This is a genomic window from Nocardia pseudobrasiliensis NBRC 108224 (assembly GCF_001613105.1).
GTDB classification, from domain to species: domain Bacteria; phylum Actinomycetota; class Actinomycetes; order Mycobacteriales; family Mycobacteriaceae; genus Nocardia; species Nocardia pseudobrasiliensis.
The window spans coordinates 1-169,340 of sequence record NZ_BDBS01000020.1 but is presented as its reverse complement, the minus strand read 5'-3'; the positions used below and the strand labels follow the sequence as shown (position 1 = coordinate 169,340).

Annotated in this window: 159 protein-coding genes, 2 tRNA genes and 1 pseudogene; 94 read left to right on the top strand and 68 right to left on the bottom strand. The window is 67.5% G+C overall.

The features are described 5' to 3' along the window. Positions 1-344 precede the first annotated feature (344 nt). The 5 genes from NP4_RS17470 to NP4_RS17445 all read left to right on the top strand — a co-directional run bounded on the left by NP4_RS17470 (position 345) and on the right by NP4_RS17445 (position 7,303). Entirely contained in the window at positions 345-1,349 is a 1,005-nt protein-coding gene (locus NP4_RS17470; protein WP_067998966.1) for an AurF N-oxygenase family protein, read from the top strand. 16 nt (positions 1,350-1,365) lie between these two features. Further along, positions 1,366-2,949 (top strand): FAD-dependent oxidoreductase, encoded by a 1,584-nt coding sequence (locus NP4_RS17465; RefSeq protein ID WP_067998964.1) that lies wholly within the window; start codon positions 1,366-1,368, stop codon positions 2,947-2,949. 574 nt (positions 2,950-3,523) lie between these two features. Then, complete coding sequence (locus NP4_RS17460) at positions 3,524-5,605, top strand: Hsp70 family protein (protein ID WP_169813753.1); 2,082 nt, start codon at positions 3,524-3,526, stop codon at positions 5,603-5,605. A gap of 342 nt (positions 5,606-5,947) precedes the next feature. Continuing rightward, positions 5,948-6,367, top strand: coding sequence for a pyridoxamine 5'-phosphate oxidase family protein (locus tag NP4_RS17455; RefSeq protein ID WP_067999007.1), 420 nt, complete (start codon positions 5,948-5,950; stop codon positions 6,365-6,367). A 534-nt stretch (positions 6,368-6,901) separates the two neighbouring features. After that, positions 6,902-7,303 carry a hypothetical protein gene (locus tag NP4_RS17445; protein ID WP_147288034.1) on the top strand — a complete coding sequence of 134 codons (402 nt, stop codon included), beginning with the start codon at positions 6,902-6,904 and terminating at the stop codon, positions 7,301-7,303. A gap of 58 nt (positions 7,304-7,361) precedes the next feature. Here the strand turns inward: NP4_RS17445 and NP4_RS17440 are convergent, their stop codons facing one another. Next, complete coding sequence (locus tag NP4_RS17440; RefSeq protein WP_067999005.1) at positions 7,362-8,123, bottom strand: SDR family NAD(P)-dependent oxidoreductase; 762 nt, start codon at positions 8,121-8,123, stop codon at positions 7,362-7,364. Positions 8,124-8,260: 137 nt separating this feature from the next. Here NP4_RS17440 and NP4_RS17435 point away from each other — a divergent pair, with 137 nt between their 5' ends. Both NP4_RS17435 and NP4_RS17430 read left to right on the top strand, forming a co-directional pair. Beyond that, complete coding sequence (locus NP4_RS17435) at positions 8,261-8,962, top strand: AIM24 family protein (protein WP_067998956.1); 702 nt, start codon at positions 8,261-8,263, stop codon at positions 8,960-8,962. A gap of 37 nt (positions 8,963-8,999) precedes the next feature. Beyond that, entirely contained in the window at positions 9,000-9,797 is a 798-nt protein-coding gene (locus NP4_RS17430) for an HAD family hydrolase (RefSeq protein ID WP_067998954.1), read from the top strand. 44 nt (positions 9,798-9,841) lie between these two features. Here the strand turns inward: NP4_RS17430 and NP4_RS17425 are convergent, their stop codons facing one another. The 6 genes from NP4_RS17425 to NP4_RS43375 all read right to left on the bottom strand — a co-directional run bounded on the left by NP4_RS17425 (position 9,842) and on the right by NP4_RS43375 (position 15,528). Continuing rightward, positions 9,842-10,582, bottom strand: coding sequence for a sirohydrochlorin chelatase (locus tag NP4_RS17425; protein ID WP_067998953.1), 741 nt, complete (start codon positions 10,580-10,582; stop codon positions 9,842-9,844). Position 10,583: 1 nt separating this feature from the next. Beyond that, entirely contained in the window at positions 10,584-11,885 is a 1,302-nt protein-coding gene (locus NP4_RS17420; RefSeq protein WP_067998951.1) for a sulfate adenylyltransferase subunit 1, read from the bottom strand. Beyond that, positions 11,885-12,817, bottom strand: a complete 933-nt coding sequence (gene cysD / locus NP4_RS17415) for a sulfate adenylyltransferase subunit CysD (protein WP_067998949.1) — start codon at positions 12,815-12,817, stop codon at positions 11,885-11,887. Before cysD ends, NP4_RS17420 begins: the two co-directional genes overlap by 1 nt. Then, positions 12,796-13,512 carry a phosphoadenylyl-sulfate reductase gene (locus NP4_RS17410; RefSeq protein WP_067998947.1) on the bottom strand — a complete coding sequence of 239 codons (717 nt, stop codon included), beginning with the start codon at positions 13,510-13,512 and terminating at the stop codon, positions 12,796-12,798. Before NP4_RS17410 ends, cysD begins: the two co-directional genes overlap by 22 nt. Before the next feature lie 15 nt (positions 13,513-13,527). Further along, entirely contained in the window at positions 13,528-15,303 is a 1,776-nt protein-coding gene (locus NP4_RS17405; protein ID WP_067998945.1) for a nitrite/sulfite reductase, read from the bottom strand. A gap of 132 nt (positions 15,304-15,435) precedes the next feature. Next, on the bottom strand, positions 15,436-15,528 hold the full coding sequence (locus NP4_RS43375) for an Ms4527A family Cys-rich leader peptide (protein ID WP_368854180.1): 93 nt from the start codon (positions 15,526-15,528) through the stop codon (positions 15,436-15,438). A 263-nt stretch (positions 15,529-15,791) separates the two neighbouring features. On the opposite strand from NP4_RS43375, the gene hemW reads away from it, so the two are divergent. From hemW to NP4_RS17370, 7 genes are all read left to right on the top strand, one after another. Beyond that, positions 15,792-16,964, top strand: a complete 1,173-nt coding sequence (hemW, locus tag NP4_RS17400; RefSeq protein WP_245998353.1) for a radical SAM family heme chaperone HemW — start codon at positions 15,792-15,794, stop codon at positions 16,962-16,964. 69 nt (positions 16,965-17,033) lie between these two features. Next, entirely contained in the window at positions 17,034-17,240 is a 207-nt protein-coding gene (locus tag NP4_RS17395; RefSeq protein ID WP_062508953.1) for a hypothetical protein, read from the top strand. Positions 17,241-17,387: 147 nt separating this feature from the next. After that, on the top strand, positions 17,388-18,422 hold the full coding sequence (gene hrcA / locus NP4_RS17390) for a heat-inducible transcriptional repressor HrcA (RefSeq protein ID WP_067999003.1): 1,035 nt from the start codon (positions 17,388-17,390) through the stop codon (positions 18,420-18,422). Between the two features lie 71 nt (positions 18,423-18,493). Then, complete coding sequence (gene dnaJ, locus NP4_RS17385; RefSeq protein ID WP_067998942.1) at positions 18,494-19,636, top strand: molecular chaperone DnaJ; 1,143 nt, start codon at positions 18,494-18,496, stop codon at positions 19,634-19,636. Continuing rightward, positions 19,637-20,377 carry a 16S rRNA (uracil(1498)-N(3))-methyltransferase gene (locus tag NP4_RS17380; RefSeq protein ID WP_067998940.1) on the top strand — a complete coding sequence of 247 codons (741 nt, stop codon included), beginning with the start codon at positions 19,637-19,639 and terminating at the stop codon, positions 20,375-20,377. 46 nt (positions 20,378-20,423) lie between these two features. Further along, positions 20,424-20,648 carry a ribbon-helix-helix protein, CopG family gene (locus NP4_RS17375; protein WP_169813752.1) on the top strand — a complete coding sequence of 75 codons (225 nt, stop codon included), beginning with the start codon at positions 20,424-20,426 and terminating at the stop codon, positions 20,646-20,648. Further along, complete coding sequence (locus NP4_RS17370) at positions 20,645-21,079, top strand: type II toxin-antitoxin system VapC family toxin (RefSeq protein WP_067998935.1); 435 nt, start codon at positions 20,645-20,647, stop codon at positions 21,077-21,079. The genes NP4_RS17375 and NP4_RS17370 overlap by 4 nt, the downstream gene beginning before the upstream one ends. Positions 21,080-21,092: 13 nt before the next feature. Here the strand turns inward: NP4_RS17370 and mraY are convergent, their stop codons facing one another. Together mraY and NP4_RS17360 are read right to left on the bottom strand one after the other, a co-directional pair. Continuing rightward, positions 21,093-22,169 carry a phospho-N-acetylmuramoyl-pentapeptide-transferase gene (gene mraY, locus NP4_RS17365; protein WP_067998934.1) on the bottom strand — a complete coding sequence of 359 codons (1,077 nt, stop codon included), beginning with the start codon at positions 22,167-22,169 and terminating at the stop codon, positions 21,093-21,095. Positions 22,170-22,191: 22 nt separating this feature from the next. After that, on the bottom strand, positions 22,192-23,412 hold the full coding sequence (locus NP4_RS17360) for an MFS transporter (protein ID WP_067998932.1): 1,221 nt from the start codon (positions 23,410-23,412) through the stop codon (positions 22,192-22,194). Positions 23,413-23,550: 138 nt separating this feature from the next. Between NP4_RS17360 and NP4_RS17355 the strand changes: the two genes are divergently transcribed. From NP4_RS17355 to era, 7 genes are all read left to right on the top strand, one after another. Then, on the top strand, positions 23,551-24,273 hold the full coding sequence (locus NP4_RS17355; protein ID WP_067998930.1) for a Type 1 glutamine amidotransferase-like domain-containing protein: 723 nt from the start codon (positions 23,551-23,553) through the stop codon (positions 24,271-24,273). Then, entirely contained in the window at positions 24,263-25,150 is an 888-nt protein-coding gene (locus tag NP4_RS17350) for a LysR family transcriptional regulator (protein ID WP_067998927.1), read from the top strand. The genes NP4_RS17355 and NP4_RS17350 overlap by 11 nt, the downstream gene beginning before the upstream one ends. 242 nt (positions 25,151-25,392) lie before the next feature. Further along, positions 25,393-26,457, top strand: a complete 1,065-nt coding sequence (locus NP4_RS17345) for a PhoH family protein (protein WP_067999002.1) — start codon at positions 25,393-25,395, stop codon at positions 26,455-26,457. Positions 26,458-26,854: 397 nt separating this feature from the next. After that, positions 26,855-27,409 carry an rRNA maturation RNase YbeY gene (gene ybeY, locus NP4_RS17340; protein WP_067998926.1) on the top strand — a complete coding sequence of 185 codons (555 nt, stop codon included), beginning with the start codon at positions 26,855-26,857 and terminating at the stop codon, positions 27,407-27,409. Positions 27,410-27,554: 145 nt separating this feature from the next. After that, the gene (locus tag NP4_RS17335; protein WP_082875945.1) at positions 27,555-28,901 is read left to right on the top strand and encodes a hemolysin family protein; all 1,347 of its coding nucleotides are present in this window, start codon (positions 27,555-27,557) and stop codon (positions 28,899-28,901) included. Beyond that, a complete protein-coding gene (locus tag NP4_RS17330; RefSeq protein WP_062509026.1) occupies positions 28,888-29,262 on the top strand; it encodes a cytidine deaminase-like protein in 375 nt (124 codons plus the stop codon). Before NP4_RS17335 ends, NP4_RS17330 begins: the two co-directional genes overlap by 14 nt. Further along, positions 29,259-30,158 carry a GTPase Era gene (era, locus tag NP4_RS17325; RefSeq protein WP_067998924.1) on the top strand — a complete coding sequence of 300 codons (900 nt, stop codon included), beginning with the start codon at positions 29,259-29,261 and terminating at the stop codon, positions 30,156-30,158. The genes NP4_RS17330 and era overlap by 4 nt, the downstream gene beginning before the upstream one ends. Here the strand turns inward: era and NP4_RS17320 are convergent. After that, complete coding sequence (locus NP4_RS17320; protein ID WP_067998921.1) at positions 30,155-31,570, bottom strand: amidase; 1,416 nt, start codon at positions 31,568-31,570, stop codon at positions 30,155-30,157. The genes era and NP4_RS17320 overlap by 4 nt on opposite strands. Positions 31,571-31,747: 177 nt before the next feature. Between NP4_RS17320 and NP4_RS17315 the strand changes: the two genes are divergently transcribed. The 5 genes from NP4_RS17315 (at position 31,748) to NP4_RS17295 (ending at position 35,690) form a co-directional block, all read left to right on the top strand. Then, positions 31,748-32,161: a hypothetical protein gene (locus tag NP4_RS17315; protein ID WP_147288035.1), complete on the top strand. Its 414-nt coding sequence runs from the start codon at positions 31,748-31,750 to the stop codon at positions 32,159-32,161. 42 nt (positions 32,162-32,203) lie between these two features. Further along, positions 32,204-32,962, top strand: a complete 759-nt coding sequence (recO, locus tag NP4_RS17310; protein WP_067998917.1) for a DNA repair protein RecO — start codon at positions 32,204-32,206, stop codon at positions 32,960-32,962. A 39-nt stretch (positions 32,963-33,001) separates the two neighbouring features. After that, positions 33,002-34,381 (top strand): acyl-CoA dehydrogenase family protein, encoded by a 1,380-nt coding sequence (locus tag NP4_RS17305; RefSeq protein ID WP_067998915.1) that lies wholly within the window; start codon positions 33,002-33,004, stop codon positions 34,379-34,381. 113 nt (positions 34,382-34,494) lie between these two features. Next, positions 34,495-35,292 carry an isoprenyl transferase gene (locus NP4_RS17300; RefSeq protein ID WP_067998913.1) on the top strand — a complete coding sequence of 266 codons (798 nt, stop codon included), beginning with the start codon at positions 34,495-34,497 and terminating at the stop codon, positions 35,290-35,292. Further along, positions 35,289-35,690 (top strand): hypothetical protein, encoded by a 402-nt coding sequence (locus tag NP4_RS17295; RefSeq protein ID WP_114755793.1) that lies wholly within the window; start codon positions 35,289-35,291, stop codon positions 35,688-35,690. Before NP4_RS17300 ends, NP4_RS17295 begins: the two co-directional genes overlap by 4 nt. A gap of 3 nt (positions 35,691-35,693) precedes the next feature. Here the strand turns inward: NP4_RS17295 and NP4_RS17290 are convergent, their stop codons facing one another. Further along, on the bottom strand, positions 35,694-36,302 hold the full coding sequence (locus NP4_RS17290) for a TetR/AcrR family transcriptional regulator (RefSeq protein ID WP_067998911.1): 609 nt from the start codon (positions 36,300-36,302) through the stop codon (positions 35,694-35,696). A gap of 102 nt (positions 36,303-36,404) precedes the next feature. On the opposite strand from NP4_RS17290, the gene NP4_RS17285 reads away from it, so the two are divergent. Beyond that, positions 36,405-37,358 carry a hypothetical protein gene (locus tag NP4_RS17285; RefSeq protein WP_067998909.1) on the top strand — a complete coding sequence of 318 codons (954 nt, stop codon included), beginning with the start codon at positions 36,405-36,407 and terminating at the stop codon, positions 37,356-37,358. 9 nt (positions 37,359-37,367) lie between these two features. Here the strand turns inward: NP4_RS17285 and NP4_RS17280 are convergent, their stop codons facing one another. Beyond that, positions 37,368-37,805, bottom strand: coding sequence for a Fur family transcriptional regulator (locus NP4_RS17280; protein ID WP_067998907.1), 438 nt, complete (start codon positions 37,803-37,805; stop codon positions 37,368-37,370). A 3-nt stretch (positions 37,806-37,808) separates the two neighbouring features. After that, a complete protein-coding gene (locus tag NP4_RS17275; RefSeq protein WP_245998345.1) occupies positions 37,809-38,204 on the bottom strand; it encodes an ArsR/SmtB family transcription factor in 396 nt (131 codons plus the stop codon). Positions 38,205-38,370: 166 nt separating this feature from the next. Here NP4_RS17275 and NP4_RS17270 point away from each other — a divergent pair, with 166 nt between their 5' ends. Together NP4_RS17270 and NP4_RS17265 are read left to right on the top strand one after the other, a co-directional pair. Beyond that, positions 38,371-39,762, top strand: a complete 1,392-nt coding sequence (locus NP4_RS17270) for a glycine--tRNA ligase (protein WP_067998905.1) — start codon at positions 38,371-38,373, stop codon at positions 39,760-39,762. A 10-nt stretch (positions 39,763-39,772) separates the two neighbouring features. Next, positions 39,773-40,672 carry a serine hydrolase gene (locus NP4_RS17265; protein WP_067998903.1) on the top strand — a complete coding sequence of 300 codons (900 nt, stop codon included), beginning with the start codon at positions 39,773-39,775 and terminating at the stop codon, positions 40,670-40,672. On the opposite strand, the gene NP4_RS17260 is transcribed toward NP4_RS17265, so the two are convergent. Beyond that, on the bottom strand, positions 40,627-41,577 hold the full coding sequence (locus NP4_RS17260) for a LysR family transcriptional regulator (RefSeq protein WP_067998902.1): 951 nt from the start codon (positions 41,575-41,577) through the stop codon (positions 40,627-40,629). The two genes, NP4_RS17265 and NP4_RS17260, sit on opposite strands and share 46 nt — an antisense overlap. 93 nt (positions 41,578-41,670) lie before the next feature. Between NP4_RS17260 and NP4_RS17255 the strand changes: the two genes are divergently transcribed. From NP4_RS17255 to dnaG, 14 genes are all read left to right on the top strand, one after another. Continuing rightward, complete coding sequence (locus NP4_RS17255) at positions 41,671-42,627, top strand: MBL fold metallo-hydrolase (protein WP_082875944.1); 957 nt, start codon at positions 41,671-41,673, stop codon at positions 42,625-42,627. A gap of 67 nt (positions 42,628-42,694) precedes the next feature. Next, positions 42,695-43,615, top strand: coding sequence for an NADP-dependent oxidoreductase (locus tag NP4_RS17250; RefSeq protein ID WP_067998898.1), 921 nt, complete (start codon positions 42,695-42,697; stop codon positions 43,613-43,615). A gap of 111 nt (positions 43,616-43,726) precedes the next feature. Continuing rightward, entirely contained in the window at positions 43,727-44,077 is a 351-nt protein-coding gene (locus NP4_RS17245) for a hypothetical protein (protein ID WP_067998896.1), read from the top strand. 68 nt (positions 44,078-44,145) lie between these two features. After that, a complete protein-coding gene (locus tag NP4_RS17240) occupies positions 44,146-45,081 on the top strand; it encodes an ABC transporter ATP-binding protein (RefSeq protein WP_067998894.1) in 936 nt (311 codons plus the stop codon). A 1-nt stretch (position 45,082) separates the two neighbouring features. After that, positions 45,083-45,844 (top strand): ABC transporter permease, encoded by a 762-nt coding sequence (locus tag NP4_RS17235; RefSeq protein WP_067998891.1) that lies wholly within the window; start codon positions 45,083-45,085, stop codon positions 45,842-45,844. A gap of 52 nt (positions 45,845-45,896) precedes the next feature. Next, positions 45,897-47,066: a sensor histidine kinase gene (locus NP4_RS17230; protein ID WP_082875954.1), complete on the top strand. Its 1,170-nt coding sequence runs from the start codon at positions 45,897-45,899 to the stop codon at positions 47,064-47,066. Between the two features lie 109 nt (positions 47,067-47,175). Beyond that, on the top strand, positions 47,176-48,717 hold the full coding sequence (locus NP4_RS17225) for a M28 family metallopeptidase (RefSeq protein ID WP_067998889.1): 1,542 nt from the start codon (positions 47,176-47,178) through the stop codon (positions 48,715-48,717). Positions 48,718-48,824: 107 nt separating this feature from the next. Further along, a complete protein-coding gene (locus NP4_RS17220) occupies positions 48,825-49,430 on the top strand; it encodes a response regulator transcription factor (protein ID WP_067998887.1) in 606 nt (201 codons plus the stop codon). A gap of 11 nt (positions 49,431-49,441) precedes the next feature. After that, positions 49,442-49,855 (top strand): VOC family protein, encoded by a 414-nt coding sequence (locus tag NP4_RS17215; RefSeq protein ID WP_067998885.1) that lies wholly within the window; start codon positions 49,442-49,444, stop codon positions 49,853-49,855. Between the two features lie 24 nt (positions 49,856-49,879). Continuing rightward, positions 49,880-50,575 (top strand): MBL fold metallo-hydrolase, encoded by a 696-nt coding sequence (locus NP4_RS17210; RefSeq protein WP_067998993.1) that lies wholly within the window; start codon positions 49,880-49,882, stop codon positions 50,573-50,575. A gap of 71 nt (positions 50,576-50,646) precedes the next feature. Then, positions 50,647-51,339, top strand: a complete 693-nt coding sequence (locus tag NP4_RS17205) for a YdcF family protein (RefSeq protein ID WP_067998883.1) — start codon at positions 50,647-50,649, stop codon at positions 51,337-51,339. Positions 51,340-51,389: 50 nt separating this feature from the next. Further along, positions 51,390-52,649, top strand: a complete 1,260-nt coding sequence (locus tag NP4_RS17200) for a deoxyguanosinetriphosphate triphosphohydrolase (RefSeq protein WP_067998881.1) — start codon at positions 51,390-51,392, stop codon at positions 52,647-52,649. Between the two features lie 403 nt (positions 52,650-53,052). After that, the gene (locus tag NP4_RS17195) at positions 53,053-55,089 is read left to right on the top strand and encodes a hypothetical protein (RefSeq protein ID WP_067998991.1); all 2,037 of its coding nucleotides are present in this window, start codon (positions 53,053-53,055) and stop codon (positions 55,087-55,089) included. A gap of 31 nt (positions 55,090-55,120) precedes the next feature. Continuing rightward, complete coding sequence (dnaG, locus tag NP4_RS17190) at positions 55,121-57,064, top strand: DNA primase (RefSeq protein WP_067998989.1); 1,944 nt, start codon at positions 55,121-55,123, stop codon at positions 57,062-57,064. Between the two features lie 13 nt (positions 57,065-57,077). On the opposite strand, the gene NP4_RS17185 is transcribed toward dnaG, so the two are convergent. Then, positions 57,078-57,323: a hypothetical protein gene (locus NP4_RS17185; protein ID WP_062509013.1), complete on the bottom strand. Its 246-nt coding sequence runs from the start codon at positions 57,321-57,323 to the stop codon at positions 57,078-57,080. Between the two features lie 276 nt (positions 57,324-57,599). Between NP4_RS17185 and NP4_RS17180 the strand changes: the two genes are divergently transcribed. Further along, on the top strand, positions 57,600-59,639 hold the full coding sequence (locus tag NP4_RS17180) for a CocE/NonD family hydrolase (RefSeq protein ID WP_147288036.1): 2,040 nt from the start codon (positions 57,600-57,602) through the stop codon (positions 59,637-59,639). 97 nt (positions 59,640-59,736) lie between these two features. Continuing rightward, a tRNA-Asn gene (locus tag NP4_RS17175) sits at positions 59,737-59,809 on the top strand. Positions 59,810-59,907: 98 nt separating this feature from the next. Here the strand turns inward: NP4_RS17175 and NP4_RS17170 are convergent. The 10 genes from NP4_RS17170 to NP4_RS17130 form a co-directional block, all read right to left on the bottom strand. Next, positions 59,908-61,071, bottom strand: coding sequence for a site-specific integrase (locus tag NP4_RS17170; protein WP_067998878.1), 1,164 nt, complete (start codon positions 61,069-61,071; stop codon positions 59,908-59,910). Position 61,072: 1 nt separating this feature from the next. After that, positions 61,073-61,246 (bottom strand): helix-turn-helix domain-containing protein, encoded by a 174-nt coding sequence (locus NP4_RS39995; protein WP_082875943.1) that lies wholly within the window; start codon positions 61,244-61,246, stop codon positions 61,073-61,075. A gap of 17 nt (positions 61,247-61,263) precedes the next feature. Next, on the bottom strand, positions 61,264-62,967 hold the full coding sequence (locus NP4_RS17165) for a replication initiator (protein ID WP_067998876.1): 1,704 nt from the start codon (positions 62,965-62,967) through the stop codon (positions 61,264-61,266). Then, entirely contained in the window at positions 62,964-63,578 is a 615-nt protein-coding gene (locus NP4_RS17160; protein ID WP_067998874.1) for a hypothetical protein, read from the bottom strand. The genes NP4_RS17165 and NP4_RS17160 overlap by 4 nt, the downstream gene beginning before the upstream one ends. After that, entirely contained in the window at positions 63,575-63,763 is a 189-nt protein-coding gene (locus NP4_RS17155; protein ID WP_067998872.1) for a hypothetical protein, read from the bottom strand. Before NP4_RS17155 ends, NP4_RS17160 begins: the two co-directional genes overlap by 4 nt. After that, positions 63,760-65,031, bottom strand: a complete 1,272-nt coding sequence (locus tag NP4_RS17150; protein WP_067998870.1) for an FtsK/SpoIIIE domain-containing protein — start codon at positions 65,029-65,031, stop codon at positions 63,760-63,762. The genes NP4_RS17155 and NP4_RS17150 overlap by 4 nt, the downstream gene beginning before the upstream one ends. Before the next feature lie 310 nt (positions 65,032-65,341). Further along, positions 65,342-65,920, bottom strand: a complete 579-nt coding sequence (locus NP4_RS17145) for a DUF2637 domain-containing protein (protein WP_067998868.1) — start codon at positions 65,918-65,920, stop codon at positions 65,342-65,344. Between the two features lie 2 nt (positions 65,921-65,922). Then, positions 65,923-66,186, bottom strand: coding sequence for a hypothetical protein (locus NP4_RS17140; RefSeq protein WP_147288037.1), 264 nt, complete (start codon positions 66,184-66,186; stop codon positions 65,923-65,925). Next, positions 66,183-66,422, bottom strand: coding sequence for a hypothetical protein (locus NP4_RS17135; protein ID WP_114755812.1), 240 nt, complete (start codon positions 66,420-66,422; stop codon positions 66,183-66,185). The genes NP4_RS17140 and NP4_RS17135 overlap by 4 nt, the downstream gene beginning before the upstream one ends. A 5-nt stretch (positions 66,423-66,427) precedes the next feature. Further along, positions 66,428-66,871 carry a hypothetical protein gene (locus NP4_RS17130; RefSeq protein ID WP_174556143.1) on the bottom strand — a complete coding sequence of 148 codons (444 nt, stop codon included), beginning with the start codon at positions 66,869-66,871 and terminating at the stop codon, positions 66,428-66,430. Between the two features lie 160 nt (positions 66,872-67,031). On the opposite strand from NP4_RS17130, the gene NP4_RS39990 reads away from it, so the two are divergent. Both NP4_RS39990 and NP4_RS39985 read left to right on the top strand, forming a co-directional pair. Beyond that, positions 67,032-68,252, top strand: a complete 1,221-nt coding sequence (locus tag NP4_RS39990; protein WP_082875942.1) for a helix-turn-helix domain-containing protein — start codon at positions 67,032-67,034, stop codon at positions 68,250-68,252. 9 nt (positions 68,253-68,261) lie between these two features. Continuing rightward, on the top strand, positions 68,262-68,747 hold the full coding sequence (locus NP4_RS39985) for an NUDIX domain-containing protein (protein ID WP_082875941.1): 486 nt from the start codon (positions 68,262-68,264) through the stop codon (positions 68,745-68,747). An 11-nt stretch (positions 68,748-68,758) separates the two neighbouring features. Here the strand turns inward: NP4_RS39985 and NP4_RS39980 are convergent, their stop codons facing one another. Together NP4_RS39980 and NP4_RS17120 are read right to left on the bottom strand one after the other, a co-directional pair. After that, positions 68,759-69,877, bottom strand: a complete 1,119-nt coding sequence (locus NP4_RS39980) for a nuclease-related domain-containing protein (RefSeq protein WP_082875940.1) — start codon at positions 69,875-69,877, stop codon at positions 68,759-68,761. A gap of 1,274 nt (positions 69,878-71,151) precedes the next feature. Then, on the bottom strand, positions 71,152-71,730 hold the full coding sequence (locus NP4_RS17120; protein ID WP_218023984.1) for a helix-turn-helix transcriptional regulator: 579 nt from the start codon (positions 71,728-71,730) through the stop codon (positions 71,152-71,154). A gap of 203 nt (positions 71,731-71,933) precedes the next feature. Here NP4_RS17120 and NP4_RS17115 point away from each other — a divergent pair, with 203 nt between their 5' ends. The 5 genes from NP4_RS17115 to NP4_RS17095 all read left to right on the top strand — a co-directional run bounded on the left by NP4_RS17115 (position 71,934) and on the right by NP4_RS17095 (position 75,560). Then, positions 71,934-72,563 carry a TetR/AcrR family transcriptional regulator gene (locus tag NP4_RS17115; RefSeq protein WP_067998857.1) on the top strand — a complete coding sequence of 210 codons (630 nt, stop codon included), beginning with the start codon at positions 71,934-71,936 and terminating at the stop codon, positions 72,561-72,563. Then, positions 72,560-73,168 (top strand): TetR/AcrR family transcriptional regulator, encoded by a 609-nt coding sequence (locus tag NP4_RS17110; RefSeq protein WP_067998856.1) that lies wholly within the window; start codon positions 72,560-72,562, stop codon positions 73,166-73,168. Before NP4_RS17115 ends, NP4_RS17110 begins: the two co-directional genes overlap by 4 nt. A gap of 96 nt (positions 73,169-73,264) precedes the next feature. Continuing rightward, complete coding sequence (locus NP4_RS17105; RefSeq protein WP_067998854.1) at positions 73,265-73,735, top strand: SRPBCC family protein; 471 nt, start codon at positions 73,265-73,267, stop codon at positions 73,733-73,735. A 94-nt stretch (positions 73,736-73,829) separates the two neighbouring features. Next, on the top strand, positions 73,830-74,471 hold the full coding sequence (locus NP4_RS17100) for an AMP-binding protein (RefSeq protein WP_169813750.1): 642 nt from the start codon (positions 73,830-73,832) through the stop codon (positions 74,469-74,471). Positions 74,472-74,537: 66 nt separating this feature from the next. Continuing rightward, positions 74,538-75,560: an LLM class flavin-dependent oxidoreductase gene (locus NP4_RS17095; RefSeq protein WP_067998850.1), complete on the top strand. Its 1,023-nt coding sequence runs from the start codon at positions 74,538-74,540 to the stop codon at positions 75,558-75,560. Positions 75,561-75,570: 10 nt separating this feature from the next. On the opposite strand, the gene NP4_RS17090 is transcribed toward NP4_RS17095, so the two are convergent. Next, a complete protein-coding gene (locus NP4_RS17090; protein ID WP_067998848.1) occupies positions 75,571-76,464 on the bottom strand; it encodes an NADP-dependent oxidoreductase in 894 nt (297 codons plus the stop codon). 86 nt (positions 76,465-76,550) lie between these two features. On the opposite strand from NP4_RS17090, the gene NP4_RS17085 reads away from it, so the two are divergent. The 5 genes from NP4_RS17085 (at position 76,551) to NP4_RS42125 (ending at position 80,858) form a co-directional block, all read left to right on the top strand. Then, a complete protein-coding gene (locus tag NP4_RS17085; RefSeq protein ID WP_067998846.1) occupies positions 76,551-77,138 on the top strand; it encodes a TetR/AcrR family transcriptional regulator in 588 nt (195 codons plus the stop codon). Between the two features lie 62 nt (positions 77,139-77,200). Then, complete coding sequence (locus tag NP4_RS17080; protein WP_067998843.1) at positions 77,201-77,533, top strand: methyltransferase family protein; 333 nt, start codon at positions 77,201-77,203, stop codon at positions 77,531-77,533. 11 nt (positions 77,534-77,544) lie between these two features. Beyond that, complete coding sequence (locus tag NP4_RS41640; RefSeq protein ID WP_067998841.1) at positions 77,545-77,730, top strand: methyltransferase; 186 nt, start codon at positions 77,545-77,547, stop codon at positions 77,728-77,730. Between the two features lie 265 nt (positions 77,731-77,995). Continuing rightward, entirely contained in the window at positions 77,996-80,320 is a 2,325-nt protein-coding gene (locus NP4_RS17070) for a thiamine pyrophosphate-binding protein (RefSeq protein ID WP_067998988.1), read from the top strand. Between the two features lie 103 nt (positions 80,321-80,423). Continuing rightward, positions 80,424-80,858: a hypothetical protein gene (locus NP4_RS42125; RefSeq protein WP_067998839.1), complete on the top strand. Its 435-nt coding sequence runs from the start codon at positions 80,424-80,426 to the stop codon at positions 80,856-80,858. On the opposite strand, the gene thrS is transcribed toward NP4_RS42125, so the two are convergent. Continuing rightward, the gene (gene thrS / locus NP4_RS17060; protein WP_067998837.1) at positions 80,853-82,061 is read right to left on the bottom strand and encodes a threonine--tRNA ligase; all 1,209 of its coding nucleotides are present in this window, start codon (positions 82,059-82,061) and stop codon (positions 80,853-80,855) included. The two genes, NP4_RS42125 and thrS, sit on opposite strands and share 6 nt — an antisense overlap. Before the next feature lie 417 nt (positions 82,062-82,478). Between thrS and NP4_RS17055 the strand changes: the two genes are divergently transcribed. The 3 genes from NP4_RS17055 to NP4_RS17045 are packed head-to-tail and all read left to right on the top strand — an operon-like array spanning position 82,479 to position 85,517. Further along, positions 82,479-83,702 carry an MFS transporter gene (locus tag NP4_RS17055; protein WP_067998835.1) on the top strand — a complete coding sequence of 408 codons (1,224 nt, stop codon included), beginning with the start codon at positions 82,479-82,481 and terminating at the stop codon, positions 83,700-83,702. After that, entirely contained in the window at positions 83,699-84,853 is a 1,155-nt protein-coding gene (locus NP4_RS17050; RefSeq protein WP_067998833.1) for an NAD(P)-dependent oxidoreductase, read from the top strand. The genes NP4_RS17055 and NP4_RS17050 overlap by 4 nt, the downstream gene beginning before the upstream one ends. Further along, entirely contained in the window at positions 84,828-85,517 is a 690-nt protein-coding gene (locus tag NP4_RS17045; protein ID WP_067998832.1) for an HD domain-containing protein, read from the top strand. The genes NP4_RS17050 and NP4_RS17045 overlap by 26 nt, the downstream gene beginning before the upstream one ends. Before the next feature lie 129 nt (positions 85,518-85,646). Here the strand turns inward: NP4_RS17045 and NP4_RS17040 are convergent, their stop codons facing one another. Further along, positions 85,647-86,573 carry an AraC family transcriptional regulator gene (locus NP4_RS17040; RefSeq protein ID WP_211335918.1) on the bottom strand — a complete coding sequence of 309 codons (927 nt, stop codon included), beginning with the start codon at positions 86,571-86,573 and terminating at the stop codon, positions 85,647-85,649. Between the two features lie 81 nt (positions 86,574-86,654). Here NP4_RS17040 and NP4_RS17035 point away from each other — a divergent pair, with 81 nt between their 5' ends. Continuing rightward, positions 86,655-87,356: an NAD(P)H oxidoreductase gene (locus NP4_RS17035; RefSeq protein WP_067998829.1), complete on the top strand. Its 702-nt coding sequence runs from the start codon at positions 86,655-86,657 to the stop codon at positions 87,354-87,356. On the opposite strand, the gene NP4_RS17030 is transcribed toward NP4_RS17035, so the two are convergent. Further along, a complete protein-coding gene (locus NP4_RS17030) occupies positions 87,311-88,363 on the bottom strand; it encodes an FAD-dependent oxidoreductase (protein WP_067998827.1) in 1,053 nt (350 codons plus the stop codon). The two genes, NP4_RS17035 and NP4_RS17030, sit on opposite strands and share 46 nt — an antisense overlap. 95 nt (positions 88,364-88,458) lie before the next feature. Between NP4_RS17030 and NP4_RS17025 the strand changes: the two genes are divergently transcribed. Both NP4_RS17025 and NP4_RS17020 read left to right on the top strand, forming a co-directional pair. Then, on the top strand, positions 88,459-90,636 hold the full coding sequence (locus NP4_RS17025; protein WP_082875950.1) for a GH92 family glycosyl hydrolase: 2,178 nt from the start codon (positions 88,459-88,461) through the stop codon (positions 90,634-90,636). Between the two features lie 53 nt (positions 90,637-90,689). Further along, the gene (locus NP4_RS17020) at positions 90,690-91,229 is read left to right on the top strand and encodes a hypothetical protein (RefSeq protein WP_067998824.1); all 540 of its coding nucleotides are present in this window, start codon (positions 90,690-90,692) and stop codon (positions 91,227-91,229) included. Here NP4_RS17020 and NP4_RS17015 read toward each other — a convergent pair. From NP4_RS17015 to NP4_RS16985, 7 genes are all read right to left on the bottom strand, one after another. Further along, positions 91,213-91,683, bottom strand: a complete 471-nt coding sequence (locus tag NP4_RS17015) for a DUF6194 family protein (RefSeq protein ID WP_067998822.1) — start codon at positions 91,681-91,683, stop codon at positions 91,213-91,215. The genes NP4_RS17020 and NP4_RS17015 overlap by 17 nt on opposite strands. A gap of 120 nt (positions 91,684-91,803) precedes the next feature. After that, positions 91,804-93,198 (bottom strand): metallophosphoesterase, encoded by a 1,395-nt coding sequence (locus NP4_RS17010; protein WP_067998820.1) that lies wholly within the window; start codon positions 93,196-93,198, stop codon positions 91,804-91,806. A gap of 147 nt (positions 93,199-93,345) precedes the next feature. Next, the gene (locus NP4_RS17005) at positions 93,346-94,200 is read right to left on the bottom strand and encodes a PaaX family transcriptional regulator (RefSeq protein ID WP_067998818.1); all 855 of its coding nucleotides are present in this window, start codon (positions 94,198-94,200) and stop codon (positions 93,346-93,348) included. Positions 94,201-94,223: 23 nt separating this feature from the next. Further along, positions 94,224-95,132 (bottom strand): acyl-CoA thioesterase, encoded by a 909-nt coding sequence (locus NP4_RS17000; RefSeq protein ID WP_067998817.1) that lies wholly within the window; start codon positions 95,130-95,132, stop codon positions 94,224-94,226. Next, complete coding sequence (locus tag NP4_RS16995) at positions 95,129-97,498, bottom strand: bifunctional salicylyl-CoA 5-hydroxylase/oxidoreductase (RefSeq protein WP_067998815.1); 2,370 nt, start codon at positions 97,496-97,498, stop codon at positions 95,129-95,131. Before NP4_RS16995 ends, NP4_RS17000 begins: the two co-directional genes overlap by 4 nt. A 7-nt stretch (positions 97,499-97,505) precedes the next feature. Continuing rightward, positions 97,506-99,131: an AMP-binding protein gene (locus NP4_RS16990; RefSeq protein ID WP_067998813.1), complete on the bottom strand. Its 1,626-nt coding sequence runs from the start codon at positions 99,129-99,131 to the stop codon at positions 97,506-97,508. Between the two features lie 11 nt (positions 99,132-99,142). Continuing rightward, a complete protein-coding gene (locus NP4_RS16985) occupies positions 99,143-99,535 on the bottom strand; it encodes a RidA family protein (RefSeq protein ID WP_067998811.1) in 393 nt (130 codons plus the stop codon). A gap of 89 nt (positions 99,536-99,624) precedes the next feature. On the opposite strand from NP4_RS16985, the gene NP4_RS16980 reads away from it, so the two are divergent. From NP4_RS16980 to NP4_RS16970, 3 genes are read left to right on the top strand one after another with little or no spacing between them, the layout of a single operon-like run. After that, positions 99,625-100,458: a fumarylacetoacetate hydrolase family protein gene (locus NP4_RS16980; protein ID WP_067998809.1), complete on the top strand. Its 834-nt coding sequence runs from the start codon at positions 99,625-99,627 to the stop codon at positions 100,456-100,458. Next, positions 100,455-100,895: a cupin domain-containing protein gene (locus tag NP4_RS16975; protein WP_062512760.1), complete on the top strand. Its 441-nt coding sequence runs from the start codon at positions 100,455-100,457 to the stop codon at positions 100,893-100,895. The genes NP4_RS16980 and NP4_RS16975 overlap by 4 nt, the downstream gene beginning before the upstream one ends. A 41-nt stretch (positions 100,896-100,936) precedes the next feature. Then, positions 100,937-101,866, top strand: a complete 930-nt coding sequence (locus NP4_RS16970) for a TIGR03564 family F420-dependent LLM class oxidoreductase (protein WP_067998807.1) — start codon at positions 100,937-100,939, stop codon at positions 101,864-101,866. 9 nt (positions 101,867-101,875) lie between these two features. On the opposite strand, the gene NP4_RS16965 is transcribed toward NP4_RS16970, so the two are convergent. Beyond that, a complete protein-coding gene (locus tag NP4_RS16965; protein WP_147288038.1) occupies positions 101,876-102,076 on the bottom strand; it encodes a hypothetical protein in 201 nt (66 codons plus the stop codon). Between the two features lie 346 nt (positions 102,077-102,422). On the opposite strand from NP4_RS16965, the gene car (NP4_RS16960) reads away from it, so the two are divergent. Continuing rightward, on the top strand, positions 102,423-105,959 hold the full coding sequence (gene car / locus NP4_RS16960; protein WP_067998803.1) for a carboxylic acid reductase: 3,537 nt from the start codon (positions 102,423-102,425) through the stop codon (positions 105,957-105,959). 102 nt (positions 105,960-106,061) lie between these two features. After that, positions 106,062-109,502: a carboxylic acid reductase gene (gene car, locus NP4_RS16955; RefSeq protein WP_067998801.1), complete on the top strand. Its 3,441-nt coding sequence runs from the start codon at positions 106,062-106,064 to the stop codon at positions 109,500-109,502. On the opposite strand, the gene pnuC is transcribed toward car (NP4_RS16955), so the two are convergent. Continuing rightward, a complete protein-coding gene (gene pnuC, locus NP4_RS16950) occupies positions 109,471-110,118 on the bottom strand; it encodes a nicotinamide riboside transporter PnuC (RefSeq protein ID WP_211335919.1) in 648 nt (215 codons plus the stop codon). The genes car (NP4_RS16955) and pnuC overlap by 32 nt on opposite strands. 102 nt (positions 110,119-110,220) lie before the next feature. Between pnuC and NP4_RS16945 the strand changes: the two genes are divergently transcribed. After that, positions 110,221-110,676, top strand: a complete 456-nt coding sequence (locus NP4_RS16945) for an SRPBCC family protein (protein WP_067998799.1) — start codon at positions 110,221-110,223, stop codon at positions 110,674-110,676. Here NP4_RS16945 and NP4_RS16940 read toward each other — a convergent pair. The 10 genes from NP4_RS16940 to NP4_RS16895 form a co-directional block, all read right to left on the bottom strand. Then, a complete protein-coding gene (locus tag NP4_RS16940; RefSeq protein ID WP_067998797.1) occupies positions 110,662-111,648 on the bottom strand; it encodes a carbon-nitrogen hydrolase family protein in 987 nt (328 codons plus the stop codon). The two genes, NP4_RS16945 and NP4_RS16940, sit on opposite strands and share 15 nt — an antisense overlap. Before the next feature lie 45 nt (positions 111,649-111,693). Beyond that, entirely contained in the window at positions 111,694-112,968 is a 1,275-nt protein-coding gene (locus tag NP4_RS16935) for a dihydrolipoamide acetyltransferase family protein (protein WP_174556142.1), read from the bottom strand. A gap of 14 nt (positions 112,969-112,982) precedes the next feature. Next, positions 112,983-113,966, bottom strand: a complete 984-nt coding sequence (locus tag NP4_RS16930) for an alpha-ketoacid dehydrogenase subunit beta (RefSeq protein ID WP_211335920.1) — start codon at positions 113,964-113,966, stop codon at positions 112,983-112,985. 22 nt (positions 113,967-113,988) lie between these two features. Further along, positions 113,989-115,122 carry a pyruvate dehydrogenase (acetyl-transferring) E1 component subunit alpha gene (gene pdhA / locus NP4_RS16925; RefSeq protein WP_245998347.1) on the bottom strand — a complete coding sequence of 378 codons (1,134 nt, stop codon included), beginning with the start codon at positions 115,120-115,122 and terminating at the stop codon, positions 113,989-113,991. Positions 115,123-115,133: 11 nt separating this feature from the next. Further along, a complete protein-coding gene (gene lpdA / locus NP4_RS16920) occupies positions 115,134-116,588 on the bottom strand; it encodes a dihydrolipoyl dehydrogenase (protein WP_067998793.1) in 1,455 nt (484 codons plus the stop codon). Positions 116,589-116,705: 117 nt separating this feature from the next. After that, positions 116,706-117,923, bottom strand: coding sequence for a phthiocerol/phthiodiolone dimycocerosyl transferase family protein (locus tag NP4_RS16915; protein WP_067998792.1), 1,218 nt, complete (start codon positions 117,921-117,923; stop codon positions 116,706-116,708). 90 nt (positions 117,924-118,013) lie between these two features. Then, positions 118,014-119,201, bottom strand: coding sequence for a PucR family transcriptional regulator (locus NP4_RS16910; RefSeq protein WP_067998790.1), 1,188 nt, complete (start codon positions 119,199-119,201; stop codon positions 118,014-118,016). Between the two features lie 25 nt (positions 119,202-119,226). Next, positions 119,227-119,619, bottom strand: coding sequence for a RidA family protein (locus NP4_RS16905; RefSeq protein WP_114755814.1), 393 nt, complete (start codon positions 119,617-119,619; stop codon positions 119,227-119,229). 226 nt (positions 119,620-119,845) lie between these two features. Beyond that, positions 119,846-120,151, bottom strand: a complete 306-nt coding sequence (locus NP4_RS16900; RefSeq protein WP_067998788.1) for a DUF3467 domain-containing protein — start codon at positions 120,149-120,151, stop codon at positions 119,846-119,848. A gap of 65 nt (positions 120,152-120,216) precedes the next feature. Further along, positions 120,217-120,714 carry a hypothetical protein gene (locus tag NP4_RS16895; RefSeq protein ID WP_067998785.1) on the bottom strand — a complete coding sequence of 166 codons (498 nt, stop codon included), beginning with the start codon at positions 120,712-120,714 and terminating at the stop codon, positions 120,217-120,219. 391 nt (positions 120,715-121,105) lie between these two features. On the opposite strand from NP4_RS16895, the gene add reads away from it, so the two are divergent. Then, positions 121,106-122,170: an adenosine deaminase gene (gene add / locus NP4_RS16890; RefSeq protein WP_169813749.1), complete on the top strand. Its 1,065-nt coding sequence runs from the start codon at positions 121,106-121,108 to the stop codon at positions 122,168-122,170. Here add and NP4_RS16885 read toward each other — a convergent pair. From NP4_RS16885 to NP4_RS16865, 5 genes are all read right to left on the bottom strand, one after another. After that, positions 122,104-123,417 carry a sensor histidine kinase gene (locus NP4_RS16885; protein ID WP_067998781.1) on the bottom strand — a complete coding sequence of 438 codons (1,314 nt, stop codon included), beginning with the start codon at positions 123,415-123,417 and terminating at the stop codon, positions 122,104-122,106. The genes add and NP4_RS16885 overlap by 67 nt on opposite strands. After that, complete coding sequence (locus NP4_RS16880; protein WP_067998975.1) at positions 123,417-124,109, bottom strand: response regulator transcription factor; 693 nt, start codon at positions 124,107-124,109, stop codon at positions 123,417-123,419. Before NP4_RS16880 ends, NP4_RS16885 begins: the two co-directional genes overlap by 1 nt. A gap of 46 nt (positions 124,110-124,155) precedes the next feature. After that, positions 124,156-125,649: an alpha/beta fold hydrolase gene (locus NP4_RS16875; protein WP_067998779.1), complete on the bottom strand. Its 1,494-nt coding sequence runs from the start codon at positions 125,647-125,649 to the stop codon at positions 124,156-124,158. 118 nt (positions 125,650-125,767) lie between these two features. Then, positions 125,768-126,748: a sphingomyelin phosphodiesterase gene (sph, locus tag NP4_RS16870; protein ID WP_067998777.1), complete on the bottom strand. Its 981-nt coding sequence runs from the start codon at positions 126,746-126,748 to the stop codon at positions 125,768-125,770. Positions 126,749-126,883: 135 nt separating this feature from the next. Then, the gene (locus NP4_RS16865; RefSeq protein WP_067998775.1) at positions 126,884-128,383 is read right to left on the bottom strand and encodes a PucR family transcriptional regulator; all 1,500 of its coding nucleotides are present in this window, start codon (positions 128,381-128,383) and stop codon (positions 126,884-126,886) included. A 255-nt stretch (positions 128,384-128,638) separates the two neighbouring features. On the opposite strand from NP4_RS16865, the gene NP4_RS16860 reads away from it, so the two are divergent. The 6 genes from NP4_RS16860 to NP4_RS16835 all read left to right on the top strand — a co-directional run bounded on the left by NP4_RS16860 (position 128,639) and on the right by NP4_RS16835 (position 136,365). Continuing rightward, positions 128,639-129,508: an FAD binding domain-containing protein gene (locus NP4_RS16860; RefSeq protein WP_067998774.1), complete on the top strand. Its 870-nt coding sequence runs from the start codon at positions 128,639-128,641 to the stop codon at positions 129,506-129,508. Continuing rightward, the gene (locus NP4_RS16855; protein ID WP_067998772.1) at positions 129,508-129,981 is read left to right on the top strand and encodes a (2Fe-2S)-binding protein; all 474 of its coding nucleotides are present in this window, start codon (positions 129,508-129,510) and stop codon (positions 129,979-129,981) included. The genes NP4_RS16860 and NP4_RS16855 overlap by 1 nt, the downstream gene beginning before the upstream one ends. Then, positions 129,978-131,330 carry an 8-oxoguanine deaminase gene (locus tag NP4_RS16850; protein ID WP_067998770.1) on the top strand — a complete coding sequence of 451 codons (1,353 nt, stop codon included), beginning with the start codon at positions 129,978-129,980 and terminating at the stop codon, positions 131,328-131,330. Before NP4_RS16855 ends, NP4_RS16850 begins: the two co-directional genes overlap by 4 nt. Then, positions 131,327-133,657, top strand: a complete 2,331-nt coding sequence (locus NP4_RS16845; protein ID WP_174556140.1) for a molybdopterin cofactor-binding domain-containing protein — start codon at positions 131,327-131,329, stop codon at positions 133,655-133,657. Before NP4_RS16850 ends, NP4_RS16845 begins: the two co-directional genes overlap by 4 nt. A gap of 129 nt (positions 133,658-133,786) precedes the next feature. Further along, positions 133,787-135,220: an NCS2 family permease gene (locus NP4_RS16840; protein ID WP_067998768.1), complete on the top strand. Its 1,434-nt coding sequence runs from the start codon at positions 133,787-133,789 to the stop codon at positions 135,218-135,220. Positions 135,221-135,225: 5 nt separating this feature from the next. Then, on the top strand, positions 135,226-136,365 hold the full coding sequence (locus tag NP4_RS16835; RefSeq protein WP_067998766.1) for an XdhC family protein: 1,140 nt from the start codon (positions 135,226-135,228) through the stop codon (positions 136,363-136,365). Here the strand turns inward: NP4_RS16835 and NP4_RS16830 are convergent. Next, on the bottom strand, positions 136,362-137,345 hold the full coding sequence (locus NP4_RS16830; protein ID WP_211335921.1) for an LLM class flavin-dependent oxidoreductase: 984 nt from the start codon (positions 137,343-137,345) through the stop codon (positions 136,362-136,364). The two genes, NP4_RS16835 and NP4_RS16830, sit on opposite strands and share 4 nt — an antisense overlap. A gap of 58 nt (positions 137,346-137,403) precedes the next feature. After that, positions 137,404-137,694, bottom strand: coding sequence for a DUF1330 domain-containing protein (locus tag NP4_RS16825; RefSeq protein WP_067998764.1), 291 nt, complete (start codon positions 137,692-137,694; stop codon positions 137,404-137,406). A 44-nt stretch (positions 137,695-137,738) separates the two neighbouring features. Here NP4_RS16825 and NP4_RS16820 point away from each other — a divergent pair, with 44 nt between their 5' ends. From NP4_RS16820 to NP4_RS16810, 3 genes are all read left to right on the top strand, one after another. After that, a complete protein-coding gene (locus NP4_RS16820) occupies positions 137,739-138,518 on the top strand; it encodes an enoyl-CoA hydratase-related protein (protein ID WP_067998762.1) in 780 nt (259 codons plus the stop codon). A 63-nt stretch (positions 138,519-138,581) separates the two neighbouring features. After that, positions 138,582-139,013, top strand: a complete 432-nt coding sequence (locus NP4_RS16815) for a helix-turn-helix domain-containing protein (RefSeq protein WP_067998760.1) — start codon at positions 138,582-138,584, stop codon at positions 139,011-139,013. Further along, positions 139,010-139,888: an alpha/beta fold hydrolase gene (locus tag NP4_RS16810; protein ID WP_067998758.1), complete on the top strand. Its 879-nt coding sequence runs from the start codon at positions 139,010-139,012 to the stop codon at positions 139,886-139,888. Before NP4_RS16815 ends, NP4_RS16810 begins: the two co-directional genes overlap by 4 nt. Here the strand turns inward: NP4_RS16810 and NP4_RS16805 are convergent. Continuing rightward, a complete protein-coding gene (locus NP4_RS16805; RefSeq protein ID WP_067998757.1) occupies positions 139,870-140,607 on the bottom strand; it encodes an SDR family oxidoreductase in 738 nt (245 codons plus the stop codon). The genes NP4_RS16810 and NP4_RS16805 overlap by 19 nt on opposite strands. A 51-nt stretch (positions 140,608-140,658) precedes the next feature. Here NP4_RS16805 and NP4_RS16800 point away from each other — a divergent pair, with 51 nt between their 5' ends. The 5 genes from NP4_RS16800 (at position 140,659) to NP4_RS16780 (ending at position 145,290) form a co-directional block, all read left to right on the top strand. Beyond that, on the top strand, positions 140,659-140,988 hold the full coding sequence (locus NP4_RS16800; protein ID WP_067998755.1) for a winged helix-turn-helix transcriptional regulator: 330 nt from the start codon (positions 140,659-140,661) through the stop codon (positions 140,986-140,988). Beyond that, positions 140,981-141,400 carry a hypothetical protein gene (locus tag NP4_RS16795; RefSeq protein WP_067998753.1) on the top strand — a complete coding sequence of 140 codons (420 nt, stop codon included), beginning with the start codon at positions 140,981-140,983 and terminating at the stop codon, positions 141,398-141,400. Before NP4_RS16800 ends, NP4_RS16795 begins: the two co-directional genes overlap by 8 nt. Before the next feature lie 103 nt (positions 141,401-141,503). Continuing rightward, a complete protein-coding gene (locus NP4_RS16790) occupies positions 141,504-142,409 on the top strand; it encodes a metal-dependent hydrolase (protein ID WP_067998751.1) in 906 nt (301 codons plus the stop codon). Next, positions 142,406-143,515 carry a PDR/VanB family oxidoreductase gene (locus tag NP4_RS16785; RefSeq protein WP_067998749.1) on the top strand — a complete coding sequence of 370 codons (1,110 nt, stop codon included), beginning with the start codon at positions 142,406-142,408 and terminating at the stop codon, positions 143,513-143,515. Before NP4_RS16790 ends, NP4_RS16785 begins: the two co-directional genes overlap by 4 nt. An 11-nt stretch (positions 143,516-143,526) precedes the next feature. Beyond that, positions 143,527-145,290 (top strand): SDR family oxidoreductase, encoded by a 1,764-nt coding sequence (locus tag NP4_RS16780; protein WP_067998970.1) that lies wholly within the window; start codon positions 143,527-143,529, stop codon positions 145,288-145,290. A gap of 19 nt (positions 145,291-145,309) precedes the next feature. On the opposite strand, the gene NP4_RS16775 is transcribed toward NP4_RS16780, so the two are convergent. After that, positions 145,310-146,314, bottom strand: a complete 1,005-nt coding sequence (locus tag NP4_RS16775; protein WP_067998747.1) for a TerC/Alx family metal homeostasis membrane protein — start codon at positions 146,312-146,314, stop codon at positions 145,310-145,312. Positions 146,315-146,555: 241 nt separating this feature from the next. Here NP4_RS16775 and NP4_RS16770 point away from each other — a divergent pair, with 241 nt between their 5' ends. Further along, positions 146,556-147,548, top strand: coding sequence for a zinc-binding dehydrogenase (locus tag NP4_RS16770; RefSeq protein ID WP_067998745.1), 993 nt, complete (start codon positions 146,556-146,558; stop codon positions 147,546-147,548). A gap of 351 nt (positions 147,549-147,899) precedes the next feature. Here the strand turns inward: NP4_RS16770 and NP4_RS16765 are convergent, their stop codons facing one another. The 3 genes from NP4_RS16765 to NP4_RS16755 all read right to left on the bottom strand — a co-directional run bounded on the left by NP4_RS16765 (position 147,900) and on the right by NP4_RS16755 (position 150,318). After that, the gene (locus NP4_RS16765) at positions 147,900-148,364 is read right to left on the bottom strand and encodes a Het-E N-terminal domain-containing protein (protein ID WP_067998743.1); all 465 of its coding nucleotides are present in this window, start codon (positions 148,362-148,364) and stop codon (positions 147,900-147,902) included. 267 nt (positions 148,365-148,631) lie between these two features. After that, positions 148,632-148,705, bottom strand: a tRNA-Ile gene (locus NP4_RS16760). Positions 148,706-148,782: 77 nt separating this feature from the next. Further along, positions 148,783-150,318, bottom strand: a complete 1,536-nt coding sequence (locus NP4_RS16755) for an MFS transporter (RefSeq protein WP_067998741.1) — start codon at positions 150,316-150,318, stop codon at positions 148,783-148,785. 112 nt (positions 150,319-150,430) lie between these two features. Between NP4_RS16755 and NP4_RS16750 the strand changes: the two genes are divergently transcribed. Then, positions 150,431-151,126: a hypothetical protein gene (locus NP4_RS16750; protein WP_114755798.1), complete on the top strand. Its 696-nt coding sequence runs from the start codon at positions 150,431-150,433 to the stop codon at positions 151,124-151,126. A gap of 19 nt (positions 151,127-151,145) precedes the next feature. On the opposite strand, the gene NP4_RS42655 is transcribed toward NP4_RS16750, so the two are convergent. The 3 genes from NP4_RS42655 to NP4_RS16735 form a co-directional block, all read right to left on the bottom strand. Beyond that, positions 151,146-153,254: a LuxR family transcriptional regulator gene (locus tag NP4_RS42655; protein WP_067998737.1), complete on the bottom strand. Its 2,109-nt coding sequence runs from the start codon at positions 153,252-153,254 to the stop codon at positions 151,146-151,148. Positions 153,255-153,454: 200 nt separating this feature from the next. Continuing rightward, the gene (locus NP4_RS16740; protein WP_067998736.1) at positions 153,455-154,381 is read right to left on the bottom strand and encodes a beta-ketoacyl-[acyl-carrier-protein] synthase family protein; all 927 of its coding nucleotides are present in this window, start codon (positions 154,379-154,381) and stop codon (positions 153,455-153,457) included. A 4-nt stretch (positions 154,382-154,385) separates the two neighbouring features. Further along, positions 154,386-155,432: a 3-oxoacyl-ACP synthase III family protein gene (locus tag NP4_RS16735; RefSeq protein WP_067998734.1), complete on the bottom strand. Its 1,047-nt coding sequence runs from the start codon at positions 155,430-155,432 to the stop codon at positions 154,386-154,388. A gap of 323 nt (positions 155,433-155,755) precedes the next feature. Here NP4_RS16735 and NP4_RS16730 point away from each other — a divergent pair, with 323 nt between their 5' ends. Continuing rightward, positions 155,756-157,369 carry a TerD family protein gene (locus NP4_RS16730; RefSeq protein WP_067998732.1) on the top strand — a complete coding sequence of 538 codons (1,614 nt, stop codon included), beginning with the start codon at positions 155,756-155,758 and terminating at the stop codon, positions 157,367-157,369. A 185-nt stretch (positions 157,370-157,554) separates the two neighbouring features. Here the strand turns inward: NP4_RS16730 and NP4_RS16725 are convergent, their stop codons facing one another. Next, the gene (locus NP4_RS16725) at positions 157,555-158,262 is read right to left on the bottom strand and encodes a hypothetical protein (protein ID WP_067998730.1); all 708 of its coding nucleotides are present in this window, start codon (positions 158,260-158,262) and stop codon (positions 157,555-157,557) included. Between the two features lie 314 nt (positions 158,263-158,576). Here NP4_RS16725 and NP4_RS16720 point away from each other — a divergent pair, with 314 nt between their 5' ends. Further along, a complete protein-coding gene (locus NP4_RS16720; RefSeq protein ID WP_067998728.1) occupies positions 158,577-159,140 on the top strand; it encodes a hypothetical protein in 564 nt (187 codons plus the stop codon). A 130-nt stretch (positions 159,141-159,270) separates the two neighbouring features. After that, positions 159,271-161,340 (top strand): annotated as a pseudogene (locus NP4_RS39970) (MMPL family transporter); the annotation flags it as partial. 20 nt (positions 161,341-161,360) lie between these two features. On the opposite strand, the gene pabB reads toward NP4_RS39970, so the two are convergent. After that, positions 161,361-163,502, bottom strand: coding sequence for an aminodeoxychorismate synthase component I (pabB, locus tag NP4_RS42650; protein ID WP_067998722.1), 2,142 nt, complete (start codon positions 163,500-163,502; stop codon positions 161,361-161,363). 102 nt (positions 163,503-163,604) lie between these two features. Between pabB and NP4_RS16695 the strand changes: the two genes are divergently transcribed. Next, a complete protein-coding gene (locus NP4_RS16695) occupies positions 163,605-164,654 on the top strand; it encodes a phosphotransferase family protein (RefSeq protein WP_373863841.1) in 1,050 nt (349 codons plus the stop codon). Between the two features lie 67 nt (positions 164,655-164,721). Next, positions 164,722-165,294: a DinB family protein gene (locus NP4_RS16690; protein ID WP_067998720.1), complete on the top strand. Its 573-nt coding sequence runs from the start codon at positions 164,722-164,724 to the stop codon at positions 165,292-165,294. On the opposite strand, the gene NP4_RS16685 is transcribed toward NP4_RS16690, so the two are convergent. Continuing rightward, on the bottom strand, positions 165,285-166,481 hold the full coding sequence (locus NP4_RS16685; protein ID WP_067998718.1) for a serine hydrolase domain-containing protein: 1,197 nt from the start codon (positions 166,479-166,481) through the stop codon (positions 165,285-165,287). The genes NP4_RS16690 and NP4_RS16685 overlap by 10 nt on opposite strands. Before the next feature lie 104 nt (positions 166,482-166,585). On the opposite strand from NP4_RS16685, the gene NP4_RS16680 reads away from it, so the two are divergent. From NP4_RS16680 to NP4_RS16670, 3 genes are all read left to right on the top strand, one after another. Beyond that, positions 166,586-167,419, top strand: coding sequence for a serine hydrolase domain-containing protein (locus NP4_RS16680; RefSeq protein WP_067998716.1), 834 nt, complete (start codon positions 166,586-166,588; stop codon positions 167,417-167,419). A 94-nt stretch (positions 167,420-167,513) separates the two neighbouring features. After that, entirely contained in the window at positions 167,514-168,047 is a 534-nt protein-coding gene (locus NP4_RS16675; RefSeq protein WP_067998714.1) for a DUF3145 domain-containing protein, read from the top strand. Positions 168,048-168,150: 103 nt separating this feature from the next. After that, a partial coding sequence (locus NP4_RS16670) for a DUF222 domain-containing protein (RefSeq protein WP_156524918.1) occupies positions 168,151-169,340 on the top strand: 1,190 nt, incomplete at its 3' end.

Genomic DNA, 169,340 nt, shown 5'->3' with positions numbered 1-169,340 from the left:
CCGACGCCTGACCCGCGCGGCCGTGACCACGGTCGTCGCCGCGGCGGGCGCGCTGTTCGCCGCGACCGCGGTCGCCAGTGACGCGCCCGGTACCGCGGTGATCGACGCCGGTGGCGTCTGCATCGTGGCCCCGGCGCACTGACGGAGGTTGTCCGATTGTTACTTCAGACACACCCATAGCGGCACTACTCGCGGGTACTGCCAGCACGGGTGTACGTCTGTGCACTGAAGGGGTGGCCGAACCCCGATCTCGCCGGTCGATTGGTTGACTCGACACCCTATAGGTGTAACCATGGGACACAGTTACTAAGTTGTGAGTGCGAGATGGAGAGGCTGTGACGACGATGTCCGTTGCCGCGACGCCCGACGTCGACCCCGTGGTCGCCCAGGCTCAGGAATATGCCCAGAAGCTGATGCTGCTCTCCGAGGGCTCGGTCAACAAGCACTTCGATCCGTTCGAGGACATCGACTGGGACAACCCCGACTTCGCCGCCGACGCGGGCGAGGAGCGCTGGGTGCTGCCGGTGTCCGGTGACGCTCTCGGTCGCCACCCCTGGTACCAGGCCCTGCCGCTCGAGCGCAAGATCGCGATCGGCAAATACCGCCAGGCCAATGTCGCCAAGGTGGGCCTGCAGTTCGAGTCCATCCTCATCAGCGGCATGGTGACGCACAACTTCGGCCTGCCCAACGGTTCGCCCGAGTTCCGGTACTGCTCCCACGAGATGATCGAGGAGCACAACCACACCCTGATGTTCCAGGAGATGGTCAACCGGATCGGTATCGACGTGCCCGGTATGGGCCCGCTGGTCAGCAAGTTCCGCTACATCGGCGCTCCCGTCGCCGCGCTGTTTCCGAACCTGTTCTTCATGGCGGTGCTCGCGGGCGAGGAGCCGATCGACCACATCCAGAAGGCCATCCTGCGCTCGGGTGAGGAGGTGCACCCGATCATGCGCGGCGTGATGTCCATCCACGTCGCCGAGGAGGCGCGCCACATCTCCTTCGCGCACGAGTTCCTGAAGAACCATGTGCCCGAGGCGAACGCGTTCAACAAGTTCGTGCTCTCGATCGCGATGCCGATCGTCATGTGGATCCTGGGTCGCTCGATCTACACCCCGCCGCGGTCGTTCTGGAAGGAATTCGACATTCCGGACTACGTGCGCAAGGAGCTGTTCTACGGCACCAAGGAAGCCAAGCAGGGCTTCAGCGATTTCTTCGGCGATGTGCGCACGCTGGCCCAGGACATCGGGCTGATGAACCCGATCGCCAAGAGTGTGTGGAAGCTGCTGCGCATCGACGGCCACACCACCCGTTACCGTTCGGAGCCGCTGCGCGCCGTGCGGGCCGGGTGAGCGGCGGCGGTCAACGATGCCCTACGTCGTCACCCAATCCTGCTGCAGCGACGCCTCGTGCGTGTACGCCTGCCCGGTCAACTGCATCCATCCCACGCCCGATGAACCGGACTTCCTGACGGCGGAGATGCTGTACGTCGACCCGCAGGCGTGCGTGGACTGCGGCGCCTGTGCCACCGCCTGCCCGGTGGACGCGATCACCTCCACCAAGAAGCTGACCGCGGAGCAGAAGCCGTTCATCGAGATCAATGCCGATTTCTACCGGCAGACCCGGCCGCGGCCCACTCTGGCCAAACCCATTCCCGCCGCGGCGGTTTCGGCCGAGCGCGGACCGCTGCGGGTGGCGATCGTGGGTTCGGGACCGTCGGCGATGTACGCCGCGGACGAACTGCTGACCCAGCGCGACGTCACCGTGACGGTTCTGGATCGACTTCCGGTGCCCTACGGTCTGGCCCGCCACGGCGTCGCGCCCGATCACACCAAGACCCGGCAGGTGAGCCGGTTGTTCGATGTGATCTCCGCGCAGCCGGGATTCGGGTCGTATCTGAATGTGGCGGTGGGCGAACATATTTCGCACGCCGATCTGCTCGCGCATTTCCACGCGGTGATCTACGCGGTCGGCGCGTCCTCGGATCGCAAGCTGTCGATTCCGGGGGAGGGGCTGCCGGGCAGCGCCTCGGCCACGGACTTCGTGGCCTGGTACAACGGACATCCCGATCAGGCGGACCGGACCTTCGATCTGTCGCATCGGCGCGCGGTGATCGTCGGCAACGGCAATGTCGCGCTGGATGTCGCACGCATTCTGACCTCCGATCCCGAACTGCTCGTCGACACCGAGGTGTCGCGGCGGGCACTGGAGACCTTGCGGCACAGCAAGATCGAGGAGGTGGTGGTCGTCGCTCGGCGCGGCCCCGCCGAATCCGCCTTCACCGTGCCGGAATTCGTGGGCCTGCTGGGCTGCGATGTGGATATCGTCGTGGAAGGCGAAGTGCCGCAGCCGGTCGCGGGTACGCCGCAGAAGGTCGAGCACAAGCTGCGCCTGCTGGCGAGCCTGGCCGATCGACCGGTGGGCGCCCGCAAGCGCATCGTCCTGCGGTATCTGTCCTCACCGGTGGCCCTGACGGGCGTCGATCGGGTGAGCGGAATCGAGTTGTCGCACAACGAGTTGGTCACCGACGCCGACGGCACCGTCAGCGCGGTGGCGACCGGCCGGATCGAAACCCTCGGCGCCGGACTGGTCCTGGCATCGGTGGGCTATCGGGGTGTGGCGCTGCCGGGTCTGCCGTTCGACGGGCAGCGCGGGGTGATACCGAATGTCGACGGCCGGGTGGTGCAGGCCACCGGTGGCGAGGCGGTTCCCGGCACCTATGTCACCGGCTGGATCAAGCGCGGTCCCACGGGCTTCATCGGCACGAACAAGTCCTGCGCTCAGGAGACGGTCCGCCACCTGGTGGAGGACTTCAATTCGGGTCGTTTGTCCGAACCCGCCAGGGACGCGGCCGATTTCGACCATCTGATCACCGAGCGTCGTCCGGCCGCCGTTCGGGGCGGTGCGATCTCGCGACCCTGGTGGAAGCGCAAACTGCTCACGCGAGCCTGATCTCGCGCCCCGACCCCTCGCGGGGCGGTACGGCGGGCGGTCACGTCGATTGCGGCGTGGCCGCCCGTCTTTCACGGTGAGCCGAGTAACGCGCGTGGGCGGCCCGGCGACTTCCCCTGTGCGGGACCGATTTCGCGAACCGAGCGGTTTCTCGGCGGCGGGTGATGTGCCGGATATGCCGAGAAGTTCGGGGTCAGCAACCGTTCAGCCATTTGGAAATGGTCGGTTGTATTCATGCTTTCGGAGATCAACTAGGGAGATATGCCGCGCACCGGTCGGTATCTATTGAGAGTTACTGTGCGGTAGCTGGTTTCACTCGGTATTGGACGATTGGGTGGGGATCTGAGGGCTCGATCTCGGTCCGCATACCGGTCTATCAGCGGATTTGTAATGCCGACCGGAGGGTATGAAAGCTTTTCTCCGCATTCGGTATTCGAGATCGACACGCGCCAGCTAACCTGAGTTCGCTGTTTGGTAAACGACCGCGACCAAATGATGCGACTGCGTGAGGCCGTGGTCACGGTGCGTTGACGGGATGGCAATGACTGTTGGCTTCGGCATGAGCATCGGCACAGTGAACTCCGTGTGGGCGGCAACCTCCGGGGAGCGGGAACGTCCCGCCGTGCGGGTGCGACGTACTGCGGTCACCTTCGACAATGCGGGTGGCGCGCGGATCGGTGGCATTCCCCGGTTCGCCCCGGTGGTGACGGATTTCGCCGATCTCACGCGGGACAGCGAACCGGTCGTGCTGGGCGGGCGCATCTGGACCCCGGCGGATCTGGTGGCCGCGGTCGTGGCCTGTCTGATCAATGCGAACGAGCCCGCTGCGGGGCCGATCGCGACCTATCCCGCCTGCTATACCGAACGTCAGGTGACGCTGCTGCGGCATGCCCTGGACTGGTCCGGTTCGGCCGATGTCACGCTGATGCCCGAGCCGGTGGCGGCGGTGGAATGGCTCGACGCGGAGTACGGGGTGTCGGAGAACGGTCTCACCCTCGTCTACGACCTGGGCGCCAACAGCCTCGACGTGGCCGTGGTGCGCACCGAGGCCGATCGCGACGAGCGCGGCGTACTCGGCGCGCCGGCGCGCTCGCACGATTACGGCGGACGCCCGCTGGGCACGATCCTGGCCCGCTACGCGCGGGCCCTGGCGCCGGGCACACCGTCGCCGGTGTCGAAGGTGGTGCCCGCCATCGACACCAAGCGTTTACGGGTGTGGCATGTGCGCAATTCCCTTCGCGTCGTGCGCAATTGCGTGCACGCGACCGGACTGACGATGCGCGATATCGATCGGGTGCTGCTGGTGGGCGGTGCGGTGCGCCCGGCCGAGGTGGCGCAGGTGCTGGCCGAGTTGGGGCCGCCGGTGTTGATCGGGCCCGATCCCGCGCATACCGTCGCCACCGGCGCCGCGATCGCCTCGGCGCGGCTGTTCGACGGTGGGGTGAACCTGGGGCGATACGCCCGGGGAGCCGCTGTTCTCTCCAGTGCCGCAGTGGTTTCCGCGATGGCGATGTCGGCGGCCACGATGCTCGGCGGTGGACCGATCGGAACCGACGGTCCGGCACTGGAATTCGCGCCCGCGCTGGCGGGACCGGCCGGCGGGGCGCGGCATACCGTCGGCGATGTGCGCTGGCTCGACGGGTTGGACGAGGCAGGGTCGGTATCGGGCGGTGCGGATGCGCTGCTGACGTCGTTCGGTGGAGCGCGCATGTATCGCGGTGTGGCGCGGTCGTTATCGATGTCGCCCGCGGTGGCGGAGGAGATTATTCGCACCTACGGCGAGGGGTCGCATTGTGAGCCGTCGCGCACGCGCGCGCTGTATTCCGATCCGGCTCGGTTCACCAATCCGCTGCCGTTCCTGCCGCCCGCGCCGCCGCGGCGGGCGGCGGTGCCCGGGTCGCCGATCTTCGGTCAGATTCCGTCGGTCAGCCTGCCGGGGCCGGTGATCGGGCCCATCGCCGAGCAGCTGCCCGCCCCGGGCGCCGGGCCGGTCGCGCCGCCCGTCGTGCCGCCGGGACCGGTGGCCGCGCCGGTGAATCCGCCTGTGGCCCAGCCGAGTCCGGGTGCGCCGACGGCTGGAGGTTCGGGTGCGTCGGTTCCGAGTGGGCCGGTGGTCGATCCGGTGTCGACTTCACCCGGTGGCGGGGTGTCGAGTCCGCCGGTCGGGGACGGCGGTTCGGTCGGGGGCGGGGTGAGCGCGGGCGGCGGGACGACCTCGGGGACAGCGGGGTCGGGTGGTTCGACGTCCTCCGGCGGGGCCGAGTCCTCCGGTGGGTCCACGTCGTCGGGTGGTTCGACGTCGGGTGGAACGCCGTCGTCGGGTGGTTCGACGGCTGGCGGATCGGCCTCGTCCGGCGGGGCCGAGTCCTCCGGGGGAGCCGCATCGTCTGGTGGGACTTCCGCCGGTGGATCGGGTGGCTCGACGTCGTCGGGCGGGTCCGAGTCCTCGGGAGGTTCGAATCCCTCCGGTGGCACCACCTCGGCTGGTGGCGGCATCACCTCGGGCGGAACCGCTTCGGGAGGCATCACCCCGGGCGGAACCACCTCGGGCGGAACGGCTTCCGGCGGCCTGTCGGGCAGTCTGGGCTCTACCGGCGGCGCGTCGGGCGGACTGTCCGGCGGTGGCCTGTCGGGCGGTGGCGGCACGCGCCGCTGAAGCCGCGAAACGTGTCGGTGGTCTCTGTCGCACTTCCGGCATGGTCACCGGCGGACTGTCCGGCGGTGGTCTGTCGGGCGGTGGCGGCACACGTCGCTGAAGCCGCGAAACGTGTCGGTGGTCTCTGTCACGCTTCCGGCATGGTCACCGGCGGACTGTCCGGCGGTGGTCTGTCGGGCGGTGGCGGCACGCGCCGCTGAAGCCGCGAAACGTGTCGGTGGTCTCTGTCGCGCTTCCGGCATGGTCACCGGCGGACTGTCCGGCGGTGGTCTGTCGGGCGGTGGCGGCACACACGTCGCTGAAGCCGCGAAACGTGTCGGTGGCCCCTGTCACACTTCCGGCATGGCCACCTGGAAACAGTTCGAAGCCGAGGCGGGTGAGTTGGCGGCCCAGGTCCGTGCGCGATTCGAGGCCCACGAATCCCACGTCCTGGCCACTCTCCGCAAGGACGGCAGTCCCCGCGTCAGCGGTTCGGAGGTCCAATTCGACGACGGCGAGCTGACATTCGGCTCGATGCTCGCCGCCGTCAAAGCTCGCGACCTCCACCGCGACCCCCGCTGCGCCCTCCATGCCCACCCCACCGACGGCGACGCCAAGGTAGCGGGCAGCGCCATCGAATTCCCCCATCCCACCGGCGAGGCCCACGCCTTCCGCCTGGACCTCACCGACGCGGTCCTCACCACGGTCGACCAGTCCGAACAACTGCTGGTCATCCAGCACTGGCAACCCGGGCGGGGAGTCCGCACCACCCGCCGCCGGTGAACCACCGCCGTGCGGCGAACCCCCGGAGCGCGCGGGACGCACCTGTGGCTCGGTTACCGCCGTCCACGGCGACCGGCGAGATCGGGCGGCGAGCTCCCACTGGTCGAAATCGCCTCCGTTCTCGATGCTTTGGGCGTGAGGTCGATTTCGATCTCGCCACGGCCTGAGGCGGGGTGGTCGGCGGCCGACACTGTGTGATCGAGGGCACCGAGCACGATGGTCGAATTCGATTGTGTTTCACCGCACATATCGCTCGATTGATTGCCGAACAGCCGGCCGGTTGGAAACGCGGTGGAAATCGTGACGCAACAGGAGGTCCGAGCTCAGCCGTGTGATCTGGCAGCCGAGCTGTCGGCGCGGTACGGGAATTGACTTCGATTGTCGCGCAAATGCCTGCCGCCCAGTGCATTTCGCGACACATGGCGGCGCGGGTCGGACTTGATCTTGTGTACCGAGATCGGGTAAGTAATGAACGTCAAATCAACTTAGACATTCGATCAGTCGGGGGATCGGGGTCGGGGAGGAAGATCGATCATGGTCCGTCGGACTGCCAAGAATATGAGTCGCGCCCTGCTGATGGGCGCGCTGCCGATCGCCATCGCTTTGAATGTCACCGGTGTCGCCCAGGCCGCGCCGGAGCCCGCCGCGGTCGTGCAGACCGTCGACGCGCCGGCGGCCGCTCCGGTCGCGGGCGTGCCGCTCGAGATCGCGACGAATCCCGATGCGCAGGATCACGATCCGGTGCACAACGGCATCGCCGCGGGCGCGCTGGCCGGCGCGACCGGTTCCGCGATCGTCGGTGCGGTCACCGGACTGGGCATCCTGAGCATTCCGGGCGCCATCGCGGGCGCGCTCAACGGTGCGCTGTGGGGCACCGTGATCGGCGCGCTGGTGGGCGTCTTCGCCCCGCAGGCCGTGCCGCAGGTGCTGCCCTGATATAACGCTCGACCAGCGGCCGCACACCGAATCGGTGTGCGGCCGCTGTCTTTTGCGGCTACTGCGCGGTGAACCCGCCGTCGATCGAGACGGTCGCGCCGGTGACGAAGCTGGCCTCGTCGCTGAGCAGATACGCGCACAGCGAGGCGATCTCCTCCGGCCGGGCGATCCGTCCCAGCGGGTGCAGTGCGGCCACGCTCGCCTCGCCCTCGGGGGTGGCGCCCATGGAATTGCGGAACGCCGGGGTGTCGACCGCGCCCGAGGCGATGGCGTTCACCCGTACGCCCTGGGCCGCGGTCTCCAGTGCGACCGCGCGCGTCAGCCCGACCACGCCGTGCTTGGCCGCCACGTACGGCGCGACCGAACCCATACCCACCACGCCGAGATTCGAGGCGTTGTTCAGGATCGCGCCGCCGCCGGAGGCGAGGAGGGCCGGAACCTGGTAGCGCATACCGTGGAACACCGCGGTGAGGTTCAGTTCCAGATCGGCCCGCCAGGCCGATTCGTCGATGTCCTGGACGGGACCGAAGGCGTTCACCGCCCCGGCGTTGTTGAACGCCGCGTCGAGGCGGCCGAATTCGTTCACCGCGGTCTCGGTGAGCCGGGCGACCTCCTCCGCGACGGTCACATCGGTCGGGACGAAGACGGCCCGCCCGCCCGCCGCGCGAATCCGCTCGGCGATCCGATCGCCCGCCTGCTTGCCCCGCGCGCCGAGCACCACGGCCGCGCCCTCGGCCGCCACCCGGTGCGCGACCGCCGCGCCCACCCCGGAGGTGGCGCCCGTGATCAGAACCACCTTCGCCTCGAACCGGCTGGTCATCATGTCCTCCATCATTTCGTTTGCCGTTGTTGCGCTTTCGAGTCAACTCCGCGCGGTATCGCGAAGCTGGCGGAATCCGGACGTTTAATTGACGTGTCATGTATTGCTTCGTCTCGCGCTGCGAGGACACTGGATTGATGGAGGCCAGAATCATCGGGACCGTGATGCCGGTCCTCGAGGTCGGGTTGGATCCGGGGGAGAGTGTGGTCGCCGAGGCGGGGCAGCTGTCCTGGATGACCGATTCGATTCGACTGCACACCTCCACTCGGGTCGGCGGCGGTATGTTCCGCGCGGTGAAGCGGGCATTCGCGGGTGCGGGATTCTTCATGACCGAATACGGCGCGGATCTGCATCCGGGCCTGGTGGCCTTCGCCGCGCGACTGCCCGGGCAGATCGTGCCGATCACCTTGCGGCCCGGGGCGGACTATTTGGTGCATCGGCACGGATTCCTCTGCGGCGCAGGGGATGTGGAGGTATCGATCAGTTTTCAGCGGCGGTTGGGGGCGGGCATCTTCGGTGGGACGGGGTTCACATTGCAGCGGGTGTCCGGTAATGGGTACGCGTGGGTGGAGTTGTCGGGGGAGGTGGTGCAGTACGACCTGCAGCCGGGGGAGACGCTGCGGGTGCACCCCGGACATGTCGGAATGTTCGATGCCCGAGTGAATTTCGACATCGCGGTCATGCGTGGCGTGCGCAATATCCTGTTCGGCGCCGACGGGCTGTTCCTGGCCGCGCTGACCGGCCCGGGCCGGGTGTGGCTGCAGTCGCTGACCATCAGCAACCTCGCCCAGGCCCTGCTGCCCTACCTGCCGCTGCCCGAGCCGAACAACGGGCAGTGATGCGAGCGACCTTCGAGCCATCGGTAAGAATGAGCCGGTGGACACTGCACTCAGGCCGGAGCTGATAGCGCTGGATGTGGACGGCACCCTTCTGCAGACCGGGCAGCCGGTCTCGCCGCGGGTTCGAGCGGCCGTACGCGCCGCGGTCGCCGCGGGGGCGCACGTCGTGATCACCACGGGGCGGACATTGCTGGCGACCCGGCTGGTGGTCGAGGAGCTGGGCATCGAGGAGGGGCAGGCGCTGTGCTCCAACGGTGCGGTGCACGTGGACGTTTCGAACTGGCAGCCGCTGGCCCTGCACACCTTCGACCCGGAACCCGCTGTGGGCGTATTGCGTTCGCTGTTCCCCGATATGGTGCTCTCGGTGGAGAAGCCCGGCGTGGGCACGTGGACCACCGGCTACTATCCCGGCAGCTTCCGCCTGGGCGAATTCCGCTTCGTCGAGGACCGCGAACTGAGCCTGGAACCCACCACCCGCCTCAACGGCTGGTGGCCCGGCGGCACCCTCGCCGACATGGTCAAACACCTCGACGAACTCACCCTCCCCGGCGCGGGTTGGGTCCACGGCGAATACGAGCCGTTCCTCGTAGCCAGCAAACAGGGCGTCTCCAAGGGCTGGGCCCTCGAACGCCTCCGCCGCCAACTCGCCATCCCCCGCGAAGCCACCCTCGCCATCGGCGACGGCTACAACGACCGCGAAATGCTCACCTGGGCAGGTCATTCCGTGGCCATGGGCAATTCGGTACTACCGATCCTCGAACTCGCCGACGAAATCACCCTCGACGTCGAAGAGGACGGCGCGGCAGTCATCCTGGAACGCTGGTTCGAAAACTGACCGCCTGCCCCACCTCTCGGTCGCATGCCCCGTCCCGCGAGGTATCACGCTGCCGCAGAACGGATATCGAGAAGCCGCGCGGCAGCGTAGTAGCGCTCGGTGATGACGTCACCGACCAGCGGGTGGTTGCCTATCGGGGCCGCGTGGATCACGTCGGGGGTCCCCGCGATCAGGCGGTCGGTCAGTAGGCCCGGGGCGAGGAACCATGGGGCAGTGACGATGTGGTCGCAACCTTGGGTTCGTAGGCGGGAAATGGCTTGCGGGAGGGAGGGGTCGGTGGTTGCGAAGCAGACCGAGGTGTGCCAGGGGGTGCCTGCGGCGAGTAGTCGCCCTACACGCAGGGTTCGGTCGTTGGCTGTCACGGATGAGGAGCCCACCGCGGCCACGGCGATGCCGATGCGGGAGTCGGTCGGGTCTGCGCCGGTTTCCAGTACGCGGTCCCGCAGCGCGGTGATCAGGCGCGAGTCGGTGCCGAAGACATCGGCCTGGACTATCCGCAGCCGCGGGTGCCTGACTCGCGCGCGGTCCAGCAGGCCCGGGAGGTCGACGCGGGCGTGGTAGGCGCTGCCGAGTAGCAGCGGTACTACGACTGCTCGGGTATGTCCCTGGGCCGCAACGGCATCCACGACCTGGTCAACCGAGGGCGTGCTCAGGTCGAGGAACGCCGACCGCACGTCGAGGTCGGGATGGCGAGCCGCGAGGTCGGCGACGACGGTGGAAACCGTTGCCGCCGACCGGGGGTCGCGGCTGCCGTGGGCGACCGCGATCAGGGCTGCGGGCCGCATGTCAGACTCCGGATTCGGTGCCGACCTCGACCGCGGTCAGCACATCGCCGACCAGGCCCGCGGCCAGGGTGTTGCCGCCCGCGGGGTCGATGAGCAGGAAGCTGCCGGTGTGGCGGTTGGTGCGGTAGTCGTCGGCGGCGATCGGATCGGCGACGCGGATGGAGATGCGTCCGATATCGTTGAGCGACAACGACTCCGGGCCCGGATCCGCGGCCAGGCGCTGCTCGTCGAAACGCTCGATGAGTGCGCCGACGATGGCCTGGGTGGTACGGGTGCCGTGCTTGAGCAGCAGCCGGGCGCCGGGGCGCAGCGGCTTGTCGCCGAGCCAGCACACGGTCGCGTCGAAGGTCTCGATGGGCTCGGGGGCGTCCGCGGCGGCGACGATGGTGTCGCCCCGGGAGACGTCGACATCGTCGGCCAGGATGAGCGTGACGCTGCGACCGGACTGCGCCGAGGGCAGCTCACCGTCGGGGGTGTCGATCCGCTCGATCGTGGTGCGCACACCCGACGGGAGCACGACGACCTCGTCGCCCTTGGTCGCCACACCGGCCGCGATCTGCCCGGCGTACCCGCGATAGTCGGGGTATTCGGTGGTGCGCGGCCGGATCACGTACTGCACCGGGAACCGCAGGCCGATCGAATGCCGCCCCGAACTGTCGGCATCGACCGGCACCGATTCCAGATGCTCGATCAGTGAGGGGCCGTCGTAGAACGGCGTGTTCTCCGAACGCGAGGCGATATTGTCCCCGTGCAGCGCCGACACCGGAATCGCCACCACATCCCCGGCTGCCCAGCCGAGTTTGGTTGTCAGCCCGGCGAATTCGGCGCAGATCCGCTCGAACACCCCGGCCGCGTCGTCGACCAGATCGATCTTGTTGACCGCCAGCACCAGTCGCGGCACACCCAGCAGCGCCATTACCGCGGCATGGCGGCGGGTCTGCTCGATCACGCCCTTGCGCGCGTCCACCAGCAGAATCACCAGCTGCGCGGTCGAAGCGCCCGAAACGGTATTGCGGGTGTACTGCACATGCCCGGGCGTATCAGCGAGTACGAAAGACCGTGCGGGCGTGGCGAAATAGCGGTAGGCGACATCGATGGTGATGCCCTGCTCGCGCTCGGCCCGCAGACCGTCGACGAGCAGCGACAGATCCGGAGTCGCCAGACCCTTGTCGACCGAGGCACGCGTCACCGCGTCGATCTGGTCGGCCAGAACGGATTTCGTGTCGTAGAGCAGGCGTCCGACCAGTGTGGACTTACCGTCGTCGACACTGCCGGCGGTGGCCAGCCGGAGTAGGTCGGACATCAGAAATAACCCTCTCGCTTGCGGTCTTCCATCGCGGCCTCCGACACCCGGTCGTCGCCACGGGTCGCACCCCGCTCGGTCAGGCGGGACGCGGCCACCTCGGCCAGAATGTCGGCATTGGTGGCGGCGGTGGAAAGGATTGCGCCGGTGGAGGATCCGTCGCCGACGGTGCGGTAGCGCACCGATTCGATCGTCAGCTGTTCGTCCTCGCGCGGTCCGCCCCACACGCCGGGCGTCATCCACATGCCGTCGCGCTGGTACACCGGGCGCTGGTGGGCGTAGTAGATCGACGCCAGATCGACGTTCTCGCGCGCGATGTAGCGCCAGATGTCGAGTTCGGTCCAGTTGCTCAGCGGGAACACCCGCACATGCTCACCGGGCGCGTGCCGCCCGTTGTACAGATTCCACAGCTCCGGTCGCTGCCGCTTGGGATCCCAGCGTCCGAACGCGTCGCGCAGCGAGAAGATCCGCTCCTTGGCCCGTGAACGCTCCTCGTCGCGCCGCCCGCCACCGAATACGGCGTCGAATCGGTTGTCGGCGATGGCATCCAGCAGCGGAACGGTCTGCAGCGGATTGCGGATCCCGTCGGGCCGCTCGGTCAATCGCCCGTCGGCCAGATACTCCTCGACCGCCGCGACATGCAGTCGCAGCCCGTACTTCTCGACCACTCGGTCACGGAATTCGAGCACCTCGGGCAGATTGTGCCCGGTGTCGACATGCAGCAGCGCGAACGGCAACGGCGCGGGCCAGAACGCCTTGAGCGCCAGATGCAGCAGCACGGTGGAATCCTTACCGCCGGAGAACAGGATCACCGGCCGCTCGAATTCCCCTGCTACCTCACGGAAAATGTGGATCGACTCCGACTCGAGCGCGGCCAGAGTGTCGAAATCGGTATCGGTGGCTGTGAGAGTCATGACTGGTGCAACCCGCATTCGGTCTTGGCGAGGCCGGCCCAGCGGCCGCTTCGCGGATCGGATCCCGGTTCCGGCTTCCGTGTGCACGGGGCGCAACCGATGGACGGATATCCCTCCTCCACAAGGGGATTGACGAGGATGCCGTGTTCGGCGATGTAGGTTTCCATGGCTTCGTCGGACCAGGGGGCGATCGGGTTGATCTTCACCAGGCCGAAGGCCTCGTCGTAGGAGATGAGGGGGGCGTTGGCGCGGGTGGGGGCCTCGACGCGGCGGATGCCGGTGACCCAGGCGTTGTAGCCCGACAGCGAACGCTTCAGCGGTACCACCTTGCGCAGGCGGCAGCATTCGTTGGCGTCGCGGGCGAACAGGTCCTTGCCGAGCAGCGCATCCTGTTCGGCCACAGTGTGATCGGGCTTCGCGTTGACCACGTTCACGCCGTAGACGGCCTCGACCGCGTCGCGGGTGCCGATGGTTTCGGCGAAGTGGTAGCCGGTGTCGAGGAACAGCACGTCCACGCCCGGATGTACCTGTGCGGCAAGGTGAACCAGCACCGCGTCCTGCATATTGGAGGCCACGATGTAGCCGGACCCGAAGGTGTCCTCGGTCCACCGCAGCAGTTCGGCCGCGGAGGCGTCCGGACCCAGTTGTGCCGCACCGTCTTCGGCGATTCGGCGCAGTTCTTCCTCGGACAGCTTTTCCAAAGTGGTTGCCATAGCGATTATCTCCCGTTACCGAAGGTCGGCCTCGTCGGTGCGGACAGCCCACTGCGCGAACCGTTCACCGGAATCCCGGTTCTTCGCGAAATTGCGCACCACGCGCTCGATGTAGTCGCCGAGCTCGGCGCTGGTCACCTTGTGCTGACGCAGCTTGCGGCCGAAACCGCTGTCGAGCCCGAGGCTGCCACCCAGATGAACCTGGAAGCCCTCCACCTGATTCCCGTCGCCGTCGTCGACGAGCTGGCCCTTGAAGCCGATATCGGCGATCTGGGACCGGCCACAGGAATTCGGACAGCCGTTGATATTGATCGTGATGGGCACGTCGAGTTCGGCGTTGATATCGGCCAGCCGCTGCTCGAGTTCCGGCGCGAGCACCTGTGAGCGTTTGCGGGTCTCGACGAACGACAGCTTGCAGAATTCGATTCCGCTGCACGCCAGCAGATTTCGTCGCCATGCGGACGGACGGGCGTGCAGGCCGAGCGGTTCCAGCGCGGCGATGAGCTCGTCGACCTTGTCGTCGGCCACATCGAGCACGATGAGCTTCTGATACGGGGTGAAGCTGATGCGATCGGAGCCGACGCGTTCGACCGCGTCGGCGACCTTGGTCAGGATGGTCCCGGAGACGCGGCCCGCGATGGGGGAGAAGCCGACGGCGTTGAGGCCGTTGCGCAGTCGCTGCACGCCCACGTGATCGATCGGGCGCTCGGGGCGCTGCGGCGCGGGGCCGTCGATCAGCTTGCGCTTCAAAAACTCCGTTTCCAGGACCTCGCGGAACTTCTCGATGCCCCAGTCCTTCACCAGGAACTTCAGCCGGGCCTTGGCGCGCAGGCGGCGGTAGCCGTAATCGCGGAACAGCGCGACCACGGCCTCCCACACCTCCGGCACCTCCTCGAGCGGCACCCAGGCGCCGACCCGCTGCGCCAGCATCGGATTGGTGGACAGGCCGCCGCCGACCCACAGGTCGAAGCCCGGGCCGTGTTCGGGATGTTCGACGCCGACGAAGGCCACGTCGTTGATCTCGTGCACCACGTCCTGCTGACCGGAGATCGCGGTCTTGAACTTGCGCGGGAGGTTCGAGTATTCCTTCTTGCCGATGTAGCGGCGCACGATCTCCTCGATCGCGGGAGTGCCGTCGATGATCTCGTTCACCGCCTCACCCGCCAGCGGCGAGCCGAGCACCACGCGGGGGCAGTCGCCGCATGCCTCGGTGGTCTGCAGGCCGACCGCCTCGATGCGCCGCCAGATCTCCGGGACGTTCTCGATCTCGATCCAGTGGTACTGCAGATTCTCGCGATCGGACAGGTCGGCGGTGTCGCGGGCGAATTCGGTGGAGATCTGGCCCAGGGTGCGCAGCTGTTCGACATTGAGCGCGCCGCCGTCGCAGCGGATGCGCATCATGAAGTAGCGCGCCTCGAGCAGGTCGATGTTCTCGTCGCCGGTGAAGGTGCCGTCGTAGCCCTGCTCGCGCTGGGTGTAGAGGCCCCACCAGCGGAACCGACCACGCAGATCGGCCTTGTCGATGGAGTCGAAACCGCCCTTGCTGTAGATGTTCTCGATCCGAGCGCGGACGTTGAGCGGGTTGTCGTCCTTCTTGCTCTGCTCGTTCGGATTGAGTGGTTCGCGATAGCCGAGCGCCCACTGTCCCTCCGACTTGCGGCGCACCGGCTTACCGGTGCGCTCACGCGGACCGGCCGGTACTTCGCGGCGGGGACGATCGGGGCGGACGCGGCGTTCGGCGGCCGGCTTCGCATCGGACGGGGTGTGACCGGCGTCGGTGCTCGACGTCATGGGGTCGCTCCTGCGGGGTGGTGATCAGGCCTTACGGCAGGCGGGAGGGGCTGGCTCACGCCTTCGGTATTTCAGCGGCAGGGAAAGGAGGGGCGTCGAGACGAGGACGCCGAAACCGGGTCAGGGGCAGAACTACCGGAGGCGATCCGGCAGACAGCTCGCACTGCACACGCGCTTGAAGTCGACGTGGCGACGCGCCACCAATCGCACTCCAAGTCCGGTCATGGACCTTATTGTGCCATGTCAGCGGGGCCCTTCCGACCACCCGGCCATATTTTCCGCAAAATAGAGGGAAATTCCCTGGACACCCGACCTGTTTTGTGAGATCGGTCATAGGGGGAGGGATCGGTCGCGTCGGCGTTCGCGCGGTCGGGGCGAAACAGCGGCAGGCCGGGCGCATCTCACATTCGGTCGGTGGGCAGACTGGATCGGTGACTTCGATCGATGCCTCCGCCGACCGCCGCTCGAGCTCCGCGGCCGAGCAACCGGTGTTGCGGGGGTTCGGGGGCGGGGCGTTCGGGGTTTATGTGCATGTGCCGTTCTGTGCTACTCGGTGTGGGTACTGCGATTTCAATACCTATACGGCGGGGGAGTTGGGGAGTTCGGCGTCGCCGCGGTCGTGGTTGGAGGCATTGCGGGGGGAGATGGCCGAGGCGGCACGGGTTTTCGGGGAGTTGCCGGGAGCGCAGCCGCCGGTGTCGACCGTATTCGTCGGTGGGGGGACGCCCTCGCTGCTGGGTGGGGACGGGTTGGCCGAGGTGCTCGATGCCGTTCGGGCGAACTTCGCGTTCGCGGCCGATGCCGAGGTGACCACCGAGTCGAATCCGGAGTCGACCTCGCCGGAGTTCTTCGAGCGGCTGCTCGCGGGGGGATTCACGCGGGTGTCGCTGGGGATGCAGTCCGCGGCGGCGCATGTGTTGAAGGTGCTCGATCGCACGCATACGCCGGGGCGCGCGGTCGCGGCGGCGCGGGAGGCGCGCGCGGCGGGGTTCGAGCATGTGAATCTGGATCTGATCTACGGAACTCCGGGGGAGCGCGACGGTGATCTGGATGCCAGCCTCGACGCGGTGCTGGCCGCGGGGGTCGATCACGTCTCGGCCTATTCGCTGATCGTCGAGGACGGCACCGCCTTGGCCCGCAAGGTGCGTCGCGGGGAACTGCCCGCGCCCGATGACGATGTGCTGGCCGCTCGGTACGAACGCATCGATGCCCGCCTGACCGCCGCGGGCTTCGACTGGTACGAGGTGTCCAATTGGGCGGCAAGCGATTCCGGGCGCTGTCGGCACAATCTGGGCTACTGGGACGGCGGCGACTGGCTGGGCGCGGGCCCGGGCGCGCACAGCCATCTCGGCGGCGTGCGCTGGTGGAATGTGAAGCATCCGGCCCGCTATGCCGATCGAGTCGCGGGCGGCGGACTGCCCGCGGCGGGCTGGGAACGGCTGACCGATGAGGAATGTCACACCGAGAGGGTCATGCTGACCATCCGGTTGCGGACCGGTCTGCCGCTGGCCGATCTGGCCCCCGCCGAGCTGCGCGCGGCCGATCGCGTGATCACCGACGGGCTGGCCGTACGTGCCCACGACCGGCTGATTCTCACCGATCGCGGCCGTCTGCTGGCCGATGCGGTCGTGCGGGATCTGCTGCTCGCCGAGGCCGAATAACTTGGTCGGTTGGCCTGCGGCCGGATCGGCAGTGGGCGTAGGGTCCGAGATGACCCCGAGGAGCCCCCTGTGCCGCAGGCCCACCGCATCAGCCTTGTCCCCGACCAGAGCGAATTCGCCGAGCTGCGAGCCGCCGAAAGGGCCGAATCGGCTCGATTGGGCGCCTTGGCCGCCCGAGCCGTAGCCAGCCACGCCACCGATGCCGAGGACTGTGTGTGCCTGCTGGCGATGCTCGGCTTGGACGCTCAGGCCGGTAAGGACGCCCTCGGGGATTAGCACTGCTCAGGCGCGTGTGCTAACTATTCGCCCTCGGCGATTTAAACTGGACCTCGGATGAACCGGGGATCCGTGTGATCGTGGCTGCCGTCCGGCGGTCGTACACCTCCCCGGGCCGACCCGATGGCGAGCGAGGAGGTGGGACCGATGTCGAGCACCGAGCAGCGGCGACTCGAGGTCCTGCGGGCGATCGTCGCGGACTTTATCGCGACCAAGGAACCGATCGGCTCGAAGACTCTGGTCGAGCGACACAACCTGGGTGTGTCGAGCGCGACCGTGCGCAACGATATGGCCGTACTGGAGGCGGAGGGGTACATCACCCAGCCGCACACCAGCTCCGGCCGCATACCGACCGACAAGGGCTATCGGCAGTTCGTCGACAACATCGCCGAGGTGAAGCCGCTGTCGCCGGCCGAGCGCCGGGCGATCCTGGAATTCTTGGAGAACGGCGTCGATCTCGACGATGTGCTGCGCCGCGGCGTGCGGCTGCTGGCCCAGCTGACCCGTCAGGTCGCGATGGTCCAGTATCCGACGGTATCGGCCTCGACCGTGCGGCACATCGAGGTGGTAGCGCTCAATCCCGCGCGGCTGCTGCTGGTTGTCATCACCGATACCGGCCGCGTCGATCAACGCCTCGTCGACCTGGGCACAGTCGTCGATGACGAGGACCTGGCGGCGTTACGCGGCATGCTCGGCAAGGCCATGGACGGCAAGCGCCTGGCCGCGGCGTCGGCGGCAGTCGCGGTACTGCCCGAACACAGCCCGGCCCGACTGCGCGATGTACTGGTTCGGGTGTCGACCGTACTGGTGGAAACACTGGTCGAACATCCCGAGGAGCGGCTGGTCCTCGGCGGCACCGCGAACCTCACCCGCAATGTCGCCGACTTCGGCGTCTTCCCGGGTTCGCTGCGTTCGGTGCTGGAGGCGCTCGAGGAACAGGTGATCGTGCTGAAACTGCTTGCCGCGGCGCAGCAACCGGGCATGGTCACCGTGCAGATCGGGGAGGAGACCCAGGTCGAGCAGATGCGCGGGACCTCTGTCGTCTCGACCGGGTACGGTGTCCCGGGCGCCGTTCTCGGCGCCATGGGGGTACTGGGTCCGACCCGGATGGACTACCCCGGGACCATCGCTTCGGTCGCCGCGGTCGCACGATATATCGGTGAGGTGCTCGCCGAACGATGAGCGATCGGCCGCCGGTGGTGCGGCAGGACAGATGCGGTAAACCTTCGGAACAGGACTAGAAGAGACAACACGTGGCACGGGACTACTACGGAATCCTCGGAGTCGGCCGCAATGCGACCGATCAGGAGATCAAGCGCGCCTACCGTCGGCTGGCGCGGGAATTGCACCCCGACGTCAACCCGGATGCGGACGCGCAGGAGAAGTTCCGCGAGGTGTCCGCGGCCTACGAGGTGCTCACCGATCCGGAAAAGCGACGCATCGTCGATATGGGCGGAGATCCGCTCGAGTCCGCGGGTGGGGGCGGCTTCGCGACCGGCTTCGGCGGTCTGGGCGATGTGTTCGAGGCGTTCTTCGGCGGAATGGGCGCGGCCGGTCCGCGCAAGCCGCGCGGGCGGGTGCAACCGGGCGCGGATTCGCTGCTGCGGACGCGACTTTCGCTGGCCGAATGCGCGGTCGGGGTCACCAAACATCTGACCGTCGACACCGCGGTGCTGTGCGATCTGTGCCAGGGTTCGGGTACCAACGGCAATTCCAAGCCGGTGCGCTGTGAGACCTGCGGCGGCGCGGGTGAGATCCAGTCGGTGCAGCGCTCGTTCCTCGGCCAGGTGATGACCTCGCGGCCCTGCCCGACCTGTCGCGGTGCGGGCGAGACCATTCCCGATCCGTGCCGCAAATGCGGCGGCGACGGCCGGGTGCGGGCGCGTCGCGAGATCGCCGCGCCGATTCCCGCGGGTGTGGCCAACGGCATGCGGGTGCGGCTGGCCGCGCAGGGCGAGGTCGGCCCGGGCGGTGGCCCGGCCGGTGATCTGTACGTCGAGATCGTCGAGCAGCCGCACGACACCTTCGTCCGCGACGGCGACGATCTGCACTGCACGATTCGCGTGCCGATGGTCGAGGCCGCACTCGGCGCGACCGTGGTCATCGACACCATTCTCGACGGTCCGACCGAACTGACCATTCCGCCGGGTACCCAGCCGGGCGAGGTGTCGGTGCTGCGCGGGCACGGTATGCCCAAGCTGCGGTCCAGTGCGCGCGGCGATCTGATCGCGCATCTGGACATCGTGATCCCGACCAAACTCGACGCCAAGCAGACCGATCTGCTGCGCAAGTACAAGGCGCTGCGCGGCAACGAGCGCACCGAGGTGCTCTCGGCCCAGTCCGAGCACAACAGCGGGCTGTTCGCGCGGTTGCGGGCCTCCTTCAGCGGGCGCTGAGTGGCCGCGACCGTCTTCTATCTCGACGACATTCCGGAGCCCGGCGGTCTCGCGGTGCTCGACGGTCCCGAGGGCCGTCATGCAGCGACCGTCCGGCGCATCCGGGTCGGCGAGCCCATCACGCTGTCCGACGGCGCGGGCGTACTCGCGGCGTCGGAGGTCGTGGCGACCGGTAGGGATCGGCTCGAACTGAAGATTCTGGATCGGGCCGTGGCACAGCCGGTTTCGCCGTCGGTCACGGTGGTGCAGGCGCTGCCGAAATCGGATCGCTCGGAGCTGGCCGTGGAGCTGATGACCGAGGCGGGCGTCGACGAGATCGTGCCCTGGCAGGCCGCGCGATGCGTCGCGAACTGGGAGGGCAAGGCGCGCAAGGGCGTCGACAAGTGGCGGGCCGCGGCACGATCGGCGGCCCGGCAGTCGCGGCGCGCCTACATCCCCGAGGTGGCCGAACTGCATGCCACGGGCGAGGTGCTCGAGCTGGTGCGGAAGGTGAAGGCCGACAACGGTATCGTCGCCGCCCTGCACGAATCCGGCAGCGCGCGCTTCGTGGATCTGCCCTTGGCCGAGGCCGGACGGGTGGTGCTGATCGTCGGTCCCGAGGGCGGCCTCGACGATTCCGAGCTGTGCGATCTGGCCGACGCGGGCGCGGATATCGTGCTGCTCGGCCCGACGGTGCTGCGGACCTCCACGGCCGCGGCCGTAGCGCTCGGGGCCCTGGGAGCGCTCACGGCCCGCTGGTAGGTCTGCGGGAGCGGCAATGTGGTATCTGCGTTGGTATCATATGGTCATGGCGTGGACCGTTCGACTTTCCGATGACGAAGAAGCCGCTCTCGACAAGCAGGCCAAGGTCGAGGGGCGATCGAAGCACGACATCACGCGCGACGCCCTGCGCCTGTATCTATTGCGCAATCGCACCTGGGACACGCCGCTTTTCGCGGATGACGAAGGTGTCGACCTGGGCGGGCCGATATCAAAGGAAGACATTCGCGACATCACGCATCGGTCCGCATGATCGTCATCGCCGATACATCAGGAATCCTCGCACTACTGAACCTCGCCGATCCCGAACACTTGGCTGTGCGGCGTGCAGCCAATGCGGCGAGCACTCTGGTGGTGAGCGCCCTCGCTATCACCGAGGTTCATCACGTCGCGACCGTCCGCGGCGGACGCGAGTCCGCCGACCGCGCCCTACTTCTGCTCGCGGATCGGATCGCAACCACTCGTGTGGAGGTGGCGAATGTCGATGTGGCGCAGATCAGAACGGCGGTATCGATTCGTCGCCAGTACCGCGACCTCGATTTGGATCTGGTCGACGCGGTATGTGTGACGCTAGCGGCCGAATACGACACCGACGCGGTGTTGACCCTGGACCGACGAGACTTTCGCGCGCTGCGGCCACTGAGCTACCCGGCCTTCCGGCTCCTTCCCGACGATATGAACTGATGACGAGCCGACCTCAGCCGATGGCGGCGAGATATTCGCCGTAGAACAGCGCCAGTCCGAAGGCCGCCGCGATACCGCCCAGCAGCCAGAAGCGAATGATGACCGTGGTTTCGGCCCACTGGCCCAGTTCGAAGTGGTGATGGAAGGGGGCCATTTTGAACAGGCGGCGGCGGGTGGTGCGGAAGACGACGATCTGCAGGAGGACCGACAGGATTTCGGCGAAGAACACCGCGCCGACCACCACCATGAGCAGTTCGGTGCGGGTGGTGATGGACAGTCCGGCGAGCAGGCCGCCCAGGGCCATGGAACCGGTGTCGCCCATGAAGATCTTCGCCGGAGCGGCGTTCCACCACAGGAATCCGACGCAGGCGGCCGCGCCGGCGGCGCAGACCAGGGCGAGGTCCAGCGGGTCGCGGACGTTGTAGCAGCCGACGCCGGGCTTGGTGGCGCACGCATTGCTGTACTGCCAGAACGTGATGATGGTGTAGGCGCCGAGGGCGAATCCCATGGTGCCCGCGGCCAATCCGTCGAGACCGTCGGTCAGGTTCACCGCATTCGACCACGCCACCACCAGGAAGCAGACTCCCAGCAGGAAGATGACCACCCAGAATTTCAGGGTCGCGTCGTCGCGCACGAACGACAGATACCGGCTGCCCGGGGTCAGGCCGGAGTTGGTGGGGAAGCGCAGCGCGAGCAGACCGAAGACGATCGCGGCGCCGAGCTGTCCGACGTATTTGCCCTTGGCCGTGAGGCCGAGATTGCGGCGCTTGCGCAGTTTGATGAAATCGTCGAGGAATCCGACCACGCCCAGCGCCGTAGCCAATCCGAGGACCAGCAGGCCCGAGGCCGTGGGTCCCTCGGCGCGGTAGCGGATACCGATCAGATGCGAGCCGAGATATCCGGCCCACATGCCCACGATGATCGCGATACCGCCCATCGTGGGCGTGCCGCGCTTGGCCTGATGGCTGGCCGGTCCGTCGACGCGGATCTCCTGACCGAGCCGTCGCTGGGCGAACAGCTTGATCAACAACGGCGTCAATGTAATCGAGACCGCGAGGGCAATCATCGCGGAGAACAGGATTTGCCTCATCGCCGTCAGATATTAACCAAGATCAGGCCGAATTCTCCGTCAGGATGACGCGGGTCTCGTCGCGTCGAGCCAGCGCGACCGCCGCGACGGCCGCGGCGAGGATGAGAATTCCGGCGTAGACGCTGACTCCGGCCCAGCCGTAGCGGGCGTAGGGAATGCCCGCCGCGCCGCCCGCGACGGAGCTACCGAGGTAGTAGAAGAACAGATACAGCGAGGAGGCGGCGGCGCGATTGTGTCGCGCGGCCGCGCCGACCCAGGCGCTGGCGATGGAGTGGGCCGCGAAAAAGCCGACGGTGCACAGCAGTACACCGACCAGGACGATCGCCAGCTGATCGGGAACGGTCAGCGCCAGGCCCGCGGCCATGGCGACCAGTGCGACGCCCAGCACCCGCGGACGGCCCAGCCGATCCGACAGTCCTCCCGCGATCGTCGAGGACGCGGTCCCGCCCAGATACAGCACGAACACCAGACCCGCTGTGGCCGCGGACAATCCGAACGGCGCGTGGACCAGCCGGTAGCCGAGGAAGTTGTACACCGAGACGAAACCACCCATCAGCAGAAACGCCAGGACGAACAGCGCCGCCAGCGTGCCGTGGCGCAGATGTCCGGTCAGATCCCGAATCAGCGTGCCGAGTTCGAGTGGCTGGGCGGTGAATCCGCGCGAGGGCGGCAGCTGGCGGACGAACCAGATCGTGCACGCCGCGGCCGCGAGCGCGACCACCGCCGCGCCCCAGCGCCACGACGCGCCCTCGAGTACGAATGCCGGAATCAACCGGCCCGCAAGCCCGCCCACGCTGGTACCCGCGATGTAGACGCCCATGGCCGCGCCGAGTCCGCCCGCCCCGATCTCCTCGGCCAGATAGGCCATCGCCACCGCGGGCACCCCGGCGAGCGCGAGACCCTGCAGCGCCCGCCCGGCCAGCAGCACCTCGAGATTCGGGCTCAGCGGTACGAGCAAGCCGATGACCGCCGCCACTACGGCCGAGGTGATCATCACCCGGGTTCGGCCGAAGCGTCCCGACAGCACGCTCACCGGCACGATCGCCAATGCCAGCGCGCCGGTGGTCAGCGAGACCGCGAGCGCGGCGTGCGCGGGCGTGGCCCCGAAGGCCGCCGACAGGCTGGGCAGCAGGGCCTGGGCGCTGTACATCGAGGCGAAGGTGGTCAGGCCCGCCGCGAACAGGGCCAGCGTGATCCGGCGCTCGTGGGTGGCGGATTCGGCGGATGCGATCGCGGTGGCCATATTTCGAGCATGGGCGCGGTCGTTACCGAAAGGAAATGCATAAACGTCGCATATCCGATGCATCTGCCACATAAGCGCAGCGCCGATGTGAGACAAAGGGAGGGCGAGTGACGCGTCGCACGGCGAGAGGGGCTGGTTGTGGACCGGGGTATCGAGCGCAGGATCGTACTTCTCGGCGGGGGATTTCTGGGCGATCGGGACGCGCGACTGGACGAGTACGTGCTGGCGAATGTCGAATCGGATTGTCCGCGAGTGTGTTTCCTGCCCACGGCCGGTGGTGACGCGCGGCAGGACATCGAGCGGTTCTACGCCGCGTTCGAGGGATCGCACTGCGTGCCGGGGCATCTGTCGCTGTTCCACGACATTCCCGATGACATCGCGGCCGTCGTCGCGGCGCACGATGTGTTCTATGTGGGCGGCGGTAGTACGGCCAATCTGCTGGTGGTGTGGCGGCTGCACGGGCTGGATCGGTTACTCGCCGAGGCGTATCGGCGAGGAGCGATGCTGTGCGGGATCAGTGCGGGGGCGGCGTGCTGGTTCGACGGCTGCGTGACCGATTCCTTCGGCCCGATGCGTGAATTGCACGACGGGCTGGGGCTTTTGCCGGGCAGCTTCTGCCCGCATTTCGATTCCGAGCCGGATCGGGCGCCGCTGTACACGCGGGCCGTCGCGACCGGGAGTCTGCCCGGCGGGTGGGCGCTCGACGACGGCGCGGCGGTGCTGTTCCGCGACGAACAACCGGTCGATGTGGTTGCGACGACGGCGGAGAGCAGTCTGCTGCGGGTGCGTCCGGTCGAGGGTGGTGTCGAGATGGAACGGTACGAGCCTCGGCTGCTGGAGGGGTCCGGCCGTGCCGGGTGAGGATCTGCACTGGCTGCTGACCCTCGCCGAACTCGAGCATGTCGGCGCGGCGGCCGATCGACTGCACCTCTCGCAGCCGACGCTGTCACGGATGCTGGCCCGGTTGGAGCGACGGCTGGGGGTGGCGCTGTTCGATCGGCACGGAAAACGGCTGGCCCTCAATGATTTCGGGCGGATCTATTACGAGCATGCCCGGCGCGCGCAGGCGGAGTTGGATGCGGCGGGGCGGGAGCTGGCCGATCTGGCGGATCCGGCGATGGGGGTGGTGCGGCTGTCGTTTCTGCATTCGTTCGGGGCGCGGTTGGTGCCGGAGTTGATCGCCGGATTCCGGCGGGGGTCGGGGCGGATCACCTTCACGCTGAGCCAGGACGCGGCAGCGGTGGTGACCGCGCGGGTGCTCGACGGCACGGCCGATCTGGGGCTGGTATCGCCCAAACCCGCCGCGACCGGACTGGGCTGGCACACGCTGCTGCGGCAGCGGCTGGCGTTGGGCGTGCCCGCGAATCATCGACTCGCCGGGCGACGGCAGATCCGGTTGGCCGAGGTCGCCGAGGCCGAATTCATCGCCATGCATCCGGGCTTCGGTATGCGCCGGATTCTCGACGACCTCTGTGCCGCAGCCGATTTCCGGCCTCGGATCGGGTTGGAGTCCAGTGATCTGGTGACGGTCGCGGGGCTGGTCGCGGCGGGGCTCGGGGTCGCGGTGCTGCCGCTCGAGGAGGCTCCGGTGCGCGGGCCGCAGCCGGGGCCGGTATTGATTCCGCTCGCGGATCCGGGGGCCTCTCGGGCCGTCGGTCTGATCTGGTCGGCCGATTCCGCGCCCTCGGACGCCGTGCGGCGATTCAGAAGCTTCGCCGTGGAATGGGCACAGCGTTGAATTCGTTCCAAACCTTGCGGTTCTCTCCCGACAGCCTCCTCCCCGTCGGCTTCTTCCCTCTTCCCGGGCGCAGCCCGGGATCGCCCTGTGACCTGGGGGTTGCGATCTATTCACTGGGCGCTGTCGGTGCCGCGCGTTAAACTTTCATCACACAGAGCACACGTTCGAGACCGGAAAGCAGGCTATAGCCACTTTTGCGAACCCAAGGTGAATTCGGCGACCCGACAACTCCTACGGCCGGCATCGGAGTCGGCGGCGACGGCTCGGGCCCCGCCGCTCGGACCGTGCGTTCCAGCATCGAACTCGCTCCCGAATCGGTCTTCGGCTTCCTCGGCTCCGCCGACGAGAATCTGCGCGAACTCGAGCGCCTGCTCGACGCCGACATCCACGTCCGCGGCAATTCGGTCACGCTGACCGGTAAGGCCGCCGATGTGGCGCTCGCCGAGCGGGTCGTCGAACAACTGGTCGCGCTGACCGGCCGCAACCGCATGGTGACGCCGGAGGCGGTGCGCCACACGTATTCCATGCTCACCGAGGGCTCGTCGGATTCCCCGGCCGAGGTTCTGAGCCTGGACATTCTGTCGCGGCGCGGCAAGACGATTCGGCCCAAGACGCTCAATCAGAAGCGCTACGTCGACGCTATCGACGCGCACACGATCGTCTTCGGCATCGGCCCGGCCGGTACCGGTAAGACGTATCTGGCCGTCGCGAAGGCCGTGCAGGCGCTGCAGACCAAGCAGGTCACGCGGATCATCCTGACCCGTCCCGCGGTGGAGGCGGGCGAGCGGCTGGGCTTCCTGCCCGGCACGCTCAACGAGAAGATCGATCCGTATCTGCGGCCGCTGTACGACTCGCTGCACGACATGATGGATCCCGAGGCGATCCCGAAGCTCATGCAGTCCGGCGTGATCGAGGTCGCACCGCTGGCCTATATGCGTGGCCGCAGTCTCAACGACTCGTTCATCATCCTGGACGAGGCGCAGAACACCACGCCCGAGCAGATGAAGATGTTCCTGACCCGCTTGGGCTTCGGCTCCAAGATCGTGGTCACCGGCGACGTCACCCAGATCGACCTGCCCGGCGGCACCCAGTCCGGCCTGCGCGTGGTCAGCGACATCCTCTCCGATGTCGAGGACATCCACTTCGCGGAACTCACCTCCAGCGATGTGGTTCGCCACCGACTGGTCGCCGATATCGTCGACGCCTACGGCCGCTACGAGGCGGAGACTCGGCCGAATGTCACGGCCGCGCACTATCCCGGGAACCGGGCACAGCGTCGAGCGGCGGAGCGCGGGGGACGTCGCTGATCCTTGTGGGTGCATCGCACTGCGCTGCACCCACAAGGAAAAGAAGACGAGGGCGCGCGGTCCCTGGGGGAGGAAGACGACGCAGCGCGGCCCCTTGGGAAGTCGTCGCAGCGCGGTCCCTGCGAGCGAAGGCGACGCAGCGCGCGCCCCTGGGGAAGCAAGGCGACGCAGCGCGATTCCTGGGGAAGCAAGGCGACGCAGCGCGATTCCTGGGGAAGCAAGGCGACGCAGCGCGATTCCTGGGAAAGGAAGGCGAGGCAGCGCGCGCCCTGGGAAAGGAAGGCGACGCAATGCGCGCTCTTGGAACGAAGGCGACGTAGCGCGCCCCTCTGTTTCCTCGCTTTGCAGCGCAGCGCGATGCGAAGTGAGGATCTCCCCGTGACATAAGCTGATCGCCGTGAGTATCGAGATCGCCAACGAGTCGGGTATGGAAGTATCCGAGGAAGATCTGGTCAGCGTCGCGCGGTTCGCGATCGGTCAGATGGATGTGCATCCGGCGGCGGAGCTGTCGATGGTGCTGGTGGATCTCGACACCATGGCCGATCTGCACATGCGCTGGATGGATCTGCCGGGGCCGACCGATGTGATGTCGTTCCCGATGGACGAGTTGGAGCCGGGTGGGCGGCCCGACGGCGCCGAACCGGGACCCTCGATGCTCGGCGATATCGTGCTGTGTCCGGAGTTCGCGGCCGGACAGGCGGCCAAGGCGGGCCATTCCCTCGATCACGAGCTGGCGCTGCTGACCGTGCACGGCGTACTCCACCTGCTCGGCTACGACCATGCCGAGCCGGAGGAGGAGAAGGAGATGTTCGGCCTGCAGAACCGCCTGCTGGCCGAGTGGTACGAGAGCCTGCGCGAGGCGCAGCGTCGCGCCGAACTCGCCGAGCGCGACCGCCGCCTGCTGGGCAAGACCGGATTCACCGATGCCGGTGATCCGTTGGATCCGGCATGAGCGGTCAGGGCCGCGGTGCGAGCGACGGGCGCGGAGACGGCAGCCTGCGTGACCACGGAGAGACCCGCGAGTACCGCCATCGGAGACAGCGGCGGCAGCGGAGCGTAACCACGCAGGCCCCCGCTCATGCCGCAAAGGGCACAGGGTGAATTCGCTGATTCTGCTGCTTCTGGCGATCTTGCTGGTTCCGGTGGGCGGCATGTTCGCGGCCATCGACGCGGCCCTGGTCACCATCTCACCCGCGCGCGTGGAGGATCTGGTCCGCGCCGATCGCACGGGCGCCCGGCGCTTGTCGCGACTGGTACTGGACCGCCCGCGCTATGTGAATCTCATGGTGCTGCTGCGCCTCACATGTGAGATCACCGCGACCGTCCTGCTGGCCGCGGCCCTCGACGATGTGCTGCCCGCCGGCTGGGCGCTGCTGATCACCGCGGTGATCATGGTCGTGGTCGACTACATGGTCATCGGTGTCGGCCCGCGCACCCTCGGCCGCCAGCACGCCTATTCCATCGCCCTCGGCGCGAGCCTGCCGCTGCAGGCCATCGGCGCGCTGCTGGGTCCGGTGAGCCGACTGCTGATCGTGCTCGGTAACGCCATCACCCCCGGTAAGGGATTTCGCAACGGCCCCTTCGCCTCCGAGATCGAGCTGCGCGAGGTCGTGGACATGGCCCAGCAGAGCGGTGTGGTGGACTCCGAGGAACGCCGCATGATCCAGTCGGTCTTCGAACTCGGCGACACCACCGCCCGCGCGGTCATGGTGCCGCGCACCGAGATGGTGTGGATCGAGGCGGACAAGACCGCGGCCCAGGCGATGTCGCTGGCCGTCCGGTCCGGACATTCGCGCATTCCGGTGGTCGGCGAGAACGTCGACGACATCCTCGGCGTGGTCTATCTGAAAGACCTTGTGCCGTACGCGGATCGCGGCAAGAAGGTCCGGGTGCGCGAGGTGATGCGCCCCGCGGTGTTCGTCCCCGATTCCAAACCGCTCGACGCCCTGCTGGACGAGATGCAGCGCCGCCGCAACCATATGGCCCTGCTGGTCGACGAATACGGCGGTATCGCGGGCCTGGTGACCATCGAGGACGTCCTCGAGGAGATAGTCGGCGAGATCGCCGACGAATACGACACCGACGAGATCGCCCCGGTCGAGGAGCTCGGCAACGGCAAATACCGGGTCTCGGCCCGGCTTTCGGTGGAGGATCTGGGCGAGCTGTTCGGTATGGAGATCGAGGAGGAGGACGTCGACACCGTCGGCGGCCTGCTCGCGCACGCGCTGGGCCGCGTACCGCTGCCGGGTTCCAAGATCGTGGTGCACGGATTGCAGTTGCGTGGTGAGGGCGGGGCCGATGCGCGCGGCCGGGTCCGCGTGCACACGGTGGTGGTGAAGCGGGCGCCCGACAAGCCTGCCGAGAAGAACGATTCCGAGCGTGACGGGGCCGAGCCCGGGCGGACACCCGGCCAAGAGGATGGAGATGGCGATGACCGAACGTGACAGTGTGGGACTGGATGCCGAGGACAACAAGCTGCTGGTCCTGGCCCGCGGCGCGATGGGCCGCACCGGCGGCGGCAGCGGCGCGGCCGTGCGCGATACCGACGGACGCACCTACGCCGCGGGCGAGGTGACGTTGAAGGCGTTGCGGCTCACGGCATTGCAGTCCGCGGTCGCGGCCGCGATCTCCAGCGGAGCCGAGGGGTTCGAGGCGGCGGTGGTGCTCGGCGCGCAGTTGCGCGATCCCGGAGTCGCTGCGGTGCACGAGGTTTCGACCTCGGCGCGGATCATCATCGCCGATCGCAACGGCGGGATCTACGACACCATCGAAGCGGGTCCGGACGCGAGCGGTGAGCGCGCATGACCGAATTCCGTTCCGGATTCGTCTGTTTCGTGGGTCGGCCCAATACCGGCAAGTCCACCCTGACCAATGCCATGGTCGGCCAGAAGATCGCGATCACCTCCTCGCGCCCGCAGACCACCCGCCACACCATCCGCGGGATCGTGCACCGTGATCACGCCCAGCTGATCCTGGTCGACACCCCCGGCCTGCATCGCCCGCGCACCCTGCTCGGCCAGCGGCTCAACGATCTGGTGCGCGATACCTACTCCGAGGTCGACGTCATCGCGCTGTGCATTCCCGCCGACGAGAAGATCGGCCCCGGCGACCGCTGGATCGTGCAGCAGGTCAAGCAGATGGCACCGAAGACCACCCTGCTCGGCGTCGTCACCAAGATCGACAAGGTGAGCCGCGATCAGGTCGCCCAGCAGCTGGTGGCCGTCTCGCAGCTGCTCGGCCCCGAGGCCGAGGTGGTCCCGGTGTCGGCGGTCAAGGGCGACCAGGTCGAGGTCCTCATCGATGTCGTCGCCTCGAAAATGCCCGAGGGCCCGGCCTTTTACCCCGACGGTGAGCTGACCGACGAGCCCGAGGAAACCCTCATGGCCGAGCTCATTCGCGAGGCCGCGCTCGAGGGTGTGCGCGACGAGCTGCCGCATTCGCTGGCCGTGGTCATCGAGGAGGTGCTGCCGCGCGAGGAGAACGACGAGATGCTCGACGTGCACGCCATCCTCTACGTCGAGCGCCCGAGTCAGAAGGCCATCATCATCGGCAAGGGCGGTGCGCGCCTCAAGGAGGTCGGCACCGCCGCCCGCAAGCAGATCGAACGCATTCTCGGCACGCGCATCTACCTGCATCTGCACGTCAAGGTCGCCAAGGATTGGCAGCGCGATCCCAAACAGCTGCGCAAACTGGGTTTCTAACGCTCCCACCAGATTTCGGGGCGGTGGCGCTGCCAGTGCAGCTCCGCCTCCAGCTGCGCGGCGACCGAGATCAGCAGCGGCTCCGAGCAGTCCGGACCCATCAGCTGCGCGCCGACGGGCAGTCCGGCGGCGGTGAAACCCGCGGGCACGTTCACGCTCGGCCAGCCCAGCACATTCCACGGCCAGGTGTACGGGCAGGCCGCGGTGATCAGCGCGTCGGTGGCCGCGGTGCCCAGACCCCTCATCGCGTCCACCGGGGGCGGCGGGGTGGCGGTGGTGGGGGCGAGGATCACATCGTAATCGTCGAATACCCGGCCGATTCGCTTGTGCAGCAACGGTTCCGCGGCCCGAGCGGCGGTCAGGACCGGGCCGCCCAGCAGCAGGCCGACATTCGCGTTGAAGCGGGTGCGCGGATCGACTTGCGCGCCGGTGAGTTTGGCCAGTTCGGTGCGGATACCGGCCATGGAGCGGGACAGGAAGCTCATGCCCGACAGCAGGCCGTAGGGCAGTTCGATCACGGTCACCTCGTGGCCGAGTCCGCGCAGCGTGCCCGCCACGTCCTGTACTCGGGCCGCCACCTCGCGGTCGAGTGAGGTGCGGGTGGCGGTGAACGGAATGTTCAGCGCCAGAGCGATTCTCAGCCGCCCGGGATCGCGGCCGACGGCATCGGAGACGGTGAGTGCGGGCGGGGTGTGCCGATCGCCGGGATGCGCACCGGCGGCCACATCGAACAGCAGCGCGGCGTCGGCGACCGTGCGGGCCAGTGTGCCGTGTACGGTCAGCCCGTTGAACGATTCGGCCATCGGCCAGGTGGAGATGCGCCCGCGCTGCGGTTTGATCCCGACCAGATTCGTCCACGAGGCGGGGATGCGCACCGAGCCCGCGCCGTCGGAACCCAGTGCGGCGGGGACCAATCCGGCCGCCACCGCGGCGGCCGAACCGCCGGAGGAGCCGCCCGGTGTGTGTTCGGCGTTCCACGGATTGCGGGTGTAGCCGAAGGATTCGGCGTCGGTGAACGGCCATTGGCCGACCTCGCAGGTATTGGTCTTGCCGACGATCACCGCACCGGCCGCGCGCAGCCTGCGCACGACCTCGGCATCCTCGGCCTTGGCCGGAAAGTTCCCGCCGCAGCCGAAAGCCGTTGGCTCCCCGGCGATATCGGTATCATCCTTGATCGCGATCGGCACGCCGAGCAGGGGCAGTCGCACACCGTCGCCGACCTGTCGGTCCGCCTCGGCGGCCTCGGCCAGGGCGCGCTCGCGGCGCACGACGCGGAAGGCGTTGAGGGTGCTCGCGCTGGCCTCGATCCGGTCGAGCGCATCGGCGGTCGCCGTCACCGAGGTGGTGGTGCCGCGGGCGATCGCGGTCGCCAATTCGGCCAGTCCGAGGTCGCGGGTGGACGCCGTGGTCATGTGATCTCCGTCTCGTGATTCCCGCACAGCACCGTAACTCGCAGTTGGTCGATCGTCCACATCGGCCCGCGGGCCTGGCACTGTTTTCAAATCGTAATGTCCGCGCGGGGCATTTCCCCAGGACCGCCCATATCCGGCCCGCCCACAAACCCTCCGACGGGCCTACCATCCAATCGCGTGAAGTGGATGTCCCGGGCGTTCGGCTCGAAAGAGCTGCCTCCGCAAATGCGTTCGGCGCTGGAATCGGACGGAATCGTGGTCTTCGGTCCCATCAGTGGGTCGGTGGCCCAGCGCAGCTACCGGACCGCACTGCACTACGCCTCGTCCAGTTGGACCGATATCGCCGCGGGCACCGTGGCCATGAGCCAGCGGCGACTGATCGTCTGGGGCAATCGGGTGGCGCTGGTGGACGTTCCGCTCGGACATCCCGCGGTGACGATGGAGTTGCAGGGGCCCGAGCGCATGCTGCTCGAGGCCGACAACTTCGGCATCGACCGCACCCGCACCGGCTGGACCACACTGCTGTTGCGCACGATTCACGCGCCGCGCATCGAACAGCTCTACGGCGAGAGCCGCGACGAGCGACCCTGAGGGTTGCCCCTGCGCGTCGGGCGGGCATGCGAGGATAGGGCCGTGCGTCTTTACCGTGACCATGCGATCGTGCTGCGCCAGCACAAGCTCGGCGAGGCCGATCGCATCGTCACCCTGCTCACCCGTCAGCACGGCCTGGTTCGGGCGGTGGCCAAGGGCGTGCGCCGCACCCGGTCGAAATTCGGGGCACGGCTCGAGCCGTTCGCCTATGTCGACATCCAGCTCTATCCCGGGCGCAATCTCGACACCGTCACCCAGGTGCACACCGTCGAGGCGTTCGCCGCCGATATCGTCGCCGACTACGGCCGCTACACCACCGCCTGCGCGGTGCTCGAGACCGCCGAACGCCTGGCCGGTGAGGAGCGGGCCCCCGCGCCGCGACTGCATACCCTCACCGCCGGCGCCCTGCGCGCCATCGCCGCCAGTCAGCGCCCGCACGAATTGATCCTGGACGCATTCCTGTTGCGCGCCATGGGTTTCGCGGGCTGGGCCCCCGCACTGGACGAATGCGCCCGCTGTGCGACCCCCGGCCCGCACCGCGCCTTCCACGTGGCCGCGGGCGGGGCGGTCTGCGTGCACTGCCGCCTGCCCGGCTCGGCCACTCCGGCGCTGGGCGTGCTGGATCTGATGAGCGCTCTCTACCGCGGCGAGTGGTCCGGGATCGATATCGTCCCCGAGGGCATTCGCCGCCAGGCCAGCGGTCTGACCGCGGCGCATCTGCAGTGGCATCTGGAACGTCAGCTGCGGACCCTGCCGTTGATCGAGCGGTCCCGCCCGCACGCGACGGCCGAGGTGGGCTGAGATCGGATTCGGTTCCCGAATCGCGGGTATCGACTGGATGTGGGTTTCGATCTGACACCGACCGCGGCGCAGCACGATCTGGCCAAGCGGGCGCATGAATTCGCGCGGGACTGCATCCGGCCAGAGGCCGCGCACTACGACCGGGCGCAGGAATTCCCGTGGCCGGTACTCGAGGAGGCCGCGCGGCGCGGGTTCTACAGTCCGCTGTTCTATCGCGATCTGATCGGCGATCGGACCGGGCTGTCGCTGCCGATGTTCATGGAGGAACTGTTCTGGGGCTGTGCGGGCATCGGGTTGGCGATCGTGATGCCCGCACTGGCCCTCTCGGCCATCGGGCAGGCGGCGACGCCGGAACAGATGCTGCGCTGGGCCCCCGAATGTTTCGGCACGCCGGGCGATCTCAAACTCGCGGCGCTGGCCATCTCCGAACCCGAGGGCGGCAGCGATGTGCGCAATCTGCGCACGCGGGCGGTGCGTGACGGGGACGACTGGATCATCGACGGGCACAAGATGTGGATCGGCAACGGCGGGATCGCCGATGTGCACGTGGTGAACGCGGTGGTGGATCAGGAACTCGGGCACCGCGGGCAGGCGCTGTTCGTGGTGCCGGGCGGTACCCCGGGACTCGAACTGGTGCGCAAGCTCGACAAGCTGGGCTGCCGGGCCTCGCATACCGCCGAGCTGAAATTCGACGGCGTGCGGGTGCCCGCGGAGAATCTGCTCGGCGGCGCGGACAAACTCGAACACAAGCTGGCCAAGGTCCGCGAGGCGGCCCGCGACGGACGCCGCTCCCGCTCGGCGACACTGGGCACCTTCGAACAGACCCGCCCGATGGTCGCCGCCCAGGCCCTCGGAATCGCCCGCGCCGCCCTGGAATACATGACCGCCTACGCCAACCACCGCGAGGCCTTCGGCGCCCCGATCATCGATAACCAGGGCATCGCCTTCCCGATCGCCGACCTGGCCACCCGCATCGACGCCGCCCGCCTGCTGACCTGGCGGGCCTCCTGGATGGCCGCCAACGGCGTGCCCTTCGAACGCGGCGAGGGCTCGATGTCGAAACTTGCCGCCAGCGAGGTCGCCGTCGACGCCACCGAACGCGCGATCCAAACCCTCGGCGGCTGGGGCTACATCACCGACCACCCGGTGGAGAAGTGGTACCGAGACGCCAAGCTGTACACCATCTTCGAGGGCACCAGCGAAATCCAGCGCATGGTCATCTCCACCGCCCTGGGCGCCACCGAGGGCAGACCCCCGCTGTATGTCGACCTCGAACCCTCCGGCGGCCCGCTGAGCAAGATGTTCGGCCGCGGCACCGAGATCCGCACCCGCGCCGCGGCGGCGGCCTTGGAAATGAAGGACCGGGTACCGGCTCCGCTCGTGCGCGCCGCGATGCGTGTGCTGCGGCCACCGCGCTGAGCGGGCCGTTCGGCGCGAATACTCGGCTGACCCGTGTGGAGAATTTACGGAGATAGCGCGCTAAAGCCGTGGTCGTCGTCGCGGGCTCGGGCCGATGTTGCAGGATTGGTGGCGTGATCGGCAACCGCACCTCCACCGTTCAGGCCACCCGCACCGTCCGCCCGCCCTCGCCGCACCCGTCGGGGGCGCGTCCGCCCGCGCTGCCGCTGGAGTTCGTGCCGCGGCATGTAGCGCTGGTGATGGACGGGAACGGGCGCTGGGCACAGGAGCGCGGGCTGCCGCGGACCGCGGGACACGAGCGCGGGGAGGCGGTGTTGATGGACACCGTCGAGGGCTGTATCGAGATCGGGGTGAAATGGCTGTCCGCCTATGCCTTTTCGACCGAGAACTGGCGGCGCAGCCCCGATGAGGTCCGGTTCCTCATGGGCTTCAACCGCGATGTGATCCGCCGCCGGCGCGACGAGATGCACGAGATGGGTGTGCGGGTGCGCTGGGCCGGGCGGCGACCGCGGTTGTGGCGCAGCGTGATCAAGGAGCTCGAGATCGCCGAGGAGCTCACCAAGGACAACACGGTGATGAACCTGACCATGTGCGTCAACTACGGCGGCCGGGCCGAAATCGCCGATGCCGCACGCGAGATCGCGCGCCGGGCGGCGGCGGGGGAGCTGGATCCGGAGAAGGTCGACGAGAAGACCTTCGCCCGCTTCCTGGACGAGCCGGATATGCCGGATGTCGACGTATTCCTGCGCCCGTCCGGTGAGCTGCGCAGCTCCAACTTCCTGATCTGGCAGTCGGCCTATGCCGAATTCGTCTACCAGCACACGCTTTTCCCCGATTTCGACCGGCGCAACCTGTGGGAGGCGTGTGTGGAGTACGCCAAGCGCGACCGCCGCTTCGGCGGGGTCAAATGAGCGCGGCGGCCGCCGAGGAACTGCAGGTCCGAGCGGGGGCGTGTCTGACCCGCTGCGATATCGCCGTGCGGGTCGAGGAGGGCGGACTCGGCTTCGAATTCGAGGGCGCGCTGTGCTCGCTGCGTGGGGTCAATCTCGCCGACGGCCTGGATGTGCTGACCCTGACCTGTGTGCTGGCCTGGGACCGCCCGCTCAAACCGCAGCTGCACAAGCGCGTCGCCGATCGCAACAACGCGCTGCAGTTCGGTTCGATCACCGTCATCGGTCACGAGAAGCTGGCCGATGTGATCCTGCGCTACACCTTCCCGGCCGCGGGACTGTCCGACAGCGCGCTGACCACCATGCTGCTGCTGGTGCTCTCGGGTGCGGGCCGGGCGCGAAAGGGCTTGGTGCCCTGAGTATTACGCGGGGGCGTGGCGATACTGCGGCAGCAACAGGTCCAGCCCGCGCGTCAGGGCCCGCGGCTCGATGTCGCCGATCAGCACATGCTGCAGCAGGAAGCCGGGCATGATGCCGAGCAGTACCTTGGCGACGGCATCGGTATCGGCGTCGGCCGGTAGCCAGCCCGCCTCGCGCATGCGTTCGGCGTAGGCGCGCCAGCGGTCGCGCAGTGCGAGGATGGCCGTGCTCACATACTCCCGCGCCGCCGGATCGGTGACCGCCAGCCCCCAGGCCTGCGGCGCGAGGCGGACCCGGCCGCTGTGCTGGTCGATGCCGATGATCTCTGTGGTGAGGGCCGCGATCACCTCGCCCGGCGTGGGCAGTGGATCGCGGTGCACGATCTCGTCCATCGCCCCGCCCACCAGCGTCGTGGCGTCGGCGGCCAGGGCCGCGATCAGATCGTCCTTGCTCTTGAAGTAGCGATACACCGCACCGGCCGACAGCCCCGATTCGGCGAAGACGTCCTGCATCGACGTGGCGTGAAAGCCCTTGCGGGCGAAGCATTCCAGGGCGGCGTCGAGTATCTGCTGTCGACGGCGTACCAGATGTTCCTCGCTGACTCGGGGCATGGTTCCAAAGTAAAACGAATGTTCGTTCTTGACAAGCTCACGGCCGGATGCGACCGTGAGGCTCATAAAAGAACGAACATTCGATTTTCTGGGGAGCCCGTCATGAACGCCACGTCACGCGCGATCGCCGTGGGTCTGGCCGCGGCCGTACTGCAGGCCGTAATGCTGATCGCCTTCGCCTGGCCCGCCGCCCGGATCGCACCGCGCGATCTGCCGATCGTGGTCGCCGGGCCGCAGGCGAGCCTGGTCGCCGAGAAAATGACCCAGCACGATCCGGACGCGTTCGAGGTCACCACGGTCGCCGACGAGGCCGCGGCGCGTTCGGCCCTGGAGCGGCGGGATGCCTACGGCGCGATCGTCACCGGTGGGGGTCAGCCTCGGCTGCTGGTGGCCTCGGCGTCGAGTCCCGTTGCGGCGCAGCTGATCACGCAGATCGGACAGCAGATCTCCGGAGCTCCGGCCGCGCCCGTGCAGGATGTGGTCGCCGCCGACTCGCACGATCCGCGCGGTGCGGGATTCGGCGCCATGGTGCTGCCGCTGGTGATGGCCGGACTGGCCGCCGGTGTGCTGCTGAGTCTCTCGGTGCCGGTGGTCGGCGGGCGCGTGCTCGGCCTGCTCACCTTCGCGGTCGTCAGCGGGCTGCTGAGTATGTCGATCGTGCAGGGGTGGCTGCAGCTGCTGCCCGGATCCTATGTCGTCCTGGCCGCGATCGCGGGCCTGGTGTCGTTCACCGTCGCGGGCACGGTCGTGGGCCTGTACGCGGTGCTCGGTCGCGCCGGAATCGGTGTCGCCGCAGCGCTTCTGATGCTGATCGGCAATCCGTTCTCCGCGGCGACCTCGGCGCCGGAACTGCTGCCGAAGCCCTGGGGCGCGCTCGGTCAGCTCCTGCCGCCCGGGGCGGCCGCCACGCTGCTGCGCTCGGCGGCGTTCTTCGACGGCCGTGCGATCGCCACCCCGCTGACGGTCCTGTTCACCTGGGCCGCAGCGGCTTTGGCGCTGTCGACCGTGGCAGCCCTGCGCCCACGGGCCGTCGAACCCACCCCGGTCACCGCCTGAGGGGCGGAATCAGGAACACTTGCCGTCCCGCGCGACCGCGCAGGGACGGCAGGTGCCGAACACCTCCATGGTGTGGCTGATCTCGGTGAAACCATGCTGTCCCGCAACGGATTCGGCCCAGGCCTCCACGGTGGGGCCCTCGACCTCGACCGTGCGGCCGCAGTGGCGGCAGACCAGGTGATGATGATGGCCCTTGGAGCATTGGCGGTACACCGATTCGCCGGTGTCGGTGCGCAGGACGTCGACCATTCCCGCGTCGGCCAGCGACTGCAGGGTGCGGTAGACCGTGGTCAGGCCGATTCCCTCACCGCGGCGGCGCAATTCGTCGTGCAACTCCTGCGCGGAGCGGAATTCATCGATGTCGCCGAGCAGCGCCGCGATGGCGCTGCGCTGGCGGGTACTGCGAATACCGACCGTCTTCTCGGTTGTGCCCGTCTTGTCCGGCACGAATCACCCTTCCTCGGCATGTGCGACGGCGTCGACGACGATGCGCGCCAGGTGGTCGTCGACCAGTTCGTAGATCACCTCGCGGCCGGTGCGCTCCCCGCGCACCACCCCCGCCGACTTGAGGATCCGCAGATGCTGGCTGACCAACGGCTGCGTGACGCCCAGGGTATCGACCAACTCGTGGACACAGCGCGGCGACTCGCGTAACTGCAGCACGATGGCGATGCGCACGGGCGCGGCCAGGGCGCGGAGTAATTCGCCCGCATTGTCCAGAATCGCGCGCGGCGGGACGGCCGGCGCGGTCGGCGCGCGATACGGATACGGATCGTGCGGAATCGGCGTGGGCGCCTCCACGGCGACACGGCTGCGACGCAGGGGAGCACCGCTGTCGGTGGTCATCGAACCAACTCCTTATTGGAAACCGATGCCATTATTGATATGCAAAGGTGCGCATGTCAACTCCATGCGCTCGCGTGTCGCCATACTGCTTGGACCGTGTGCCGGTCGCCCCGATACGCTGGATCGAATCGCCGTCAACCCATCATCCAGAGGGAGAGCTTCAACAGTGGCACCCAAGTCGAAGGTCGACACCGTCGCCAATCTCGCCAAGCGTCGGGGTCTCGTCTACCCCAGTGGTGAGATCTACGGAGGCACCCGGTCGGCGTGGGACTACGGGCCGCTGGGCGTGGAGCTCAAGGAGAACATCAAGAAGCAGTGGTGGCGGTCCATGGTCACCAGTCGCGACGATGTGGTCGGCCTGGACTCCTCGATCATTCTGCCCCGGCAGGTGTGGGTGGCCTCGGGCCATGTGAGCGTCTTCAACGATCCGCTGGTCGAATGCCTGAACTGCCACAAGCGCCATCGGCAGGACCACCTGCAGGAGGCCTACGCCGACAAGAACAAGATCGACGACCCGGATTCGGTGTCGATGGAGGTCATCGGCTGCCCCGACTGCGGCACCGTCGGCAAGTGGACCGAGCCGCGCGACTTCAACATGATGCTCAAGACCTATCTCGGACCGATCGAGTCCGAGGAGGGCCTGCACTATCTGCGCCCGGAGACCGCGCAGGGCATCTTCGTGAACTTCGCCAATGTGATGACCACCGCGCGCAAGAAGCCGCCGTTCGGTATCGCCCAGATCGGCAAGAGCTTCCGCAACGAGATCACCCCCGGCAACTTCATCTTCCGCACCCGCGAGTTCGAGCAGATGGAGATGGAGTTCTTCGTCAAGCCCGGCGAGGACGAGCAGTGGCACCAGTACTGGATCGACACTCGATTCGCCTGGTACACCGATCTCGGCATCGACCCGGAGAACCTGCGGCTGTACGAGCATCCGAAGGAGAAGCTGTCGCACTACTCGACCCGCACGGTCGATATCGAGTACCGCTTCTACTTCCAGGGCAGCGAATGGGGTGAGCTCGAGGGCCTGGCCAACCGCACCGACTTCGATCTCAAGACCCACTCGGAGCATTCCGGCACCGATCTGAGCTTCTTCGATCAGAACACCGGTGAGCGCTACACCCCCTACGTCATCGAGCCCGCGGCCGGTCTGACCCGCTCGCTGATGGCGTTCCTGATCGACGCCTACTCCGAGGACGAGGCGCCCAATGCCAAGGGCGTCATGGAAAAGCGCACGGTGCTCAAGCTGGACCGCCGCCTGGCGCCGGTGAAGGCCGCGGTGCTGCCGCTGTCGCGCAACGCGGACCTGTCGCCGAAGGCCAAGGACCTCGCCGCGCAGCTGCGCAAGAACTGGAACGTCGACTTCGACGACGCCGGCGCCATCGGCCGCCGCTACCGCCGCCAGGACGAGATCGGCACCCCGTTCTGCGTCACCGTCGACTTCGACACCCTCGAGGATCAGGCGGTCACCGTCCGCGAGCGCGATTCGATGACCCAGGAACGCGTTTCGCTGGACCAGGTCGAGGGTTATCTGGCCCAGCGGTTGCTCGGGGCCTGAGTCCGGCTCGTTGCGCGAAGTCTTCGACGACGCGGGCGTGCAAGGTTGGCTGCACGCCCGCTGTCTGGACTGCGGGGCCGAAACCGGTTGGCGCGCCGATGAACCCGTCGTGCTGTCCTCGGTGGTCAAGGTTCCGCTCGTACTGGAGCTGGCCCGGCAGATCGCGGCCGGGCAGCTCGATCCCACCGATCGTGTGCGCGCCACCGCCGCCGATCGGCTCGGCGGCCCCGGCACCTCGGGCTGTCGCGACGATGTCGAATACAGCCTGCGCGATGCCGCCTATCTCGCGCTGTCGGTCAGCGACAATACCGCCGCGGATCTGCTGTTCGATCGGGTCGGCCTGGACAATGTGCGCTCACGGGTCCACGAACTGGGCCTGACCCGCACCCGCGTCGTGGGCGCGCTGCGCGATCTGCTGATCTCGATGGCCGAGGATATGGGCGCGGCCGACGCCGCCGAATTCGCCCGCCGCTATCCGCGGATGGCGCCGGAGGAGGTGTTCGGCCTGCGCATCATGGATCCGGGCCGCACCTCGGCGAGTACGCCGCGCGAGATGACCCGGCTGCTCGAACTGATCGCCCGCGACGAGGCGGGTCCGCCCGCGGCGTGCGCGTGGCTGCGTGAACTGATGGGCGCCCAGCTCAACCAGGCCCGGCTCGGTTCGGCCTTCGGCGACGAGGTCACGCTGTGGAGCAAGACCGGCACCCTGCCCGGCGTCCGCAACGAGATCGGCGTGGTGCGCTCCCCCGACGGAACTCGCTGCGCGGTCGCGGTTTTCACCCGCGCCGCCGTACTCGCCGATCGCGCGCCGCGCGTCGATCGCGCCATCGGCGCGGCCGCGCGGGCGGCGATCGAATCCCTGGATCACCACCGCCCGGTCAGCACATCCCACGGTCGCACCGCGTCCTGAGCGGGCGCGAGCGTCGAAATCCCGTCCGCGCGTAGCACATTCGCGATCAACTCGGCCAGCCGCGCCGCCAGCGGATGCGGCGCGGACGTGGGCCAGGCCAGCGACAGCCGCCTGCGCAGCGGCTCCCCGGTCAGCCGACGCCACACCACCCGCGGCTCCTTGCGCGCCACCGCGCCCTCGTCGAATGCCACCCCGTGCCCCGAAAGCACCAGGCCGAGAACGAATTCCGGATTGCGCGCGTGCACCACCCGGGTGGGCCGGAATCCGTGTTCCCAGCACTGGCGCAGCATAGTGTCATAGGGTCCGGGCGCGGCCGCGCGCGGCGGCAGCACCACGCCGTGACCGCTCAATTCCGGCAGCGCCACTTCCGATTTCGCCGCCAGCGGGGAATCGCGCTGCAGGACCACACCCAGCGGGGTATCGATCGCCGGGCCCAGTTCGAGTCCGATCACATCCACCGGATGCTGGAGCAGTCCGGCATCGATCTGCCGATCGGCCAGCAGCCGCAGCTGTTCGGAGGTGGACAGCTCCTGCAGATCCAGCCGCACCTGCGGATGTCGTCGCTCGAATTCGGTGAGGATCGCCGCCAGCACCCGCCCGGCCAGTTCCGGCGGTACGCCCACGCGCAGCGCGTCCATCTCCCCGCGATGGGCCTTGCCGACCAGCGTCGTGATCCGGTCCCAGCGGGCCAGCAGATCGCGGGATTCGGCGAGCAGGATCTGCCCGGCCTCGGTCAGGGTGACGGCGCGGCCGCGATCGAAAAGCCGTGCGCCCAGATCCTTTTCCAATTCCCGGATGCGCTGGCTCAGCGGCGGCTGGGCGATGCCGAGCCGTTCGGCGGCGCGTCCGAAATGTAATTCCTCGGCGACGGCGACGAAGTACCGCATTTTGCGCAGGGGGTCCACGCAGCGACGATATCGGTTTCGATATGGGCGCGCCGAAAGGTCGATCTTGGACAGCGGCGCGCGGACCGTGGTGTCGTGCTCGCTATGAGCGGAATGAACAGGCGGGGCTTGCTGGGATCGGTCGCGGCGGCCGCAGCGCTGCTGGCGGCCGGATGCGTCACCGAACAGCGCGGTCCGGCCGCGGTGACCACGGCTCCGGCGGGTGCGTCCGGGGTGACCCTGCGCTGGTGGGGCAACAACGGCTGGGAGATCACCGCGGGCGGCAAGACCGTGCTGATCGATCCCTGGATCACCCGTTTCCACACCGGCACCTATACCGAGCAGGGCGCCGATCCGCAGACGCCGATCTCGGTGGACACTGCCCGGATCGACTCCTATATCGACTCCGGTCGCCTGCGCGCGGACCACATCCTGGTCACCCACGGCCACTACGACCATCTGACCGACGTCCCCTATCTCGCCCAGCGCACCGGCGCCACGGTCCTGGGCACCGAGACGCATCTGAATCTGATGCTCGCCCTCGGCGCGCCGGAGCGGCAGCTGTCCCTGGTCACCGGTGGCGAGGATCTGAACTTCGACGGCTACCGCATCAGGGTGCTGCGCTCACTGCATTCGGCCCTCGGCGCGCGAGCCCAGATCCCTTATCCCGGAACGCGAACCGGCCTCGGCGCGGCTTCACTGCCGCGACCGCGGGTCATCGCCGATCTGGTCGAGGGCGGCACCCTGGCCTATCAGGTGACCATGGGCGATATCGGCGTACTGAACTTCGGCGGCTCCAACTACATCGAGTCCGAACTGGCCGGGCTGCGACCCGATGTACTGCTGCTGCCCGCGGGCGGCGCCAAGATTCGCGACTACGCGCCCCGACTGCTACGCACGCTGGGCAATCCGCGCTATGTGGTGCCGACACACTGGGACGATTTCGACTATCCGCTGAGCGAACCCGCCCGCGACGGCGGCGGTCTGGACGCACTGCGCAGGGCGGTCGCAGCCGCGAGCCCGGCCAGCCGCTTCGTCGTTGTCGACCATCTCGAGACCCTCGTCCCGTGAGTCGGAAATATCCGCCCGCCCGCAACCGTTCGGGATGCACAGGAACCCCCAACGGAAGAGGTGCGGTATGGGCCAGGCGGTCAAGTTCGATCGGTACGGTGACCTCGACGTGCTGAACGTGGTGGAGGCTCCGGATTCGGATCCCGGACCGGGGGAGGTGGCGGTGACGGTGGTCGCCGCGGGAATCAATCCGGGGGAGGCCAAGATCCGCGAGGGTCTGCTGCACGAGCGCTGGCCCGCGAGTTTCCCCTCCGGACAGGGCAGCGATTTCGCGGGGCGGGTGGCCGCGCTCGGCGAGGGCGTGAGCGGGCTCGAGGTCGGCGACGAGGTACTCGGCTTCACGCACAATCGCGCCAGTCATGCCACCCGGGTGGTGGTGGCGGCCGAACAGGTGACGCCCAAGCCCGCCGGACTGTCCTGGGATGTGGCCGGTGCGCTGTTCGTCGCGGGCACCACCGCCTTCGCCGCCGCGCGTGCGGTCAGCCCCGAGGCCGGTGACACCATCGCGGTGTCCGGCGCCGCGGGCGGGGTGGGTTCGCTTGTGGTGCAACTGCTTCGGGCACGCGGCGTCACGGTGATCGGCATCGCCGGACCCGCCAAGCACGACTGGCTGCGGTCCAAGGGCGTCATCCCGGTCGCCTATGGGGACGGGTTGGCCGAGCGGGTGCGGGCCGCCGCGCCCGAGGGGATCGACGCGTTCGTCGACACCTATGGTTCCGGCTATGTCGACCTGGCGCTGGAACTGGGTGTGAAGCCCGATCGCGTCAATACCATCATCGACTTTCCCGCGGTGGAGAAATACGGGGTCAAGGCCGAGGGCAACGCCTCCGCCGACACCATCGACGTCCTCGCCGAACTGGCCGATCTCGCCGCGACCGGGGAGCTCGAGGTGCCCATCGCCGCGACCTATCCGCTGGCACGGGTCCGCGAGGCGTTCCGTGAACTCGAGGGCGATCACACCCACGGCAAGATCGTGCTGCATCCCTGAACCGCGCTGTGCCCCACTCCCGTTCGGTGCTCACCTCCGTGTTCACATTCGTGAATGGCCGGTCGAAGCTTCCGGCCAGTAAGGTGAGCCGACGAAAGATGCTGCCGCACGGTGGAATCCGCGTGCGGCGGCGGGAAGGGCGGGACGGTGGTGGTGGATTCGGCGGTCGAGCGAGCGACCCCGGCGGATCGGCTGCTCGACTTCTGGGTGGCGATGGCGGCGCTGGCCGGACTGCTGCTGTGCGGTGCGGCGACGATCCTGGCCGTGCAATCGGAAGCCTGGGTCTCCGCGGCATTGTTCGCGCAGCCCACGCTGCTGTGCGTGCTGATCGTGGCGGCCAATATCGCCGTGGAGGCGATCATGGCCACCACGGCCGTATTCGGCGCGCTGGCCGTGCCGCTGCGGGCGATCGCGCCGGTGCGCCGGCGCGTGGATCGGCCGCGAAACCAATCGCGACCATGACGATTGTCATGGTCGGTTCGTGACGCTCGGCCGAGGTACGCGGGCCCGCTGCGCACGACAGTGGAGCTATGACATCAGCCATCACCTCCGGCCCGTCGGCCCGGGCGATCGCGACGCCCGCGATCGAGCTGCGCGGGCTCACCAAGTCCTTCCATACGCCGGGCGGTCCGGTGCGCGCGGTGGACGGGCTCGACCTGACGGTCGCGCCCGGGGAGATCGTCGCCTTTCTCGGACCCAACGGCGCTGGTAAATCCACCACCATCGATATGCTGCTGGGCCTGCTGCGCCCGGATTCCGGGCGGGTCGAATTATTCGGTGGCACACCGGAACACGCCATCGCGGCCGGACGGGTCTCGGCGGTTCTGCAGTCCGGTGGCCTGCTGCCCGATCTCACCGTCGCCGAGACCGTGCGGCTGGTGGCCTGTCTGCACTCACATCCGCGCCCGGTGAACGAGGTGCTGGTGCGCGCGGGCATCGACGGCTTGGCCGATCGCATGGTGGGCAAATGTTCGGGGGGACAACAGCAACGGCTGCGTTTCGCGCTGGCGCTGCTGCCGAATCCCGATCTGCTGGTACTCGACGAGCCGACCACCGGCATGGACGTCGAGGGGCGGCGCGATTTCTGGAGCGCCATCCGCCACGACGCCCGCGAGGGCCGCACCGTACTGTTCGCCACCCACTACCTCGACGAGGCCGACGCCTACGCCGATCGAATCGTGCTGGTGCGCAACGGGAAAGTGGTGGCCGACGGCAGCGCCGCGGAGATCAAGAACCTGGCCGCCGGACGCACCGTGAGCGCCACGCTGCCCGGTGCGGACCGGACTCGATTGCAGGGCCTGCCCGGGGTGGATTCGGTCGAAACGAGGGGTGACCGAATCCTGGTGCACACCAGCGACTCCGACGCCGTCGCGCGCTACCTGCTCACCGCCACACCGGCCGTGGACCTCGAGGTCACCGGCCGCAATCTCGAAGACGCCTTCATCGCCCTGACCGGAGACAACTGATATGACCACCACCACTCTCGACCGGTTCGGCGGCTTCAGCCCCGAATTCCTGACCCTGGAACTGCGCCGCATGCTGCGCAACAAACGCACCGGCATCCTGGCCCTGCTCATGCCCGCGGTGGTGTTCGTGGCGGTGGGCACCCAGTCCTCACTGCGCGATCAGGCCTACGGATCGGGCAATCTCACCGGCTACATGATGGTGTCGATGGCCGTGTACGGCGCGATGTTCTCCACCGCGACCGGCGGCGCGACCGTCGCCATCGAACGCGCCTTCGGCTGGAGCCGCCAACTGCGCCTGACCCCGCTGCGCCCGGCGGCCTATGTGGCGACCAAGGTGATGGTGTCGATGATGCTCGGATTGCTCTCCGTCACCTCGGTTTTCGTGCTCGGCGCGATCTTCGGCGCGCGCCTGTCACCGGTGGCGTGGGTCGCCTGTTTCGTGCTGGCCTGGGTCGGCTCGCTGGTCTTCGCGGCGTTCGGATTGCTGCTGGGCTATCTGCTGCCGTCGGAGAATGTGATGCAGGTGCTCGGGCTGGCCGTGGCTGCGCTGGGCTTCGGCGGCGGGCTGTTCATCAAGCCCGGCGGCTGGTTCGAGATCGTTTCGCGAATCTTTCCGACCAGCGGGATCGCGACGCTCGCGCGACTGCCGTTCGGGGAGGAGAGTCCGGGATCGGTCGCGCTCGCGGTGCTCAATGTCGTCGTGTGGACCACGGTGTTCGCGGGCGGCGCGGCGTATCTGTTCCGCCGTGACACCGCGCGCTGAGTTCGAGACCGCGCCGCCGGAGCCCTCCGGCGGTGCGGTAGCGTCCGCCGGTATGAGGCTTGCCGACCTGCCGCATCGGTTCTCGCGGTTGTTGGACAACGTCGCGTCCGATCCGGCGCGCCCGAGCCGATGGCGGGGAGCCGGATGGGGCGTCTTCCTGGCCCTGGTGTGGATGTTCTATCTGATCGGGCCGATTCACGACCGTTGGACCGGGGGCGACCGGTTGCGATCCGGACTCGCCGGGGCCGCGGTGATCGCCCTGTCGGTATTGATCGCGACCACCTTCGCGCTGTACCAGCGGCGTACCGACAGTGCGAACGTGCTGGCCGAGCCGGGCCCGATCGATCCTCGGGTCTGGCTGCCGCTGGGTGCGATGAGCCTGATCAGCGCGGGACTGATGATCCTGCTCGGATTCGCCGCGTTCCCCACTCTGCTGTACGTCGCCGCGACCGCGGTACTCGTACTTCCGACTCGCGAATCCGGATACGTGGTGGTCGCGGTGGTCGGCGTGACCCTGCTGCTGTCGCTGCTGATTCCCGGTTGGGGATTCGGTGTCGGGACGATGGCTCTGTGCCTGATTCCGGTGGGTATCTGGTTCGGCCGTGAGGTCGGCACGCGCGGCAAGCGGTTACGCGAAATCGCCCGTCGCCAGCAGAGCGAGCTGACCATCGTCGAGGAGCGCAATCGCGTCGCCCGCGACGTGCACGACATCCTCGGCCATTCGCTCACCGTGATCACCGTCAAGACCGAATTGGCCGGGCGGCTGGTCGATCTTGATCCGGAGCGGGCCAAGACCGAGATCGCCGAGGTCGAGCGATTGGCCCGCGAGGCGCTGGCCGGGGTGCGCGACACCGTGGGCGGGCTGCGCGAGATGTCGCTGGCCGGTGAGCTCGCCACCGCGCGAACGGCCTTGCACGCGGCCGGGATTCGCGCCGATCTGCCGGTGGTGGTCGATGTGCCGACCCGGCAGAGCGTGGTGTTCGGCTGGGTGCTGCGCGAGGCGGTGACCAATATCGTGCGCCACAGCGAGGCCGCCCATTGCACCGTCCGCGTCGACGCGACCAGTATCGAGGTCACCGACGACGGTATCGGTATGGTGTCCACCGCGGCCTCCGGATCCGGTCTGACGGGCCTGCGCGAGCGCATGCGCGCGGCGGGTGGCACACTCGAGCTCGGCGCGGCCGACGGCGGCGGATTGCGTTTGCGCGCAACACTTTCGTAACCGTTTCGGCAACCCCTAACGATTCGTTTCCAATCGAGGTTTCAGCGCGTCGACATGGCGATCTAGATTCCGACGATCGGGACGAATCGGTCCCGTGGGAGGAGTTGTCATGTCCCGCATCTTCCGACGTGCCAGATCCGGTCGCGTCCTCGCCGCAGTCGCCGCATTACCGGTCGCCGTCTCGCTCGCGCTGGCGGGTTCGGCCTATGCCGAGCCCGCTCCCCAGCCGGAGCAGCAATTGGCGAAATCGGTTCAGACCCAGAACATCAAGCGACACCTGCAGCAGTTGCAGGCCATCGCCAAGGCCAATGGCGGAACCCGTGCCGCGGGCACCCCGGGCTTCGACGCCTCTCGCGAGTACGTGGCGGACAAGCTGCGCCGCGCGGGTTATCAGGTCTCGTTGCAGGAGTTCGACTTTCCGTTCTTCCGGGAGAAGTCGACCGGAATCCTGAACCAGGTCTCACCCGATGCGAAGGTCTACACGCCGACCACGCCGAACGGCAAACTCGGTGATTTCGCCACCCTGACCTATTCGGGTTCCGGCGATGTGACCGCGAAGGTCCAGGCCGTCGATCTGCAACTGCCGCCCGCCCCGACGCCGAGTTCGACCTCCGGTTGTGAGGCCGCCGATTTCGCCAATTTCACCGCGGGCAATATCGCGCTGGTCCAGCGCGGTACCTGCACCTTCGGTGAGAAGGCGAAGAACGCCCAGGCCGCCGGCGCTGTCGGGGTGATCATCTTCAACGAGGGCCAGCCCGGCCGCACCGACGCCTTCCAAGGAACCCTGGGTGGCCCCGGATTCACGGTTCCCGTGGTCGGCGCGAGCTTCGCCGTCGGTGAGGATCTCAACTCCCCGGCCGGTACGGTCGTGCGATTGAAGACCGATACCGAGAGCTCGATCCGCAAGGCGCACAATGTGATCGCCGATACCAAGTGGGGTAATCCCGACAAGGTCGTGATGGCGGGCGCCCATCTGGATTCCGTCCTGGCGGGTCCGGGTATCAACGACAACGGTTCCGGCAGTGCGGGTTTGCTCGAGGTCGCGCTGCAGGCGTCCTCGGTGCCGACGAAGAACAAGCTCCGCTTCGCGTGGTGGAGTGCGGAGGAACTCGGTCTGCTCGGCTCCGAGCACTATGTGGGCGCGCTGTCGGAGGCCGATCGCAACAAGATCGGGCTCTACCTCAACTTCGACATGATCGCCTCGCCGAACTACTCGTACATGATCTACGACGGCAGCCCGGGTCCGGCCGGTTCGGTCGACATCGAGAAGAACTTCGCGCGCTACTTCGATGTGCAGGGGATCCCGCATGTGCCCGCGACCCTGGACGGGCGCTCGGACTACGGCCCGTTCATGACGGCCGGAATCCCGGTCGGCGGCCTGTTCACCGGCGCGGAGGGCATCAAGACGCCCGAGGAGCAGAAGATGTTCGGCGGTCAGGCGGGTAAGGCGTACGACTCCTGCTACCACTCGCCCTGCGACACCATCGACAACATCAACGACAAGGCGTTGACCACCAATACCGGCGCGATCGCGTTCTCGATCGCGGGCTACGGCCTCAGCAACGACCTGCCCGGTCGGAGCGCGGCGAAGCCGGCCCCCCGGGCCGCGGTGGCGCCGTCCGAGACCCATCACGGCGGATTGGTGAGGTAAGTACCCGGCGAGACCCGGCGCGGACCTCCAGCCGCGCCGGGTCGACCCATGTCCGGGGCCGGTCGCGCTATCGTCTTCGCCGGAACACTCGAGTCGACGGAGGTGCGATGATTCGGCTGCTGCTGGCCGATGATCAGGCGCTGGTGCGGGGTGCGCTGGCGGCGCTGCTCGGACTGGAAACCGATCTCGAGGTCGTTGCCGAGGTCGGCCGGGGTGACGAGGTGCTCGCCGCGGTCGAGCGGAGCGGGCCGGATGTGGTGCTGCTCGATGTGGAAATGCCCGGGATGGACGGGATCTCGGTGGCCGAGCAACTACATGCCGCGAAACCCGACGTGCGGATCCTCATGGTCACCACCTTCGGTCGGCCGGGTTATCTGCGCCGCGCCATCGACGCCGGGGCCAGTGGTTTCGTCGTGAAGGACACGCCCGCAAGGGAATTGGCCGATGCGGTGCGGCGGGTGCACATGGGTCTGCGGGTGGTCGATCCGGCGCTGGCCACCGAGACGCTGACCTCCGGAACCTCGCCGCTGACCGCGCGCGAGCGCGAGGTGCTGGCCGCGGCCGCCGACGGTTCGACCGCCGCCGCCATCGCCGAGCGGTTGCATCTGTCCGAGGGTACGGTCCGCAACCATCTGTCCTCGGCGATCGGCAAGACCGGCACCCGCACCCGGGCCGAGGCCGTCCGGGCGGCCGAACGTCTCGGCTGGTTGTAGGTTCGGTATCTGTGCATTTGACTCAAGTCCGGCTGATCGTCTCCGACTTCGCCCGCGCCTTCGACTTCTATCGCGACGTGATCGGCCTGACACCGCAGTTCGACGATCCCGCCCCGCCGTACGCGGCCTTCAAACCCGAACTGGGCAGCGCCCTGGCCCTGCACGAGCGCGCCGACCTCGACGCGGCGCTGGGCGGGGTGCTCGAATCCGGGCGCGGCGATACGGCCATGGTGTCGCTGCGGGTCGACGATCTCGACCCCTACCTGGCCGGGTTGCATGAGCGCGGCGCCGAGATCGCCTCCGGTCCGGTCGTTTTCGGCGATCGGATCCGCTGCGCCTACCTGCGCGATCCGGAGGGCAATCTGATCGAGATCCAGCAGTGGCTGGTCACCCGCTCGGGTGAATCGGTGCCGCCCGCGAGCTGAGTCGCGACCGTCGTGTCGGTGCCCATGACTACCATCGACAGCGTGATCACGATCGATCGTTCCTACACGGGCCATGTCTCACCGGGCTCCGATCCGCAGCAGCGCGACGTGCCGGGCGCACGCATCGTGAAGATGTCGGTCGGCCCGATGGACAACAACGTCTATCTGGTGCAGGACACCGCGTCCGGCGACGCACTGCTGATCGACGCCGCCAACGAACCGGACCGCATCCTCGAGCTGTTGAGCCAGGAGGCGCCGGGCCGGGTGGGGCTGATCGTCACCACCCATCAGCACCCCGACCACTGGCAGGGGCTCGAGAAGGTGGTGGCCGAGACGGCCATCCCCACCGCCGCCCACAGCCTCGACGCCGATCCGCTGCCGGTTCGGCCCGACCGCGTACTCGCCGAAGGGGATTCGGTTCGCGTCGGCGAGCTCGGATTGGAGGTGATCCACCTGCGTGGGCACACCCCGGGTTCGGTGGCGCTGGCGCTGACCGACGGCGACGGGCGGGTGCACCTGTTCACCGGTGATTCGCTGTTTCCCGGCGGCGTGGGTCGCACCACATCGCCGGAGGAGTTCGACAGCCTCCTCACCGATGTCACGGACAAGCTGTTCGGGCGCTACGGCGACGAAACGGCCGTATATCCGGGCCACGGCGACGATACGACCCTGGGCGCCGAGCGGCCGCAGCTGGCGGAGTGGCGGCAGCGCGGTTGGTGACGACGCGCCGGAGGTGGTGGCGTGCGACGCGCCGCAATCTCGGCGTGACCGAGTTTTGGCAGACTCGGGGAATGCCGTTCGCCCCGACCCGCCCAGCGCCCGCCGATCCCGTCGCGGCCGCGGCCCGGCCGCGTGGTTCCGCCGTGCTGCGCTGGATTCGCCGGGTGATCCTCGGAACGGTGCTGATCGCGCTGGTGCTGGTGGGCGGGACGGCGGTACGGGTCTGGCAGGTGGCGCGGATCGACGACTACTCGACCGCCGACGCCATCGTGGTGCTCGGCGCGGCGCAGTACGACGGCACCCCGTCCTCGGTTTTCGAGGCCCGGCTCGGCCAGGCCTACCGGCTGTACTCCAAAGGCGTTGCGCCGCTGGTGATCACGGTGGGCGGCAAACAGGTCGGCGACAACTACACCGAGGCGGCCTCGGGCAAGAACTATCTGCGCAATCGCGGCGTGCCCGCGGATCGGATCCTCGCGGTGGAGACCGGTTCGGACACGCTGCAGAGTATCGAGGCGGTCGCCACCGCGATGCGGGCGCGCGAGCTGTCCTCGGCGGTGCTGGTCAGCGATCCGTGGCATTCGCTGCGGACCCGGACCATGGCGCGCGACGAGGGCCTGCGGGCGTGGACCGCGCCCACGCGCACCGGACCGGCCGTCTACACCCGCGAATCGCAGGCGCACGGTATCGCCCGGGAAACGGGTGCGCTGCTGTGGTATCAGCTCACCCATTTCTCCGCAGACTTCAAATACACCGCGGAGCAATGACCATCGCGGAGCAAAGACTCTCGTGCAGCAATGATCTCGAGGAGTGATCGATGAGCGGCGCCGGGGACGCCTACACCGACCAGGACCGGGAGCGCATGGTGTCGGAAAGCTCCGATACCGCGGGCCTGAGCTGGTCGCCCTGTCCCGCCCGCCGAAGCGATTTCGCGCGCGACCGCGCCCGGGTGCTGCATTCGGCGGCGCTGCGGCGGCTGGCGGACAAGACACAGGTGATGGGTCCGCGCGAAGGGGACACCCCGCGCACGCGGCTGACCCATTCGCTGGAGGTGGCCCAGATCGGGCGCAGTATCGCCGAGGGGCTGGGTTGCGATCCGGATCTGGTGGATCTGGCCGGGCTCGCCCACGATATCGGCCATCCGCCCTATGGCCACAACGGAGAGCGCGCATTGGACGAATTCGCCGACGCGCACGGCGGATTCGAGGGCAACGCCCAAAATCTGCGGATCCTGACGCGGCTGGAGCCGAAGGTGTTCGACGCGGCCGGGGAGAGCTTCGGACTCAATCTGACCCGGGCGGCCCTGGACGCCACGGTCAAATATCCCTGGGGCCGAACCGAATCGGCCACCAAATTCGGGGCCTACGGGGTGGATCTGGAGCGGCTGGCCTGGGTGCGCAAGGACGCGCCGGAGCGGCGGCAGAGCCTGGAGTCGCAGATCATGGACTGGTCCGACGATGTGGCCTATTCGGTGCACGACGTCGAGGACGGCGTGATCGCCGGGCGAATCGACCTGCGCGCCTTGGCCGATCCCGCCGAACAGTCCGCCCTGGCCGGTCTCGGCCACGCCCAGCATCCCGGCTTGACCACCGACGATCTGGTCGCCGCCGCCGAACGCCTCTCGGAACTGCCGGTGATCGCCGCCGCCGCGGGTTACGACGGCACCCTGCGCGCCTCGGTCGCCCTCAAACGCCTGACCAGTGATCTGGTCGGCCGCTTCGCCACCGCGGCCGTCGAGGCCACCCGCGAAACCTGGACCGGCCGCCGCCTGACCCGCTACGGCGCCGATCTCGAGGTCCCCCGCATCGTCGCCGCCGAGGTCGCGGTCCTCAAAACCGTAGCGCTGCGCTACGTCATGTCCGACCCCGAACATCGCGACCGCCAGACCGCCCAGCGAGCCCGAATCCTCCAGGTGGCCAACCACTTCCGCGCCCACGCCCCCACCATCCTCGACCCCCTCCTGCTTCCCTGGTGGGACGCCGCCCCCGACGACACGGCGCGAATCCGCGTCATCGTCGACCAGATCGCCTCCTATACGGAAAGTCGCCTGGAACGCGTGGCCGCCACCATCGACTGATCCACCTCGCCGCCCGCTCACCCCAACGTCAGCCCTCTCTCCTGAGAGGCTCAGCTCTCGAGGGTGCCTCTCCTCTCTGTGCGGGCGTCTCAACTGTCTGTGGGGGCGTCTCAACTGTCTGTTCTCTGTGGGGGCGTCTCAACTGTCTGTTCTCTGTGGGGGCGTCTCAACTGTCTGTTCTCTGTGGGCGCGTCTCAACTGTCTGTTCTCTGTGGGCGCGTCTCAACCCTCTGTTCTCTGTGGGCGCGTCTCAACCCTCTGTTCTCTGTGGGCGCGTCCCAACCCTCTTTTCCCGGCGTGCTTTTCGCCGGGACTCACCTACTTGTCAGTGGGTGGTCGTACATTGGACGCATTGTTTCCGGTTTGTCGGATCGAGAAGCAGGGGGTTGCGGTGGTGGCTCTGATGCGTTCGCTCGGCAGATATCTTGTGGTACTTGTGGTTTCGGTATCCGTGGTGGCGGGGTGTGGTAGCTCGCCGCCCAGGGAGACCGCGTTTCATTTTCAGGTCGACGAGGGGGACAACCTCAACTACTTCCTGCGCGATGGACAGAGCGCGGCGCATCTGCTGCTGCGGTCCGGGCGCGATCCGCGGATCCTGGTGGCCTTCCCGGCGGGCAACAGCGGGACGGGGCTGTGGTTCGATTCGCTGACGACCGCGGCGCGATGGCATCTCGATACGCCGCCGAAGGCCGTGTCCGACAAGGATTCCCGGGGGCGGGAGCTGCACGGTATCGTCTTCGAAGCGTCGATTCCCGCGCCGGTGCTGACTCCCGAGCAGGCGGTGCTGTCCAATGTGCGCGTGCTGCGTACCTACGGCGAGGACGGCAAACCCGTTCCCGCCGAGGTACTCACGCCGCCGACCATCTTCGGGAAGACCGTGAGCTGGGCCCGCGATCGGCTCGACGGCGCGCCCGGGTATCGGTTGGCCCTTCAGGTCACCGACGGCACCGTCGTGGACGGCGGCTCGGTCACCGCGGGCCCCGACGGCCGTATCGCATTGCGCGTAACCGCCCTGACCGGCGACGCCCCGCTGACCCCGCTGTCGGGCTCGGCACTGCTCAACGGCGACGAGCGAGATCTCGACAGACCGCGCAACACGCTGAGCTTCCTGAGCTTTCGCGAGAAGTTCCTCGCCGGATCCTGGCGCTTCGACACCTATTTCGGCCGCGACACGCTGCTGTCGATGATGATGCTGATGCCCGTCCTCGCCCCGGACGCCACCGAGGCCGGACTGCGTTCTGTGCTTACCCGTCTCGCTTCCGACGGCACGGTCGCCCACGAGGAGGCCGTTTCGGAATTCGCGATCCTCACCCACGAGCAGCAGGACGGCACGCGCAGCGCCGCGCCGATCTACGACTACGGCATGGTCGACGAGAGTTATCTACTCGCCCCCGTCGCCGCGGCCTATCTGCTCGACCACGCCGAGGGCGCGCCCCGGACCGCGAATTTCCTACGCGCCGAGGCCGCCCCGAACATCTCCGACGGCCAGGCCCTGGTCCGCAATCTGCGTCTGGTCGTCTCGACCGCCGAACCCTTCGCCCACGATCCGCGCTACACCAACCTGATCGCCCTGAAACCGGGGCACAACGCGGGGGAGTGGCGCGACAGCGAAACCGGCTTGGGCGGCGGCCGCTATCCCTACGACGTCGACGCCATCCTCGTCCCCGCCGCCCTCGAGGCCACCGCGCGACTGCTCGACAGCGGCCGCCTCGATCCCTACCTGACCCCCGACGACCGCACGCAGCTGTCCCTGGCCGCCGCCCACGCGAAGGTGTGGAGCACTGAGGCGGCGCGCCTGTTCACCGTGACCATCGACAATCCCACCGCCCGCGCCGCGATCGGCTCCTATGCCGAAAGTGCCGGTGTCCCAGCCCAGGACGCCCTCGCCGCCCTCGGCTCCGAACCCGTCACCTTCCCCTCGGTCGCCCTGACCGCCGACGGCCACCCGATCCCGATCCTGCATTCCGACGACATCTTCGACCTACTGCTCGGCGAGCCGCCCCCCGACCGACTCGACGCCGAAGTGACCACCATGATCCGCCCGTTCCCCCTGGGCCTGATGACCGGCACGGGGCCGGTGGTCGCCGATCCCGCCTTCGCCGACCCGAGCCTGCGCGCACAGTTCACCACCCACCACTACCACGGCACGGTCGTGTGGTCCTGGCAGCAGGCGGCCTTCGCCGCGGGCCTCCAACGCCAACTGCACCGCCCCGACCTGCCCGCGCCGATCCGCGAACGCCTCACCGCCGCCCAGCACACCCTGTGGCAGGCGATCGTCGCGACCGAACCGATGCACAGCTCCGAACTGTGGAGCTGGCGCATCGACAACGGCGTCTATCACACCGTCCCCTTCGGGGCAGCCGCCGGTGACGTCACCGAATCCAATGCCGCCCAATTGTGGAGCAGCGCGTATCTGGCGATCCGCCCACCTGCGCCGTGACCGTCTCATGATCCGGCTAGACTCGAACATCGTGGCCGGACGACTCCCTGATCGCGATATCGCGGCAATTAGAGAACGCGTGCGCATCGAGGATGTCGTCGGTGAGTATGTGGCGCTCAAGCGCGCGGGGGCCGACTCGATGAAGGGCCTGTGCCCGTTCCACGACGAGAAGTCGCCCTCGTTCCATGTCCGGCCCAATCACAATCACTTCCACTGCTTCGGCTGCGGGGAGAGCGGCGATGTGTTCGCCTTCCTACAGAAGATCGATCATGTCGGATTCGTCGAGGCCGTCGAGCAGATGGCCGACCGGATCGGCTACAAGATCAATTACGAGGGTGGCGGCACCTCGGTGCAACGCGATCGCGGCACCCGCTCGCGCCTGGTCGCGGCGAATGCCGCCGCGCACGAGTTCTACGTGTCCCAGCTCGCCGAGCCCGAGGCCGCGGCGGCACGCAACTACCTCACCGAGCGCAATTTCGACGCCAACGCCGCGCGCCTGTTCGGCTGCGGATTCGCCCCGGGCGGTTGGGATACGTTGACGAAACACCTGCTGCGCAAGGGTTTCGACGTCAAGGAGTTGGAAGCGGCCGGACTGTCCAAGCCGGGTCGGCACGGTCCCATGGACCGCTTCCACCGCCGCCTGCTCTGGCCGATCCGCAACCTCGGCGGCGATGTCATCGGCTTCGGCGCGCGCCGATTGTTCGACGACGATCAGATGACGGCCAAGTACATCAATACGCCGGAAACGGTGCTGTACAAGAAGTCTCAGGTGTTGTTCGGCCTCGATCTGGCCAAGCGCGATATCGCCAAGAGCCATCAGGCCGTGGTGGTGGAGGGCTACACCGACGTCATGGCCATGAACATGGCGGGGGTGAAAACCGCTGTGGCGTCCTGCGGTACGGCCTTCGGCGAGGAGCACCTGTTGGTGCTGCGCCGCCTGCTGATGGACGACACCTGGATGCGCGGCGAGATCATCTACACCTTCGACGGCGACGAGGCCGGACAGGCCGCGGCACTCAAGGCGTTCTCCGGTGATCAGCGCATCGCCATGCAGACCTATATCGCGGTCGCGCCGGACGGTCAGGATCCCTGCGAATTGCGGCAGCGCTCCGGCGACACCGCGCTGAAGGATCTGGTCGCGCGGCGAGTTCCGCTCTACGAGTTCGCGATTCGCGGCATAGTGGAGAAGTACTACGACGATCCGGTGCGCAAGGATATGAGCGCCGACAAGCAGGTGCAGGCGCTGCGCGAGGCCGTGCCGCTGGTGGCGCAGATCAAGGATCCGGTGCACCGCAAGGCCTATGGGCTCAAGCTGGCCGCGCTGGTCGGCTGGCCCGATGAGCATCAGGTGGTGCGGCGCGTCGGTGACGAGGCGCGTCGCCTGCGCCAGGGCGGCCCGGCCCGGCCCGCCGGTCGCCCCGGCAAGCCCGACGCGCTGGACGCCACGGTGGCCGAACATCCCGCGGCCCGCCCGAACCCCAACGATCCGGTGCTGCTGCCGCAACGTCAGGTCCTCGCCGCCGCGCTGCAGTACCCGGCGATGGCCGGGCCGGTATTCGACTCGCTCGATCAGGAGGCGTTCACCCATCCGGCCTACACCGCGGTTCGTACGGCGATCGTGCAGGCGGGCGGCACGGCCGCGGGTCTGGGCGGGGCCGAATGGGTCGCGGCGGTCAGCGATCACACCGATGACCTGACGCTGCGCGCGCTGGTGTCGGAGTTGGCCACCGAGTCGCTGCCGGTGAAATCGCTGGACGATATTCAGCGCTTCGTCTCCGGTGTGCTCGCCCGTATCCAGGAGGCATGGGTGGGGCGTCAGATCGCGGAGTTGAAGTCCAGGCTGCAGCGGGTCTCCTCCACCGAGGAGCCCGACGCCTACATGGCGCTGTTCGGCGATCTCGTGGCGCTCGAGCAATACCGCAAGAGCCTGCTCGCGCAGGCCATGGGCGGTTCCGGCGACTTCGCCGTGGGCTGAGGCCCGGAGTCGCTCAGCGGCGCAACTGATCCTGCGGTACGAGAATGGTCGTCCGCTCATCGATCGGTTCCATCGGCTCGAGCTTGGGCTGCGTGCTCAGCTTGTCCGACAGCTTCTGGCGGCCGACCACGAGAATCTTGCGGGTGACCGGACTGGTGGTGATCGCGCGGGTGGTCTTGCTGATCTGCTCGTAGCGGGCTCGCCCGGCCTTGGCGCCGAGCACGTAACCGGCTGCGACGCCGATGATCAACCGCAGCATATCCTTGGGCTCCTCCCAGTCACTGTCCGCGCCGTACATCCTGCCCGACGCGCCCCACGGCTGTCGATCCAGGTCCCGTCCACGCGAAATTTCGCCCTTACGATGACAGACGGGTACGACAAGTTCGGTTCTGTCCTATTCGTTCCGCAGCGAAATATGCACTATGCACGGAACTTTGCCGTGGGATTCATGAGTTTGGTGATGGACGGCCCATGGGTTTGTGCTGTGTGCTGAATCACGTTCCGGACGAAGTCGTCATACCGGTTGGAGGGCAACGTGATTCACGGCAGCAGATGGGCACTCGCCGGGGCGGCGACCGCGATGGGCGTGCTGGTGGCGGCCGCGGTGCCGATCACCGACGCGACCGCCGCGCCGCTGTTCGGGCCCGCCCCGACCGCGCCCGCGGGCATCGGCTACCCCGCCGGTTACACCCCGCCGCCCCCGGCCTACGGGATCGGAGTCGATCTCGGCCAGGTGATTCCGCTGTCGGACGGAACCCAGCTGACCGCGACCGTGCGCTATCCCACCGATCCGGTGACCGGTCAGCGCGCGGCCGGACAGTTCCCGGTGATCGTCGACTACACCACCTACATCGGGCTCAACGGCATCATCACCTCGACGGTGCTCGGCGCGGTGAAGGGTGCGCTGGACGCCCTGCACGTTCAGCTGCCGGACAATCTGGCGGATCTGAATCGCATTGCGCACCAGGCGATGAGCACCCAGGACGAACTGGTCAAGCGCGGCTACATCGAGGTGATCGCCGATGTGCGCGGCACCGGTTCGTCGACGGGGGAGTGGGATCCGGCCTCCCCGAAGGACGGTCAGGACGGCAACGAGCTGGTGGATTGGGCGGCGCGGCTGCCCGGATCCAATGGCAAGGTCGGCATGTTCGGCTATTCGTTCCCCGGTGTGTCGGGCATGTTGACCGCCGAGCACAGCCGCCCGGATTCGCCGCTGAAGGCGATGATGATGATGACCATCCCCAACGATGTGTTCAAACATGTGGTCAGCCACGACGGCATGTTCAGCCCGATCCTGCTGACCGCGCTCATCCCCGCGATCCAGTTCATGGGCGCGCTCGGTCCGATCCTGAATCTACCGCTGACCCCACAGGTGGCGATTCAGGCCCTGATCGACCATCTGCGCGGCGCATTGGCCTCTCCGGATACTCCACTGGCCAAACTCATCGAGGGCTACGGTAACGGCGTCTACGGCCACAAGGACGCGTGGTGGCAGGCCCGCGACTTCGGACCGAATATGCATGCCCTGGTGGACAACGACATTCCCACCTACTTCGTCGACGGCATCTGGGATCTCTACCAGGACGGCGCTTTCCAGAACTACGCGCAACTGCAGAACCTCGCCGCGGGCCGCCCGCAGTACGGCCCGATGGATCCCGACGCGCCCACCGATCCGCGCTTCCAATTGCTGATGGGCCCTTGGTATCACGTCGGCATGGGCGCGGGCCCGTACGCGCGCATGGACACCGATCCGATCGCGATCGCGTGGTTCGACCACTGGCTCAAGGGAATCGACAACGGGATCGATAAGACCCCCGATACGCTGCATGTGATCGATCAGACCGGTGCGGGCGCCAATACGACCGCCTACCCGTTCGCCGCCGCCCGCCCGACGAACTTCCGCCTCGGCGCGGGCACCCTGGGCGCGGAATCCGGGGGAGCGCCGGACCGCCTGGCCTACTCGCCGGTCGAAAACATCTGCAACCGAGACAATTTCGAGCAGTGGACCGCGGGCGCCCTGCAGTTGGTGCTGAACCTGTTCAACGTCAACGATCCCTGCGGCGGCGCGTCGGTCGGCCCACAGTCGGGCATCGCCTACACCGGCGATCCGGTCGCCGAACCAACCCTGGTGGCGGGCCCCGGCGACCTGCACACCTTCATTACCTCCAGCGTCGACGAGGCCGCCCTCCAGGTCCACCTCGACGACGTGGCCCCCGACGGCACATCGGCGGAAATCACCGGCGGCGCCCAACTCGCCACCCTGCGCACCCTCGACGAGGCCAAAACCTGGCGCACCCCCGACGGCACCGTCTACTCACCCGAACACAACCTCTCCTCCGCCGACACCACCCCCATCACCCCCGGTGAGGTCGTCGAACTCCACATCCGCCTCCGCCCCACCTACTACCGCCTCGCCCCCGCCCACCGCCTCCGAATCCGCATCACCACCGGCAACTTCCCCTCCACCCTCGCCCCCCTCCCCACCCTCCCCAAACTCCTGGGCTCCACCCTCGACATCCTCCACGACCCCACCCACCCCACCACCCTCACCATCCCCCTGACCCCCACCCCCTAACCCCCCATCCCCCCAGCTAGAGCCCCGATTTGGGCCCCCGCCGCCCGATACGCTAAAGTTTCACCTCGGCCCGCCCGGAACGGCGAGCCGAGGATAGTCCCCTATAGCTCAATTGGCAGAGCAGCCGACTGTTAATCGGCAGGTTTCTGGTTCGAGTCCAGATGGGGGAGCAGAATACGGCCCTCCACCAGTACGAATGGTAGAGGGCCGTTTTTGCTATCCGGTCATTTCCGGCGGAACTCGATACTTTCCTGTCACAAACGATCTGTCACTTTCCCGAGGCGTACCGGTCCAGGGCCGCTCGTGCGTCCGGGCCGACAGTCCGTCGTTCGAGATAGTGGCGCTCGGTAGTGGCCAACTTCGCGTGCGACAGCTGAGCCTGCGCTTCCGCCGGACCGAGATCATCACGTACCACGGTGGCCACGGTCGGCCGGAAACTACGCGGAGTCACCCATCGCAGTTCCTCGGGGAGTGCCGCGCGCAGCGAACGACGGAGATTGGCCAGACTCATCCAGCCGCCATCACGATTGGTGAACACCGGAGCGTCCGGACTGACCGCCTCGGCGAACAGCACCGTCAACGCCTCCACCGCCAGCTTGGGCAGGAACACCGTGTGCGGGGGAGCGTCGCCCTTCCGCTCGTCCTGTCGGTGCAGCGCTTCGCCTTTCACCGCACCGTGATCGATGATCGTGCCCGCAACCGTCATGCGAGGTGGGTCCGCCAGCAGATCAACATCCGACCATCGCAGCGACAGAACCTCATTCGGCCGACAGCCCGTAGACGCCAGTACATCGATGAATTCGGGGAGCTGCCTTCCCGGGCGAGGCCCAAAACCGTGCTCTCGATCCCGATACGCCCTAACCGCTTGCCGGACAACAGCGAACTGCTCCGGAGTGACCGCGCGAGCCCCCGACCGCTTACTCGACGCCCTACTCGTCTCCCGGACCGGATTCACCGCCAGCACGTCATACCGGACCGCCAACGCGAACATCCCCAGCAGTACGACCCGCAACGTCTTCGCGCTAGCCGCGGACTGATCGGCCACGACGGACAGATGACGCTCAGCCCGGCTCGTCGGCAGCTCCCGGACCCGCAGAGCTCCCAACTGCCTCTCCCCGTATCGCCCCCAAATTCGCCGATACCGGTCCGCCGACTGCGGTTTGAGCTTGCGCTTCGTCGCAATCCAAATCTCGAACAGCTCCGACAGCGGCGTCCGATCACTCACCACCGCGCCAACCATCGGAGTCGTTCGTTTCTTTAAGTGCCGCTGCAAATTCCGGCGTGCATCCTCTGAACTGGTGCCGCTTCGAGACGGGTGCCGACGTTGCCCGTCCTCATCGCGCACGTACGCCGACGCGACGAACTTGCCAGGGCCGGTCTGAGTAACCGTAATCTCGCCCCACTCGCCCGGGGCCAATCGTTGTCTGGGCACGCTACGCCGCCTTGTCGAGATCAGCGATGTAGTCGGCCACGGCCTGTTCGGTCACAAACCGCCGCCGACCAATCTTCACCGACCGCAACTCACCGGAACCGATCAACTCGTAGTACTTGCTGTGCCCGATCGGGATCAGCTTCCGAACCTCTTGCTCGGTCAACAATCTGGACATGAACTCGCCCTCCTTCCCTATGCCGCTTCCGGAATTGTCGAACTATCTTGTGCCCCTGGCGGACTCGCATCGGCCAGCTGCGCAATCTTCCACTCGGCCTGCCATGCCCGCCTTCGCGCGAGTTCGCCCATGATCAGATGGTCGCGGGGTGGTACGTCCTTGTCCCCGGGGCGGGTCGGTGTGATCTTCAGGTGTGAGGTGTCGGGTTTGAGGATGCCGACCTTGGCGAGCAACTGCCGAACGAATTCGATCCGGTCGGCCTTGTGGTCGGGCAGGGTCTTGCCGGTCCATTGACGGGAGTTCAGCACCCGCCGCCCGGGGACACCGAGGAGGTTGCGGCGGTGGGCTGTTCGCTTGCATCGGCCCGGGACTGTCTTCTCGTTCGCGCCCTTGGGGACGATGCCGTACAGCAACCACACCTCGCACTCCTCGCAACACGGGGTTCGCTGGAGTTCGGCGTGGAGGCGGTCGTAATGGTCGGCGGTGCGTTGGTTCGGCGGTTCCAGGATCTCTCCAACCGCTTTGGTCAGATACTTGGTGACGTAGCCGATATGGCGGCCCGCTTCCTCGGAGTTGCCGAGCACGCCGCGGATGTCCTTCGGGTCGATCTGCGAACCCAGCCACACCACATGCGCCGGTTCCACATCGTCGGCCGAGTCGATGATGTCGAGAGCTTCCTCGAAGGTGTGCAGCCGATGCCGGGTGTCGGGATCAACGAAGGTGCCGGTCTTGTAGTCCCACACCGGCATCCGGTCCCCGCCGTACTCCTGGCGATCGTGATGAGGCCACCACACCTGGTAATACGTCGCTGCGGCGACCTGTTTCACGATCTCGCGGGGGACCGTGCCGCGGATCAGGATGTGGATATGCGGGGCACCGCGCCGCTGGGGTTCGACCACCCCGTAGTACTGGATGTTCCAGCCCGCCACCCGCCGCAGGTTCTCGATGAACACATCGATCAGCGACTTGAAATGCACCGTGTCCCGCGCGGCGCGTCGGTAGTCGTAGTGATCCGGATCGACCGGGGAACCGTCGCCACAGACATGGCCCTTCTCGTCGGTCGCGCCGTCGGAGTTGATCCGGCCGTAGCTGGGCATCGTCAGCGTGATCATCATCGAGGGGCGGAACTTCCCCGCGTACTCGGTGCCGATCGTGCGCCGTGAACGGGGACGCTTCGGCAGGTTCGGCGCATCCTGACGACGCTTGGTCGACCGGACACGCCGCGGTTTGGCCGCTTGCGCATCCAGCGCCGGAAGGCGTTTGCGGAACCCGGTCGAGCGCAGTTCCTCATCCAGATCCGTGACCACTTCCCGGATTCCGGCCATCAGATCGGTATCACTGTCCTCCTTCGCGGTCTGGAACTCGGCGAACAGGTCCACCCGGGCCAACACCAACGCCTTCTGCAGCTCGGTGGGTTCGTTGGTGACCCGCACCGGCTCCACATCCAGATGCCAGCCTTCTCGACACTGCTGAATCCGCAACCGCCGATTGCGGTCCGCGCACGCCGGACAAGCGCTACTGAGTGTCGACTTACACGGTGCGCCAACAACTTTCGAGGTGTGAGTGTCGGTGTCGTAGACTCGCATCGGCAACGGTCGACGGCAGACCCCCAGCTCATCGGCCAGCGCGTGAGCCACATCGGTGAAATCCGGGTAGGCGCGCCGATCGGCGGCAGTCTCACGAGCCGTCGCGAGCTCGGTCACGGTGGCGTCCTCGCTCATGCCGCCTCCTTCCTGCCGTGCCCACCGGAACGGGGCAGGGACACCGGTGCCGCGAGGGAATCGGCATGGCGCAGAACCAATGCCACGATCCCCGGGCCGACGATCGAGGTCCGGCATTCGCTGGCACCGAAGGTGTGGGCGATGCGTTCGGCGCGGCTGTAGTAGTCGTCCGGGCATTGACCTTCCAGCATCCGCACCCGTAGCCGGTCCAGCGCGACACCGATTTCGACCGCCTCCAGGCGCGGCACGAGCGTGGAATCGCCCCAGGTGAGGGTCAACCCGCAGGCGTGCACTCGTGTGGCCCAGCGGTTGCGGTAGCGCCACCAGGTCAGGAACCGGGCGCGGGCACGTCGGGTGATCCACCGCTCGAACATCTCCGGACGCTGCCAGCGCCAGAGCATGATCCCCGCGGCGAACACCCCGATCGCCCCGACACCCACACCCCAATCCATCAGCACCCATCCCGTGACCGCGAGCCCGATCGGGATCGAGATCATCGGGAACAACACCGCCCACCGGATCGCAGTAGCTACATACCCGAACAGTTGCAGCACACCCAGTCCCAGCCAATCGGACATATCCATCTTCGACTTCGCGGAGGTGGTGGTCATTCGGTCACCTCCGGAAGATCGAACAGCGACAGTTGATCTCGGCACTCCCACCGACGCAGGCGCTCTTTCGCCAGGGCGTTACTGTTGCGGCGCTTGGTCTTGTTCACCTGGTCGGCTGCGGCCTGCACGATCGGATTCACCTGCGGCTGTGCTGATTTCGATTCCTTCTTCGCGCGGGTGCTCATGCGGCATCACCCCGCTCGAACGCGCGCAGGTCCACCGGCCGCGGCGCTGGGGTGTAGTCGGCCACGATGCGATCGATGTCGTCATCGGTGACATGGAACGCGCGAGCCCGCCGGAAACCGGGTTTGCCGTCCTCCTGGACGTAGCAGACTCCCGGGGTGGAGTGCGGGATCTCATCGCAGCGCGAACCCCGCTCCCGTGCGCCCTGGCCGTGGATCATGGCCACCTGCGTGGGCTCGTCCATCCGCATACCGATCCGGTACGGCAACAACTGTCGTTGCGGCACATTCTCTTTCGACGGATCGATCACGGTCTCGATCACCGCGAACAACGGCGCGCGACCTTGAGACAGGAGCTTGCCGTGTGCACGTTCGAACCGCTCCTGAACCTTGGGATGCGAGAATGCCGACAGGGTGGCCGCCTCATCGATGATCGTGACCACCAACGGGTTGTCCGGCGTCGGCTGCGGCTTGCGGATATTGCGGTAGCCGACCGTCGCCTCCTCCATGTCCTTTACGGTCCCCTCGATCTGCCCGACCATCTCTTCGGCTGTCGTGCAAGCGAATTGGCTACACAGCGGCTTCAGCGCCCACAGTTCCTGCCCGCCCTTCGGGTCGATCACCCGCAAATCCACTCGCCCCGACCGAATCGCCGGACCCATCCCATTGATCAACGACCACAGGATGTTCGACTTACCGGCATTCATGCCACCGGCGATCAGGACATGGCGGTGCTGCACCGGAACACACCAGTCCTCGCCATCTTCGAACACGCCGGTGAGTACCGCCTCCAGGTCCACATCATCGGGGACCACCATCGGCACCGTTGCCGAGGCAGCGAGGGTGTCGAACACCTTCACCTGGAGGCGGACGAATCCGGGATGCGGGAACGTCGCGGCCACCTCGGGCACACCGACGTATTGAGCGATCGCATCCAACGTCTCGGGCTCGACCCAGTCGTTGCGGGTGTGGCCGCCGCGCATCTGCACCGTCACATCGAGTCCGTAACGGGTGTAGTCCACATCCATCACGGTCGGGAAACCACTGTCAGCGGACCCGAGACCGGTCTCACGCCACAGCAGCCACGACTGGCCCGGATCGCAGAACACCAGCACCGATGCCTTCAACGCGGCCGGAGCCTCGTTCACCCAATCCTGCACGCTCTCTTGCCGTTCGGCGGGCTCGCGACGCGACCAGAAGGCCATCCGCGCCGCCATGCCCACACCACCCGCTATCGCCGCCAACGGCGGCAGTGTCGTCGCCAGTTCCACTACCGGTCACTCCCGTCGTTCGAGGGTCGTTGCAGATCACAGAACAGGCGACACCCGTTCGCGTCCGCAGGAGGAAGCGGCGGTTCGTCACAGAACATCCAGCAGCCCGACGCCGGAACCGCCGACGACACGGGAACCTGAGTAACAGGGGATTGCGACGTGGTAGCCATCACCGCCGCAGCCGAAGGCACCGGGGACAGGACCGGGTGGCGCGGGCCGAACGCCAGCACCCACACCACCCCACCCCCAGCAAGCAAACCCAGCACCGCCAGCGCGGCCATATGGCGGGCACCATCGGAGACAGGAGGCATCACACACCCCCGACCGGGATCGCCAACGGCAACATCTCCTGCTGCACCGGACGCGAACGACGCATCGCAGTCACCGCCACCGAACGCACCGGATCAGGAATCGAAACCGGCTCGGCCGCAACCTCTTCCGGCGGATCGAACTCAGGCTCCGGCACCACTGCAGGCACGGTCTCGCTACCGGCGCGCAGCAGGATCGCCAGACCATGGGTATCGATCAACAGACTGACCGGAGCCACCGCGGCCACCAGAGCCGCCGCCCACCACGGCAATTGGTGACCGGCAACCGCCGCATGCACACAGTTGCCGATAATCGAAACCACCGCGCCCGCAGCCAACACGAACGTGAAGAACCGGCGCTCCGGACTATTGGCCAGCGCCAGCGCCGACACCGTGGCCTGAATGATCGTGCCGTCGATGATCACCGGGAACAGCCGCGCCCAACCCGCCGGGATATGCGCCAGCACAGCCAAATCCCGCAGGGCGGCGAAACTGAGGACGAACGCAGCGGCACCGACACCCACGATCGTCACGATCGCGAACACCCGTGCCAACCGCATCCCCGACCACTGAGTGGTCATCGCTAGACCGCCTCCAACCTCGGTGTGTCGGAGAGGTATTCGGCGTAGTCATGCTGAGCCAGCACGTTCGGGAGCGCTTCCAGCAGATCCCGCGCATCCTCGACCAGCAACATGACGCGGGCATCGCCCACCTGGAACTCCACATACGGAGCCGTCAGCACCGCAGTACCGGCGGCGCGATCCAGGCGGATCTTCCGAACCGGCTGGTATTTCATGCCGTGCAGCTCACCAGCGACGAACGGTGTCCTGACCTGCGATGTCATCACGCCACCGCCTTCTCAGCCGCCAGATGCTCCACCGAGTCGTGCAACATCAGGATTCGGGTCAGACGCTCCATGACGGTGCGGGCATCCTCGATCGACAGGCCGAGAGTCGCATCACCCTTCGCGAACTGCACCAGGATGTATGCGGGCACCCACGTGCCGTAATCGGTGCCATGCGCCGGAAGGTATTCCGCCTCCACGCCGTCATAGCAGCGAACCGCAGTACGCATATACGACATGGCGATCACGCAGCCTTCTCGTCACGAGCCGGACGCGCGGCACCCGGATTCGCCGGAGGCTGCTTCGCGCCGGAGACATCGCCCTTGATCCCGGTCGCACGGATCGCCCACGTGATCGACTTGAACTCACCCGAACCGGCCAACATCGGCTTCACGACCATGCCCTCCAGCACGATCGGAGTCATACCCGGAACCGCCTCACCGACCGAAGGAACCGGCCTCACGTCCGCGACGAACGTCACGTCGTAGCTGACCGACTTCGCGTTCGAGCCATCCGGGATCACCACCGTGGCCTTCCACAGCCGCTTCCCGGTGCCGTTCCCGTCCTTGTCCAGATCGACCTTCTGACGCTTCGGAGCGTCCTTGTCCTTCGAGTACTCCAGGATCGGGGACACCTCTCCCAGCAGGTACATCCCCATCGGGCACGCCTCCGCGAACGGCAGGCGCAACCACGTATTTCCCAGTGCCATGACTTGATCTCCTTTTGTTGATGCGGCCCGAATTGGCCTGAGACAAAGCTAAATCCGCCAGTGGCCCTCAACCCGGAAAAATTTTCCGGGGATGCCCTTGCGTGTCGGTCCGCCCAGCTAGACTGATGTAGTGCGGGGAATGACAGAGGCAATGACTATCGGCGAACGAGTAGCTTGGTATCGCCGGAGACGCGGTATGTCACAACGGGTGCTGGCCGATCTTATTGGTCGAACTGAAGACTGGCTCAACAAAGTTGAGAATAATCGGATACAGCTCGATCGAGTATCTGTAATTCAGAGCCTGGCAAATCAGCTCGATATCACGATCGGTGACCTTTTAGCGGAGCCCAGCCTGGTCGATTCTGCGCAGGCTGCGGGTAAGCCCACCGTACCGGCGCTTCGTGAAGCGCTTTTGAGCTACAGCCAGCTGATGCCATTCGCGCAAGCCGCTCAAGAATCGGCCCAGCCGATACCTGTGCTTAACGGTCGTTTGCAAGCTGTGTGGGATGCCTACCAGGCTTCACGCTTCGCTTACGTCAGTGCAACGCTGCCTGGTCTGATTACAGAGCTCAACGGTGCGGCACGGAGTAATTCTGCCGAAGATTCGGAACGCGCCAACCTCTTGTTGGCGAGCGCTTATCACGCAGCTGCCACTGTCTTGACCAAAGTCGGTGAATTCGATCTAGCCTGGGTTGCGGCTCAACGCGGCTTCGACATTGCGCAGCAAGTAAACGAGCCTGTGGCCTGGCTGTCGCTTGCTCGGTCCGTAGCACATGTCACGATGTGCACCGGACGCAACAAAGATGCAGCTGTACTGATAGGGCATGTGGCTTCGCACGCAGGCCGCGCGCCCGCCAATGCATCACCAGACCACCTATCGGTATACGGCACGTTGTTTCTCACCGGAGCTATGGCGGCTGCGCGGGCTGACGATCGGACTCTGACGAACGAATATCTTCGAGAGGCAGAATCGACTGCCGCGCGACTCGGCCGTGACGCGAACTACGCGTGGACTGCGTTTGGCCCGACAAACGTCGAAATCCATCGTGCATCAACAGCAATGGAACTCGACGATGTTGAAACCGCGATCCGCATCGGCTCCCAAATCGACACGTCGGCACTGCCGACTGAGCGGCAGATCAGGCACTCACTCGAACTGGCGCGCGCCAACAACGCCCGGGGTCGACGGGACCAGGCGCTTGAGATCCTGTTGTCGGCCGAAGGCAGGGCGCCGGAACAGGTTAGGCACCACGGCCTCTGTCGTGACCTGGTAGTCAACTGGGTTCGCACGAGCAAGGCACGCCCCAGTGCCGCGCTGGCCGGACTTGCTGAGCGGATGAACCTGCTCCAAGCCTCCTAAGATGGGGCCATGAGTACTGAACAGGCTCCACCGATGGCAACCCCACGTGTCGCAGCTGGCGCGGTCGTACTCCGCGGGAACTCGGTACTCATGGTGCGCCCCACCTACAAGGACTATTGGGACATCCCTGGTGGATACGTAGAGCCAGGCGAGTCCCCGAAGACCGCATGTCGCCGTGAGATTCAGGAGGAGCTCGGCGTCACCGCCGACAAGCTCGAACTTGCCGCTGTCGACTGGGCTCCGAACGATAAAGAAGGCGATAAAATTCTGTTTCTTTTTGCGGATCCAGATCTGCACGAGATTGAAATTTCGAACCTGCGCTTCCTTGATCATGAGCTCGCCGAAGCTCGTTATGTCGATGTGAACGATATCGACAATTATACGATTCCCCGGTTGGCGCGCCGATTGATCGCAACCGCTAATGCTCTTATTTCGCACCAGATTCCGCTGTATCTGGAACATGGTGAGCAATCGGATGCCGCTCAGGTTGAATAACTGATCTTATCTCAGCAATCGGGTTGGAACGGATAGCATGGCCGCGTTCCGCTGCCCGCGTCCATCGGTTTCGCCTTGCTCGGAGCTGGTGCTACAACCGGCGGCTGAGATGGTTCCGGGGGCTGAGTCACCGACAAATCAGTGGTTTGGCGGCTGATATCTTGATGTGCCAATGAGCGATCGCCAAGTAAATACCAGATACCACATCCAAGCGCCGCGACTGCGGCAAGCGCTAACAAGAATGACTTTACTGGCGCATGACGTCCACGGCGTCGGACTTTTGTGGAATTCGATGCAGGGTATCTATTTGAAGCCACCTCGGATGCCGCTGGTGAACCAACGCTCGCCGCAAAACCCGGTCCGCGCGTCGAATAATCATCCACATATACCCGAGGTGCTTGCGGCGATTCCCACGGATCCAAGGCCGGGCCCAAGGTGGCCGAAGGCGTCGCCCATGGTTCCGAATCGCCTTCTGTCAGTACGGCTGACCGGGTTAGATCACCAGCGAAGCCTTCCGCGATCAAGTTGGCCAGACCGACAGCTGAATCGTTGACGCTCAACGCGTTCAGCATGTCGTGCACGCGATTGGCAGTCCAGACGGGTGTAAAGAACTTAGCGCGCTGGAACCAAGTGAACAGCTCACTCGGTCGTCCGCCCAGCAGGATGTCTACTCCCTTGGGCATCATCCGATTTGGCGGCTTATCGAGGGTCACGTTCGTGCCGTTCAGCGGGACGACCACAACCAGCGCCGATACGAACCGCTCCGCTCCGGTAACCGATGCAGTCAGCTCCTTGAGTGAAAACATCGCTGACTTGGCCTGATTCAGAGGGTTAACGTCACTGCCACGCACGTGTACCGGATCCCCCTCGAATCCCACCATCGACCATCGGCCGTTCACTGGGCACGACAGCGTGCCACCGGTTCGGCTAAGTGTCCCCTTGACCTCGATGCATACGCAGGTGTTCGGAGTGAACACGATGAAGTCGGCTTCCTGACCACTGGCGCGCTTGCCGCGGCCAGGCACATAGCCACCCGCAACCGCGAGACCAGGAACGTTGCACAGTCGCAGCCATTGAGCCACGATCTTCTCTGAATATGGTGCATCAGCTCGTTCATTGACGACCAGCACGGGCCATCCCCCTTAACTTGTTCGGCTGGATGCAGCGCGCGCACCGAACGATTCCCATGCACCGCACCCGAAGGCAATGGATCAACGGTAAACCCGCACACCGACAACCAGAGCCGATCTTGTTGCAACACAACATCTTTCGATCGAACGCCAGTTCGACTCCACCTGATGGCCGATCGATCCGAGGGTCATCATCAGACCGTCCGACCATCGGATTCGACGGACCGAGCTCCACGTCGCGATCGGCGCGTGCCGACTACAGCCGTGGCCTTCCCAGCTTGCCTATCCAAGTCGTTGCCGAATTTTGCTCTACAGGATCAAGGCGGCGCGCCGACGCGCGCCGCGCCGCGCAGTCGGCCGCGCGACGGTTCCTCGGAAAGGGCATCTGCGGTACCGGCGCGTCGGCGCGTCGCGGCACACGTCCGCACGCCGAATGCTCCTGGTAGCCCATTCGTGCACGATTGAATAGTCGGACTGGAAGACGACAGCCATATCCGGTTGGGCCCCTCTCGCGCAGTCGATCTCGGATCGTCGGATCGGGATGACTGACGGTCTGGTGATGACCATCGGGTCGACCGCTCCGGTGTTCTTCGGAACCCAACCTCCGGTCTCAGCGTGGCATCACGTCGCTGCGGGTGCTCCCCACCTTCCTCATGGCCCGATTGTCTCGCTCCACTCGAACGAGTCAAGGGAAAGAGCGCCCTTGACACGCCCGAGCTCCGCTGAGGATGGCCAGTATGAGGAAGGAGGGGAAAGAGCAGTCAGGGATGGCCGGATAGACAACCTATCCTCGAAACGACTCCAGGACTACATTTCTGTTACAAACGCCCGGAAATCATTCCGTACAATCGCAGACGGAAGATGGCTGCCGCTGTCGGGACACCCTGGGATGTAAGGACTTTCGTACACATCAACGTACGATGCCGGACTGTCGGAAGGATCGGCAGGTTTCTGGTTCGAGTCCAGATGGGGGAGCAGAAATTAGGCCCTGACCAGGCAAAACTGGGCGGGGCCTAATCTGTTTTCTCCTGTCGAATGCGGCTATTTCCAAAAAACACCAAGAACTCAGCGCCACAACGTTCGTCAGCGGGGCACCGCGCCGAATCCTTGGAAAGACCCTGTGCAGCCGCGTCTTCGATTCAGTCCTGCGGCGACGATCGACTGGTTGTGGTCATCGGGCGGCCCGTATTCGCTTCCCATACAAGAAAACCGCTGCATCAGCTGGCCGAGGGGACCAGAGCGGCGTGTGCTCCGCCGCGACTCCTGATCTGTCGCTATGCCGATTCGCTCCGCGAACCGTGTGCCGCCGAGACCAACTCGGCGCGGTGTCGACAGCCGAACTTGCGCAGCAGGTTGCCTACATGAAACTTCACGCCGCTCTCGGTGATCCGCTCCCGCGCCGCGATCTCGGCGTTGGTCAGGCCGAGTACTACCTTGGCCAGGATTTCCTTCTCCCGCAGCGTCAACGATTCGCCGGGGAGCAGATTCGCAAGCTGGGGTTGGTCTCGTCGTCCTAACACCCGTGGCACCACGGTCGGTGAGATCCAGCCGTTGCCCTTGAGCACCTCGCCGACCGCGATGCTCAGGTTGCCGGCGGTATCGCCCCGGCTGTCGAAGATGCCGTGCGCGACGGCCATGGCTCCCTCCATCACGGCGTCGCTGCCCTCATCCGAGAGCACGGCGATGATGCGCGGCGCCGCCTCGGTCGAGGCCCTCAGGGTTCGAGTACAGCTCACCAGGACATCGGCTGCCCGGTATCCGTTCCCCTCGAGGAGCATGAGTGGGGTCGACGATGTCCGCAACACGGACTTCACCCAGCTGCGGAGAGCCGGCTGTTGGATACGGATCAGCACCCTCGTCGGGCCGACCGTAGCGACGGCTGACATCTGTCTCCCCCTTCGTTGCCGAAGATCTCGTCCGGGAGCGATACGACGCCCCCCAGCGTGATGAATGTGACAATCAGTCTGATAGTCACTTCCTACATGGAAGGCTACTTGTACGTCCGAGTGGATGCAAGTTACTGTCAGATTGACTCACACTCGACTATCCTCGCACTGTGATCGCATCCAAGCGCGCCGAGCCGAGCCTCGTGGAACGGCGCAAGTTGCAGAGCATGCGTGAAATCCAGGCCGTCGCTCTGAAGTTGTTCGAGGACAACGACTATCGAGACATCTCCGTCGAGCAGGTCGCCGCGGCGGCCGGGGTATCCGCGAGCACCGTCTATCGCTATTTCGGTACGAAGGAGATGCTGGTCGTCTGGGACGATATCGATCCGCGTGTCATCGAGATGCTGGTCGAGATCGATGCCCCCGAGGATCCATCGGAGGTGATCGCCAATGTGATCGCGGGTGCGCGGCAGCTCGCGGCGGCGGTCGCCGGGACGGGAGACGAGCAGACCATCAAGCGTCGCATGCGACTCATGGCCTCCGAGCCCGATATCCGTGCCGGGCAAATGCGCCAGGTGCAGTGGATCGAGGCGCAGGTCGGTCGGGTGCTGGCCGTGCGACTAGGGCTACCGTCGGGAGCGCTTCTGCCGAAAGTGCTCGCCGCGCAGAGCATTTGGGCGTTCATGGCGGCGATCGATCACTGGGTGGCGGCACAATTCGAGGAGCCGCTGGCCGATGTGCTGGACGAGACGATCGATATCGTCCAGCGATCGATGCGGGCGGCGGTGACGCCGAAGTGAGCGGGCCGAACACGAGAAGAGTCCGACTCAGCCCGCACGAACGTCGGCGGCAGCTGATCGCTCTCGGCGCGGCGGCCCTGGGCGACCACACGCTCGAGGACATCTCGATCGACGAAATCGCGCAGCAGGCGGGTATCTCCCGTGGCCTGATCTTCCACTACTTCGCGACCGAGCAGGAGTTCCACGAGGCCATAGCGCGGCATGTCAGCGGCGAATTCCTGGCCGCTACGATGCCGGACCGCACGCTCCCACCGGGGGAGATGCTGCGCGATTCGATCGAACGGTACGTCGGCTACATCGAGGGCCACTTTTCGGCATACGAGGCCATTCTGCGTGGCACCGCCGGAAACGATCCCGGTGCGCGCACGCTCATCGAGGACACTCGTGCCGCGGTCGCGCAACGGATCGTCGCGGAACTGCCGATCGCCCACGACGATCCGAATCGTCCCTTCATCGGCCTGGCCGTCCGGGGTTGGATCGCCTTCGTGGAAGAGACGATCCTGGGTTGGATCCGCGACAGAGCGATCGCTCGGGAGAAGTTCATCGATCTGCTGGTGCAATCGCTTCCCGCGCTCGTCCTCGGCTCGCCCGTCGCGATGGTATAGCCCGAATGTGGTTCGGGCACTGGACTTCAGACTAGTTTCCGCAGCGGTCGGATCCCATACGCTCGGTTCGGTTGTCCACCGCTGAACGGAGGTCCGATGAACGTGCTGGCTGCCAGTGGTGAGATCAAGATCCAGGCGTCCGCGCGTCAGGTCTACGAACTGATTGCCCAGGTCGAGACGAGCTCGCGCTGGGCCGCCGAATGCGTGCGCAACGAGTGGCTAGACGGTGCGACCGGCCCCCGCGTCGGCGCCAGATTCAAAGGGTCCAACCGGCGGGGCCTGTTCCGGTGGTCGACGGTCGCGACCATCACCGACGCCGAACTCGGCCGCTACTTCGCCTTCGATGTCCACTCCGGCGGGACACCTGTTTCCCGGTGGGAATACGAGCTGGTGGACACACCCCAGGGCTGCCTGGTCATCGAGCGGGCCTGGGAGCGCAGGCCCGGGTGGATGAAGGTGGTCTCGTTCTTGATCGCCGGTGTGTGGGATCGCCCGGCCCGCAATCGGAACAATATCGAGCAGTCCCAACGGCGCCTGAAGGCAGTTGCCGAAGGACTGCCCCACTGACGTGGGGAGGCGATGATCATGACCGGACGAAGTGTTCTCGTCATCGGCGCCGAGGGAGTGCTCGGACACAATCGCTTTCGGCGAACCTGTGGCGGTGTCCGAAACCGCTGACGTCACGGTGGCGGGCCGGTCGGCCGTTCCGTCGAGCTGGCTGGTGTCCTCCGGGGCTCCGCTGGCGGAAACCTCGATCGTGATTCTCGACGACGAGGGCAGGCCGCTGCCTGACGGTTGTCTCGGTGAGATTCAGATTATCGGCCCGGGAGTCGCGGACGGCTACGAACCGGCCGGGGCGGAGAGCTCCTCACGGTTCGTCGGCCCCGGCGCGGTCGCGTCGGCGGATGCCGGATTCCTCGTGGATGGAAACCTGTATGTGCTCGGCCGCATGGGCGATTCGCTCAGCGTCCATGGTCGCAATATCTACGCCGAGGACCTCGACGCGCGACTCGCCGATGTGCCCGAGGTTCCGCGGGGACGGTGCGTCGCGCTCACCGAGGGCACCCAGATCGTGATCATCGCTGAGGCAGAGCCCGGACCGTGGGCCGAGTCGGCGGTCGAGCTGATCTCCGGCTATGTCGGCGGAGCGGTCGAGGTCAAGGCGATCAGCGCGGCGAAGGGCACGATCTCGCGAACCTCCAGCGGCAAACCCCAGCGCCGCCGGATGTGGCGCGATCTGCAGAGCGGCCGCCTGAACGGACAGGTCGCCGCAGTGCGGGCGCAGCGGGTCCCCGCGAGGTGATCGGCTGAGACGGCGTATGCCTCGATCCCCGCGGAATCAAACCCACCCCCCAACAGTTCCACCCTCGTGAAGAAGATCGGTTTCCTCTCCTTCGGCCATTGGTCGTCGGCCCCCTACTCCGAGACCCGGACCGCCGCGGACTTCCTGCACCAGTCCATCGACCTGGCCGTCGCGGCCGAGGAGCTCGGGGTGGATGGGGCTTATTTTCGGGTGCATCACTTTGCTCGGCAGGCGGGGAGTCCGTTTCCATTGCTGGCGGCTATCGGAGCGCGTACCGAGCGGATCGAGATCGGTACCGGGGTGATCGATATGCGGTACGAGAATCCGATGTATATGGCCGAGGATGCGGGGGCCGCGGATTTGATTGCGGGAGGGCGACTGCAGCTCGGGGTCAGTCGGGGGTCGCCGGAGCAGGTGATCGAGGGGTGGCGGTACTTCGGGTTCGCGCCGGGGGAGGGGGACAGTGATGCGGATATGGCTCGGCGGCATACCGAGACGTTTCTCGAGGTGATCGAGGGGCGGGGGTTCGCGCAGCCGAATCCTCGGCCGATGTTTCCCAATCCGCCGGGGCTGTTGCGGATCGAGCCGCATTCCGAGGGGCTGCGGGAACGTATCTGGTGGGGGTCCGGTTCGGATGCGACTGCCGTGTGGGCGGCGGGGCTGGGGATGAATCTGCAGAGCTCCACGCTCAAGAACGACGAGACCGGCGAACCTCTGCATGTGCAGCAGCGCAAGCAGATCGAGACCTACCGCCGGGCGTGGGCGGAGGCGGGGCATGATCGGCCGCCGCGAGTGTCGGTCAGCCGTAGCATCTTCGCGCTGACCGACGACGTGGACCGCGCGTACTTCGGGCGCGATCGCGACTCGCGGGACCAGATCGGGATGATCGACGAGACCACCCGGGCGATCTTCGGTCGCTCCTATGCGGCGGAACCGGAGGAGCTGGTGAAGCAGCTCGCCGACGACGAGGCCATTCAGGCCGCGGACACGCTGCTGCTGACGATCCCGAACCAGCTCGGGGTGGACTACAACGTCCACGTGTTGGAGAACATCCTCACTCACGTTGCCCCGGAGCTGGGTTGGCGCTGACGGGCCGGGCTCAGACGAGCAGCACTCGCCGCCCGCGGGTGTGCCCGGCCTGGCTGTCGGCGTGCGCGGCCGACGCCTCGGCGAGCGGATAGGACCGGTCGACCGGGATGTGGAGCTTCCCGCGGGCGATGAGGTCGACGGCTGCGGCGAGCGCCTCGGGCATGCTGCCGCCGACGCCCGCGAATCGGATGCCGAGCATGGGCGCCTCGAGGTCGGCGATGGTGACCACCCTGTCCGGGTCCCCGGTCAGATCGAGCAGACCGCGAATGACGCCGTGGCCGTTGAGGTCCAGCGCGGCGTCGACCGGGCCGAGCGCACGCACCCGTTCCACCCAGCCGGGGCCGTAGGTGGTGGCGACCGCGCCGAGGCCGCGCACGTAATCCTGATTCGCGGCCCCGGCGGTGCCGATCACCTTGATGCCGCGGTCGCGGGCGATCTGCAACACCGCCGATCCGACTCCGCCCGCCGCACCGCTGACCAGCAGCGTCTGTTGCGGCTGCACGCCGACCATGCGAATGATCCGCAGCGCGGACTCGACCACGGACGGATATCCGGCCGCCTCGGCGAAACTCGTGCCGTCGGGCACTCGCGCCCACGACGAGAGCACCGCGAACTCGGCGTAGGTGTTCGAACCACGGCCGAATACGGAATCTCCGACCTCGATTCCGACGACGCCGGCACCGACCTCGTCCACCACGCCCGCCGCGTCCTGACCGATGCCCGCGGGCAGCTGAATCGGGTTGATTCGCTGGAACTGCCCCTCGCGGGTCCGCCAATCGTGCGGATTCACACCCACTGCCCGCACGGCGATGCGTATCCGGCCGGGGCCCGCATGCGGCTCGGCCACCTCGTTCAGTTCCAGGACATCCGGGCCGCCGTACTCGGCGAATTGCACTGCCTTCATGTCCCGAACGTAGCCCTATCCGTTAGTGTTTTGCAACAAGTAGTTTTAGGTGATCGATACTGTTTCGCATCTGATAGCATCATCGGATGACCGTCCCGACCGGGCGTCGTGAGCGCAAGAAGGCCGCGACCCGCCAGAAGATCGCCGATACCGCACTGACGCTGTTCCTGGAACGCGGCTACGACGCGGTGGGCATCCGGGATGTGGCGGCCGAGGCGGATGTGGCCGTCACCACGCTGTTCTCCCACTTCGCCTCGAAGGAGGCCCTGGTATTCGAGCGGGACGAGAACTTCGAACAGGGCCTCGTACGGGCGGTCACCGAGCGGAATCCGGATGAGGCGCTGCTGTCCGCACTGCGCCGCGAGGTGCACGCGATGGTGCGGCACTGCGGGTCGCGCGAGGCCGCCCCGATCTGGGAGATGATCGAACGATCGCCCACGCTGCGGGAGTACGAGGCGTCGATGCGGCTGCGCTACGCGGAGTCGCTGGCCGCCGCCGTCGCCGCGGATCTCGGTGAGCCGTCCACGACGACGGCCTGCCGGGCGATCGCGCGATTCGTGATCGACGCCTACTCGCTCGGTCGTGAATCGGCCGATCCGGAGGTCGCGGTGGACGAGATCTTCCGGATGATCGACGCCGCCTGGGGCGTCAGCCACCTTTCCCGCCAGAAGTAGCGATACTGTAGCTACTGCTCGAGCTGTGTTCTCCCACACCATATTCGAGGAGTGCGCACGAGATGGCCGAGACCGTTGCTGGACCGCCGCCGAGCGCGGTGATGGTGCAATTGCTGGGTGGTTTCCAGGTATCGAAGGCCGTCTATGTGGTGGCCGAACTGGTCGTGGCCACGATCCTCGAGCAGGAGGGACCGAAGACGATCGCCGAGCTCGCCGAACGCACCGGGATGCGCTGCGAGCCGCTGCACCGGCTGGTGCGATCCCTCGCGCCGCTGGGTGTCTTCACCACCGACGGCGACTACGTGACCGTGACACCGATCGGCGCAACGCTTTCCGAGAAACACCCGCGGTCGCTTCGATCGCGGCCGCCGCGGCCCCGGCAGCGCGCCTGCTGATCATCGAGGGCGTGGTTCCCGACGGCGACGAACCACATCTGACCAAGGCCATCGACCTGACCATGCTGGGCATGATGACCGGTAAGGAGCGCACCGAGCGCGAATACCGCGATCTGCTCACCGGTTCCGGCTTCACCCTCGATCGCATCGTCTACACACCCACGCCCTACTCGATCCTCGAGGCCACCCTGGGCTGATCATCGAACCGCGCGGAGCCGAGTCTGCGCCTCCGAGAAGCGCTTCGCCGACCGTCATGAGATCCGCCGCGGGCGTGCATACCGCCCAATGCGCGCCGTGACCGGTGCGATCTGCTTCGCGCCGAGGGCATGTCAGCGCTCGACACCGCCTCGCGTAGTGCATTCTGCTCAGCAGGGCGATGCTCGATTGCGCCGATCGGTCCCGGATGTTCCGATGACTCGACAACCTGCACGGGCCCGAGAGTGGGCGGTGGAAGGAGCGGTGATGACGGTGGGAAGCGGCGCGTCGGTTCGGCGTGAGGCGGATCGCGCGGTACTGCACGAGATCGAGGAGCGGGTGCTCTGGTTGGCCACCGCGATCATTCATCACGCTAATCGGGTGCGGCCCAATCCCTCCGGGGTGAAGGTGGGCGGGCATCAGGCGTCGTCGGCGTCGATCGTGTCGATCATGACCACACTGTGGTTCAACCATCTGCGGCCCGAGGATCGGGTTTCGGTGAAGCCGCACGCCTCGCCGGTGCTGCACGCGCTGAACTATCTGCTGGGGGAGCTGGACGAGTCGTATCTGACGCGGCTGCGGGAATTCGAGGGGCTGCAGAGTTATCCGAGCCGGGTGAAAGACCCCGACCCCGTGGACTATTCGACGGGATCGGTCGGCATCGGGGCGACCGCGCCGATCTGGGGTGCGATCGCCCGGCGCTATGTGGGCGCGCTCGGCACGCAGGCGGGGACCGGGCGGCAGTATTCGCTGCTGGGCGATGCCGAGCTGGACGAGGGGGCGATCTGGGAGGCGATCGTCGATCCGATGGTTCCGCAATTGGGCGAGCTGGTGTGGATCGTCGATCTCAATCGCCAGTCACTGGATCGAGTGGTGCCCGCGGTGACCGCGGACAAGTTCCGGAGCATGTTCGCCGCGGCCGGTTGGCAGACCATCGTGCTCAAATACGGGCGGCTGCTGGAGGAATTGTTCACCCGGCCGGGCGGAGTCGCGCTGCGCGAGCGGATCGATGCGATGTCCAATCCCGAATATCAGCGACTGCTGCGCTGTGATGCCGCGCAGCTGCGCACGCGACTGCCGGGCGACGGGCCGGACGGCGCGGCCGTCGCGGAGCTGATCGCCGGACTGGACGACGAGACCCTGATCGCGGCGATCGCCAACCTCGGCGGGCACGATCTGGACGCGCTCGACGAGGCGTTCACCGCGATCGAGGACACCCGGCCGACGGTCATCTTCGCCTACACCGTCAAGGGACAGGGCTTGCCCACTCGCGGTCATCCGCAGAATCATTCGTCGCTGCTGACCGCGGAACAGTTGCGGGAGTTGGCGATTCGGCTCGGCACCGATGCCGAGCGGCCGTGGCTGCCGTTCCCGGCCGACAGCGCCGCGGGTGAGCGCTGCGCCGCGGTCGCCGCGCGGCTGCGGCGCGCGGATGTGCCGATTCCGACGCCGCCCGCGGTGCCCGTGGATATCGGGCGCACGCCGTCGGGGACGGCGACCACGCAGGCCGCCCTCGGGCGGACCCTGCTCGATCTGGCCCGTCAGGCGCCCGATGCGGCGCGGCGGGTGGTGACGGTCAGTCCCGATGTCAGTTCCTCGACCAATCTCGGCGGCTGGGTGAACAAGGTCGGGGTGTGGTCGGCCATCGAGCGGCCCGACTGGTTCGCCGACGATGCCGAGACGATCCTGCACTGGCGGGAGAAGCCGACCGGCCAGCACATCGAACTGGGCATCGCCGAGGTCAATCTGGTCGGACTGCTCGGCGAGCTCGGCGCGACCTGGAATCGCTGGGGACAGCCGCTGTTTCCGATCGGTGTGCTCTACGACCCGTTCGTCGAGCGCGCGCTCGAGCCGTGGTCCTACGGCATCTACGCCGGTGGGCAGTCGATCCTGGTCGGCACGCCGTCCGGGGTGACGCTGGCCTCGGAAGGCGGTGCGCACCAGTCGATCAAGACCCCGTCGATCGGTGTCGAGCAGCCGGGGTGCATCGCCTACGAACCCGCGTTCGCCATCGATACCGAATGGACGCTGCTGGCGAGTCTGGCCCGGCTCGGCAGGCCCGACGGCAGCTCCGCCTATCTGCGGCTGTCGACGCGACCGGTCGATCAGGCCCTGGCCGCGGTTCCGACCGATCGGGCCGCCCGGGAACGCCGCCGCCGCCATGTGGTCGCCGGGGCATATCTGTTGCGGCGCAACGATAATCCGCGCGTCACGATCGCCGCCGTCGGCGCGGTCGTGCCCGAGGCGCTGCTGGCAGCCGACCGCCTGCACCAGGTCGGCCTCGCCACCGACGTGGTCTGCGTGACCAGCCCCGGCCTGCTCTACCGCGCCCTGCGCGCCCGGCAGGGCCACGAACCCGGCGAATCCTGGATCCTGGACCAGATCTTCCCCGCCGACCGCGCCACCCCCATGGTCACCGTCCTCGACGGCCATCCCCATACCCTGGCCTTCCTCGCCACCATCAACCAGGTCCGCCACAGCAACCTCGGCGTCACCCGCTTCGGCCAATCCGGCTCCCTGGAAGACGTGTACCGCTACCACGGCCTGGACGCCGACAGCATCGTGCGAGCCTGCTTGGACGTGGTCGACTGAGGGATCACGCGACACGGTCAGGAATCGAGAAGTGCTCGCGACCGTCTCACAGTTACCGTTCAGGCAACGGTAATTCTCGGGTGCGGGTCGGAGGAGGATCTCGATGAAGTGGGTTCGGTGGACGCATCGGTGGCTCGGGGTTGTCTTCGCGGTGGTTGTCGTGGTCACGGGGGTCGTGTTGGCGGTGCGGGGGCCGGTGTGGGCGTCGTATGTGCCGTTGCCGCCGTTGGTTCTGCTGTGGTTGTCCGGGCTCACGATGTTGGGGGTGGGGTATGCCCGGGCGCGGCGGCGTGGGGCGCGCTCGGGCGCGCCCGGGGCGCGGCGGGTGCATCGGTGGGCGGGTGTGGTCTTCACCGTGAGCGTGGTCGCGACATTCGTCGCGTTGGCGCTGCCCGAACCGGTGGTCTGGGTGTCGTATCTGCCGTTGTTCCCGCTTGCGGCGCTTCTGTTCTCGGGGCTGTACATGGTCGCGCTGCCGTATGGCGCCGAGCGTCGCCGCGTTCGCCGCGGGCCGCGTTCGGCGCCGGTCGGCTCATAGGTCGATTCGGCGCTCGCCGACCGCCGCGCGGACCTCCGCGATCGCCTCGGCGGCCGGTCGGGCGGGTATGCGGCGGCCGTCACGGATGCGGACCGACACCTCGTCCCTCGCGCGCTCGGCGGGGCCGAGGACGAAGTGACAGGGGACCAGCCGGGCGGTGCGCACCCGGGCGGCCAGACTGCCCGCCTCGATGCCGATCACCTCTGCTCGCAAACCCTCGGCAACGCAGCGGTCGCGCAGTTCGGCGGCGGCCGGTTCGTCGGCCTCGGAGATCGGGAGGATCGCCACCTGAACCGGCGCCAGCCAGACGGGGAACGCGCCGCCGTGCTGCTCGATCAGATGGGCGACGACGCGTTCGATACTGCCGATGATGCTGCGGTGCACCATGACCGGCCGATGTTTGGCTCCGTCGGGTCCGACGTAGCGCAGATCGAACTGCCGCGGCTGATGCAGATCGACCTGCACGGTGGACAGGGTCGACTCCCGGCCCGCGTGGTCGGCCACCTGGATGTCGATCTTCGGACCGTAGAACGCGGCCTCGCCCTCGACCGCCTCGTAGGGCACGCCCGAGCGGTCGAGCACCTCGGTCAGCAGCTTGTTCGCATGCCGCCACATATCCGGCGCCGCAACGTATTTCCCGCCCGCATCGGGGAGCGACAGCCGATAGCGCGCCGCGGTGATGCCCAATGCGTCGTAGGTCGAACCGATCATCGCCAGCGCCGCCTCGACCTCCGCGCCCACCTGATCCAGGGTGCAGAAGATGTGCGCGTCGTTGAGATGGATGCAGCGCACCCGGGTCAAACCGCCCAGCGCCCCGGACAATTCGGAGCGGTACATCGCGCCCAGTTCGGCGATCCGCAGGGGCAGTTCGCGATAGCTGTGCGAGCGGGACCGGTAGATCAGCGCGTGATGCGGGCACAGGCTGGGCCGCAGCACCACCTGCTCGTCGCCGATGCGCATCGGCGGATACATGTCATCGCTGTAATGCTCCCAGTGCCCGGATATTTCGTACAACTCGCGTTTTCCGAGCACGGGTGAGTACACGTGCCGATAACCCGCCCGCCGCTCCGCGTCGCGGATGTATTCCTCCAGGGTGTGGCGCACGATCGCGCCGTCGGGCAACCAATACGGCAGCCCCGCACCGATCAGCGGGTCGGTATCGAACAGGCCGAGTTCGCGGCCGAGTTTGCGATGGTCGTGCATGAGGTCTCCTACCGGTGAGCGGGCGGGTGACCACGTGACGAAGCCCCGGGCACCCGCCCGGGGCTTCGATCAGAACATTGTTCAGCGCGCCGGGACGTCGTCCGGCGTCGTCGTGAATTCGGCACGCTGCATAACAGGCACGGTACATCTGGGGGCTTGTGCGGGACAACCGAATTAACCGCGGATTACACCACCTCGTGTGTGATGAAGGTCACAGATCGCAGGCAAATTCCGTCTGCCCAGGAAGCCTCGGAGCGTCTCTTTCGAAGCTACGGCGTCGCAACTTCATTGTGGCACAACGACATTGCTCGCTTCGGACGCCCTTGCTAGCGTACTTCCATTCAGAATGTAATACAGGGGGTTGATGAGTTGCGCTGTCTCGCGGCTGTTTTCCGAATTTCCTGAGCGGCCCGCACGATGCTGTACGGACAATTACTTCGGACCCGTTACGTTCGATCCCTGCTGACCGCGAATTTCATCGGCCGGATACCGAACGGCAGTGGCACCGTGGCGATCCTGCTGTATCTGACGCATTCGGGATGCGGATACGGGCGGGCCGGTCTCGCGACCGCGGCCTACGGAATCGCGACGGCCGTAGGCAGTCCGATTCTGGGCAGGGCGGTCGATCGAACCCGACAGGTTCCCGTACTTCTGGTCAGCGCGGTCGTATCCGCGTGCGGATATATCGCGCTCGCATTCGTCGACCCGGATCGACAAGAGATAGCGGTATTCGGCTGTGTGATCGTCGCCGGAATGTTCACCCCGCCGCTCGAGGCCTGTCTGCGCGCTGTCTGGTCGCATGTGCTCGACAACGACAAACTCGTCCACTCGGCATTCGCATTGGACAGCGGGCTGCAGGAACTCATCTTCATCGTCGGCCCGCTGCTGGCCGCCGGATGCGCCACCCTGGTCGACCCGTCGTTCGGGCTCGTATTCGTTACGGCGGTATCGGTCGCCGGGACCGTCGCCTACTGCCTGATCGATCCGGTGACCGCGTGGAAAGCCCGGCGCCGCAACGCCGAACATGTGATCCGCTGGTGGGGCCCGCTGGGGCGATTCAGCGTCGACGCCATTCTCGTGTCGTTCCTGTTCATCGGCGCCACCATCGGAATGCTGAATCTCACGGCGGTGGCATTCGCCGATGCCGCGAACAGCTCCGGCCAGTCGGGAACGGTGCTGGGCGCCAACGCCTTCGGCGCGCTGATCGGCGGCATCGCCTACGGCCACCGGCCGCCCCGCTCCGCCGCCGTCGAACATCTGCCGCTGCTGACGGGCGCGCTCATGTTCGGCTACGTTCCGACGGCGATCATCGCCCTGGCCGGGGCCTCGTCGCTGCCGCTGCTGTGCGCCGCGGTATTCGTCGCCGGAATTCCCCTGGCGCCGACCATCGCCGCCGCATTCGTCGCATTGTCGACCCAGACGCTGCCGGGCACCGAAACCGAGGTTTTCGCCTGGCTGGTTTCGATGATGCTGCTCGGAAATGCCGCGGGGGCGGCGATTTCCGGCAGTCTGATCGCCGAAGGCGGCTGGGGCGCCAGCGGGGCCGTCATTGTCGTACCGCTGGTGATCGCCACCCTCGCAACATATCTCGCCAGACAGTTCAGAGTGCCGCTCACGACCGCGATCGAAAGTGCAAGATGACCACAGTGGATAACGGGATCGAATCCCGCGTCGCGCCGCTACGCCTGCTGGCGGAGGTGCAGCGGCAATCGCCCGCACCCGGCAACAGCCTGATTCTCGTCACCCATCTGCTGGAAACCTCTGTCGAATACGTCCAACGGCTGGCCGAATCCTTCGCGCTGGCCGTGGTGATACCCGTGCCGTATTCGCTCAGCGCCGTGGCCGCCCTGGAATTACAACGGCGCGGCATCGCGGTGCGGACCGTGGCGACCCTCGCCGAGATCGCGCCCGCGGTACTGGCCGCGGCGCGGGCCTGCGGTGTCGGCACCGTGGTGCAGGAGGTCGGCGGCTACTGCGCCGAGATCACCGAAGCGCTTGCCGCGGCCGGGGTTTCGGCGATCGTCGAGGATACCAATCAGGGGCTCTGGCGCTATCAGGCCGTATCGGATCGGCGGGTGCCGGTCTACACCATCGCCGACAGCCCGCTCAAGCGCCTCGAGGACCGGCGGGTGGGCGAGGGCGTCGCGCATTCGGTCGACGCGCTGTTTCGATCCGAACTCAATCGGCTCATCGGCAATCAGATCGTCGGGGTGCTCGGCTACGGCGGAATCGGCCGCTACACCGCGCAGGGTCTGAAGCGAATGGGCGCACGGGTGCATGTGTACGACATCGATCCGATCGCCTCGGCGGGTGCGGCGACCGACGGTTTCGAGGTGCACGGCCGGACCCGATTGCTGCGCGGCTGCAATGTCGTCGTGGGTGTGAGCGGACACCGCTCGCTGACGGTCGCCGATTTCGAATTGCTCGACGACGATACGGTGCTGGCGTCGGGCAGTTCGAAACAGGTGGAATTCCCGGTCGAGGAACTCGACGCCGCGGGCCGGATCGACCGGATAACGACCTATCTGGCCCGAATTCGATTGAACGGGAGGAACACCTGGCTGCTCAACGAGGGCCGCCCGGTGAATTTCGTCCACAACAGCATTCTCGGCAATACCCTCGACCTGGTGTACACCGAACTGTTCGCGCTCACCGTCGCGGCCGCGCGCGGCGTCGAGAACGGCGGCCCGGACGGGATCAATCGGCTGCCCACCGAACGGCAGCGTAGTCTCGCGGCACGCTGGTGCCATCTGTACGGAGGAAAGCATGTCGCCGACGCTCGACGTTCGTGAACTTGTTCTGGAGCTGTTCGCGGGAGCCGATTCGGCGCACGACCTCTCACATCTGGATCGGGTGGCGGGTTTGACGACCGCGCTGGCCGCGGCCGAGGGCGGTGATCTCGAGATCGCGCTGCTGTCGGTCTATCTGCACGATTTCCATCGCGTCATCGAGCGGCGAGAGCGTCGCGAGCACGTATCCATCGAGGAGGCGTGGGGCCTGACGGTCCGGTTCCTGTCGGAGCTGGCGGTACCGGCCGAGAATTGGCACAGGGTGCGCGAGATCATCGAGCAGACCTCGGCGTACTCGTTCGGGCAGGGCCTGCTGCCGGAGTGGAGTATCGAGGCGGCGATCGTGCACGACGCGGATAATCTCGATGCGATCGGCGCGATCGGCATCGCGCGCGCCTTCGCCTACGGCGGCGCGCTCGGCGAACCGCTGTGGCGGCCGGAAACGCTACCGGCCGAACACTATTCACCCGGCAAGACCAGCTCGGTGATCGCGCACTTCTACGAAAAGCTGCTACGCCTGGAGGCGGATATGCTCACTGCGACCGGCAAAACCCTTGCCCAGCAGCGCACCCGGGTGATGCGCACCTTCCTCGCGGATTTCCTCGGCGAATGGGAACAGGCGATCCCGCGGACCCGGCTCACCGAATGGCGCGATCGACTGGTGTGACAACGTTGAAATCGCGGGTGTGATTCGCGCCCCATTCGTTCAGGATCGCCACGAAATCCTCGCGGCGCTGTGCGTGGTGGCCGCGGTACCGGGTGGCATGGCGGACCGGAATTCGCTGACGGCAGAGCCTCAGGCGGCTGTCCGAAAGGTGGTGGGGCTCAGACCTTTCAAGCGTTTGAACGCCGCGCTGAAGCCGAAGGCATCGGCATAGCCGACCGTGCGGGCCACCTGCGCGACGGTCAGTTCGGTATCGAGCAGCAGCGCCGCCGCCTCGTCCATGCGGATCTCGGTGAGATAGGTCAGTGGCGGGCGGGTCATCAGCGCGGTGAAACGCTTGGCGAACAGCGCTCGTGACACCCCGGCCCGGGTGGCCAGCGAGGCGACCGTCCAACCGTCGGCGGGCCGATCGTGCATGGCCTCGAGGGCCGGCCCGATCACCGGATCGGCAAGTCCGCGAACCCATCCCGGCGCCTGCTCGCCCGCCTGCGCGAACCACGACCGCAGGGTGCAGACCAGCGCCCAGTCCAGCAGCCGATCCATCAGCGCCTGCGAACCCGCGCTGTGCGCGACCGCGTCGAGGGCGGCCGACTCGAGCCATTCGCACATCTCGGCCTCCTCGCTGACCACCAGCAGTGGCGGCAGCGCCCGCAGCAGTCGCTCGTGCCGATGACCCGAGGCCCGGTACGCGGCGACGACCAGGGTGGTGCCGCCGTCGAGGTCGTTACCCCAGCGGATGCCGTCCAGCTGATACGCGGCGCATTCGGGATCGTCGGTGAAACAGGCGATCTCGTATTCGACATGCGGCCGGGTGGTCGAATCGGCGTCGTCGGCCAGACGGAACGGCTCGGGCCCGCGGACGACGGCCGTATCGCCCTGGCGCACAACGCGTTCGGTGCCGTCGGGCAGTAGCAGCGTTCCGCCGCCGCGCAGCACGGTGAGCATGGTGAGCGGCGCGCGATCGGCGAATCGGATCGTCCACGGCGCGCGCAGCACCGCCTGGCTGACCACCGAGCCCTCGGCCCGGATACCGCTCAACAGCGAACTCAAGGGATCCACCCCCGCCAGCGTAGACGAACTCCTATGCATCGGAGCGTTTCCCCCATGGATCGTCCACACTCGGGCGGATGTACTGAAGTCATGCAGCACAACGGAAATGCCCTGGTCGTACTCGCTCACCACCGCACCGATTCGCTGACCGCCCATATCGCCCGGCGCACGGTCGCCCAGCTCGAGGCCGCGGGCCGCCGCGTCGATCTGCTCGATCTGCACGCCGAGGGGTTCGATCCCCGGATGAACCCCGCCGATCAACCCGACTGGGACGATCGGGAGAAGGTCTACTCCGCCGAGACACGCGACCATATGCGCCGCATACTCGCCGCCGACGAGGTGATCGCGGTGTTCCCGGTCTACTGGATGAGTGTGCCCGCCCTGCTCAAGGGTTGGATCGATCGGGTGTGGAACTACGGATTCGCCTACGGCCGCAGCACACCCCGTCTGGCGGGCAAGCGCATACTGTGGCTCGGCCTGGCCGGAGCCACCGGATCCGACGACGTGATCGAGCCCATGCGTCAGATCCTCGACAGTCAGCTCAATGCCGGGATCGCCTACTACTGCGGTTTCGCGCACGCCGCCGTCGGGCTGCTCCCCGATGCCGAGGAACGCCCGCAGAGCATCGGCGCGGAGGGCGAACTCGTCGTCGGCGAGGCCGTGACAGGTGCGGCCCGCACGGCCCAGTACACCGAATTCGATGCCAGGGCAGCGGCTTTCGTCGCGGACTTCCTGGCCGGGACGGATCAGGACCGGGCAGCGGACCGTTCGGCCGCACGGGCCCTGGCGTAGGCGGCCTGTGCGCCGCGCTCGGCGAGCACCGTGGCCCGCCGGGCCGCCATCGCCGCCGCGGGCGAGGCCCCGGTCATGATCGCCTGCCAGATGGCGTGGGCGTCCTCGGCGGCATCACGGGCGCCCACGCCCGCGGCGGGGGTGATGGCGTGGTCGGCATCGCCGCACAGCACGATCGGCTCGCTCGGGGCGCGGGCGGTGTCCAGCGGGACATTGCGGGCGTTGACGACATGGACCGTTTCGGTCGCGTCCAGCAGCGGTTCGACCAGATGCGCCAGATCCGGAGCGCTCGCGCGGATCGTCTCGGCCCAGGCGGCGACGGGATGATCACCGAGTGCACCCGCGGGGACCCGGGGCTGGGTGATCCGGGTGAACCAGACGGTGACCTCGTCGTTCCAGAAGTGGCCGACGGTCGAGGCGGGCCAGATGTCGTCGCCGAGGCGGCCGTTGAAATGCAGGACCGAGGGCGCGCTGTCGAGCCGCACCGGTGTGTCGGTGGTGCCGTACACGACCGCCTGCCCGGCGTATTCGGCGATGCGGTCGGGTTCGAGGCGGGCGCGGGTGAGCGAATCGGTGCCGTCGGCGCCGATGATCAGCTCGTCGGTCTCCAGCGCGGTGACGCCGCTGTAGAACACCCCGGTCTCGGGATCGATATCGGTGACCGGGGTGTCGTATTCGAGTCGGGCCGTTGTGCCCGAGGCGAATTCGGTCAGCACGCGCACGAGATCGGATCGGAAGTACAGCCGATGCTCGGTGGTCTCGCGGGTGCGCTCGGACGCGCCCGCGTAGGCGATACGAAGTCCGGTGAGGGGATGGGAGACCGCGTGCAATCGGTCCAGCGGCGCGCCGAGTTCGGCCAGTGCGCGATGGCCGCGACCGTCGAGTACGAGGAACTGCCCGCCCCGGCCGGCCGGTTGCCGTTCGTAGAGAGTGACCCGATGACCGCCCGCGGCGAGTGCGGCCGCCAGTGGTGTGCCGGCGATACCGCCGCCGATGATCGTGACCATCGCAGGTCCTCCTACCCCGAGACGCCGGTTGTGCTTTCGACTGTATCGCGGACCGATCGCCGTCCCGGGCGCTTGTGCGGGCGGATACTGGAGGTGTGGATGGCGCACAGGATCCGGCGGCCTGGGTTGATCCGTTCTACGGGACCAAGCCCGGCGATGCCGATATGGGTACCGGTGGGGGAGCGGGCAATACGTTTCCGGGGGCAGATGTGCCCTTCGGGATGGTGCAGTGGAGTCCGGACACCGTCACCGCGCAGCACGGTGGGTACTACTACGACGACAATCGGATCAAGGGTTTCAGCCTCACCCATCTGTCGGGCGCGGGATGCGATACCTATCAGGACATTCCGTTCCAGCCGGTGGCCGGTCCGATCACCGACTCCCCGGCCACCGCGCCCGCGAAGTACGTCGCGACCTTCTCCCACGCGAACGAGCACGCCGGCCCCGGCCGCTACGACGTGCGCCTGGACAGCGGCGTACTGGTCGAGCTGACCGCCACCCAGCGCACCGGCTGCGGGCGGTTCACCTATCCGGCCGATCATCCGGCCACGCTGCTGATCAATGTGTCCGGCTCGATCATGGGCGTCGACGACGCGCGGGTGCGCATCGGCGCGGATTTCGTCGAGGGTGCGGCCGCCAGCGGGCGGTTCTGCGGGACCGACAGCCACTACACCGTGTACTTCCACGCCCGCTTCGATCAGCCGTTCGCCGGGCACGGCGTCTGGTACGGGCGGACGGTCACGGCGGGACGCGGCGAGGCGTCCGGGCGCAACTGCGGGGGCTATGTCACCTTCGCCGCGCGCACGGTCACCGTGCGGGTGGGTCTGTCGTTCGTATCGATCGCGGGCGCGCGGGCGAATCTCGACGCCGAAAGCGGCACAAGGGGTTTCGACGAGATCGCGACTGCCGCGCGTGCCGGGTGGAACGATCGGCTGAAGCAGATCGAGGTCACCGGCGGCACGGACGATCAGCGGCGCATCTTCTACACCGCGCTGTATCACGCACTGCTGCAACCGAATGTGTACTCCGATGTGGACGGGCAGTACGTCGGCTTCGACGGTCAGGTCCATCGCACCGACATCGCGCATCCGATCTACACCAACTTCTCCGGCTGGGACGTCTATCGCAGCGAGGTGCAGTTGCTCGCGCTGCTCGCGCCGCACGAGGCCGCCGATATCGCGCGCAGTATGGCCGTTTTCGCGAGCGAGGGCGGAGCCTGGGACCGCTGGACGGTGGCCGCCGACTACACCGGCGTGATGAACGGCGACCCCTATCACATCATCGTGTCGTCGATATATGCCTTCGGCGCAACCGATTTCGACGCCGACGAGGCGCTGGCGCTGATGGTCGAAGGCGCGACCATGCTCGGCCGCAACCGCAAGGGTTATGAGGAGCGTCCCGGCCTGGCCGACTATCTGCGCCTGGGCTATGTGCCGCAACAGGTTTCCGACACACTGGAGTACACCAGCGCCGATTTCGCCATCGCGCAGCTGGCGGATCGGCTCGGGGTAGCCACCATTCGCGACGCGTTCCTGAAGCGGTCGCGGAACTGGCGCAATCTGTTCAATCCGGCCACCGGCTACCTACAGCCCCGCAGCGCGGACGGCGGATTCGCAAAACATTTCGATCCGGCCGACCCCGCGGGTTACGTGGAAGGCAATGGGGCGCAATACACCTGGATGGTGCCCTACGATCTGCGTGGACTGATCGACACCCTCGGCGGCGACGCGGCCGTCGGCCCGCGGCTGGACACCTTCTTCACCAAGTTGAACGCGGGCACCCGCGAGCCGTACGCCTTCCTGGGCAATGAGCCCACCCTGCAGACCCCTTGGATCTACGCCTACCTCGGCGCTCCCCACAAGACGCAGGCCGTCGTCGATCGGGTGCGCCGCGAGATCTGGCGCGCCGGACCGGACAATCTGGTCGGCAACGACGATCTGGGCGAGATGTCGTCGTGGTACGTGTGGGCGGCGCTGGGGATGTACCCGATGATTCCCGGGCGGGCCGAATTGGTGCTCAACAGCCCGATATTCGCCACCGCCCGCGTGCGACGGCCGGACGGGACGACCATCACGATCAACGCGCCGCAGGCCGCGCCGGGCCACCCCTATGTCGCCGCGCTCACCGTCGACGGGCAGCCCTGGACCAAACCCTGGCTGCCGGAATCGTTCGTGCGCACCGGCGGCACGCTGGATTACACCCTCTCCGATACGCCGAATCCGAGCTGGGGCGCCGATCCCGCGGACCGGCCGCCGTCGTTCCCCGCACCCTGAGATACGCCGCCGAAACCGCCTCGCTCGCTGTGCCATTCGGGCAGAATTGAACGATGCGCGGACGAATCACCTTGTCCCTGATCGCGATCGGCGCGGCGATCGGTGCGCTGACGGTCGCACCGGCGCAGGCCGCACCTGTAAGCGGCTGGGTCGAAACCCATCCGGACTCCAAGCCCTTCGACTATCCGGCGGGCGAGGTGTGCGCCTTCCCCGCGCATGTCGAATTCCCGGTGAGCGAGTTGACCCAGCGGGTGTGGTACGACCCGCAGGGACGACCCGTATACGGCACGGAGACAGGGAAATTGGTGCTCCGTGCCACCAATGTGACCACCGGTGGATCGGTCGAGCGCGATGTGTCCGGCGACGGCTCGCTGCTGTATCCGACCATGAACGCCGACGACTACGTGCTGAGCGGGCGGGACTGGGCCGCCGGAATGCACGGCGGCGATCAGCCCGCGGCCGCGCGGCAGCACTGGTTCATCGCGCGGGGCTTCATGTCGGTGCGCGTCACGACCGCCGGTGGTCACACCACCCGCCAGTTGCTCGCTCTGACAGGCGATTACGAGGATCTGTGCGTCACCCTCGCTCGGTGATCCGGGCCTGACGGTTCGCGTATTTGCGCACCGCGAACGCGTAGGCCTCGTCCACCAGCGCCAGTGCCGTATCCAGTGTCGCCGCGCCGGGATTCACCACGCACACCCAGTTCTGGGCGGCATAGCTCGGATGGGGCATGAGCAGATCGCGGGCGGCGTAATCGGATCCGGTGTCGTAGACCCCGTCGGCGTCGCGGCGGCTGGGCGCGGGGCCGAACAGTTCGGTATAGCGGTTTCGGGTCAGGCCGATATTGAGCCGGTAGGAATCCGGATCGGACAGGGCCGAGACCCTGTCGTAGTTGTCGGCGGTCACGATGGTGGCGAAGGGCATCTGCCACTGCGGGGGCAGATCGCCGTCCGGGTCGTAGATGAAGAAGGTATCGCCGAGGTGGTCGGCGACCCGCAATCCGTCGAATTTCGTGGCGATGTGCTGTTTGATTTCGTCGGCGTTCATACAACCTCTTTTCGTCGAAAACGTACCCTTCAATCGTCTCATTGAAGTGCTTATTGGGACTTTTACGACGAGTTCGAGATATTTGACTGATCAACCCTCAAATCGGACGATAACCCGACCTCAGGCGGGCGCGAGTCCGGAGAAGTCGCGCAGCACGACGTGATTGCGGTCGGCGCAGGCGCCCAGCGCGTGATCGGGATGCAGTCCGAAGTACTGGCGGCGGGTGCGGGTGCTCCAGCGCCGCGCGGCCTCGGTGCGGGTCTTGTAGAAGTTGACCATGTAGCCGCCCTCGTACACGCGCAGCAGCATGTAGCCGCCCGGGTACTCCTTGGCGGCGGCCACCTCCAGGAATTCCACATCGATATCGGAATCGGGGCGGCCCAACCGATTTCGGTGCGTGTGGCCGCAGTGGTGCAGAAACACCCCGGGCGCGTTGCGATAGGCGGCGTGTACCCGCGCCGCCGTCGCGCGATCCAGGACGAATCCGGGTCCGCCCGGATTGCTCACCGCCGCGGACGAAGTCACGGGGTGATGGCCGAACACCAGCGTCGGCCGGTCCGGATCCGCGGCCAGCCGATCGCGCAGATGCGCCAGCTGCGGACCCACGATCGTGCCGCCGGAACCGCGCAGGCGGGTGGTGTCCAGGCCGATCAGGCGCAGCCCGCCCACCTCGTTCTCGGTGAGCCGCTGCCGGGGATGGAAGACCGCGCCCCAGTGATCGTCGGGCTGCGGGGCGTCGTGATTGCCGCGGCAGACGAAATAGTCGCGACCGAGCTCACCCCAGGCATCGAGCAGCCCCCGCACCGCGAGGGACTGTTCGAGCGTGCCGCAATCGGTGAGATCGCCCGCGACGATCAGCTGATCGGCCCCGCGATCGGGCAGCCGCAGATCCGCCAGCAGCGCCTCGAGCATGAGTTCGGGATGTTCGGCGTCCTCGTGCCGCAGTCCGGTCGGCAGTCCGGCCATGAGCAGGCCGCTGGTCTGCTCGCCGACATGCAGGTCATTGGCCAGTGCGAGGGTGCGCAGCAGCCGTCCGGGCGGCGGGATCAGCGTCGTGACGACGCCGGTGGTCTCCGGACTTCCGGCTCGTCGCGTCACCAGCGTGCGGGAGGAGACCGCGCGGCGGCCGTTGGAGTAGGCCTCGAATCGGTAGGACCGACCGGGCTCGAGCCCGTCGATCTGTGCGTAGTGGTACGCCGTCGGTTCGGTGTCGTGCAGGACGGTACGCGCCGGGCCGATGCCCTCGGCCGGGGCGATGCGCACCTCGGTGTCGGCCGGTGTCGGCCGCAACCGTCCCGCGCGATCGCGAGTGCGGGTGGTCCAGGTCAGGATCACCGAGCGATCGGTCACGGTGACCACCTCGAGATCCGCGGCGATTACCGAATCTCGTTGCATACCGGCATGTTCGACCCGATGAGCCGCCTGCGAACGCAACGGCCCAGCGCCCACGGCCACCGCCGCGGTCGCCGTCGCGACGTTCGCCAGCCACACCGTCCGTAGCCGCGCATTCAGCATGGAAACCTCCGCCCGAGCCCCCTCGCCACCGACGGTACGGTGACCGATTGAACTCCCCGCGCCCTGCGCGTGACAGCTCGTCCTTCCGGGCTGAATAATTCGATACTCGCAGGTGAGCGGGGTGCGAATTCGATGCCGGGGACAAGATCAAGATCTACGCTGGCCGTGGATCACCGCGAGCGCGTGTTTATGAGCGAGCGGGTTGAGGATTTCGTTGAGCTGGTCGAACAGCGTGCCCGCGGCCTCTCCGTTCCAGGCCGGGGGGAGCAGTGACAGCGGCAGGCCCGGGTCGCGGTAGGGCAGGCGACGCCATTCGGTGAGCATGGGGACGTAGGTGGCGAAGGCGTCCGACGGGGTCGGACGGGCGGCGGTCATGCGGTGCAGGACCGGGCGGTAGCGCTGCAGGAAGTCGGCGTAGAGGCCGGTGAGTTCGGTCAGATCCCACCACTGCGGGATCTTGGCCCGCAGATCGGCGAAGGCGTAGTGCCGCCCGGTGAACATGTCCACATAACCGGACAACTCCTGGCGCTCGAGGGTGCGGCGGGTCTGCTCGGCGAGATTGCCCGGCGCCACCCAGACGCCCGGCGCGGCGGTGCCGTAACCGAGCCGGGTCAGGCTCGAGCGCAGCGCGTGGCGCTTGTCCCGTTCGGATTCGGGGACCGAGAACACCACCATGACCCAGCCGTCGGCCTCGGATGCCCTGGCGCGCTCGAAGATTCGCACGTCGCCCTCGACGAGGACCGCGAGTGTGGACTCGGCCAGGCGGTAGCCGACCGTGCGGCCCTGGCGCGCGCTGACGAGTACGCCGCGCCGCTTCAGACGCGAAATCGACGAGCGGACGGCCTGATGGTCGATGCCCAGATCGGCCATCAGCGCCACCACCGACGCGGTCGCCAGCCAATTGCCCTCGGCTCGCGCGCACAGGCCGAAGATCGAGATGATCAGCTGGGCCAGCCGGGCGTCGCGGCCGCCGCCGGGTATCGCCTTGGTATCCGCCGTCATAGGAGCACCATACGTGGGCGTATTCATCCGGCCCGAATCATGCCTTCCTGCAGGACGGTTGCCACATGACGGCCGTCGCGGGTGAAGAACCGGCCCGAGCCGAGGCCGCGCCCGGCCTCGACGGCGACCGCGTCCTGGGCGTAGAGCAGCCAGTCGCCGATGGGTGCGGGGCGGTGGAACCACATGGCGTGGTCGAGGCTAGCGGTCACCAGATCCGGTTGCGCCCAGGCCAGATCGAGTACGCGCAGCAGTGGTTCGAGGATGGTGTAGTCGCAGACGTAGGCGAGTGCGGCCTGATCGCGCTGGGCGTCGGTCAAGCCGTCGACGGGCCGCAGCGCGTCGAAGGGTTTGACCCACACCGCCTGCTGTGGGACCCGCTCACCCTCGACCGACAGATAGACCGGCCCGGGTACGTGACGCATATCGAAGCTGCGGCCCGCCGACCAGTAGAGCTTGGATTGCGGGGTCATGGTGCCGCCGCTGCGCTCGGCCAGATACGCCGCCGAGGAGGGTAGCGTCTCGGGATCCGGTGCGGCGGTGTCGAGTTCGGCGATGTAGCTGCCGCCCGGTTCGCCCGCGGCGAAGTTGGCCAGGCAGACGTAGATCGGCTTGCCGTTCTGATAGCCGCGCACCTGCCGGGTGCTGTAGCCGCGACCGTCGCGCAGCAGTTCCACCTCGTAGCGCACAGTCGCGCCGATATCGGCCGGGCGCAGAAAATAACTGTGCATGGAATGCATGGTCTTGCCGTCGGTGACCGACCGCATGGCCGCGGCCGCCGCCTGCGCGACCAGATCACCACCGTAGGCCTTCGGCCACGGGCACGGCTGGGTGGCGGCGTCGAAGGCCAGATCGAAATGCTCGGGGTCGGCGGGGACCAGCGTGACGGCCGCGGTGAAGACGGCCGAGGTCGCCAAGGTGTCGGTCGTGGTCATGACTTCCCTTCGGTTGGAATCCAACGTCGGCTACCAGCCGCCCCGCCACCGGAACGCACCAATTCCAAACGTGGCGGCGGCCCGTCGGTGCGGCCGGTGGGTGGTTTGCGGTTTCCGGCGCGGTAGGGCGCGGGCCATTCCGCGGCTTCGCCCTGGTAGCCCTGTTCGACCGCGGCGTGCAGGGTCCACTGCGGATCCCACAGATGCGCGCGGCCGACGGCCACCAGATCCGCGCGCCCGGCCAGCAGCACCGAATTCACGTCGTCGTAGGAGGAGATCGCGCCCACCGCGACGACCGCGACACCCAGCGGCACACCCACCTCCTGGCGGATCCGATCCGCGAACGGGGTCTGATAGCTGCGGCCGAATGCGGGCTTCTCGTGCTTGACCACCTGGCCCGACGATATGTGCAGCACATCCGCGCCGTGTTCGGCGAAGGCCCGCGCGATGGCGATGCCCTCCTCGATCGTATTGCCGCCCTCGGCCCAGTCGGTGGCCGAAATACGCACCGACAGAGGGCGATCCGCGGGCCAGACCGCCCGAACCGCGTCGAACACCCGCAGTGGAAAGCGCAGCCGCGCGACCAGAGATCCGCCGAATTCGTCGGTGCGCCGGTTCGACAGCGGCGACAGGAACGAGGACAGCAGATAGCCGTGGGCGCAATGCAATTCGAGCAGGTCGAAGCCCGCCCGGGCGGCCGCCTCGGCGGCGGCGACGAATTGATCGGTGATCTCGTCCATCTCGGCCGCGGTGATCTCGCGCGGCGGCGGATTGTCGGGACCGTACGGCAGCGGCGACGGCCCGACGGTTTCCCAGCCGCCGGATTCCAGCGGATCGTCGATACCCTCCCACATTACCTTGGTCGCGCCCTTGCGGCCGGAATGCCCCAGCTGCACACCGATTTTCGAGCGCGTGCTGCCGTGTACGAAATCCACCACCCGTGCCCAGGCCCGCTCCTGTTCGGCGGTGTAGAGCCCGGTGCAGCCGGGGGTGATGCGGCCCTCGGGTGATACGCACACCATCTCGGTCATGACCAGGCCCGCGCCGCCGAGCGCCTTGCCGCCCAGATGCACCAGGTGGAAGTCGGTGGGCATACCGTCGACCGCGCAGTACATGTCCATGGGCGAGACCAGCACCCGGTTGGGCAGCTCGATTCCCTTGAGCCGCAGGGGATAGAACATGGGCGGCCGGGCGTCCGCCGCGTCCTGACGGGACAGATACCAGCCGTCGATCGCGTCGAGGAAGGCGTCGTCGCGCAGCCGCAGATTGTCGTAGGTGATGCGGCGGCTGCGGGTGAGCAGATTGAACGCGAACTGGTCGGGTTCCTGCTCGGTGTAGTTCCCGATCGACTCGAACCACTCCAGGCTGGCCTGCGCGGCGCGCTGCACCGATTCGACCACCGGTCGCCGCTCGGCCTCGTACGCGCTCAAACCGGCTGCGACACCGTCGTTCTCGTGCAGGCAGGCGGCCAGGGCCAGGGCGTCCTCCATGGCCAGTTTGGTGCCCGAGCCGATGGAGAAGTGCGCGGTGTGCGCGGCGTCGCCGATCAGCACGATATTGCCGTGGCGCCAGCTGCGGTTGCGCACGGTGGTGAAGTCGATCCACCGGGAGTTGTTGCCCAGCAGCGCGTGTCCGGCCAGTTCGTCGGCGAAGATCTCGGCCAGCACCGCCAGCGATTTCTCGTCGTTCTCCCCCGGGATGAATTCGCGATCGGCGAAGGCCGGGAAACCCGCCGCGCGCCAAACGGATTCGTGCATCTCGACGATGAAGGTGCTGCGATCGGCGCTGTAGGGATAAGCGTGCACCTGCATGACCCCGTGCGGGGTGTGCTTGATGAAGAATTCGAACGCCTCGAACACGCGGTCGGTGCCCAGCCACATGTACCGGTTGTGACGGCGATCCAGATCCGGCCCGAACACCTCGGCGAAGCGGGTGCGCACCGCGGAGTTGAGACCGTCGGCGGCCAGGACCAGATCGTGGGTGGCGGCCAGGCGCTCCACATCGGGGGCCGGGCTGCCGAAGCGCAGATCCACGCCCAGCTCCAGGCCGCGCCGCTGCAGAATGCGCAGCAGATCCTTGCGGCTCATCGCCGCGAAACCCTGTCCGCCGCAGGTGCGTACGAGTCCGCGATAGTGGATATCGATATCGCTCCAGCGCGCGAAGCGCTCGCCCATCCGGCGGTAGACCACCTCGTCGGCGTGTTCGATGCCGCCGAGGGTCTCATCGGAGAACACCACGCCGAAGCCGAAGGTGTCGTCGGGTGCGTTGCGCTCCCATACCGTGATCTCGTGGCCGGGATCGAGCTGTTTCATCAGGGCGGAGAAGTACAGGCCCGCGGGCCCGCCGCCGATGACGGCGATACGCATGGCGTCCTCACCCCTTCCGGGTCGTAGTGTTCCAGCGCTCGCGCAGCCGATAGCGCTGCAACTTGCCGCTGGGATTGCGGGGCAGGGCGTCGAGGAATTCCATGGAGCGGGGGTATTTGTACGGCGCCGCGGTACTTTTCACGAAATCCTGCAGTCGGTGGATCTGTTCGGCGTCGCGCGGCGCTTCCGGGCGCAGGACGACCGCGGCGTGCACGATCATGCCGCGCTCGGCGTCGGGCACCCCGATCACCGCGCACTCCAGCACATCCGGGTGCTGTTCGAGGACCGCCTCGACCTCGGGTGCGGCGATGTTGTAGCCGGAGGAGACGATCATGTCGTCGCTGCGCGCCTGATACCAGAAGTAGCCCTCGGCATCGCGGAAATAGGTGTCGCCGGTCAGGTTCCAGCCGTTGCGGACGTAATCGCGCTGGCGGGGGTCGGCGAGATAGCGACAGCCGGTGGGGCCCTTGACCGCGAGGAATCCGGGCGTGCCGTCGGGGACGGGGCGCCCGTCCTCGTCCTGGATCTCGGCCCGATAGCCCGGCACGGCGCGGCCGGTGGAGCCGGGGCGGATGTCGTCGTCGGCGGCGGAGATGAAGATGTGCAGCATCTCGGTGCCGCCGATGCCGTTGATGATCCGCAGGCCGGTCTGGTCGTGGAAGCGCTCGTAGACCACGGCCGGGAGGTGTTCGCCCGCGGAAACGCAGCGGCGCAGCGAGCGCAGCCGGCTCGGCTCGTCGCGGCGCAGCAGTGCGCGGTAGGCGGTCGGGGCGGTGAAAAGGACTGTGACCGAGAAGTTTTCGATCGCGTCCAGCAGTGAGTCGGGGTCGGGGCGTTCGAGCAGGACCGTGGCCGCGCCCACGCGCAGCGGGAAGATCACCAGACCACCGAGGCCGAAGGTGAAGGCCAGCGGCGGGGTACCGGCGAAGACGTCGTCGGCGTTCGGGGCCAGCACGTGTGCGGAGAAGGTGTCGGCATTGGCCAGGACGTCGCGGTGGAAATGCATGGTGGCCTTGGGAACTCCGGTCGTGCCGGAGGTGGGGGCCAGCAGGACGACGTCGTCGGCCGCGGTCGCCACATCGGGGAAATCCGTGGAACGCGTTGCGGCGCGGGCGATGAGGTCGTCGGGCGACGATCCGCCGATCGGGACGATCGTCAGCGCCGGATCGGCCGCGGCGAGATCCTCGGTCAGGCGGTGATCGCACAGCGCGAGCAGCGGACCGGTCAGCTCGATCAGTTTCGCGAGTTCGCCCGCGCGCAGCAGGGCCATGGTGGTGACCACGACGCCGCCGGCCTTGACCACGGCGAACCAGGAGGCCACCAGCCAGGGGGTGTTGGGGGCGCGCAGCAGTACGCGATTGCCCGGGGCCAGGCCGTAATCGTCGGTGAGTACATGCGCGATCTGATTGGCGCGGTCGAGAAGGTCGCCGTAGGACCAGGTTTCGTCCGGGGTGTGCAGGCAGGCGCGATCGCGGCCGTGGGTGGCCACCGCGGCGTCGAGCAGGGCGGTCGCGCAGTTGAGCCGGTCCGGATAGCGCAGTTCGGGCAGGTCGAAAACGAACTCGGGCCACTGGTTCTCGGGCGGCAGATGGTCGCGGCAGAAGGTGTCGGCGTGGGCGGAGGGGCTGAGCATTGCCGGATGTCCTAGTCGAGTGCGGCCACGGCCTGGATTTCGATCAGGGCCTCGGGCTGCCACAGCGAGGTGACGCCGATACCCGCCATTGCCGGATATTCGGTCCCGGCCAGCTCGCGCCAGATGCGGCCGATCTCCTTGCCGTTGGCCCGGTAGTCGGCGATGTCGAGCAGGTAGATGGTGACGCTGAGCAGATGTTCGGGGCGGCCACCGGCGGCGTCGAGGGCGGTGAGCACATTCGACAGCGCCTGACGGAACTGCGCGACGATACCGCCCTCGACGATCGTGCCGTCCTTGGTCAGTGCGGTCTGTCCGGCCAGGTGGACGATGTCGCGCCAGCGGGTCGCGTGGGCGAAGCCGGAGGGCTTCGCCAGCGTCGGGGGATTGATGCGGGTGACGGACATGGGACCTCTTTCTCCCGGGGTGGCCTACACCACATTATGGTGTTATCGTCACTATCGTCAACAGAACGCGATATTGATGTCGGAGTGTCATGCGCCTGCGAACAGTTGTGTCCGATACGCACGGCAGTCGTGCCGAGGTTCGCGTCGACGGCGACTGGTTCGCGAGTCCGGCGCGCGATGTCGGGGAGCTGCTGGCCTCGCCGAATTGGATTGCGGCACTGGGGGAACGGCCGTCGGATGCGGTGCGCTCGGCACCGGTGGTTTCCGGTCCCGGCAAGATCGTGTGCTGCGGGCACAACTACCGCGCGCACATCGCCGAGATGAACCGCCCGACACCCGAATTCCCCACGCTGTTCGCCAAATTCGCCGATACCCTCACCGCATGGGACGCCGATATCGCGCTGCCCGGCGCGGCCGAATCGCTCGGCCTGGACTGGGAGGCCGAACTGGCCGTCGTGGTCGGTGTTCCGCTGCGCCACGCCGACCGGTCCACCGCCCGCGCGGCCATCGCCGGGTACACCGTCGCCAACGATTTCTCCATGCGCGCCTGGCAGCGCCGGACCTCACAGTGGTTGCAGGGCAAGGCATTCGAGGCCAGTACACCGCTGGGCCCGGAGCTGGTGACCCCCGACGAGGCCGATCCGGCCGACGGATTGCGCATCATCTGCCGGGTCAATGGCGTCGAGGAACAGTCGGGCTCCACCGATGATCTGGTCTTCGATCCGGCGACCCTGCTGGCCTACATCTCCGAATTCACCACGTTGCGCCCCGGCGACGTCGTGCTGACCGGCACTCCCGGCGGCGTCGGCGCGGCGGCCACCCCGCCCCGCCACCTGCGCCCCGGCGATGTCGTGGAAACCGAGATAGAGGGAATCGGGTTGCTCCGCAACCGAATCACCACCACCGAAAGGCAATCGCGATGACCAGCGAAACCACCGGAACCCGCGTCGTACCGATCGTCACCCGCGCGGGCCACGAGTACGCCGATACCGCCCAATCCGGCGGCGCGGTCCGCGTCTCCGGCGTGAGCCCCCAGCACACCCCCGCCACGCGGATCTGGTACGGCAAGGTGAGCAACGAACCCGGCTACCGCTCGCTGCCTCACCACCACGGCGAGGCCGAAACCGGCGGCTACGTCCTGACCGGCAAGGCCCGCATCTACTTCGGCGACAACTATCAGGAATTCCTCGATATGGCCGAGGGCGATTTCGTCTTCGTGCCGCCCTATATGCCGCATGTCGAGGTCAATATGAGCACGACCGAGGAACTGGTCTGGCTGACCTGCCGCACCCCGGACAATATCGTGGTGAATCTGCCGGATGTGGACGATTCGGTGTTGCAGGGGTATCGGCGGGCCTGAGTCGTCGGAATCGGGCCGGGCGGGGAGGGGTTCTCCTTGTCATGACGAAATTTGAAGTACCGATTGGTGTTTCGCTGTGGCCTCGGCCCGAGGCCGTCAATGATGTCGCGGATGTGGTCGAGTTGACTCGGGAGGCTCAGGGGGTTGGGCTTCGCGGGGTGTGGTTCGGGCAGAAGTTCGATTTGGATTCGTTGGTATTGGCCGGGGTCGTGGGGCAGGCGGTCGGCGGGATCGGGGTGGGGACTTCGGTGGTGCCCATCGGGGCCCGGCATCCGGTGGTGGTGGGGAGTCAGGCGCAGACCGCGCAGGCCGCGTCGGGCGGGCGGTTTCGGTTGGGGGTGGGGTTCGGAGCGGCGGCGTTCGATGCGGCCGCGTTCGGGGTTGTCGAGGACAGACCGGTGTTGCGGTTGCGGGAGTATCTGACCGTGCTGCGAGAGGTGATCGAGCGTGGTGGGGTGGAGTTCGCGGGGGAGCGGGTGCGGGCGAATCCGCCCATGTCGACGGCCGTGCGCGGGGGTGGGAATATTCCGCTGCTCGTGGCTGCCATGGGGCCGCAGGCCCTGCGGGTGACGGGGGAACTGGCCGACGGAGTGCTGCCGTTTCTGGCAGGACCGCGCACGCTGGGGACACATATCCTGCCGCGGTTGGAGCGGGTGCGGCCGGAGCGCCGGCCGCAGGTCGTCGCGGGAGTGGTTGCGGTGGTGACCGATCGGGTCGAGGAAGTGCGGGCGCGGGCCGCCGAGGCGATGTCGTTCTTCGAGAATGTGCCGTCGTATCGGGCCGTGCTCGATCGTGAAGGGGCCGGGCGCGCGGTGGAATTGGCGCTCATCGGCGATGAGGAATATGTCGCGCGGGGCCTGCGGGAGTACATCGAGGCGGGGGCGACCGAATTACTGGTCACGCAAACCGATCTCGGCGGTCCGGCGGACCGACAGCGCACCTGGCGCCTGCTGGGCGAGCTGTCGGTCTGAGCCCGATCGTCAGCGGCAGCGGGATTCCTCGGTCACTGCCGCGACCTCGTGATCGAGCCAGGCGAATTCCCGGATCGCCTGGCGGTCGGTCAGTTCGCGCGCTCGGTCGAACGGCGGGGGAACGTCGGCGGGGCGGAACATATCCGAGAAGTACACCGACTCTCCGCTGAGTTTGGTGATGCGGTCGATCAGTGTACGCAGGCGGCCCATGTGATGGTCTCCCTTTCGAGGTTCGAGGAACGGGTTCTGGTGGTCCTCGTCGACCACGGCAACCATATGAAGCAACGCGCCCGTGGCGCATCCGAATTTCCGCCGTCGTCCGCCTCTCGGTAAATCGGGCAAAAGGCCCATTTGGCGCGGAGTGAGAAATGCAACACATTCCCTGAGCTCGGGCTATGCCACAGCGTCAGGCGTGGCTTCTTGACAGCGACGCCGAGCGGGGAGAACCCTGGAGATAGTTAATGTAAGTAACTTAATTGTCTTGGGTGGAAGTACTCGTACTCCTGGGGTGGGCGCTCGGGACTGCCGGCGGAGGTCGGACAAGCAGGAGGTCGGGATGAAAGAGGAATGGCTGGCGGATCTTGATCGGCGAGTTGCCGACCTGGTCGCTCGCGATGAGCAGGTTCGCGACGCGCAGCCGGTGCTGTCCGTCGGCGACGCCGTCCAGTCGCCGGAACTGAGCGTGGCGCAGATCGTCGCCACCATCATGGAAGCCTATGCGGATCGGCCCGCGCTGGGTCAGCGCGCGGTCGAGTTCATCACGGAGGAGACCGGTCGTCGTCGTGCGACGCCGCTGCCCAGATACGACACCATCACCTACGGTGAACTGTGGGGCCGGGTCGGCGCGCTGGCCGCGGCGTGGCAGAGCAATGGCGAAACCCCCACTCGCGCCGGTGATTTCGTCGCGATCCTGGGATTCACGAGTATCGACTACACGACGATCGATCTGGCGTGCAGCTATATCGGCGCGGTCTCGGTCCCGCTGCAGGCGGGCGCGTCGCTGGCCCAGCTGACCCCGATCGTGACCGAGACCGAACCGCGCGTATTCGCCACCAATATCGAACAGCTCGACGCCGCGGTGGAACTGGCGCTGGCGGTCGATTCGGTACGCACGCTGCTGGTCTTCGACTACCACGACCGCGACGACGACCACCGCACCGCGCTGGACACCGCCCGCCGCCGCCTGGCCGATACGCCGGTGCGGGTCGAGACCCTCGGTGCGGCGCTGGCCCGTGGGCGCGAACTGCCCCCCGCGCGGCTGCACACCGGCGAGCAGGACGATCCGCTCGCCCTGCTGATCTACACCTCGGGCAGCACCGGAACTCCCAAGGGCGCAATGTATCCCGCGTCGATGGTCGCGCGTTTCTGGCGCGCCACCGACGGCCGCAGCGATGACACCGGCTTCAGTCTCGACGGGCACACGCCGCTGCCCACCATCAATCTGATGTACATGCCGATGAGCCATATCGCCGGTCGGGTCGGCCTGATCAACGCGCTCTCGCGCGGCGGCACCTCCTATTTCGCCGCCCGCAGCGATATGTCGACCCTGTTCGAGGACATCGAACTGGTACGGCCCACGATGCAATTCTTCGTTCCGCGCGTATGCGACATGATCTACCAGCGTTTTCAGAGCGAGGTCGACCGTCGCCTCGTGGAAGGGGTGGACCGCGACGAACTCCGGGAAGCGGTGAAGGTCGAGGTGCGCGACCACTTCCTGGGCGGACGCCTGATCGCCGCCATGTGCGGCAGCGCGCCGCTGTCGGCGGAGATGCGCACCTTCATGGAATGGCTGCTGGATCTACAGCTCATCGACGGCTACGGCGCCACCGAGACCGGCGGCGGCATCCTGGTCAACACCCAGATCCAGCGCCCGCCGGTGCTGGACTACAAGCTCGTCGATGTGCCGGAGCTGGGCTATTTCGCCACCGACCAGCCGTATCCGCGCGGTGAGCTGCTGGTCAAGGCGCAGACCCTGATTCCGGGCTATTACAAGCGGCCCGAGCTCAACAAGCAGATCTTCGACGCCGACGGCTTCTACCGCACCGGCGACGTGATGGCGCAAATCGGTCCGGACCAGCTGGTGTACGTGGACCGCCGCAACAATGTGCTCAAGCTGTCGCAGGGCGAATTCGTGGCGGTGTCCAAGCTCGAGGCGCTGTTCACCGCGAGCCCGCTGATTCGCCAGATCTACGTCTACGGTTCGAGCGAGCGCTCATATCTGCTCGCGGTGATCGTGCCGACCTCCGATGCCGTTGCCGCGAACCCGAATACGAGCGATCTACGGCAGGCGATCGGGCAGTCGATGATTCATGTCGCCAAGGACGCCCAGCTCAACGCGTACGAGATTCCGCGCGATTTCCTGCTCGAGACCGAGCCGTTCAGCATGGACAACGGCCTGCTGTCGGGTATAGGAAAACTGTTGCGGCCCAAGCTGAAGGATCGCTACGGCAAACAGCTCGAGGAGCTCTACGCCCAGCTGGCCGCCGAACAGGCCGACGAATTGGCCGCGCTGCGCCGTCAGGCGCGGGAGCTGCCGGTGTTCGCCGCCGTCGAGCGGGCCGCGCGCGCCACGCTCGGGCTGTCGGATGTGGAGTTGCCGCCCGAGTCGCACTATGCCGATCTGGGCGGGGATTCGCTGTCGGCCCTCGGCTTTTCGAATCTGCTCGGCGACATCTTCGATATCGAGGTGCCGGTGAGCGTGATCGTCAGCGCTGCCACCGATCTGCGCGGGCTGGCGAATTACATCGAGGCCGAACGCAATTCGGGCGGTAAGCGTCCGACCGCGGCCTCGGTGCACGGTTCGGGAACCACGGTGCGCGCCGCGGACCTGACGCTGGACAAATTCCTCGACGCCGCCACCCTGGCCGCCGCGCCGACTCTGCCGCGTGCCCCCGAGCAGCCCGACACCGTGCTACTCACCGGCGCCAACGGCTATCTGGGCCGGTTCCTGTGCCTGGAATGGCTACAGCGCCTGCATGATTCGGGCGGTCACCTGATCTGCATCGTGCGCGGCAGCGATTCCGCCGCGGCCCGCGATCGGCTCGACGATGCCTTCGACAGCGGCGATCCAGAGCTGTCGCGGCGCTACCGTGAGCTGGCCGAGGGCACCCTCGAGGTGTTGGCCGGTGATATCGGCGATCCGGATCTCGGTGTGAGCGAGGCGGATTGGCGGCGGCTGGCCGAGACGGTCGATACGATCGTGCATCCGGCCGCGCTGGTGAATCACGTACTGCCCTACAGCCAGCTGTTCGGCCCGAACGTCGTCGGCACCGCGGAGCTGATCCGGCTGGCGCTCACCCACCACATCAAGCCCGTCACCTACCTGTCGACGGTCGGTGTGGCCGATCAGATTTCGCCGGAGGTGTTCACCGAGGACGGCGATATTCGCGAGATCAGCGCGGTGCGCACGGTCGGCGACAGCTACGCCAACGGCTACGGCAACAGCAAGTGGGCCGGTGAGGTGCTGTTGCGCGAGGCGCATGATCTGTGCGGTCTGCCGGTGGCGGTATTCCGGTCGGACATGATTCTGGCGCACAGCCGTTACGCGGGTCAGTTGAACGTGCCCGATATGTTCACCCGCCTGCTGCTCAGCGTGCTGGCGACCGGTATCGCGCCCCGCTCGTTCTACCAGCTCGACGCCGACGGCAATCGGCAGCGCGCCCATTACGACGGGCTGCCCGCCGATTTCACCGCCGAGTCGATCACCACGCTGGGTTCGCAGGTGACCTCCGGGTACGAGACCTTCGATGTGCTCAATCCGCACGATGACGGAATCGGGCTGGACGAGTTCATGGATTGGCTGATCGAGGCCGGTTACGCGATCGAGCTCATCGATGACTACCAGCAGTGGGTGGAACGTTTCGAAACCACCCTGCGCGCACTGCCCGAGCGACAGCGGCAGGCATCGCTGCTGCCGCTGCTGCACGCCTGGCGGCAGCCCTCGCCGCCGATCGCGGGTGCGCTGTTGCCCGCCAAGCGGTTCCAGGCGAGCGTGCAGGCCGCCGAGATCGGCCCGGACAACGATATTCCGCATCTGGATCGCGCGTTGATCGAGAAGTACGCGACGGATCTGAAGCTGCGCCAGCTGCTGTAGCGAACGTCGCCGACGTCGGGCCCTCGTCGAAACGGGGCCTGACGTTTGTGTGGAAACTCGTTACTCTAGCTACCAAAGCGGGACGGGAACGGGAGGCCGCGCATGGCCGACGAGGCTTGGCGGGAACGGTTCGAGCGCCGATTGGCGCAGGTGCTGGCCGATGAACAGGTGCAGGCGGCCATGCCGCTGGACGAGGTGACCGAGCGGCTGCGCGGATCCGAGCTGCGACTGTCGCAGATCGTGGCCACGGCCCTGGACGGTTATGCCGATCGTCCCGCGCTGGCACAGCGGGCGAGCGAACCGGCGGGCGCGGGCTACACCACCATCACCTACCGGGAACTGGGGGAGCGGATCGGCGCGCTGGCCTCGGCCTGGTATCACGATCCCGAAATCGCCCTGCGGCCCGGCGATTTCGTCTGCACTCTCGGATTCACCAGCGCCGATTACACCGTGGTGGATCTGACCTGCACCCACGTCGGCGCGGTCGCGGTGCCGCTACAGGCCAATGCCCCGGCGGCGCAGTGGCGTTCGATCATCGCCGAGACCGAGCCGCGGATCGTGGCCACCACCGCGGAGCTGCTGGAGGCGACGGTCGAGGCGATCGAGAACGCGCCGACGGTGCGGCAGCTGCTGGTCTTCGATATCCGTTCCGACGACGATCGGCATCGCGCCGCACTGGAATTCGCGCGGGCGCGACTGGCCGACGGCCCGGTCCGGGTCGAGACGCTGTCTCAGGTTTCGCAGCGCGGGGCCGCGGAATCGCCCGTCCCGCTGTATGTGCCCGAGTCAGGCGAGGATCCGCTCGCGATGCTGGTCTACACCTCCGGCAGCACCGGCACGCCCAAGGGCGCGATGTACACAGAGCGCCTGACGGCCGCGATGTGGAGGTTCGCCGGGGGAACTCCGATTCCCGGCATCGTCTACGCCTATCTGCCGCTCAGTCATGTGGCCGGTCGGCTCATGCTCGGTGGCGCGCTGTTGCGCGGCGGCACCGTCTATTTCGCGGCGGCGAGCGATATGTCGAGCATCTTCGACGATCTCGCGCTGGTCCGGCCGACCGAACTGATTCTCATGCCGCGACTGTCGGAGCTGGTGCATCAGCGCTATCGCAGCGAGTTGGATCGGCGCGTGGCGGCCGGGGCCGATCCGGCGCAGGCCGAGGAGGCGGTGAAATACGAACTGCGCCACGAGGTTCTCGGCGGACGATACTTCGGGGCGATCAGCGCGAGCGCCCCGCTGTCGGCGGAGCTGAAGCGGTTCATGGAGTCGGTGCTCGAGGTCGAACTGCACGACGGCTACGGCTCGACCGAGGCGGGCGGCGGCGTCATGGTCGACAATCGACTGCGCCGCCCGCCGGTGCTGGACTATCGGCTCGAGGATGTGCCCGAATTGGGCTATTTCCGTACCGACAAGCCGTATCCGCGCGGTGAACTGCTGCTCAAGACAACGACCATGTTCCCCGGCTACTACAAGCGCCCCGAACTCACGGCCGAGATGTTCGACGCCGACGGCTTCTATCGCACCGGTGATGTGGTGGCCGAACTCGGTCCGGATCAGGTGGTCTTGGTGGATCGCCGCAACAATGTGCTCAAGCTGGCGCAGGGCGAATTCGTGGCGGTGGCCAAACTGGAGGCGCTGTATTCGACCAGCCCGCTCATCCGCCAGATCTTCGTCTACGGCAGCGGTGAGCGGTCCGCGCTGCTGGCGGTGATCGTCCCCACCACCGAGGCTCTCGCCCGTGAGAATGCGGATCTGCGTGCGGCACTGGCGCATTCGCTCAGCGAGTTGGCTCGCGAGGCCGGGCTGAACTCCTATGAGATCCCGCGCGAATTCCTGCTCGAGACCGAACCGTTCAGCGAGCAGAACGGCCTGCTGTCCGGAATCGGTAAACCACTGCGGCCCAAGCTGAAGCAGCGCTACGGCGACCAACTCGAGGAGCTGTACCTGGCGCTGGATCGGCAGCGGTCCGACGAACTGCTGGCGGTGCGCGCCGACGCGGCCGAGCGTCCGGTGCTGGAGACGGTTGTGCGCGCCGCGCGGGCGCTGCTCGGCAATGCCGCGGATCCGCACGCGCACTTCACCGATCTGGGCGGGGATTCGCTGTCGGCGCTGTCGTTCTCGACGCTGCTCGGCGAGGCGTTCGGGGTCGAGGTGCCGGTCGGGGTGATCGTCGGACCGGCCACCGATCTGCGACGGCTGGCCGACTACATCGAGACCGAACGGCGCGCGGGCGGGCTGCGGCCCACCGCGCGGTCGGTGCACGGGGCCGAGAAGCGGATCCGGGCGAGCGATCTGCGGCTGGACCGTTTCATCGATACCGATCTCCTCGCGGCGGCTCCCGCACTGCCGCTCGCGTCGCAGCCCGCCCGTACGGTGTTGCTGACCGGCGCCAATGGCTACCTGGGCCGGTTCCTGTGTCTGGAATGGCTACGACGCCTGCATGATTCGGGCGGCGCGCTGATCTGTGTGGTGCGCGGTGACGACGCCGCGGCCGCGCGCGCCCGCCTCGAGGCGGAATTCCAGAGCGATCCCGAACTGTCGCGCACGTATCGGGAGCTGGCCGCGGGCACCCTCGAGGTGCTGGCCGGTGATATCAGCGAGCCGAATCTGGGTGTGGGGGAGCGGGATTGGCAGCGACTTGCCGAAACCGTGGATCTGGTCGTGCATCCCGCCGCGCTGGTGAACCACGTACTGCCCTATGAGCAGCTGTTCGGGCCGAATGTCGTGGGAACCGTCGAGATCATCCGATTGGCGCTGACCGCGCGGCGTAAACCGGTGAGTTTTCTGTCCACCGTGGCGGTGGCCGATCAGATTGCGCCGCAGTCCTTTTCCGAGGACGGCGATATTCGCGAGATGAGTCCCGAGCGGGCCTTGGACGGCCGATACGCCAATGGCTACGGCAACAGCAAGTGGGCCGGTGAGGTCTTGCTGCGCGAGGCGCACGATCTGTGCGGATTGCCCGTTGCGGTGTTCCGGTCGGACATGATCCTGGCGCACAGTCGATACGCGGGTCAGTTGAATGTGCCGGACATGTTCACCCGCCTGCTGCTGAGCGTGCTGCTGACCGGTATCGCGCCGCGCTCGTTCTACGCGGCCGACGGCCATCGCGCCCATTACGACGGGCTGCCCGCCGATTTCACCGCCGCGGCAATCACCGAACTCGGCGCGCGGGTCACCGCGGGCTTCGAAACCTTCGATGTGCTCAATCCGCACGACGACGGTGTGTCACTGGACACCTTCGTCGACTGGCTCGTCGAGGCGGGCCAGCGGATCGAGCGCATCGACGACTACCGGCAGTGGCTGACGCGTTTCGAGACCGCGCTGCGGGCGCTGCCCGAGGAGCGTAAACAGCACACCGTGCTGCCGCTGCTGCACGCATATCGCCAGCCCGCCCCCGCGTCGGCGGGAGCCCTGCTGCCCGCCAAGCGTTTTCAGGCCGCGGTGCAGCAGGCCGGAATCGGCGCCGACGGCGATATTCCACGGATCACGCCGGAGTTGATCGGCAAATACGTCAGCGATCTGCGGGCGCGGCGGCTGCTGTGATCGGGGCGGCGAGCTGGCGGTCGCGGTATTCGCGCCGCCAGCGGCTGAAGCCGAGCAGGACCAGCACGAAGAACACGCCGTAGACCGCGCCCGAGACATACAGCCCCGATTTCAGCGCCAGCGGCACACCGGCGAGATCCACGAGCATCCAGATGATCCAGAAGTCGACCAGCGCGCGGCTCTGCGCGAAGGTGGCCACGGCGCTGCCGACGAAGATATAGGCGTTGACCCACGGCGACCACGCGATATGCAGCCAGGTCAGATTGACGAACAGTTCGGCGACCGCGACCGTGCCGACGACCAGCGTGCCGAGCAACAGTACGCGCTCGCGCGCGGTCGCCGGTCGGACCAGCAGATCGTGATGATCACGGGCGCCGCGCGCCCAGCTGAACCAGCCGTAACAGGCCAGCCCGCAAAACAGTGCCTGCTTGAGCGCGTTACCGGGCACGTGCGCGTCGATCGAGGCCGCCAGCAACAGCAGCGCCCCGGCCAGCTGCACCGGCCACGTCCACATGGTCTTGCGCATCGCCAGCCACACCACCGCCAGCGAGGCGATATTGCCGACCAGATCGGTCCACAGGATGTGCTCGCCCGCGACCGTGAACCCCGCATTCACCTTCCGGCCAACCTCCCCCGCCCGCGCGGATATTCCCGCCTCGGATGTCGGATTTCCCATATCGCGGTGGCGGGAACGGTCGGAGGATGTTTCGATCGCGTCATGACCGACAGCACCGAGGAGACTCGGATCACCCGTGCCAGCCGTGAAATCGCCGCCCCCGCAACGACGATCTTCGAACTGATCGCCGATCCGGCCCGCCAGCCCGAATGGGACGGTAACGACAATCTCGCCGAGGCGCCGGCGGGCCAGCGCGTGCGCGGGGTGGGCGAGGTGTTCACGATGGTTCTCACCAAGGGCATCGTCCGGGAGAACCACGTGGTCGAGTTCGTCGAGGGCCGCCTCATCGCGTGGCGGCCCGCCGAACCGGGCGCCACCCCGCCCGGCCATCTGTGGCGCTGGGAACTCGAGCCCCTGGCCGACAACCTGACCAGGGTCGTGCACACCTACGACTGGACGCAGCTGACCGACGAGAAGCGGATGGCCAAGGCCCGCGCTACCACGCCGAGCAAATTGCGCGCCTCCCTGGACCGACTCGCCGAATCAGCTCTCCGCTGAGCGATTTCGTGGATTGCGCCGGGGTCCGTCGGTCTCGGGCCCGGCATTGTCGAGGAAGGTGGCCGCCGAACGACGACGCCGGTCGACGGTGACGGTGAAGATGTCCGGGCGCGAGTAGTGGCCCGTGGGGTCGAAGTTCTGGCGTTCGGCGGCCACTCGGGCGGGGTCGATATCGGCGATGACGAGGCGTTCGTCGCCGGTGACGGGTTCGACCAGCCAGGTGCCGTCCGGGGCCGCGATCGCGGAGCCGCCGTCGTAGCCGGACGGTTCGTCGAGTGCGAGTAATTCCTCGCGCAGCGGGAAATCGGCGGGGACGTCGGCGAAGTCGAGGACCGCGCCGACGGCCAGCGAGTAGACGCGACCCTCGAGCGCGATGAATCGGGTGATGTCGCGGGTATTGCGAATCGAGCCCGGCCAGGTGGAGATGTGCAGGGTCTCGCCGTCGGCGTAGAGGGCGTGGCGGGCCTGCGGCATCCAGTTCTCCCAGCACGACAGGCCGCCGACCCGGAAGGCGCCGATCTGGTGCGTGCGCAGGCCATGGCCGTCGCCGATACCCCAGACCATGCGTTCCTCGTGGGTGGGCATGAGTTTGCGATGCGCGCCCACGAGGCCGTGGACCGGATCGATCGCGACCAGCGTGCAGAACACGGTGGCCCCGACGCGTTCGGTGATGCCCAGATAGCAGAACACCCCGAGGTCGGCCACCGCCGCGCGGATGGTGGTCAGCTGCGGTCCGTCCAGGGTCACCGCCGCGTCGAGGTAGTGGGCGTAGGCGGCCTTCTGCGCGGGGTCGTCGAACCGCGCGCCGCCGGTATGCGCCAACCAGATCGGATAGCCGGACAGGAAGGTCTCCGGGAACGCGACGAGTCCCACCCCCTGCGCCGCCGCCCGGGTCAGTTGTTCCACAACGATTTTCGTTCCCGCAGTGGGATCCAGCCATGCCGGCCGGGCCTGTGCCGCCGCAATCCGCATATGTCGATATCAGCACACTTGCGGACGCGGCGTCAGGTGATCGGATCAGGCCACGATGCGCAGCGGACTTTCCAGCAGGTCCTTGAACTGCTGCAGGAACCGCGCCGCGACCGCGCCGTCGATGGCCCGGTGATCCGCGGACAGGGTGACGCGCAGGATCTTTCGGGCGATCACCGCGCCGTCGTCGAGCAGGCGCAGTTCGTCCTGGGCCGCGCCGATCGCGAGGATTGCCGACTCCGGCGGGTTGATCACCGCGGTGAACTGTTCGATGCCGAACATGCCCAGATTCGACAGGGTGAAGGTGCCGCCGCTCATCTCGTCGCCGCGCAGTTTGCGCTCGCGCGCCCGCTCGGCCTTGTCGCGGCTTTCCGCGGCGATCTCCGAGACGCTCTTGCGATCGGCGTCGCGGATCACCGGGACCAACAGACCGGCCGGGGTAGCGACGGCGACGCCGAGGTGAATGCCGTGGTGGCGCAGCAGTTTTCCGTCGGCGACCGAGACATTGACCGCGGGATCGGTGCGCAGCGTCGTGGCCGCGGCCTTGACCAGTAGATCGTTCACGCTGACCTTGGACTTACCCGCCGCCGCCAGGGTTTCGTTGAGCTGCCCGCGGAAGGCCAGCAGATCGGTGACGTCGATGGCGATGGTCAGGTAGATGTGCGGGGCCTGCTGCTTGCTCTCGGTCAGGCGCTTGGCGGAGACCTGCTGGATGGTGGTCAGCGGGATCTCGTCGTAATCGCCTGCCGGAGTGCGCGATTCGGTCTTCGCCGTGTTGGCCGTGGTCTCCGCGGCCTGCTCGTCTTTTCGTGCGGCGGCGGCCTGCTCGTCTTTTCGTGCGGCGGGCGCTTTTTCCGCCGCACGATCGACATCCTGACGAGTGATGCGCCCGCCGGGGCCCGTGCCGGTCACGGCTTGCAGATCCACCCCGAGTTCGGCGGCGACCCTGCGGGCCAGGGGTGAGGATTTCGGGCGGCGGCCATCGGTCTCGGTGACTGCGGGCGCGGATTCCACTGCGGGCGCGGGCTTTTCCGGCTCGGCCGCGGGGGCGGGGGCGGCCTTCGGCGCGGATGGCTGCTGCGAGCCGCTGCCGTCGCCGACGATCGCGATGGCCTCGCCGATCGGCACGCGCGTACCCGGCTCGGCGATGATCAGTTCCAGGACGCCGTCGTCGTAGGCCTCGAGTTCCATGAGGGCCTTGTCGGTCTCGATCTCGGCGAGCACCTCACCGCGGGCGACCGGATCGCCGACCTGCTTCAGCCAGGCGGAGACGACGCCGTCCTCCATGGTGTCCGACAGCCGGGGCATGGTGATTTCGGGCATGTGTGGGAATCCTTTCAGCGCCGACGGCCCACGGCCGCAAGCGTTTCCACGGCTGCGGTGTACAGCGAGTCGGCGGAGGGCAGGGCGAGCTTCTCCAGCGGCTTGGCATAGGGCAGCGGCACCTCGGCCATGGCGACCCGGCGTACTGGGGCGTCGAGATAGTCGAAGGCGCCGTCGGAGATGGAGGCGGCCACCTCCGCGCCGATACCGTAGGTGAGCCAGTCGTCCTCACCGATTACCGCGCAGCCGGTCTTGCGGACCGAGGCGACGAGGGTGTCGCGGTCCAGCGGGCGCAGGCTGCGCAGATCGATCACCTCGGCCGAAATGCCCTCGGCGGCAAGTTTGTCGGCGACCTGGGTGGCCACGGTTGCCATCCGCGAGTAGCCGATCAGAGTGATGTCGGAGCCCGCTCGGGTCACCGCGGCCTTGCCGATCTGGGCGGGCGGAAGATCTTCCGGCACTTCGCCCTTGGTGTTGTAGAGGGAGAGATTCTCCAGGAACAGCACCGGATCGTCGTCATCGATGGCGGCCTTGAGCAATGCGCGCGCGTCGGCGGGCGTACTGGGGGCCACCACCTTCAGGCCGGGGACGAACGCGTAGTACAGCTCGATGTTCTGCGAGTGGGTCGCGCCCAACTGCTGACCGCCGCCGCCCGGGGTGCGGATGACCATGGGCACGCTGGTCTGGCCGCCGAACATGCCGTAGATCTTGGCGGCGTGATTGACGATCTGATCCAGCGCCAGCAGCGAGAAGTTGATCGTCATGATTTCCACGACCGGGCGCAGGCCCAGCATGGCGGCGCCGATGGCCGCGCCGACGAAACCCTCCTCGGCGATGGGGGTGTCGCGCACCCGCTTCTCACCGAATTCGTCGAGCAGCCCGGCGGTGATCTTGTAGGAGCCCTCGAAGACGCCGATCTCCTCCCCGATCAGGAAGATATCGTCGTCGCGCCGCATCTCCTCGCGCAGGGTTTCGCGCAGCGCTTCGCGATAGGTCATGACAGGCACAGTGGGGTCCTCTTCAGGCGGTGAAGATCGGATCGGCGGGCAGGCGGCGGGAATCGCCGGGCACCGGGGTGGCGTAGTTGTAGTCGAACAGGCTCGACGGCTCCGGATGCGGGCTCGAATCGGCGAATTCGACGGCGGCGGCGACCTCGGCGACAACCTCGGATTCGATCTCCTTGGCCGAATCCTCGGTCAGCACACCGGCTTCCAGCAGCGCGGCATGCCAGCGCACGATGGGATCGTTCTCCCGAGCCACCGAAACCGCCTCGCTGGTGCGGTATTTCGCGGGGTCGACCACGGAGTGGCCCTTGAGCCGGTAGCTGACCGCCTCCAGCAGCGCGGGTTTGCCCTCCCGACGGGCGGTTTCGATGAGTTCGCTCGCCACATCGCGCACGGCCAGCACATCGGTGCCGTCCACGCGCTCACCGCGCATGCGGTAGGAGTCGGCGCGCTTCCACAGATCCGGTTCGGCCGAGGACTTCTCGACCGTGGTGCCCATGCCGGTCTGGTTGTTGATCACCAGGAATACGATCGGAAGATGCCACAGCGCCGCGATATTCAGCGATTCGTGGAATGCGCCGATATTCGTGGTGCCCTCACCCATCTGGCAGACCACCACATCGTCGCCGCCGCGGTAGTCGATGGCCATGGCCGCGCCGACCGCCAGCGGTACCTGCCCGCCGACGATGGCGTAACCGCCCAGCAGCCGGGTCGCGGTGTCGTACATGTGCATCGAACCGCCCCAGCCCTTGGAGGTGCCGGTGGAGCGGCCGTACAGCTCGGCCATGACCCGGCCGGGCTCGATGCCCTTGGCCAGCGCGTAGCCGTGCTCGCGGTAGTTGGTGAACAGGTAGTCGGTGGGACGCATGGCCGCGCCCATACCGACCACGGTCGCCTCCTCACCGAGGTTGAGGTGGCAGTAGCCGCCGATCTTGGCCTGCTGATAGGACTGCGCGGTGCGCTCCTCGAAGCGGCGCACGAACAGCATGTCGCGATACAGGCCGCGCAGCGTCTCGGGATTCTCCGCGGCGATGCGGGATTCGGCCGGGCCGGTGATATCGCCGGTCATCGAGGACTTGGCCGGACGCCCGTCGGCCGGGCGGGTGGATTTGCGGGCGGGCTTGCGCCGCGCGGTGTCGGTGGTGGTCACTGTGGTGCTCCTCATCGCTTCCGGGGCGGGGCGATGTGTACCGGCAGCCCGAGCCCGGCCAGTGCCGTCTCCATGCCGATCTCGCCGAGGGTGGGGTGGGCGTGGATGGTGTCGGCCAGTTCGGTCAGCGTCGCCTCGAGGGAGATCGCCAAAGCGCCCTCGGTGATCAGATCGCTGGCCGAGGGACCGATGATGTGCACGCCGAGCACTTCCTGATGCTGTTTGCCCGCAACGATTTTCACGAAGCCCTCGGTCTCGCCGAAGGTTTTGGCCCGGCCGAGCGCGGCGAAGGGGAATTTGGCGGTCAGCACCTCGTGGCCCGCGGCGCGCGCCTTCTCCTCGGTGAGGCCGACGCTCGCGATCTCCGGATGGGTGAAGGTGGCCGCGGGGATGACCGTGTAGTCGATATGCGCCTGCTGTCCGGCGATCACATCGGCGGCGACCAGGCCCTGATGCGAGGCGACATGGGCGAGCAGGGCGCGGCCGGTGACATCGCCGATGGCGTAGACATGTTCCACGCCGGTGCGCAGCCGGTCGTCGACCTCGATGAAACCCCGTGCGTCCGTGGCGACTCCGGCCTCATCCAGGCCGAGTTCGGCGGTATTGGGACGGCGGCCCACGCCGATCAGCACCACATCGGCGTCGATCTCGCGCGCCTTCGGCCCGTCCACGGTGACCCGCAGCGGTTCGGCCTCGGAGATGGCGGTGACCGTCGAACCGGTCAGCACGGTGATGCCGCGCTTGGTGAACGAGCGGCCCAGTGCGACGCCGATCTCCTTGTCCTCCAGGGGAACCAGGCGATCCTGCAGCTCGACGACCGTCACCTCGGCGCCGAAGGCGTCGAACAGGCTGGCCCACTCCGCGCCGACCGCGCTGCCGCCGACGACCACGATCCGGCGCGGCACCTCGGTCAGCCCGAACGCACCGTCGGAGGTGATCACGCCCGGCAGGTCCACGCCGGGGATCGGCAGCCGCGCCGGAACCGAGCCGGTGGCGACGATGATGTCGCGGGCGCTGATCTCGCGGATCGGATCGCCCTGCGGCGCAGCGGCGTAGCGCGGTCCGTCGGTGAAGATCGGCGACGGCCCGGCCTCGCGCACCTGCACCGTGGTCGGGCCGGTGAAACGTGCGTGTCCCTCGATGACGGTGACGCCGTTGGCCTTCAGCAGTCCGGCCACGCCGTCGGTCAGTTCCTTGACGATGCCGTCCTTGCGCTGGCGCACCGCGGCGTAGTCGAAGCGGACGTTATCGGCGTAGATCCCGAAATCCGCTGCGGCCGAGACGGTCTGGAATACCTCGGCCGATCGCAGCATGGCCTTGGTGGGAATGCAGCCCCAGTTCAGGCACACCCCGCCGGGCCGCTCCTTCTCCACCAGACCCACCGACAGTCCGCGCTGCGCGGCACGAATGGCGGCAACGTATCCGCCCGGCCCGCCACCGACCACCAAAAGATCGAATTCCGGCACTCGTGGTGCTCCTCGTCTCGAACGCTCACCGACCCGCCGCTCGGATGTGGCGTGGGTCATCGCAGACGAGTCTCGTCGCCGCGGAGTGCACAGACAATGACCCGCGAGCCCAGGAATTCACCGACGAGATTGGGCGCTGCGCCCAAGTCCATCGCGGATACCCGCGGTCAGCTCGGTCATCTGATCATCAGTGAAATACGTTCTGTCATAGACGATTTCGAGTCCGAGGTGGCCATCTGTGGTGGCGGCGAACAAGATCGGGACAGGGTAGGGGACGGTGGTGCCGAATCGGATCGACCGTAGTTCGGCGCCCGCCTGCAGCGTGGGTGGGTCGAGTTCGCCGAGATTCGAAATGCTCGTCGTCATCGGCAGTGGCGACGGGAAATCGTCGAACGAGCCCCGCGCGAGCAGCGTTCGCTGCGGCAGGGCAAGGTCGATACCGGCTTTCAGCTGTGTCGTGATGCGGCGGGCGAGCTCGAGGACATCGGCATTGCCGGTGCTCGAGACGACGGCGTAGCCGACGCCGATCGAGAGCAGTTGGGCGTCGGCGGGCAGTCGCGGGCGCAGTCGCGGGCGCAGATCGACCGGGAAGGCGATGGCGATCGGCCCCTCGACCATCGTGGACAGCGCGGCCGCCACTGCCCCGCTCAGCAGGCCGTTCATCGTCACGCCCGAGGCGCGAGCCCACTGGGTGAGCGCGGTGGTGCCGAGGCGGTCCAGCGACAGATGTCCGACTCCGAAACGCTGCGCGGGGACCGGGCGACCCAGTGCCGCGCGGGGCAGTGCCGCCGGGGTGAACTGCCGCAGGGAGGACGGGACGCCCTCGATGTCGTAGTGCTCCTCGAGCATGGTCTCCACGGCGGGCTGCATGCCGTGGCCGCGAATCGGTTTCAGCGAGCGCCCCTCGACCTGGGCGGTGTAGTAGCCCACCAGCGTGTTCAGCAGGGTCGTGACGAGGCGGCCGTCGGCGACGGAATGATCGACGGCCAGGCTCACCACGCTGTCGCCGTTGTGCCGGAACAGGCCCGCCCGCGCGAGCTCGTGTTCGCGGTCCATCGGGGTGTTGAGCTCGAGCGCGAAGGGATCGTCGTCGGCGTCCACGACGCGGAAGGACGGGCCGTCACCGGCCGCGTACCGCAGCAGATAGCCCTCGTCATCCCGGCTGATCCGGCTGCGAAGCAGCGGATACGCCACGGCCAACGCGTCGAGGGCCTGTCGCAGGAGTTCGGGTTCGACGATGCCCCGGATTCGGGTCTGGGCGACCATGGACCCGACGCCGAGGTCGATCACACTGCCCTCGCTGGGGGACAGATAGCGTTGCTCCAGGGTCTGCATATGGCTCCTCACCAGCAGTTATTTGGAACAGCTATGTCATGGTCACGCTAAGAACCGGAAGGTCGGTTCGTCAATGTGAGGAACCGCTCACTATCCGAGCCCCAGAGCCGCCAACGCCAGCGACAGCTCGACATAGGACCGCTGGCCCTCCAGCGGGCGACCCAGCAGCAGCGAAATCCGGTGCAGCCGATTGATGACCGTATTGCGGTGGCAGTGCAGCCGGGGCGCGGCATTGGCGGCCGAGCAGTTCTCCGCGAGCCAGGCGGCCAGGGTGTCGAGCAGGATGTCGCGCTCCTTGGCGGGCAGCTCGAGGATCGGGCCGAGGCTGTGGGTGAGCAGCAGATCGGTGAGGTCGGGGGAGCGGACCAGCAGGGCCTCGGGATAGCGCTCGTCGAGTGAGACCAGTCCGGTCGCATCGCCGGGCAGGGTCTGCAGGGCGATCAAGGCCAGCGTGTGGGCGGAATCGACCTGGGCAAGTCCGGGGACCGCGGGGGAGGCTCCGGCTCGCCCGCGTACGTGGGGCCGAAGCTGTTGCAGCACAAGCTCGGTATGTTTGTGGCCGGGATCCAGCGAGACGATTCCGATGGTCGTATCCACCCGGTCGTGCCATACCGACCGAATTCCCAAGGCTCCCAACGCCGCTTCGGTGCCCGCCTGAATCGGCCGTCCGCTGCCCCGCGCCGCGACCACCAGATATCCACCCTGCGTGGGCAATTCGAGTTCCCGTGCCGCCCGTGCCGCGAAGGTCGCGTCGTGCGCGCGGCCCGCGAGCAGATCCTCGATCAGCGCGTGCCGACGACGTTCGTCGCGGCGCACCTGTTCCAATTCGGTGTTGCGATAGGCCGTGACCAGCGCCGAGGACAGGCCGTCGATGACCGCCCAGATGGCCGTGCCCGCCTCGCGGATCTCCTGCGGCCCGACATCGGTGGCCTGATCGAGCAGCGCCTCCCACACGATGCCGCCGCCGAGGCGGAAGGTGCGCAGCATCGCCTCGAGCGGGACGCCCTGTTCGGCGCGATGCCGCCCGATGGACGCGGCCACCTCGTCGTGTTCCGGATCGCCGTCGTCGCCGCCGAGCAGCTCGAGGATCCGCGTCAGATAGCGGCGGCATCCGTCGCGCAGATCGGCCCGCGGCACCGAGGTGTAATCGGTCCACTCCGGGTTGTCGGTGAAGATGGCCGAGATCAATCGCCGGGTCAGCGCCGGAATGTCGGCCCGCGACGCCGCGGCGAGCTTGCGTGTGCCGGGCGTGACGAGGGGAGAGTGCGGCGCTGCCATGACCAAACCACCGTACCGTCGTCGCTCAGTCCGGGACCGCCGCGACCGCTTCGATCTCGATCAGCACGTCCGGGCGGAACAATCCGGCCACCGCGACCAGCGAGCTGGTCGGTGGATTGCGCACATCGATGAATTCGTCGCGCACCGTTCGCACGATCGCCAGCGCCGAGGTGTCGGCCACGTAGATCGTCAGTTTGAAAACCTCCCGCCAGCTCGCGCCGCCCGCGCGCAGCGCCTCGCTCACATTCGTGAAGACCTGTCGGGTCTGTGTCTCCCAGTCGCCCGCTCCGACCAGTCGTCCGTCGGCATCCATCGGTACCTGGCCGGCGGTCCACACCAGTCGGTGGTGCGGCGGTACGACCGCCACGTGGCTGTAGCCATTGGTCGGTGGCAAGGTGTCGGGGGTCAGCAATCGCATACGAATCATCCTGCCGCAGCCCCGGATCCGCCGAACAGGGTGCGCGACCTACCGGTGATCGCCGGGCCCGGATCCATTACGGGTCGTCGGCGCGGTCACGGTCACACGATATCGGCGTCCGCGAATCCGCAGGGGGCGGTAGCGAATCGCCGGGTCGGTGACGACGATTCCGTCCGCCGGCTCCGCCACCATTGTCGCCGCGCTGGAAAGGGAGATCATGAATTCCTCATTCGCCTAGATGAACGATCGAGCCGAATTGTTGCTCGTAGTTGCTCATGCTGTCGTTCAGGGTCTGCATGAGACGAAAGATCATCGACGGTGGAAATTTGACCCGGGAGACGACCTGAACCGGTTGGCGCACCACCGGTTTGCCGTCCGCGTCGACCGCGGGGTCGACCGGCAGATGGACCACGAAGTCGAGGGTGAAATCGGTGCGGTTGTACCAGCAGGTGAAACCATTGGCATAGACGCCCGCGTTCAACGCCTCGGGAACCACCACCTCCACATTGATCGGCGGCGCCTCCTCATCCATCACCACACCTCCCGTCGATGCGGGAAAGGGCCACCGTCATGGATGGCCCTTTCACGTCGCCGAAACTACTGGCGAGACTGCAACCGGGTCTGGTGGCGCAGCTGGTTCAGCTGCATCTCCCACTGCATGGACCGATCCTGCGCGCGAGTGGCCTGCTCATCGGCCTGCTGGGCCAGTTGATTGGCCTGATCGGCCTGATCCTGCACCGACTGCGCCCGCTGCTGGGACTGATTGGCTTCGCTCTGTGCCTGCTGGGCCTGGTTGTGTGCCCGGTCGGCCTCGTTCTGTGCCTGTTGCGCCTGGTTCTGTGCCTGTTGCGCCTGTTGGCGGGCCTGCTGCGCCTGCTGATTGGCCTGGTTGGCCTCGCTCTGCGCCAGCTGGGCCTGATGCTGAACCTGACGCGCCTGCTGCTGGGTCTGGCGGGCGAGGCTCTGCGCCTGCTGGGCGTACTGCCGCGCGCTCTGTGCCTCCTGGCGCGCTTCGGCCACATGCAATTGCAACATGTCGATATCCCGGACGGTCGGGATGTCCTCGCGCTGCGATTGTGTGGTTTCCTGTGCCATGACAACTCCTGTATCCGTTTCGGGTGGTGTGGTCCCCTGCATCGGTGGAGCGGGATAGGTGAATGTTCGCCCCGCTGTCGAAGTGCGGCAATGTGTTCGGAACACGAACGAAACAATTCGACAGGGGTGTGCGCGGGCGATTTCGAATCACGCATAACATCGCGCGCACAGCACATGATCGGCGGGCGGTGACGGGCACGTATGCCGCGACGTGGTCGCGGCGGCGACGCGGTTGGCGAACAATGAGAAACCCCGATCGCGGGTCGCGGTGACAAAGGTCCCGACGGGTATGGTGACCGGAATTTTTCTCGAATACCGCGTTCGTCGGTGAAGCGGGGGTGACGCCGACGATCACGCCCGGAAACCGTTGCGGCGGAGGATGATGGGGCTCATGCTGTCCGAACTCGCCGCATTCGTGCGTGGGCTGCCCAAAGCCGAACTGCATCTGCATCTGGAAGGCACCCTCGAACCCGACCTGAAGTTCCGGCTCGCCCGCCGCAACGGGATCGAGCTGGCCGAGCAGACCGTGGAACAGGTGCGCCAGACGTATCAATTCCACGATCTGAGCTCGTTCCTGCGGGTCTACTATCCGGCCATGACGGTGCTGCGCGAGGCCGTCGACTTCCACGATCTGGCCTACGAATACCTCGCCCGCGTGCACACCCAGGGGGTGCGCCACGTCGAGATGTTCTTCGATCCGCAGGCCCACACCTCGCGCGGGGTGCCGTTCGGCACTGTTGTCAGCGGCTATCGCACCGCGATCGTGCGCGCGCGCCGGGAATTCGGCATCTCCGCCGAGCTGATCATGTGCTTCCTGCGCGATCAGTCGCCCGAATACGCGATGGCGACGCTGCTCGAGGCGCTGCCGTACCGGGACTGGATCGTCGGCGTCGGCCTCGACTCCGATGAACGCGGCAATCCGCCGCGCAAATTCGCGGCGGTCTTCGAACGCGCCCGTCGCGAGGGTTTCCTGCTGACCATGCACTGCGATATCGATCAGCCCGATTCCATCGAGCACATCCGCCAGGCCCTCACCGAGATCGAGGTCGATCGGATCGACCACGGCACCAATATCATCGAGGACGACGACCTGGTGGAGCTGGCCGTTTCCAAGGGCATCGCCCTGACCTGCTGCCCGATCTCGAATTCCTTCGTGACCGAGCAGATGAAGGCCCCTGAGATCACCACCCTGCTCGAGCGCGGTCTGACCGTCACCCTCAACAGCGACGATCCGGCGTACTTCAACGGATACATCGCCGACAACTACGTCGAACTCGCCGATCACGCCTCCCTCACCCGCGATCAGCTGATCACCTTGGCGGCCAATTCCTTCCGCGCCTCGTGGATCACCCCGGCTCGGCAAGAGGCGTTTCTGCGCCAGATCGACGACTACGTGGGCAGGTCCGCAGCGCCGGTCGGCAGTTCGAAGCCGACCTCGGCCCCGCCGCCGGAATGATTGGTGGCGAAGACCTTTCCGCCGTGCGCGGTGACGATGTCGTGGACGATGGCCAGGCCGAGGCCGGAGCCTGGGGTCGAGCGGGTGCGGTCGGCGCGGTAGAAGCGGTCGAAAATCGGTTCGGCGGGGTCGATTCCGGGTCCGTGGTCGCGGACCCACAGGCGCGCGCCGCGCAACCGGACCTCGACCGCGGTGTCGGCGGGGCTGTATTTGAGGGCGTTGTCGAGCAGGTTGTCCACACAGCGGGCCAGGGCGCGCGGGCGGGCGCGCACCGGCGCGGGGCCGGTGTCGGCGACGGTGATGGCGCGCCCGGTGCGGCGGCGGAAGCGCTGCGCGCAGTCCTCGGCGAGTTCGGCGAGGTCGACAGTGGTTGCGGGCTCGGCGATATCGTGATCGGTGGACAGATCGACCAGTTCGCCGACCAGGGTGTCGAGGGCCTTGGCCTCGTGGACGAGCGTGGCCAGTACGCGGCTTTCGTCGTCGGGGGCCAGGCGGCCGCGGGCGCGCTGCAGCAGTTCCGCGCTGCCGCGGATCGAGGTGAGCGGGGTGCGCAATTCGTGTCCGGCGTCGGCGACCAGGCGTTGCTGCTGGGCGCGCGAGAGCCGCAGGGCGGCCAGCATGGTGTTGAAATTACCGGTCAGCTCGCCGATTTCGTCGCGACCGGCGTCGGGCAGCCGCGCGGACAGATCGCCCGTGGCGGTGATGCGTTCGGTGGTATCGACCAGGCCGCGGATCGGCCGCAGGATCCGGCCGATCAGCAGCCAGCTGAACGCGGCCGCCGCCACCACCGCGAGCGCCGTGATCCAGCTTGTGCGCCAGAGGAATTCATTGTCGATCCGGGCGACCTCGTCCTGATTCTGGCCGACCATGATCGCGCCGCCGCCCGGCAGCGCCCTGGTGACCACGCCGTAGGCTTTACCGTCGACCATGACGTCGGCGGCGTACCTGCCGTGCCCGGCGCGGGCGACGGCGAGATCCTCCTCCGAGACCGGTAGTTCGGCCCGGTCCCGCGTCAGCTGCCGCACCGAACCGTCCGCGGTGAGCACCTGTTCGGTGATATCCGGGCTCGCGGGTATCTTGCCGCCCGAATCCAGCAGTGCCGCAACGGTATCGGCGCGGTCGGACAGTCCGGTCTCGAAGTTGGCGGCGACCAGCGGCGCGACGCCGTTGTAGGCGGTGACGATCGCGACCGCGATGGCGGCGACCACCGCGGTCACCGCCACCAGCGTGATGCGGGCGCGCAACATCACTGCTCCCGAATCGTGTAGCCGACATTGCGCACGGTATGGATCAGCCGCGTCGCGCCGCCCTGTTCGAGTTTGCGGCGCAGATAGCCGATGTACACATCCAGCGAGCGCGATTCGGTGTCGAAGTCGAAGCCCCAGATATGTTCGTAGATACGACTTCTGGTGAGCACGATGCGCTGGTTGCGCATCAGTAGTTCCAATACGTCGAATTCGGTCCGGGTCAGCTCCAGACCCGCCCCGGCGCGGGTCACCTCGCGGGTGGCCGGATCCAGGGTCACATCCGCGACGGTGAGCATCTCGACGGTTTCGGGTGCGCTGCGGCGCAGCAGGGCGCGCAGGCGGGCGAGCAGTTCCTCGGTGTCGAACGGTTTGGGTAGATAGTCGTCGGCCCCGGCGTCCAGGCCCGCGACCCGGTCGCCCACCTGGTGCCGCGCGGTCAGCACCAGGATGGGCAGGCGATCGCCGCGGCGGCGCAGCGCCCGGCACAGCGACAGACCGTCCAGGCGCGGCATCATCACATCCACCACCGCCAGATCCGGGCGCGTGTGCTCGAGCAGATCGAGCGCCTCGCGGCCGTCCGAGGCCAACCGCACCTGGTAGCCCTCGAAGCGCAACAGCTGCTCCAGGGTGCTGCGCACATTCGGATCGTCCTCGACGATGAGGACCGACGGGCCCGGGGTCACGGCTTGCATGGCGTCATTCTGGCTGGTGGCGGATGTGGACAGCACTACCGCGGCCTTACTTCGAGACCGGCGTCACGGCGATCGGCGGGATCGTCGCGACGCAGTCGGTCGAGGCGAGGGTCCCGGTGCGGACGAATTCGCTCACCAGGCCGACGACACAGCCGCTGGGTTCCAGGTCCGGGACGTGGCCGGTATTGGGCACCGACAGGAAGATCGAGCGCGGGAAGCGAGCCGCGGCCAGTTTGCCGTTGGCGTCGGGGGTCACCGCGTCGAGATCACCGGACAGCACCAGCACCGGGACGTTCGGCATCGGTTCGCGCATCTGATCGGGACGCGGGTTGGAGCCGCCGGGCCAGCGCAGGCAGACATTGCCGTGATCGCGCTGGGCCTCGGCGAAGCCCTCGCTGCTGAACGCGCCCAGTTCGGGGACCGCGGCCAGGGCCCGGTGGTACTGCTGTTCGCGTTGCGGCACAGTCGCTTCCGGCGACCAGAACTGGGCGTAGTCGTTGCAGGTGACGGCGATGTAGGCGCCGATCTTCTCGTACGGCGTCCCCGCGGTGATCCGGTTGGCGAACTCGCGCAGTGGTCCATCGTCGCCACGCACCGCCGCGTGCAGGGCGGCGGGCAGCATGCCGAGCGGGGTAAGCGCCGCCGGATCGGCGCCGATATTGGAGGTGCCCTCCTCGAAGATGAGGCTGGCGAGTTTGCCCTCGGTGAGCAGTACCGGATTCGGACCGTCGACGGCGATCGGCTTGTCCCGCAGGCGCTGTGCGGTCGCGCGCAGATCGGCGACCGCGGTCGGTCCGTCACAGGCCCCGCTGCGCTCGCAGATTCGGCGCAGGGTCAGCGAGACCGCCTCGGCATTTGGGCGCTGCAGTTTGTCGAAGTCGGCGGGGTAGGCCCCGGTCAGCACGATCGACTGGACGTGATCGGGGTGGCGCTGGGCGTAGACCGGCATCAAATAGGTGCCGTAGGAGATGCCGTAGAGGACCACCTTGTCGATCCCCAATTTCGCACGCACGGCGTCGAAGTCGTCGGCGGTGGCGGCGGTGGTGTAGCCCGCGGTGCGCGGGCCCAGCCGCTCACCGCAGTGCTGGGCGGCGGTGACCTGCTGCTCGCGGGTGCCGAGCTGGAATTCCCGTTCGGTCACATCGCAGTCGATGGGACCCGATACGCCCGTGCCGCGCGGATCGATGAGCAGCAGATCGTGATCGTCGAGCATGGCCGACGACAGCGCCGCCGCCTCCTGGGCGTGTGCGATCAGCGGTACGCCCGGCCCGCCCGGATTCGGCACGATCGTGCCCGCGCTGGGTTTGTCGGCGTGCTGGCGACGCACCAGCGCGTAACCGACCGGCACCTCACCCAATTCGGGCCGATCGGCCACCAGCGGTCGCGGCAGCACACCGCATTCGACCACTCGCTCGGCCACCGTCGGACACCAGTGCGGGGCCGGCGACGCGTCCTTCGACGCGCCGCCGCAACCCGCGAGCACTCCTGCGACCACGGTGGCCGCCAGGGCCACACCCACCGTCTTACGCAGACCACGCATCCCTCGGACCTCCTACTTTCGCTGTCTGACGAGGACCGATACTGCTCGGCGAATGTCAAAGCCGAGTCGGCCGAACGGCAAAGCGATGTAAGAATCGGCCACCGAGGGGAAAGCGGTGTCAGCGCGCGCTGGCGACGACCGGGTAGTGATCGGACAGATTGGTGTAGGTGTAGTCCTTACCCCAACTGCTCACCGTCCACGGCGCGCACTTCTCGAGGATGACCGTATTGGTCCACCCCGCCGGGCGGGCGTGGCCGCGGCGGAACAGCACATAGTCCAGATCCTCGCGCTCCTCGCCCGGATAGCGGTAGGAGGCAATGGAATTGGTCTGGGTGTCGAAGGAGTACGGATGTCCGTTGCGGGTGTCGGCCGGATCCAGACCGGCGTTGTCGAGCATGGACCTGTACTCGGGCTTGTGCGAGTCGACATTGAGATCGCCCGCCACCATGACCTGCTCGTTCGCCGGGATCTTCTTACCGTCGAGGAAGGCCGCGATCTGACGGAACTGCTTGCCCCGATCGGAGACGGCCTCGCCGTCGCGGCAGCGGCTGTCGGTGGATTGGGTGTGGGTGCCGACGAAGTGCACCTTGGCGCCGTTGACATTCAGCACGACGTAGGCGAAGCCCTTGTTCGCGGTCCAGTCGACGCCGCAACCGTTTTCGAACAGGACCTGTTCCTTGCGCACGATCGGCCACTTGCTCATCACGATCACCCCGCCGTCCTCGACGGTGTTGTCGGAGTAGTGGCCGCTGGTGGCGTCCCAGCCGTCCTTGCTGCGGCCCACGACCGGCGTCTGATTCGGATACTGCCGTGCCGCATCGGCTTTCAGCGATTCGGAGATGTCGTTGTCGAACGCCTCCTGTAGCACCACCACATCGTTGCCGCGGAAGAAGTCGGCGGCCACGATCTCCTTGGCGCGGTGCGCCTGACCCCAGTTCGGGTAGAGGTTGGTGCTCATCAGAAAAGTGTTGTAGGTCAACACCTTCAGCGCGGGCGTGGCGGGTGCGGCCTGCGCGGTGTACGGCAGGCTCAACCCCAGCGCCGCGGTGGCGGCGAGGGTTATCAGCGTGCGCAGCTTGGCTTTCCGGCGCAGCGACATATTCGTCTCCTTCGGTGGATCGGCCCGCTCGGGTCGCGAGCGGGTTCCGCAAGGAGAATGGGACAAATCGACGCGAAGGTGTCCGGTATGTGAGGTGTGGATGTTCTCGGATGGAAATGCTGGCGGGCGTGGGCGTCAGCGAAGGGCCAGTGCCAGAAAGAAATCCACGCGATCCTCCAGGCGCGACAGATCCCGGTCGGTGAGTTCCTCGATGCGGGCGATGCGGTAGCGCAGGGTGTTCACGTGCACATGCAACAGTTCCGCGCTGCGGGTCCAGGAGCCGGAGGTCTCGAGGAAGGTCTCCAGGGTGTGCACGAGATCGGCGCCGTTGTCCTGGTCGTAGCTGGTCAGGGGGTCCAGCAGGCGCAGGCGGAACATGCGGCGGACCTCGTCGGGCACGCTCGCGAGCAGCAGCATGTGCGTGGCCAATTCGTCGTGGCCGACCACGTTCGCGGCCCGCCCGCGTCCGGCGGCCATCCGCCGCGCGTAGCGCGCCTCCTCGACCGCGCCGCGCAGGCCCTCGCCGTCGACCACGCCGCTGACGCCGATCGACAGATTGGTCGCGCCCAGACCGGGTTCGAGCATGTCCAGCGCGGCGTGGATACGGTCAAGTACGGTGCGGTCGGTGGGGATCAGCGCGATCGCCTCGCCGTCGACCACACCGGCGGCAGGGGTTGTGCCGTGGAGGATTTCGCGCAGCAGGGCGCGTAATTCCCTGGGCCGCAAGCCGTCGTCGGCCTTGGCCGCGACCGCGACATAGCGATCGGCCGCGCCCAAGCCGGTCAGCTCGAGGCGGGACACGATATCGGCCGGTTTGGCATCGGAGACGATCAGCTGGATGAGCTCCTCGGCCAAACGTCCCTCGGCGCTCTGACGATCGTCCTGACGGGCCCGCTCGAGCGATACCACCGCCGCCAGCTCACCGGCCAGCGCCCGGCGCTCCTCGGGCCAATCGGTGCAGTCGCCCTCGAAGACCAGCAGCCAATCGGCCACCCGCGAGGTGCCGTGCTCGTCGACGGCGAACAGCGAATAGGGCCGATTCTCCGAGACCAATACATGCGGCAGTCGTCGCGCCCCGAGAAAGGCGTGTACGGCCTCCGGTGGCGGCTCCTGGCTCGGCCCGTCGACCACCCGCCCGACCGACGAGAGCACCCAGCAGCGCAGGCCGAGATCGCGTTCGAGTAGATCCAGTACCGAACCCAGGCCGGTGCCCGCGACCAGCTGTCGATGCCGATCCAGGATCGCGGTCAGATCCGCGGCGCGTCCGGTCGAGAGCATGCGGGTCAGCCGCTCGGTGACCGTCGCGAACGCCACATGCTCGTGCACCCGGAAAAGCGGCACCCGATAGCGTCGGCACGCCTCGACCACATCCGCGGGCGGTTCGCCGTATCGGGCGTCGCCGGTGGCCAGCGCGGCCACCCGGGCGCGGGCCAGCGCCGCGACGAAGACCTCCGAATCCTCCGGGGAGCGATGCCACTGCATGCCGGTCAGCACCAGCTCGCCGCCGGACAGGTAGCGGCTCGGGTCGGGCATGTCCTGGGTGATCACCCAGCGCACGAATCGGTCGAGCTCCTCTTCCCCGGTGACGAGCTCCAAACCCAGATCCGTCATGGTGAGCAGGGAACGAAGACGCATGATTTCCGACGCTAACAGCCCGTGGCCTCGACTGTCCCCGACTTGCCGTGGACCGGGCCGATGTGTCCCGAGCCACCGTCACGGGTAACACGGCCGTCACGGTAGGGGTCCGCGGTAACACGGTCGTCATCGCGTTTGGAGGTAAGCACAAATACCCCGGTGTGAACCAGCGCACAGTTCGGAGTTCCGGTCGTGGCCGGCGCGGCATCCCGGCGGGTGTACTCGTGGAACACGTTTTACGCCGATGGAGGTCAGATGGAATTCTTGCGACCCGCCGACTGGGCGGAGGCGCTCGAATTGAAGGCCGCCCACCCGGACGCCACACCCATTCAGGGTGGCACCGATGTGATGGTCGAGCTGAATTTCGACAAGGGACGTCCGGCCGCGCTGCTGGATTTGAATCCCTGCCGGCAATTGCAGCGGGTGGAGCAGGTCGACGGCAAACTGCGGATCGGCGCGGGTGTGCCGTACGTGAAGATCATTCGCGACCACGGCGGCCAGGCGCCCGCGCTGGCGCAGGCCGCCCGCACGGTCGGCTCCCCGCAGATCCGCAATCGCGGGTCGGTCGGCGGTAATCTGGGCGCGGCCTCGCCCGCCGGTGACAGCCATCCCGCGCTGCTGGCGGCGAATGCGGTGATCGAGGCGGAATCGGCCGCCCGCGGTTCGCGCATGATCCCGATCGACGATTTCTACGTCTGGGTGAAGAAGAACGCGCTGGAACCCGATGAGCTGATTCGCGCGATCTGGTTGGATCCCGCGAGCGGCCCGCAATATTTCTCGAAGGTGGGTACTCGCAACGCGATGGTGATCGCGGTGTGTTCGTTCGCGGTGGCGCTGCATCCGGACACTCGAACGGCCGGAACGGGTATCGGTTCCTCGGGGCCGACCCCGCTGCGGGCGACCGAGGCCGAGCAGTACTTGGCCGAGACGCTGCCCTGGACCGATCCGGCCCCGCTGGCCGACGCGGTCCTGCGCGACTTCGGCGCGCTGGTGGCCGCGGCGGCCAAGCCGATCGACGATGTCCGCGGCACCGCCGACTATCGCAAGCACGCCCTGTCGGTGATGGCGCGCCGCACGCTGACCTGGGCCTGGAACGACTTGGCGGCGCAGAGGAGGGCGGCCTGATGCGGGTGAGCTTCGAGGTCAACGGGTCCGCGGAGACGGTCGACGATGTGTGGGAGGGGGAGAGCCTGCTGTACATGCTGCGCGAGCGGATGGGTCTCCCCGGTTCCAAGAACGCCTGCGAACAGGGCGAATGTGGTTCGTGCACAGTGTATTTGGACGGCACGCCGGTGTGTTCGTGTCTCGTCGCGGCGGGACAGGCGCACGGCTGCTCGGTGCGCACCGTGGAGGGTCTGGCCTCTGGTGATCGGCTCGATCCGATGCAGCAGGCGTTCGTGGAGGCCGGTGCGGTGCAGTGCGGCTTCTGCACCCCGGGCCTGATCGTGCAGGCGCACGATTTGATCGAACGCGTTCCGGATCCCTCGGATGCCGAGATCCGCGAGGCGCTGGCCGGAAATCTGTGTCGCTGTACCGGTTACGAGAAGATTCTCGACGCCGTACGCCTGGCGGCCGAGCGGAAGGCGGCGGCGAAATGAGCAAGGTTGTCATCGAGAACGCCTACATCGCCCCCGTCATCGGCGAAGAGATCGCCAACGGCTACCTCACCGTCGAGAACGGTCGGATCACCGGCCTCGGTGCGGGCGCTGCCCCGAAAGTCGAAGGCGCCGAACGTATCAACGCCACCGGCTGCCTGGTCACCCCCGGGCTGGTCAACACCCACCACCATCTGTATCAGTGGGCGAGCCAGGGCCTGTATCAGGATTCGACGCTGTTCGAATGGCTCACCGGCCTGTACCGCACCTGGGCACGGATGGACGCCGAGGTGGTCTACGGCGCGGCGGGTGCGGGCCTGGCCTGGCTCGCGCTGACCGGCTGTACCACGGCCAGCGATCACCACTACATCTTCCCCAAGGGCCGCGGTGATCTGTTCGACGCCGAGGTGCGCGCGGCCGCCGAGGTGGGTCTGCGATTCCATCCCTGCCGCGGCTCGATGGACCGCGGGCAGTCCGACGGTGGTCTGCCGCCGGACGAGGTGGTCGAGAAGACCGACGAAATCCTCAGCAGCACAATCGAAACGATCGATCGCTACCACGACCCCTCGTTCGACTCCATGCTGCGCGTGGCCGTCGCGCCGTGTTCGCCCTTCTCGGTCAGTGAGGCGCTGATGCGCGAGTCGGCGACGCTGGCCCGCGACAAGGGCGTCCGCCTGCACACCCACCTCGCCGAAACTCTCGACGAGGAGGAGCACTGCCGCGAGCAGATGGGCTGCACCCCGGTCGAGTACATGGAGAAGATCGGCTGGCTCGGCGACGACGTCTGGTTCGCGCACGCGGTTCACCTGCACGACAAGGATATTCGGCGCTTCGCCGATACCGGCACCGGTACCGCGCACTGCCCGACCTCCAATGCGCGTCTCGGAGCGGGTATCGCGCGGGTGGTCGACCTGCTCGCCGCGGGCGCGCCGGTCGGCCTCGGTGTGGACGGCGCGGCCTCGAGCGAGCTGACATCGATGGCGGGTGAGATGCGTCAGGCCATGCTGTTCCAGCGCGCGGTGCACGGCCCGACCGCGCTGACCGCCCGCCAGGCGCTGCGGATCGGCACCCTGGGCGGCGCCCGGAATCTGGGCCGCCACAACGAGATCGGCAGCCTCGAGGCCGGCAAACTGGCCGATATCGCGGTCTGGCGGGTCGACGGCTTCCGCGCCGCGATCTCGGATCCGGTGTGCTCGTTGGTATTCGGCCCCACCCCGCCGCTGGCACGGCTGCTGGTGGGCGGCCGCACCGTGGTGGAGAACGACGAACTGCGCACGGTCGCACAGGACGAGATGGGCGTCGCCGGTGCGCGCGCCCGCGCCCGACTGCTGCGCGAGGAGGAATCGCGATGACAGCGACACGTTCGACCCGTTTCCCCGGCGAGGTCGTCGCGCCGGGCAAGGGCGGAGTCGGGGAGAGCCCGCTGCGCCCCGACGGCACCCTGAAGGTCAAGGGCGAGTTCGCCTATTCGTCGGATCTGTGGATGGACGGCATGCTGTGGGGCACGACCCTGCGCAGCCCGTACCCGCGGGCGCGGATACTGAGCATCAATATCGCTCCGGCGCTGGCGATCTCGGGCGTGCACGCGGTGCTCACCCACGAGGAGGTGCCCGGCCGCAAGGTCTACGGCCTGGACCACACCTGGGATCAGCCGGTGCTGGCCATCGACGAGGTGCGCCATCAGGGTGAGCCGATCGCGCTGGTCGCCGCCGACCATCCCGAGATCGCCCGGCGGGCCATGGCCGCCATCGAGATCGAATGGGAGGTGCTGGAGCCGATCACCGATCCCGTTGCGGTGGTGGATGATCCGGACAACCACAGGGTGCAGGAGCGTGGCGGCATCGCCCGGCATCAGCCGGTTCGCGTCGGCGATATCGAGGTGGGACGCGCACTCTCCGACGTCGTGGTCAGCGGGAAATACGATGTCGGCATTCAGGATCAGGCCTTTCTGGGTCCCGAATCGGGTCTGGTCGTCCCGGCCGAGGACGGCGGGCTGGACTTCTACGTCGCCACCCAGTGGATGCACAATGATCTGTCCCAGATCGGCCCGTGTCTGAAGCTGCCGGACGACAAGATCCGCATGACGCTGGCCGGTGTCGGCGGCGCGTTCGGCGGCCGTGAGGACCTGTCGATGCAGATCCACGCGGGCATGCTGGCGATGTACACCGGTAAGCCGATCAAGATGGTCTACAACCGCGAGGAGTCGTTCTTCGGTCACGTGCACCGGCATCCGGCGCAGATGTGGTACGAGTACGGGGCCACGCGCGAAGGGAAGTTCACCTTCGCCAAGGTGAAGATCATTCTCGACGGTGGCGCGTACACCTCGGCCACGCTCAATGTCACCGGTAACGCGTCCTCGCTGGCGCTGGGGCCGTACGAGGTTCCACACCTCGAGATCGATGCCTACGGGGTGTACACCAACAACCCGCCCTGTGGCGCCATGCGCGGATTCGGCGCTGTGCAAGCCTGTTTCGCGCACGAGTCGATGATGGACAAGCTCGCCGACGCGCTCGGGATGGATCCGGTGCTGGTGCGGCAGATCAACGCGGTGTCGCAGGGGTCCAAGCTGGCGACCGGACAGGAACTGCACGCGCCGACCCCGCTGCGCGAGATGCTCGGCCAACTGCGGGAGATGCCGCTACCGGAGCCGTTGGACGCCAACGATATTCGCAACCTGCCCGGCGGTGCGTCGCAGACCACCCACGGTGAGGGCGTGGTGCGCGGCGTCGGCTACGGCGTGGGCATCAAGAACATCTGCTTCTCCGAGGGCTTCGACGACTACTCCACCGCGCGAGTGCGACTGGAGGTCATCGCCGGGGAACCGGTTGCGCTGGTGCACACCGCCGCGGCCGAGGTCGGCCAGGGTCTGGTCACGGTCGAGGCGCAGATCGCGCGCACCGAACTGGGTATCGAGCGGGTGACCATTCACCCGGCCGACAACGGGGTCGGCGACGCCGGTTCCTCGTCGGCCTCGCGCCAGACCTATATGACCGGCGGCGCGGTCAAGACGGCCTGTGAGGCGGTGCGGGCCAGGGTGCTCGACCTGGCCGCCGCGCAGGGGTATCAGGAAGCCGCGAATCTGGTTGGCGGCAAGGTTGTCTCGCATACGGGCGAGGTGCTCGCGGCGATCGTCGACGTCCTCGATGAGGGGGTCGTCGAAGAGACCCGCATCTATCAGCACAAGCCGACCACCGGGATGGATCCGGTGACCGGTCAGGGCAACAGCCACACCCAACTCGCCGTATGCGTGCATCGCGCGGTGGTCGACGTCGATACCGAACTCGGTCTGGTGAAGGTAGTTTCGCTGGACGCGGTCCAGGACGTCGGCAAGATCATGAACCGGCTCTCGCTGGAGGGCCAGATCCACGGCGGATCCGTCCAGGGCCTCGGCCTGGCGGTCATGGAGGAAATTCAGGTCACCGACGGAAAGGTGCGCAACCCCTCGTTCACGGACTATCTCATCCCGACCATTCTCGACACCCCGACTCAGAAGCTCGAGATCCTCGAGAACGCCGATCCGCACGCCCCTTACGGCCTGCGCGGCGCCGGAGAGCCACCCACGCTCTCCTCCACCCCGGCTGTTGTCTCGGCCATACGAAATGCCTGCCGGGCCGCCGGCGGATCGGGCGACCTGACCAGGGTGCCGGTTCGTCCGGGGGACATTATTTCCAGCTGTTGATCAACAGGGGGTTCGGAGCCTTCCTCCCTTTTCCCGAGCGAAGCGAGGACCCCCACAACGCAAACCGAATCCTAAGGTCCGCTGACGGCACGGACCGCAGGTCGGGTATGCCCAAGGGAGGGCACACCGATGACCCAAGTACAGACCCGTACCACCCCCGCGACCGGCAGGTCCGCTCTCGACCGGATCTTCCGGATCGGCGAACGCCGTAGCACCGTATCTCGCGAAATTCGCGGTGGTATCACCACTTTCGTCGCGATGGCCTATGTCATCCTGCTCGTTCCGCTGATTCTGGGCGGCGCGACGGATATCGACGGCACCCATCTGAGCATCGCGCAACTCACCACGGCCACGGCGTTCTCCGCGGGCCTGTCCACCATTCTCATGGGCCTGGTCGGCAATGTGCCGCTGGCGCTGGCGGCCGGACTCGGCGTCGTGCCGGTCGTCGCGTATCAGGCCGCACCGCATATGACCTGGAATCAGACCATGGGCCTGGTGGTGCTCATGGGTGTGATCATCGTGATCATGGCCGCCAGCGGTCTGCGGACGATGATCATCAACGCCATTCCGCTGGCGCTGAAGAATGCCATCGGCGTCGGCATCGGCATGTTCATCGCCATGATCGGGCTGGTGTCCTCGGGGGTGGTCGGGCACGGTTCCCCGACCGGGCCGCCGGTCGGGCTCGGGCCCGACGGACATCTCGAGGGCTGGCCGGTGGTCGTGTTCGGCTTCGGACTGCTGCTGATGCTCGCGCTCTACATCCGCAAGATGCCCGGCGCCATCCTGATCAGCATCGCGGCCGCGACGGTACTGGCGATCATCATCAACGCCGTCGCCACAATCAGTCCCAAGGCGTGGGGCACGGTCGTGCCGAAGATGCCCGACAAGCTGTTCGCCGCACCGGATTTCGGACTCATGCTGCATATCGATCCGATCGGCGGCTTCGCCCGGGCGGGTGCGCTGACCGCGAGCGTCGTACTGTTCACCCTGGTGCTGACCGGTTTCTTCGACGCCATGGGAACGGTTTTCGGGGTCTGTGACGAGGCCGGGCTGCTCGACAAGAACGGCACCATGCCGAGTCTGGGCCGGGTGCTGACCATGGACGGCGTCGCGCAGATCATCGGCGGCGCCAGCGGCGGTGCGGGTTCCACGGTCTACGTCGAATCCGCCACCGGCGTCGGCGAGGGCGCTCGGACCGGCTTGACGAGCGTGGTGACCGGCGGATTGTTCTGTCTGGCGGTATTTTTCACCCCGATCGCGGGTGTGGTGCCGATCCAGGCCGCGGCCCCGGCGCTGGTGCTGGTGGGCGCGTTGATGATGACGCAGGCCCGCAAGATCGACTGGGGCGATCTGGAGGTCGCGGTTCCCGCGTTCCTTACGATCGTGGCGATGCCGTTCACCTACTCGATCACCAACGGCGTGGGCGCGGGTCTGATCGCGTACACGGTGATCAAGGCGGCGCGGGGCAAGTTCCGCGAAATCCATTGGCTGGTATGGGTGGTCAGCGTCGTATTCGCCTGCTACTTCGCCATCTCCGCCATCGAACTGCTGTTGGGAGGATAGCTGTCATGCGCGAGCTGACCGAGGAACTGCTGCGGTGGCATGCGGCCGGTAAGACCTATGCCGTGGCCAGCATTGTCGGAATCACCGGCAGCGCACCCAGACTGCCGGGTGCGGCCATGGCGGTGAACGACGAGGGCGTCGTCATCGGCAGCATCTCCGGCGGCTGTGTGGAGGGCGCGGTGTACGAGCTGTGCCGCGAGGCGCTGCGCACCGGCCGACCGCAGCGGGAGACGTTCGGCTACAGCGATTCCGACGCCTTCGCGGTCGGACTGACCTGTGGCGGGGCGCTCGAGGTGCTGGTACACCCGATCGGCTCGCGCGATCACGCCACCATCGAAACGGTGCTCCGCAGCGAGGGCGCGGTCGCCCTCGTCCGGGATGTGAGTTCAGGCGCCGTCACGGCGCTGGGCCCGGACTGGGCGACCGGTGCGGAGTTCGACGGCCGGGTGGTCGCCGAGGCGCGGGCCATGCTCGACCTCGGCTCCACCGGGGTTCGGGTGATCGGTTGCGGCGCAGAGGAAGTCACGGTATTCATCGAATCCCACGTGCCGCCGCCGCGGATGATCGTATTCGGCGCGATCGACTTCGCGGCCGCGGTCGCCCGCATCGGGAAGTTCCTCGGCTATCACGTCACCGTGTGCGACGCCCGGCCCGTATTCGCCACCGCCGCAAGGTTTCCCGAGGCCGACGAGGTGGTGGTGGACTGGCCGCACCGCTATCTCGAAGGCGCACGGGTCGATTCGCGCACGGTGATCTGTGTGCTCACCCACGACGCGAAATTCGATGTGCCGGTGCTGGAGGTGGCATTGCGCCGATCGGTGGCCTATGTGGGTGCGATGGGTTCGCGGCGCACCCACACCGATCGCCTGGCCCGGCTGCGCGCGGCGGGGCTCACCGAAGGTGAACTGGCGCAATTGCGTTCACCGATCGGTTTGGATCTGGGTGGTCACACCCCGGAGGAGACGGCCGTGGCCGTGGCCGCCGAGATCGTCGCGGTGCGCCGGGGCGGCAGCGGCCGCTCGCTGGCGACGAGCGACGGGCCCATCCACCGATACGGCGCGCACGACAGCATCGCGCCGCCGCCGATGGAATTCAGTGCCGCGCAACCGTCCAGCCATGCGGTGCGGTCTCACCGGCGGCGCTAGAGCCGGGCCATCGAACCTGCGCCGGAGACGGTCGCGGTGAGCAGCGGTAGCAGGGCGGTGACGCGGTCCAGCTGCTCGATGAAGGTCCGCTCCTCGATAGCCGCGATGCGGAGCAGGATGTGGCGCGCGCCGGCGTCGGTGTACCGACGCAGTTGCGCCGCAACCTGTTCCGCGGAGCCGGTGATCAGGACCTGGATCTGTTCGACGGTCTCCAGCGGCAGCCCGTAGGTGGTCTCGGCGTAGTGTCGCAGCCGCTCCCGGCCGCGTACGGGATCCTCGTCGAGGCAGACGGTCGCGAACAGGGCGGGGGTGACGGCGTCGTCGGGCCGCCCGGCCGCCGCGCTCTCGGCCCGGATCGCGGCCAGGCCGTCGCTGTAGTCGGACAGCAGCGGGGGATAGGGCAACCAGCCGTCGTAGAGCCGCCCGGTGCGGCGCAGCGCGGCCGGGGTGATACCGCCCAGCCAGATCGGCGGGCCGCCGGGCCGATGCGGGCGCGGCGATTCCGGCAGCCAGCCGTAGCGCAGGATCCTGCCCTCGAACGGTTCGGTATTGCCCGACCACAATCGCCGCCACAGCCGCACGGCGTCGTCCATATGCGAGAAGCGGGTCTTGAACGCGACGCCGGAGGTTTCGAACTCCGGTTCGCTGATGCCGGGAAATCCGCCGCCCACACCGAGAATCAGCCGTCCCCGCGACAATGCGTCCAGCGAGGCGATCGTCAGCGCGGCCTGCACCGGATTGCGGTAGGCGGGCAGCAGTACGGCCGTGCCGAGGGTGATCCGCTCGGTCACCGACGCGGCCGACGCCAGCAGGGTCAGCGGCTCGATCCGGGTCCGCAGCAGCGAATCGCCGACCCACGCCGAATCGAATCCGCGTCGTTCCACCTCGACCACCAGATCGACCAGCCCCCGCGCCGAGCCCGCGGCCTCGACCTGCGTCTGCCCGCTCGGGAGCAGCAATCCATACCGAATATCGTTCACGTGTGCCAGGATTCGCCGTGGGACGGCTCGCGGACAATTCCCCGAAGGGTATGTACGGTCAGCGGATGCCGCGGATCAACAGCACCGGGCCGTGGGAGCCGGCCTTGCGGTCCGCGGCGATCTCGGTGTACTCGGGGGAATCGGCCCAGGTGCGGAACGCTTGTTCGTCCGGGAACTCCAGCAGGACCGCCTTGTCGTGGGCCCAGACGCCCTCCTCCACGCGCGGATGCTCGTCGGCCGCGAGAACCCGCCCGTCGAATCGGCTGAGCACCTCCATGAATCGCGCCTGATAGCGTCCGTAGGTTTCGCGATCGGTGATGGTGAGCTGCGCGAGCGCGTAGACGGTCATGGGAACGACCCTAGTGACCTCCGAAGCGAATTACCGTGGCAGTTATGAGCGCCACGGAATACCAGCATCTACTCGTCGCCCGGGACGGCGACACCATCCACATCACCATGAACCGCCCCGAGCGACGCAACGCGCTCTCGGCCGAACATCTGACCGAACTGCTGGCCGCGTTCCGCGCGGCGGGCAGCAGCGATGCCACGGGCATCGTGCTGGGCGGTGCCGGGCCGGTGTTCTCCGCCGGGCACGACTTCACCGATGTCGCCTCGCGCTATCTGCTCGAGGTCCGGGAACTGCTGACCGCGTGCACCGACGTCATGTCGGCCATCCAGAGCGTGCCGCAGGTCGTCGTCGCGCGCGTGCACGGTTTGGCGACCGCGGCCGGATGTCAGCTGGTGGCCTCCTGCGATCTGGCCGTGGCCGCCGAATCCGCGGGCTTCGCGCTGCCGGGCGGTAAGGGCGGCTGGTTCTGTCACACCCCCGCAGTGCCGGTGGCCCGCGCGATCGGACGCAAGCGATTGATGGAACTCGCGCTGACCGGTGATCCGATCGATGCGCACACGGCCCTGGAGTGGGGCCTGATCAATCGCGTGGCGCCCGACGCGGATCTGGACGCCGCCGTCGCCGAACTGCTCGGGCGCGCGACCCGCGGCAGCCGCGCGTCGAAGGCGCTGGGCAAGCGCACGCTCTACGCGCAGCTCGATCGACCCGAGACCGATGCCTACACGATCGCGGTCGAGGTCATGGCCGCGGCCTCGCAGCTGCCCGGGGCGCAGGAGGGAATGACGGCGTTCCTGGAGAAGCGTCAGCCCGTGTGGCCCGACTAATTCCCTAAACTTCCCTAAATAACCCTATTGCAACGTCGCATAGGGATGTTTAGGGTATTTTCTGTGACCGATCGTCTCTATTCCGTCGAGGACGTCGCCGAACGGCTCGGCCTGCATGTGCGCACGATTCGCGGCTATGTGCGGGAGGGGCGGCTACCGGCCGTGCGCATCGGCAAGCAGTACCGCATCGCGCACGCCGATCTCGAGGCGTTCACCGGTCGCCCGGTGCCCGAATCCGCGCGTGAGTCCGTGCGCCGCGAGCGCCACAGCGAGGTGTCGAGCATCGTCGAGATCGATGCGGTCGACCGCGCCGCGGCCGATCGGTTGAGCACACATCTGATGGCCGCCGCCCAGAGTCGGGGTTCGGGCGAGCAGTCGCTGCGGGTGCAGACCATCTACGACGAACAGCGAGCCCGGATGAAGGTCGTCGTCGTGGGCGGATTGGCCGATACCGCCCGGTTACTGGAGTACATGGAAGGGGTGCTCGCGTCATGACCGCGATCTACAAGTCCGAGGCCGGTCGCGAGCGGATTCTCGCCCGATATCGAGAGTCGTTGCGCGCCTGGCCCGTCGCGTCCGAACAGCTGCGCGTGCCGACCCGGGAGGGGGAGACTTTCGTCGTGGCATCCGGCCCGGCCGATGCGCCGCCGCTGGTGCTGCTGCACGGTTCGAGCGCCAACGCCTCGGCCTGGATCGGCGATATCGCCTCCTGGGCACGGGATTTCCGCGTCTACGCCGTGGATATGGTCGGCGAGCCGGGGTTGTCCGCGCCGTCGCGGCCCCGGCTGGACTCCGAGGAGGTCGCGCTGTGGCTCGACGACGTCCTCGACGGTCTCGGCCTCGCGCGGACCGCGATGGCCGGGATGTCCCTGGGTGGCTGGGTCGCGCTGGACTATGCCGTTCGCAGACCTGGCCGGGTCGAGCGCCTGGCGCTGCTGTGCCCCGGGGGCATCGGGCCGCAGCGATTCGGCTTCCTCTGGAAACTGTTGCCACTGAAGCTGTTCGGTCGCCGGGGGCTGCGCCGGTCGGCGGCCGTCGTCACCGGACTGCGCGCGGAGCGGTTCGCGCCGGTGCTCGACACCGTGGTCCTGATCGCCGAGAATTTCCGGCCCCGCACCGAGCGGCTGCCGGTGTTCACCGACGAGCAGCTGCGCGGGCTGACCATCCCGATGCTGGTCGTCGTCGGTGGTCGCGATGTCATGTTCGACTCCGCGGCGACCGCGCGGCGGGTGCGCGAGTGCGTACCGCATGCGGCGGTGCGGCTGCTGCCCGAGACCGGGCACGCCATCCTCGGTCAGCCCGAGCCGGTGGAGGAGTTCCTGCGTGCGGAAGTCACTGTGCCCGAAGGGGTTCAGCGCGAGGTCAGGTAGTCGACGCCGCCGATGTAGACGGTCGCGCCCGGTTCGGTCGCGGCCGTGGTGGCATCGGCGACGGCGGTCGCGAACTCCTCGATCGTGGGGAGCGGACCGTGTTCGGTGCGTGCCGCCACCGCCGCGGGATCGCGGCGTTCCAACAGGCGCACGATGATGGTGCCGTCGATCATATCCCCGGACACCACGGTGAAACCGATTCCGCGCTCGGTGAATTCGCCGATCAGGGCGCGCAGCGCATCCTCACCGGCGCGCTTGCTGGCCGCGATCGGCTCATAGGCCGCCGGAACGGGTTTGCGGCCGTAAAAATGCGCCTGATGGCTGGTGACGAAGACGATGCGGCTCCCGGCGGCCATCCGCGGCAGGGCCGCCCGCACCAGCCGCACCTGCGCATCGCGATTGATGGTCATGGCGTAGTCCGGCGGCGCGCCGTGTTCGAGTCCGCCGGAGGCGTTGAGCACCAGCACATCCAGGCCGCCGAAGCGTTCGGCGATATCGTCGATCAGGGCCGTCGCCGCGGCCGCCTCGGACAGATCGGCCCCCGCGATCGAGGCGCTGCCGCCCGCGGCGGTGATGGAGTCGGCGAGATCCTGTGCGCGCCTGCGCTTCTCGCGATAGTTGATGACCACATGGTCGCCGCGTGCGGCCAGGACGCGGGCCGTCTCGGCCCCGATGCCACGCGATGCGCCGGTGACCAGGGCGATTCGCCTCGAACTCATGCCCACTCCCTCTCGAACGCTTCTATTTCAGAACTACTATGGTAGTTCGAAATGAGAAGTGCACGAGAATCGGGGGCCTCGCCATCGGCGCGGCAGGCGGCGACGGAGCTGCTGGGCCAGCGGTGGATGCTGCGCGTGATCCGCGAACTCGAGTTCGGTCCGCTGGGCTTTCTGGAACTGCGCCGCCGCATGGGCAACTGCTCGTCGAGCATGCTCTCCACCCGACTGCACACCCTGCAGAAGGCGGGGCTGAGTGTGCAGCATCCGGACAAGTCCCATGAATTGACCGCCGCCGGAACCGAACTCGCCGGTGCGCTGGAACCGCTGTGGGTCTGGGCGGATCGCCGGGGCGACGCGATCGCGGAGGCGTTGGATGCGTGAACTCCGCCTCCTCGGCTGCGCCGTCGTTCTCGCGGCCGCGCTGTCGGCCTGCGGCGCGTCGGATTCGGAGGGGTCCGCACCCGCCCCGCAGCCGGCCTCGGGCCCGCTGGAAGTGATCGACTGTTCCTTCGACAAGCCCGCGGTGCGTCCGGCGCATCTGATCCTGGCGTGTGCCGATCTGGGCATGCGGATCGAGGACATCGGATGGAAATCCTGGGCGGCCGATCGGGCCGAGGGCGAGGGTACCGCGCGGATCAACACCTGCGATCCCAACTGTGCGGCCGGGAACTTCATCACCGAGCCGGTCCGGATCGTCCTGACCGAACCGATCGAGCCAGGTCACGTCTATACCAAGGCCACGACCGTCGATCCCGCGGGGAAGACCCGAACCTGGCCGCTGACGCGGCGCTGACCGAAATTTTTATGTAACTCCTGGTCGCATATATTGTTAGACTGTTACTACGCTCACGAAGCAAAACGGCAGCAATGCCGGTGACGGCATACCAGGAGTATCGATGAAGCTACTTCCCCTTAGGGCGCGCAACCGGACGATCGATCCCGGCGAAGTGGCGCTGCACGCGCGCAACGTGCACTTCGACTGGCGCGATACCCCACTGCACTGGATGGCCGACGAGCCCATCGCCTCGCATCTGATCAACGCGCTGAACCTGCTGCTGCCCGAGGGCGAGCGGATGTTCTGCCAGGCGTTCTCCGAGGCGCTGCCGCTGGTCAAGGATGAGAAACTGCGCGAGCAGATGCTCGGGTTCATCGGGCAGGAGTCCATGCACGCCGAAACCCACAACGGCGTACTCGACGAGGTGCTCTCCGCGCACGGTATCGACGTGGAACCGTATGTGCGCCAGATGGAATACCTGTTCCGCAAGACCCTGGGCGCGCGCGAGGGCCTCGACGCCCGGGCCGAATACCAGATGCTGGTCGAGCGGTTGGGCATGATCGCGACCCTCGAGCATTTCTTCGCCTATCTCGGCGACTGGGTGCTCAATGCCGACCTCGAGCGGTTCCACGCCGATCCCAATGTGCTGGACCTGTTCCGCTGGCACGGCGCCGAGGAGGTCGAACATCGCTTCGTCGCCTACGAGGTGGGTGAGTACTTCGATATCGGCTATGTGCGGCGCTGCGCGCTCATGCTGCTGGTCTTCCCGATCTTCGTCTCGCTGGTGTTGCGTGGCACCAAATACCTGGTGCGCCAGGACGATTCGCTGCCCGATATGCGATATCCCCGGTTGATTCTGAAGGTGTTCGGCTCGATGTGGCGCGGTGCGCTGCCCGGTGTGCCGTCGCTGCTGTGGAGCGCGGCCTCGGTGTTCAAGCCCGGCTACACCCCGGAGAAGGTCGGCTCGACCGCGCAGGCGGTGGCATATCTGGCCAAGTCCCCGGCGGCGCGGGCGATCGCCTCGTGACCGTTCGACGTCCGGCCCCGGCGCAGCTGCCCGCCGATCTGTACGGAAAACAGCGGCGGGACAGGGCGATTCGGGTCTTCGACGCCGTGGCGAAGACCAGGCTGCGCTGGACGGCGCTGATCAACCGCCGCGATCCGCACGGCCGCGTGGACGATCGGCGACTGGCGATGACCGTGGTCGAGCGGCGGGTGGAGGCGCACGACACCGATGTGATCAGCCTGTTGCTGACCGCGACCGACGGCCGTGAGCTGCCGGCGTGGCGGCCGGGCGCGCATCTGGATCTGGAACTTCCCTCCGGGCGGCTGCGGCAGTACTCGCTGTGCGGCGACCCCGCCGACCGGTCCGGCTATCGAATCGCGGTGCGCCGCATACCCGAGGGCGGCGGTGGCTCGCTCGAGGTACACGAGGCCCTGCGGACCGGTGCGGCGGTGACCGTGCGTGGACCCCGCAACGCCTTCCCGTTCGTGCTGCCGGGCTACGGATCCGATGCCGCGCGACTGCATTTCGTCGCCGGTGGTATCGGGATCACGCCGATCCTGCCGATGATGCGCATGGCCGACCGGCTCGGCGTCGAGTGGTCGATGGTCTACACCGGCCGCAGCCGCGACACCATCCCGTTCCTCGACGAGGTGGAAGCTTTCGGCGGCCGGGTCACCGTGCGCACCGACGACGCGCACGGGCTGCCCGTCGCGGCGGATCTGCTCGGCGATATCGGGCCCGACACCTCGGTCTATTGTTGCGGTCCCGTCCCGATGACCGATGTCATCGCGGCCGCGGTGAGCGAAATGCCCGGTGTGGAACTGCATTCCGAGCGTTTCTCCGCCCCGCCGGTACTCGACGGCAAACCGTTCCGCATCGAACTGGCCCGCACCGGCGAGGTGATCGAGGTGCCCGCCGATCGCTCGGCCCTGGAACAGGTGCTGACCGTGCGCCCGGACGCCGCCTATTCCTGCCGGCAGGGGTTCTGCCGGACCTGCCGCGTGCGTGTGCTGGAGGGCACGGTCGAACATCGCGACACCGTTCTGACCGAGGACGAGCGCGCGGCCGGTGACATGCTGATCTGCGTATCCCGCTGCGGCGGTGAACGTTTGGTGCTGGATCTGTGAAGGAGTACATCGTGACCGACCGGACACCCGCCCCGGAGGCCGAGCGCACCGTCCGCAGCGGCGAATTCGATTTGGCCGTCTACGAATACGGTGATCCGTCCGCCGACACCCTGGTGCTGATGCACGGGTGGCCCGACGACCATCACCTGTGGGATCGGGTGATTCCGCTGCTGACCGACCGGTTCCATGTCGTCGCCTACGACACTCGCGGGCACGGTCGCTCCACCCGCACCGATCGCACCGAGGACTACCGGCTCGACGAATTCGCCAACGACTTCTTCGCCGTCGCCGATGCGGTGAGCCCGGACCGGCCGGTACACGTACTCGCCCACGACTGGGGTTCGGTGCAAGCCTGGGAGGCGGTCTGCGAGCCGCGCGCGGCCGACCGGATCGCCTCGTTCACCTCGGTATCGGGGCCGAATCTCGATCATCTCGCGAAGTGGATGCGCGGCAAGCTGTCTCGCGGTGCGGCCTGGGGGCCGTTCACGCAGCTGCTGTCGTCGCTGTACACCTTCCTGTTCATGACCCCGGGCGTACCGCGGGTGGTGCTGCGGCCGCTGGCGGGGGAGCGGATGTGGCAGCGGTTTGTCGGACTGATGAACGAGACCGAGCCCGACAATGTGAGGCTGGGGCCCGCGTTCCGGGAGGACTTCTTCGACGGAATGCGGATCTATCGCGCGAATATCGTTCCGCGCCTGCTCAATCCGCGCGAGCGGCGCACCGAGGTGCCGGTGCAGCTGATCATCGCCCGCCGCGATGTGGCCGTGCGCCCGGCCGGATACTCCGAATCGCGGCAGTGGGCTCCGCAGCTGTGGCGGCGTGAGGTCGCCGGCGGGCACTGGCTGCCGTTCTCGCATCCGGAGCTGTTGGCCACGGCCGCCGCCGAATTCGCGACCGCGGTGGCGGGTGGGCAGGCGCCGCGCACGTTGCGCCGGGCCGAGGTGGGCCGCGCCGGTGAGCGATTCGAGGATCATCTGGTGGTGATCACCGGCGGCGGCAGCGGGATCGGCCGGGAGACCGCGCTGGCCTTCGCCCGGCGCGGCGCGGAGATCGTACTGTCTGATATCAATCTGGACGCGGCCAAGGAGACCGCGGAACTGGTTGCCGCGCAGGGCGGGGTGGCCCACGCGTACGCGGTCGACGTCGCCGACGAGGCGGCGGTGGCCGAACACGCGGCCGCGGTCCTCGCGGCGCACGGCGTGCCCGACATCCTGATCAACAATGCCGGAATCGGGCAGGCGGGCGACTTCTTCGCCACTCCCGCCGCCGATTTCGACCGGGTGCTGCGGGTCAACCTCGGCGGCGTGGTCAACGGCTGCCGCACCTTCGGTGCGGCCATGGCCGAGCGGGGACTGGGCGGACATATCGTGAATCTGTCGAGTATGGCCGCCTATACGCCGCAGCGCGGTTTCAGCGCCTACTCGACGAGCAAGTCGGCGGTATTCATGTTCTCCGACTGCCTGCGCGCGGAGCTGGCGGGCAAGGGTATCGAGGTCCACACGATCTGCCCCGGCATCGTGCACACCAATATCGTTGCCACCACCAAGTTCTCGGGTGTGTCCGCGGACGAGGAGTCGGCGAAGCAGGCCAAGTACGACAATCTCTACCGGATGCGCGCCTACGGGCCGGAGAAGGTGGCCGAGCAGATCGTCCGCGCGGTCGAACGCGGTCGCGCGATCGTCCCGGTGACGCCGGAATCGCATCTGCAGTACCACTTCCACCGGCTGGCCCCGGCGCTGCACCGGTTCTTCGCCGCGCGGGTGAAGCTGCTCTAGGCGGGTCGGCCTTCGGCCGCTACGGCGTGGAAGCCGGTGCGGCCGGGCCGATTTCGCGGGTGGCGCGCAGGCTGGTCACCGTGACCACGGCCAGGGTGACCACGATGACGCCCAGCGAGGCCAGGGTGGGGATCTCGGGGATGCCGTCCCAGATGCCGTGCGCCCAGTGCAGGGTCAGCTTCACGCCGATGAAGGCGAGGATGACGGCCAGGCCGTAGGCCAGGTGGACCAGGCGCGACAGGGCGGCCTGCAGAACGAAATACAGCGCGCGCAGGCCGAGCAGGGCGAAGGCGTTGGTGGCGAAGACGAGATACGGGTCGCCGGTCACGCCGTAGACGGCGGGCACCGAATCCACCGCGAAGACGATGTCGGTCGCCATGACCGCGGTCACCACCAGCGCCAACGGGGTCAGCGCGCGGCGACCGGCCTCGCGCGCGGTCATGCGGGTGCCGCGGTAGTCGTCGGTCACCGGCATCAGCTTGCGCATCAGACGCACCGAGCGCATCGAGGAGATATCGACCTCCTGCTCATGCCCACCGGCCGCCTCGATCAGCAATTTCACGGCGGTGACCAGCAGAATCAGGCCGAACAGCAGGAACGCCCAGTCCAGGGAGGCGAGCGCGGCCGCGCCGAGGGCGATGAACACCCCGCGCAACACCAGCGCGCCCACGATGCCGAACAGCAGCACCCGCTGCTGCAGTGCCGCGGGCACCGCGAACGCGGCGAGCAGCAGCATGAAGACGAACAGGTTGTCCACCGACAGTGACTTCTCGAGCAGATAGCCGGTGAAGAATTCGGTGCCCTGCGCGCCGCCGTAGCCCGCCCAGATCGCCAGGCCGAAGGCCAGCGGGAGCGCGAGGTAGAAGATCGTCCACCCGATGGCCTCCCGCATGGAGACCTCGTGCGGGCGACGGGTGACCGCGAAATCCAGGGCCAGCAGCGCCAGCACGCCGACGATCGTCGCCGCCCACAGCCAGGGCGAGCCGATGGTGTCGATGGACGCTGCGGACAGATACGTGGTCATAGGTCTCCTCGGGTACGACAAGTAGCCCGAGGTCTCCTTCGCCCGTATCCGGGCGGCCACCCGGGGATTTCCGTCGATGGAATCCGTACTGACCGGTATGGCACTTGGGAAGTACTCCCCTCATGCGCCAGGATAGCGAACTTTTTGCTCACCCACCAATCGAAGACGGCGCTTGACTTCAACCAAAGTTGAGGTTGAAAACTGGTGCCCGTATCCGAGAGCGGACAGAAAGCTGATGAGAATGCGTGCGGTGGAAGTGAAATCGTTCGGCGGACCCGAGGTCCTGGCGGTCGTCGAGACGCCCGATCCGACGCCCGGTGCGGGCGAGGTGGTGGTGGACGTCTCGGCGGCGGATGTGATGTTCCTGGATGTGCGCCTGCGCAGCGGCTGGGGTCTGGACTTCTTCCCCGTCGACCCGCCCTACGTACCCGGCGGGGCGATCGCGGGCGTGGTGTCGGCGCTCGGCGAGGGCGTGGATCCCGCCTGGATCGGCAAGCGCGTGGCGACCAAGACCGCGGCCAGCGGCATCGGCGGCGGCCTGCCGATCGGCGGCTACGCGGAGAAGGCACTCGCCCGGCAGGATTCGCTCGCCGAACTGCCCACCGGATTGGACTTCATACCCGCCGCGGCCCTGGTCCACGACGGCCGCACGGCCTTGGCGGTGGCCCATCACGCGGCCCTGCGCCCCGGCCAGTGGGTACTGATCACCGCGGCCGGCGGCGGCCTAGGCACACTGCTGACCCAACTGGCGCGAGCCGCCGGTGCCCGGGTGATCGCCGCCGCGAGGGGTGCGGCGAAGCTCGACCTGGCCCGGCGGCTCGGAGCCGAACAGTTCGTCGACTACGAGGAGTCCGGCTGGGCGGACACGGTCCTCGAGGCCATCGGCGACGGCGTCGACGTCGTCCTCGACGGCGCGGGGGGCCGAATCGGCACCGACGCCATGGGCACCCTGACCCACGGCGGCCACTTCATCGGATACGGCAACGCCGCAGGCGATTTCGCCCCCATCACCCCCGAAGCCGCTGCGAGGCAGGGAGTCACGGTGACCACCCTCATGGACCTCACCCGAGGCGACCTCGACTGGCACGCCTTGGGCCTGAAGGCTTTCGGCGAGGCCGCGGCGGGGCGGTTGGAAGTGGTTGTGGGGCAAACTTTCGGCCTGGATGAGGCCGCCGCGGCCCATGCGGCCGTGGAGACGAGGGCGGCGGTGGGGCGGACGATCTTGACGGTGTGAGGGCGGGAACGGGCTTGCGTGTCGAAAGTGCTTCAACTTCCACGATCACCATCCGGGTGCCGGTCAGCGCCTCCGACAGACGAAAGTCGATCTGATTACGAGTGCGGGGCACATATGGATCGCAACGACCATGGTCATGAGCGTTGCCGAACGCCGAACTCGTCGCCCCGAGCTGGTAGGGGTTGAGGTCGCAGATCAGGGGCAGGTCGGATTCGCCGAACCATCGAACAAGTTCACGCAACGACCGGGGCGTACGTCCGACGCTGTGGACCGTGAAGTCGCCGTGGATGGTGTTCCCGGTGTAGATGTTGCTCCCGCCGACAGGAGCGGACGACGCGGTGGTGCCGGGGGTCAGGACCGCGCCGCGGTGGGGTCCGGCGGCCCCGAAAATCCCGCCCTCACCCCCGCAATCTTCGTATGACCCGCGATATTGCTGTCCGTCAGCCGTACCCCATTCCCGGTCGACTCGATGTCGGAAATCTCCAAAGCTGCCGCTACAAGTCCTTTCACATCGACACCGATCAGGACCTGAGGGGCATGCTGACGAACTGCCTCCAACACCGCGGCCGCAGCCTCCGCCAACTCCGAATCGCCGCCAGCTCCCGCATCGTCGAGATCTTCGGCCAATGACTCCTTCTTGGCATCGGAGTTGGGCCGACGCTCTACACCCGTCACGTCTACATCCCGATACTTCCTGGACAGTAGACCCTCGAGCCTGTCGTACGCGTCCTTGACCAACTGGCTCGCCGTCTGTGTGGCTCCCGCCAACGCACCAGCCGCGACCGCCGCGACAACCGCCGCTGTCACTGGATCCATCTGCCGAGCGTCCCCTTCGAACAACGCTTTTCGGTGTGCAAAATTAGCGCTGAAGGGCACTTCGTGTCCGAGGTTCCCATGCGACTTGCCGTGGCGGCTCACTGAAGCGCCACTGCCTCGGCCGCGCAGACGCAACCGGCGCCGCGGTGCGCCGACGTGACCACATGGCCTCAGCGGCCGGTCTCACCAGCGCGGGTTTCCGATTCCTCGGCTCACGCTTTATGGAAACGGTTGTACCGCAGTGTTCCCGCAGATAAAGGGACTCGGTGGGGCGGGTGGGGCTCGAACCCACGACCAACGGATTATGAGTCCGCGGCTCTAACCGACTGAGCTACCGCCCCCGACCGCTTGCTGCGGGCTGGGGCGATGGTACCGGGTGTGGGGGTGGTTCGCCTATTCGGGGACCGGGTGTCGGGGGTCAGTGGGTTGTGGTGGTTCGGGTGCCTCGGGGGACCAGTAGGGCGGCGAGTGCGGCGACTGTCAGGACTATCGCGGCGGCGATGTAGGAGGTCACCGTGAGGGCCGAATCGAAGGCGGCGGTGGCGGATTCGCGGATTTGGTGGGCGAGGGGGGCGCTCAGTTCAGTGGAGATCTCTATGGCGCCGCCTACCGAGTCGCGGGCGGTTCGCAGTTGGTCGCCCTGGAGGGGGAGGTCGGTCATGTGGGCGGTGAACAGGGCGCCGTGGATGCTGCCGAGTAGGGCTACGCCCAGGCCGTTGCCCAGTTCGTAGTTGGTTTCCTCGACCGCGCCGCCCTGACCGGCTCGTTCGGGTGGGACCGAGGAGACCAGGACGGCGGCGGCCGCGGTGATCGCTATGCCGTCGCCGATTCCCATGCAGATCAGGACCAGTGCGATGACGGGGTAGGTGGTCGGTTCGGGGGACAGGGCCAGGACCAGGAAGCCGAGGGCCAGGGTGGTCAGGCTGGCGACCAGGACGGTGCGGACGCCGATGTGGCGCAGTAGGGCGGGGGTGGCCAGGGAGCCCAACAGGGTGGCCACCGCGGCGGGGACGGTGCGCAGGCCCGCCTCGGCGGGGGAGTAGCCGTGAATGTACTGCAGCCACAACGAGATCAGATACAGCGCGGCGCCGATCGCGATCATCGCCAGCAGAGTGGCCAGGGCCGCCGCCAGGAAGACGGGGCGGCGGAACAGTCGGATGTCCAGCAACGGATCGGTCAGGGCGAGTTGGCGGCGGCCGAACCAGATCAGCAGTACGACACCGACGGCAAGCACCGCCGCATTGCCGACGATGTCCTCCCCGCGCGCGAGATGTTTGACACCCCAGGCGAATCCGACGATGCCCAGCACCGACAGCGGCACGCTGAGCCAGTCGAACGGACTCGCCGAGGGCACCCGATACTCCGGCAGCAGCCATACCCCGGCCACCACCGCGACCACGACTACCGGCACATTCACCCAGAACGCCGCGGCCCAGCCGAAATGCTGCACCAGATAGCCGCCCACGGTCGGGCCCACACACGCGCCCGCCCCGGCGATGGCAGACCAGATTCCGATGGCCCGGGTGCGCTCGCGGGCATCGGTGAAGATATTGCGGATCAGCGACAGCGTCGAGGGCATCACCATCGCCCCGCCCACCGCGAGCAGCACCCGACCGCCGACCAGTTGCGCGGTCGTGGTCGCGGTCGCCGCCACCACCGACGCGACCCCGAACAGCACGAACCCGAGCAGGAACAGCCGCCTGCGCCCGATCCGATCGCCGATGGCCCCGCAGGTCACCAGCAGCCCGCCGAGTATCAGGCCGTAGATGTCGACGATCCACAGCTGCGCCACCGCCCCGGGCCGCAGGTCCTCGATGAGCGAGGGCAGGGCCACATTCAGAATGGTGGCGTCCATCGCCACGAGCAACAGGCTCGCACACAGTACGGCGAGCATGGCCCAGCGGCCTCGAACCGGTGAAATATCCTCGGATTCGGCCTCGTTCGGCGTGGTCATGCGATCCCTTCGACACTCGTCTGGAAACGGGCAAGCGTGCAGCTATCCTATTTCCCCGGGCGAAGGGCGCGCCTCACGGTTTTCTCATCATCGATTCCGCACAGTGATCGGCATGAGGACGGTATTCGCCACGCGGCTCGCGACTGTGACCGGCTGGAGCTGGGCCGCGACCCTGCTCTACCTGCCGACGGTCGCGATCGTGGCCGCGGGCTGGCCCCGGCCCTACCGTGTCACCGTCAATCACGTGGGCGATCTGGGCGCGACGAGCTGCGCGCCACTGGCCGATATCGGCGGCGCGTACCGGTACGTGTGCTCGCCGTGGCATCTGAGCTGGATGCTCGCGACCGTGGCGCTGGGCGCGCTGACCGCCTCGGGGGCGCTGGCCTGGTCGGTGCGCGCCACTCAGCCGCTGCAACGCGCGGGCGGCATCCTGCTGACGGTCGCCGCCGTGGCCATGGTCATCGGCGCGCTCACCCCGGTGAATGTCGATCCGGCCACCCACGACGCGGCCGAGGTGCTGCGCTGGGCTGCGCAGCTGCTGGGCATGGTGTTCCTCGCGGTCGCGTTGCCGCACCGCGCGATTCGGGTGTGGACCGGGGTGTGCGCCGGAATATCCGCGATCGGCGGCTGGGCGCTCTACAGCGCGCCCGCGCTCGGCTTGGGGGCCGGGCTCGAGGAGCGGATCGCCTTCGACACCCTGGTGCTGTGGACGGGCGTGACCGGTCTGCTGATGCTGCGCGGCACCCTCGACCGGCCCGCCCGTCCCGCCGCGATCGGCCACCGGGCCGCGGCGCATACGCGCGGCTGACCCGGCGGCCGAATGCGGTTCAGCCCACGGCGGATTCGGCCGCCGCGTGCGCCGACAGCACGAACTGCAGATCCCCGCGGCGCGCGACCGACAGCTTGCGGTACACCCGGGTCAGATGCTGTTCGACCGTGCTGGTCGTAATGGCCAGCGATTCGGCGATATCGCGGTTGCGTTTGCCCAGTGCGGCCAGTTCCGCGACCCGGCGTTCGGCCGGACTGAGCGTCTCCACACTGCCCGCGGTCACCCGCACCCGCGGCGTCGGCGCGGTCGGCGCGGGACTGCGATCACCACGCAGCCGCCGCACCAGCGCCCCCGAACCACAGGATTCGGCCAGCCGCACCGCCTCGCGCAGCAGCGGTCGCGCCTTGTCGGCGTCGCCGATGGTGCGATGCGCGCGGCCCAATTCGGTCAGCGCCGTGGCCAATTCGTGGTCGTCACCGCCCGCGCGGGCCACCGCGACGGCCCGCCGCAGCAGCAGCACCCGGCGATGCGCATCGCCCGTCGCGGCCAGCAGCCGCAGCGAGACCGAACCCGTGCGATGCCGATCGGCGCCGCCGATCAGCTCCAGATGCATGGTGGCCAGCGCCTGGGCCCGCCGCCGATCCCCGAGTTCGAGATAGGCCGCGGCCAGATCGTTGCGCCAGGGCACCAGCCACGCGAAATCCAGATGCCATTGGCGCATCAGATTGCCGCACTGCCGGAACTGCCGTAGCGCCTCCTCGGGCCGCCCGGTCGCCAGGCAGTGATGGCCCCAGGCGTGCAGATACGGTAGGGCGAAGCGGGATTCGAACATCGCCCGGGGCACCGGACGGCCCAGTTGCGCCGCGGCCTCGGTATGTCTGCCCTGCGCCGTCAGCGCACGCACCAGCACCGCGATCGGCCGACCCACCCAGACACCGAGGTGTTCGGCGGGCACGAGATTCAGTGCGAGCGTGGCATTGTCGATGGCGCCGGTCAGATTTCCCTTGCGCAGCAGGGTTTCCGCGCGCAGCGCGGCGAAGACCGAACGCCAGGTGGGCGCCCGCCGGGCCTGCGCCTCGGCCAGCAGCGAGGTGCACCAGGCGTCGGCGGTATCGAGCCGATCGCCGTGAATCAGACAGTCGACCGCCGCGACCAGGGCCTCCACGGTGGTGACTGCCAGTCGGTGACCGGCCAGAATGCGTTGCGCCAGACCGGCTATCTCCGCGGGCGGATGCTGTACCGACAGCGCGGCCAGCAGATCCGCCGACTGGCGATGCGGTGAGCGCCGGTCGAAGGCGGCGCGCCCGCCCTCGCCGAGCCGCGTCGCGAACAACCGTCTGTGTCGTTCCACATGCGTGGGATGGGTGTAGCGCAACCACGCGCACAGGAAGTCCACGGCCGGATCGACGATCCGGTGCGGGCCGCGGTCCAGCCGAGCCAGCGCCTGATCGGCGTGCTGAGTGTGACCGTGCCACAGCATGTGCAGCACCGCGGTGGGCAGTTCGGTATCCGGCACCCGGCCCGTATACAGGGCCGCCTTGAGGCGGGCGAAGTTACGGGTACGAGTGGACGGATTGACGCGCCGTTCCACCGAGACCAGCCGGGTGGCGATGGCGGCGCGGCCGCTGGCCCGCCGACTGGCCCGGTAGGCCAGCTCCAAACGCTGTGCGGCGCCGTCGATATCGTCGTGGATGAGCGCCTCGTCGGCGGCCTCCACCAGTACCTGGGCGGCCCAGGTACTGCGCGCGTCCCCGGCGGCGACCAGCTGTGCGGCCACCGCGCCGGCGGGGAAGTCGTTGCGGTACAGAACCTCCGCGGCACGGGTGTGCCACGCGGTGCGCTCGTCGGCGGACAGCTCGCGCAACAGGCTGGCGGCCACCGACGGCGGATGCAACCGCTGTCCTTCGACCACCCCCATCGCGGTGAGATCCTCGACGACACCGCGGATGGTGTCCGGTTCGGCGTCCAACAGCGCGGCGACGAAATCGATATCGGAGGCGGCCCCCAACACCGCCATCGCCTGCGCTACCCGATGTCGCACCCGATCCGTGGCCAAGGCCGAGGCCAGGCTGTCCCCCTCCGGGCGCGGCAGACGCGCCGGATGTGGTTCGTGTGGACCGATGACGACCGCTGCCCGGCCTCGGTCCCGAGCGACCGACCGTTGCATGCTCGTTGTCCCTTCGTCGATCTGATGTACCCCGACTGAAGGGGTGCGCCTCGGCTGAGACGCGGTCTAGCGGGTAAGCGGCAACGTTGCAGCTGTGTACGTCGCGGGACGCACGGGAATTCAGCCGGTGCACAACGGTTTTCGTCGGCCGTCAAGGTGCATCCCACCACCGCAGACGACGGCCTGTCGCGTGAATTATGCTACATGTCAAGCTGTTTCGCGCATAGATTGGCATCAATGCCAACCGGCGCGAATGGGCATGGGCGATATGCGATGCAGGCCGCTGCGTCGCCGTCCACCGCCAGGAACAGAATCGGCCGGTCGACGGCGAGCAGACCGGCGTCGTGAGCTCGTAGATAGGCGTGTACCGGTGCGGCGGTATAGGGATCGCCGAGTTGCGGATCCACTCCGGCGACCGCCTCGGCGGGCGCGTCCAGCCGCTGCGCCAGCCGGTCGGCGAAATCCGTTGTGGGAGCGGGCGCGAGCAACAGCGCGCCGTCGGGGCCGAGGGTCAGGCGCTCGTCGTCGAGACAGCGGATCACCGCCTCCGCGGCCGCGCGCAGCGGATCGCCGCCCGGCCGCACCGACAGCGCGCGACGGCCCGCGGTTCCGGCCGCGGCCAGATCCACCCAGGCCGTCGGCGGTCCCGGCCGCAGGCAGACCTGTTGGAGCTCGCCGAATCCGCCTGTCTCGGAATCGGTTCGCAGCAGCATCGCCGCGCCGGTGGCGGTATAGGGAAAGCCGTCCACGGTGCGCTCGGTGGACGGATGGGTGTCACCGGAGATCACCAGGGCGTATTCGATATCGCCGAGTTCGAGGAAGCACTGCGCGGCCATGAGCGCGTGTACCAGGCCGGTGCCACCGTTCATCAGGTCGAAGGAGAACGCGGGCACCATGCCGGTCCGATACTCCAGGCCGACCTCGAGTCGCTTCTGCACCAGGGCGGCCACCGCCGGTTCGGAGATGTTGTGGTCGCGGAACACCCCGGCATTGAGCACCAGTCCGATGCGCTGCGGTTCGAGTTCGGCCCGGCGCAGGCAGGCGCGACCGGCGCGCGCGGCCAGCTCGAAATAGCTGCCGGTATCGTCGTCGGCGCAGACCGCGGCGGAAATGATTGCGGCAGACATGTTTTCACGCCTCCAATCGGGAAATGGTCGCGGCCAGATGTCCGGACACGACACCGGATGCCTCGGGTACGAGCAACACCTTGGAGCCCTTCGGAATCGACTGCCGCGCAAGATGTTCGTGCAATACCAGGAAGTGTGAAGTGGATGCGGTGTTACCGTATTCCTCGAATACGTTGAGCGCCTGCGGCATCGGTGTTTCGAAGTGCCGTTCGGTGAGCTGGCTGATATATTCGATGGCCGGGCCGGAGAACTGGTGATGGATCCAGTAATCGAATTTCTCACTCTCCCAGCCGAGTCCGCGTTCGGTGAGGAAATCGGCCATGCGCGAGATGCCCTGCTGATAACGCGATTCGCTGGCCAGTGCGCGGTTGTCGGTGTACATCGCGATGCCGGTGGTCTTCTCGCTCGGCATGCCCAGGCAGTGCTCGGCCCCGGCCGCGGTGGTCATCAGCTCGATGTAGTGGATCTCGTCATCGTCGTCGCCGCGGTCGTCGACGATCACCGCCACCGCCGCGTCGCCCACGGTCAGCGCCGCGAACTGCGGGTCGTAGGGCTGGCTGATCTCGCGGGTCGCGGTTTCGGCGATGGGGGTGATCTGCTCGCCGCTGACCACCAGCCCGTTGCGCACCACACCGGCCCTGATCATGCGGTCCAGCAGCAACACCCCGGTGATCATGCCCGCACACGCGTTGGACACGTCGAAGTGCAGCGCCCCGGTGGCGCCGATGGCCTCGCGCAGCATCGACCCGAAGGCCGGTGCGTAGCAGAAGAAGTCGGGCCCGCGGAAGCGGGTGATCGAGGCGGAGATCACCACGTCGAGGTCGGCGGCGCGGTGATCGGAGTGGCGCAGGCAGTCGTCGACGGCGGCCAGGGCCAACTCGAAGGAGGATTCGTAGCGGTGTGGATCGCGCGAATGTACGTGGCGGTTGCGGATTCCGGTGATGCGCTGCAGGTCCAGCGACCTGGGCACGGAGAGTGCGGCGATCACCTCGTCGGTCGAACGGACGCTGCTCGGTGTGTACGCGCCGATCGATTCGAAACGTGTACGCATGGCCCCCTACTCTCTGGTTGAAATACCCGAGTTCGGATGAATTCTGTTGCGAAGAAAAGGTATTGAATGAATTCACAGATACCTTTGGTACAGCAGCCCCGATGCCGGATCGGACATTACCACCGGGTACGCCCGTGGAATTGGTGTCGCGGCGACGGTTTAAAGCGGCGGCGGCCGCGAAAAGGCAAGGTGAGGCGACTTTTTGGAGGAATGGTTCCGGTATATTCGGATAGGGGGTCATAGGGGCCGCAGAGGAACCGGTTTCGGTACCGGGTGACACAGACAACGAGTTTGTCGGACCCACCTGGCATAGTTCGATCCCGATGGGACCCCTCGACGACGACGGCGCGACGCCGCTACCGACTTCGCTTCTGACCGTGCTGCTTTCGTGGCGCTCGGGCCAGGAGCTGGACGCGCAGGCCCTGTTGTTGGCGGCGGACGGCCGGGTCCGATCGCGGTCCGATGCGGTGTACTACAACGCGCCGCGGCATCCGTCGCAGGCGGTGACGCTGGATCAGCGGCCCGAACCGCGCACCGCGCGACTGTCGGTCTCGCTGCCGCGCACCGAATCCGACGTCGTCTGCGTGGTATTGGCGGGTTCGATCCGCGAGGAGGCCCTGACCGAACTCGCGCGCCCGGCCCTGACTGTGTTCGATGCCGAGGGGCCGGTGGCGCGCTGCGATATCACGCCCGCGCCCGGCGCGCGGGCCATGGAATTCGCGCGGCTGCTGTGGCGCGAGGGCCGCTGGTGGTTCTGTCCCACCGGCATGGGCTACGCGGGGCTCGCGGAGTTGTTCGCCGCCTTCGGCGTCCGCGCGATACCGCTGGATCGCGACGACATTCCCGCCCGAGCAGAAGAGACTCCGCCACCGCCGGAGCCGCGGCGTCCGGACTGGCATCCTGATCCGGACGACCCCGAGGCGCTGCGCTGGTGGGACGGCGAGCAGTGGACCGATGCGACGACCGCACGCGTAGCGCAGGATTCGCGCCTGTGCCCGCGCTGCGGTCGTCGGCGCGGTTGGCGGGTGCTCGGCGCGCCCGCGCCGTGCCGGACCTGCGCGGGGGAGATCGAGGACTATCTCGAATCCTGGCGTGCCCGGGTGTGGCGGGTGCTGACCTCGGAGGGGCCGCGGGGCCGGGCGTGGGACGAACTGTGGACCGCGTTGCGACGGCAGCGCATCGACATCGACACCGGCCGCGCGGCATTGCGCGGCCCCGGGTTGGCCTATGTCGAGCGGCTGGCCGCCTTCGTGGTCGCCGATGGCGAGGTGGGCGCGGACGAACTCGACCAGTTCGAGACCGCCGTCGACGCGCTCGCGCTGACCGGGCCGCAGGTGGAGGAGTTGCGCCGCTGGGTGCAGCGCGGCCGGACGCTGTCGCGGCTGCGCGCGGGCGAACTACCGGTGCGGCGAGCGCCCGGTCTGCATCTGGATCCGGAAGAGACTGTGCACCTGGACCTTCCGGCCGTCCGCATCCGGCAGCTGGCACGCGGGCCGCGACCGACCGAGGGACGTTTGATCTGCTCGTCCCGCAAGCTGCGCTTCATCGGGCCCGAGGCGGGCATCGAACTGCCCTGGTCGCGCATCGTCTCGGTGACGGTCGCGGACGGTGTGGTGGAGGTCGCAGCGACCTCGGCGCGCGGGGGCGCCAGTTTCGAGGTCGAGGATCCGGATCTGGTCGCGGCCGCGCTGGAAGGCGCGCTGCGCGTGGCCAAACGGCTCACCCTCGCCCCCGGTCGCCGTGACCGGCGCTCGATCCCACCCGAGCTCAAGGCCCAGGTGTGGCAGCGCGACGGTGGGCGGTGCGTGGACTGTGGAGCCACCCATTATCTGGAGTTCGATCACATCATCCCGCTCAGCCGAGGCGGCGCGACGAGCGCGGCGAATCTACAGATCCTGTGTCGAGGGTGTAACCGTACCAAGGGCGCACGTATCTGAACGACGACGGCCGGTGAAATCAGCCGGGGGGACGCACGCCATCGGGCCTCCCCTCGACCGGCACGCGCTCCGTTGCGCGAGCCGACCGTTATCGCCCTCAGCATTGCTGATGCGATCGTCCGTCCGCTTCGGGAATTAACCACTGTTCGGTCTTGAAACCTCTCACCCGTACCAAAAGGAGAGATTCAGGGCACACCGAGCAGATCCAGCACCGCACCCTGCAACACCGCGAGCACATCGGTGGTCTGCTCGTCGGCGGTGCCGCGGGTGTGGGCCGCGACGGTGAAGCCGAGACCGATCGACGCCGAGGCGACCTCCGGCGGCCCGAAATCCGACCAGCCCCACTTACTTCCGAGCACGCCCGGCAATCGGGCCGTGCCCCAATCCTGTTCGGTGCCGTCGACGGCGACCGACTCGGCGTCGGCCATCCAGGTCAGCAGCGCCGATCCGCGATCGGAGCGCATCTTGATCGCCAGAAAATCGGCCAGATCGGCGGTGCACGTGATCGCCGCGCCCCAGTCCGCGCCGCCGTGGGTGTTTGCCAGGTGATATTCGGCGGCCACCGCGTCGATGGCCCGCGGATATTTGGCCGCGAGCCGGGCCGCGGCCGCATCGTCGGATTGCCGGATCATCCGCTCGCCGAGCTGGCGGTCCTCCGGCGAGCCGTCGCCGCGGCGCAGCGCGTAATCGACCATGTACAGCTTGACCATCGACAATCCGTTGCGCGCTTCGTACTCGTTGGCGGTGCCCCAGCGAATATTCGGCACGATCCAGCGAAACGATAGGGCCGTCCGCGTCGGAACGACCGCCGGATCCGGCGGAGTCCACCCGCCGAGACTCGGCCCCGCCGCGAGGACGACCATCAGTCCGGTCAGCAATACTCGACAATTCATGCCCAGCCTCCGCGATCGGCCCGCCTTTCGGATCACTATGTGCCCCCAACCGTCCGATTCGTCGGATTTGCGCACGTCGCGCCCCTGGCTGGCAATCGTCGCGCCCGGCCGTTGCGGAAGCCATTGGGCACCGGCGCCTTAGGCGCGCCGACGGTCCGCGTGTGCTGACACGCCTTGTCCGAGGACAGATTCGAGGCGATCCATGCCCGGAGCGGCTCCGAATACGGGAGGCCGATACTTCCTACTGGTAGGTTCGGTGAAATCGCTTGTTCCACTTCTTCACCTGTTTCGAGAACTCGAGAAGAAAGGTTGCGATGAAATACGTATTCGCTGCGGGAGTACTGGGGGCCTCTGCCCTGGTATGCGGCATCATGTTTCCCGCGTCGTCGCCGGTGCACGCCGACTCCGGTGACGGTTCCGGCCAGGAGGTGACCTGCGAGGGTGTGACCGGCACGATCACCCTGGCCAAGGTCGATGACACCACCCTGAAGGTGAAGGGCAAGGAACAGGACCCCGATGCCGCGGCCGAGGTTTGCAAGGAGGAGAAGATCGACGGTACCGCCAAGAAGGTCTCCTTCGAGGAATCGGACGGCAAATGCGTGATCAAATCGAATCAGATCGCCGGTGAGGGTCAGGAGAAGGACGGCGACGAATCGACCGGCAAGGGCTCCGGCGAGGTGACCTTTCCCATGGACGGGAAGTCCGACGGCACGTTCACGATCAAGGTCGTCATGGCGAAGGACAGCGCCGAAGAGGCGGGCAGCACCATGAAGGTCACGGGGAAGTTCCCGACGAAGAACGTGACGCTGAAGGAATGCAGCGCCGCGGGTCTGGACAAGCTCACGTTGAAGGGAACCGGAACCGTCACATTCGACTGATCGGTGTGTTGGTGTCGTGCCGGGTCACCGGTGCGACACCAATGGATCAATACTTCCGATCCGAAGCGACGGCGGGCACGAATACTCCCATGTGTATGGCGACGAGGTCTCGGCGAGGATCGCGGTCCACATGGCTCGCAACCGGCGCGCCGTGCTGGTCGTCTGGGCGATCGCGGCGGCCGCGGGCATGCTCGGGCTCCCGCATCTGCTGAGTTCGCTGACCGCACCATCGATCGCGGTGCACGGCTCCGAATCCCATCGCGCCGGTACGGCATTGGGGCAGACCGTCCCCACGCTCGGCGACGAACAGGCGATCGCCGTATTCCACTCCGCCACTCGCCGCACAACCGATCCGGACTTTCGCGCCGCGCTCGCGGCGGGCAAGCGCGCCCTGGGTCGGCTGGACGAGGTCAGTGGCGTGGTGCAACTACCCATCGCGGGCGATCCCGAGGCCTCCGGCGGACTGCTGGAGTTCGTTACGCCGCTGCGTACGCTGCCGCGCGACGACCATATGGCCTATGCCGTGATCGGGCTCGTCGGCGACGAACGGCAGCGACAGCACTCCGCCACAGCGCAGCAGACGATCCTCGACGCCGCCGCGCGCGATGCCTCGGCGGGGAATGTACGCGGTTATCTCGTCGGCCCGTCCGCATTCGGGACAGCCGTCGAAGAGTCCGAGGCCCACGATGCCTTCAGAATCGAATTGATCGCGGTGCCGGTGGCGATTCTCGTGCTGCTGGCCGGGCTGGGGGTCTCGGTGGCGGCGTTGGTCCCGATGATCGTCGCCGGCGCTGCCGTCGCGACCACGCTCGGATTGTTCAGCGTGCTGACCGGAGTGTTCTCGGCCGATGGCATCACGCTGATCGCCGTCGACGCGGTGGGGCTGGGGGTCGGCATCGACTACGCGCTGTTTGTGCTGAACCGGTATCGGGAGGCGCTGGGCGCGGGCGTCGACCCCGAAGGCGCGCTGCGGATTTCGGCGGCGACGGGCCGGACGGTGGCGTACTCGGCGCTGCTGCTTGTGCTCGCGGTGGCGACACTGTTCGTCGTGCGCTGGGATGTGGTGGCGCAATTGGTGATCGGGACCATGATGGTGATCGCGGTGAGCTGTGCGGCCGCGATCACTCTGCTTCCGGCACTGCTGAGCGCGCTGACCGACCGGTTGGAATGGCGGCCGCGATGGCTGCGAGGACGCCGGGTGCGGGATGACCGCGACCGGGGGCGGCTCATGCGATGGGCGGACCATCTCACGCGGCATCCGTGGCCGTATGCCCTCGGGGTGACCGCCGCGCTGCTGATCCTCGTGATACCCGCGTTCGGTTTTCGGATCGGCATCGATCCTGAGGATCGTGCCCTCGCCGGCGCCTCCTTCGCCGATGGCCGCGCGATCGTCGAGTCCGACATTCCCGGATTGACCGGCCTCACAACGGTTCTGCTGCACGACCCCGGCGTGCCGCAGGGACCGGACAGCACCGCGCTCGTCGCCGCGCTGCGTTCGGATCCCGAGGTCGCCGCCGTCACCACGACCGGCGACGACGACCGGACCGCGGTGCTCGTCGTGCCCCACCACCCGTTCTACTCCTCGAAAGCCCAGGATCTCGTGGAGCGGATCCGCACCGAGATCCTGCCGCGGACCCAACCGCCCGGGGCGGAGGCCTTGGTCGGCGGGGCCAGTGCGCTGGCGGTCGACATTCTCACCGAGACCGGCGACAAGCTGTTGTGGTCGGCCGCGCTGGCGCTGGCGTTGATGGTGGGAGTCCTGATGGTCGCGCTGCGCAGTGTGCTGCTGCCGGTAAAGGCGCTGGCGATGACACTGGCGGCCACCGGGGCGGCGTTCGGACTTGTCGCCCTGGTGTTCCAGCGCGGCGGCGAACCGATCTGTCCGCAGGTACCGCTGATCCTGATGGCGGTCCTGTTCGGTCTCACGACCGATTACGAGCTGTTCCTGGTCCGCCGCATTCAGGAGGAGTATTTGGCCAACGGTGACAACCGCCGTGCGATAGCCGTCGGGCTGCAATCCTCGGCCCGTCCGATCACCCTCGCCGCCGTCATCATCGCCGTCACGTTCGGCAGCCTGCTGATCTCCTCCAGCACGACCATCCGCGCCATCGGATTCGCCGGAGCCGCTGCGTTGATCATCGACGCAACGCTGATCCGGCTGATACTGGTTCCGGCGCTGATGCAACTGTTCGGTCGCTGGAACTGGTGGTTCCCGGGGGGTCAGGCGGTGGCGGTGGTGCGCCCGGCGACCTCGGTGATCGCGCGCAGCGAAGACGCGGCCTTCAGCACCATTTCGGCGAACTCCTGCTCGGCATCGGAGTCCAGGACCACCGCGCCGCCCGCGCCGATGCGCCAGCGGCCCTCGTGGCGCACCGCGGTGCGGATGACGATATTGAGGTCGGCCGTGCCGCCGAGGCCGAGGAATCCGATGGCGCCCGAATAGATTCCGCGCGCCTCGGTCTCGAGGGCGTCGATGATCTCCAGGGTGCGCAGCTTCGGCGCGCCGGTCATGGAGCCGCCGGGGAAGCAGGCGCGCAGGCAGTCGACCGCGTCGATCTCCGGGCGCAGCCGTCCCCGGACCGTGGTGACCAGCTGGTGCATGGTCGTATAGGTCTCGGCCGCCATCAGCTGCGGCACGTGCACGCTGCCCAGTTCGCACACCCGGCCCAGATCGTTGCGCAGCAGATCGACGATCATGAGGTTCTCGGCGCGGGTCTTGGGGTCGAGTTCCAGTGCGCGGCGCAGATTCTCGTCGGCGTCGGGATTGCCGCCGCGCGGGGCGGTGCCCTTGATCGGACGGCTCTCCACCGTGCGGGTGCGGTCGACCTTCAGGAATCGCTCGGGGGAGGAGCAGGCGACCTCGAGATCGGGAAAACGCAGGAAGGCGGCGTAGGGGGCCGGATTGCACCGGCGCAGGACGCGATAGACGTCCAGGCCCGGGCAGTCGGCGTCGACGTAGGTGTTGTCGGTGAGGTTGACCTCGTAGGTTTCCCCGGCGCGCAACTGGTTTCGGATCTCGGCGATATCGGCGAGGTAGCGGTCGCGCCCGCGGGTCAGTCCGGCGGTCACGGCCTGTTCGTCGGCGGGCAGCGTCAGCGATACCGGTTCGCACCGGTCCGGCGCGGCGGCGACGGTGGCGCGCGTGGCCGCGAGCCAATCGCGGGCCGCCGCAAGGGTGTTCGCGTCGGCGAGGGTGAGCAGATGGGTGCGCCCGGCGAGGTGGTCGACCACGACGAGCCGATCGGCGAATACCCACTGCGCGTCCGGCATCGGCGAGCGGTGCCGCGCGGTGCCGCCGCAGTCCGCCTTGACCTCGTAACCCAGATAGCCCACGTAGCCACCGACGAAATCGAAAGGCACATCCGGGAATTCGATGCGCCGGCGACGCAGCTCACCGGACAGATAGTCCAGCACCGTGCCGGGCACTCGGCGGCTGTGCGATCCGGCGTCGACGCGCACGTGGCCCTCGCCCACCCGGTAGCGGACCAATTCGGCCAGCGGTCCGGACGCGTCGCCCAGATAGGAGAACCGGTCCAGGCCGGGTTCGACGTGGGTGCTGTCGAGCCAGAACGCCGTCGCCGAATCCGCGTACAGCGCGTCGAATACCGCCTCGGCGTCCACGGCCCGCCCGAGCGTCTCGTGCAGCACCCGCAGTTCGAGCGGTGCGTCGGCCGGTGCGGGGGGCGTGGTCGCGGGCACCGGAATCGGTCGCGGCGCCGGGCGAGGGGCGTCACAGGTGAGCCGTGCGAAATTCGCCAGCAGCATCATGCCGAATTCGCTGGAAACCGATTCGGGGTGGAACTGCACGCCCCACTGCGGGCGATGGCGGTGGCGCACACCCATGACGACTCCGTCGGGCGCGGTCGCGGTGATCTCCAGCGCGTCCGGCAGCGGCTGGGCCGCGCACAGCGAGTGGTAGCGCACCGCGATGAAATCCCTTGGCACACCGGCGAACAGGCCGCGACCGTCATGGGTGATGCGATCGGGATAGCCGTGCCGGGCCGCCGGCGCGGGCACGACCGCGCCGCCCGCGGCCAGCACGATGCCCTGATGGCCCAGACAGACCCCGAGCAGCGGCAGTTCGCAGTCCTCGATCAGCTGCCGGGAGATGCCGAAATCGCGGGCGATATCCGGGCGACCCGGTCCGGGGGAGATCACCACATTGTCGAATCGGGTGAGGTCCAACTCGGACAGATCGGCCACCTCGTCATTGCGCAGGACCACCGGCTCGATCCCGTTCACCGCACCGATCAGGTGGAAAAGGTTGTAGGTGAACGAGTCGTAGTTGTCCACCAGCAACGTGCGCAGCGGACCGGTTCCTGCGGCGGCCCCTGCTCGCCAAGGGGGCCGGGTCGTGCTCATGGTGCACACGGTAGCGGGTGTGGGCGAACCCCCCGCACACCGCATTGATGGCACATGCCCGCAGTTGTGATTCGATCGTGGTGCACAATGTGGGTCATGTCTGTGGTGCAACCGGCCGCGGTGGCGCGGGATGTGGTCGATTTCGCGATCGTCGGCGAGTGGATGGACGAGCGGGGTCTGCCCGTCGGCGAGTTCGAGGATGTGACCGTCCTCGGCGGCGGCACGCAGAACGTCATGGTGCGCTTCACCCGCGGCGGTGGCGACTATGTGCTGCGCCGCGGGCCGAAACATCTGCGCGCCAAGAGCAATGAGGTGATCCGCCGCGAGGCCCGCCTGCTCGCGGCGCTGGACGGCACCGGTGTGCGTGCGCCCCGGGTGATCGCCGCCTGCCCCGACGAGTCGGTGCTGGGCGCGGTCTTCTATCTGATGGAGCCGATCCACGGTTTCAATCCGGCCAACGAACTGCCCGAACCGTATGCCGGTGATCCGGAGATCCGCCGGCAGATGGGATTGTCGGCGGTGGAGGCCATCGCGCGGCTGGGCTCGGTCGACTATCAGGCGCTGGGCCTGTCGGATTACGGCAAGCCCGACGGCTTCCTCGAGCGGCAGGTGCCGCGCTGGCTGGGCGAACTGGAGTCCTACAGCGCCAACGAGGGCTATCCGGGCCCGGAAATTCCGGGCGTTGACCGGGTGGGCGATTGGCTCGATCGTCATCGCCCGCAGCGGTGGACGCCCGGAATCCTGCACGGGGACTGCCATCTGGCGAACATGATGTTCTCCTACGACGGCCCGCAGGTGGCGGCCATGGTCGACTGGGAGATGTCGACCATCGGCGATCCGCTGCTGGATCTGGGCTGGCAGATCGCCACTCGGGCGGAGCCGGGGACCACGATGTCGGCGCTGGTCGGCAAGCTCGGCGCGGTGGGCGGGCTGCCCACGCCCGAGGAGATGGCGGCGCACTACGGCCGGTTCTCCGATCGCGATCTGAGCCATGTCCCCTGGTACACCGTGCTGGCCTGTTTCAAGCTCGGCATCGTGCTCGAGGGGACCCACGCGCGCGCGTTCGCGGGTAAGGCGCCCAAGCAGGTGGGCGGTTTCCTGCATGCCATCACGCTGGAGCTGTTCGAGCGGGCGCACCGCCTCATCGAGTGACCGCATCTCGGCGAGGTTTGGCGGAATATTTGTGGCGATAAATTTTCTGCCAGTTTACGGTGTGTGCATGCCGATCGTCCCCGAAGACAAGGACTGGACCTGGGTCCTGTCCACGCCCTGCCCCGACTGCGGATTCGACGGGCCCGCCACGCCCTACGAGGCGGTGCCCGTGCGGGTGCGCGCCGCCGCCGACCGCTTCGCCGTGGTGCTCGAACGCCCCGATGTCGCTGTGCGCCCGGACGATTCGACGTGGTCGCCGCTGGAATACGCCGCCCATGTGCGCGATGTGTGCCGCATCTTCAGCCATCGCCTCGACGTGGCCCTGGGCGGTCCGGGCACCCCGCCGCGGATCGCCGGTTTCGCGGGCGAGGTCGGATTCGCCGACGGCCTACCGGTTTTCCAGAACTGGGATCAGGACGCCACCGCCGTGGCCGGGCGCTATCGGGAACAGGATCCGGCCACCGTCGCCGCCGAACTGGCCGCCGCGGCCGAAACCGTCTCCGGCGCCTTCGAATCCGTGCCGCCCGCCGATCGCGATCGCGGCGCGCGGCGCAGCAACGGCTCGCTGTTCACCGTCGAGTCCATGGCGCGCTACTTCCTGCACGACCTCGTCCATCACCTGCACGACGTTCACGCCTGAGCGCAGCGCACCATCGCCCGATGCAGATTGCGGGCGCGGGCGTCGTCGAGGATGGCCACGCCCAGGCGATTGGGGACATAACCGAAGCCCAATCCCGTACTCGGATCGGCGAATCCGACCGACCCACCCAGGCCGGTGGTGCCATAGGCCCGTTTGTCGGAGCCGAATCGGAAGCTGCCGCGCGACTTGCGGAAGCCGAGGTGATAGCGGCTGCGGGTCAGCAGGATCAGATCGTCGGCGGGGACGTCGTCGGCGGTCGCGGTCGTGGCGAGCCGGTCCAGGACGGCATCGTCGACGGGCAACTCGCCGGTGCGCGCGGCCGCCGCGCCGTAGAGGCGGGCCAGCGAGCGCGCGGTGCCGACGCCGCCGGAACCGGGATGTTCCACGCTCAGGTATTCGCGTTTGGCGGCTCGCGCGGGTACGCCCAGACGCGGGCTGCTCAGCGCCCGATAGCTCGAGCCGCGCCGGGCATAGAGCTGAGCGCCGATGCGCAACGGCACATCTCGCTCATATCGCAGGATGTCCAGACCCGTGGTGGCCGACAGCGTGGCGATCCGATCCATCGGCTCGCTGTCGGGCAGCCCGATGAAGAAGTCCAGGCGCAGCGGCGCGGCGAACCGCTCGGCGAATATCCGCCCGATGGTGCGCCCGGCCGGATCGACCCGACGAATCAACTCGTTCTGATACAGCCCCGCGGTGATGGGGTGATAGCCGTGCCGGGTGCCCGGACGCCACAGCGGTTTCTGCGCGGCGAGAATCTCGGCGAGGGCGTCCAGATCGCCCAGATCCCGCAGGCGCACCACCCGATCCAGTTCGGGCAGCCCGGCCTGATGATCGATCAGCTGGCGCACGGTGATCGATTCCTTACCGCGCGAACCGAATTCGGGCCAGTACCGCGCGACCGGGTCCTCGTAGTCCAGCAGCCCGCGCGAGACGGCATGGGCGAGAACGAAGGCGGCGACACCCTTGGTGGAGGAGAACACCGGCGCCATGGTGTCGCGCTCCCAGGCCACGGTGCGGCGGCGATCGCGGTATCCGGCCCACAGGTCCACCACCGCCCGATCACCGGCGTAGACCGCGACCGCCGCGCCGATTTCGCCGTGGCGCTCGAAGTTGCGACGAAAGGCGTCGGCCACCGGGCCGAAGCCCGCGTCCACCTCGCCGTGGATCTCGGGTGCTGCGTTCATAACGTCTCGATGGTAGCGGCCCGCCCGCGCGGTAGGAGGGCTCGTCACCTTCGCCAGACAGTCTCGATGCCGCCGCCCGCCCGTCAGGTCGTAGGCTCGTCATCGTGCGAGCACTGGAGCAGATTCGGGAGTGGCCGGTTCGGCATGCTGCGGCGGGGGTGGTGACCGCGCGGGGGGTGGCCGGAAGCGAGGGGGACGCCGATCGGGTGTTCGCGCTCGCCTCGGTGACCAAACCCCTTGTGGCGTACGGCGTTCTGGTCGCCGTGGAGGAGGGCGCGATCGAACTCGACCAACCGGCCGGACCGCCCGGCGCCACGGTGCGGCATCTGCTCGCGCACACCGCGGGCCTGGCCTTCGACACCACCGTCATCATGGCCGAACCCGGCACGCGCCGGATCTACTCCAGTGCGGGCTTCGAGGTGCTGGCTCGTTTCGTCGCCGAGCAGACCGGTATCGCGTTCGAGGATTATCTGCACGAGGCCGTATTCGAGCCGCTCGAAATGAAATCCTCGGTTCTGAACGGTTCGGCCGGACATGCCGCACGCTCCTCGCTCGCCGATATGCTGCGTTTCGCCGAGGAGTTGCTGAACCCCACCCTGCTGTCCGAGCAAACGCTGTCGGAGGCCACCTCGGTCCAATTCCCCGGTGTCAACGGTGTGCTGCCGGGTTACGGCTCACAGCGCCCCAACGATTGGGGTCTGGGATTCGAGATTCGTGATCACAAGACTCCGCATTGGACCGGTACGGCGAACTCGCCACGGACATATGGTCATTTCGGTCAGTCCGGCACGTTCCTGTGGGTGGATCCCGCGATCGGGGTGGCGTGCGTGGCACTGAGCGACGAGAATTTCGGCGATTGGGCGCGCGCGGCGTGGCCGCCGCTCAGTGATGCGGTCATCGCCGAGATCACACCGTCACACAACACGGGAGAAAAGTAACACCCGTAACTTCGGGCACTCCAGTAAACTCGGGCCACGCCGGCTCGACGGGTCGTTGGGGAAGACGTCACACGTCGAGTCTGGAGGTGTACTTGTGCGCGCATCGAATCAGTTCGCGGACGCGACCTGTGGTGTCGTGTACATTCATTCGTCGCCCGCGGCGCTGTGCCCGCACATCGAGTGGACCCTCTCCGCATCGCTGAAGGCGCCCGCGAAATTGCGCTGGACCGCGCAACCGGCCGCCTCCGGACAGCTGCGCGCCATCACCGACTGGGTCGGCCCGGTCGGCACCGCCGCACGGATTGCTCACGCTTTGCGGGCCTGGCCGGTTTTACGCTTCGAAGTCACCGAGGATCCCAGCGAAGGCGTCGACGGCGAACGCTTCTGTTTCGTCCCGGGGTTGGGCCTGTGGTCGGGGCCGACAAGCGCCAGCGGTGACGTAATGGTCGGCGAGATGCGCCTGCGCGCCATCGTGCGCGCCGCCCGGGAACGAGGTCGCCAAACCGACGCGGAAATCGCGGCCGATATCGACTACGCGCTCGGGACCGCGTGGGACGACGAGTTGGAGCCGTATCGCAGCGGGGGTGAGGGGGCGGAGGTCACCTGGTTGCGGCGGGATGTGGGGTAGACGGAATGTGAACCATTTGCGGTTCACCCGGACACACCCGAATGTCTTCTGGAGCAACGGTTTACGCTGGCGTGTCGATTTCGGGATACGGTAGCATTCGAACATGTTTTCGATACCCGAGTCGATCGCCGATCCGTCGGCCGAGGCGGCCGTGAGCCTGTTGGAGGCCGCGGCCGAGCAGGTGTCGAAACTGAACACGATCCCCCTGTCCAATCGCGACCGGTTGACGATGCTGCGACGGTTGGAGGCGGTGACGCGGGCATTGCCCGCCGTGGGGCTCGAGCTCGTCGCACAGCTGCACGAGCAGTGGGACACCGGTGAATTCGCCTCCAGCAGCATGATCGATGTGCTGGCCGACTCGCTGCGGATCACTCCCGCCGAAGCCCGCGCTCGCTGGCGAGCCGCCGACGACCTTGCGCACCACACCAGCCTCACCGGTGAGGTCCTCGACCCGGTCCTGCCCGCCATCGCCACCGCCCAGGCCGACGGCGTGATCGGCGCGGCACACGTGAAGATCGTGCGCGACACCCTCGCGCACCTACCGTGTGTCGTCGACGCCGAAACCAAAGCCCACGCCGAAGCCGAACTCGCCCACTACGCCACCCAATTGCGGCCCGACCAACTCCGCAAGGTCGCCGACAAACTCGAAGCCCTGATCAACCCCGACGGCGTCTTCACCGACGTCGACCGCGCCCGCCGGCGGTCGTTCACGCTGGGACGACAGGGGCCCGACTTGATGAGCAGATGCACCCTGATAGCCGACCCGGAATTGCGGGCGTACTTGGAGACGGTTCTCGCCAAGTACGCCAAGCCCGGCATCTGCAACCCCGACGACGACAAGCCGTGCGTAGAAGACGAACCCGATCCTGATACTTCCCAGCGGGATACTCGCAGCGCCCCGCAACGCCAGCACGACGGCCTCAAAACCGTCCTGCGAGACTCGATCGCCTCGGGGCGACTCGGCCAGCACCGCGGACTCCCGGTAACCAGGATCGTGTCGATGACCTTGCGAGAACTGGAAACCGCTCTCGGCACAACGCAGTCGACACATCCAGCGAGTTCGGCACCTTTGGACCGGGGCTGTCCCGCACGCCCGAAGTACGCGGCGAAAATGGTGGCTGCGATGGACGTGGCGAGCTCGGCCGAGGCGTCGGTTTCGAGGGGCGCGGTCGGCGCGGCGTATTCGGCGGAACCGGTGGGCGCGGTGAACGTTGCGTACCCGGTGGACGTGGCGAGCTCGGCCGAGGCGTCGGTTTCGAGGGGCGCGGTCGGCGCGGCGTATTCGGCGGAACC

What these genes read in the sequence shown, in the direction of transcription:
- NP4_RS17470 (WP_067998966.1), top strand. Translation starts at nt 345, where the DNA reads ATGTCCGTTGCCGCGACGCCCGACGTCGACCCCGTGGTCGCCCAGGCT.
- NP4_RS17465 (WP_067998964.1), top strand. Translation starts at nt 1,366, where the DNA reads ATGCCCTACGTCGTCACCCAATCCTGCTGCAGCGACGCCTCGTGCGTG.
- NP4_RS17455 (WP_067999007.1), top strand. Translation starts at nt 5,948, where the DNA reads ATGGCCACCTGGAAACAGTTCGAAGCCGAGGCGGGTGAGTTGGCGGCC.
- NP4_RS17445 (WP_147288034.1), top strand. Translation starts at nt 6,902, where the DNA reads ATGGTCCGTCGGACTGCCAAGAATATGAGTCGCGCCCTGCTGATGGGC.
- NP4_RS17440 (WP_067999005.1), bottom strand. Translation starts at nt 8,123, where the DNA reads ATGACCAGCCGGTTCGAGGCGAAGGTGGTTCTGATCACGGGCGCCACC.
- NP4_RS17435 (WP_067998956.1), top strand. Translation starts at nt 8,261, where the DNA reads ATGGAGGCCAGAATCATCGGGACCGTGATGCCGGTCCTCGAGGTCGGG.
- NP4_RS17425 (WP_067998953.1), bottom strand. Translation starts at nt 10,582, where the DNA reads ATGCGGCCCGCAGCCCTGATCGCGGTCGCCCACGGCAGCCGCGACCCC.
- NP4_RS17420 (WP_067998951.1), bottom strand. Translation starts at nt 11,885, where the DNA reads ATGTCCGACCTACTCCGGCTGGCCACCGCCGGCAGTGTCGACGACGGT.
- cysD (WP_067998949.1), bottom strand. Translation starts at nt 12,817, where the DNA reads ATGCGGGTTGCACCAGTCATGACTCTCACAGCCACCGATACCGATTTC.
- NP4_RS17410 (WP_067998947.1), bottom strand. Translation starts at nt 13,512, where the DNA reads ATGGCAACCACTTTGGAAAAGCTGTCCGAGGAAGAACTGCGCCGAATC.
- NP4_RS17405 (WP_067998945.1), bottom strand. Translation starts at nt 15,303, where the DNA reads ATGACGTCGAGCACCGACGCCGGTCACACCCCGTCCGATGCGAAGCCG.
- NP4_RS43375 (WP_368854180.1), bottom strand. Translation starts at nt 15,528, where the DNA reads ATGACCGGACTTGGAGTGCGATTGGTGGCGCGTCGCCACGTCGACTTC.
- hrcA (WP_067999003.1), top strand. Translation starts at nt 17,388, where the DNA reads ATGTCGAGCACCGAGCAGCGGCGACTCGAGGTCCTGCGGGCGATCGTC.
- NP4_RS17375 (WP_169813752.1), top strand. Translation starts at nt 20,424, where the DNA reads ATGGCGTGGACCGTTCGACTTTCCGATGACGAAGAAGCCGCTCTCGAC.
- NP4_RS17370 (WP_067998935.1), top strand. Translation starts at nt 20,645, where the DNA reads ATGATCGTCATCGCCGATACATCAGGAATCCTCGCACTACTGAACCTC.
- mraY (WP_067998934.1), bottom strand. Translation starts at nt 22,169, where the DNA reads ATGAGGCAAATCCTGTTCTCCGCGATGATTGCCCTCGCGGTCTCGATT.
- NP4_RS17360 (WP_067998932.1), bottom strand. Translation starts at nt 23,412, where the DNA reads ATGGCCACCGCGATCGCATCCGCCGAATCCGCCACCCACGAGCGCCGG.
- NP4_RS17330 (WP_062509026.1), top strand. Translation starts at nt 28,888, where the DNA reads ATGACCGAACGTGACAGTGTGGGACTGGATGCCGAGGACAACAAGCTG.
- era (WP_067998924.1), top strand. Translation starts at nt 29,259, where the DNA reads ATGACCGAATTCCGTTCCGGATTCGTCTGTTTCGTGGGTCGGCCCAAT.
- NP4_RS17320 (WP_067998921.1), bottom strand. Translation starts at nt 31,570, where the DNA reads ATGACCACGGCGTCCACCCGCGACCTCGGACTGGCCGAATTGGCGACC.
- NP4_RS17295 (WP_114755793.1), top strand. Translation starts at nt 35,289, where the DNA reads ATGAGCGCGGCGGCCGCCGAGGAACTGCAGGTCCGAGCGGGGGCGTGT.
- NP4_RS17290 (WP_067998911.1), bottom strand. Translation starts at nt 36,302, where the DNA reads ATGCCCCGAGTCAGCGAGGAACATCTGGTACGCCGTCGACAGCAGATA.
- NP4_RS17285 (WP_067998909.1), top strand. Translation starts at nt 36,405, where the DNA reads ATGAACGCCACGTCACGCGCGATCGCCGTGGGTCTGGCCGCGGCCGTA.
- NP4_RS17275 (WP_245998345.1), bottom strand. Translation starts at nt 38,204, where the DNA reads ATGACCACCGACAGCGGTGCTCCCCTGCGTCGCAGCCGTGTCGCCGTG.
- NP4_RS17255 (WP_082875944.1), top strand. Translation starts at nt 41,671, where the DNA reads ATGAACAGGCGGGGCTTGCTGGGATCGGTCGCGGCGGCCGCAGCGCTG.
- NP4_RS17250 (WP_067998898.1), top strand. Translation starts at nt 42,695, where the DNA reads ATGGGCCAGGCGGTCAAGTTCGATCGGTACGGTGACCTCGACGTGCTG.
- NP4_RS17240 (WP_067998894.1), top strand. Translation starts at nt 44,146, where the DNA reads ATGACATCAGCCATCACCTCCGGCCCGTCGGCCCGGGCGATCGCGACG.
- NP4_RS17235 (WP_067998891.1), top strand. Translation starts at nt 45,083, where the DNA reads ATGACCACCACCACTCTCGACCGGTTCGGCGGCTTCAGCCCCGAATTC.
- NP4_RS17230 (WP_082875954.1), top strand. Translation starts at nt 45,897, where the DNA reads ATGAGGCTTGCCGACCTGCCGCATCGGTTCTCGCGGTTGTTGGACAAC.
- NP4_RS17225 (WP_067998889.1), top strand. Translation starts at nt 47,176, where the DNA reads ATGTCCCGCATCTTCCGACGTGCCAGATCCGGTCGCGTCCTCGCCGCA.
- NP4_RS17220 (WP_067998887.1), top strand. Translation starts at nt 48,825, where the DNA reads ATGATTCGGCTGCTGCTGGCCGATGATCAGGCGCTGGTGCGGGGTGCG.
- NP4_RS17210 (WP_067998993.1), top strand. Translation starts at nt 49,880, where the DNA reads ATGACTACCATCGACAGCGTGATCACGATCGATCGTTCCTACACGGGC.
- NP4_RS17205 (WP_067998883.1), top strand. Translation starts at nt 50,647, where the DNA reads ATGCCGTTCGCCCCGACCCGCCCAGCGCCCGCCGATCCCGTCGCGGCC.
- NP4_RS17200 (WP_067998881.1), top strand. Translation starts at nt 51,390, where the DNA reads ATGAGCGGCGCCGGGGACGCCTACACCGACCAGGACCGGGAGCGCATG.
- NP4_RS17195 (WP_067998991.1), top strand. Translation starts at nt 53,053, where the DNA reads ATGCGTTCGCTCGGCAGATATCTTGTGGTACTTGTGGTTTCGGTATCC.
- NP4_RS17185 (WP_062509013.1), bottom strand. Translation starts at nt 57,323, where the DNA reads ATGCTGCGGTTGATCATCGGCGTCGCAGCCGGTTACGTGCTCGGCGCC.
- NP4_RS39995 (WP_082875943.1), bottom strand. Translation starts at nt 61,246, where the DNA reads ATGTCCAGATTGTTGACCGAGCAAGAGGTTCGGAAGCTGATCCCGATC.
- NP4_RS17165 (WP_067998876.1), bottom strand. Translation starts at nt 62,967, where the DNA reads ATGAGCGAGGACGCCACCGTGACCGAGCTCGCGACGGCTCGTGAGACT.
- NP4_RS17160 (WP_067998874.1), bottom strand. Translation starts at nt 63,578, where the DNA reads ATGACCACCACCTCCGCGAAGTCGAAGATGGATATGTCCGATTGGCTG.
- NP4_RS17155 (WP_067998872.1), bottom strand. Translation starts at nt 63,763, where the DNA reads ATGAGCACCCGCGCGAAGAAGGAATCGAAATCAGCACAGCCGCAGGTG.
- NP4_RS17145 (WP_067998868.1), bottom strand. Translation starts at nt 65,920, where the DNA reads ATGACCACTCAGTGGTCGGGGATGCGGTTGGCACGGGTGTTCGCGATC.
- NP4_RS17135 (WP_114755812.1), bottom strand. Translation starts at nt 66,422, where the DNA reads ATGTCGTATATGCGTACTGCGGTTCGCTGCTATGACGGCGTGGAGGCG.
- NP4_RS39990 (WP_082875942.1), top strand. Translation starts at nt 67,032, where the DNA reads ATGACAGAGGCAATGACTATCGGCGAACGAGTAGCTTGGTATCGCCGG.
- NP4_RS39985 (WP_082875941.1), top strand. Translation starts at nt 68,262, where the DNA reads ATGAGTACTGAACAGGCTCCACCGATGGCAACCCCACGTGTCGCAGCT.
- NP4_RS17105 (WP_067998854.1), top strand. Translation starts at nt 73,265, where the DNA reads ATGAACGTGCTGGCTGCCAGTGGTGAGATCAAGATCCAGGCGTCCGCG.
- NP4_RS17090 (WP_067998848.1), bottom strand. Translation starts at nt 76,464, where the DNA reads ATGAAGGCAGTGCAATTCGCCGAGTACGGCGGCCCGGATGTCCTGGAA.
- NP4_RS17085 (WP_067998846.1), top strand. Translation starts at nt 76,551, where the DNA reads ATGACCGTCCCGACCGGGCGTCGTGAGCGCAAGAAGGCCGCGACCCGC.
- NP4_RS17080 (WP_067998843.1), top strand. Translation starts at nt 77,201, where the DNA reads ATGGCCGAGACCGTTGCTGGACCGCCGCCGAGCGCGGTGATGGTGCAA.
- NP4_RS17070 (WP_067998988.1), top strand. Translation starts at nt 77,996, where the DNA reads ATGACGGTGGGAAGCGGCGCGTCGGTTCGGCGTGAGGCGGATCGCGCG.
- NP4_RS42125 (WP_067998839.1), top strand. Translation starts at nt 80,424, where the DNA reads ATGAAGTGGGTTCGGTGGACGCATCGGTGGCTCGGGGTTGTCTTCGCG.
- thrS (WP_067998837.1), bottom strand. Translation starts at nt 82,061, where the DNA reads ATGCACGACCATCGCAAACTCGGCCGCGAACTCGGCCTGTTCGATACC.
- NP4_RS17055 (WP_067998835.1), top strand. Translation starts at nt 82,479, where the DNA reads ATGCTGTACGGACAATTACTTCGGACCCGTTACGTTCGATCCCTGCTG.
- NP4_RS17050 (WP_067998833.1), top strand. Translation starts at nt 83,699, where the DNA reads ATGACCACAGTGGATAACGGGATCGAATCCCGCGTCGCGCCGCTACGC.
- NP4_RS17045 (WP_067998832.1), top strand. Translation starts at nt 84,828, where the DNA reads ATGTCGCCGACGCTCGACGTTCGTGAACTTGTTCTGGAGCTGTTCGCG.
- NP4_RS17035 (WP_067998829.1), top strand. Translation starts at nt 86,655, where the DNA reads ATGCAGCACAACGGAAATGCCCTGGTCGTACTCGCTCACCACCGCACC.
- NP4_RS17030 (WP_067998827.1), bottom strand. Translation starts at nt 88,363, where the DNA reads ATGGTCACGATCATCGGCGGCGGTATCGCCGGCACACCACTGGCGGCC.
- NP4_RS17020 (WP_067998824.1), top strand. Translation starts at nt 90,690, where the DNA reads ATGCGCGGACGAATCACCTTGTCCCTGATCGCGATCGGCGCGGCGATC.
- NP4_RS17015 (WP_067998822.1), bottom strand. Translation starts at nt 91,683, where the DNA reads ATGAACGCCGACGAAATCAAACAGCACATCGCCACGAAATTCGACGGA.
- NP4_RS17010 (WP_067998820.1), bottom strand. Translation starts at nt 93,198, where the DNA reads ATGCTGAATGCGCGGCTACGGACGGTGTGGCTGGCGAACGTCGCGACG.
- NP4_RS17005 (WP_067998818.1), bottom strand. Translation starts at nt 94,200, where the DNA reads ATGACGGCGGATACCAAGGCGATACCCGGCGGCGGCCGCGACGCCCGG.
- NP4_RS17000 (WP_067998817.1), bottom strand. Translation starts at nt 95,132, where the DNA reads ATGACCACGACCGACACCTTGGCGACCTCGGCCGTCTTCACCGCGGCC.
- NP4_RS16995 (WP_067998815.1), bottom strand. Translation starts at nt 97,498, where the DNA reads ATGCGTATCGCCGTCATCGGCGGCGGGCCCGCGGGCCTGTACTTCTCC.
- NP4_RS16990 (WP_067998813.1), bottom strand. Translation starts at nt 99,131, where the DNA reads ATGCTCAGCCCCTCCGCCCACGCCGACACCTTCTGCCGCGACCATCTG.
- NP4_RS16985 (WP_067998811.1), bottom strand. Translation starts at nt 99,535, where the DNA reads ATGTCCGTCACCCGCATCAATCCCCCGACGCTGGCGAAGCCCTCCGGC.
- NP4_RS16980 (WP_067998809.1), top strand. Translation starts at nt 99,625, where the DNA reads ATGCGCCTGCGAACAGTTGTGTCCGATACGCACGGCAGTCGTGCCGAG.
- NP4_RS16975 (WP_062512760.1), top strand. Translation starts at nt 100,455, where the DNA reads ATGACCAGCGAAACCACCGGAACCCGCGTCGTACCGATCGTCACCCGC.
- NP4_RS16970 (WP_067998807.1), top strand. Translation starts at nt 100,937, where the DNA reads ATGACGAAATTTGAAGTACCGATTGGTGTTTCGCTGTGGCCTCGGCCC.
- NP4_RS16965 (WP_147288038.1), bottom strand. Translation starts at nt 102,076, where the DNA reads ATGGGCCGCCTGCGTACACTGATCGACCGCATCACCAAACTCAGCGGA.
- car (WP_067998803.1), top strand. Translation starts at nt 102,423, where the DNA reads ATGAAAGAGGAATGGCTGGCGGATCTTGATCGGCGAGTTGCCGACCTG.
- car (WP_067998801.1), top strand. Translation starts at nt 106,062, where the DNA reads ATGGCCGACGAGGCTTGGCGGGAACGGTTCGAGCGCCGATTGGCGCAG.
- NP4_RS16945 (WP_067998799.1), top strand. Translation starts at nt 110,221, where the DNA reads ATGACCGACAGCACCGAGGAGACTCGGATCACCCGTGCCAGCCGTGAA.
- NP4_RS16940 (WP_067998797.1), bottom strand. Translation starts at nt 111,648, where the DNA reads ATGCGGATTGCGGCGGCACAGGCCCGGCCGGCATGGCTGGATCCCACT.
- NP4_RS16935 (WP_174556142.1), bottom strand. Translation starts at nt 112,968, where the DNA reads ATGCCCGAAATCACCATGCCCCGGCTGTCGGACACCATGGAGGACGGC.
- NP4_RS16930 (WP_211335920.1), bottom strand. Translation starts at nt 113,966, where the DNA reads ATGACCTATCGCGAAGCGCTGCGCGAAACCCTGCGCGAGGAGATGCGG.
- NP4_RS16915 (WP_067998792.1), bottom strand. Translation starts at nt 117,923, where the DNA reads ATGCAGACCCTGGAGCAACGCTATCTGTCCCCCAGCGAGGGCAGTGTG.
- NP4_RS16910 (WP_067998790.1), bottom strand. Translation starts at nt 119,201, where the DNA reads ATGGCAGCGCCGCACTCTCCCCTCGTCACGCCCGGCACACGCAAGCTC.
- NP4_RS16905 (WP_114755814.1), bottom strand. Translation starts at nt 119,619, where the DNA reads ATGCGATTGCTGACCCCCGACACCTTGCCACCGACCAATGGCTACAGC.
- NP4_RS16900 (WP_067998788.1), bottom strand. Translation starts at nt 120,151, where the DNA reads ATGGATGAGGAGGCGCCGCCGATCAATGTGGAGGTGGTGGTTCCCGAG.
- NP4_RS16895 (WP_067998785.1), bottom strand. Translation starts at nt 120,714, where the DNA reads ATGGCACAGGAAACCACACAATCGCAGCGCGAGGACATCCCGACCGTC.
- add (WP_169813749.1), top strand. Translation starts at nt 121,106, where the DNA reads ATGCTGTCCGAACTCGCCGCATTCGTGCGTGGGCTGCCCAAAGCCGAA.
- NP4_RS16885 (WP_067998781.1), bottom strand. Translation starts at nt 123,417, where the DNA reads ATGTTGCGCGCCCGCATCACGCTGGTGGCGGTGACCGCGGTGGTCGCC.
- NP4_RS16880 (WP_067998975.1), bottom strand. Translation starts at nt 124,109, where the DNA reads ATGCAAGCCGTGACCCCGGGCCCGTCGGTCCTCATCGTCGAGGACGAT.
- NP4_RS16875 (WP_067998779.1), bottom strand. Translation starts at nt 125,649, where the DNA reads ATGCGTGGTCTGCGTAAGACGGTGGGTGTGGCCCTGGCGGCCACCGTG.
- sph (WP_067998777.1), bottom strand. Translation starts at nt 126,748, where the DNA reads ATGTCGCTGCGCCGGAAAGCCAAGCTGCGCACGCTGATAACCCTCGCC.
- NP4_RS16865 (WP_067998775.1), bottom strand. Translation starts at nt 128,383, where the DNA reads ATGCGTCTTCGTTCCCTGCTCACCATGACGGATCTGGGTTTGGAGCTC.
- NP4_RS16860 (WP_067998774.1), top strand. Translation starts at nt 128,639, where the DNA reads ATGGAATTCTTGCGACCCGCCGACTGGGCGGAGGCGCTCGAATTGAAG.
- NP4_RS16855 (WP_067998772.1), top strand. Translation starts at nt 129,508, where the DNA reads ATGCGGGTGAGCTTCGAGGTCAACGGGTCCGCGGAGACGGTCGACGAT.
- NP4_RS16850 (WP_067998770.1), top strand. Translation starts at nt 129,978, where the DNA reads ATGAGCAAGGTTGTCATCGAGAACGCCTACATCGCCCCCGTCATCGGC.
- NP4_RS16845 (WP_174556140.1), top strand. Translation starts at nt 131,327, where the DNA reads ATGACAGCGACACGTTCGACCCGTTTCCCCGGCGAGGTCGTCGCGCCG.
- NP4_RS16840 (WP_067998768.1), top strand. Translation starts at nt 133,787, where the DNA reads ATGACCCAAGTACAGACCCGTACCACCCCCGCGACCGGCAGGTCCGCT.
- NP4_RS16835 (WP_067998766.1), top strand. Translation starts at nt 135,226, where the DNA reads ATGCGCGAGCTGACCGAGGAACTGCTGCGGTGGCATGCGGCCGGTAAG.
- NP4_RS16825 (WP_067998764.1), bottom strand. Translation starts at nt 137,694, where the DNA reads ATGACCGTCTACGCGCTCGCGCAGCTCACCATCACCGATCGCGAAACC.
- NP4_RS16820 (WP_067998762.1), top strand. Translation starts at nt 137,739, where the DNA reads ATGAGCGCCACGGAATACCAGCATCTACTCGTCGCCCGGGACGGCGAC.
- NP4_RS16810 (WP_067998758.1), top strand. Translation starts at nt 139,010, where the DNA reads ATGACCGCGATCTACAAGTCCGAGGCCGGTCGCGAGCGGATTCTCGCC.
- NP4_RS16805 (WP_067998757.1), bottom strand. Translation starts at nt 140,607, where the DNA reads ATGAGTTCGAGGCGAATCGCCCTGGTCACCGGCGCATCGCGTGGCATC.
- NP4_RS16800 (WP_067998755.1), top strand. Translation starts at nt 140,659, where the DNA reads ATGAGAAGTGCACGAGAATCGGGGGCCTCGCCATCGGCGCGGCAGGCG.
- NP4_RS16795 (WP_067998753.1), top strand. Translation starts at nt 140,981, where the DNA reads ATGCGTGAACTCCGCCTCCTCGGCTGCGCCGTCGTTCTCGCGGCCGCG.
- NP4_RS16790 (WP_067998751.1), top strand. Translation starts at nt 141,504, where the DNA reads ATGAAGCTACTTCCCCTTAGGGCGCGCAACCGGACGATCGATCCCGGC.
- NP4_RS16775 (WP_067998747.1), bottom strand. Translation starts at nt 146,314, where the DNA reads ATGACCACGTATCTGTCCGCAGCGTCCATCGACACCATCGGCTCGCCC.
- NP4_RS16770 (WP_067998745.1), top strand. Translation starts at nt 146,556, where the DNA reads ATGCGTGCGGTGGAAGTGAAATCGTTCGGCGGACCCGAGGTCCTGGCG.
- NP4_RS16765 (WP_067998743.1), bottom strand. Translation starts at nt 148,364, where the DNA reads ATGGATCCAGTGACAGCGGCGGTTGTCGCGGCGGTCGCGGCTGGTGCG.
- NP4_RS16755 (WP_067998741.1), bottom strand. Translation starts at nt 150,318, where the DNA reads ATGACCACGCCGAACGAGGCCGAATCCGAGGATATTTCACCGGTTCGA.
- NP4_RS16750 (WP_114755798.1), top strand. Translation starts at nt 150,431, where the DNA reads ATGAGGACGGTATTCGCCACGCGGCTCGCGACTGTGACCGGCTGGAGC.
- NP4_RS42655 (WP_067998737.1), bottom strand. Translation starts at nt 153,254, where the DNA reads ATGCAACGGTCGGTCGCTCGGGACCGAGGCCGGGCAGCGGTCGTCATC.
- NP4_RS16740 (WP_067998736.1), bottom strand. Translation starts at nt 154,381, where the DNA reads ATGTCTGCCGCAATCATTTCCGCCGCGGTCTGCGCCGACGACGATACC.
- NP4_RS16735 (WP_067998734.1), bottom strand. Translation starts at nt 155,432, where the DNA reads ATGCGTACACGTTTCGAATCGATCGGCGCGTACACACCGAGCAGCGTC.
- NP4_RS16730 (WP_067998732.1), top strand. Translation starts at nt 155,756, where the DNA reads ATGGGACCCCTCGACGACGACGGCGCGACGCCGCTACCGACTTCGCTT.
- NP4_RS16725 (WP_067998730.1), bottom strand. Translation starts at nt 158,262, where the DNA reads ATGAATTGTCGAGTATTGCTGACCGGACTGATGGTCGTCCTCGCGGCG.
- NP4_RS16720 (WP_067998728.1), top strand. Translation starts at nt 158,577, where the DNA reads ATGAAATACGTATTCGCTGCGGGAGTACTGGGGGCCTCTGCCCTGGTA.
- pabB (WP_067998722.1), bottom strand. Translation starts at nt 163,502, where the DNA reads ATGAGCACGACCCGGCCCCCTTGGCGAGCAGGGGCCGCCGCAGGAACC.
- NP4_RS16690 (WP_067998720.1), top strand. Translation starts at nt 164,722, where the DNA reads ATGCCGATCGTCCCCGAAGACAAGGACTGGACCTGGGTCCTGTCCACG.
- NP4_RS16685 (WP_067998718.1), bottom strand. Translation starts at nt 166,481, where the DNA reads ATGAACGCAGCACCCGAGATCCACGGCGAGGTGGACGCGGGCTTCGGC.